204 protein-coding genes, 7 tRNA genes, 2 pseudogenes and 1 riboswitch (1 of these 214 running past the window's edge) are annotated in these 225,269 nt (G+C 67.1%); of the genes and pseudogenes, 75 read left to right on the top strand and 138 right to left on the bottom strand.

Annotated elements, in window-relative coordinates:
- The 3 genes from hemE to IB269_RS26795 form a co-directional block, all read left to right on the top strand.
- On the top strand, nucleotides 1–31 hold the end of the coding sequence (gene hemE, locus IB269_RS26805; protein ID WP_192368743.1) for a uroporphyrinogen decarboxylase. It extends 1,082 nt beyond the left edge of the window; the window shows 31 of its 1,113 coding nt (coding positions 1,083–1,113); its start codon lies beyond the left edge, outside the window; it ends in the stop codon at nucleotides 29–31.
- A gap of 524 nt (nucleotides 32–555) precedes the next feature.
- Nucleotides 556–2,769, top strand: coding sequence for a primosomal protein N' (gene priA / locus IB269_RS26800; RefSeq protein ID WP_192368742.1), 2,214 nt, complete (start codon nucleotides 556–558; stop codon nucleotides 2,767–2,769).
- 223 nt (nucleotides 2,770–2,992) lie between these two features.
- A complete protein-coding gene (locus IB269_RS26795; protein WP_043824343.1) occupies nucleotides 2,993–4,129 on the top strand; it encodes an asparaginase in 1,137 nt (378 codons plus the stop codon).
- Nucleotides 4,130–4,304: 175 nt separating this feature from the next.
- Here the strand turns inward: IB269_RS26795 and IB269_RS26790 are convergent, their stop codons facing one another.
- The 9 genes from IB269_RS26790 to IB269_RS26750 form a co-directional block, all read right to left on the bottom strand.
- Nucleotides 4,305–5,171 (bottom strand): ChbG/HpnK family deacetylase, encoded by an 867-nt coding sequence (locus IB269_RS26790; protein WP_192368741.1) that lies wholly within the window; start codon nucleotides 5,169–5,171, stop codon nucleotides 4,305–4,307.
- Nucleotides 5,168–5,590, bottom strand: a complete 423-nt coding sequence (locus IB269_RS26785; protein ID WP_192368740.1) for a GtrA family protein — start codon at nucleotides 5,588–5,590, stop codon at nucleotides 5,168–5,170. Before IB269_RS26785 ends, IB269_RS26790 begins: the two co-directional genes overlap by 4 nt.
- A 2-nt stretch (nucleotides 5,591–5,592) precedes the next feature.
- Nucleotides 5,593–6,597: a glycosyltransferase family 2 protein gene (locus IB269_RS26780; RefSeq protein WP_012202493.1), complete on the bottom strand. Its 1,005-nt coding sequence runs from the start codon at nucleotides 6,595–6,597 to the stop codon at nucleotides 5,593–5,595.
- Complete coding sequence (locus tag IB269_RS26775; protein WP_180318614.1) at nucleotides 6,594–8,213, bottom strand: glycosyltransferase family 39 protein; 1,620 nt, start codon at nucleotides 8,211–8,213, stop codon at nucleotides 6,594–6,596. Before IB269_RS26775 ends, IB269_RS26780 begins: the two co-directional genes overlap by 4 nt.
- Before the next feature lie 100 nt (nucleotides 8,214–8,313).
- Nucleotides 8,314–9,264: an AEC family transporter gene (locus IB269_RS26770; RefSeq protein ID WP_012202491.1), complete on the bottom strand. Its 951-nt coding sequence runs from the start codon at nucleotides 9,262–9,264 to the stop codon at nucleotides 8,314–8,316.
- A 128-nt stretch (nucleotides 9,265–9,392) separates the two neighbouring features.
- Nucleotides 9,393–9,752 (bottom strand): hypothetical protein, encoded by a 360-nt coding sequence (locus IB269_RS26765; RefSeq protein WP_012202490.1) that lies wholly within the window; start codon nucleotides 9,750–9,752, stop codon nucleotides 9,393–9,395.
- Between the two features lie 98 nt (nucleotides 9,753–9,850).
- Entirely contained in the window at nucleotides 9,851–10,252 is a 402-nt protein-coding gene (locus IB269_RS26760) for a roadblock/LC7 domain-containing protein (protein WP_012202489.1), read from the bottom strand.
- Nucleotides 10,249–10,812, bottom strand: coding sequence for a GTP-binding protein (locus IB269_RS26755; RefSeq protein ID WP_043824315.1), 564 nt, complete (start codon nucleotides 10,810–10,812; stop codon nucleotides 10,249–10,251). Before IB269_RS26755 ends, IB269_RS26760 begins: the two co-directional genes overlap by 4 nt.
- On the bottom strand, nucleotides 10,809–11,555 hold the full coding sequence (locus IB269_RS26750; protein WP_065347380.1) for a hypothetical protein: 747 nt from the start codon (nucleotides 11,553–11,555) through the stop codon (nucleotides 10,809–10,811). The genes IB269_RS26755 and IB269_RS26750 overlap by 4 nt, the downstream gene beginning before the upstream one ends.
- A 281-nt stretch (nucleotides 11,556–11,836) precedes the next feature.
- Here IB269_RS26750 and IB269_RS26745 point away from each other — a divergent pair, with 281 nt between their 5' ends.
- The 4 genes from IB269_RS26745 to IB269_RS26730 all read left to right on the top strand — a co-directional run bounded on the left by IB269_RS26745 (nucleotide 11,837) and on the right by IB269_RS26730 (nucleotide 16,341).
- Nucleotides 11,837–13,906 carry an ATP-dependent helicase gene (locus IB269_RS26745; RefSeq protein ID WP_013800309.1) on the top strand — a complete coding sequence of 690 codons (2,070 nt, stop codon included), beginning with the start codon at nucleotides 11,837–11,839 and terminating at the stop codon, nucleotides 13,904–13,906.
- Nucleotides 13,907–13,923: 17 nt separating this feature from the next.
- Nucleotides 13,924–14,412 (top strand): hypothetical protein, encoded by a 489-nt coding sequence (locus tag IB269_RS26740; RefSeq protein WP_013800308.1) that lies wholly within the window; start codon nucleotides 13,924–13,926, stop codon nucleotides 14,410–14,412.
- Between the two features lie 88 nt (nucleotides 14,413–14,500).
- Nucleotides 14,501–15,721, top strand: a complete 1,221-nt coding sequence (locus tag IB269_RS26735) for a phospholipase A (RefSeq protein ID WP_192368739.1) — start codon at nucleotides 14,501–14,503, stop codon at nucleotides 15,719–15,721.
- A 167-nt stretch (nucleotides 15,722–15,888) separates the two neighbouring features.
- A complete protein-coding gene (locus tag IB269_RS26730; protein ID WP_012202483.1) occupies nucleotides 15,889–16,341 on the top strand; it encodes a hypothetical protein in 453 nt (150 codons plus the stop codon).
- Between the two features lie 27 nt (nucleotides 16,342–16,368).
- Here the strand turns inward: IB269_RS26730 and IB269_RS26725 are convergent, their stop codons facing one another.
- The gene (locus tag IB269_RS26725) at nucleotides 16,369–16,839 is read right to left on the bottom strand and encodes a universal stress protein (protein WP_034397960.1); all 471 of its coding nucleotides are present in this window, start codon (nucleotides 16,837–16,839) and stop codon (nucleotides 16,369–16,371) included.
- 135 nt (nucleotides 16,840–16,974) lie between these two features.
- On the opposite strand from IB269_RS26725, the gene tgt reads away from it, so the two are divergent.
- Entirely contained in the window at nucleotides 16,975–18,147 is a 1,173-nt protein-coding gene (tgt, locus tag IB269_RS26720) for a tRNA guanosine(34) transglycosylase Tgt (RefSeq protein ID WP_012202481.1), read from the top strand.
- A 45-nt stretch (nucleotides 18,148–18,192) separates the two neighbouring features.
- On the opposite strand, the gene IB269_RS26715 is transcribed toward tgt, so the two are convergent.
- Nucleotides 18,193–19,143: a LysR family transcriptional regulator gene (locus IB269_RS26715; protein ID WP_012202480.1), complete on the bottom strand. Its 951-nt coding sequence runs from the start codon at nucleotides 19,141–19,143 to the stop codon at nucleotides 18,193–18,195.
- A gap of 111 nt (nucleotides 19,144–19,254) precedes the next feature.
- On the opposite strand from IB269_RS26715, the gene IB269_RS26710 reads away from it, so the two are divergent.
- Nucleotides 19,255–20,385, top strand: coding sequence for an aryl-sulfate sulfotransferase (locus IB269_RS26710; protein ID WP_192368738.1), 1,131 nt, complete (start codon nucleotides 19,255–19,257; stop codon nucleotides 20,383–20,385).
- Nucleotides 20,382–21,380 (top strand): Bug family tripartite tricarboxylate transporter substrate binding protein, encoded by a 999-nt coding sequence (locus IB269_RS26705; RefSeq protein ID WP_192368737.1) that lies wholly within the window; start codon nucleotides 20,382–20,384, stop codon nucleotides 21,378–21,380. Before IB269_RS26710 ends, IB269_RS26705 begins: the two co-directional genes overlap by 4 nt.
- 34 nt (nucleotides 21,381–21,414) lie before the next feature.
- On the opposite strand, the gene IB269_RS26700 is transcribed toward IB269_RS26705, so the two are convergent.
- From IB269_RS26700 to IB269_RS26670, 7 genes are all read right to left on the bottom strand, one after another.
- The gene (locus tag IB269_RS26700) at nucleotides 21,415–22,191 is read right to left on the bottom strand and encodes a hypothetical protein (protein ID WP_225614310.1); all 777 of its coding nucleotides are present in this window, start codon (nucleotides 22,189–22,191) and stop codon (nucleotides 21,415–21,417) included.
- A gap of 97 nt (nucleotides 22,192–22,288) precedes the next feature.
- Entirely contained in the window at nucleotides 22,289–23,449 is a 1,161-nt protein-coding gene (locus IB269_RS26695) for a GGDEF domain-containing protein (RefSeq protein WP_318652184.1), read from the bottom strand.
- 160 nt (nucleotides 23,450–23,609) lie between these two features.
- Complete coding sequence (locus IB269_RS26690; protein ID WP_192368734.1) at nucleotides 23,610–24,824, bottom strand: GGDEF domain-containing protein; 1,215 nt, start codon at nucleotides 24,822–24,824, stop codon at nucleotides 23,610–23,612.
- Between the two features lie 157 nt (nucleotides 24,825–24,981).
- Entirely contained in the window at nucleotides 24,982–26,115 is a 1,134-nt protein-coding gene (locus tag IB269_RS26685) for a zinc ribbon domain-containing protein (protein ID WP_192368733.1), read from the bottom strand.
- A 67-nt stretch (nucleotides 26,116–26,182) separates the two neighbouring features.
- The gene (locus IB269_RS26680) at nucleotides 26,183–27,001 is read right to left on the bottom strand and encodes a DUF2145 domain-containing protein (protein WP_013800300.1); all 819 of its coding nucleotides are present in this window, start codon (nucleotides 26,999–27,001) and stop codon (nucleotides 26,183–26,185) included.
- Between the two features lie 8 nt (nucleotides 27,002–27,009).
- Nucleotides 27,010–27,480, bottom strand: coding sequence for a hypothetical protein (locus IB269_RS26675; RefSeq protein ID WP_013800299.1), 471 nt, complete (start codon nucleotides 27,478–27,480; stop codon nucleotides 27,010–27,012).
- A 37-nt stretch (nucleotides 27,481–27,517) separates the two neighbouring features.
- Nucleotides 27,518–27,991 carry a YiaA/YiaB family inner membrane protein gene (locus tag IB269_RS26670; RefSeq protein WP_192368732.1) on the bottom strand — a complete coding sequence of 158 codons (474 nt, stop codon included), beginning with the start codon at nucleotides 27,989–27,991 and terminating at the stop codon, nucleotides 27,518–27,520.
- Nucleotides 27,992–28,301: 310 nt separating this feature from the next.
- On the opposite strand from IB269_RS26670, the gene IB269_RS26665 reads away from it, so the two are divergent.
- Nucleotides 28,302–29,486 (top strand): saccharopine dehydrogenase family protein, encoded by a 1,185-nt coding sequence (locus IB269_RS26665; protein ID WP_180318607.1) that lies wholly within the window; start codon nucleotides 28,302–28,304, stop codon nucleotides 29,484–29,486.
- Here the strand turns inward: IB269_RS26665 and IB269_RS26660 are convergent.
- Both IB269_RS26660 and IB269_RS26655 read right to left on the bottom strand, forming a co-directional pair.
- A complete protein-coding gene (locus IB269_RS26660; protein WP_192368731.1) occupies nucleotides 29,483–31,447 on the bottom strand; it encodes an MFS transporter in 1,965 nt (654 codons plus the stop codon). The genes IB269_RS26665 and IB269_RS26660 overlap by 4 nt on opposite strands.
- A gap of 11 nt (nucleotides 31,448–31,458) precedes the next feature.
- Complete coding sequence (locus IB269_RS26655) at nucleotides 31,459–32,289, bottom strand: hypothetical protein (protein WP_192368730.1); 831 nt, start codon at nucleotides 32,287–32,289, stop codon at nucleotides 31,459–31,461.
- A gap of 114 nt (nucleotides 32,290–32,403) precedes the next feature.
- On the opposite strand from IB269_RS26655, the gene IB269_RS26650 reads away from it, so the two are divergent.
- The 5 genes from IB269_RS26650 to IB269_RS26630 all read left to right on the top strand — a co-directional run bounded on the left by IB269_RS26650 (nucleotide 32,404) and on the right by IB269_RS26630 (nucleotide 37,601).
- Nucleotides 32,404–33,144 (top strand): helix-turn-helix domain-containing protein, encoded by a 741-nt coding sequence (locus tag IB269_RS26650; RefSeq protein WP_012202467.1) that lies wholly within the window; start codon nucleotides 32,404–32,406, stop codon nucleotides 33,142–33,144.
- 182 nt (nucleotides 33,145–33,326) lie between these two features.
- On the top strand, nucleotides 33,327–33,716 hold the full coding sequence (locus tag IB269_RS26645; protein ID WP_013800295.1) for a YXWGXW repeat-containing protein: 390 nt from the start codon (nucleotides 33,327–33,329) through the stop codon (nucleotides 33,714–33,716).
- A gap of 162 nt (nucleotides 33,717–33,878) precedes the next feature.
- Nucleotides 33,879–34,886, top strand: a complete 1,008-nt coding sequence (locus IB269_RS26640; protein ID WP_034368821.1) for a Bug family tripartite tricarboxylate transporter substrate binding protein — start codon at nucleotides 33,879–33,881, stop codon at nucleotides 34,884–34,886.
- Between the two features lie 65 nt (nucleotides 34,887–34,951).
- Nucleotides 34,952–36,433 (top strand): SidA/IucD/PvdA family monooxygenase, encoded by a 1,482-nt coding sequence (locus tag IB269_RS26635; protein ID WP_192368729.1) that lies wholly within the window; start codon nucleotides 34,952–34,954, stop codon nucleotides 36,431–36,433.
- 7 nt (nucleotides 36,434–36,440) lie between these two features.
- Nucleotides 36,441–37,601, top strand: a complete 1,161-nt coding sequence (locus IB269_RS26630) for a CMD domain-containing protein (protein WP_192368728.1) — start codon at nucleotides 36,441–36,443, stop codon at nucleotides 37,599–37,601.
- 137 nt (nucleotides 37,602–37,738) lie between these two features.
- Here the strand turns inward: IB269_RS26630 and IB269_RS26625 are convergent, their stop codons facing one another.
- Entirely contained in the window at nucleotides 37,739–40,357 is a 2,619-nt protein-coding gene (locus tag IB269_RS26625; protein WP_192368727.1) for a PepSY domain-containing protein, read from the bottom strand.
- 345 nt (nucleotides 40,358–40,702) lie between these two features.
- Nucleotides 40,703–50,764 carry a beta strand repeat-containing protein gene (locus IB269_RS26620; protein WP_225614308.1) on the bottom strand — a complete coding sequence of 3,354 codons (10,062 nt, stop codon included), beginning with the start codon at nucleotides 50,762–50,764 and terminating at the stop codon, nucleotides 40,703–40,705.
- A 651-nt stretch (nucleotides 50,765–51,415) separates the two neighbouring features.
- A riboswitch (glycine riboswitch) is annotated at nucleotides 51,416–51,526 on the top strand.
- 92 nt (nucleotides 51,527–51,618) lie between these two features.
- Between IB269_RS26620 and IB269_RS26615 the strand changes: the two genes are divergently transcribed.
- Complete coding sequence (locus IB269_RS26615; protein ID WP_097204483.1) at nucleotides 51,619–52,950, top strand: D-amino acid dehydrogenase; 1,332 nt, start codon at nucleotides 51,619–51,621, stop codon at nucleotides 52,948–52,950.
- 32 nt (nucleotides 52,951–52,982) lie between these two features.
- Here the strand turns inward: IB269_RS26615 and IB269_RS26610 are convergent, their stop codons facing one another.
- The 4 genes from IB269_RS26610 to IB269_RS26595 all read right to left on the bottom strand — a co-directional run bounded on the left by IB269_RS26610 (nucleotide 52,983) and on the right by IB269_RS26595 (nucleotide 56,362).
- Nucleotides 52,983–54,218, bottom strand: a complete 1,236-nt coding sequence (locus IB269_RS26610) for an FIST N-terminal domain-containing protein (protein WP_034397936.1) — start codon at nucleotides 54,216–54,218, stop codon at nucleotides 52,983–52,985.
- Nucleotides 54,219–54,294: 76 nt separating this feature from the next.
- Entirely contained in the window at nucleotides 54,295–55,251 is a 957-nt protein-coding gene (locus tag IB269_RS26605) for a PhaM family polyhydroxyalkanoate granule multifunctional regulatory protein (RefSeq protein ID WP_192368725.1), read from the bottom strand.
- Nucleotides 55,252–55,393: 142 nt separating this feature from the next.
- A complete protein-coding gene (locus IB269_RS26600; RefSeq protein WP_013800288.1) occupies nucleotides 55,394–55,906 on the bottom strand; it encodes a copper chaperone PCu(A)C in 513 nt (170 codons plus the stop codon).
- A 96-nt stretch (nucleotides 55,907–56,002) separates the two neighbouring features.
- Entirely contained in the window at nucleotides 56,003–56,362 is a 360-nt protein-coding gene (locus IB269_RS26595; RefSeq protein ID WP_013800287.1) for a hypothetical protein, read from the bottom strand.
- 119 nt (nucleotides 56,363–56,481) lie between these two features.
- Between IB269_RS26595 and IB269_RS26590 the strand changes: the two genes are divergently transcribed.
- On the top strand, nucleotides 56,482–57,144 hold the full coding sequence (locus IB269_RS26590) for a glutathione S-transferase family protein (RefSeq protein ID WP_012202455.1): 663 nt from the start codon (nucleotides 56,482–56,484) through the stop codon (nucleotides 57,142–57,144).
- An 18-nt stretch (nucleotides 57,145–57,162) separates the two neighbouring features.
- On the opposite strand, the gene recD is transcribed toward IB269_RS26590, so the two are convergent.
- The 6 genes and pseudogenes from recD to IB269_RS26560 all read right to left on the bottom strand — a co-directional run bounded on the left by recD (nucleotide 57,163) and on the right by IB269_RS26560 (nucleotide 68,887).
- Nucleotides 57,163–59,355 carry an exodeoxyribonuclease V subunit alpha gene (gene recD / locus IB269_RS26585; RefSeq protein WP_192368724.1) on the bottom strand — a complete coding sequence of 731 codons (2,193 nt, stop codon included), beginning with the start codon at nucleotides 59,353–59,355 and terminating at the stop codon, nucleotides 57,163–57,165.
- The gene (gene recB / locus IB269_RS26580) at nucleotides 59,352–63,200 is read right to left on the bottom strand and encodes an exodeoxyribonuclease V subunit beta (protein WP_192368723.1); all 3,849 of its coding nucleotides are present in this window, start codon (nucleotides 63,198–63,200) and stop codon (nucleotides 59,352–59,354) included. Before recB ends, recD begins: the two co-directional genes overlap by 4 nt.
- Nucleotides 63,197–66,721 carry an exodeoxyribonuclease V subunit gamma gene (gene recC, locus IB269_RS26575; protein WP_192368722.1) on the bottom strand — a complete coding sequence of 1,175 codons (3,525 nt, stop codon included), beginning with the start codon at nucleotides 66,719–66,721 and terminating at the stop codon, nucleotides 63,197–63,199. Before recC ends, recB begins: the two co-directional genes overlap by 4 nt.
- Nucleotides 66,722–66,791: 70 nt before the next feature.
- Nucleotides 66,792–67,244, bottom strand: coding sequence for a CopD family copper resistance protein (locus IB269_RS26570; RefSeq protein ID WP_013800282.1), 453 nt, complete (start codon nucleotides 67,242–67,244; stop codon nucleotides 66,792–66,794).
- Nucleotides 67,241–67,693, bottom strand: coding sequence for an RrF2 family transcriptional regulator (locus IB269_RS26565; protein WP_192368721.1), 453 nt, complete (start codon nucleotides 67,691–67,693; stop codon nucleotides 67,241–67,243). Before IB269_RS26565 ends, IB269_RS26570 begins: the two co-directional genes overlap by 4 nt.
- A 13-nt stretch (nucleotides 67,694–67,706) precedes the next feature.
- A pseudogene (locus IB269_RS26560) lies at nucleotides 67,707–68,887 on the bottom strand (NnrS family protein).
- Nucleotides 68,888–69,008: 121 nt separating this feature from the next.
- Between IB269_RS26560 and IB269_RS26555 the strand changes: the two are divergent.
- Nucleotides 69,009–69,344 carry a cupin domain-containing protein gene (locus tag IB269_RS26555; RefSeq protein ID WP_192368720.1) on the top strand — a complete coding sequence of 112 codons (336 nt, stop codon included), beginning with the start codon at nucleotides 69,009–69,011 and terminating at the stop codon, nucleotides 69,342–69,344.
- A gap of 108 nt (nucleotides 69,345–69,452) precedes the next feature.
- On the opposite strand, the gene IB269_RS26550 is transcribed toward IB269_RS26555, so the two are convergent.
- The 21 genes from IB269_RS26550 to IB269_RS26450 form a co-directional block, all read right to left on the bottom strand.
- A tRNA-Phe gene (locus IB269_RS26550) sits at nucleotides 69,453–69,528 on the bottom strand.
- Nucleotides 69,529–69,594: 66 nt separating this feature from the next.
- Complete coding sequence (locus IB269_RS26545; RefSeq protein WP_012202448.1) at nucleotides 69,595–70,266, bottom strand: response regulator; 672 nt, start codon at nucleotides 70,264–70,266, stop codon at nucleotides 69,595–69,597.
- Between the two features lie 41 nt (nucleotides 70,267–70,307).
- Nucleotides 70,308–72,650 (bottom strand): sensor histidine kinase, encoded by a 2,343-nt coding sequence (locus IB269_RS26540; protein ID WP_192368719.1) that lies wholly within the window; start codon nucleotides 72,648–72,650, stop codon nucleotides 70,308–70,310.
- Complete coding sequence (locus IB269_RS26535; RefSeq protein ID WP_375708229.1) at nucleotides 72,647–73,330, bottom strand: DUF4390 domain-containing protein; 684 nt, start codon at nucleotides 73,328–73,330, stop codon at nucleotides 72,647–72,649. The genes IB269_RS26540 and IB269_RS26535 overlap by 4 nt, the downstream gene beginning before the upstream one ends.
- Nucleotides 73,275–74,672 carry a 16S rRNA (cytosine(967)-C(5))-methyltransferase RsmB gene (gene rsmB / locus IB269_RS26530; RefSeq protein ID WP_192368718.1) on the bottom strand — a complete coding sequence of 466 codons (1,398 nt, stop codon included), beginning with the start codon at nucleotides 74,670–74,672 and terminating at the stop codon, nucleotides 73,275–73,277. The genes IB269_RS26535 and rsmB overlap by 56 nt, the downstream gene beginning before the upstream one ends.
- A complete protein-coding gene (locus IB269_RS26525) occupies nucleotides 74,669–75,298 on the bottom strand; it encodes a LemA protein (protein WP_034397916.1) in 630 nt (209 codons plus the stop codon). The genes rsmB and IB269_RS26525 overlap by 4 nt, the downstream gene beginning before the upstream one ends.
- Before the next feature lie 255 nt (nucleotides 75,299–75,553).
- A complete protein-coding gene (gene rpoC, locus IB269_RS26520; protein ID WP_013800273.1) occupies nucleotides 75,554–79,783 on the bottom strand; it encodes a DNA-directed RNA polymerase subunit beta' in 4,230 nt (1,409 codons plus the stop codon).
- A 23-nt stretch (nucleotides 79,784–79,806) separates the two neighbouring features.
- Complete coding sequence (gene rpoB, locus IB269_RS26515) at nucleotides 79,807–83,919, bottom strand: DNA-directed RNA polymerase subunit beta (protein WP_013800272.1); 4,113 nt, start codon at nucleotides 83,917–83,919, stop codon at nucleotides 79,807–79,809.
- 276 nt (nucleotides 83,920–84,195) lie between these two features.
- Nucleotides 84,196–84,573, bottom strand: coding sequence for a 50S ribosomal protein L7/L12 (rplL, locus tag IB269_RS26510; protein ID WP_012202441.1), 378 nt, complete (start codon nucleotides 84,571–84,573; stop codon nucleotides 84,196–84,198).
- A 37-nt stretch (nucleotides 84,574–84,610) separates the two neighbouring features.
- Nucleotides 84,611–85,138, bottom strand: coding sequence for a 50S ribosomal protein L10 (gene rplJ / locus IB269_RS26505; RefSeq protein WP_012202440.1), 528 nt, complete (start codon nucleotides 85,136–85,138; stop codon nucleotides 84,611–84,613).
- Nucleotides 85,139–85,364: 226 nt separating this feature from the next.
- On the bottom strand, nucleotides 85,365–86,060 hold the full coding sequence (rplA, locus tag IB269_RS26500; RefSeq protein ID WP_013800271.1) for a 50S ribosomal protein L1: 696 nt from the start codon (nucleotides 86,058–86,060) through the stop codon (nucleotides 85,365–85,367).
- Nucleotides 86,061–86,492, bottom strand: coding sequence for a 50S ribosomal protein L11 (gene rplK, locus IB269_RS26495; protein ID WP_012202438.1), 432 nt, complete (start codon nucleotides 86,490–86,492; stop codon nucleotides 86,061–86,063).
- A 140-nt stretch (nucleotides 86,493–86,632) separates the two neighbouring features.
- Nucleotides 86,633–87,217 carry a transcription termination/antitermination protein NusG gene (gene nusG, locus IB269_RS26490; protein ID WP_012202437.1) on the bottom strand — a complete coding sequence of 195 codons (585 nt, stop codon included), beginning with the start codon at nucleotides 87,215–87,217 and terminating at the stop codon, nucleotides 86,633–86,635.
- Nucleotides 87,217–87,600 (bottom strand): preprotein translocase subunit SecE, encoded by a 384-nt coding sequence (secE, locus tag IB269_RS26485; RefSeq protein WP_012202436.1) that lies wholly within the window; start codon nucleotides 87,598–87,600, stop codon nucleotides 87,217–87,219. Before secE ends, nusG begins: the two co-directional genes overlap by 1 nt.
- 86 nt (nucleotides 87,601–87,686) lie before the next feature.
- Nucleotides 87,687–87,762, bottom strand: a tRNA-Trp gene (locus IB269_RS26480).
- 9 nt (nucleotides 87,763–87,771) lie between these two features.
- Complete coding sequence (tuf, locus tag IB269_RS26475; RefSeq protein ID WP_013800270.1) at nucleotides 87,772–88,962, bottom strand: elongation factor Tu; 1,191 nt, start codon at nucleotides 88,960–88,962, stop codon at nucleotides 87,772–87,774.
- Between the two features lie 78 nt (nucleotides 88,963–89,040).
- Nucleotides 89,041–89,115 (bottom strand) — tRNA-Thr (locus IB269_RS26470).
- Nucleotides 89,116–89,158: 43 nt separating this feature from the next.
- A tRNA-Gly gene (locus IB269_RS26465) sits at nucleotides 89,159–89,232 on the bottom strand.
- A gap of 55 nt (nucleotides 89,233–89,287) precedes the next feature.
- Nucleotides 89,288–89,373: transfer RNA gene (locus IB269_RS26460), tRNA-Tyr, on the bottom strand.
- A 90-nt stretch (nucleotides 89,374–89,463) separates the two neighbouring features.
- A tRNA-Arg gene (locus IB269_RS26455) sits at nucleotides 89,464–89,539 on the bottom strand.
- Nucleotides 89,540–89,619: 80 nt separating this feature from the next.
- Entirely contained in the window at nucleotides 89,620–90,252 is a 633-nt protein-coding gene (locus tag IB269_RS26450; protein WP_169807227.1) for a TetR family transcriptional regulator, read from the bottom strand.
- A gap of 192 nt (nucleotides 90,253–90,444) precedes the next feature.
- Here IB269_RS26450 and IB269_RS26445 point away from each other — a divergent pair, with 192 nt between their 5' ends.
- The 4 genes and pseudogenes from IB269_RS26445 to IB269_RS26430 all read left to right on the top strand — a co-directional run.
- A complete protein-coding gene (locus IB269_RS26445; protein WP_043825886.1) occupies nucleotides 90,445–91,737 on the top strand; it encodes an efflux RND transporter periplasmic adaptor subunit in 1,293 nt (430 codons plus the stop codon).
- Nucleotides 91,738–91,752: 15 nt separating this feature from the next.
- The gene (locus IB269_RS26440) at nucleotides 91,753–94,908 is read left to right on the top strand and encodes an efflux RND transporter permease subunit (protein WP_043825884.1); all 3,156 of its coding nucleotides are present in this window, start codon (nucleotides 91,753–91,755) and stop codon (nucleotides 94,906–94,908) included.
- A complete protein-coding gene (locus tag IB269_RS26435) occupies nucleotides 94,901–96,370 on the top strand; it encodes an efflux transporter outer membrane subunit (RefSeq protein ID WP_192368717.1) in 1,470 nt (489 codons plus the stop codon). Before IB269_RS26440 ends, IB269_RS26435 begins: the two co-directional genes overlap by 8 nt.
- Nucleotides 96,371–96,588: 218 nt before the next feature.
- Nucleotides 96,589–97,119, top strand: a pseudogene (locus IB269_RS26430) (c-type cytochrome); the annotation flags it as partial.
- A gap of 57 nt (nucleotides 97,120–97,176) precedes the next feature.
- Here IB269_RS26430 and IB269_RS26425 read toward each other — a convergent pair.
- Nucleotides 97,177–97,728: a DUF2946 family protein gene (locus tag IB269_RS26425; RefSeq protein WP_099751677.1), complete on the bottom strand. Its 552-nt coding sequence runs from the start codon at nucleotides 97,726–97,728 to the stop codon at nucleotides 97,177–97,179.
- Between the two features lie 5 nt (nucleotides 97,729–97,733).
- Entirely contained in the window at nucleotides 97,734–98,720 is a 987-nt protein-coding gene (locus IB269_RS26420) for a YheT family hydrolase (protein WP_099751679.1), read from the bottom strand.
- 148 nt (nucleotides 98,721–98,868) lie between these two features.
- On the opposite strand from IB269_RS26420, the gene IB269_RS26415 reads away from it, so the two are divergent.
- The 4 genes from IB269_RS26415 (at nucleotide 98,869) to IB269_RS26400 (ending at nucleotide 101,275) form a co-directional block, all read left to right on the top strand.
- A complete protein-coding gene (locus IB269_RS26415; protein WP_012202362.1) occupies nucleotides 98,869–99,456 on the top strand; it encodes a LemA family protein in 588 nt (195 codons plus the stop codon).
- 33 nt (nucleotides 99,457–99,489) lie between these two features.
- The gene (locus IB269_RS26410; RefSeq protein ID WP_097205487.1) at nucleotides 99,490–100,362 is read left to right on the top strand and encodes a TPM domain-containing protein; all 873 of its coding nucleotides are present in this window, start codon (nucleotides 99,490–99,492) and stop codon (nucleotides 100,360–100,362) included.
- A 1-nt stretch (nucleotide 100,363) separates the two neighbouring features.
- Entirely contained in the window at nucleotides 100,364–100,906 is a 543-nt protein-coding gene (locus IB269_RS26405) for a TPM domain-containing protein (protein WP_012202360.1), read from the top strand.
- Between the two features lie 108 nt (nucleotides 100,907–101,014).
- Nucleotides 101,015–101,275, top strand: coding sequence for a hypothetical protein (locus IB269_RS26400; RefSeq protein WP_097204505.1), 261 nt, complete (start codon nucleotides 101,015–101,017; stop codon nucleotides 101,273–101,275).
- Between the two features lie 65 nt (nucleotides 101,276–101,340).
- On the opposite strand, the gene IB269_RS26395 is transcribed toward IB269_RS26400, so the two are convergent.
- The 9 genes from IB269_RS26395 to IB269_RS26355 form a co-directional block, all read right to left on the bottom strand.
- Nucleotides 101,341–101,757, bottom strand: coding sequence for a F0F1 ATP synthase subunit epsilon (locus IB269_RS26395; RefSeq protein ID WP_012202358.1), 417 nt, complete (start codon nucleotides 101,755–101,757; stop codon nucleotides 101,341–101,343).
- Nucleotides 101,758–101,917: 160 nt separating this feature from the next.
- Nucleotides 101,918–103,327, bottom strand: a complete 1,410-nt coding sequence (gene atpD / locus IB269_RS26390) for a F0F1 ATP synthase subunit beta (RefSeq protein ID WP_012202357.1) — start codon at nucleotides 103,325–103,327, stop codon at nucleotides 101,918–101,920.
- A gap of 34 nt (nucleotides 103,328–103,361) precedes the next feature.
- Nucleotides 103,362–104,234 carry a F0F1 ATP synthase subunit gamma gene (gene atpG / locus IB269_RS26385; RefSeq protein WP_043824939.1) on the bottom strand — a complete coding sequence of 291 codons (873 nt, stop codon included), beginning with the start codon at nucleotides 104,232–104,234 and terminating at the stop codon, nucleotides 103,362–103,364.
- 18 nt (nucleotides 104,235–104,252) lie between these two features.
- A complete protein-coding gene (atpA, locus tag IB269_RS26380; RefSeq protein ID WP_012202355.1) occupies nucleotides 104,253–105,806 on the bottom strand; it encodes a F0F1 ATP synthase subunit alpha in 1,554 nt (517 codons plus the stop codon).
- Between the two features lie 48 nt (nucleotides 105,807–105,854).
- Complete coding sequence (locus tag IB269_RS26375) at nucleotides 105,855–106,394, bottom strand: F0F1 ATP synthase subunit delta (protein WP_012202354.1); 540 nt, start codon at nucleotides 106,392–106,394, stop codon at nucleotides 105,855–105,857.
- A gap of 12 nt (nucleotides 106,395–106,406) precedes the next feature.
- On the bottom strand, nucleotides 106,407–106,877 hold the full coding sequence (locus IB269_RS26370) for a F0F1 ATP synthase subunit B (protein WP_012202353.1): 471 nt from the start codon (nucleotides 106,875–106,877) through the stop codon (nucleotides 106,407–106,409).
- A 35-nt stretch (nucleotides 106,878–106,912) separates the two neighbouring features.
- A complete protein-coding gene (gene atpE / locus IB269_RS26365; RefSeq protein ID WP_011803767.1) occupies nucleotides 106,913–107,161 on the bottom strand; it encodes a F0F1 ATP synthase subunit C in 249 nt (82 codons plus the stop codon).
- A gap of 51 nt (nucleotides 107,162–107,212) precedes the next feature.
- Entirely contained in the window at nucleotides 107,213–108,076 is an 864-nt protein-coding gene (atpB, locus tag IB269_RS26360; protein WP_012202352.1) for a F0F1 ATP synthase subunit A, read from the bottom strand.
- 21 nt (nucleotides 108,077–108,097) lie between these two features.
- Nucleotides 108,098–108,580 carry an ATP synthase subunit I gene (locus IB269_RS26355; protein WP_192368716.1) on the bottom strand — a complete coding sequence of 161 codons (483 nt, stop codon included), beginning with the start codon at nucleotides 108,578–108,580 and terminating at the stop codon, nucleotides 108,098–108,100.
- A gap of 286 nt (nucleotides 108,581–108,866) precedes the next feature.
- On the opposite strand from IB269_RS26355, the gene IB269_RS26350 reads away from it, so the two are divergent.
- Genes IB269_RS26350 through lipA form a run of 3 tightly spaced genes read left to right on the top strand, consistent with a single transcriptional unit; the run spans nucleotide 108,867 to nucleotide 110,897 of the window.
- Nucleotides 108,867–109,184: a YbeD family protein gene (locus tag IB269_RS26350; protein ID WP_034397898.1), complete on the top strand. Its 318-nt coding sequence runs from the start codon at nucleotides 108,867–108,869 to the stop codon at nucleotides 109,182–109,184.
- Complete coding sequence (gene lipB / locus IB269_RS26345; protein WP_096914285.1) at nucleotides 109,181–109,906, top strand: lipoyl(octanoyl) transferase LipB; 726 nt, start codon at nucleotides 109,181–109,183, stop codon at nucleotides 109,904–109,906. The genes IB269_RS26350 and lipB overlap by 4 nt, the downstream gene beginning before the upstream one ends.
- Before the next feature lie 10 nt (nucleotides 109,907–109,916).
- A complete protein-coding gene (gene lipA, locus IB269_RS26340; RefSeq protein WP_013800257.1) occupies nucleotides 109,917–110,897 on the top strand; it encodes a lipoyl synthase in 981 nt (326 codons plus the stop codon).
- Nucleotides 110,898–111,292: 395 nt separating this feature from the next.
- Here the strand turns inward: lipA and ptsP are convergent, their stop codons facing one another.
- The 4 genes from ptsP to IB269_RS26320 all read right to left on the bottom strand — a co-directional run bounded on the left by ptsP (nucleotide 111,293) and on the right by IB269_RS26320 (nucleotide 114,628).
- Nucleotides 111,293–113,068 (bottom strand): phosphoenolpyruvate--protein phosphotransferase, encoded by a 1,776-nt coding sequence (ptsP, locus tag IB269_RS26335; RefSeq protein WP_012202347.1) that lies wholly within the window; start codon nucleotides 113,066–113,068, stop codon nucleotides 111,293–111,295.
- A 117-nt stretch (nucleotides 113,069–113,185) separates the two neighbouring features.
- Entirely contained in the window at nucleotides 113,186–113,455 is a 270-nt protein-coding gene (locus IB269_RS26330) for an HPr family phosphocarrier protein (RefSeq protein WP_012202346.1), read from the bottom strand.
- Entirely contained in the window at nucleotides 113,424–113,885 is a 462-nt protein-coding gene (locus IB269_RS26325; RefSeq protein WP_170962107.1) for a PTS sugar transporter subunit IIA, read from the bottom strand. Before IB269_RS26325 ends, IB269_RS26330 begins: the two co-directional genes overlap by 32 nt.
- A gap of 125 nt (nucleotides 113,886–114,010) precedes the next feature.
- A complete protein-coding gene (locus tag IB269_RS26320) occupies nucleotides 114,011–114,628 on the bottom strand; it encodes a hypothetical protein (RefSeq protein WP_012202344.1) in 618 nt (205 codons plus the stop codon).
- Between the two features lie 123 nt (nucleotides 114,629–114,751).
- On the opposite strand from IB269_RS26320, the gene IB269_RS26315 reads away from it, so the two are divergent.
- Nucleotides 114,752–115,255: a TlpA disulfide reductase family protein gene (locus IB269_RS26315; RefSeq protein ID WP_097204508.1), complete on the top strand. Its 504-nt coding sequence runs from the start codon at nucleotides 114,752–114,754 to the stop codon at nucleotides 115,253–115,255.
- 72 nt (nucleotides 115,256–115,327) lie between these two features.
- On the opposite strand, the gene IB269_RS26310 is transcribed toward IB269_RS26315, so the two are convergent.
- Nucleotides 115,328–115,774: a c-type cytochrome gene (locus IB269_RS26310; protein WP_065346892.1), complete on the bottom strand. Its 447-nt coding sequence runs from the start codon at nucleotides 115,772–115,774 to the stop codon at nucleotides 115,328–115,330.
- A gap of 158 nt (nucleotides 115,775–115,932) precedes the next feature.
- Between IB269_RS26310 and IB269_RS26305 the strand changes: the two genes are divergently transcribed.
- On the top strand, nucleotides 115,933–116,631 hold the full coding sequence (locus IB269_RS26305; protein WP_043824940.1) for a cytochrome b/b6 domain-containing protein: 699 nt from the start codon (nucleotides 115,933–115,935) through the stop codon (nucleotides 116,629–116,631).
- 65 nt (nucleotides 116,632–116,696) lie between these two features.
- Nucleotides 116,697–117,188 (top strand): GNAT family N-acetyltransferase, encoded by a 492-nt coding sequence (locus IB269_RS26300; protein WP_043780357.1) that lies wholly within the window; start codon nucleotides 116,697–116,699, stop codon nucleotides 117,186–117,188.
- A 112-nt stretch (nucleotides 117,189–117,300) separates the two neighbouring features.
- On the opposite strand, the gene IB269_RS26295 is transcribed toward IB269_RS26300, so the two are convergent.
- The 21 genes from IB269_RS26295 to IB269_RS26195 form a co-directional block, all read right to left on the bottom strand.
- Nucleotides 117,301–117,807, bottom strand: a complete 507-nt coding sequence (locus tag IB269_RS26295; RefSeq protein ID WP_013800250.1) for a peroxiredoxin — start codon at nucleotides 117,805–117,807, stop codon at nucleotides 117,301–117,303.
- 118 nt (nucleotides 117,808–117,925) lie between these two features.
- Nucleotides 117,926–118,195: a 30S ribosomal protein S17 gene (rpsQ, locus tag IB269_RS26290; protein ID WP_012202338.1), complete on the bottom strand. Its 270-nt coding sequence runs from the start codon at nucleotides 118,193–118,195 to the stop codon at nucleotides 117,926–117,928.
- A 13-nt stretch (nucleotides 118,196–118,208) separates the two neighbouring features.
- A complete protein-coding gene (gene rpmC, locus IB269_RS26285; protein WP_012202337.1) occupies nucleotides 118,209–118,406 on the bottom strand; it encodes a 50S ribosomal protein L29 in 198 nt (65 codons plus the stop codon).
- 10 nt (nucleotides 118,407–118,416) lie between these two features.
- The gene (gene rplP, locus IB269_RS26280; RefSeq protein WP_012202336.1) at nucleotides 118,417–118,833 is read right to left on the bottom strand and encodes a 50S ribosomal protein L16; all 417 of its coding nucleotides are present in this window, start codon (nucleotides 118,831–118,833) and stop codon (nucleotides 118,417–118,419) included.
- A gap of 2 nt (nucleotides 118,834–118,835) precedes the next feature.
- Complete coding sequence (gene rpsC / locus IB269_RS26275; RefSeq protein WP_012202335.1) at nucleotides 118,836–119,708, bottom strand: 30S ribosomal protein S3; 873 nt, start codon at nucleotides 119,706–119,708, stop codon at nucleotides 118,836–118,838.
- 16 nt (nucleotides 119,709–119,724) lie between these two features.
- Nucleotides 119,725–120,057, bottom strand: coding sequence for a 50S ribosomal protein L22 (gene rplV / locus IB269_RS26270; protein ID WP_012202334.1), 333 nt, complete (start codon nucleotides 120,055–120,057; stop codon nucleotides 119,725–119,727).
- A gap of 10 nt (nucleotides 120,058–120,067) precedes the next feature.
- On the bottom strand, nucleotides 120,068–120,343 hold the full coding sequence (rpsS, locus tag IB269_RS26265; protein WP_012202333.1) for a 30S ribosomal protein S19: 276 nt from the start codon (nucleotides 120,341–120,343) through the stop codon (nucleotides 120,068–120,070).
- A gap of 10 nt (nucleotides 120,344–120,353) precedes the next feature.
- A complete protein-coding gene (rplB, locus tag IB269_RS26260) occupies nucleotides 120,354–121,178 on the bottom strand; it encodes a 50S ribosomal protein L2 (protein ID WP_012202332.1) in 825 nt (274 codons plus the stop codon).
- A 2-nt stretch (nucleotides 121,179–121,180) separates the two neighbouring features.
- On the bottom strand, nucleotides 121,181–121,495 hold the full coding sequence (gene rplW / locus IB269_RS26255) for a 50S ribosomal protein L23 (RefSeq protein ID WP_012202331.1): 315 nt from the start codon (nucleotides 121,493–121,495) through the stop codon (nucleotides 121,181–121,183).
- Nucleotides 121,492–122,112, bottom strand: coding sequence for a 50S ribosomal protein L4 (gene rplD / locus IB269_RS26250; RefSeq protein ID WP_012202330.1), 621 nt, complete (start codon nucleotides 122,110–122,112; stop codon nucleotides 121,492–121,494). The genes rplW and rplD overlap by 4 nt, the downstream gene beginning before the upstream one ends.
- On the bottom strand, nucleotides 122,112–122,786 hold the full coding sequence (gene rplC, locus IB269_RS26245) for a 50S ribosomal protein L3 (protein ID WP_012202329.1): 675 nt from the start codon (nucleotides 122,784–122,786) through the stop codon (nucleotides 122,112–122,114). Before rplC ends, rplD begins: the two co-directional genes overlap by 1 nt.
- A 210-nt stretch (nucleotides 122,787–122,996) precedes the next feature.
- Nucleotides 122,997–123,308 (bottom strand): 30S ribosomal protein S10, encoded by a 312-nt coding sequence (rpsJ, locus tag IB269_RS26240; RefSeq protein WP_003059431.1) that lies wholly within the window; start codon nucleotides 123,306–123,308, stop codon nucleotides 122,997–122,999.
- A 24-nt stretch (nucleotides 123,309–123,332) separates the two neighbouring features.
- Entirely contained in the window at nucleotides 123,333–124,523 is a 1,191-nt protein-coding gene (gene tuf / locus IB269_RS26235; protein ID WP_013800249.1) for an elongation factor Tu, read from the bottom strand.
- A gap of 174 nt (nucleotides 124,524–124,697) precedes the next feature.
- Nucleotides 124,698–126,806 carry an elongation factor G gene (fusA, locus tag IB269_RS26230; RefSeq protein ID WP_013800248.1) on the bottom strand — a complete coding sequence of 703 codons (2,109 nt, stop codon included), beginning with the start codon at nucleotides 126,804–126,806 and terminating at the stop codon, nucleotides 124,698–124,700.
- A 148-nt stretch (nucleotides 126,807–126,954) separates the two neighbouring features.
- The gene (gene rpsG / locus IB269_RS26225; protein WP_012202326.1) at nucleotides 126,955–127,428 is read right to left on the bottom strand and encodes a 30S ribosomal protein S7; all 474 of its coding nucleotides are present in this window, start codon (nucleotides 127,426–127,428) and stop codon (nucleotides 126,955–126,957) included.
- Between the two features lie 160 nt (nucleotides 127,429–127,588).
- On the bottom strand, nucleotides 127,589–127,966 hold the full coding sequence (rpsL, locus tag IB269_RS26220) for a 30S ribosomal protein S12 (RefSeq protein WP_012202325.1): 378 nt from the start codon (nucleotides 127,964–127,966) through the stop codon (nucleotides 127,589–127,591).
- 157 nt (nucleotides 127,967–128,123) lie between these two features.
- Nucleotides 128,124–129,293 carry a D-alanyl-D-alanine carboxypeptidase family protein gene (locus IB269_RS26215; protein ID WP_013800247.1) on the bottom strand — a complete coding sequence of 390 codons (1,170 nt, stop codon included), beginning with the start codon at nucleotides 129,291–129,293 and terminating at the stop codon, nucleotides 128,124–128,126.
- A gap of 92 nt (nucleotides 129,294–129,385) precedes the next feature.
- Nucleotides 129,386–130,021, bottom strand: a complete 636-nt coding sequence (locus IB269_RS26210) for an alpha/beta hydrolase (protein ID WP_192368715.1) — start codon at nucleotides 130,019–130,021, stop codon at nucleotides 129,386–129,388.
- A gap of 80 nt (nucleotides 130,022–130,101) precedes the next feature.
- On the bottom strand, nucleotides 130,102–130,476 hold the full coding sequence (locus IB269_RS26205; RefSeq protein WP_012202322.1) for a (2Fe-2S) ferredoxin domain-containing protein: 375 nt from the start codon (nucleotides 130,474–130,476) through the stop codon (nucleotides 130,102–130,104).
- A 10-nt stretch (nucleotides 130,477–130,486) separates the two neighbouring features.
- Entirely contained in the window at nucleotides 130,487–131,620 is a 1,134-nt protein-coding gene (locus IB269_RS26200) for a VanZ family protein (RefSeq protein ID WP_013800244.1), read from the bottom strand.
- Between the two features lie 31 nt (nucleotides 131,621–131,651).
- On the bottom strand, nucleotides 131,652–132,080 hold the full coding sequence (locus IB269_RS26195; RefSeq protein WP_013800243.1) for a CopD family protein: 429 nt from the start codon (nucleotides 132,078–132,080) through the stop codon (nucleotides 131,652–131,654).
- A 123-nt stretch (nucleotides 132,081–132,203) separates the two neighbouring features.
- On the opposite strand from IB269_RS26195, the gene hemB reads away from it, so the two are divergent.
- Both hemB and IB269_RS26185 read left to right on the top strand, forming a co-directional pair.
- Nucleotides 132,204–133,211 (top strand): porphobilinogen synthase, encoded by a 1,008-nt coding sequence (gene hemB / locus IB269_RS26190; RefSeq protein ID WP_013800242.1) that lies wholly within the window; start codon nucleotides 132,204–132,206, stop codon nucleotides 133,209–133,211.
- 4 nt (nucleotides 133,212–133,215) lie between these two features.
- Entirely contained in the window at nucleotides 133,216–134,418 is a 1,203-nt protein-coding gene (locus IB269_RS26185) for a magnesium transporter CorA family protein (protein WP_192368714.1), read from the top strand.
- Here the strand turns inward: IB269_RS26185 and IB269_RS26180 are convergent.
- Complete coding sequence (locus tag IB269_RS26180; RefSeq protein WP_192368713.1) at nucleotides 134,415–136,373, bottom strand: ATP-binding protein; 1,959 nt, start codon at nucleotides 136,371–136,373, stop codon at nucleotides 134,415–134,417. The two genes, IB269_RS26185 and IB269_RS26180, sit on opposite strands and share 4 nt — an antisense overlap.
- 19 nt (nucleotides 136,374–136,392) lie before the next feature.
- Nucleotides 136,393–137,130: a response regulator transcription factor gene (locus IB269_RS26175; RefSeq protein ID WP_192368712.1), complete on the bottom strand. Its 738-nt coding sequence runs from the start codon at nucleotides 137,128–137,130 to the stop codon at nucleotides 136,393–136,395.
- Between the two features lie 228 nt (nucleotides 137,131–137,358).
- Between IB269_RS26175 and IB269_RS29210 the strand changes: the two genes are divergently transcribed.
- The 3 genes from IB269_RS29210 (at nucleotide 137,359) to IB269_RS26160 (ending at nucleotide 141,301) form a co-directional block, all read left to right on the top strand.
- Nucleotides 137,359–139,980, top strand: coding sequence for a choice-of-anchor Q domain-containing protein (locus tag IB269_RS29210; RefSeq protein ID WP_192368711.1), 2,622 nt, complete (start codon nucleotides 137,359–137,361; stop codon nucleotides 139,978–139,980).
- Nucleotides 139,977–140,621, top strand: coding sequence for a molybdopterin-dependent oxidoreductase (locus IB269_RS26165; protein WP_192368710.1), 645 nt, complete (start codon nucleotides 139,977–139,979; stop codon nucleotides 140,619–140,621). The genes IB269_RS29210 and IB269_RS26165 overlap by 4 nt, the downstream gene beginning before the upstream one ends.
- 362 nt (nucleotides 140,622–140,983) lie before the next feature.
- Nucleotides 140,984–141,301 (top strand): hypothetical protein, encoded by a 318-nt coding sequence (locus IB269_RS26160; RefSeq protein ID WP_192368709.1) that lies wholly within the window; start codon nucleotides 140,984–140,986, stop codon nucleotides 141,299–141,301.
- On the opposite strand, the gene IB269_RS26155 is transcribed toward IB269_RS26160, so the two are convergent.
- Nucleotides 141,302–141,994, bottom strand: coding sequence for a dienelactone hydrolase family protein (locus IB269_RS26155; protein WP_192368708.1), 693 nt, complete (start codon nucleotides 141,992–141,994; stop codon nucleotides 141,302–141,304). It lies immediately after the preceding gene.
- A 189-nt stretch (nucleotides 141,995–142,183) separates the two neighbouring features.
- Here IB269_RS26155 and IB269_RS26150 point away from each other — a divergent pair, with 189 nt between their 5' ends.
- Entirely contained in the window at nucleotides 142,184–142,831 is a 648-nt protein-coding gene (locus IB269_RS26150) for a MarC family protein (RefSeq protein WP_012202311.1), read from the top strand.
- 53 nt (nucleotides 142,832–142,884) lie between these two features.
- On the opposite strand, the gene IB269_RS26145 is transcribed toward IB269_RS26150, so the two are convergent.
- The 7 genes from IB269_RS26145 to IB269_RS26115 all read right to left on the bottom strand — a co-directional run bounded on the left by IB269_RS26145 (nucleotide 142,885) and on the right by IB269_RS26115 (nucleotide 149,038).
- Nucleotides 142,885–143,385, bottom strand: a complete 501-nt coding sequence (locus IB269_RS26145; protein WP_192368707.1) for a hemerythrin domain-containing protein — start codon at nucleotides 143,383–143,385, stop codon at nucleotides 142,885–142,887.
- Nucleotides 143,386–143,653: 268 nt separating this feature from the next.
- Complete coding sequence (locus IB269_RS26140; RefSeq protein WP_013800231.1) at nucleotides 143,654–144,241, bottom strand: hypothetical protein; 588 nt, start codon at nucleotides 144,239–144,241, stop codon at nucleotides 143,654–143,656.
- Between the two features lie 144 nt (nucleotides 144,242–144,385).
- Nucleotides 144,386–144,604 carry a CsbD family protein gene (locus tag IB269_RS26135; protein WP_012202308.1) on the bottom strand — a complete coding sequence of 73 codons (219 nt, stop codon included), beginning with the start codon at nucleotides 144,602–144,604 and terminating at the stop codon, nucleotides 144,386–144,388.
- A 657-nt stretch (nucleotides 144,605–145,261) separates the two neighbouring features.
- Complete coding sequence (locus tag IB269_RS26130; RefSeq protein ID WP_192368706.1) at nucleotides 145,262–145,930, bottom strand: ABC-type transport auxiliary lipoprotein family protein; 669 nt, start codon at nucleotides 145,928–145,930, stop codon at nucleotides 145,262–145,264.
- A gap of 13 nt (nucleotides 145,931–145,943) precedes the next feature.
- Nucleotides 145,944–146,906: an MlaD family protein gene (locus tag IB269_RS26125; RefSeq protein WP_013800229.1), complete on the bottom strand. Its 963-nt coding sequence runs from the start codon at nucleotides 146,904–146,906 to the stop codon at nucleotides 145,944–145,946.
- A gap of 198 nt (nucleotides 146,907–147,104) precedes the next feature.
- Nucleotides 147,105–147,908 carry an ABC transporter ATP-binding protein gene (locus IB269_RS26120; RefSeq protein ID WP_012202305.1) on the bottom strand — a complete coding sequence of 268 codons (804 nt, stop codon included), beginning with the start codon at nucleotides 147,906–147,908 and terminating at the stop codon, nucleotides 147,105–147,107.
- On the bottom strand, nucleotides 147,908–149,038 hold the full coding sequence (locus tag IB269_RS26115; RefSeq protein ID WP_192368705.1) for an MlaE family ABC transporter permease: 1,131 nt from the start codon (nucleotides 149,036–149,038) through the stop codon (nucleotides 147,908–147,910). Before IB269_RS26115 ends, IB269_RS26120 begins: the two co-directional genes overlap by 1 nt.
- 321 nt (nucleotides 149,039–149,359) lie before the next feature.
- On the opposite strand from IB269_RS26115, the gene IB269_RS26110 reads away from it, so the two are divergent.
- The 5 genes from IB269_RS26110 (at nucleotide 149,360) to IB269_RS26090 (ending at nucleotide 154,841) form a co-directional block, all read left to right on the top strand.
- Nucleotides 149,360–151,093: a GMC family oxidoreductase gene (locus IB269_RS26110; protein WP_192368704.1), complete on the top strand. Its 1,734-nt coding sequence runs from the start codon at nucleotides 149,360–149,362 to the stop codon at nucleotides 151,091–151,093.
- A gap of 372 nt (nucleotides 151,094–151,465) precedes the next feature.
- Nucleotides 151,466–152,224 (top strand): sulfite exporter TauE/SafE family protein, encoded by a 759-nt coding sequence (locus IB269_RS26105; RefSeq protein WP_013800226.1) that lies wholly within the window; start codon nucleotides 151,466–151,468, stop codon nucleotides 152,222–152,224.
- Nucleotides 152,225–152,467: 243 nt separating this feature from the next.
- A complete protein-coding gene (locus IB269_RS26100; protein WP_013800225.1) occupies nucleotides 152,468–153,238 on the top strand; it encodes an ABC transporter substrate-binding protein in 771 nt (256 codons plus the stop codon).
- Nucleotides 153,239–153,303: 65 nt separating this feature from the next.
- On the top strand, nucleotides 153,304–154,086 hold the full coding sequence (locus IB269_RS26095; protein ID WP_012202298.1) for an amino acid ABC transporter permease: 783 nt from the start codon (nucleotides 153,304–153,306) through the stop codon (nucleotides 154,084–154,086).
- Complete coding sequence (locus tag IB269_RS26090; protein WP_012202297.1) at nucleotides 154,083–154,841, top strand: amino acid ABC transporter ATP-binding protein; 759 nt, start codon at nucleotides 154,083–154,085, stop codon at nucleotides 154,839–154,841. Before IB269_RS26095 ends, IB269_RS26090 begins: the two co-directional genes overlap by 4 nt.
- Nucleotides 154,842–154,909: 68 nt before the next feature.
- Here the strand turns inward: IB269_RS26090 and mrdA are convergent, their stop codons facing one another.
- The 4 genes from mrdA to IB269_RS26070 form a co-directional block, all read right to left on the bottom strand.
- Nucleotides 154,910–156,955 carry a penicillin-binding protein 2 gene (gene mrdA / locus IB269_RS26085; RefSeq protein ID WP_192368703.1) on the bottom strand — a complete coding sequence of 682 codons (2,046 nt, stop codon included), beginning with the start codon at nucleotides 156,953–156,955 and terminating at the stop codon, nucleotides 154,910–154,912.
- Nucleotides 156,956–156,968: 13 nt separating this feature from the next.
- Nucleotides 156,969–157,487, bottom strand: a complete 519-nt coding sequence (mreD, locus tag IB269_RS26080) for a rod shape-determining protein MreD (protein WP_013800223.1) — start codon at nucleotides 157,485–157,487, stop codon at nucleotides 156,969–156,971.
- On the bottom strand, nucleotides 157,484–158,557 hold the full coding sequence (gene mreC, locus IB269_RS26075; RefSeq protein WP_043821860.1) for a rod shape-determining protein MreC: 1,074 nt from the start codon (nucleotides 158,555–158,557) through the stop codon (nucleotides 157,484–157,486). Before mreC ends, mreD begins: the two co-directional genes overlap by 4 nt.
- Nucleotides 158,558–158,741: 184 nt before the next feature.
- Complete coding sequence (locus IB269_RS26070; protein ID WP_012202293.1) at nucleotides 158,742–159,785, bottom strand: rod shape-determining protein; 1,044 nt, start codon at nucleotides 159,783–159,785, stop codon at nucleotides 158,742–158,744.
- Nucleotides 159,786–159,997: 212 nt separating this feature from the next.
- Here IB269_RS26070 and gatC point away from each other — a divergent pair, with 212 nt between their 5' ends.
- Genes gatC through gatB form a run of 3 tightly spaced genes read left to right on the top strand, consistent with a single transcriptional unit; the run spans nucleotide 159,998 to nucleotide 163,298 of the window.
- Nucleotides 159,998–160,297, top strand: coding sequence for an Asp-tRNA(Asn)/Glu-tRNA(Gln) amidotransferase subunit GatC (gatC, locus tag IB269_RS26065; protein WP_012202292.1), 300 nt, complete (start codon nucleotides 159,998–160,000; stop codon nucleotides 160,295–160,297).
- A 52-nt stretch (nucleotides 160,298–160,349) separates the two neighbouring features.
- Nucleotides 160,350–161,846: an Asp-tRNA(Asn)/Glu-tRNA(Gln) amidotransferase subunit GatA gene (gatA, locus tag IB269_RS26060; RefSeq protein WP_192368702.1), complete on the top strand. Its 1,497-nt coding sequence runs from the start codon at nucleotides 160,350–160,352 to the stop codon at nucleotides 161,844–161,846.
- A 6-nt stretch (nucleotides 161,847–161,852) separates the two neighbouring features.
- Nucleotides 161,853–163,298 carry an Asp-tRNA(Asn)/Glu-tRNA(Gln) amidotransferase subunit GatB gene (gene gatB / locus IB269_RS26055; RefSeq protein WP_043821864.1) on the top strand — a complete coding sequence of 482 codons (1,446 nt, stop codon included), beginning with the start codon at nucleotides 161,853–161,855 and terminating at the stop codon, nucleotides 163,296–163,298.
- A gap of 43 nt (nucleotides 163,299–163,341) precedes the next feature.
- Here the strand turns inward: gatB and IB269_RS26050 are convergent, their stop codons facing one another.
- Nucleotides 163,342–164,313, bottom strand: a complete 972-nt coding sequence (locus IB269_RS26050; protein WP_192368701.1) for a tripartite tricarboxylate transporter substrate binding protein — start codon at nucleotides 164,311–164,313, stop codon at nucleotides 163,342–163,344.
- 127 nt (nucleotides 164,314–164,440) lie between these two features.
- On the opposite strand from IB269_RS26050, the gene IB269_RS26045 reads away from it, so the two are divergent.
- Entirely contained in the window at nucleotides 164,441–165,664 is a 1,224-nt protein-coding gene (locus IB269_RS26045; RefSeq protein ID WP_192368700.1) for a serine hydrolase domain-containing protein, read from the top strand.
- 161 nt (nucleotides 165,665–165,825) lie between these two features.
- On the top strand, nucleotides 165,826–166,962 hold the full coding sequence (locus tag IB269_RS26040; RefSeq protein WP_318652183.1) for an HPP family protein: 1,137 nt from the start codon (nucleotides 165,826–165,828) through the stop codon (nucleotides 166,960–166,962).
- A 64-nt stretch (nucleotides 166,963–167,026) separates the two neighbouring features.
- Here the strand turns inward: IB269_RS26040 and serA are convergent, their stop codons facing one another.
- On the bottom strand, nucleotides 167,027–168,256 hold the full coding sequence (gene serA / locus IB269_RS26035) for a phosphoglycerate dehydrogenase (protein WP_012202286.1): 1,230 nt from the start codon (nucleotides 168,254–168,256) through the stop codon (nucleotides 167,027–167,029).
- 358 nt (nucleotides 168,257–168,614) lie between these two features.
- Between serA and IB269_RS26030 the strand changes: the two genes are divergently transcribed.
- From IB269_RS26030 to IB269_RS26015, 4 genes are all read left to right on the top strand, one after another.
- Nucleotides 168,615–169,577: a hypothetical protein gene (locus tag IB269_RS26030; protein WP_192368698.1), complete on the top strand. Its 963-nt coding sequence runs from the start codon at nucleotides 168,615–168,617 to the stop codon at nucleotides 169,575–169,577.
- Between the two features lie 49 nt (nucleotides 169,578–169,626).
- Nucleotides 169,627–170,190, top strand: a complete 564-nt coding sequence (locus tag IB269_RS26025; protein WP_013800216.1) for a nitroreductase family protein — start codon at nucleotides 169,627–169,629, stop codon at nucleotides 170,188–170,190.
- A gap of 123 nt (nucleotides 170,191–170,313) precedes the next feature.
- Nucleotides 170,314–170,550, top strand: a complete 237-nt coding sequence (locus IB269_RS26020; RefSeq protein WP_013800215.1) for a hypothetical protein — start codon at nucleotides 170,314–170,316, stop codon at nucleotides 170,548–170,550.
- Between the two features lie 76 nt (nucleotides 170,551–170,626).
- On the top strand, nucleotides 170,627–170,980 hold the full coding sequence (locus tag IB269_RS26015) for a hypothetical protein (protein WP_043821873.1): 354 nt from the start codon (nucleotides 170,627–170,629) through the stop codon (nucleotides 170,978–170,980).
- A 31-nt stretch (nucleotides 170,981–171,011) separates the two neighbouring features.
- Here IB269_RS26015 and IB269_RS26010 read toward each other — a convergent pair whose 3' ends face one another.
- From IB269_RS26010 to pyrE, 3 genes are all read right to left on the bottom strand, one after another.
- Complete coding sequence (locus IB269_RS26010; RefSeq protein WP_192368697.1) at nucleotides 171,012–173,624, bottom strand: membrane-bound PQQ-dependent dehydrogenase, glucose/quinate/shikimate family; 2,613 nt, start codon at nucleotides 173,622–173,624, stop codon at nucleotides 171,012–171,014.
- 211 nt (nucleotides 173,625–173,835) lie between these two features.
- Nucleotides 173,836–174,504: a DUF4124 domain-containing protein gene (locus tag IB269_RS26005; protein WP_097204544.1), complete on the bottom strand. Its 669-nt coding sequence runs from the start codon at nucleotides 174,502–174,504 to the stop codon at nucleotides 173,836–173,838.
- A gap of 7 nt (nucleotides 174,505–174,511) precedes the next feature.
- Nucleotides 174,512–175,213 (bottom strand): orotate phosphoribosyltransferase, encoded by a 702-nt coding sequence (pyrE, locus tag IB269_RS26000; RefSeq protein WP_088166584.1) that lies wholly within the window; start codon nucleotides 175,211–175,213, stop codon nucleotides 174,512–174,514.
- A gap of 10 nt (nucleotides 175,214–175,223) precedes the next feature.
- Between pyrE and IB269_RS25995 the strand changes: the two genes are divergently transcribed.
- The 3 genes from IB269_RS25995 to IB269_RS25985 all read left to right on the top strand — a co-directional run bounded on the left by IB269_RS25995 (nucleotide 175,224) and on the right by IB269_RS25985 (nucleotide 176,697).
- Entirely contained in the window at nucleotides 175,224–176,027 is an 804-nt protein-coding gene (locus IB269_RS25995) for an exodeoxyribonuclease III (protein WP_013800210.1), read from the top strand.
- Nucleotides 176,028–176,119: 92 nt separating this feature from the next.
- Nucleotides 176,120–176,368, top strand: coding sequence for a type II toxin-antitoxin system CcdA family antitoxin (locus IB269_RS25990; RefSeq protein ID WP_043791083.1), 249 nt, complete (start codon nucleotides 176,120–176,122; stop codon nucleotides 176,366–176,368).
- Entirely contained in the window at nucleotides 176,368–176,697 is a 330-nt protein-coding gene (locus IB269_RS25985; RefSeq protein WP_192368696.1) for a CcdB family protein, read from the top strand. The genes IB269_RS25990 and IB269_RS25985 overlap by 1 nt, the downstream gene beginning before the upstream one ends.
- Nucleotides 176,698–176,767: 70 nt before the next feature.
- Here IB269_RS25985 and IB269_RS25980 read toward each other — a convergent pair whose 3' ends face one another.
- Genes IB269_RS25980 through IB269_RS25970 form a run of 3 tightly spaced genes read right to left on the bottom strand, consistent with a single transcriptional unit; the run spans nucleotide 176,768 to nucleotide 179,650 of the window.
- The gene (locus IB269_RS25980; RefSeq protein WP_012202277.1) at nucleotides 176,768–178,192 is read right to left on the bottom strand and encodes an NAD(P)(+) transhydrogenase (Re/Si-specific) subunit beta; all 1,425 of its coding nucleotides are present in this window, start codon (nucleotides 178,190–178,192) and stop codon (nucleotides 176,768–176,770) included.
- Nucleotides 178,189–178,533, bottom strand: coding sequence for an NAD(P) transhydrogenase subunit alpha (locus IB269_RS25975; RefSeq protein ID WP_012202276.1), 345 nt, complete (start codon nucleotides 178,531–178,533; stop codon nucleotides 178,189–178,191). The genes IB269_RS25980 and IB269_RS25975 overlap by 4 nt, the downstream gene beginning before the upstream one ends.
- Nucleotide 178,534: 1 nt before the next feature.
- Entirely contained in the window at nucleotides 178,535–179,650 is a 1,116-nt protein-coding gene (locus IB269_RS25970; protein ID WP_012202275.1) for a Re/Si-specific NAD(P)(+) transhydrogenase subunit alpha, read from the bottom strand.
- Nucleotides 179,651–179,970: 320 nt separating this feature from the next.
- Between IB269_RS25970 and IB269_RS25965 the strand changes: the two genes are divergently transcribed.
- The gene (locus IB269_RS25965) at nucleotides 179,971–180,210 is read left to right on the top strand and encodes a zinc ribbon domain-containing protein (RefSeq protein WP_013800208.1); all 240 of its coding nucleotides are present in this window, start codon (nucleotides 179,971–179,973) and stop codon (nucleotides 180,208–180,210) included.
- 85 nt (nucleotides 180,211–180,295) lie between these two features.
- A complete protein-coding gene (locus IB269_RS25960; RefSeq protein WP_012202273.1) occupies nucleotides 180,296–180,934 on the top strand; it encodes an MBL fold metallo-hydrolase in 639 nt (212 codons plus the stop codon).
- A 13-nt stretch (nucleotides 180,935–180,947) separates the two neighbouring features.
- Here IB269_RS25960 and IB269_RS25955 read toward each other — a convergent pair whose 3' ends face one another.
- Entirely contained in the window at nucleotides 180,948–181,634 is a 687-nt protein-coding gene (locus tag IB269_RS25955) for a Crp/Fnr family transcriptional regulator (RefSeq protein WP_013800207.1), read from the bottom strand.
- A gap of 84 nt (nucleotides 181,635–181,718) precedes the next feature.
- Between IB269_RS25955 and IB269_RS25950 the strand changes: the two genes are divergently transcribed.
- The 5 genes from IB269_RS25950 to IB269_RS25930 all read left to right on the top strand — a co-directional run bounded on the left by IB269_RS25950 (nucleotide 181,719) and on the right by IB269_RS25930 (nucleotide 186,703).
- On the top strand, nucleotides 181,719–182,714 hold the full coding sequence (locus tag IB269_RS25950) for an ABC transporter substrate-binding protein (protein ID WP_192368695.1): 996 nt from the start codon (nucleotides 181,719–181,721) through the stop codon (nucleotides 182,712–182,714).
- Between the two features lie 14 nt (nucleotides 182,715–182,728).
- Complete coding sequence (locus IB269_RS25945) at nucleotides 182,729–183,529, top strand: ABC transporter ATP-binding protein (protein ID WP_192368694.1); 801 nt, start codon at nucleotides 182,729–182,731, stop codon at nucleotides 183,527–183,529.
- Complete coding sequence (locus tag IB269_RS25940) at nucleotides 183,519–184,274, top strand: ABC transporter permease (protein WP_192368693.1); 756 nt, start codon at nucleotides 183,519–183,521, stop codon at nucleotides 184,272–184,274. Before IB269_RS25945 ends, IB269_RS25940 begins: the two co-directional genes overlap by 11 nt.
- A 72-nt stretch (nucleotides 184,275–184,346) precedes the next feature.
- Nucleotides 184,347–185,222: a TauD/TfdA dioxygenase family protein gene (locus IB269_RS25935; protein ID WP_016448570.1), complete on the top strand. Its 876-nt coding sequence runs from the start codon at nucleotides 184,347–184,349 to the stop codon at nucleotides 185,220–185,222.
- Nucleotides 185,223–185,245: 23 nt separating this feature from the next.
- Nucleotides 185,246–186,703: an aldehyde dehydrogenase family protein gene (locus IB269_RS25930; RefSeq protein ID WP_192368692.1), complete on the top strand. Its 1,458-nt coding sequence runs from the start codon at nucleotides 185,246–185,248 to the stop codon at nucleotides 186,701–186,703.
- Nucleotides 186,704–186,713: 10 nt separating this feature from the next.
- Here the strand turns inward: IB269_RS25930 and IB269_RS25925 are convergent, their stop codons facing one another.
- The 3 genes from IB269_RS25925 to IB269_RS25915 form a co-directional block, all read right to left on the bottom strand.
- Complete coding sequence (locus IB269_RS25925; protein WP_013800201.1) at nucleotides 186,714–187,616, bottom strand: M48 family metallopeptidase; 903 nt, start codon at nucleotides 187,614–187,616, stop codon at nucleotides 186,714–186,716.
- Nucleotides 187,617–187,676: 60 nt separating this feature from the next.
- Nucleotides 187,677–188,648 carry a DMT family transporter gene (locus IB269_RS25920; protein ID WP_192368691.1) on the bottom strand — a complete coding sequence of 324 codons (972 nt, stop codon included), beginning with the start codon at nucleotides 188,646–188,648 and terminating at the stop codon, nucleotides 187,677–187,679.
- A gap of 72 nt (nucleotides 188,649–188,720) precedes the next feature.
- A complete protein-coding gene (locus tag IB269_RS25915) occupies nucleotides 188,721–189,449 on the bottom strand; it encodes a helix-turn-helix domain-containing protein (protein ID WP_192368690.1) in 729 nt (242 codons plus the stop codon).
- 86 nt (nucleotides 189,450–189,535) lie between these two features.
- Here IB269_RS25915 and IB269_RS25910 point away from each other — a divergent pair, with 86 nt between their 5' ends.
- The 3 genes from IB269_RS25910 to IB269_RS25900 all read left to right on the top strand — a co-directional run bounded on the left by IB269_RS25910 (nucleotide 189,536) and on the right by IB269_RS25900 (nucleotide 193,004).
- On the top strand, nucleotides 189,536–190,906 hold the full coding sequence (locus IB269_RS25910; RefSeq protein WP_412523756.1) for an AmpG family muropeptide MFS transporter: 1,371 nt from the start codon (nucleotides 189,536–189,538) through the stop codon (nucleotides 190,904–190,906).
- 104 nt (nucleotides 190,907–191,010) lie between these two features.
- The gene (locus IB269_RS25905) at nucleotides 191,011–191,769 is read left to right on the top strand and encodes a response regulator transcription factor (RefSeq protein WP_013800197.1); all 759 of its coding nucleotides are present in this window, start codon (nucleotides 191,011–191,013) and stop codon (nucleotides 191,767–191,769) included.
- Nucleotides 191,770–191,777: 8 nt separating this feature from the next.
- Nucleotides 191,778–193,004, top strand: a complete 1,227-nt coding sequence (locus tag IB269_RS25900; protein WP_063327723.1) for an ATP-binding protein — start codon at nucleotides 191,778–191,780, stop codon at nucleotides 193,002–193,004.
- Between the two features lie 15 nt (nucleotides 193,005–193,019).
- Here the strand turns inward: IB269_RS25900 and IB269_RS25895 are convergent, their stop codons facing one another.
- Together IB269_RS25895 and IB269_RS25890 are read right to left on the bottom strand one after the other, a co-directional pair.
- The gene (locus IB269_RS25895; RefSeq protein ID WP_192368689.1) at nucleotides 193,020–193,457 is read right to left on the bottom strand and encodes a hypothetical protein; all 438 of its coding nucleotides are present in this window, start codon (nucleotides 193,455–193,457) and stop codon (nucleotides 193,020–193,022) included.
- A 338-nt stretch (nucleotides 193,458–193,795) separates the two neighbouring features.
- On the bottom strand, nucleotides 193,796–194,707 hold the full coding sequence (locus IB269_RS25890; protein ID WP_192368688.1) for a LysR family transcriptional regulator: 912 nt from the start codon (nucleotides 194,705–194,707) through the stop codon (nucleotides 193,796–193,798).
- 89 nt (nucleotides 194,708–194,796) lie between these two features.
- Here IB269_RS25890 and IB269_RS25885 point away from each other — a divergent pair, with 89 nt between their 5' ends.
- Together IB269_RS25885 and IB269_RS25880 are read left to right on the top strand one after the other, a co-directional pair.
- Complete coding sequence (locus IB269_RS25885; RefSeq protein WP_192368687.1) at nucleotides 194,797–196,185, top strand: MFS transporter; 1,389 nt, start codon at nucleotides 194,797–194,799, stop codon at nucleotides 196,183–196,185.
- Nucleotides 196,157–196,576, top strand: coding sequence for a DUF4440 domain-containing protein (locus IB269_RS25880; protein WP_192368686.1), 420 nt, complete (start codon nucleotides 196,157–196,159; stop codon nucleotides 196,574–196,576). Before IB269_RS25885 ends, IB269_RS25880 begins: the two co-directional genes overlap by 29 nt.
- A gap of 22 nt (nucleotides 196,577–196,598) precedes the next feature.
- Here IB269_RS25880 and IB269_RS25875 read toward each other — a convergent pair whose 3' ends face one another.
- From IB269_RS25875 to IB269_RS25860, 4 genes are read right to left on the bottom strand one after another with little or no spacing between them, the layout of a single operon-like run.
- Nucleotides 196,599–197,552 (bottom strand): glycosyltransferase family 32 protein, encoded by a 954-nt coding sequence (locus tag IB269_RS25875; protein WP_192368685.1) that lies wholly within the window; start codon nucleotides 197,550–197,552, stop codon nucleotides 196,599–196,601.
- Entirely contained in the window at nucleotides 197,549–198,586 is a 1,038-nt protein-coding gene (locus tag IB269_RS25870) for a glycosyltransferase family 2 protein (protein ID WP_192368684.1), read from the bottom strand. Before IB269_RS25870 ends, IB269_RS25875 begins: the two co-directional genes overlap by 4 nt.
- Complete coding sequence (locus IB269_RS25865) at nucleotides 198,583–199,704, bottom strand: glycosyltransferase (RefSeq protein WP_192368683.1); 1,122 nt, start codon at nucleotides 199,702–199,704, stop codon at nucleotides 198,583–198,585. Before IB269_RS25865 ends, IB269_RS25870 begins: the two co-directional genes overlap by 4 nt.
- On the bottom strand, nucleotides 199,701–200,969 hold the full coding sequence (locus IB269_RS25860; RefSeq protein ID WP_192368682.1) for an O-antigen ligase family protein: 1,269 nt from the start codon (nucleotides 200,967–200,969) through the stop codon (nucleotides 199,701–199,703). Before IB269_RS25860 ends, IB269_RS25865 begins: the two co-directional genes overlap by 4 nt.
- Nucleotides 200,970–201,100: 131 nt before the next feature.
- Between IB269_RS25860 and IB269_RS25855 the strand changes: the two genes are divergently transcribed.
- A complete protein-coding gene (locus IB269_RS25855) occupies nucleotides 201,101–201,967 on the top strand; it encodes a capsular polysaccharide synthesis protein (protein ID WP_192368681.1) in 867 nt (288 codons plus the stop codon).
- A 31-nt stretch (nucleotides 201,968–201,998) separates the two neighbouring features.
- Here IB269_RS25855 and IB269_RS25850 read toward each other — a convergent pair whose 3' ends face one another.
- The 4 genes from IB269_RS25850 to radA all read right to left on the bottom strand — a co-directional run bounded on the left by IB269_RS25850 (nucleotide 201,999) and on the right by radA (nucleotide 205,138).
- Nucleotides 201,999–202,208, bottom strand: coding sequence for a zinc-finger domain-containing protein (locus tag IB269_RS25850; RefSeq protein ID WP_012202256.1), 210 nt, complete (start codon nucleotides 202,206–202,208; stop codon nucleotides 201,999–202,001).
- Between the two features lie 35 nt (nucleotides 202,209–202,243).
- Nucleotides 202,244–203,182, bottom strand: a complete 939-nt coding sequence (locus IB269_RS25845) for a branched-chain amino acid transaminase (RefSeq protein WP_034397818.1) — start codon at nucleotides 203,180–203,182, stop codon at nucleotides 202,244–202,246.
- Between the two features lie 44 nt (nucleotides 203,183–203,226).
- A complete protein-coding gene (locus IB269_RS25840) occupies nucleotides 203,227–203,673 on the bottom strand; it encodes a glycerate kinase (protein WP_192368680.1) in 447 nt (148 codons plus the stop codon).
- A 79-nt stretch (nucleotides 203,674–203,752) separates the two neighbouring features.
- Nucleotides 203,753–205,138 carry a DNA repair protein RadA gene (radA, locus tag IB269_RS25835; RefSeq protein WP_043821911.1) on the bottom strand — a complete coding sequence of 462 codons (1,386 nt, stop codon included), beginning with the start codon at nucleotides 205,136–205,138 and terminating at the stop codon, nucleotides 203,753–203,755.
- Nucleotides 205,139–205,281: 143 nt separating this feature from the next.
- On the opposite strand from radA, the gene IB269_RS25830 reads away from it, so the two are divergent.
- Nucleotides 205,282–205,358, top strand: a tRNA-Met gene (locus IB269_RS25830).
- Nucleotides 205,359–205,426: 68 nt separating this feature from the next.
- Here IB269_RS25830 and IB269_RS25825 read toward each other — a convergent pair.
- Nucleotides 205,427–206,239 (bottom strand): siderophore-interacting protein, encoded by an 813-nt coding sequence (locus IB269_RS25825; RefSeq protein WP_012202252.1) that lies wholly within the window; start codon nucleotides 206,237–206,239, stop codon nucleotides 205,427–205,429.
- A gap of 96 nt (nucleotides 206,240–206,335) precedes the next feature.
- Here IB269_RS25825 and IB269_RS25820 point away from each other — a divergent pair, with 96 nt between their 5' ends.
- Nucleotides 206,336–206,776, top strand: coding sequence for a MarR family winged helix-turn-helix transcriptional regulator (locus IB269_RS25820; protein ID WP_012202251.1), 441 nt, complete (start codon nucleotides 206,336–206,338; stop codon nucleotides 206,774–206,776).
- On the opposite strand, the gene alr is transcribed toward IB269_RS25820, so the two are convergent.
- Complete coding sequence (alr, locus tag IB269_RS25815) at nucleotides 206,777–207,880, bottom strand: alanine racemase (protein ID WP_180318562.1); 1,104 nt, start codon at nucleotides 207,878–207,880, stop codon at nucleotides 206,777–206,779.
- A gap of 134 nt (nucleotides 207,881–208,014) precedes the next feature.
- Here alr and lplT point away from each other — a divergent pair, with 134 nt between their 5' ends.
- On the top strand, nucleotides 208,015–209,316 hold the full coding sequence (gene lplT / locus IB269_RS25810; protein WP_013800185.1) for a lysophospholipid transporter LplT: 1,302 nt from the start codon (nucleotides 208,015–208,017) through the stop codon (nucleotides 209,314–209,316).
- Nucleotides 209,317–209,514: 198 nt separating this feature from the next.
- On the top strand, nucleotides 209,515–210,414 hold the full coding sequence (locus IB269_RS25805) for a DMT family transporter (RefSeq protein WP_034397804.1): 900 nt from the start codon (nucleotides 209,515–209,517) through the stop codon (nucleotides 210,412–210,414).
- 27 nt (nucleotides 210,415–210,441) lie between these two features.
- On the opposite strand, the gene IB269_RS25800 is transcribed toward IB269_RS25805, so the two are convergent.
- The 10 genes from IB269_RS25800 to IB269_RS25755 form a co-directional block, all read right to left on the bottom strand.
- Nucleotides 210,442–210,960, bottom strand: a complete 519-nt coding sequence (locus tag IB269_RS25800; RefSeq protein ID WP_013800183.1) for an AmiS/UreI family transporter — start codon at nucleotides 210,958–210,960, stop codon at nucleotides 210,442–210,444.
- Between the two features lie 295 nt (nucleotides 210,961–211,255).
- On the bottom strand, nucleotides 211,256–212,122 hold the full coding sequence (locus IB269_RS25795; protein WP_192368679.1) for a ProQ/FinO family protein: 867 nt from the start codon (nucleotides 212,120–212,122) through the stop codon (nucleotides 211,256–211,258).
- Between the two features lie 84 nt (nucleotides 212,123–212,206).
- On the bottom strand, nucleotides 212,207–213,457 hold the full coding sequence (glcF, locus tag IB269_RS25790) for a glycolate oxidase subunit GlcF (RefSeq protein WP_013800181.1): 1,251 nt from the start codon (nucleotides 213,455–213,457) through the stop codon (nucleotides 212,207–212,209).
- 61 nt (nucleotides 213,458–213,518) lie between these two features.
- Nucleotides 213,519–214,301 carry a YoaK family protein gene (locus tag IB269_RS25785; protein WP_192368678.1) on the bottom strand — a complete coding sequence of 261 codons (783 nt, stop codon included), beginning with the start codon at nucleotides 214,299–214,301 and terminating at the stop codon, nucleotides 213,519–213,521.
- A 25-nt stretch (nucleotides 214,302–214,326) separates the two neighbouring features.
- Nucleotides 214,327–215,481: a glycolate oxidase subunit GlcE gene (gene glcE / locus IB269_RS25780; protein WP_192368677.1), complete on the bottom strand. Its 1,155-nt coding sequence runs from the start codon at nucleotides 215,479–215,481 to the stop codon at nucleotides 214,327–214,329.
- A gap of 136 nt (nucleotides 215,482–215,617) precedes the next feature.
- The gene (locus tag IB269_RS25775) at nucleotides 215,618–215,929 is read right to left on the bottom strand and encodes a helix-turn-helix domain-containing protein (RefSeq protein WP_013800179.1); all 312 of its coding nucleotides are present in this window, start codon (nucleotides 215,927–215,929) and stop codon (nucleotides 215,618–215,620) included.
- Entirely contained in the window at nucleotides 215,910–216,293 is a 384-nt protein-coding gene (locus IB269_RS25770) for a type II toxin-antitoxin system RelE/ParE family toxin (protein WP_071953825.1), read from the bottom strand. Before IB269_RS25770 ends, IB269_RS25775 begins: the two co-directional genes overlap by 20 nt.
- A 197-nt stretch (nucleotides 216,294–216,490) precedes the next feature.
- Nucleotides 216,491–217,864, bottom strand: a complete 1,374-nt coding sequence (amt, locus tag IB269_RS25765) for an ammonium transporter (protein WP_170962109.1) — start codon at nucleotides 217,862–217,864, stop codon at nucleotides 216,491–216,493.
- A gap of 31 nt (nucleotides 217,865–217,895) precedes the next feature.
- A complete protein-coding gene (locus IB269_RS25760) occupies nucleotides 217,896–218,234 on the bottom strand; it encodes a P-II family nitrogen regulator (RefSeq protein WP_012202241.1) in 339 nt (112 codons plus the stop codon).
- A 23-nt stretch (nucleotides 218,235–218,257) separates the two neighbouring features.
- Nucleotides 218,258–218,989, bottom strand: a complete 732-nt coding sequence (locus IB269_RS25755) for a TorF family putative porin (protein ID WP_013800176.1) — start codon at nucleotides 218,987–218,989, stop codon at nucleotides 218,258–218,260.
- 474 nt (nucleotides 218,990–219,463) lie between these two features.
- On the opposite strand from IB269_RS25755, the gene tssI reads away from it, so the two are divergent.
- Together tssI and IB269_RS25745 are read left to right on the top strand one after the other, a co-directional pair.
- Nucleotides 219,464–221,794, top strand: a complete 2,331-nt coding sequence (tssI, locus tag IB269_RS25750) for a type VI secretion system tip protein TssI/VgrG (RefSeq protein ID WP_192368676.1) — start codon at nucleotides 219,464–219,466, stop codon at nucleotides 221,792–221,794.
- 78 nt (nucleotides 221,795–221,872) lie between these two features.
- Nucleotides 221,873–225,269 (top strand): DUF6531 domain-containing protein (locus IB269_RS25745; protein ID WP_192368675.1); only part of this gene is annotated, 3,397 nt, incomplete at its 3' end.

Here is a 225,269-nt window from a genome sequence, read left to right as displayed (position 1 = left end):
CAGCCATTCGCGCGCCCTGCGCCAGCGCTGAGCGAGCCGCCTCCCCGCCCCCGCTTCTCCCGAACCCCAGGGCCGGACGCCAGCGCAGCGCCGGCCCCTGCCGGGGCCGCCAACGGCCCGGCAAGGCCCCGCTGTCCACAAGCCGGGTACCCGACAGCCGCTTGCTGCACAAGATGGCCACAGACCATCTTATGCACAGAAAAATCCGAGCGAGGCCCTAGGAGTTGCAGTTGTCATCCGCGCCTGCACGCCGGCGACATATCGATATAAGCCATTGTTTTTGAATAATTTTTTTGATAGCAACATTTTCAGCATGCACCAATTGGCAAGGCCGGATAAGCAGGTGCATGCCCATAGATCCGAATAATCCCCACAAAGTTATCCACAGAAATTGACGATATACCCAGAAACCCGCAGTCACCGGCCGGGGCGTCTGGTGTAGAACGCCGCACCCAGGTCCGGGGCAGCGCCAAAGGCTTATGCTTGGCGGCTTGGTTGCTGCAGGCCCTGCCGTGCGGCGCCCGCGTTTTCAGGCCCCGCTTTCCCCGCATTCGCATGTCCCTCCCCGCCCACACCGTCCATGTCGCCGTCCAGACGCCGGCGCACAGCGCCGTGGGCGAACTGCTGAGCTACACCTGCGACCAGCCCCTGGAGGCCGGCACCCTGGTGCGTGTGCCCCTGGGTCGCCGGGACCTGCTGGGCGTGGTCTGGGACGCCCCGCCCCGCCCCGCCGCCATGCCCGAAGGCGTGGAGCTGCGCCCCGTCGCCGCCGTGCTGCAGGGCATTGCGCCGCTGCCGGCCGCCTGGCGCCGGCTGGTGGCCTTCGCCGCCTACTACTACCAGCGCAGCGTGGGCGAAATCGCCGTGACGGCCCTGCCCCCGCAACTGCGCGAGATGACGGCCGAGCAACTGGCGCGCCGGCTCAGGCCGACCAAGGCCGCGGCGAAGAGAGCGGCCAAGGCTGCAAAAGAGGAACAGGCGCAACAGGCGCCTGGCACTGCGCCTGCATCAGCGCCTGCATCAGCGCTCGCACCGGCCCCGGCCGCCGCAGACATTCCCCCCATCGTCCTCAGCGCAGAGCAGGCCGACGTCTTCACGCAGATCGCCGCCCATCCCGGCCCCTTTCTGCTCTTCGGCAGCACGGGCAGCGGCAAGACCGAGGTCTATCTGAGAGCCACCCAGGCCGCGCTGGATGCCGACCCCGGCGCACAGGTACTGGTGATGGTGCCCGAGATCAACCTCACACCCCAGCTGGAGCAGCGCTTCACGGAGCGCTTCGCGCCGCAGTACGGCGCCGCCTGCGTGGTCAGCATGCACAGCGCAATGACCAACCCCCAGCGGCTCAAGAGCTGGCTGGCCGCGCACACCGGCGTGGCGCGCATCGTGCTGGGCACGCGCATGTCGGTCTTCGCCAGCCTGCCGGGCCTGTCGCTGATCGTGGTGGACGAGGAGCACGACGCCAGCTACAAGCAGCAGGAAGGCGCACGCTACTCGGCGCGCGACCTGGCCATCTGGCGCGCGCGCGATACCGGCGCCAAGGTCATCCTGGGCAGTGCCACGCCGTCGCTGGAGAGCTGGCACGCCAGCCGCCCGCCCAATGCCGACGAGCCGCAGGGCGGCCGCTACCTGCGCCTGCACATGCCCAGCCGCATCGGCGCGGCCGCCCTGCCGCGCGTGCGCCTGGTGGACATGGGCCAGCAGCCGCGCAAGGCCGTGTTCTCGCCGCCGCTGATCGATGCCATCACCGAGCGCGTGCAGCGCGGCGAGCAAAGCCTGGTGCTGCTCAACCGCCGCGGCTTCGCGCCCGTGCTGTTCTGCGCCGACTGCGGCTGGAAAAGCGACTGCCCGCACTGCAGCGCCCACCAGGTCTTCCATAAGGCCGACCGCACGCTGCGCTGCCACCACTGCGGCTACACCCAGCGCGTGCCCATGGCCTGCCCTGGCTGCGGCAATCCCGACATCCTGCCGCTGGGCAAGGGCACGGAGCAGCTGGAGGAAGAACTGGCCCGCCTGCTGCGCAATGTGCAGCGCCCCGACCGCGAGCCCGCCCGCGTGGCGCGCATCGACGCCGACACCACGCGCGCCAAGGGCGCGCTGGAGGAGCAACTGGCCCAGGTGCATGCGGGCGACATCGACGTGCTGGTGGGCACCCAGATGGTGGCCAAGGGCCATGACTTCCGGCGCATCACCCTGGTGGCCGCCGTGCAGCCCGACAGCGCTCTTTTCTCCAGCGACTACCGAGCGCCCGAGCGCCTGTTCAGCCTGCTGATGCAGGCCGCCGGCCGCGCAGGGCGCGACGCACACTACGTGGCCGCCCAGGGCAGCCACCCGGAGATGTGGATACAGACGCACGACCCGTCCCACCCCGTCTACACCGCGCTGCGCTCGCACGACTACCCGGCCTTCGCCGCGCGCCAGTTGCGCGAGCGGCGCGATGCGGGCATGCCGCCCTTCGCCTTCCAGGCCATCGTGCGGGCCGATGCGCGCACCCAGGAAGCCGCCCAGGCCTTCCTGGCCGCTGCGGCCGAGGCCGCCCGCCAGGCCGGCCTGCCCCATGTGGACGATGTCTTTCTCTACCCGCCCATTCCCATGTCCGTGCAGCGCGTGGCCAATGTGGAGCGCGCGCAGATGCTGATCGAGTCGACCCAGCGGCCCGCCCTGCTGCGCTTTCTCTGGGCCTGGCAGGCGCACCTGCACTGGATCAGGGCACAGCCCGGGCACCGCGCCCTGGTGCGCTGGCTGGTGGACGTGGACCCGCTGGCCATCTGAGCGTGGCACGGCCTTTGGAACGGCCCCAAAAAACCTCAAGCCTTTCAGGCCTTGGGCGCAATCCCGTAAAGCGTTCACCGCTCCTTTTTCGGAAGCGCTTTTAGCGTATTCGCAGCGCGGCTCCCATCGGGATTTGCGCTGATGCAGGCGGGGCATGTTTATTGCATCGTGCCGCATTCAGCCCACAAGGCTGGATCATTCAATGCCTTTCCAGGAGCGATACATGCCGTTCACCCCCTTCCGTATGACCTTGATGGCCGTCGCGCTTGCGCTGGCAGGCTGCGCGTCCCAGCCCGGCGCCAGCCAGGCCCCCGCAGCCGCAGCGCCCGCCACGGCGACCGCCCCTGCTCCCGCTCCCACCGCACAGGCCGGCAAGCCCAACGTGGTCGTCCTGGCCACGGGCGGCACCATTGCCGGCGCGGGCGCCAGCGCCGTCAACAGCGCCACCTACACGGCCGCCAAGGTGCCCGTGGACAAGCTGCTGGCCGGCCTGCCCGAGCTGAGCAACATCGCCAACGTGTCCGGCGAGCAGGTCTTCCAGATCGCCTCCGAGAGCTTCACCAACAAGGAACTGCTGACGCTGGCCCGCCGCGTCAACGAGCTGGCCAAGCAGCCCGGCGTGGACGGCATCGTCGTCACCCACGGCACGGACACGCTGGAGGAAACCGGCTACTTCCTGAACCTGGTGGTGCCCACCGACAAGCCCATCGTCATGGTCGGCTCCATGCGCCCCGGCACGGCCATCTCGGCCGACGGCGCGCTGAACCTGCTGGGCGCCGTGGCCACGGCCGCGTCCAAGGACTCGGCGGGCAAGGGCGTGCTGGTCAGCATGAACGACAACATCGACTCCGCGCGCGATGTCGCCAAGCTCACCAACATCAAGACCAATGCCTTCGCCAGCCAGTGGGGCCCGCTGGGCATGGTGGTCGAGGGCAAGACCTACTGGTTCCGCGCCCCCGTCAAGCGCCACACCAGGGGCAGCGAGTTCAACATCGAGCAGATCACCGACCTGCCCGCCGTGGACATCGTCTATGGCTACGGCAACGTGCCCGCCACGGCCATCGACGCGCTGGGCAAGGCCGGCGTCAAGGCCATCGTGCATGCAGGCACGGGCAATGGCTCGGTGGCCGACCGCATCGTGCCCAAGCTCAACGAACTGCGCCAAAAGGGCGTGATCGTGGTGCGCAGCTCGCGCGTGCCGGCCGGCTTCGTGCTGCGCAATGCCGAGCAGCCCGATGACAAGTACGACTGGGTCGTCGCCCATGACCTGAACCCGCAGAAGGCGCGCCTGCTGGCCGCCGTGGCCCTGACCAAGACGCAGGATACGAAGCAGTTGCAGCGCATCTTCTGGGAGTATTGATAGGTACCCCCTGAGGCGCTGGCGCGCCTTCCCCCTCTCTACCCGCTTCGCGGGGGAGGGGGACGACAGCCTCGCTGCGGGGCGGCCCTTGCTTGCTGTCCCTTGCTTTGGGCCTCGTCGGTTTTTGCAGCCTCGTCCCAAGCCCCGTTCGCGGGGCTTTTTCTATTGCCGCTTGCTAGTTCGATGTGAACAGCGGGGTGAGGGGGCCTTGGGCGATGTGGCAGTGCGCTTGTTCCAGGGCCTGGGCGAAGGCGTCGGAGCGCAGGTAGGCGTATTCGACGGCGCGCTGGGCGCCTATGGCGTCGCCCTGGACGGGGGCGGTGGCGGGGTGGCACATCATGAGGCTGCCGGGCTGCAACTGGGCCAGCCATTGGGCCATGTGACGGCCATAGCCTTCGGGCGTGGGCTGGTCGAAGGCGTAGACGCCGCCGAAGCCGTGGTTGAGCGGCACGCCCTGGCGGCGCAGGCGGCGGGTGGTGGTCCAGCCGCCCAGCAGGGCGATGATGGCGGCCTTGGGGTCGCGCCAGAGCTGGCCGGCCGGGGTGGTGGAGCGGACCCAGGGCAGGTCGTCGGCGTTGTCGCCATAGCGCTGGCGCAATTCCTGCACCAGTGCGGCGCGCACGCCGGGGAGCTGGTGCACGTGCTGGTGGCCGTCGATGAAGTCGGGGGCCATGCCCAGCGCGTCCTCGAAGGCGTCGAGCTGGCGGCGCCAGGCGTCGCGCATGGCGGCGCCGCCGAGTGCGCCGGCATAGGCGCGCGCGATCACGGCACCGATGCCGGCGGCGGGCTGCAGGCCGTGGCCTTCGGTCAGGTTGAAGTGCAGGCCCAGCGACAGGCGCGGGCGCAGCGCGGGCAGGCGCCTGGCGGCCTGCCTCCAGTGCGGCGAGGTGGTCATGCAGCTGGTGGCCGACAGCCGGCCCTGCAGCGTGAGCTGCTCCACGGCTTCATCGACCAGGGGGTGCAGCGCATAGTCGTCGGCGCACAGGACGACGGTTCTGGCCAAGGCCTTCTCCCCGTTGTTTCTGGCAGGTACGGTGTTCATGAGGATTCCTTGCGGCCGGGGGCCGCAAAGGCCCAGAACTTGGCGAAGACGAAGGTGCCCACCGCCACCAGCACCAGCACCAGGGCCAGGCTCCAGAAATAGTGCCAGTGCAGCCAGTGCAGGGCCACCCAGTACAGCAGCTCGTTGGCCACGAAGGAGGCGCAGGCCACGGCGAAGTACTTGCCGGCCACGGCCCAGCCTTGCGCCCCGGCCTGCACGAAGGTGAACAGCGCATGGCCGTTGTAGCTGACCATGAAGGCCACGAGAAAGGCCAGCACGTTGGCATGCAGCGGCGCCATGCCCACCCGTTGCACCAGCAGGGCGACCACGGCCAGGTGCGTGGCGGCCGCGCAGCCCCCTACCAGCACGAACTGCAGCGCCTGCGGCAGGCGGCGCAGCTGTGCGATCACGTCGTGCATGGCTAGTCCCGTGGCGCCAGCGGGCTGCGGTCTTCGTCGCGCGCCAGCAGGTAGGTGGGACGGCGCTTGACCTCGTCATAGATCCGGCCGATGTACTCGCCCAGGATGCCGATGGACATCAGCTGCACGCCCGAGAACAGCATGATGCTGGCCGCCAGCGTGGGCCAGCCGTCCAGCGGGTTGCCGAAGATCAGCGTCTCCATGGTGATCCACAGGCCGTATAGCAGGGCCGCCAGCGAGATGATCCCGCCCACCACGCTCCACACGCGCAGCGGCAAGGTGGTGAACGAGGTCAGACCCAGCAGGGCCAGCGAGCCCAGGCGCCGGAAATTGAAGCTGGACGCACCGGCCGTGCGGTCGGCCGGCACGAACGGCAGCGCCGCGGCCTTGAAGCCCACCCAGGCGTACAGGCCCTTCATGAAGCGGTGGCTCTCGGGCAGGGCCTTGAGCGCGTCGGCCACGCAGCGGTCCAGCCAGCGGAAGTCGCCGGCATTGGGCGGGATCTTCACCAGGTTGCCGGCATTCATGAGCCGGTAGAACAGGTTGGTGCCCACGCGCTTGGCGCCGCTTTCGGCGCCCCGGTCGGCGATCACGCCATAGACCATGTCGTAGCCGGACTGCCACAGCTCGCACATCTGGGGCAGCATCTCCAGCGGATGCTGGAAGTCGGCGTCGATCAGCACCACGGCGTTGCCGCGCGCATGGTCTATGCCGGCCGACAGCGCCGCCTCCTTGCCGAAGTTGCGCGACAGCGCCAGATAGCGCACGGGCAGTTCCTGGGCCATGCGCAGCGCGATCTCGTGCGTGGCGTCACGGCTGCCGTCGTTGACGACGATCAGCTCGTAGTCGGGCGTCAGCGTGCGCACCGTCGCGTCCAGGGCGCGCAGGAACGCCTCCAGGTTGCCCTCTTCATTGTGGGCTGGCACCACGCAGCTCAGCCGCAGCGGGGGGCGCGGCAGCATCCCCTTGGGAGCGGCCGGAGCAATGTCAGCATGCAATTCGGTCATAGGCCAGCATTGTCAGCGGGCTGGCTGCCCGCGCGCGGCAACACGTCAAAAACCGCATAGGCATAGGGACTGGGCCGAGGAAAACGCCAGCCCGAGCGTTGCACCGTGAGCACACGCGCCTCCTGCGGCAGGCCCAGCTTCGCCAGCCAGGCCTGCGCCTGCTGCTCGCAGTCGCGCGATTTCGCGGTCGGGCCGGGCTCGCTGGCCACCGGGCCGCGCGGGCACAGCAGCAGCCCGGGCTGCTGGCGCCAGTCCGGCAGCGCCAGCACGCGCGCATATTCGCTGTCGGGCAGGCCGGGAATGGTGCGCAGATGCGGCTGGGCATAGAAAGACAGCATGGCGTTTTCCGCCCAGTCGCCGCCCACCCACTGCAGCGGCTGCTGCGGGTGGCGCTGGTTCCAGGACAGCACGATGGCCTGCGCCGCATCGGCCGCGGGGCGGTAGTAGTCGGAGCTGCTCTTGCGCGCATTGCCCCAACCCGCGGCCACGCCAATCACCAGCACCACGGCCATGCTCGGCCACCAGGCGCGGCGCAGCGCGGCCAGGGCGGCCTGCGTCACGGCGGGCGCCTCGGCGTCCAGGTTGCGCAGCCACAGCAGCACGAAGGCATAGCCGATGGGAATGGCCCAGGGCGTGGACAGCTCCACCACGCCGGTGGCGCCAAAGCCCAGCGTCGCAAGCCAGGGCATGAGGGCCAGCCAGAACAGCGTGTCGCCGCGCCCCTGCCAGCACCAGCTGCGGCGCAGGAAACGCGCACTCCAGCGCAGCCAGCCGCCGCCTTGCTGGCGGGCCTGCATGAAGCCATACACCAGGCACACGGCCAGCCAGGCCGGCAGCCAGTAGAAGATGGGCGCCAGCGCAAAGCGCAGCACATAGCCCCACACCACCTGCCCGCCGCCCTGGTCCATGGCATAGCCCAGCGTCACCCACTGGTGGTGGGCAATCCAGGCCACATGCGGCGCCAGCGCCAGGCCAAAGGCTGCCAGCGCCACGTAGGGCCGGGGTGTGAGCAGCCACTGGCGCCCTTCACGCACCAGGAAGATGGGCAGCAGGAAACCGGCCAGGAACACGCCGCTGTAGTACTTGCTGAGCATGCAGGCGGCCGAGACCACGCCCAGCGCCACGCTGAAGGCCACGCCGCGCGCGCCCTTTTCCTGCCAGCTGGCCAGCAGCAGGGCCGCCGCCCAGGGCCACAGGGACAGCAGCTGGCTGTTGGCGTTGAACTTGCCGGCCAGCGTCGTATACGGAAAGCACCACAGCAACAGGGCCGCGCCCAGCGGCGCCAGGCGCGCCAGCCCCAGGCGCCTGCCCAGCACGTAGACGCCCCAGATGCCCACGCCCACATTGGCATAGGACAGCAGGCGATAAAAGCCGTCGTTCTGCGGGAACACCATGAACCACAGGCCGACCACCCAGGCGAAGAACGGCGGATGCTTGTGCGTGCCCAGCTGCAGCGGCTGGGCCCAGGCATAGTTCTCCAGCATGTCGTGGTAGCCGTCCAGATTGCCATTGGCCAGCCAGGACACCAGGGCCCAGAGCAGGCAGGCCAGCGTCACCATCCAGAGCAGGGCCGCGCCCGTGGGAACGCCTGCCGGGGCAGAGGGGGAGGATTTCATGCGATCCCGTCGAGGTGGTGAAAAAACATGGGCGGGATTGTAGTGAGCACCAGCATGCCCGTGCGCCCCGGGCCTGCCGCTCAGGTGTGCCCGGGCCTGCTCAGGTCATCAGCGCCACGGCGCCCGAGAAGCTCAGGAAGGCCAGCACCGTGGACACCAGGATGATGCGGGCCACGCGCCCGCCGTGCGCCCCGAAGCGCTCGGTCAGCAGCGAGACATTGCTGGCGCTGGGCAGCGCGGCCAGCAGCACCAGCGCCACAAAGGCCTCTTCGCCGAGCGGCAGGCCCAGCGCCATGGCCGCGCGGGCCACGGCCCAGACCAGCAGCGGGTGGACCAGCAGCTTGGCCAGCGCAATGGGCACGTAGTCGCGCGCGGCCACGCGCTCGTGGCTGTTCATCTGCGAGCGCGCCAGCACGGCGCCAATGGTGAACAGCGCCACGGGCGAGGCCGCGCCCGCCAGCATGGCCACGGTGCGGTCGATGGGGCCGGGCAGCGTCCAGCCTGCCGCCGAGGCCACGCCACCCAGCACGATGGCCCAGGGCATGGGATTGGCGGCCATGCCGGCAAACGCCCTGCGCAACGCCACGGACACACCATGCCCGCCCGGCAGCCCCAGGCGCGACAGCGCAATGCACAGCGAGGTGGTCACCACCATGTCGATGGCCATGGTGACGATGACCGGGCCTGCCGCACGCTCGCCCAGCAGCGCCACAAGCATGGGCACGCCCATGAAGCCGGTGTTGGGAAAGGCCGCCACCAGCGCGCCAAAGGCCGCATCGTTCCAGCCCACGCGCCGCACGGTCAGCGCCACGGTGGCGCCCACCATCAGCAGCGCGCACAGCAGGTAGACCACGGAGACGCCCACATCCAGCAGCTGGGCAATCGGCGTCTGCGCGCCAAAGCGGAACAGCATGCAGGGCAGCGCGAAATACAGCACGAAGGCATTGAGCCCCGGTATCGCCGCCTGCGGCAGCACGCCACGCCAGGTGGCCGCAAAGCCGCAGGCCACAAGCGCGAAGAAGGGGAAGGTGATCAGCAGGACGGACAGCACGCGGCGATTCTGGCAGCAAGCCGGTGCCGCTGCCGCGCGCCCGTGTCACCGCGCGGACGCCGGACGAAAAAAAACCTGCCGGAATCCGCATCCGGCAGGTCGGGCGTAAGCGCAACAAGCGCGGGCGCTTACAGCGCCAGGTCCTTCTCGACGTCCTGCACCTTGCGGCGGGCCAGCGCCAGATTGGAGCGGCTCTTGTCCAGCACCAGGTAGAAGAACACACCTTCATGGGCGGCCACGGGCCGGATGATGTGGTACTGGTGCGTCAGGGTGATCAGAATGTCGTCGATGGCGTCATCGAGCTTGAGCATGCGCATGGTCTTGAGCTTGGCGCGCACCACCTCCGTGTTGCCGGCAGCGGCCAGCTCCATGTCGAGGCCGGAGCCCACGCTGCCCATGAGCATGCCGCTGGTGCTGTCCACCAGGGCCGCGCACAGGGCGCCATCGATGCCCAGCAGGCCGTTCAGAGAATCATGTATCGAAGCCATATGCCACCTTTTCAAATAGCAAGGGCAGGCTGTGCGATGGACCACCGCGCCCGCTCCTCGGGGGAAGAAAACCAAACTTCTGCAGCGGATGCCGCGGATCAGGAACGGGACAGTTCGGAGGCCACTTCGCCCGCCGCCCACAGCGCGCGGCCCAGCAGGGCGCTTTGATCGACCACCATGCACAGGATGGCCGGCTGGTTGCCGGCCACGGCCTGGAAGAGGACGGTGCCCAGCTCGGTCTCGAAGGTCAGCCGCCGGCAGGACTTGTGGCCTATCTCGGTGGCCACGGCCCTGGCCATGGCCATGAGCGAGCCCGCCATGGCCGACAGGCGCTCCGTCGGCAGTTCGCTCCTGACCCGCAGGGAGGTGATCTCGAAGCCGTCAGGCGTGCACAGCAAGGCGATGTGCACGCCCTCCAGGGGTGCCACCACGCGGTGGAGCACATCGCTGCCAGCTTCGATCAGAGAGGGAGGAATCCGGGGAAGCGTTGGTGTCTTCATACCTGACTTTGCAAGGAAAGCAAGGAAACGAGCACCCCCAGCGCATCCAGCAACTGCTGCCGGTCACGGGGGTCCGCCTGGATGACAGGCACTATACCGTGACCTCTGTCCGCCAAGGCGCTGCTGAACGCTTCCTGCTGTTGCTCGCTGGCATCACGGCAACTGACCACCACCACCAGGGGCCCGGATTCCAGAGAGGCGATCTCGGCCAGGCACTGCGCCGCGTAGTCCGGTGCGCTGGCGTCGCAGACATCCACCATCAGCAGCACGCCCACCGAGGCATTGAGCACCCAGCGGCGCACGAAGTCGAAGCGTTCCTGCCCCGGGCTGCCCACCAGCTGCAGCCGCTCTCCACCGCCCAGGTCGATCTCGCCGAACTCGGCACCCACCGTGGTGAACTCCTTGGAATGGGAGGCCCGGTCCAGATTGGGCACATCCGCCGCCGCCATCAACGCGCCGCACAGGCTGCGCAGCGCCGTGGTCTTGCCTATGCCCATGGGGCCCACCAGGCTCACCCGTACCAACCCGGCAGCAGGCTGCGCGTTCATCCACAGGCTCATGCCACTCCTCCGCGCCGGATCCAGCCGGCCAGCTTCTGCACCCACTGGCGCGGCAGGCCGGCCACCGCGTCAGGCGCCTGTGCGCGGCTGCGGCGCAGCGGCGGGAGATCGTATTCGCGCGCGGGCCGCAGGCTGCACTCCAGCAGGCTGCGCAGCCGGGGATGGCGCAGCAGTTCGGCCACGGCGCGGGCCTGCATGCCGCTGTGCTCGCACAACAGGGCCACCTCCATGGGGCCACGGCACAGCATGGCCAGGGCACGCAGGCATTCGGAGTTGTTCCACGGCGCGGGCAGCGCCACCCAGGCCTTGAGCTGGAAGCGGTAGCGGCAGTCCACGCCCTGCTGCTGCAGATCGTCCAGCGCCCGCGCCAGCGTATGCGACGTCGCCACCTGCTGGCGCACCGTCCAGTCCATGAGGAAGACGGCCGCCCGGTCCAGCATGTCGATCAGGTCGGACAGCGTGAAATTCATGTCCAGATAGGTGGCCAGTCGCTGCTGCGTGCGCTCCAGGTGCTGTCCCTGGGGCACTCCACCCACGTAGACCACGCAGGGCATCCACCCTGCAGCCTCGGGCGCGGGCATGTTGCCATCCACGACCAGCACCTGGGCGCTGACCAGGGGCACCTGCCGCCAGCCGCGCAGCGACTTGCGGGACGCCACGGCGAACAATGCCTCAAAACGCTGCTTGAGCAGAGGAGACCACAGCTCGGCAGCCAGGCCGATCTCGTCTGTAGTGCGAGCCATCTTTGACACCTCACCGGATAGGAACTGAAATGGACAAACCAGATTCGCCCGTGACAGAACATCGGCGAAGACTGATATTTTGGATAGTTTTTACACATTACTCACTTGATTTAATGTGAACTTTTCTATTTAGACCAACGCCGCCACAGTACGGACCAGAGTGGCCGCGAGATTTGTCGCCGAATTCCAAGGGTGCTTACACATGGCCTGATGGCCTCGATCCCCGAAGCGGTATGCTCCCGCTTCCCTCACTTTCACGCCTTTCCCCGCGCAACGCACCCATGTCCGCAGGACTCAATCTGGCCCAGCTCCAGGCCGTCCACTACACCGAAGGCCCCTGCCTGGTTCTGGCCGGCGCGGGCTCGGGCAAGACACGCGTGATCACGCACAAGATCGGGCGCCTGATCGAGATGGGCATGGCGCCGCGCCGCATCGCGGCCATCACCTTCACCAACAAGGCCGCAGCCGAAATGCGCGAGCGCGCGGCCGGCCTCATCGGCCGCCAGGCCAAGGACGTGCTGGTGTGCACCTTCCACGCCCTGGGCGTGCGCATGGTGCGCGAGGACGGCCATGTGCTGGGCCTCAAGCCCCAGTTCAGCATCCTGGACGCCGACGACGTGACGGGCATCCTCAAGGACTGCTCGGGCGGCACCACCGACCTGGCCACGGCGCGCCAGTGGCAGTGGACCATCAGCAACTGGAAGAACGCCGGCTGGGACAGCCGCAAGGCCCTGGCCATGGCCCAGGACGACAACGAGCGCAGCACGGCGCTGATCATGCAGCGCTACGAAGAGCGCCTGACCGCCTACCAGAGCGTGGATTTCGACGACCTGATCGGCATGCCCATGCGCCTGCTCAAGAACCACATCGAGGTGCGCGAGAAATGGCAGCGCCTGCTGGGCCATGTGCTGGTGGACGAATACCAGGACACCAACGCCACGCAGTACGAGCTGCTCAAGATGCTGGTGGGCAGCCGCGCCCACTTCACCGCCGTGGGCGACGACGACCAGAGCATCTACGGCTGGCGCGGCGCCACGCTGGACAACCTCAAGAAGCTGCCGGTGGAGTTCCCGCAGCTCAAGGTGATCAAGCTGGAGCAGAACTACCGCTCCACCTCGGCCATCCTGCGCGCGGCCAACAACGTCATCCAGCCCAACCCCAAGCTCTATCCGAAGACGCTGTTCTCGGAGCTGGGCGAGGGCGAGCCCGTGCGCATCGTGGACTGCGACACCGAGGAGCACGAGGCCGAGCGCGCCGTCGCCCGTATCCAGAGCCTGCGCGCGGCCAGCAACCCGCCGCCGGACTGGAAGGATTTCGCCATCCTCTACCGCGCCAACCACCAGGCCAAGCCCTTCGAGAAGGCCTTGCGCAAGGCCAGCATTCCCTACAAGGTCTCGGGCGGCACCAGCTTCTTCGACCGCGCCGAGATCAAGGACCTGTGCGCCTGGTTCCGGCTGTGGATCAACAACGACGACGACCCCGCCTTCCTGCGCGCCATCGGCACGCCCAGGCGCGGCATAGGCCACACCACGCTGGGCAAGCTGGGCGAGTTTTCCTCGCAGCACAAGCTCAGCATGTTCGGCGCCCTGTTCGCGCACATGCTGGAAGCGGCCCTGCCCAAGAAGGCGCATGACAGCCTGCTGGAGTTCGGCCGCTACATCAACGACCTCGAGTACCGCGCCCGCCACACGCTGGGCGCCGAGCAGTCGCGCGGCTTCATGCTCGACTGGCTCAAGGAGATCGGCTACGAGCAGTACCTCTACGACAGCGAGGACAGCGAATCGGTCGCCGCCGCGCGCTGGAGCAACGTGCTGGAGTTCTGCGACTGGATGTCCCAGCGCGCCGGCGGCCAGATCGAGGATGCGGCGGGCACGACCACGCACACCGAGGTCAAGAGCCTGCTGGAAGTGGCGCGCAACATCGCCCTGCTGTCCACCATCAGCGAGCGCGAGAAGGAGCAGGACATGGTCATCCTGTCCACCCTGCATGCCTCCAAGGGCCTGGAATGGCCGCATGTGATGCTGGTGGGCGTGACCGAGGGCATGCTGCCCTTCAAGCTCGACGACGACAACGGCCGCCAGCAGAAGGTCAGCGACGAAACCGCCCAGCGCCTGCAGGAAGAGCGCCGCCTCATGTACGTGGGCATCACGCGCGCCCGGCGCTCGCTGGCCGTGAGCTGGACCAAGCGCCGCAAGAAGGGGCGCGAGATGGTCTCCACCCTGCCCAGCCGCTTCATCAAGGAAATGGGCCTGGACGCCGCCACCTCGCGCGAGGACCCGCGCGAGAAGCTGCGCCAGCTGCGCGCAGAGTTCGCCCTCAAGGCACAGCAGTCCACGCCCGCCGACTCCTGATTCCAGAAAGACACCGCATGCGTTTTTACCGCCCCGTTCTCAGCCTGGCGCTGGTGGCCGTGACCACCGCCTGCTCCAGCACGGACCTGCAGACCACCACCCGGCCCACCCTCCAGGCCGCGCCCAAGGCCGCCCGCGCTGCCACCGCCCTGCCACACGCCCCATGCCCCGGCGACGAGGAGATGAAGGACAGCCAGCTGCAGGGCGAATGGACGGGAACCGTCGAAGGCCAGTCCCAGCCCGTGCGCCTGCAGCTGGGGCCGCACCCCCAGTGGAAGGGCAACGTCAAGGGCACGATCGCGCGCGGCGCAGACACCCGCCCCATGGTCGGCGACGTGGCCGATGACCACATCACGCTGGAAGAAAGCGCCGACGGCAAGCGCATCACCGCCACCTGGCTGGGCGATGTCGTCGAAGGCAGCTGCGCCCGCGAGATCCGCGGCAACTTCATCGAAGGCGACGATGCGGCGCCCCGGCCCTTCGTGCTGCGCAAGCTCGCGCCGTGACCGGCCCCCGAGCCTGCACACGAGCCCCCTGCTCCCTCTTCACTCATTACCCCTTACTCTTCGCTCCTTCCATCACCGGACCCAAGCCATGACGACTCCTACACACCTGGATCGCCGCAAGCGCCCAAGCCGCACGCCGACACCCCTGCAGTGGGCCCTGGCCATGGGACTGGGCGCCACGCCCTGGCTCGGCGCCCAGGCGCAGAGCGCGCCCCGCCCCCTGTCCGAGGACGCCTGGCGCCAGTGCGCCGCCACCACGGACAACCAGTCTCGCCTGGCCTGCTTCGACACCTGGGCCCAGCAGCAGCAGCCGCTGACCGCGCCGCCGGCCACCGGCTGGAGTGCTCCGGCCGCCAGCGCCGCAGCCGATCCTGGCGCCCTGCCCACGCCCGCCCCCGTGGTGACGGCCGACAGCGGCCAGGGCCTGGCGCTGCCCACCACGCCCACCAACGGCGGCTGCCGCGACCCGCGCTACAGCGAGCTGTCGCGCTACTTCGAGCTGGAACCGGGCAGCGACTGCGGCACCTTCAGCTTCCGCGGCTACCGGCCCATGTCCGTGTCCGTGGTGACGGCCGACCATGTCAACCGGCAGCCCACCACGCCCGGCAAGGACCCTGCGCAGTCGCAGCCCTACAAGACCGAGGAAATGCGCGTGCAGCTGTCCGTGCGCACCAAGGTCGCCCAGGGCCTGCTGACCAGCAGCACCTCGGCGGGCAAGGACTCGCTGTGGGTCGGCTACACCCAGCAGTCGTACTGGCAGCTGTTCAGCCCCGCCATCTCGCGGCCCTTCCGCAACACGGACCACGAGCCCGAGATCTTCTACGTCTACCCCACCGATGCCCGGCTGCCCTTCGGCTGGCGCTGGCGCTACAGCGGCGTGGGCCTGGTGCACCAGTCCAACGGCCAGAGCGATCCGCTGTCGCGCAGCTGGAACCGCTGGTATCTGATGACCGGCTTCGAGCTGGACAACCGCTGGCAGCTGCACGCCAAGGCCTGGCAGCGCATCCGCGAAAGCGCCGAGCACGACGACAACCCGCGCATCCAGGACTACATAGGCCGGGGCGAGGTGAAACTGGGCTGGAACGTCAATGCACAGAACTATCTGGGCTTCACTGCGCGCGGCTCGCTGGGCCAGGGCCGCGGCTCCGGGCGCGTCGAATGGCTGCGCACCCTAGGCGAAGGATGGAACGGTGGCAAGAGCAATTTGCGCCTGCATGTCCAGCTTTTCAGCGGATACGGTGACAGCCTGATCGATTACAACTACAAGCGCACCGTGCTCAGCGTGGGTTTCAGTCTTCTGGACTTCTAGAAGACCGGCCCTCGCCGGGCACGCTTTGCCGCTTGCCCTTCGCGGGGAAGCCCCGTCCCGCTGGCTGCATTGCCAGCGGCCGGGGCCATGCGTCAGAATGCGCCGATGCCCCGGGCCTTTTCAGGCAGGCCCGGAACCCGCCCCAGAACGAACCGCGGAGGTCCGCCATGGATTTGCAATACCAGCTCAAGGCCGGCAGTTACTGCCTGTACGACATGCGCGAGACGCCCAGTGCCATCACGGGCGAGCGCCGCTGCCGGCTCAGGACCGAGCTGGTGGCCATTGCCTTCGACCTGGTCACGGGCCAGGTCCATGAGCATGGCTCGCCCACGCGCATCCATGCCTGGGCGCTGTGCACGCGCAGGCGGCTGCGCGCGGCCGGCGACTGGGACCAGGCCGACAGCATCGTCGTGGTCTCCGGACCCCTGCCGGTGGATGAGATCAACAAATGCCTGGGCATACGCGGCTACTGCCGCCGCATGTTCCAGCGCCTGGCCAGCCTGCCGCACGGCAAGCTGCAACCCCACGCGCATGCGCACGCTCATGGTGCCTACGGGGCTTACGGCGCCCATGCAGGCCGGCACCAGTCCCATCAGGGTCAGCAACGGCGGGCCGCCTGAAAGCCCGCGCGCGCGCCCGGCACCCCCTCACTCGGGACCCAGGTCCTCTTCCCCTTCTTCATCGTGCGGCTCGGCATGCTTGACGATGGTCACAGGCAGCCGGCTGTTGCGTGCCACCTCGCGCGAGACCGAGCCGATCAGCACGCGCCGCAGGCCGCCCTGGCCCAGTGCGCCGATGATGATCTGCTCGCAGCCCGTGCTCTCGGCAATGTCGGCCAGCGCGGCGGCGGGCTCGCCCAGGCCGATCTCCACCTCGTAGGAAATGCCGGCCGCCCGCACCAGGGCCACGGCCGGCGCCACCAGATGCATGCCGGCGTCCACGCTGGCGGCGGCAATCATGTCCGAGTCCTGCGTGGCCAGCTCGAACAGCGAGGCTTCCTGCTGCACATGGGCCAGCACGAAATGCGCCTGCAGGCCCTGGCGCACCAGGGAGATGGCGTGGTGCACGGCATCCAGCGAGGGCTCGGACCCATCGACGGCAATCATGATCTTCAGCATGCGGACCTCCTTTTTTGTAGCTGGCGAATCGCAACCACCCCAGTGTAGACGCGGGCCGGCTAAGCCAGACGGGCTCCGGGGACAGTCGCGGAGCGTCCGACACGCACATGCGGCCATCTGGGACAATGGAGGGCTATGCTGCAATTCGACCTGCTCAAGACCGATCCCTCCAGCCACGCGCGCCGCGGCCAGCTCACGCTCAACCACGGCGTGGTGCAGACACCCATCTTCATGCCTGTGGGCACCTATGGCACCGTCAAGGGCGTGATGCCGCGCAGCCTGCAGGAGATGGGCGCGCAGATCATCCTGGGCAACACCTTCCACCTGTGGATGCGCCCGGGGCTGGACATCATGCAGAGCTTCGGCGGCCTGCACGGCTTCGAGAAGTGGGACAAGCCCATCCTCACCGACTCGGGCGGATTCCAGGTCTGGAGCCTGGGCGCCATGCGCAAGATCACCGAGGAAGGCGTGCACTTCGCCAGCCCGGTCAACGGCGACAAGCTGTTCATGTCGCCCGAAGTCAGCATGCAGATCCAGACCGTGCTGAACTCGGACATCGTCATGCAACTGGACGAATGCACGCCCTACGAGACCAACGGCCACAAGACAACCGAGGCCGAGGCGCGCAAGAGCATGGAGATGAGCCGCCGCTGGGCCAAGCGCTCCAGCGACGAGTTCCAGCGCCTGGGCAACCCCAATGCGCTGTTCGGCATCGTGCAGGGCGGCATGTACGAGAACCTGCGCGAGGAATCGCTGCAGGCCCTGGTCGAGATGGACTTCCCCGGCTACGCCGTGGGCGGCGTCTCGGTGGGCGAGCCCAAGGACGAGATGCTGGCCATCATGGCCCACACGCCCCACCGCCTGCCGGCCCACAAGCCGCGCTACCTGATGGGCGTGGGCACGCCCGAGGACCTGGTGCAGGGCGTGGCCGACGGCGTGGACATGTTCGACTGCGTCATGCCCACGCGCAATGCGCGCAACGGCACCATCTTCACGCGCTATGGCGACCTGAAGATCCGCAACGCACGCCACAAGACCGACCACCAGCCGCTGGACCCCAGCTGCACCTGCCATGCCTGCGCAGGCACCAGCGGCGTGAGCTGGGAGCAAGGCGGACGCGACGGCTTCTCGCGCGCCTACCTGCACCACCTGGACCGCTGCGGCGAGATGCTGGGCCCCATGCTCACCACCATCCACAACCTGCACTACTACCTGAACCTGATGCAGGAAGTGCGCAATGCGCTGGAGGCGGGCAACTTCACTGAAATGCGCGCACGCTTCAAGGCCGAGCGCGCCCGGGGCGTCTGACGCCCCGCAGCCGATCGTTCAGGTCACTCAGGTGGCCAGGGTCGCTCAGGTCGCCAGGTCCTTGAGCGACCAGGACACGCCGGTCTCGAAGCCGGCGCGCATCTCGTCGGCCACGCGCTCCAGCTCGTCCAGAAACAGCCTCATGGCGGCTGCCTTGGTGTAGCCGATGCGCTGGTACAGGCAGCCGGGCAACTGCGCACCTGCGTCATGCAGGGGCCGCCAGAGCAGGCGGCCGGCCGCCACATCCTCGGCCACGTTGTCGGGCACCAGGAATCCCAGGGCCGTGCTGCCGGCCACCAGGCGCCGCACCATGGGCACGGAGCTGGTCTCCACCAGCGGCCGCTGCTGGTGCAGGGCCGCGCTGTCCATCTGCTCCAGCATGCTGCGCAACTCCATGCCCGGCGCCATCAGGATCAGCGGATAGTCCACGCAATCGCGCAGGCGCAGCAGGCGCGGCTCGGTGGCCAGCGGATGGCCGGGGGCCATCACCGCGCCCAGCGGCTGGGGCCAGGCGCGCACCTCCTGCACGCCGGGCGGCGGCGGGCGGCGCAGGCAATAGGCCACATCGATCTCTCCCTGCGCCACGCCGCGCAGCAATTCCTCGCCCGTGCCCGAACGCACGCTGAAGGTAATGCCCGGATAGCGCCCGTGCAGGCTGGCGATCACCAGGGGCAGCAGGTACTCGGCCGTGGCATGGGACACGCCCACGCGCACATGGCCCCGGCGCAGGGCGCGCAGGTCCTCCACCTGGGCCAGCGCGTTGTCGAAGTCACGCTGGCTGCGCCGCACGGCCGCCAGCATCAGCTCCCCGGCCGTTGTCAGCTGCATGCCGCGCGGCAGGCGGTCGAACAGCGGCACGCCGACCTGGGCCTCCAGATTGAGGATTTGCTGGTTCACGGCGGCCGCCGTCAGGTGCAGCGTGACGGCGGCCTTGCGCACCGAACCACGGCGCGCCACCTCGTCAAAACAGCGAAAGGCCTGGGAGATTGCGGGCATGGCGCGGAGTGTAAATTTTTATCTGACACCTCATCCAAAACAAACAGCTATTCCTGACGCTTGCGACTGCCTAGAGTGGCGCTCATTCCCGGCCTCCTTTGAAAGCAGCCCATGGCAAGCACCGTAGACCAAGTCACCCAGCGCCGCCGCGGCGTCGGACTCATCGCCCACGACCCCGCCCTCTCGGCTGGCGGCTACACCCTGATCGCGCCGCAGACGGCCGACGGCCATGTCTACCTGGTGGACATCGAAGGCCGCGTGGCCCATGAATGGAAGCTGCCCGTGCGCGCGGGCCGGCACGCCGTGATCCTGCCCAACGGCAACCTGGGCTACAACGGCAACCACCCCCGCTCGCCCGATCGCTATGCGCCATGGTCCATGTGGCATGGCGGCGATTTCTACGAGGTCACGCCGCAGGGCGAGATCGTCTGGCGCCACGAGGACCCGGACCACCACCATGACGCGCAGTGGCTGCCCAACGGCCATCTGCTCTATGCCGCCTGCGCGCCCGTGCCTGCGGGCTTTGCCGAGCGCGTGCCCGGCGGCACCGCGCACGGGCCCGGCGAGGTGATGTACGGCGACGTGATCCGCGAAGTGGACCGCAGCGGTCGCCTGGTCTGGGAATGGAAGGCCTGGGAGCATCTGGCGCCCGAGGACTTCCCCATCCACCCGGGCTTCGGCCGCTACCACTGGCCGCTGGTCAACGGCCTGGGCGTGAGGGCCGACGGCAGCGTGCTCATGAGCCTGCGCACCACCTCCGGCATCATCGCCGTGGACAAGGCCAGCGGCGCGGTGAAGCTGCACATTCCGCCCTCCGTGGTCTCGCACCAGCATGCGCCCGTGGCGCTGGACAACGGCCACATCCTGGCCTTCGACAACGGCAACTTCCGCGAAGGCGCCCACGTGGCCTTCTCGCGCGTGGTGGAGATCGATCCTGCCGACCACCGCGTGGTCTGGAGCTACCAGGACGAGATGGTCAACGCCTTCTACACCGCCTTCATGGGCAATGCCCAGCGCCTGTGGAACGGCAACACCCACATCACCGAATCGGCCACGGGCCGGCTCTTCGAGGTCACGGCTGCGGGGGAGGTGGTCTGGGAATACATCCTGCCCTGGTTCGCCGAGTACCCCGATGCCGCAGCGCGCCGCACCGGCCCCGGACGGCTCAACAGCGTGTTCCAGACCTGGCGCTACCACGCGGACCAGCTGCCCTGGCTGGGCGCCGCCGGGAGGCTGTCATGAGCCTCAACCGCAGGCAAATGGCGGCCTGGATGCTGGGCGCGCCCTGGCTGTCACCGGCAGCCCGTGCGTCCACGGCTGGGGCCGACGCCTGGCCCAGCCAGCCGCTGACCGTGGTCGTGCCCTTTTCTCCGGGCGGCAGCGTGGACGTGGCCGCGCGCCTGGTCATGCCGCGCCTGGCGGAGCGGCTGCGCCAGCCCGTGGTCATAGAAAACACCGTGGGCGCCTCGGGCACCATCGCCACCCAGCGGGTGATCAAGGCCAGGCCGAACGGTCATACCGCGCTGTTCGGCGTGGCCAGCTGCGTGCTCATTGCGCCGCTAGTGTCGCCAGAGCGCTTCCGGTATGACGGCCTCAGGGAACTGCTGCCCGTGGCGCCCGTGGCCTCTTCGGCCTTCGTGCTGGCAGGCCGCCCCGACCTGCCGGCCACCACGGCGGCCGAACTGATGCAGTTGTCGCGCCAGCAGCCGGGCCGGCTGACCGTGGGCACCGATGGCGTGGGCACCAGCCTGCACCTGACCGCAGAAATGCTCCAGCAACAGGCCGGCCTGTCATGGACGCATGTGCCCTACAAATCCGGTCCGCAGGCGCTGACCGAGCTGGCGGGCGGGCAGATCGACCTGGCCGTGCTGCCCGTCGCCCTGGTCCAGTCCTTCGTGCGCGAAGGCAAGCTGCGCGGCCTGGGCGTGACCTCGCGCCTGCGCGCCGCCACCTTGCCGCAGACACCCAGCCTGCAGGAAACGCCGGTCTGGCAGTCCTTTGATGTCGAGGCCTGGCAGGGCCTGCTGCTGCCCGCCCGCACCGATGCCCGCATTGCGGAGCGCCTGGCCCGCGAGACCGCAGCCGTGCTGGCCGAGCCGGATCTGGTGCGCAAGCTGGCCGACGCCGGCTTCAAGCCCATGGCCATGGAGCAAGCCCAGTTCATTGCCCACCTGGAGAGGGAGAGAAAGCTGCTGGAGGCCACGGTGCACGCCGCCCGCCTGCAAGGCACAGGCTGACCCGGCCAGGCCCGGCCAGGCGCTGCTTGCGGTGCTACTGCAGGGCGCCGGGCGAGACAAACAAGAGGTCGGCCATCTGCACCAGGGTCCGGCCCCGGGTCAACGGGTAGGAGGGCGAAGGAGACAACGCGCGCGGCTGCAGCCGGAAAAAGGCCTTGCCGCCACAGCGCTGGCCCAGCATCTCGAACTCGGCGCCTTCCAGGCGGCAGTCCACCTGCAGGCCCGGTGCGGGCTCATGGGCGATGCCAGACAGCTGCGACAGGCGCTGCAGCGCATCGGGCTCGGGCAGCACGGTGGTTTCGGCACTGCCATCGACATGCTGGACATGCACGGGCCGGCCAGCCAGGACCTTGAGCGGATACACCAGTTCCAGGCCTGCCCGCCCGGCGCGCAGGCCCCGCTGCAGGCCGCCGTCGACATCCCCCTGGGCACGCGCCCAGCACGTGAAGCTCAGTCCGCGCGCCGAACCCACGATGCGCACGCGCCAGGCCAGGCTCAGCTCCTCGCAGTCCACCACCGTTTCGTAGAAGGCCTCGAAGCGGCCGGCCCGCTCGCGCAGGCTCAGTTCGCCCGCGCCATGCACACAGCGGTCACCTTGTCCGTCGCGCGCCACAAAGGCCATGGAGCGCAGGATGTCGACGCCGCCATAGCAGACATTGCGCAGGCCGCCGTCGGCCAGTTCGGCGCGGAGCGGGCCGGCCTGCAACTGGCGGGGGCCGGACTGCAGATGCCTATCCCAGCCTTGCGCAGACACCACGATGCCAGCGCCCTCGGGCCCGTTGCCGGCGATTTCAGCGAACCATTGGTTCATATTTGCACCCTTGTCCATTCCGAGCATGGATGCCGATGCTATGGACGATCGGTGCGCATGAATAACGATGTTTTCTGTCACCCGTCGTGAGCTGCACTCACAAGCGGTCAGGCATTCCGGCATCAGTCCGGGGAGCCGGTGCGCCGCTCAAGACCTGCGGGGCCTGTTGCGGCTCCAGCACCGTGCAGTTGCGGCCCTGGGCCTTGCCTCGGTACAGCGCCGCATCGGCGCGCGCGATGGTGGCCTCCACCGATTCGCCCGTGCGGTACTGCGCCGCGCCCAGCGTGCAGGTGACGCGGGCGCCCTCGCCCAGGGTCTGCGTCCACGGGGCTTCGGCAATGCGCAGCCGCAGGCGCTCCAGCAGCTCGCCGGCCTGGGCCAGGTCGGTGTCGGGCAGCACCAGCAGGAACTCCTCACCGCCATAGCGGCCCACGCCATCGGCACTGCGCAACTGCGACTTCAGCAGCGTTCCGAAGGCGCGCAGCACGCGGTCGCCGCCCTCATGGCCAAAGCTGTCGTTGATGCGCTTGAAGTGGTCTATGTCCAGCAGCGCCACGCACAGCACCGTGCCACGGTCGTGGGCGGCGGTGCGCACCTCGTGCAGCCGCTCGATCACGCCCCGGCGGTTGCTGACGCCGGTCAGGTCGTCATGGCGCAGCAGGGCCTCGATCTGCGCCAGCGCCGTGGCCAGCTTGTCATTGGCGATGCCCAGCCGGTACTGCATGCTGCGAAAGAACGTGGCCTGCACGCTGCAGCGCACCACGGCACCGAGCACCACGCCGAAGGCCAGCAACTGGCCTGCAGCCGTGTCCGTGGTCATGCGCATCAGCGGCCCCCGCCAGAGAATGATGGCCGCCACGGCGATGAGCGTGCCGATCCAGGTCAGCCAGAAGCTGGTGCGGCTGCGCGCCAGGAAACCGTCGGCGCTGAAGGCGATCAGCATCACCATGGACTGGAACGCCAGCGCAGGGGCGGCCATGACCATGCCCAGCACGCCGATGATGGACACCAGCTGGTGCGTGAGGAACATGCCGGGATCGCGCAGCCTGTGGCACCAGTCGCTGGCATAGGCCCAGGTGATGAAGCCCATGCCCGCCGCCACCCACAGGCCATAGCCCAGCACCACGGCCCAGGGCGCATAGCCGGCCCAGGCATGGCCCAGAAACAGCAGCAGCGCATAGATATGGCTGACCAGCACGGAGATGTGCAGTTGCCAGGTGCGGCGCTTCCAGCGCTCCAGGTGCAGCGCCTCGTCCACCAACGGCGACGCCGGCTTCGGCCCCCACAGGAGACGGTCCGGGAAATTCCGAGAAATGGAGGAAAGCACGGGCATGCGAAGAAGCGCGGCGGGCCGGCGGCCCTCATGGGCGCCCATTGTGACCGCATCCGGGAAATCCCGGGGATTGCATCCTTCTCGCCTAGGAGGTACGTGGCGGCCGCACGTCCTCGGCCACCACGATCTGGTTGCGCCCGCAGGCGCGGCCATGCGCGAGGGCCGCTTCGGCACGCTGCACCAGCCGCTCCGAGGTTTCGCCCGCCTGGAACTCCGCCACGGCCAGGGTCAGGGTCAGCGGGTCCTTGTCGGGGTCGGGGATGGGCTTTTCGCTCCAGTGCTGCTGGCGCACGCCCTCGCGCACGCGCTGCAGCGCCCAGACGGCCTGGACGGAGGCGGTATCCGGCATCACCAGCATGAAGGTGTCATCGCGGTAGCGGCCTATGCCGTCCACCGTGCGCAGGTGGGTGACCAGCAGGCCGCTGAGCATGAGAAGCACCCGGTCCTGCAGCGATGGTCCCTTGTGCGGCGGGTGCACGCCCGCACGCTCCACCCAGGGGTCCAGCTCCAGCAGCACCACGCAAAACGGTTCGGGCTTGCGCGCATGGCGCTCGCGCAGGCCATCGACGGCATCCATCAATCGCGAGTAATTGGCCACGCCGGTCAGCGTGTCGCGCCCCGTGGGCAATTGCAGCGAGCCCACGCGGGTCTGCAGCTGCTGCACATCGTCGGCAAGCTGGCCGCAGTAGCTGGACAGCTGCGCCAGTTCCTCGGTGTACTGGCGCTGCATGCGGCTCAGTGCCTGCCACAGGGCCAGCGCATGCACGGCCAGCGGCAGCAGCACGCTGGCCAGCCACAGAATGCGCACGGCGACCGAGCCCGGTGCCATCTGCGGCATGGGCCTGGCCACCACCACGGCGCAGAGCATGGCCAGCATGGCGCACAGCAGCACGATCTGGCCTGCGGGCAGGTGCAGCGCCTGCTCGCGCTCGCCATCCCAGGGCAGCCAGGCGACGGCAGCCAGCCACAGCAGGGCAGAGGCCCAGGCCAGCGAGGGCTGCCAGGCCGCCAGCAGCAAGGCCATCGTGGCCTGTATCCAGCCGTGGCCGCGCAGCGTCCGGGTCAGCGGCAGGCCCGCAGCATGGCAGCGCCAGACCCAGGCCATGCCGGCCAGGGCCGACAGCGCGGCGTAGGCCGCCCAGGCTTTCCATGAAGAAGGGCCGGCCAGCACATGGCCGGCCAGCAGGGCAGCCCCCACGGCCCAGGCCGCCAGGGGAAGAAGATGGGCGGACGCGCCGGCCGGTGGGTGGGCGGGCTGCGCTGGCGTGTGTTGTGGGGGATACGGCAGCTGGCGTGACATGGCATCCTCGCTGAAGACATCTGCGCCCCGGCCGAGCGCGCAAGCCATGGTGTACCACAACCCCGCGCAGCTTCAAGGGTCTTGCCGGCCCCGGCCGACACCGCCACGGCCGTCGCCAGGGCCGCTTCAGGCGGGGGTCAGGCGGGCTCAGCCAGACTCAACCCGGTGCCGGCCCGGCCTCCTGCACGGGAGGCACGGGAGCCACGGCAGGCGCAGCAGACGTGGAAGGCAGCACGGCTCCCGGCTTCCTGCGGTTGCCATCGGCCTGGGTGCCGCAGCTGTGGCAATAGTGCACAAAGGCGCTCTTGCGGGTATTGCAGCTGCCGCAACGGTCGAACAGGCCTATGCCGCAGTGGGGGCAGAAATCGATGGCGCCGTCCTTCAGGTCCACGGGGCGCTCGCAGCCCGGGCATACGCCCTTGGCCAGGCGGGCCAGGGCCACGTCGTAGCCCAGTTCCTGGCGCCGCTGCGTCTCGGGCAGTGACTCCTGCTGCTTTTGCCGCTCCAGGTAGCGGTTCAGGCCCAGAATCGCCGCTCGCCCCAGCAGCACCGTCACCACGATGCCGACCACATAGCGCACGTAGCCGCCGTAGTCGGGCAGGTAGGGCACGAGTTCGACGAAGAAGGCGAACAGCGCAAAGAAGATGAAGCCCCAGACAAAGGGCCACCAGGTACTCTTGCGTTGTTTGGCGAACAGCCAGCCGGCCACCAGCAGCAGGGGCAGGGTCAACGCCAGGCGGTAGAGGAAGACGCGCAGCTCGATGGCGCGCATCTCCTTGCGCCAGGCCTGCATGGCACCGTCGCGCAGACCGTCCCATTGGCGGTTGGCCGCGTCCAGGCGCTGGCGTGCCTGCAGGCTGGCGTCCTGCAGCCGCTCCACGGCAGCGCGTGCGGTGTTCTCTTCCTGCTTGATGGCATCCAGCGCCTGGGTGCGCGACAGCAGCTCGCTGTCCTGCTCGGGCCGGGCCGTGGCACGGCGCGTGGCCACCCAGTTGTCGAAGGTCTCGCGCGCCGAGCGGTAGCGCGCCTGCGTGGCCTGGTACTTGAGGCGCGCGTTCTGCAGCGCCGTCTCCGCCTTGTCGTGATCGGCATCGGCGGCCTTGATCTCGGCCTTGACGGGCTCGGCCGCAGTGGGCGCGATGAAGTCCTCCACCGTGCGCGGCGACTCGACCTGGGGCAGATCCCCCACCACCAGGCCGCCCAGGCCGATGAGGAAGGAGGCGAACACCACCGCCACCAGCCACAGGCCTCGGCGGAACCATTTTTCGGGCAGACGCAGGGCCTTGCTCATGGGGAAACTCCTGTTTCAGTGTCCTGCGGCCGAGGAAGACCGCAGGCGGAGGAAAAGCCGGCCTGGCTCAGGGCAGCACGCGCACCGGACCCGCCAGCTGGCTGCGCTGCAGCCACTGCGTCACCGACTCCACGGTCACGGTTTCTATGCGGCTGGCATAGCGCTTGTCGTTGGGATGGTCGTCGAAGGCGATGTTGGCAGCCGTCACGCGCCCGCCCAGCCGCGACAGGGCGCGGATGACCAGCACGCCGGGCTCGTAGCCCTTGAACTGCAGCCAGGCCTGGGCCTGCTCGCGCCGCTGCACCGTGGCCGGCTCCATGGCGGCGGCCAGGGTTTCGGTGGCCCACTGGTTGGACTGCTGGTAGCGCTGGCCCCAGGCATAGCTGACCATGCTGTAGGGCTCGTGCTGCAGGCGCAGCACGGTCTGGGGCTGGGTCAGAAAAGTCCACAGCGCCTGCTGCACGGCGGGCGTGGGCACCTGAACGCCGGCCTCGTAGCGCCACAGGTCGTCCAGGAAGAATTCGCCCAGGCCCTGGCGGTAGACATGGCCGCCGGCCGTGCCGCATTCGTTGAGCTTGTGCGCCACGCGCCAGGGGCCTTCGGGGGTCCTGTAGGCCCAGCCGTAGTGCGAGTAGTGCAGGTCGTACTTGCTCAGGTCCTGGCCCACGCGCGCCAGCAGAACGACGCGGGTGCCGTTCTTCGCATATTCGGCATCCAGCGCCTGGGATGTGCGCTGGGCCAGGTCCAGCCCCTTTTGCAGGGATTGGGGCGTGAGGGGCTTGTCCTCGCAGCTGCGGCCCGCATGGGCCGTGCCCAACGCGGCGGCCAGCAGCAGCACCAGACAGGCGGCACGGGCCACAGGGGAAGGGGAAAGAGGCGGTTTCATGGCGGGCATCACAGGCGTTCGTTGTGCAGCAGGGCCTTGCCCATCTCGTTGGGAATGAAGGCCAGCACCTTGCCGGCCGCCGAGATGACAACGCCTGCGCCGATCACGCTGCAGGTCAGCACCGTGCCCACGGCATAGGCCGAGGCGGATGCGCCCCGCCCCACCACTTCCACGCTGGCCTGGGCGCCGTCGGAGGCACGCTCGAGCAGATAGACCGTGCCCGTGGCCGAGGCCTGCACCGCCTTCACGGTCAGCACCGCGCCGCCCACCGACAGCGCGGCCGGCAAGGCCACCACGGCGCCAGCGGCCGTCGAAGCCACCGAAGCCGTGCCCACCACGGAGGCCACGGGCAGCATGGACAGCGCCACGGAGGCCTCGCTTTGCGCATGGGCAGGCGCCATGGCCAGGGCTGCGCACAGCGCACCAGCGGCCAGCAGGGCACGCGGCAGGCGCGCGAAAACGGATTGGTTGACCATCATTGCTTGGACTCCTGGAAATGCGGGGAAGGGGTGGACATCACTCGACGTCGGCCGGTTGCGCGGCCTCGCGGCGGCCATGCATGCGGGCCTGCGCCAGGTCGGCCTCGTGGCGGTCGCGCAGCATCTTGGCCAGCGTGAAGGCGGTGGTGATGAGATAGAGCCAGCTCACGCCCAGGAAGGCCTTGTAGGTCACGTTGATGTCCATGCTCACCAGCCCCCAGCCGGTCAGCGCCATGGACACGGCAAAGCCGCCCCAGACCACCAGCTTCCACATGGGCGTGTCGCCTGCGCCGCTGCGGCCGCCTTCGTTGTCCCGCACGAACTTGGCCAGCACGAAGGCGGCCGAGAGGCAGAACACATAGCCCATCACCATGAAGGCCTGCTCCAGCTGCTCGCCGGGCAGCCATGCCAGGCCGATGGCGCACAACGAGACCGCAATGCCGAACGACACCCACACCTGCAGTTGCCAGGCCCGGGTATCAAGCTGAACGACGATGGGAGAAGAGGACATTTGCCGAGGTGCCCCTCAAGGGCATTGGTTGAACACGGGACGCATGGTGCCCAGACGTAACTTGCGTGTCTGCATTCAACCGTAACAGTGGCCAGACACAGGCCATTGAGTATCTCCAAACGGTACTTTTCAAGTTTTTGACTGTTGTTTACGCCCCAAAAAGTTCCTGCATGTGACACCAGCACACAGGACATCGGGCACGGCACCTGGGCGACAGGAACCCTGCGGCGCGCCACAGACAATGCGCCCACCCCGGCTGCACTGCAGAGGGCAATCGCACGTTCGCCACGCTGATTGATGGAGATCTCCCATGACCAAACCCTTTGACCTCGTCGTCCACGGCGCCACCGGCTTCACGGGCCGGCTGGTGGTGGAGTACCTGCTCAGGCGCTACCCCGCAGGCAGCGGCCTGCGCTGGGCCATGGGCGGGCGCAATGCCGCCAAGCTCGCGGCCGTGCGCGACGAGCTGGGCGCGCCCGCCGATACCCCGCTGGTGGTGACCGACACCGGCAATCCCGCAAGCCTGCAGGCGCTGATGGAGCAGACCCGCCTGGTGCTGACCACGGTCGGCCCCTACCAGCTCTACGGAAACGAACTCGTGGCCGCCTGCGCCAGCGCCGGCGTGGACTATGTGGACCTGTGCGGCGAGCCAGCGTGGATGCGCCAGATGATCGATGCCCACGAGGCCGCAGCCAAGGCCAGCGGCGCGCGCATCGTGTTCTCCTGCGGCTTCGATTCCATTCCCTTCGACCTGGGCGTGTTCATGCTGCAGCGAGAGATGCAGGCCCGCTTCGGCCAGCCCGCCCAGCGCGTGCGGGGCCGGGTGCGCAAGATGAAGGGCACGTTCTCGGGCGGCACGGCAGCCAGCCTCAAGGCCACCATGGCGGCGGCCGCCGCCCAGCCGGGCGTGCTGGAGCTGCTGCGCAATCCGTTCTCGCTCACGCCGGGCTTCGAAGGCCCGCGCCAACCGTCCGGCAGCAAGCCCATGGTGGACGAGGTGCTGGGCCTGTGGGTGGCGCCCTTCGTGATGGCGGCCATCAACACGCGCAACGTGCACCGCTCCAACTTTCTGCTGGGCCATGCCTATGGCGCCGACTTTGTCTACGACGAGATGATGGTCACAGGCGCGGGCGAAAAGGGCGAGGCCCTGGCCAACGCCGTGGCGGCCGACAAGTCGCTGGGCGCGGACGACGGCCCCAAGCCTGGCGAGGGGCCATCGCGCGAAGAGCGTGAATCGGGCTTCTACGACGTGCTGTTCATCGGCACCGACACGGCCGGCCACAGCCTGCGCGTGGGCGTCAAGGGCGACCGCGATCCGGGCTACGGCTCCACATCCAAGATGATCACCGAGGCCGCCGTCTGCCTGCTGCAGGACGCCCCGGACACGCCCGGCGGCATCTGGACCACGGCGCCCGCCATGGGCAACGCGCTCATCGCCAGGCTCAAGGCCAATGCCGGCCTGAGCTTCACGGTAGAGGAACAGAACCCCTCTTAAGCCGCCAGCAGCCGCAGCACGCGCTCGCGCAGCAGCGCGGGCTGCACCTCGGCCTGGGCCATGGGCTGGCCCACGTTCAGGCCCACGCGGTTGAACAGGCCACGGCGGAAGGGCCGCACCATGGCGCCGCCCTGCTCGATGCGGCTGAAGTACGAACCCCAGAGATTGGTCAGCGCCATGGGGACCACGGGCACCTGCAGGCCATCGGCCTGGGCGCGCTCGATGATCTTCATGATGCCGCCACGGAACTCCTGCAGCTGCCCGTCGCGCGTGATGCCGCCCTCGGGGAAGATGGCCAGCAGGTCGCCCTCGCGCAGCACCTGGGCGGCGCGCTCGAACGCAGCCTCGTAGGTGGCGGGATCTTCCTTCTGGGGCGCGACGGGGATGGCCTTGGCCAGGCGGAACAGCCAGCCCAGCACGGGCACGCGGAAGATGCGGTGGTCCATCAGGAAGTAGATGGGCCGGGGGCTGGCGGCCATGAGCAGCACGGCATCGACAAAGCTCACATGGTTGCAGGCCAGGATGGCCGCGCCGGAGGCCGGAATGTGCTCGTCGCCCTGCACCTTGAAGCGGTACACGAAGCGCGAGGCCACCCAGGCCACGAAGCGCAGCAGGTACTCGGGCACCAGCAAGAAGATGTAGGCCGCCACCACGGCATTGGCAATGCCCGTGATCAGGAACACCTGGGGAATGCTGAAGCCCGCCGCCAGCAGCGCGCCGGCCAGCACGCTGGAGGCGATCATGAACAGCGCGTTGAGGATGTTGTTGGCCGCGATGATCCGCGCGCGGTGCGTGGGCTGGCTGCGCATCTGGATCAGCGCGTACATGGGCACGCTGTAGATGCCGGCCGACAGGGCCAGCATGCCCAGGTCGGCCATCACACGCCAGTGCGCGGGCTGGGCAAAAAAGGCACCCACGCCCATCAGCTCGGAAGCCGGCAGCGCGCGCGAGGCAAAGAACAGGTCCACGGCGAACACGCTCATGCCGATGGCGCCCAGCGGCACCAGGCCGATCTCCACATGGCGGCGGCTGAACACCTCGCACAGCAGCGAGCCCGTACCAATGCCCACCGAGAACACCACCAGCAGCAGCGAGGCCACATGCTCGTCGCCATGCAGCACCTCCTTGGCAAAGCTGGGGAACTGAGCCAGAAACACGGCGCCGAAGAACCACATCCAGCTGATGCCCAGCAGCGAGCGGAACACGGCGGGCTGCTCGCGGGCCAGTTGCAGGTTGCGCCAGGTTTCGGTGAAGGGGTTCCAGTTGATGACCAGGTGCGGATCGGTTGCCGGCGCATTGGGGATGAACTGCGCAAAGATCCGCCCGATCACCGCCAGCGCCAGGCAAGCCACGGCCACCTGCATATGGCCCACCTCGGGCACGGCCACCAGCAGGCCGCCTGCCACATTGCCCAGCAAGATGGCCACGAAGGTGCCCATCTCCACCATGCCGTTGCCGCCCGTCAGCTCGCGCTCGCTGAGCACCTGGGGCAGGTAGGCGAATTTCACGGGGCCGAACAGCGTGGAGTGCAGGCCCATCAGGAAGACGCAGCCCAGCAGCAGCGGCACATTGGCCTGGATGAAGCCCCAGGCGGCCAGCGCCATGATGGCGATCTCCAGGTTCTTGACCAGGCGGAACATGCGGGTCTTGTCCCACTTGTCCGTCAGCTGGCCCGAGGTGGCCGAGAACAGCAGGAACGGCAGGATGAACAGCGCCCCGATCACCAGCCCCGCCATGGCCGAAGGCAGCCAGGAGACGCTGAGCTGGTAGGTCACCATCACGGTGAGCGCAAACTTGAACAGGTTGTCGTTGGCCGCCCCCGAGAACTGCGTCCAGAAGAACGGCGCAAAACGCCGCTGGCCCAGCAGGGCGAACTGGTTGGGGTGCTCGTGCGCGGCCGATGGCACGGCGCCGGCCGTTGCGGTGGGGGCAGACGGGCTGCCGGTCTCTTGCTGGAACATCTTGTTTTCCCTCAACGGTTGGTGGCGCCGCCGTGGCCGCACGCATCGGCGCACATTGTGCCCGTACTGGTCATGCGCGCCGTGCCGGCCGCACGCAGCGCGGTGATCACGGGCAATGCGGCGGCCGCCGCCACCACATGCTTGAGGCTGTGGCCGGACACCAGCCCGCCGGTGGCCTCGAAGACGGCCGCATCGCCCCACTCCAGCAGCTTGGCCGCGCCATACCAGGCAATCACCACGCCCAGGCGCAGCGCCAGCGCGCCATGGCGCGGCACCACGCAGGCCAGGCCCAGCACCGCCAGCATGCCGCCGCCCTGCACCAGCGCCCAGGGCAGCAGGTTGCCGCCATGCAGCCAGACCAGCACCGAGGCCACGGCGGCGACCAGCATGGCCACTGCGGCGCGCACGGCCACGCGGTCGGCAATGCGCGATTGCAGCGCCAGCCCCAGCATGCCGGCAAAGGCCATGGACATGCCCAGCCGGTCGCCGGCCAGGGTGGCATCGTGGGGTGCCCAGTGGTAGACGGACGAGCCTATGGCCGAACACGCCAGCCCCGTGAAGAACAGCGCGGCCAGCCAGCGCAGGGCCGGCGCCAGGGCCAGCGCCTGGCTACGCCGGTCCAGCAGCAGGCGCGCGCCCGCCACGGCGGCCCAGGCAAAGCCCAGGTTGCTGAGCACATCCAGCGCATGGGGCAGCGCCCCCCAGGCGCGCTGGTCGGCAAACGCGTGAAAGTCCTGCGGCTGCGGCACGGCGGGGCCAAGCCAGGCGGCCAGCAGCAGCAGGGCAGCGCCCCAGTACAGAGCGCGCAAGGCGGCGGCCGGTGAAATCGATACGGATGGCATGTGTTGCTCCTCGTGAAAAGTGAGGCGGAGTGTGGCGAGCCGTCGGCCCTTCCAGCATCGTTTTTCTGCACCCACCGCGCAAACCAGCACCTCGGGTATCGATAATCGCTACCCATGAGCACCACTGCCGACCTCGTCATCGCCCTCAAGAAGGAACTCAAGGCCGCCCAGATGACCTATGCCGACCTGGCGCGCGCCCTGGGCATGGCCGAGTCCAGCGTCAAGCGCATGCTGGCCAAGGGCGACATGCCGCTGTCGCGCATCGATGCCATCTGCCGCGCGCTGAGCCTGGACTTCGCCGACCTGGCGCGCCGCGTGGCCGACAGCCAACCGCTGCTGCAGGAGATGACGCCCGAGCAGGAGAACGCCGTGGTCGCCGACCGCAAGCTGCTGCTGATGGCCATCTGCGTGCTCAGCCAGTGGACGCTGGAGCAGATCGTGGCCACCTACCGCATGACCGAGGCCGAAGGCATCCGCTACCTGGCCCAGCTGGACCGCATCGGCATCATCGAACTGCGCCCCGGCAACCGCTACCGGCTGCGCCTGGCCAAAACCTTCCGCTGGCGCGCACGCGGGCCGGTGATGGAGTACTTCCGCGAGAACGCCGTGCTCGACTACTTCGGCGGCGGCTTCGACCAGCCGGGCGAAGGCATGCTGATGGTGCACGGCTCCATCGGCCGGCACCTGGCGCCCAGCTTCGTGGAACGCATACAGCGGCTGGCCCATGACTTTTCCCAGCAGCACCTGCAGGACCAGCGCCTGCCCCCGGGCCAGCGCGAGGGCTACACCCTGGTGCTGGCCATGCGCAGCTGGGAATTCACGGCGTTCACGGCGCTCCGAAGAGGCACTGTCTGACGGCGGCTGCAGGACGGCAGCCCGCGCTGCAGCGCCTGGCAACAAGGCTTCACCAAGGCGATACACAAGATTGCAAGACTTCGCGGCGCGGCAACCCGGGATTGACGATGGACCTGCACCATGCAGTCATGGATTCCTTTCACCAGGACTCCAGCCCGATGAACCAAGGACAAGGAGCCGCCATGATTTCCCTTCGCACACCGCTGATCGCCGCCACCCTGGCCCTGGCCGGATGGGCCGGCACCGCGCAGGCCCAGGCCAACGTGACCTATGCGGCGCCGGGCGCCGCCATCTCGGTCCAGTTCGGCGCGCCGCCTCCCATGCGCTACGAGGCGGTTCCTGCACCGCGCCGCGGCTACGTCTGGGCACCCGGCTACTGGCGCCCGCAGGGCCACCGCCATGCCTGGGTGGCCGGCCACTGGGTCAAGGCGCGTCCCGGCTATGTGTACCGCCAGCCCGTGTGGTCGCAGCAGGGTGGCCGCTGGGGCTACGCACCCGGCCGCTGGGACCGTGACCGCGACGGCGTGCCGGACCGCCATGACCGCCGCCCCAACAACCCCTACCGCCATTGATGGGCGCATGCGCCCGGCATGAAGCCCGCCCCATCGGCGGGCTTTTTGCTGGCAGCCCCGGCCATGCCCACACTGGCTTCATACCAACATATGCATATAAAAGTGGCTCATTAAGTTCTCAGGAAAATATGGGAATTGATTCACCGGATTTCCCTGCACACCATGCGCCCCTCGTTTTTCCGCTCCTGGATTCCCGCCGCCGCCGCGGCCCTGGCCGTCTTCGGCTCCACCGCAGCGGTGGCAGCCGATTCGGCGGCTTCGTGGCCGCACCAGCCCGTGACCATGATCCTGGGCTTCCCGGCAGGCTCGGGCGTGGACGTGATCGCGCGCGGCGTGCAGGAGCCCCTGTCCCAGCGCCTGGGCCAGCCGCTGATCATTGACTACAAGTCGGGAGCGGCCGGCAACATCGCCAGCGAGATCGTGGCGCGCGCCAAGCCGGACGGCTACACGCTGGCCTTCGGCACGGCCGCCACGCACGGCAGCAATGCCGCGCTGTACAAGAAGCTGCCCTTCGATGTGGAAACCGACTTCGTGCCGGTGGCGCCGCTGATCGATGTGTCCAACGTGCTGACCATCAATCCCAACGTGATCAACGTCAAGAACCTCAAGGAGTTCGTGGACGAGATCAAGGCCAACCCCGGCAAGTACAACTACGCCTCCACGGGCAACGGCGCGGGCACGCACATGGCCTTTGCCGAGTTCAATGCGCGCCTGGGCCTGAACATGGTCCACGTGCCATACAAGGGCGGCCCCGAGGCCATCACCTCGGTGCTGCGCGGCGAGACCTGCTGCATCATGAACCAGGTCCAGACCGTGCTGCCCCACTACAAGAGCGGCAAGGTGCGCCTGCTGGGCGTGACCACGGCCAAGCCCGTGGAAGTCATCAAGGAAGTGCCCACCATCGCCTCCAGCGGCCTGACGGGCACCAAGGGCTTCGACAGCTCGATCTGGTTCGGCATCTTCGCGCCCAAGGGCACGGACCCGGCCATCGTGGCCAAGCTCAGCCAGGCCGTGCGCGAGGTGCTGGAGCTGCCCGAGGTGCGTGCGCGCTTCGAGTCCCAGGGCAATGCCATCCGCATCGAAACGCCCGAGCAGTTCAAGAAAACCGTGCACAACGACCGCCTGAAGTGGGCACAGGTGGTCAAAGACGCGAAAATCAGCATCGATTGATGCCGCGCGCGCCCGCAGGCCCTGCCCCGCTGGCGCGCCTTTCCTCGTGAGTTCCTGGTGAGTCTATGTCCCTGACCGAACCGGCAGCCCCGGCCCCTGCGGGCCTGGCTGCCCTTGAAGAACGCCTGCGCGACGACCTCGTCGCCCTGGGCTGGCCTGCCAAGGCCTGGATTCCTCCCTCCACCCGCGACGGCCAGCCCGTGCACGATGTCCTGGTCATCGGCGCCGGCCAGGCCGGCCTGGCCCTGTCGGCCGCGCTGTCCCAGTTGGGCATCGCGGCCGTTTTGCTGGACAAGGCCCCGCTGGACTTCGAAGGCCCCTGGGCCACGACGGCGCGCATGGAAACCCTGCGCTCGCCCAAGGAGCTGACCGGCCCTGCGCTGGGCCTGCCCTCGCTGACCTTCCGCGCCTGGTTCATCGCCCAATGGGGCCGCGAAGCCTGGGCCGCGCTGGACAAGATCCCGCGCCTGCAGTGGATGGACTACCTGCGCTGGTACCGCCGCGTGATGCGCTGCGACGTGCGCAACGGCCACCAGGTCACGGCCATCCGCCCGCTGGCCGACGGCACGGTCGAGGTCGATGTGACGGCCGATGGCGCCTCGCGCACCTGGCTGGCGCGCCGCGTGGTGCTGGCCACGGGCCGCGACGGCCTGGGCGGCCCGCAGATCCCCGCCTTCATGCAGGGCGTGGACCGCAGCCGCTGGGCGCATTCCTCCGACGTGCTCGACTACCGCCGCCTGGCCGGCCTGCACGTGGGCGTGGTGGGCGCAGGCTCGTCGGCCATGGACAGTGCCGCCACCGCGCTGGAGAACGGCGCCGCCAGCGTGGACCTGCTGGTGCGCCGCAGCGACCTGCCGCGCATCAACAAATCCAAGGGATCGGGCACGCCCGGCCTCACGCACGGCCAGTTCCTGCTGCCCGACGCCTGGAAATGGCGCATACGCCACTACATCAACGTGCAGCAGGTGCCACCTCCGCACGGCAGCACGCTGCGCGTCTCGCGCCATGCCAACGCCCACTTCAACCTGGGCTGCGCCGTGCAGAAGGTGGAGCAGGACGGAGACCGGCTGCGCGTGGACACGCCGCGCGGCGTGTTCGTGCTGGACTTCCTGATCGTCTCCACCGGCTTTGCCATCGACTGGCGCCAGCGCCCCGAATTCGCCGACCTGGCGCCCCATGTGCGCATCTGGAGTGACCGCTTCGTGCCCGAGGCGGGTGCCGAGGACCAGGAACTGTCGGACTCGCCCGACCTGGGCCCGCTGTTCGAGTTCCAGGAAAAGACGCCCGGCGCCCTGCCCGGCCTGGACCATGTGCACTGCTTTTGCTATCCGGCCGCGCTGTCGCACGGCACGGTGTCGGGCGATATCCCCGCCATCAGCGACGGTGCGCGCAAGCTGGCCCAGGGCCTGGCCTCGCTGTTCTACCGCGAGGACCTGGAACACCACTACGCCCAGTTGCAGTCCTATTCCGAGCCTGAGCTCGACGGCAGCGAATGGACGCCCGCCGACCCCGAAGCCCGCGTGCGGGCCCTGGCAGACAAGACCTGAGATACCCATGACCACCGCCAACGACACCATCGACCGCCTGGCCGGCCTGACCGACCAGTCCCCCGTTTTCGCCACGCGCCGCCAGCGCGACAAGGTGGCCATTGCCACCCAGGCCTGCGAGGACCTGCTGCTGGGCGACGGCCTGGCCGACAGCCTGTCGCGCGCCGAGCGCCTGGTGCTGGCCAGCGAGCAATGCCGCGTCAGCGGCGTGCAGGCCCTGGCCGATGAATACCGCCAGCGTGCCGAATCCCTGGGCGATGCCCTGACGCCCGCGCTGCGCACCGTGCTGGCCCAGCCCGGCGCCCAGACCGGCAACGCCCGCCTGGATGCGGCCCTGCACTTCGTGCGCACCCTGGCCCTGCACCCGGCCGAGAGCGACCGCGCGGCCCTGCTGGCCATGCCCGAGTCCGGCCTGTCCATCGACGACACCGTGCTGGTGGCCCAGCTGGTGGGCTTCATCGCCTACCAATTGCGCCTGTTCGCGGGCGTGCAGGCCATGGACGCGCTGGGCGGCCAGGCCAGCGCACCGGCTGCCGAAGCCGCCGCCGCACCCTTCGTGCACCCCGCCAACCTGCCGCCACCGGGCGAGCCGCTGCGCCGCAACGGCTACACCAGCGAGACGCTGGACTGGACGTCCTGGCTGCCCGTGCTCGACCCCGCCACGGCAACGACCGAGCAGCAGGCCGTGCTGGACCTGAGCCACCCCAAGGCGCGCACTTCGGACTTCTACCTGCTGCTGGCCCGCCAGCCGCGCGTGCTGTCGGAGCGCTCGCAGGCCTTCAACGCCATCATGTACGCGCCCGGCGGCCTGTCGCACGCCGAGCGCGAGGTAGCGGCCACGGCCGTCTCGCGCTCCAACGGCTGCGTGTACTGCGCATCGGTCCACGCCCAGCGCTTCGAGCAGCTGGCCAAGCGCAACGATGTCATGGCCCAGATGTTCGATGACCCCGACACGGCCGGCACCAATGCGCGCGAACGCGCCATCATCCAGTCCTCGCTGGCCCTGACGCGCGCGCCGGGCAGCTTTGGCGCAGCCCAGCTGCAGCCGCTGCGCGATGCCGGCCTCACGGACCAGGAAATCCTGGACATGCTGCATTCGGCCGCGCTGTTCGGCTGGGCGAACCGGTTGATGCTCAATCTCGGGAAAGAGAAGTACATCACCCCCTGAGGCGCTTACGCGCCTTCCCCCTCTCTCGCTACGCGGGAGGGGGACGACACCCTCGCGGCGGGGCGGCCCTTGCTCGGTGTCCCTGACTTGGGCCGCGCCAGTTTCATGCGCTGTGCATTAAGACGCGGCGCTTCACCTCAGTACACATCCCTGCGGTAACGGCCTTCGACGATCAGGTCTTCGACGGCGGTAGCGCCCAGGATGTCGGCCAGCGCGGCATCGACGCCTGCGGCCATGCCGTCGGCGCTGCCGCAGACGTAGAGCACGGCGCCGTCGGCGATCCAGTCGCGCAGGGGGTCGGCGGCTTCGCGCAGGGCGTCCTGCACGTAGCGGCGCCGGGCCTGGTCGCGGGAGTAGATGAAGTCGGCGCGCTGCAGCTTGCCTGCGGCCAGCCAGCCGGAGACCTCGGCCTCGCAGTACCCGTCATGGGCCCGCTGGCGTTCGCCGAACAGCAGCCAGTTGCGATGGCGGCCTGCGTGCATGCGCGCCAGCAGGTGGCCGCGCAGGCCGGCATAGCCTGAGCCGTTGCCGATGAAGATGGCCGGCGCATCGGGCTCGGCATCTGCCTCTTCGCGCGGCTCGAAGGCGCGGTTTTCCACCAGTCTCATGGCCACGGATGTGCCCTGGGCCGCATGCGCCGTCAGCCAGCCCGACGCCACGCCCAGGCCGCCGTCATGGCGGGCCTGGCGCACCAGCAGCCGCACATGGCCGTCCTGCGGCAGCGAGGCGACCGAGTAGCTGCGCGGCAGCAGCGGCAGCAGCGCATCGGCCACGGCCTGGGGCGCGGTGCCGGGGGCGATGTCGCCCGGGGCCGGCAGCACGCTGGCGGCCAGCGCCTCGCCCAGCGTGCAGGTCTGCTGGCGCCATTGCACGGGGGCCAAACCGTCACATTCCTGGGCGGCCAGCCAGGCCTGCACGGTGGCTGCGCCATGGCGTGGCAGCACCTCGGCCAGCGCACCGGCCCGCCACAGCGGGGCCACGCCTTCGGGCGGCGACAGTTCCAGCATGTAGAGACCGGCGCCCTGGCTGCCCGCATTGCACAGGCTGCGCCCCTGCAGCGGCCATGCGGCAAAGGCCGTGGCATCGGCCAGCGGGCCTGCAGCGGACACAGGCAGCGCATCCGATGCAGGCGGCAAGGCCCCGAAATGCCCAGCCAGCGCCTGCTGCCAGGCATTCCAGGCCTGGGGTTGCTCGCCATCCATCTCGATCAGCGGAAACACGGGCTGCGCGCCCAGGCGGCGCAGCTGGTGGTCCAGCGCATGGCCAAAGCCGCAGAAGGCCGCGTACTGCCGGTCGCCCAGCGCCAGCAGGCCGTATTGCAGGTGCGGCAGGGCCGAGCCCGAGGCCGCGCCCAGCAGGCGCGCAAAGCGGCGCGCGGCATCGGGTGGGTCGCCTTCGCCGAAGGTGCTGGCCACGAAGAGCACGCGCCGGTGGTGGCGCAGTTGCTCGGCATCCAGCGCCGCCACGGACTGCAGGCTGGCCGCCATGCCTGCGCCGCGCAGCGCGGCCACGGTGGCCACGGCCAGGCGCTCGGCGCGGCCGGCCTGGCTGGCGAAGGCGACCAGCACGGTGTCCTGGCCCGCAGGCGCGGACGGTGGCGGGTCCGCCATCAGCGCCTGGCGCTCCTTGGCCAGGGCGCGCGCCTTGCGCCGGCGGTCCAGGTAGAGCATCCAGCCCGTGATGGCGAACAGGGGCATGATCAGCGAGGCCAGCGTCATGAAGATGCGCCCCGGCATGCCGAAATAGGTGCCCATGTGCAGCGGGTAGATGGCACCCACGGCGCGGCGGCCCGTGGGCAGGTCGGCATAGCGCTCGTCGCGCTGCACGGCGCCGTCGGGCAGCAGGGCCATCTGGTTGCGCGCGCGCTCATGGGCGGCATCGGCATCCAGCCAGCTGATCTGCAGGGGCTGGCCCGCGCGCTCGGGCAGGCGCAGCTGGGCGAACTGCCAGCCATGGGCGATGCGCTCGAAGGCGGCCCAGCCGGGCGCGATGTCGATGGGCTGCTGCGCACCAGCTGGCTCAGGCCGGCCGCCACCGGGTTTCGAAGACGGCGCCGCGGGAGCGGCCACACGCGGCGGCACGCCGGCCCAGCCGTCCACCGCGCTGCGCACCACGCCAAAGGCCCAGTACATGCCGGTGCAGGTGAACACCACATAGGCCACCAGGGCCCAGGTGCCCGCCACCGAGTGCAGGCCCCAGAGGAAGGAGCGGCCCTTGAGCGCCGGATCGAAGGTCAGCCAGGTGCGCCATGACAGCGGCCGGCGCGGCCAGCGCAAGTACAGGCCCGACAGCGACAGCATCAGCAGCAGGCCGGCCAGCGTGCCGGTGATGGGCTTGCCGTCATCGCGCGACAGCAGCAGCCAGCGGTGCAGGCGCTCCACCCATTCGAAAAACTCCGTGCCGTGCTGCTCAGGCAGCTGCGCGCCCGTGTAGGGATCGACAAAGACCGTCTGGCCCCGGCGCTGGCCGGCCGGCGGCTTGAAGGCCACCTGGGCCGAGCGGCCGGGCTCGGCAAAGACGGTGATGCGCTGGACCACGCGCTGCTCGCCGGCCTCGCGCAGCGCCTGCGCAATCTGCGGCGGCGCCAGCGGCGCGGCATCGCGTGCGGGCACGGAGGCCGTGCCGGGATTCAACCAGCCCAGGATCTCCTCGTGGAACGAGAACACCGCGCCCGACAGCCCGATGACGATGAGCACCGTACCGGCCGTAATGCCGACGAACCAGTGCAACTGGAACCAGATTTTCTTGAAAGTCATGGGGAGCAGGCGAGCAGGCGGCGTCGGTCGGAAATCCATTGCGGTGCGCAACGGAACATCAGGACAGAACGGTGCATGGAAGGCAGGCGGGCAGAGATGAAAGTGCGCGGCACCTGTGCATCGGCCCCGGGCGGCGTTGGCCGGGACTTGTCGACGGAAGGCGCCAATCAGCGAGAAATTCTAAATTGTTCTCATTTACGGCGTGTTGCACGCGCGATAGGCCCGCAAGGCGGCCTGGGGTTACGGGCAGGCTTGAGCCGCCGGGATGCAGCGCCTGCGCCCAATGGAAATCGCCTGCCGAAACAGGTTCGGCAGGCGATGGTTCAGCTCCTCTTCAACCGTGTGTCAACCGCGTCTGCGACGCAGATTCCACAGGCCTGCGGCCAGCATCAGCAGCATGGCCATGGCGAGCATGCGCGGTTCGAGCGCAGGAATCGGCGTGGCATCCGGTGCCGCACCCACACGCGCCGGACCGCTGGGATCCACGATCACGCCATTGGCTGCGCGATCATCATCACCCTGGCCGCCATCGGTGACCACCACCGAGGTCGTATTGCCCGACACCACCGCACCCGGAGGCTGATACCAGGAGTCCGCCGCCCCTGCGGACGCTGGACCGAACTTCCAGTACGCCATGCCGGTCACCGGACCCGGCCAGGTGACGCTGACCGTGATCGAGCTGCTGGCCGTACAGCCGCGGGCCACGAAGTGCACATTGCCGTACGGGAAGCTCAACTGGCCCGGCGCACCCGCCGCAGCCGCGACGAAGGACGACTGCGACACATCGAACCCGCAGCCCGCGCCACCACCGCTCAAGGTCGCCGTGGCATTGCCTGCCCCGGTGGCTGTCGGACCCGTGAAGGTCTTTCCGAGCACGTTGAGCGAAGTCGTTGTGGCAGGTCCGGTATTGCCATTGCCAGGATTGGTCTGGGTCGCGCTGATCGTGTGCAGACCCGGCGTCGGCAAGCCGCCGCCTGGCGTGCAGCTCCACGTCTGATCGGCCGCGACGATTGCCGTACACAGCGTCGTCGAGCCATCCTTCACCGTGATCGTGTAGCCCGGCGTGCCGGTGCCGGAAATCTGCGGATAGCCTCCCACCGTGGTCGGCGAAACCGTCAGCGTCGGAGCCACCGGCACCTGCGTGCTGGGAGTGACCGGCGTTGCTGGTGTCGATGCACAGTTCACAGTGCAACCTGCCGTCGGATTGACCGGGCTGATGCCACCCGACGGATCGTAGGAAGCCGTATTCGTGCTCGAGCCCACAGCCGTCGGCACAGCCGGCAGATTGAAGCTGGTGTTGCCACCGGCCGCCACTGCCGCAGTGAAGTTCACCGTGCACGTCAGCACGGAGCTGCCATTGCCCGCAAACGGGAAGGTGTTTGGCGTGCAGGTCGCGCTGGCCACGTTCGCGCCGGTCGGCACGCCCGTGATGCTGATGCCTGCCGGCACCAGGTCCTTGATGGTCACGCTGGTGGCAGGACCGAAGGCACTGGCAGCGTTGGACACGGAGAACGCGTAGTTGAACGCAGTCCCCACAGCCAGGCTGCCGGGGTTGGCCTTGGTGACCGTCAACGCTGGCGTACCAGGCGTCACCGGCGTGGAAGGCGTCGATGCGCAATCCGTCGTGCAACCCGCCGTCGGATTGACCGGGTTGATGCCACCCGCTGGATCGTAGGAGGCCGTGTTCGTGCTCGACCCCACAGCCGTCGGAACAGCCGGCAGATTGAAGCTGGTGTTGCCACCGGCCGCCACTGCCGCAGTGAAGTTCACCGTGCAAGACAGGATCGCCGTGCCATTGCCCATGAAGGGGAAGGTATTAGGCGTGCAGGTCGCGCTGGCCACGTTTGCGCCGGTCGGCACGCCCGTGATGCTGATGCCTGCCGGCACCAGGTCCTTGATGGTCACGCTGGTGGCGGGGCCGAAGGCTCCAGCCGCATTCGCTACCGTGAAGGCGTAGTTGAACGCAGTCCCCAAAGCCAGGCTGCCGGGATTGGCCTTGGTGACCGTCAACGCAGGCGTGCCTGGCGTGACGGGCGTGGAAGGCGTCGATGCGCAATCCGTCGTGCAACCCGCCGTCGGATTGACCGGGCTGATTCCGCCCGACGGATCGTAGGAGGCCGTGTTGGTGCTCGAACCCACAGCCGTCGGCACAGCTGGCAGGTTGAAGCTGCTGTTGCTGCCAGCCGCCACCGGCGTGGTGAAGCTCACCGTGCAAGACAGGATCGCCGTGCCATTGCCCACGAAGGGGAAGGTATTAGGCGTGCAAGTCGCACTGGACACGTTCGCACCGGTCGGCACGCCCGTGATGCTGATGCCTGCAGGCACCAGGTCCTTGATGGTCACGCTGGTGGCGGGGCCGAAGGCTCCAGCCGCATTCGCTACCGTGAAGGCGTAGTTGAACGGCGTGCCCACAGCCAGGCTACCCGGGTTGGCCTTGGTGACCGTCAGCGCAGGCGTGCCTGGCGTGACCGGAGTCACCGGCGTGGAAGCGCAGTCTGTCGTGCAACCGGCCGTCGGATTGACCGGGCTGATGCCGCCCGATGGATCGTAGGAGGCCGTGTTGGTGCTCGAACCCACCGCCGTCGGCACAGCTGGCAGGTTGAAGCTGGTGTTGCCACCGGCCGCGACCGAGGTCGTGAAGCTCACCGTGCAAGACAGGATCGCCGTGCCATTGCCCACGAAGGGGAAGGTGTTGGGCGTGCAGGTCGCGCTGGCCACGTTTGCACCGGTCGGCACGCCCGTGATGCTGATGCCTGCAGGCACCAGGTCCTTGATGGTCACGCTGGTGGCGGGACCGAAGGCACTGGCAGCGTTGGAAACGGAGAACGCGTAGTTGAACGCAGTCCCCACAGCCAGGCTACCGGGGTTGGCCTTGGTGACCGTCAGCGCAGGCGTGCCTGGCGTGACCGGAGTCACCGGCGTGGAAGCGCAGTCTGTCGTGCAACCAGCCGTCGGATTGACCGGGCTGATTCCGCCCGACGGATCGTAGGAAGCCGTGTTCGTGCTCGAGCCTACCGCCGTCGGCACAGCCGGCAGGTTGAAGCTGGTGCTGCCACCGGCCGCCACTGCCGCAGTGAAGTTCACCGTACACGTCAGCAAGGAGCTGCCGTTACCCGCAAACGGGAAGGTATTGGGCGAGCAGGTTGCACTGGACACGTTCGCACCGGTCGGCACGCCCGTGATGCTGATGCCTGCCGGCACCAGGTCCTTGATGGTCACGCTGTTGGCAGGGCCAAACGCTCCAGCCGCATTCGCTACCGTGAAGGCGTAGTTGAACGCAGTCCCCACAGCCAAGCTACCGGGGTTGGCTTTGGTGACCGTCAGCGCTGGCGTACCAGGCGTGACCGGTGTGGTGGGTGTCGACGCGCAGTCTGTTGTGCACCCTGCCGTCGGATTGACAGGGTTGATGCCACCCGACGGATCGTAGGAGGCCGTGTTGGTGCTCGAACCCACAGCCGTCGGCACAGCCGGCAGATTGAAGCTGCTGTTGCTGCCAGCTGCCACCGGGGTGGTGAAGCTCACGGTGCAAGACAGGATCGCCGTGCCATTGCCCACGAAGGGGAAGGTATTGGGCGTGCAGGTCGCACTGGCCACGTTTGCGCCGGTCGGCACACCCGTGATGCTGATGCCTGCCGGCACCAGATCCTTGATGGTCACGCTGGTGGCGGGACCGAAGGCACTGGCAGCGTTGGACACGGAGAACGCGTAGTTGAAGGGTGTCCCCACAGCCAGGCTACCCGGGTTGGCCTTGGTAACCGTCAGCGCAGGCGTGCCAGGGGTCACCGGCGTGGAAGGCGTCGATGCGCAATCCGTCGTGCAACCGGCCGTCGGATTGACGGGACTGATGCCGCCCGACGGATCGTAGGAGGCCGTGTTGGTGCTCGAACCCACAGCCGTCGGCACAGCTGGCAGGTTGAAGCTGCTGTTGCTGCCAGCTGCCACCGGTGTGGTGAAGCTCACCGTACACGTCAGCACGGAGCTGCCATTGCCCGCAAACGGGAAGGTGTTGGGCGTGCAGGTCGCACTGGCCACGTTCGCTCCGGTCGGCACGCCCGTGATGCTGATACCCGCAGGCACCAGGTCCTTGATGGTCACGCTGTTGGCAGGACCGAAGGCACTGGCAGCATTGGACACGGAGAACGCGTAGTTGAAGGGCGTGCCCACAGCCAGGCTGCCGGGATTGGCCTTGGTGACCGTCAACGCAGGCGTACCCGGTGTGACCGGAGTCACCGGCGTAGAAGCGCAGTCTGTCGTGCAACCCGCCGTCGGATTGACCGGGCTGATGCCGCCCGACGGATCGTAGGAAGCCGTGTTCGTGCTCGACCCCACAGCCGTCGGCACAGCCGGCAGGTTGAAGCTGGTGTTGCCACCGGCCGCCACTGCCGCAGTGAAATTCACCGTGCAAGACAGGATCGCCGTGCCATTGCCCACGAAGGGGAAGGTGTTGGGCGTGCAGGTCGCACTGGCCACGTTTGCACCGGTCGGCACGCCCGTGATGCTGATGCCCGCAGGCACCAGGTCCTTGATGGTCACGCTGGTGGCGGGGCCGAAGGCACCGGCAGCGTTGGACACGGAGAACGCGTAGTTGAAGGGCGTGCCCACAGCCAGGCTACCCGGGTTGGCCTTGGTAACCGTCAACGCAGGCGTGCCAGGCGTGACTGGAGTCACCGGTGTGGAAGCGCAGTCTGTTGTGCAGCCGGCCGTCGGATTGACCGGGCTGATGCCGCCCGACGGATCGTAGGAGGCCGTGTTCGTGCTCGAGCCCGCAGCCGTCGGAACAGCTGGCAGGTTGAAGCTGGTGCTGCCACCGGCCGCCACTGCCGCAGTGAAGTTCACCGTGCACGTCAGCACGGAGCTGCCATTACCCGCAAACGGGAAGGTGTTGGGCGTGCAGGTCGTGCTAGCCACGTTCGCACCGGTCGGCACGCCTGTGATGCTGATGCCTGCCGGCACCAGGTCCTTGATGGTCAGGCTGGTGGCGGGACCGAAGGCACCGGCAGCGTTGGACACGGAGAACGCGTAGTTGAACGGCGTGCCCACAGCCAGGCTGCCGGGATTGGCCTTGGTGACCGTCAGCGCTGGCGTACCAGGCGTGACCGGCGTGGAAGGCGTCGATGCGCAATCCGTCGTGCAACCCGCCGTCGGATTGACGGGGCTGATGCCGCCCGATGGATCGTACGAGGCTGTGTTCGTGCTCGAACCCACCGCCGTCGGCACAGCCGGCAGGTTGAAGCTGGTGTTGCCACCCGCCGCCACTGCCGCAGTGAAGTTCACCGTGCAAGTCAGCACGGAGCTGCCATTGCCCGCAAACGGGAAGGTATTGGGCGTGCAGGTCGCACTGGCCACGTTCGCTCCGGTCGGCACGCCCGTGATGCTGATACCCGCAGGCACCAGGTCCTTGATGGTCACGCTGTTGGCAGGACCGAAGGCACTGGCAGCGTTGGACACGGAGAACGCGTAGTTGAAGGGCGTACCCACAGCCAAGCTGCCAGGGTTGGCCTTGGTGACACTGAGGTTCACCACGCTCACAAAATGAATTTGTGCGGCGCTTGGCGAATACGCGTTTGCTCCCACGGTGAACGTGCCACCCAGGGTTCCTGCAGGAATGCTGGTGGCGATGCTGTAGGTACCACTCGCTGTGCTGGTGGCAGTGATCGAGCAGATGCCCAGAGTTGTGCCGCTTGTTCCAGTGGTGCACGTGGCCGACGCACCTGCCGCGCCACCGTTCAGCTTCACGCCGGCAGCACCGGCAAAGGTGACGACCTCGCCGCCCTTGGGATTGCCACCGGCATCGCGCACATACGCTTCCACCACATCGGTTGCCGTGCCATTTGCCGCCGCGTTGTCGCTCACGACACGCAGGCCCGAATTGCTTGCCGAGGCATTGCCGGCGACAAAGGCCATCGATTGCGGGCTGTTGCCGATGGCAGTTGCACCCACCGTGGCGGCAGCCGAGTAAGTCGATGCGGTCACGCTGGTGAACGACACCGAGCAGGTCGCCGCCGCACCCGCAGTCGTGCAACTGGCGGCGGCAGGCGCCGCTCCGGCAGGCGTCACGCTGAAGTTCACGGCAACGCCGGTGACCGGATTGCCGAACGCATCCTTGGTGACCACGGAAACGACGTCCTGGCCGCCGCCAGCTGCCTGGTTGTTCGCATCGACCGACATGGTCGAATTGGCGGGATCGACGGCACCTGCCGTAAAGACATAGGCAGCCGTCGCACCGTACGTATTGCCACCGGCGCTGACGCCGCTGCCGCTCAATGCGCCGCTCGCGATGCTTGCGCCGGAAGTGTAGGAACCCGCGACGGTTGTCTTGGCGGTGACCTGGCAGGTACCGGCCGCATTGGTGGTGCAGGTACCGCTGAAGGTGATGTTTGCGGTGGGAGAGAACGTGACAACGCTTCCGGCCACCGGATTGCCGTTGACATCTCCCACAAACGCTTCAAGCACATCTGTCGCCGAGCCATTGGCCGTGACCGGACTGGTGACGGTACGCACCCCCGACTTGGCGGGGTCGGCGGCATTGGCCGTGAAGTTGATCACGGCCGGGCTGCCGTTTGCCACGCTCTGGGTGGTGGTGCCGTTGTTGTCCGTGGCTGTGAAGCTCGCCGCACCCGCCACGGTGGATGTCACCGTGATGGAGCAGCGCGCTGGATTCGCATTGGCCGCAATCGTGCAGGAAGTTGCCGACGGCGTGCCGGCGCCGATATGGACAAAGCCGATGGTGTGGGCGACCGTATCGACGGTTGCATTGCCATTGGCGTCCTGCAGTGCGACGGTCACCGTGCCGGTGCTCGTACCGTCGGCCATCACCGAGAGCGGCGTGGCACTGAGCAGATTGCCACTGGCTGTATTGCTGGGCGGCCCGGCAATGAAGTTGACCGATACCGGACTGCCATTGCTCACGGCCGTTCCGTTGTCCGTTGCCGTGAAACTTGCGGTGCCGACCGCGGCCGATTTCACCGTCACGGAGCAGGTGGCCGGATTGGCGTTGGCCGCGATCGTGCACGTGGGTGCGGCTGGCGTGGTCGTGCCCACGCCCGTTTTGGTGAAGACAATCGTGTGTGCCACCGTATCCGTGGCGGGATTGCCATTGGCATCGCGCAGGGCCACGCTGATCGAGCTCGTGGCAGTGTTGTCTGCGACAACGCTGAGCGGACTGGCACTGATCAGGTTTCCATTCGCGCCATTGCTGGGCGAGCCGGCCGTGTAGTTCACCACAGCCGTAGCCGTGGCGGCCGAGCCATTGATGGTGAAACCAAAGGTGCCACTGCCGACTGCGGTAGGTGCCGTGATGGTTGCCGTGTACACCCCTGCGCTGCACGACCCCGCGCCGACCGCAGGCGAGCCCTGTGTTCCGCTGTTCAGCGTGAAGGCCACCGTATTGGCACAGGTTGCAATCGAATTGCCTGACGCATCCTTGAGCTGCGCCGTCAATGTGCTGGTTGCGGTGCCATTGGCAATGATCGAGGTCGGACTCGCAACGATGGTCGAGGCGCTGGTACTTGGCGGACCCGCCGTGTAGCTCACTGAAGCCGTAGCAACTGCGGCAGAGCCGTTGATGGTGAATCCGAAGATCCCGCTGCCGACCGCCGTGGGCGATGTGACGGTGCCCGTATAGATGCCGGCAGTACATGAGGCCGCGCCCACACTCGGCGTTCCCTGCGTTCCGCCGTTCAGGGTGAATGCCACCGTGTTCGTGCAGGTGTTGATCGGATTGCTGCTGGCATCGACCAGTTGCACGCGCAGCACGCTGGTGGAGCTGCCGTTGGCCACGATCGATGTCGGTGTGGCGACTATCGTCGATGCACTCGTGCTCGGCGTTGCGGCCACATAGGAGACCGTTGCGGTGGCAACAGCCGCAGACCCGTTGATGGTGAACCCGAAGGTTCCGCTGCCGACCAGCACCGGCGATGTCACCGTCCCCGTATACATGCCGGCACTGCAGCCCGTGACGCTGACGGCAGGAACGCCTTGCGTCCCCGCATTGAGGGTGAAGGCCACCGTATCGGTACAGGTGGTGACAAGGTTGCCTAAAGCATCCTTCAACTGCACGGCCAAGGTGCTGGTGGAGACGCCGTTGGCCGCAATCGATGGCGGACTCGCGGCGATTTCAGACCCACTCGTGCTGGCCGGCAGCCCGGTGAAGCTGTAAGCAACCGGCGAAGGCTGATAGGTCACTGCGCCAGATACCGGACTTCCACCCAATGGAAGATTGGAGAACGTGGCACCAGCGACTGACGACGACAAGGTCACGGGTGTCGTGAATGTTCCGGCGACACTGCTGCTGGCATTGATGGGAGACGCGCACTTTCCGCTGGAGTTGGTCGTGCAGCTGACTGCGGCGGAACTGCCATTGAACGTGACACCTGCAGGCGGCGCTGCGAAGGTAACGGTGTCACTGCCCCCCGTCCAGGCATTGCCTTGGCCGTCAACAATGTAGACCTCCAGCAAGTCGCTGCTGCCGACAGGTTGATTGTTGGTCGTCGCCAGAACGCCAGATTTCAGGGCACAGGGAAAACCGGTGACGCTTGCCGCCGTTGAAAGCTGCGAGGTCTGGGCTCCGCCGGAATTGCTGTCCGTCACTGTGACTCGCACCTGGCCGCTGAGATACGAAGGAACGGTCAGCGTTCCCGAGGCTCCGGCCATGGTTTCGGAGCCCAGATAGACCTGCGCATCGTTGACGCCCGCGCCGGTCGGCGACCAAAAGGCTTCCACCGTATACGGTGCCGGCTCGCTCGCATTGGCATTTGCCGTGATATTGAATGTCCAGGTGCAGGCGGCGGTGTCACTGGCGCCAACGCCAAGGGTGGGGGTCCATCCGGTTTGTCCATTGCCCGTCGTCAGCAAACTGATGCCTGAGTTTGCAGCCACAGGCACGGAAAACAGCGTGTTCTGAGAAATCTTGAAGAAATCACGCGTAGTGATACGAATGGCACTTCTCGACTGGCTTGTCATCTTGTTGTTGCCAATCAATCCTGGTGCCGTACCCGTACCACCGATATTCACCCCGTCCCCGCCGCCAGTGAAGTTGTTATCGGTCACCGTCACTACCTGCGTCGTGCCTGAGGCTGCCGTATTCACCGTTGGTGCCGACACATGCGTTGGCGATGACCCGGTATAGGCGGCGATAGGCAGCGAGAAGGTATTACCCGTCACGGCCAGACCAATTCCATTGGCCAGGCTGATCGTTCCATCAACCGACACCACGGCCCTGGGCGCATTTCCACCAGTCGGGCTCAGTGCGATATTCGAATTTTTGATCGTCAATCCGTTGACGGTCATGTTCGACATGACCTGGAAAAACTGCTCAAGCTGCATTCCCCCGATAGGGTTGGGCAGATTCGTTACCGTGAAATTATCGACAACGATGTTGGAAACCGTGCCTGCACCGTTGCTTGCGGCAACGGAAATGGCCGAGCCCTTGTTATTGCCGTAATTTCCATTCCATATCGCGGAATTGATCGTGCTATTGGTAAAGAATACGTTTTGTGCGCCTTGATGAATCTCCGCGTACAGCTCGCAGTTGAACGGCGTCCCCTCTCCCGCAGGGGTTGGCGCCACATTCACCAGGCCGACGCGATCAATGGTGACATTGTTCGCCGGGGAGCCAACGACGAATACCGCTTCGCCACAGGTCATGTTGGGCGAATTGGTGAGCGTGATGTTCTTCCCACCAAGATAAAAAGTTTCCCAGGCGGAGTCCGCCCAGTTCTGGACTTGTATGACTCCCCCGAAATCGATGGTCAATGAGCCCGTGCCGGCTGGCACGGTGCCTTTGAGCCAGTACCAGGCACCACCGGCACCAGTGGTGGTGCCCGTATCGCCGCCGCTGATCATCTGGGTTTGACCACAGGCATTGGTGGCTCCCGTCACGGCGCCGGACTGGGCTCCGCTGACGAATGTGTTGGCACAGCGCACGTAAACCGTCTGATTGTCGACATACGGATGGAGGTTTCCCGCCGCATCCTTGGATGTCCCGCTCTGTATGGTTCGTACCGACGTAGACAGTGTCGGCGCAAAGACGATGGAAACATCGGCACTCGGATCCAGCGTTTGTAGCGTGTAGTTGGCTGCCTGAATGGCCGCTCGCAGCGTACATGCGCCAGCAAAGGTACCCCCCAGCGTGCTGACACAGGTGGTTGGTGTCGTTGCATTGGCATTTGGAGCGTCGCTGTTGTCGGTGACCGTGAAAACGATGGTCGCCGCGAGTGCCGTGGATGAGATACCCGCGCATGAAAGCAGCAGCAAAGAGAAAAGGCACTTCGCTGCACGCCACTTGCGAAAAAATGCCGAACCAGGCAGGCGATTGAGAGCATGCATGATATTCCCCGTTTTCTCAAGGAGATATGACAGGAAAATGATTTTCCCAATGGCAATGGCCATCAGTTGTACCCAGCGCATTTGCATCGCCGTACCTCGAATAGTTCTATTTGAATCACGAGCTCACAACTCACCTTGCAGCCGGTGAGGTTGGAAGCAAAATGTTTCGCGCAGATCCTGCGCGTCAATCAAAAAGGTGGATTTCCATCAACGTTTGCGAGCTGCTCCGCTGCCCATTGAGCCGGACACACCTTCAGTCGGGTTTGCGACGCAAATCATTCCTCCCTCCACAAACCATATTCACCGTGCTTGTATTTTTTCAGTGCCGGGCCAGTTTCCATGGACCTGCACCTGTGCAACGGTAAGTCGCCTATCAGACATATACACAACTCATGGTTAACCCATGCAGGTCCAATCGACCAGAACATGCACTGACAAACCACTGCACACATCGATAGGCTAAATCATGTTTTTTTCTATTTCAATAGTTTTTTTACATGAAATCGAAGGCTCGTGCCAGCGCTACGAGGGAGGCGCTTGAGCGATATAGGGAATACCCTGAATCGGCCACACCACATACAGGTAGTAACTGGTGGTATCCCCAGTACGACTGGAACCGGCTGCGCAAGCCACATAGAATCGCCCCTGCAGGAGAGCAGGCGGGCACCACGGTGCCGAGCCTCACCGAAGGCGCAAACTCCCATACACGCTCAGGTTCCGTACTGCAAACACAACATGCCGTCTGGAGAGCCGCCGCACGCAATATGCGGCGCACCGAAGGAGCAAGCCCCGTTCCCATGGACGGCGGTGAATCTCTCAGGTACCAAGGACAGGGGGAGCGGCAGCTGCGTCACGACGGACGCCGGCTGCTTGCTATTGAATCCATAGCTACCAGCTTCCGCGTGACCGGCACATGCCTTTGAAAGGGCATTGTCATGCGCGTCATCGTTCTCGGAGCCGGCCTGATCGGCACCGCCTCGGCCTACTATCTGCAATCTCTCGGTCATGAAGTGACCGTCATCGACCGCCAGGCTGCGCCCGGCGCCGAAACCAGCTTTGCCAACGGCGGGCAGATCTCGGTCAGCCATGCCGAACCCTGGGCCAACCCCGGCGCACCGCTGAAGTTGCTGGGCTGGCTGGGCCGGCAGGACGCCCCCCTGCTGTTCCGCCTGCGCGCCGACATGCGCCAGTGGCTCTGGGGCCTGTCCTTCCTGCGCAACTGCACGCCCGCGCGCACGCGCCACAACATCCAGCAGATCGTTCGCCTGGGCACCTACAGCCGCGAGGCCCTGCAGCAGCTGCGGTCGGACACCGGCATCCAGTACGAGCAGCGCATGCAGGGCATCCTGCACTTCTACACGAACGCCCGCGAGTTCGAGGGCGCTCTCAAGCCCACCGAGCAGATGCAGGCCCTGGGCTGCGACCGCCGCCTGATCGACGCCGACGAAGCCGTGCGCCTGGAGCCGGCCCTGGCCCATGTGCGCGGGCAGATAGCGGGCGCCACCTATACGGCCGAGGATGAATCGGGCGACGCCAACCTCTTCACGCGCGAGCTGGCACGCATTGCCACCACCACGGGCGTGCAGTTCCGCCACGGCCACCACGTCATGGCGCTGCGCACCACGGGTGCGGGCGCAAGCCGCCATATTGACCATGTGGAGGTGACCAATGCCGATGGCCGCTACGAACGCATCCAGGGCGACGCCTATGTGCTGGCCATGGGCTCGTTCAGCCCGCTGCTGGCCCAGCCGCTGGGGCTGCGCCTGCCCATCTACCCGGCCAAGGGCTACTCCGTGACCCTGCCGGTGCTGGACCCCGCCAAGGCCTACCAGGTCAGCCTCACGGACGATGAGTTCAAGCTGGTGTTCTCGCGCTACACCGGCGCGCAGGGCGACCGCCTGCGCATTGCCGGCACGGCCGAGTTCAACGGCTACGACCGCAACCTGGACCCCGTGCGCTGCGAGGCCATCGTGCGGCGCGTGCAGCAGCTGTTCCCCGGCGCCGGCGATACCGGGCGCGCCCAGTTCTGGAGCGGCCTGCGCCCCGCCACGCCCAGCAATGTGCCGCTGATCGGACGCTCGCCCATCGCCAACCTGTTCCTGAACACCGGCCACGGCACGCTGGGCTGGACCCATGCCTGCGGCTCCGGCATGGCGCTGGCCGATCTGGTCAGCGGCAGGCAGCCGGCCGTGGATTTCGATTTTCTGGGAGCCGCAGCCATGGACCCGGATCGCAGCGCAGGCACGGTGCGCCCGCGCGCGGTCTGAGGTGCAGACGGTGTGTACGGCGTGTACGACGCCTAGGCAGTGAACACCGTCAACACCCCGGCGAAGCGGTGCAGGCGGGCGTCCATGATCTCGGCTTCGGCGACGAAGCCGATCAATGGCACATCGCCCAGTGCGTGGCGCAGGGTGCGCAGCTCGGCATCGGGGCCGCCGAACAGGCCGCCGCCGCGGCCCCGGCAACTGATGTAGATGGCGCCACGGATGCGGGGCTGTGCCTCGCCTTCGGGCGCCGCCTCCTCGGGCTCCGCCGCATCGCGCAGCGCAGCGCCCAGTTGCAGCAGTTCCTGGCGCGCGACCTGGGCCTGGCGGCGGCAGAAGATCACCGAATGCCCGGCCTCCACGGCCGATGACAGGGCCACGCCCTGGCGCAGCGGGTCCAGCCCGACCAGGGTCAGCACCTGGGCCTCTTCGGTGAGCACGCCGTGGGCCATGCCCCGGCCCGGCGGCGCAATGGCCGCCAGCGTGCTGCGCACCGTGGTCAGCGCGGGCTGCCAGTCGCTGCCTTCCAGCTCCACGCCCAGCAGTTGCAGCAGGCGCTGCAAGGCCGGATCGCCATTGAGCCCGGTGACCAGGGCGCCGCGCGCCTCGGTGATCTCCAGGCCCTCGCCCAGCGGCACGCAGCCCTGGGCCATGCCCGTGATGCAGGGCACGCCCGCACCGAAGGCCACGCCCGAGAAGCCTCCGCTAAAAATGCCGCGCGCATCCGCATGCTGCGCATGCAGGTCCTCGGTGCGGCAGGCGATCTGTACGCCCTCCACGCCATCGTCCCCGTCATCGCCCACGCCGCCGAACAGCAGGCCGGACTCGGTGCGCTCGGACAGCTCGTACAGCAACTCGGCCAGCTCGGGCTGGCCGCCTCCGGCATGGACCAGGGCCGAATGGGCCGTGAACCCGGCCTCGCCGCCCGGCGCATGCAACGGCGCCAGGCCCGAATACAGGCGGTAGTGCGCCGCCGGCACATCGAGCAGCATCACCGCGAGCGCGGAACCGGACAGGTATTCATGGGACATGGCCAGCACGCCACCGGCCGAGCAGCCAGCCCAGTCCGCCACATGGGGCAAGGCCCTGGCCAGATGCTGCAGCAACGGTCTTGCATGGGCGGCATGCGCGTGGGACAGGTACACCAGGCCCAGTCGGGGGCGCTGCGCGTGGCCCGGATCGGCCATCTGCGAGCGCAGTTGCAGCAGCACCGCATCGGCCGCGGCGCGCCAGTCGGAATGGCTGGCATGGCCTACAGGAAACAACGACATTCCAACCTTCTTTCTAGCCCTGCCAGCGCCCGGCTTGCGGAGGGCTCTAGACCATCCATGGGTGCCGCCGTCCCGCTCAGCGCGGTGGCCGGCTCTTGGCCGGCGCCTTGCCTGCGGCCGGTGCCTTGGCTGTTGTCTTTGCGGTGGTCTTTGCCGCCGTCTTCCTGGCCGCCGCCTTGGCTGGCGCTTTGGCCGGAGCTTTCGGTGGGGCTTTCGCAGCCGCCTTGGCAGCTCCGGCCGGGGCCTTGGCCGCCGGTGCAGCCGCCTTGCCTGCCTGCGCGGCGAAGGCGCCAGCCTGGGCCGTCATGCGGTCCATGGCGGCCTTGGCGATGTCGCCGGCCATGCCGGTGGCGCGCTGTGCGGCAGCCACGGCCTCGGGGGCCATGGGCTCGGCCATGGCCTTGGCGGCGATCTGCTGGAATTGCTGGGTCAGTGCGCCCCACCATTGCATGGCCTGGCCCATGGCGGCGGCCTGGGCCGGCTCGTCCTTGGGCGCAGAAGCCTCAGAGCCGGAGGCCTTGCTGCCGGCATCCGCGGATGCAGCGGCCGCAGCAGCTGCAGGCGGCTCGGCAGGGGGCTGTGCGGGCGCGGCCTGCGGCTTTTCCTGCTTGCCGGCCTTGCCGGCGGAGGACATGGGCCAGTCCGAGTGGTCGGACTGCCCCGCGCTGGCGGTGCCTTTGCCCGCAGTGGCTGCAGCAGCGGTGGCGGCTGCAGCGGCGGGGAACTGGAAGGCCTGCGCCAGTTCACCCATGCTGACGTTCATGCCCTGCAGGGTGGACAGCGTCATGCGCTGCACTTCCAGGGCCTGGATGGTGGCGGCCAGCGCCTTGCCATTTTGGTCCAGCCAGAACTGCACGGCCTTGAGTTCGGTGATGCGCTTGTCCACCTCCTCGATGCTCACCGTGGGCGCCACCCATTCGGGCAGGCGCCCCAGGGGCCGGGCCGTGGCCGATCCCGCGCTCTGGGCCAGGCCCTGCAGGAAGTCGAAACCGGGGATGAACTTGCCGAAACCGAAGGAGGACGCGTCACTCATGGCAGCACTCGCTAGGACTGGGTTGGAAGAGCATGCCGGCGAAGGATGCCGGCCATGCTCCCAGCTTAACCCAGGCACACGCCAAGTCCACGGCAAGTCATGCGCATGCGGCTGCGCACAAACCCGGTGCAATGGCGCTGGCTCAGTGCGAATGGCCTGCGTGGCCGCCGCCGTGGCCCGCTGCCGGGGCAGCCGCCGCGCCGGGCGCCATGGCGCGCACGGGGACCTGCAGGCTCAGGCGCGAGGTTTCGCCCTTGGCATCCTTGAACACCAGGGTGATGGGCACCTGGCTGTCCTTGAGCAGCGGGCTCTTGAGCTGCTGCAGCATGACGTGGTAGCCGCCGGGCTTCAGGTCCACGGCCACGCCCTTGGGCAGGTCCAGGCCGTCGATGGCGCGCATGCGCATCACATCGCCTTCCATCTTCATTTCATGCACCTCGGCCACGCCGGCGGCGGGCGACTCCACGCCCACCAGGCGCAGCGGCTCCTCGGCCGTCAGGCGCATGAAGGCGCCCGTGGCCTGCTGGCCCGGCACGCTGGCACGCGCCCAGGCGGCGTCGGCCTTGACGTGGGCCGCATCGGCATGGGCATGGGCCAGACCCATGGACAGGGAGGCGGCGATCAGGAAAGGGGTGGTCCATTGACGCAGTGTCATCACGGTTTCTCCAGAAAATTCAATACGTTGCAGCACGGTCTGTGTGCCTTGCAAAAACAAAAGCCAAGCGAAAGAGGCAGGGATTGAAATGGGGAGTCACCGGGGCGGGGCGCGGGCCTGCGGCAAGGCCGGCATGGCCACGCTGTGGACGGAGGCCGGGTGCGCCCGTGGCTGCGCATCTGCCATCAGCGGTGCCGGGGCCGCACTGCACCGGGCGGGCGGCGGCGCCAGCGGGGGCAGGCACAGCGGGCAGTCGATGCCGTGGCTGCCGGCAAGGGCATTGTCCTGACCGGCCGGCGATGGCACCCAGACCGATTCGCCAGCGGCCGAGCACAGGCGCTCCCAGCCCGAGGCACGCGCCAGCGGCGCAAACGCCGATGCCAGCGCCACGCACAGCCACAGCCCCAGCACCCAGCGGGCGCAGGCAGCCAAGGTGGAGGGCAGGCGAAGCGGCATGGCGCCATTCTAGGGGTCTGCCCCAGTCGTCATCTCCGGGACCGCGCCATGCCCTGCCCGCCCCTACCATCACAGGCGCGCACCCTCGCCTTCACCACAAACAACCCAAGGAGACACCCATGCTCACCCTGTGCGGATTCGCGGCCAGCAACTACTACAACAAGGTCAAGCTGGCCCTGCTGGAAAAGCAGCTGCCCTTCAACGAGGAACTGGACTGGCTGGGCGAGACCGACATGGCACTGTCGCCGCTGGGCAAGGTGCCGTACCTGCGCATCGACGACGGCCGTGGCCTGTGCGAGTCGGCCGCCATGGTCGAGTACGTGGAGACGCTGTCGCCCTCGCCGGCCCTGCTGCCGGCCGACGCCTTCGAGGCCGCCAAGGTGCGCGAGCTGTGCGTGTACCTGGACCTGCACCTGGAACTGGTGGCGCGCATCCTCTACCCGCAGGCCTTCTTCGGTGGCCAGGTCAGCGACTCCACCCGGGAGCGCACGCTGGCCCAGCTCGACAAGAACGTGGCGGCCTTCGCCAAACTCGCGCGTTTCTCACCCTTTGTGGCGGGCGACAGCTTCACGCTGGCCGACTGCTGCGCCATCGTCCACCTGCCCCTGGTCAGCGCAGCCAGCAAGATCGTTGGCGGGCGCGACGTGCTGGCCGACCTGCCCGTGCGCGAGTACCTGGCGCGCATGGCCGAGCGGCCCACGGTGCAGCAGGTCAATGCCGACCGCAAGACCAATACGGCGCTGATGATGTCCCGCTACGCCAGCGACAAGACTCCGGCCTGAGCCGCCGCCCTGCCCGCCTCAGTCCTGCAGCCAGCGCAGCAGCCCGCTGGCGCGCTGCGTGGGGCTGCCAACGGCCGAGGCCAGCAGGCCCGGCACCTCGGAGAACAGCGAGAAGGCCTGGCGGGCGCGCGTGATGCCGGTGTAGACCAGCTCGCGCCCCAGCACGCTGCCGCCGCGCGAGGGCAGCACCAGGGCCGTGTGCTCGAACTCCGAGCCCTGGCTTTTGTGCACCGTCATGGCGAAGGCGGTCTCCACATGGGCCAGGCGGCTGACACCGACCGAGCGCAGCTCGTCACCCTGCAGGAAGTACACGCGCAGCGGCTGCCCGGGCCCACCCTGCGGCCCCCCCTGTGCCCCGCCATGCGACCCACCCTGCGCCCCACCCGGCAGCGCAATGCCGATGTCACCGTTGAACACGCCCAGCTGCGCATCGTTGCGCGTGACCATGACGGGCCGGCCCGCATACCATTCGCCGCTGCGGCGGATCGCGCCCTGCGCTTCCAGGGCCTGCTCCACCGCCCGGTTGAGGCCGGACACGCCCCAGTCCCCCTCGCGCACGGCGCACAGCAGCCGGAAGCGCTCGAAGGCCTGCAGCACATCGACCACCCAGGCCCGGTGCGCGGCCTCGTAGCCGCCGTCCGCAGCCGGCCTGTTTTGCAGCGCCCTGGCATACAGCGCATAACTGGCCAGGCCGCCGCGCCCGCGCACGGCCAGTTCGGTCACGGCCTGCACGCCGCCGCCCTGGCGCTCCCAGAGTTCGGAGTGCGTACCGCCTTGCGTGCCGGCATCGAGCAAGGCCTGGGCCTGCGCGGCGTGGCCGGCATTCACGGCGCGCGCCAACTGGCCGATGGGACCACCGAAGCGCCGGCTTTCGCGCAGCATGACGGTGTGTTGCGCAAGAGCCGGAGGCCGGTCGCCTACCGGCGCCGCGAACTGCGGCGGCACCGCCTGGCCGGCCACGCGCAGCGCATAGTCCAGCGTGTCCCGCAGGTAGCGTCCGGCCTGGGCATCGCGGCACAGGTCGCCCAGCACGGCGCCCGCCTCCACCGATGCCAGCTGGTCCTTGTCGCCCAGCAGCACCAGGCGGGCGCCGGCCGGCAGTGCCTCCAGCAGCGCCGCCATCATCTCCAGGTGGACCATGGAGGCCTCATCGACGATGAGCACGTCCACGTCCAGCTGCCGGCCCGCATGGAATCCCCAGTGCCGCGTATCGGGCCGCGCGCCCAGCATGGAGTGCAGGGTGCGCGCCGCGCCCATGCGCTGCACCAGGCCCGCCAGGTCGATCTCGCCGCCCATGCTGCCCTGCAATTGCAGCAAGGCCCCGTCGATCGATTGCTTCAGGCGCGCAGCCGCCTTGCCCGTGGGCGCGGCCAGGGCCACGCGCAGCTGGCCGGCGTCTGGCGCCGTGGCAAACAGCAGTGCCAGCAGCCGCGCGGCGGTATAGGTCTTGCCGGTGCCGGGGCCGCCCGTGATCACCGACAGCCGGCCGCGCAGCGCCAGCGCGCAGGCCAGCTTCTGCCAGTCCACGGGGCCGCCCTCCGCCGCAGGCGGGAACAGGCGGTCCAGCCAGTGGCGGGCCAGGGCTTCGTCCAGCGGCTGGCCGGCCACGGCCTGCGCCGCCGTGCGCTGGATGACATGGGTGGCCACGGCGCGCTCGTAGTCCCAGTAGCGGCGCAGGTACAGCAGCGGCGCGGGGCCGTCGGCACCGGCCAGCACCAAGGGCTGGCCAAGGTCCTCGCCGCCATCCTGGCCCGCGTCGCCGATCACACGCACCACGGGGCTGGCACCCAGCGCCGCCACCCAGCCGGACAGGCGCGCAGGCAGCATCTGCCACAGAGCCTGCTGCGCGGGCAGCGCCTCGGCGGGCCAGGCCAGCACGTCGTTGGGGTTGCCGGCCAGCGGTGCCAGGGGCAGGCAGCTGTGGCCGCGCCCCTCCATCTGCGCCAGCAGCGCGGCGGCCACCAGCGAGGCGGGCCCGGCCTGCGCATCCTGCCCGGCGACGAAGGAGGCCAGCGCCGCATCCAGGCGCCGCAGCAGGCCGGCATCGGCCCAGCGGCGCAGCAGGGCCAGCACTTCATTGGTGTCTGGCGGCACGGCGCCCAGCGAGTCGTCGCCCGGCGGTTCGCCGCCCGGCGAGTCGTCGCCCGGCCGTTCGTCGAACAGGTCCAGCGTGGCCGTATCGACGGTCCGGGAACGGGGGCGCGGGCTCATGGCGGCTCCTGCATATCGGCGCGGCCGGGGCCGAGCAGTTCATCGAGCGCATCGAGCAAGGGCAACTCGGGCGCCATGGCATGCATGCCACCGGCCGGGCCATCGATGCCGCGCAGAAAGTAGTACAGCGCGCCGCCCAGCTGGCGCTGCGGCTCGTAGGCCGTGCCCAGGCGGCTGCGCAGCAGCCGGTGCAGGGCCAGCAGGTAGAGCGCGGCCTGCACGTCGTAGCGGTGGTGAAGCATGGCGCGGGCCAGGGCCTCCTGGCCGTAGGCGGCGCCGTCCGGGCCCAGGTGGTTGCTCTTGTAGTCAAGCACCCAGTAGCGGCCCTCGTGGCAGAACACCAGGTCGGCAAAGCCCATGAGCATGCCGTGCAGCGAGCGCTGGGGCAGCGCGGGCCGGTCCTGCCCCGGCAGGATGAAGCGCCGGCACAGCTGGTCGATGCGCTCGGCCGGCAGCTGGCGCGCGGGCAGCCAGAACTCCATCTCGGACAGTTGCGGGCCCAGCGTGGCCAGCGTGACATCGAGCGGCGCCAGCGGCTGGTGGACCACGGCCGTGAGCCAGGCCAGCAGGTCGCGCGCCTGCTCGCCACGGCCCGCGCGCTCGCAGCGGCGCACCAGGCGATCAGCGAGCGCACCCTGGCCGTCCACGGGCAGGGCAAAGTCTTCGCCGCCCAGCCATTCCAGCTGGTCGTGCACGAAGTTGCCGACCACGGGGCCGCGCAGAAAGCGGTGCCAGACCGCAGGCCCAGCGGCCGGTCCATCCTGCAGGAGCTGCAGGCCGGCCAGGCCGGCAATGTCCGCCAGTTCCGGCGATGGCGGCGGCTCCAGCGCCTGCTCATCCTCGGCCGGGCGCTGCACGGCCACGGGCAGCACGGGCAGGCTGGGGGCGGCCATGGCACGCACCAGGGCCGAGAAGCTGCCGATGCCCCAGCGGGTGTCGAAGCGCGCGTCGTAGGCCGGGGCATCGTGCAGCGGGGTGGCGCCGGCCGGGGGCTGCCAGCGCGTGCGCTGCAGTGGCCCGGCATCCAGGTCGCGCCAGGCCATGTGCGGGTCTTCGCCGCACAGCTGCTGCAGGCCGTCGCGCCAACCCTGGGCCGAGCGCGGCTCGGTGCCGCCCAGCAGGTAGCCGGCTGCGCCCTGCTCGTTCACGCAGGCCTTGCCGTTGCCGCGCTTGAGCGGGGCCAGGCCCAGCCACAGCGCATGGCGCGGGCGGGTAAGCGCCACATAGAACAGGCGCAGGTCCTCGCGCAGCCGCTCGCGGTCGGCCTGGGCAAGCTCCTCGTCGCTGAAGTCCAGCAGCAATCGGCGGGCCGGAGCCGCGTCGTCTTGCGACTCGTCCTGCGCGGACAGGGTCAGGAAGGGCGTTCTGGCCCGTTCCATGGGGCGAAAGCTGCCCGCAAACGGCAGGCAGACCAGCGGGTACTCCAGGCCCTTGCTCTTGTGCACGGTGACGAGCTTGACCAGGTCGGCATCGCTTTCCAGGCGCACCACCTGCTCTTCGCTGCCGCTGCCCGGCGTCTCGATCTGGGTGGCCAGCCAGCGGATCAGGGCCTGCTCGCCCTCCAGCTGGGCGCTGGCGGTCTGCAGCAGCTCGGCCAGGTGCAGGTAGTTGGTCAGGCGCCGCTCGCCGCCCATGGCCGGGTCCTGCAGCCAGCGCACGGGCAGGTCCAGCCGGTACAGGGTCTGGCGCAGCATGGCCAGCACGCCCAGGCGCAGCCAGATGCTGTGCAGTTCGCGCAGCTGCTCGCTGCGCACGTCAAAGGCTTCCTCGTCGGCGGCCAGCCAGGCCAGCTCGTCCAGCGACAGGCCGATGAGCCGCGTGGCCAGGCCCGCGCGCACGGCCTGGGCGTCCAGCGGCGCGGCGACGGCGCGCAGCCAGTACAGCAGGTCATGGGCCTCGTCGCTGGCAAACACCGAATCCTGGTCCGACAGGTAGACCGAGGCCACGGCGCGTGCCTGCAGCTCGCGGCGCACGGCGGCCGCCTCTCGGCCCGTGCGCACCAGCACGGCGATGTCGGCAGGCCGCAGGCGCACAAGGCGGCCATCGGGCTGCACAAAGCCGGCCTGCGGGTCGGCCAGCCACTGCACGATCTGCTCGGCGCAATGGGCCGCAAAGCGGCGCCGCACCTCGTCGGCCGACAAAGGCAGGGGAATGCCGGTGTCCTCGTCGCGGCCCGCGCTCCAGGCCACGGTGAGGGCGGGCATGGCGCCGTCGCGCGTGTGCAGCTGTTCACTGCGCCCCTGGGCGGCCACGGGCTCGAACGGCAGCGGGTTGTGGCTGCCGCGCCGGAACATGAAGGCGCCCTCACCCGGCCGCTGCTCGGCCTGCGCGAACCAATGGTTGACGGCGCCCACCAGCGCCTCGGTGGAGCGGTAGTTGGTGCCCAGCACGTAGTGGCGGCCCTCGGTGGCGCGGCGCGCCTGCAGGTAGCTGTGGATGTCGGCGCCGCGAAAGCCGTAGATGGACTGCTTGGGGTCGCCGATCAGCAGCAGAGCGCTGTGCGGGTCGTTGGCCGCCGTGCGGTAGATCTGGTCGAACAGGCGGTACTGCAGCGGCGAGGTGTCCTGGAATTCATCGATCAACGCCACCGGGTACTGGGCCAGGATGCGCTCGCGCAGCACGGCGCCGTTGTCGCCGGCCAGGGCCGTATCCAGGCGCTGCAGCATGTCGGCAAAGCCGAAGCTGCCAGCCTGGCGCTTGAGGTGGGCCAGCCGCTGCGCCACGCGCGCGGCCGCATGCAGGCGCACGGCCACGCTGACGGGCGGCAGTTGCTCCAGCTGCACCAGCAGCGCCTGCAACTCGTCCAGCTCCAGCGGCATGAGCACATCGCCGGCCGATCCCTTGAAGGCCTCGGCCAGGCCCTCGGGGCTGAGGCGGTGGCGCGCGGCCTCGGTCAGCGCCAGCGGGCCGTCCAGCGGCGCGCGCGACCAGTCGGCCAGCGCGGCCAGCCAGCCGGTGTAGCGCGCGGGCTGCAGCTTGCGCTTGTCCCACAGCGCGCCATGGCCGTCGAGCTGTCCATCCAGCCACCGCTGCAGGCGCTGTGCCTTGTCGTCCCAGCCGGCCGCCAGGGCCAGCAGGCGGCTGCGGCGCTGCTCCATGGCGCGCTGCAGGCAGTCGGCCAGGCTGCCCTCGCCCGCGCCGGGCACGGGTGGCTCGCGCAGCAGGGCGCGCATGTCATCGACCAGGGCGCCGACGTGGGGCCAGATCTTCAGGACCTCGTCCAGCAACTCGTCGGACAGCGGGTAGCACTGCTGGCGCCAGTAGTCCTGCGCGGCCTCGGTCTGGCGCTGGCTTTCGTCGGGCTCCAGCGTTTCGTCGAAGAGGTTGCCGCTGTCGAAGGCATGCTCGCGCAGCATGCGCTGGCACCAGGCGTCGATGGTGTGGATGGCCGCGTCGTCCATGCATTCGGCCGCCATGGCCAGGCGCCAGGCCGCGCGTTCACGGGCCGCGCCTTCGGGGTAGGCCTCGCGCAGCGCGTGCAGGAAGCCGTCATGGGGCGCGGGCTCGGCCTCGCCGCGAAAACACTGCACGGCCTCGATCAGGCGCTTGCGTATGCGGTCGGACAGCTCGCGCGTGGCCGCGCGCGTGAAGGTCATGACGAGGATGTCGGGCGGCATCAGCGGGCGCTCGAAGGCCGTGCTGCTGATGCCGTCCAGGCTGCCCTCGCCATGCCCCAGCACCAGGCGCAGGTAGAGCGCGGCAATGGTCCAGGTCTTGCCGGTGCCGGCGCTCGCCTCGATCAGGCGGCTGCCCCACAGCGGGAAGCGCTGCGCGTCGAGCACATGGCCGGTCACGTCGCCGTCCACATCGCCGGTCACGGCGCCGATCATTTCGCTCGCGCTCATTGCGCCTCCCCCTGGTACGGCAGGACCTGCACCTGCGCGGCCACCCAGTCGAGCAGCGGCGCGTGGGCGGCATGGGCCAGGGCCTCGAAACGGCCATCGGCGCTCAGGCGTTCGAAGTCCGGGTAGCAGCGGGCCCAGGACGGGTCCTCGCCTTCGCCGCCGACCAGATGGCCGCCCTCATAGGCCTGCTGAGCCGCAGCGGGAAAGCCTTCGGCCATGGCCAGGCCGCTGCGCAGCGGCAGGGGCAGCGGGCCGTTCTGGCCTTCGCGCCACAGGGCCATCAATTCACGCAGCCGTGCCAGCGCGTCGGAGGGGTCCATGGGCAGGACCTGCACCAGGCCGTCGCGCGCCACCACGCGCAACTCGGCCTGCGAGCCGCTGGCGGCCAGCGCCAGGCTGCGCAGGTAGACCGGCATGAGCTTGTCGGCATGGGGCCTGCCCTTGGCATTGAGCAGGTTGCGCGGGTCCAGCAGCAGCCAGCACCGTGCGTCGTCCGCATCGGGGGACTCTTCGGTTTCGCAGGACTGGCGCAGCCCGTCGATCCAGTCGTCGAACACCAGGCCATCGTCCTCGATCAGCAGCCGCCTGCGCGGCGCGGGATGGGCATACCGATCCAGTTGCTGGCGCCAGGCCCGCAGCGAAGGCGTGACCGAGGACTGCAGCGCCCGCGCGCCGCGCTCGCCCAGCCCCGCCAGCGGCAGCCGCCCCGAGCGCGTGAGGCGCGCCACGGCCGCTCGCACGCTGTCTTCCATGGCCTGGGGCGCCTGCCCGGGCTCGTCCAGGCCGGCCGCCACCTGCTGCTGCAACTGCTGCACCAGAAGGTATTCGGTCAGGCCGTCGAGCTGGAACAGTTCCTCGTCCACCACGGGGTTGTCCTCCTGCTCGAAGCGCACCTGCAGGCGCTGGCGCAGGTAGGCGCGCGCCGGGTGGCGCAGGAAATCGGTGAGCCGGGCCAGCGTCAGCGGCGCCGAGGCGTCGGGGACAAAGGGCGGGCGCGGCTGCGCGGGCAGCGCAGGCAACGCGTCCGTGCCGTCAGACTGCGCATGCGCGGCCCGCCATTCGCGCGCATAGGTGGTCCAGGGCGAGCCTTCTTCGAAATAGCGGCGACTGAAGGGCTGCAGCGGGTGCTGCTGCGTGCGCTGCGCCAACAGCGGCTGGCCGCCTTCGCCGCGCCAGCCCGTCTCCAGGTAGTCGCGCAGCTGGGAGACCAGGACCGAGGGCGGCTGCTCGCTGTTGTCGCGCACATGGTGGCCGGTCCAGCTGATGTAGAGCGCGCGGCGTGCGGACAGCAGGGCTTCGAGCATGAGCTGGCGGTCATCGTCGCGGCGCGCGCGGTCGCCGGGGCGCTGCTGACCAGGCAGCGCCATCAGGTCGAAGTCGCTGCGCATGGCGCGGCGCGGATAGTCGCCATCGTTCATACCCAGCAGGCAGACCACCTCGAAGGGAATGGCCCGCATGGGCATCAGCGTGCAAAAGGTCACGCCACCGGCGCGAAAGCGCTGCGACAGCGAGGGCTGCTCCAGCGCCTGCATCCAGGCCTCCTGGGCCACGCCCAGTTCCACGGCGTCCGCATAGCCGGCCTGCTCGCAGGCTCGCTGCCAGTCCGTGAGGGCGGCGTCCAGCGCGGCCAGCATGGCCTCGTCCTCATCGTCCTGCGCCTTGAAGAAGTCCTGCAGCAGTGCGCGAAAGCGCTGCGCCCAGACCTCGGGCGTGGCGGGCCGCCCGGCCTCGCGCCACCAGGCCAGCATGCGCTCCAGCAGCGCAGCCAGCACGCCGGCCAGCTCGGCCGACAGGCCGCCCACTTCGTCATAGGGCTCGATGCCGCCGAAGGCCTGGCCGTCCTGCGCCACGCCGCCGGCATAGCCCAGCAGCATGCGCTGCAGGCCGAACCAGGCACTGTTGTGCTCGCCGCAGGCCTGCAGGCCCAGGGCGCCGCGCTGCGGCGCATTGAGTCCCCAGCGGATGCCGGCCCCGGCCATCCAGCGCGTGAGCTGGGGCAGGTCGTCGGCCGCCAGCCCCATGCGCGCGGCAATCGCTGGGACGTCCAGCAGATCGCACAGCTCGCTGAGCCGGCAGCGCTGCTGGGGCAGGCGCAGCAGCCATTGCAGGGCCACGGCCAGCGGGCTGCTGGCGCGCGCACCCAGGTCGGCGATGTCGAAGGGAATATGGCGCGGGTCATGGCGGCCGTACTGGCCGAAGACCGCACGTATCGAGGGCGCGGCCGTCTCTATGGACGGCAGCATGACCACCACGTCACGCGGGGCCAGCGGCGCTTGCCCTGGCTGGGCAGGATCCGGTGGCCGGGCCAGCATCTGCAGCAACTGGTCGTGCAGCACTTCCAGCTCGCGCACCACGCTGTGGGCGCTGTGAAAGACGATGGAGCGGTCGGCCCGCGCCACCTCCAGCGGCGGGTGCTCGGCCAGCGGCACCAGGTCGCGGATGCGCTGCTGCACCTGGGCCAGCAGCGGCGCGGCGCGCAGGTCCTCGGCATCGGTTTCGTCGAACAGGTCCACGCGCGGCATCTGCAGCTGCGCGGCGGCACCCGTGGTGTCGAAGGCGTCGAGCTGGCGCACATAGTCGCGGCTTTGCCGGCCCCAGGCGGCCAGCAGCGGATGGGCGTGGGCGTGCATGGCCTCCAGCGGCAGCTGCGCCAGATCGCGCCCTCCGCGCAGCGGCTGGCGGCGCCGCGCCATGCGCAGCAGCTCGCGCCCGTCGATGGCGTCGGCCCAATGGAAGCGGCAGGGATTGGGCACGGCCAGCAGCACCTGGCTGTGGCGGGCAATGGCGGCCAGGAATTCCAGCAGGCTCAGCGGCAACTGGCTGATGCCGAACACCACCACGCGGCGCGCCAGCGGCGCGGCCGGCGCCTCGCCGGACTGCAGCGCGGCCAGCACCCTGCCCTGCAGGCGCGCGCGCGTGGCGCCGCGCTGGTCCTCGTCCAGCTCGGCCAGCACGGCGCGCCACAGGCGCGGCTGCCACTGCTGGCCTTCGGGCACCGGGGCGTCCGCCACACCAGGGCGCAAGGGCATGGGCAGCAGGTCATGCCCGGCCTCCCAGGCGTCCAGCCAGTCGGCGCGGTAGATCTGGTATTGGTCGAAAAGGTCGGCCAGGCGCTGGGCCAATTGCAGCAGCCGCTCGGGCTCGCCGGGGCGCAGAAAGCCTGCAATGGGGGCGAAGGCCGGGTCATGCAGGCACTGCGGCAGCAGGCGCATGAGCCGCCAGGTCATGGGCGTCTTGTCCAGGGGCGATTCGCGCGGCACGGCCTGGCGGCCCAGCACCTGGCGGTAGCTGCGCCAGACAAAGCGCGCGGGCAGTTCGACGCGCGCGGCGGCGCACACGCCCAGCTGCTCGGCCATGCGCATCTTGAACCACTCGGCCATGCCGTTGCTCTGCACCAGCACCACCTCGGGCTCCAGCACATCCAGCGGGTGCGCAGCCAGCCATGCCAGCACCGTGTCGGCCAGCACCTCCGTCTGATTCCCGTGCAGGGCGATCAAGCCCGGCTGCCAATGCGATGCCACCTCTGCGCCCCCGTGCTCCAAGCCATGCGAGCAGCGAGCTTAACGCGGGCAGGGCCTGCCTGCAGGCTGATTACCAATGCAGGTAGAACATGGCCTTGGCCAGCAGCACGATGGCCAGCACGTGGCAGAACACGCTCAGGTGCAGGCGGTGCGAGCGGCGCCCGCCAAGCACACCGCGCCGGCGCCACCACATGGCCGCCAGGAAATGCCCGAACACGCTGAGCGCCAGCACGATCTTGAGCGCCAGCAGCAGGCCGAAGCTGCTGGCCAGCGGAGCGGCAAAGGCGGCAGCCAATGCCGCGCGGTGCTGCCAGGCCAGCCCCAGCCCCGCGCCGTACAGCACCATCAGCACCCAGGGCATGACGGCGACCGCGCGGTCGCCCAGCGCCTGCTCGGTGGCGCGCGCCACGGCAGCGGGCAGGTGGCGGCGCGCCCCGGCCAGCAGCACGACTTCGAAGAACACCGTGCCTGCAAAGGCAATGGCCGCCAGCAGGTGCAGGGTCAGCAGCAGTCCGTAGCTCATGCGCGGCTCCTGTGCGTCAGAGGCAGGGGCAGGGGCAGGGATGCGGGAGCCGGCAGCAGATCGGCCAGCGTGAAGCCGTCCAGATGGGCCATGAAGCTGTCCAGCGCCCCGCCCAGCACGCCGGCCAGCCGGCAGTCCTGCGCAAGCGTGCAGGCCGGCGGGCTGGTGCCCGTGAAGCATTCGACGATGGCAAGGTCCGGCTCCATGCCGCGCACCACGTCGCCCAGGCCGATGTCGGCCGGCGCATGGGCCAGGCGCATGCCGCCGCCCTTGCCGCGCACGGTCACGATCCAGCCGCGCAGCGCCAACTGGTGCGTGACCTTCATGAGGTGGGCTTCGGAGATGGCATGGGCCTGGGCGATCTCGGCAATCGTGCACAGCCGCCCGGGGTGGCGCGCCACATGCATGAGCAGGCGCAGCGCGTAGTCGGTCATCAGGGTCAGGCGCATGGCAGGCCTGCGATCATGCCTGCCGGTCGGCACGCGGGCGCACCAGCAGCGGGGCGAAACGCCACAGGTACAGCGCAAAGGCCAATACCCAGGCTGCGGCCGAGGCATGCAGCGCCGCCAGCGACAGCGCCGTGGGCAGCAGGGCCGCCAGGCGCAGCACGGCAGCGGCAATGACCAGGGCATAGGCGGCGACCATGCTGCGGTCGGTGCGCAGCGGCAGGCCCAGGTGGCCCATCGACGTCCGTGTGCACATGCCGATGATGAGCAGGGCAAAGCCGCCCGCACCGATCACATGCACGGGCCAGGCGGGGCGCAGCACCCATCCGGCCGCATGCGCGCCGGCCACCAGCAGGCCCGCACCCAGCGCCGCGTGGCCCAGGTAGAGAATCCACAGCAGCGGCACGTGGCGCACGGCCTGGGGCTTCCAGGCCAGCACCTGCCACAGGGCGATCAGGCCGGCCACGGCCAGGCCGGCGGCCAGGCCCGGCCACCAGCCCGCCAGCAGGCAGGCGATGGCCACCACGCCCGCGCCCAGTTGCCACTGGCCGCTGGCCGTGTGCATGGGGATTTGCAGGCCGGACACGGCGCGCATGGCGAAGAAGGGGATCACGCGCCGCGCGATCAGCAGCGCGATCACGGCCATGCACAGCAGGCCAGCGTTGAAGCGCTGCATGAGCGCGCCGTAGTCGCCTTGCCAGATGGACCACAGGTACAGCGCATCGGCCACGCCCAGGCCCGCCAGCAGCAGGGGCAGCCCGTAGTTGCGCCGGCTGCGCGCCACCTGAATGGCACGGCGGCCCAGCAGAAGAAGGCCGTCTCGCACAGCGCGGCGACCGCAAAGGCCTGCGGCCCCGGCAGCAGGAAGCCTGCGCGGGCCACCAGCCACAGCAGGCACAGCGCGCCCAATGCCCGGCCCTGCAGGGGATTGCGCCCTGTCCAGTTGCTGCCCGCCGTGAACAGAAAGCCCACGGCAATGGTGGCCACGAAGGCCCACAGCATCTCGTGCGCATGCCAGAACACGCCGGGCATGCGCCCGGCGATCCACTGCGGCGCATAGACCCACAGCGCCACCGACAGTGCAGCCCAGAGGCAGCCCAGCAGGTACAGCGGCCGGAATCCCAGCTCCAGGAAAGCCTTCCATTGCGGAGCCTCCCGGGTTCGCAGGGGTTCCTCCAGTTCCAGCCATTGCGCCATGATGTCCACTCCTTCCGGCCCGCCGTGCGCCTGCATAAGATGTATTCAGCGTACATCTTCAGGCGCGCGGGCGGGGCCGCTGCGGCACCACCTTCTGACCCACATCAAGCAGGAGCCAAGCATGGCACTCAAACACGCAAAGCCACTGGATGTCATCGCCCTGCACGCACGCGACGGCATGCACATCAGCACCAGCCTGATCAGAACGCCCCAGCTGCAGCTGCTTCGGCTGGTGCTGCCGCCCGGCCATGCACTGCCGCGCCACCAGGTGCCCGGCGAGGCCACCATTCACTGCCTGGCGGGCGAAGCCGGCATCGCCACGCGCGTGGCCAGCCTGCGGCTGGTGGCCGGCTCGGTAGTGCTGGTGCCGGCGGGCGAACCCCATGACGTGCACGCCCGGGGCGAACAGGGCTGCGTGCTGCTGGTGACAGTGACAATGCAGCCGCCCCCCGCCTGAGTGACTGAAGCGTGTGGCCTGGGCGTGCTGAACAACGGCAGGCTTTTCAGCAGCACAAAGAAAAACGGACCGCTTCTTGCGAAGCAGTCCGTAATTTTTTACTGAATTTGGTGGCCTGGGACGGAATCGAACCGCCGACACAAGGATTTTCAATCCTCTGCTCTACCGACTGAGCTACCGGGCCGAGAACTAGATTATATGCAGGATTTTTTGACCCAAAAACGAAAAAGCCAAAATTCCTTCAAAAAGTCTATCCGCGCTTGTTGCGGCCCAGGTCCACGCCCAGCTGGCGCAGCTTGCGGTACAGGTGGGTGCGCTCCAGGCCGGTCTTCTCGGCCACGCGTGTCATGGAGCCGCCTTCACGTGCCAGGTGGAATTCGAAGTAGGCCTTCTCGAAGCCGTCGCGCGCCTCGCGCAGCGGGCGGTCCAGGTCGAACCCCTGGTGTGCATGCGGCACGTTGTTGTCCACCGGCACGCGGCTGGCCGCAGGCGTGACCACGGCCGCAGTGTCCGGCTCGACCACCGCCACGGGCGCTGCAGCCGGTGCCTGGCTGGCGGCGTTGCGCGCCAGGCCCTGCTCCACGGCCTTGAGCAGCTTTTGCATGGTGATGGGTTTTTCGAGGAAGGACAGCGCACCGATGCGCGTGGCCTCCACGGCCGTCTCGATGGTGGCGTGGCCGCTCATCATGATCACGGGCATGGTCAGCAGACCTGCCGAGGCCCATTCCTTGAGCAGCGATACGCCATCGGTGTCGGGCATCCAGATGTCGAGAAGCACGAGGTCGTAGGTGTTGGAGGCGCGCGCCGAGCGTGCCTGACCGGCGTTCTCGGCCACGTCCACACTATGACCTTCGTCGTTGAGGATTTCCGACAACAAATCCCGGATCCCCAGTTCGTCGTCGACCACCAGTATGTTTGCCATGTGTCTTAAGCCTATGTGCTGAGGCGCGGGGGGCGTCAGGCCTATCCTGTACGCTCAGGCGCAAATGATAGCGACACTTGCGCACCTTGAATCACCCCGTCGTCTTCCCTGTTGCCCAGGTCGATGCGGGCGCCATGCTCGTCTGCGATTTTCTTGACCACGGCCAGGCCCAGGCCGGTGCCTCGCACCTTGGTCGTGACGTAGGGCTCGAAGGCCCGTTGAAGGATGTTGGCGGCAAAGCCCGTGCCGCTGTCACTGATGCTCAGGCGCACGCGACGCGCGGACTCGTTCCAGCGCGTCTCTATGGTCACGGGGCCGGGGGGCTGGCCGCTTTCCTGCGCGCGCTGGGCCGTGGCGTCCTGGGCATTCTGCAAAAGATTGTGAATGACCTGCCGTAGCTGCTGGCCATCGCCGGAAATCGGCGGGCATTGCGGGTCCAGCACGCAGTCCACGCGCACTTCGGCGTTCTCTTCCCCATACAGCTGGAGCACATCGGTGACCAGCGCGTTGAGGTCCAACGACTGCAGGTTGGCGGCGGGAAGGCGCGCGTAGTCGCGGAATTCATCGACCAGGCGCTTCATGGCGCCGACCTGATCGACGATGGTCTTGACGGACTTGGCCAGCAGCGCCTGGTCAGCCGGCTGCAGCTTGTCGGTCAGCCGCATGGCCATGCGCTCGGCCGACAGCTGGATGGGCGTGAGCGGGTTCTTGATCTCGTGGGCCACGCGGCGCGCCACCTCGCCCCAGGCCTGGGCACGCTGGGCCGAGACGATTTCCGAGATGTCGTCAAAGACCAGCAGGCGCTGCGCATCGGGCAGTTCCGCACCGCGCATGACCAGGGTGGTGGTGTGCTGGATGACGCCGCCATCGGTGGAGGCATGCAGCTCATGCACCAGTTGCCAGCGATCGCGCCCCTGCTCGCCCAGGAAGAGCGCGAACTGCTCCTGCACGACTTCGCCGAACTGCTCCAGCCCCGGCACCTGGGACAGCAGCCGGCCTTCATGGACGGCCATGGGCGCGCGCAATATGCGCGTGGCGCCGGGATTGCTCAGCACGATGGCGCCGCGCGCATCCAGCACGATGACGCCCGAGGTGAGGTTGTCGAGGATGGTCTGCAGGTTGCCGCGTGCGGCATCGAGCTGGCCCATGCTGCGGTTGGCTTCGGCGCGGGCGTCGGCCAGTTGCTGGGTCATGAGCGCAAAGGAGCGCGTGAGCCCGCCGATCTCGTCGCGCGTCTGCAGCGCCGGCTTGGGCCGCAGGTCGCCGCGCGCCACGTCGCGCATGCCCTGGGCCAGCAGCAGCAGCGGCCTGGCCAGCTGGTTGCCCAGCACGATGGCCAGCACCACGGCGCCGAAGACGGCCAGGAACAGGCTGAGCGTGAGCGTGCCTATGTACATGCGCTGCAGGCCACCGCGTGCCAGCGCGCGCTCCTGGTATTCGCGGTTGGCTGCCTGCACGGCCAGGGCATTGGTCACCAGGGCCTGCGGCAGTGCAATGGTGGCCTGCAGGTAGCGCGGCTCGGTCAGCAGGCCCACGCTGGGGTTGGGCACCAGGGCCAGTGTGCGGACCTGGGCGCCGGGCGCGGTGGCGCCGGGCTGGGCCATGCCGTCGTCGTCCAGGCCTTCGATGCTGGCCACGGCGCGCTGCTCGCGCAGCGAGCGCAGCATTTGCGCGCTGGGGCGTTCGGGCTGCAGGTTGAAGCGCGACTGGCCCACGCTGGCGATGGCGCGCAGGCCCGCAAGGTCGCCGCTGCGGGTGGTCTGCGTCGGGCCCATGACGGCAAGCTCCGATGCACTCCACAGCACGACATCGGTGGCACCCAACTGGTCGCGCACGCGTTCCAGGATCAGCGCGGCGCCGGCATCGGAGACCTGGGACAGTTGGGCGCCTGCGGTGCGCGTGTTGTTGGCCATGTCATTGGCCACGGTCTCCAGCGTGGCACTGGCCAGGCTGACGCCGGCCGACAGCGCGCCCTCGACCTGCACATCGAACCAGCTTTCGATGGAGCGCGAGACGAACTGGTAGGAGACGATGTAGATCAGCAGGCCCGGCACCAGGCCCACCAGCGTGAAGATGCCGGCCAGCTTGAGCAGGAGGCGGCTGCCGAAGCGCCCGCGCTGCAGCCGGATGGCCAGGCGGATGCCGCCCCAGGCCAGGATGGCCAGCAGCAGGCCTGCCACGACCACGTTGGCGGCGAACAGCCAGTTGTAGTTGCGCTCGTAGTCCAGGCGGTTGTTGGTGGCCAGGGTGAGCAGGAACAGCAGCAGCACGCCGACCAGGCCCATGAGGCCGGCGCCCACGCCCACGGCCCAGCGCGTGCCGCGCGACAGGCCGGCCGAGGCCGGCAGGGCCACGCGTTCGTCGTCGGCCGAGGCCCTGCTCATGGCGCGTCTTCCAGCATCTGGGTGCGCGACAGCTGCAGGTTCCAGCCCGAGCGGCCCAGCGCGCCGATCTGCAGCGGCCTGGGCAGCTGGGACAGGTCGATGCGAAAGCGCAGTTGCACCGATACGCCCGATTGCGTGGGCGCCGTGTCCATGATCTTCCAGCGCGAGATGCGCTGCATGGAGGCCAGCGCATCGTCCAGGCTTTCGAAGGTCTGGCCCAGCGCCAGCCCCAGGCCGCTGCTGGAGAACGGGGTGCTGGAGATGTGCAGGCGCCAGCGGCGCGTCAGCGGCTGGTGGCTGAGGCGGTAGTGGCGGCTGGCGGTGGCCAGTTGCTGATCGGACCAGTACCAGCGCTCGCGCTGGATCTGGGCATCGGCCACGAAGTACATGGGGATGCCCTGGCGCAGCGCATCGTCGATCTGGTAGGGCAGCTCGAAATGGAGGTTGGCCGACAGCAGCAGGCCGTCTTCGGAGCGATCGAGCTGCATGGGGCCGATCTCGGCCGTCAGGGCATCGGCCCTGGCCTGCAGGCCCAGGCCCGCCAGCACGCCGGCCAGCAAAAGCGCCCCGGCCAGCCGCGCCAGCAGGCGCAGCCAGGCTGGCGACCAGGCCCGATGGGGGGGGTCAGCGCGTCTTTTGCAGCAAGGCGTAGAAGAAACCGTCGTGGTCACCCAAAGCATTGTCAGCCAGCATGCCGGCTTTGTCGGCTTTGCCCGGGATTAAATGCCCCGGTGCCGCCAGGGTTCGCGCCTCACTGTTGCGTGTAACAAACGCTTGAACCTGTGCCTCGCCTTCTTCCCTGAAGACCGAGCAGGTGCAGTAGAGCAGGCGCCCGCCGGGCTGCAGCAGGGGCCACAGGGTGTCGAGCAGGCGCGCCTGGATCTCGGCCAGCTGGCGCACATCGCTCTCGCGGCGCAGCCAGCGCACGTCGGGCTGGCGCCGCACGATGCCCGAGGCCGTGCAGGGCGCGTCCAGCAAGATGGCGTCGAACCGCTGGCCGCCGCATTGCGCATCGAACCACTGGTCGGGCCGGGATGCATCGGCCACCACCACGCGGGCCTGCAGGCGCAGCCGCCCCAGCGTGTCCGCGATGCGCGCGGCGCGCTCGGCATCTATCTCCAGCGCCGTGACCTCCAGGGTCTGCGGGGCTGCGTACTCCAGCAGGTGGGCCGTCTTGCCGCCCGGGGCGGCGCAGGCATCGAGCACACGCAGCGCGCGGCCGGCGGGCTGCTCCAGCCCCTGCAGCAGCAGCGGCGCGGCCAGTTGCGCGGCCGCATCCTGCACCGAGGCCAGGCCTTCGTCGAAGCCCGGCAGGGATTGCACCGGCAGGGCCTGCTGCAGTTGCAGGCCGCTGTCGGCCACGGCCAGGGAAGGCACGTCCATGGCCTGCAGCGCTGCCTGGTAGGACTGGCGGTCCGTTTGTTGGCGGTTGACGCGCAGCGTCATCGGCGGCTGTTCATTGTTGGCCTGCAGGATGGCTTGCCAATGATCGGGATGGTCCTTGTGCAGGCGGGCGATCCACCAGGCCGGGTGGTTCCAGACGGCCTGCGGCTGGTCGTCGGTGGCGGCGACCAGGGCATCGCGCTCGCGCAGGAAGCGGCGCAGGCAGGCATTGATGAAGCCGGACTGGGCGCGCGTGGGCCCCTGCTTGGCAGCCTCCACCGTCTGGTTGACCAGGGTGAATGGCGGGTACGGTGCCCGGGACTCATCCCAGGCCAGGGCCAGGGCCGTGTTCAGCAATGCGCTGACGCGCGGCGGCGGGTTGCGCGAGGCCAGCTGCTTTTGCAGCGCCTGGGCACGGCCCAACTGGCGCAGCACCTGGAACAGCAGCGCCTGGACGCCGGGGCGCAGCGGCTGCGCCACGCGCGCCAGCACGCTGCGGCTGGACTGGCCTTCAAGCACGGACTGCAGGCATTGGGCGACGGCGTCGAGCTGCTGCCAAAGAGGAGGTGCGGCCGATGCGGCATGCGCCTGCGAGGGCGCCGCAGCGCGGCGCGGGGAAGAATGCGTGCGTTGGTTCATGTTCCACTTTCCTGTGCCTTGCTGGCGACAGGCTCGACCAGCAGGCTGCGCACCGGGCGAAAGCCCAGCAGCCAGGCCAGCAGCCTGGCCGGATATTGCGCAATGGCGGCGTTGTAGCGCTCGGCCGCGGCGTTGAATTGCTGCAGTCCCAGGCGGTTGCGCACCTGGTGCTCGGTCCAGCGCTGCTGCCAGGGCTGCAGCGGATCGGGGTCCGGCGATGGGGCATCTGATGGCGCAGCGCCAGTGCCAGCGGCGCCGGCGCCGGTATCAACGGCGACCTTGGTCATGGCCTGCCAGGCCACGTCCAGCGCCGAACAGGCGTGCTCCAGCGAGGCCAGCGCGGTCTCGCGCAGCGGCCGGCCACGGGCATCGACCAGGGCCGCCTGCAGCTGTGCGGCGGTCTGGTGCAGTGCGGCCTGGGCATGCACAAGGGCGGGGCTTTGGCCTTCGGCCTTGGGCTGGGCCTCGAAGGCCTGCAGCATGGCATGCCACTGGCCCAGGTGCGCATCGAGCGCTCCGAACTGCTGCACGCAGCCGCTGCGCAGCCGGGCCAGCCGGTTGTATGCGCCGACGGCCCAGAACACCAGCAGTGCCAGCAGCATCCATTCAAGAGACAAGGACCACATCGTCTGCAATGGCCCGGCCGGAGGCTGGTCCGGCCGAACTCTGGTTATTCCCAAAGAAAAACGCTCCCGCCTGCGCAGGGCAGGCCGGGAGCGTCACATCATCAAGCACTTGCGCCATGCACTGCTCTAGGAGACAGCATGTCCCAACAAGAGGGACGCCGAGCAAGGGCCGCCCCCGCAGCGAGGGCGTCGTCCCCCTCCCGCGTAGCGAGAGAGGGGGAAGCGGCACAGCCGCTCAGGGGGTGACACCGCCTATCAGTCAGCGGAAGCGTCACCGGCGACGGCAGCCACGCCAGCGTCGTCGTCAGCCATCACACCGGCCAGTTCGGCCGCTTCGGCGTCGGCGATGGCGCGGCGCTCTGCGTCGTCCATGGCGTCCTTGGCCTTGCGTGCCTGGTGGTAGGCCAGACCCGTACCAGCGGGGATCAGGCGACCCACGATGACGTTTTCCTTCAGGCCACGCAGCTCGTCGCGCTTGCCCATGATGGCAGCCTCGGTGAGCACGCGGGTCGTTTCCTGGAACGACGCGGCGGAGATGAAGGAGTCGGTCGACAGCGAAGCCTTGGTAATACCCAGCAGCACGTTGGAGTACGTGGCGGGGATCTTGCCTTCGCGCTGCAGGGCCTCGTTGGTATTGAGGATTTCCGAACGCTCGACCTGCTCGCCAGCGATGTAGGTCGAATCGCCGGTGTTCTCGACCACGACGCGGCGCAGCATCTGGCGAACGATCACCTCGATGTGCTTGTCATTGATCTTCACACCCTGCAGACGGTAGACGTCCTGCACTTCATCAACGATGTAGCGCGACAGCTCCTCGATGCCCAGCAGGCGCAGGATGTCCTGCGGATCGGCGGGACCGTCGACGATGGACTCGCCCTTGTTGACCACCTGGCCTTCGTGCACCAGGATGTTCTTTTCCTTGGGCACGAGCTCTTCCCAGACCTTGCCATCCAGATCAGTGATCTGCATGCGCACCTTGCCCTTGGTTTCCTTGCCGAAGGAGATGGTGCCGGTCATCTCGGCCAGCGTGCCCTTGTCCTTGGGCGTACGGGCTTCGAACAGCTCGGCCACACGGGGCAGACCGCCGGTAATGTCGCGGGTCTTCTGGCCTTCGACAGGGATACGGGCCAGCACTTCGCCGGGGCCCACGTCCTGGCCGTCACGCACCTGGATCAGAGCGCCGACCTGGAAGCCGATCGTCACCGAGTGGTCGGTGCCGGGGATCTTGACTTCCTGGTTGTTGGCATCGATCAGCTTGACCTGAGGACGCACGACCTTGGCAGAGCCACGGCGCTTGGGATCGATCACCACCAGCGTGGACAGGCCGGTCACTTCGTCGACCTGCTTGGCCACGGTCAAGCCCTCTTCCACATTCTCGAAGCGCACCTGGCCGGCGTACTCGGTAATGATGGGTCGGGTCAGCGGATCCCAGTTGGCCAGGATCAGACCGGCCTTGACCTGCTGGTCGGGCCTGACGGTCAGCACGGCACCGTAAGGCACCTTGTGGCGCTCACGCTCGCGGCCGTTGTCGCTGATGACGATTTCGCCCGAACGCGAAATCACGACCAGCTCACCCTTGGTGTTGCTGACGTAACGCATCGTGCTGTTGAAGCTGATGGCGCCGTTGGACTTGGCTTCCACGCTCGATGCGATGGCAGCGCGCGAAGCGGCACCACCGATGTGGAAGGTACGCATGGTCAGCTGCGTGCCGGGCTCGCCGATGGACTGGGCGGCGATCACACCCACGGCTTCGCCGAGGTTGATCTGGCCGCCGCGGCCCAGGTCGCGGCCGTAGCACTTGGCGCACAGGCCGTAGCGGGTTTCGCAGTTCAGCGCGGTGCGGACCTTGATCTCGTCCACGCCTTGCAACTCGAGTTCATCGATCCCGTCTTCGTTGAGCAGCGTGCCTGCGGGCAGCAGGACGGCCAGCGTCTCGGGGTGCACGACGTCCTCGGCCGTGGTACGGCCCAGCACGCGGTCGCGCAGCGACTCGATCACTTCACCGCCTTCGACGATGGCGCGCATCAGTGCGCCATTGGTCGTGCCGCAATCGTCCTCGTTGACCACCAGATCCTGCGTCACGTCCACCAGACGACGCGTCAGGTAGCCGGAGTTGGCCGTCTTCAACGCCGTGTCGGCCAGACCCTTTCGGGCGCCGTGGGTGGAGATGAAGTACTGCAGAACGTTCAGGCCTTCACGGAAGTTCGCCGTAATGGGCGTCTCGATGATGGAGCCGTCAGGCTTGGCCATCAGGCCACGCATGCCGGCCAGCTGGCGGATCTGCGCGGCCGAGCCGCGGGCGCCGGAGTCGGCCATCATGTAAATGGCGTTGAACGATTCCTGCTCGACTTCGTTGCCGTGGCGGTCGATGACCTTTTCCTTGGCAAGCTGGGCCATCATGACCTTGGAGACTTCGTCGCCGGCCTTGCCCCAGATGTCCACCACCTTGTTGTAGCGCTCGCCAGCGGTCACGAGACCGGAGACGTACTGCTGTTCGATCTCCTTCACCTCGGCTTCGGCACGGCCGATGATCTCGGCCTTTTGCGGCGGCACCAGCATGTCGCCGATGGCGATCGAGATACCGGCGTGCGTGGACAGGCGGAAGCCGTTTTGCAGCAGCTTGTCGGCAAACACCACCGTGGCCTTGAGACCGCACTTGCGGAACGAGGCGTTGATGAGCTTGGAGATTTCCTTCTTCTTGAGCGCCTTGTTCATGTGGCTGAACGGCAGGCCCTTGGGAAGGATCTCGGACATCAGGGCGCGGCCCACGGTGGTTTCCACCAGGCTGGTCGAAGGCTCGAACTCGCCGGAGTCCTTGTTCTTGGTCCACTCGGTCAGACGCACGCTGATCTTGGCGGCCAGTTCGACCTGGTCGGAGTCCAGCGCGCGCTGCACTTCACCGATGTCGGCGAAGATCATGCCTTCGCCCTTGCCGTTGATGCGCTCGCGCGTTGCGTGGTACAGACCCAGCACCACGTCCTGCGAAGGAACGATGGAGGGCTCGCCCGATGCGGGGAACAGCACGTTGTTGGAGGCCAGCATCAGCGTGCGGGCTTCCATCTGTGCTTCCACCGACAGCGGAACGTGGACAGCCATCTGGTCACCGTCGAAGTCGGCGTTGAAGGCCGCGCAGACGAGCGGGTGCAGCTGGATGGCCTTGCCTTCGATCAGGATGGGCTCGAAGGCCTGGATGCCCAGTCGGTGCAGCGTGGGAGCACGGTTCAGCATGACCGGGTGCTCCTTGATGACCTCTTCGAGGATGTCCCACACCACGGGCGTGCCGGATTCGACTTCCTTCTTCGCCGCCTTGATGGTGGTGGCGATGCCGCGCTGCTCGAGCTGCGCGAAGATGAAGGGCTTGAACAGTTCCAGCGCCATCAGCTTGGGCAGACCGCACTGGTGCAGCTTGAGGTACGGACCCACCGTGATCACGGAACGGCCCGAATAGTCCACGCGCTTGCCCAGCAAGTTCTGGCGGAAACGACCGCTCTTGCCCTTGATCATGTCGGCCAGCGACTTCAGGGCACGCTTGTTGGCGCCCGTCATGGCCTTGCCACGGCGGCCGTTGTCCAGCAGCGAGTCCACCGCTTCCTGCAGCATGCGCTTTTCGTTGCGCGCGATGATTTCCGGAGCCTTCAGCTCCAGCAGGCGGCGCAGACGCGAGTTGCGGTTGATGACGCGGCGATACAGGTCGTTCAGGTCGGACGTCGCGAAGCGGCCGCCGTCCAGCGGCACCAGCGGACGCAGGTCCGGGGGCAGCACGGGCAGCACTTCCATGACCATCCAGCCCGGCTTGATGCCGGACTTCTTGAACGCTTCCAGCAGCTTCAGGCGCTTGGCGTTCTTCTTGACCTTGACTTCGGAGCCGGTCAGATCGCCGCGCAGGCGCTCGGTCTCGACGTCGATGTCGATGCCTTCGAGCAGGTCCTTGATGCCTTCGGCGCCCATCTTTGCTTCGAACTCGTCACCGTATTCGGTGCGCTTGGCCTCGTAATCGTCCTCGGTCATGATGCTGAACTTCTTCAGCGGGGTCATGCCGGGGTCGGTCACCACGTAGGCTTCGAAGTACAGCACGCGCTCGATGTCGCGCAGCGTCATGTCGAGCACCAGGCCCAGACGCGACGGCAGCGACTTCAGGAACCAGATGTGGGCGCAGGGCGCAGCCAGGTCGATGTGGCCCATGCGCTCGCGGCGCACCTTGGTCTGGGTCACTTCGACGCCGCACTTCTCGCAGATCACACCGCGGTGCTTGAGGCGCTTGTACTTGCCGCACAGGCACTCGTAGTCCTTGATGGGGCCAAAGATCTTGGCGCAGAACAGACCATCGCGCTCGGGCTTGAACGTGCGGTAGTTGATGGTCTCGGGCTTCTTCACCTCGCCGAAGGACCAGGAACGGATCTTCTCGGGAGAAGCCAGACCGATCTTGATGGCATCGAAATGCTCATCAGGCGTGAATTGCTTGAACAGGTCGAGTAGAGATTTCATAAGACTCTTTCCCTTTTCAATATTTAAGAACGCTCAAGCTCGATGTCGAGGCCCAGGGAGCGGATTTCCTTGACCAGCACGTTGAACGACTCGGGCATGCCTGCCTCGATGGCGTGCTCGCCCTTGACGATGGATTCGTACACCTTGGTACGGCCCACCACGTCGTCGGACTTCACGGTCAGCATTTCCTGCAGCACATAGGCGGCGCCGTAAGCTTCCAGCGCCCACACTTCCATTTCCCCGAAACGCTGGCCACCGAACTGGGCCTTGCCGCCCAGCGGCTGCTGCGTCACCAGAGAGTACGGACCCGTGGAGCGGGCGTGCATCTTGTCGTCGACCAAGTGGTGCAGCTTCAGGTAGTGCATGTAGCCGATGGTGGTCGGACGCTCGAAGCGGTCGCCGGTGCGGCCGTCATACAGGTAGGCCTGCGTGCGCGACTCGGTCAGTCCCTTGCGCTGGGCCAGTTCCTCCGGATATGCCAGATGCAGCATGTCCTGGATTTCCTGCTCGGACGCACCGTCGAACACCGGCGTGGCAAACGGCACGCCCGTGGTCAGCGCCTGCGCCATGGACACGATCTCCTTGTCGTCGAGCTGCGTCAGGTCTTCCTTGCGGCCGCGCGAGTTGTAGATCTCTTCCATGAAGGTACGGATCTCGGCAGCGCGGGCTTCCTGCTGCAGCATGTCGCCGATGCGCTGGCCCAGGCCCTTGCCGGCCCAGCCCAGATGCACTTCCAGCACCTGGCCGATGTTCATACGCGAAGGCACGCCCAGCGGGTTCAGCACGATGTCGGCAGTGGAGCCGTCGGCCATGTAGGGCATGTCCTCGACCGGAACGATCTTGGAGACCACACCCTTGTTGCCGTGGCGGCCGGCCATCTTGTCGCCGGGTTGCAGGCGGCGCTTGACGGCCAGGTAGACCTTGACCATCTTGAGCACGCCAGCGGGCAGCTCGTCGCCCTGGGTGAGCTTCTTGCGCTTTTCTTCAAAAGCCAGGTCGAAGCTGTGGCGCGTCTGCTCCAGCGAGTTCTTGATGGACTCGAGCTGGGTGGCGACTTCGTCCTCTGCAGGACGGATGTCGAACCAGTGGAACTTCTCCACGCCATCCAGGTAGGCCTTGTCGATCTTGGCGCCCTTGGCCAGCTTCTGCGGGCCGCCGTTGGCCACGCGGCCATTGAGCAGCTTTTCGATACGGTCGAAGGCGTCGGCCTCGACGATGCGCAGCTGGTCGTTCAGGTCCAGGCGGTAGCGCTTGAGTTCATCGTCGATGATCTGCTGGGCGCGCTTGTCACGCTGGATGCCTTCACGGGTGAAGACCTGCACGTCGATCACGGTGCCTTGCGAGCCCTGGTCCACGCGCAGCGAGGTGTCCTTCACGTCGGAAGCCTTCTCGCCGAAGATGGCGCGCAGCAGCTTCTCTTCGGGCGTCAGCGTGGTCTCGCCCTTGGGCGTGACCTTGCCGACCAGCACATCGCCGGGCTGCACTTCCGCACCCACGTAGATGATGCCGGACTCGTCCAGGCGGTTGAGCTGCTGCTCGGACAGGTTCGGGATGTCGCGCGTGATTTCCTCGGCACCGAGCTTGGTGTCGCGGGCCATCACCACGAGTTCTTCGATGTGGATCGAGGTGTAGCGGTCTTCGGCCACCACGCGCTCGTTGATCAGGATCGAATCCTCGAAGTTGTAGCCGTTCCAGGGCATGAAGGCGATCAGCATGTTCTGACCGATGGCGATTTCGCCCAGGTCGGTCGATGCGCCGTCGGCCACCACGTCACCCTTGGCCAGCTTGTCGCCACGCTTGACGATGGGACGCTGGTGGATGTTGGTGTTCTGGTTGGAACGCTGGTACTTGATGAGGTTGTAGATGTCCACGCCGACTTCGCCGGCCACGGCTTCCGCATCGTTCACGCGGACCACGATGCGCGTTGCATCGACATAGTCCACGATACCGCCGCGGGTTGCCGTCACCACGGTGCCGGAGTCCACTGCCGCCACGCGCTCGATGCCCGTGCCCACCATGGGCTTTTCGGGACGCAGCACAGGCACGGCCTGACGCGACATGTTGGCGCCCATCAATGCGCGGTTCGCGTCATCGTGTTCCAGGAACGGAATCAGCGAGGCAGCCACCGACACGATCTGTGCGGGCGACACGTCCATGTACTGAACGCGCTCGGCCGACACCAGGGTCGAATCACCCTTTTCGCGCGCCGACACCAGGTCGCCGATCAGGCGGCCTTCGGCATCCAGCTCGGCATTGGCCTGGGCGATGATGTACTTGCCTTCCTCGATGGCCGACAGGTAGTCGATCTCCATCGTGACCTTGCCGTCGGCCACGCGACGGTAAGGCGTCTCGATGAAGCCGTACTCGTTCAGGCGGGCGTACAGGGCCAGCGAGTTGATCAGGCCGATGTTCGGGCCTTCAGGCGTTTCGATGGGGCAGACGCGGCCGTAGTGGGTCACGTGCACGTCGCGCACTTCGAAGCCTGCACGCTCGCGGGTCAGACCGCCCGGGCCCAGGGCCGAGACGCGACGCTTGTGCGTGATTTCGGCCAGAGGGTTGGTCTGGTCCATGAACTGCGACAGCTGCGACGCACCGAAGAATTCCTTCAGGGCGGCCGAAATCGGCTTGCTGTTGATCAGGTCATGGGGCATCAGCGGCTCTTGCTCGGCCTGGCCCAGACGCTCCTTCACGGCCTTCTCGATACGTGCCAGGCCCGTGCGGTACTGGTTCTCGGCCAGTTCGCCCACGCAACGCACGCGGCGGTTGCCCAGGTGGTCGATATCGTCGACTTCGCCCTTGCCATTGCGCAGATCCACCAGGATCTTGACCACGGCCAGGATGTCCTCGTTGGACAGCACCATGGGGCCGGTGGCGCCATCGCGGCCGACCTTGGCGTTGAACTTCATGCGGCCCACGCGCGACAGATCGTAGGTGTCGGCGTTGTAGAACAGGCGCTGGAACAGGGCCTGCACGGCGTCTTCGGTCGGCGGCTCGCCGGGGCGCATCATGCGGTAGATGGCCACGCGTGCAGCGAACTCATCGACGGTTTCGTCGGTGCGCAGGGTCTGCGAGATGTAGGCGCCCTGGTCCAGCTCATTCGTGTAGATGCACTGCAGATCCTGGATGCCGGCGCTGCGCAGCTTCTTGAGCAGGGACTCGGTCAGCTCTTCATTGGCCTTGGCGATGATCTCGCCCGTGTCCGGATCGACGATGTTCTTGGCGACCACGCGGCCGATCAGGAAATCTTCGGGGACGCTGATGAACTTGGTGCCCGACTGCTCCAGCTCACGCGTGTGGCGAGCAGTGACGCGCTTGTCCTTGGCGACTACGACCTTGCCCGACTTGTCGGTGATGTCGAAGCGCGCGACTTCGCCGCGCAGGCGCTCGGAGACGAACTCCATCTGCGCGCCCGAATCCATGAGGCGGAAGTTGTCGTTGACGAAGAAGTTGGCCAGGATCGATTCCGGCGTCAGGCCGATGGCCTTCAGCAGAATGGACACGGGCATCTTGCGGCGACGGTCGACGCGGAAGAACAGCAGGTCCTTGGGGTCGAACTCGAAGTCCAGCCACGAGCCGCGGTAAGGAATGATGCGTGCCGAGAACAGCAGCTTGCCCGAGCTGTGGGTCTTGCCCTTGTCGTGCTCGAAGAACACGCCAGGCGAGCGGTGCAGCTGCGAGACGATGACACGCTCGGTGCCGTTGATGATGAACGAGCCCTTTTCGGTCATCAGGGGCACTTCGCCCATGTAGACCTCTTGCTCCTTGACTTCCTTGACCACCTTGGACTGCGAGGTCGAAGACTCACGGTCATAGATGATCAACTGGACCTTGGCGCGCACGGCGGAGGCGAACGTCAGACCACGGGTCTGGCACTCGCGCACATCGAAAGCAGGCTTGGCGAGGTTGTACTCGACGAACTTCATCTCCACAAAACCGTTGTGGGAGACGATGGGGAAGGCGGAGTTGAAGGCCGCTTGCAGGCCTTCGATGGTGCGTTTTTTGGGGGCTACATCTGACTGCAAGAATGCGGTATATGCATCTTTTTGCATCTGCAGCAGGTAAGGCACTTCGAGCACGCTGTCGCGGCTCCCGAAGCTTTTGCGGATTCGCTTGCGTTCGGTGTAAGAATAGGCCATGAGATCTCCGGGCAAAGACATGAGTCCTGGGTCTGCGACGACTGCCCCACATGGAAAGCTCCCTGCGGGCTTGGCGGTTGGCCACTACCAACCATGGCTGACGGCGATGCGTTGCACATCGCCCGAACCAAGGCATCTTCTGCTGTCGGGTTGTCAGAAGACACTAAAAAACAGACTGTGCTGACTGCTTTTTAGTGTGCTCTATGGATCAGCGCTCCACAAGCGCCAAAGGCTGGAGGCCCTTTTTCGGAGCCTCCAGCCCTTGAGGGGACTGAATTACTTCAGTTCAGCCTTGGCACCGGCTTCCACCAGCTTCTTCACAGCGGCTTCAGCGTCAGCCTTGGCAACGCCTTCCTTGACGTTCTTGGGAGCGCCGTCGACCAGGTCCTTGGCTTCCTTCAGACCCAGGCCGGTGATTTCACGCACGGCCTTGATGACGGAAACCTTGTTCGCGCCGGCTTCGGTCAGCACAACGTTGAACTCGGTCTTTTCTTCTGCAGCAGCAGCGCCGCCAGCAGCGCCGCCAGCAGCGGGAGCAGCCATAGCGGCAGCGCTCACGCCAAACTTCTCTTCAATGGCCTTCACCAGGTCATTGAGTTCCAGGACCGTCATGCCGTCGAGCGCGGTCAGAAATGCGTCTTTATCGAATGCCATTTTGATTTCCTAACAATATTGGTTAACTGCCGCGCGCTCAGGCTGCGACTGCTTCGGCTGCCGGTTCTTCGGCAGAGCCTTCGCTCTTCTTTGCCGCCAGGGCGCCCAGCACAACGGCCGTACGCGAGATAGGCGACATCAGCAAGCCACACAGTTGTGCCAGCAGAACTTCCTTCGAGGGGATGTTCGCCAGTTGCTTCACACCGTTCACGTCCAGGGCCTTGCCTGCAAACGCACCACCGCGGATCACCAGCTTGTCGTTGGTTTTCGCGAAGTCGGCCACCACCTTGGCGGCGGCCACTGCGTCTTCAGAGAAGCCATAGATCAGAGGGCCGGTCATCTGGTCGGCGACAACGTCAAACTGGCTGCCAGCCACAGCACGGCGGGCCAGCGTGTTCTTCAACACGCTCAGGCTCACACCCTTGCTGCGAGCATCAGAACGCAGTTTGGTCATGTCGGCGACCGTGATGCCGCGGTATTCCGCGATCACAAGCGTTTGAGCTTTTGCGGCGAGGCTGGTCACTTCATTGATGACCGCTTCTTTCTCACTGCGATTAAGACTCAAGGTCTACTCCTTCAAATGCGCACTCGGGGCAAGCCCCTCATGCGCGCTCTTGTTGCAGCGACCAACTGTTTTGGAAATGCATCCATCTGCAGCGGGATCGCCATCTGCGTTGGCCCCGGGGGTTTAAGTGCCGCAAGGCACACCAACGGTCTTGGATGACCCGGCGCATCGCTGCACCGGCCCACCACTGAGGCACCCCGAAAGGTGCCTCAAGATTTCTTGGCTATCAGGCCGAGATGGTTTGCGTGTCGACGCGAACGCCCACACCCATGGTCGACGAAACAGCGACCTTGCGCAGGTACAGGCCCTTGCTCGAAGCGGGCTTGGACTTGTTCAGGGCGTCGATCAGCGCAGCCAGGTTGCCTTGCAGCTTCTCGTTGTCGAACGAGCGGCGGCCGATGGTGGCGTGGATGATGCCGGCCTTGTCGACGCGGTATTGCACCTGACCAGCCTTGGCGTTCTTCACAGCCGTGGCCACATCGGGAGTCACCGTGCCAACCTTGGGGTTGGGCATCAGGCCGCGCGGGCCCAGGATCTGGCCCAGCGTACCGACGACGCGCATGGCGTCGGGGGCAGCGATGACCACGTCGAAGGGCATGTCGCCAGCCTTCACGCGGGCAGCCAGGTCGTCCATGCCGACCACGTCGGCGCCGGCAGCCTTGGCTTCTTCAGCCTTGGCGCCTTGGGCGAACACAGCCACGCGGGCAATCTTGCCGGTGCCATGGGGCAGCACGACAGCGCCGCGAACCACTTGGTCAGACTTCTTGGCGTCCACGCCCAGTTGCACGGCCACGTCGATGGATTCATCGAACTTGGCGGTGGCAGCATCCTTCACCAGCGCGACTGCGTCAGCGAAAGCGTACAGCTTGGTGGACTCCACCTTGCCCTGGAGAGCCTTTTGCTTCTTGGTCAACTTGGCCATTTACACGCCCTCCACAATCACGCCCATCGAGCGAGCCGAACCAGCCAGCGTACGCACGGCGGCGTCCACGTCAGCAGCGTTCATGTCCTTCAGCTTGGTGTTGGCGATCTCTTCCAGCTGAGCGCGGGTGATCTTGCCGACCTTGTTCTTCAGGGGGTTGGAAGAACCCTTGTCCAGCTTGATGGCCTTCTTGATCAGCACAGTCGCCGGAGGCGTCTTGATGATGAAGGTGAAGCTCTTGTCCGCGAAGGCCGTGATGACCACGGGCAGGGGCAGTCCGGGCTCGACACCTTGGGTCTGGGCGTTGAACGCCTTGCAGAATTCCATGATGTTGAGGCCGCGCTGACCCAGCGCAGGACCGATCGGGGGAGAGGGATTGGCCTTACCAGCTGGCACTTGCAGCTTGATGAAGCCGACGATTTTCTTCGCCATTGAATGCTCCTTGCGGGTATAGCGCCGCCGGCCCAACCAACAACAGTTGCAGCCGACAGCTCCCCGGGGGTTAAAAGACTCTTGTGAGAACGCCCTGCACCAAGCCTAAAAATGCAGAGCCAGAGATTGTAAGCGGTAACTCAGGTTTTTTCAACCTGGGCAAATTCAAGCTCGACCGGCGTGGAGCGACCGAAGATCATCACGGAGACGCGCAGACGGCTCTTCTCGTAGTTGACCTCTTCGACAGAGCCGTTGAAGTCCGTAAACGGACCTTCCTTGACACGCACCAGCTCGCCGGGCATGAACTCGACCTTGTGGCGCGGCTTTTCCGTGCCTTCCTGCATCTGGCTGACGATCTTGCGCACTTCCTCTTCGGAAATGGGCGCAGGACGGTTCTTGGCACCGCCCACGAAACCCGTCACCTTGCTGGTGTGCTTGACCAAGTGCCAGGTGTCGTCGTCCATGACCATCTCGACGAACACGTAGCCAGGGAACAGACGGCGCTCAGTAGTGCGGCGCTGGCCATTCTTCATTTCCACCACTTCCTCAGTGGGGACAAGAATGCGACCGAACTTGGACTGCATGTCAGAGCGCGCGATGCGCTCGATGATGTTGCGCTCAACCGCCTTTTCCATGCCGGAGTAGGCATGGACGATGTACCAGCGCAGATCCGGATTGGCAGGCGCTGCCCCTCCGTCGTTCACACCCGTTTCGACAGCATCCATTACTTCCTCCAGCCCAAAATCAGGTCGTACAAGACCCACTCAAGCGTCTTGTCCGTGAACCACAGGAACAAGGCCATGATGACGACAAAGCCGAAGACGTACAAGGTCATCTGCATGGTTTCCTTGCGCGTCGGCCAGACGACCTTCTTGACTTCGCGCCAGGCATCCTGGGCAAAGCTCACAAAACGCTTTCCGGGCTCGGAAACAAGGAACGTGCCAGCAGCTGCAGCCAGGCCAACCAGCAGCACCAGCCACTGGACGATGGGGCCTTGCTTGCTCAGCAGATAGAAACCTGCGATCGCAGCAACGACTAAAGCCGCGACTGCGGCAAGCTTGGCTTTGTCAGCTCCGGAGCTGACCGTTTCAACCTGAGTAGTGGCCATAATCCATTTCTAATGCGCATCTTTTGCGCAACGCCAAGACACCGAAGCCCGCTTTGGGGCGGGCTCGTTGCGATTCCACCATCAGGTGGCAGGGGCAGTAGGAATCGAACCTACAACCTTCGGTTTTGGAGACCGACGCTCTGCCAATTGAGCTATACCCCTACGAATCAATTAGGCAATGATCTTGGCAACCACGCCAGCGCCCACGGTACGGCCACCTTCGCGGATAGCGAAGCGCAGACCTTCTTCCATGGCGATGGGGGCGATCAGCTTGACGGTGATCGACACGTTGTCGCCAGGCATCACCATTTCCTTGTCGGCGGGCAGCTCGATGGAGCCGGTCACGTCGGTCGTACGGAAATAGAACTGGGGACGGTAGTTGTTGAAGAACGGAGTGTGGCGACCACCTTCGTCCTTGGACAGCACGTACACCTCAGCCGTGAAGTGGGTGTGGGGCTTGATGGAGCCGGGCTTGCACAGCACTTGGCCGCGTTCCACGTCTTCACGCTTGGTGCCGCGCAGCAGCAGGCCCACGTTGTCGCCAGCTTGACCTTGGTCCAGCAGCTTGCGGAACATTTCCACGCCGGTGACGATGGTCTTCTGGGTGTCGCGGATACCGACGATTTCGATTTCTTCGCCGACCTTGATGATGCCGCGCTCGATACGGCCAGTCACCACGGTGCCACGGCCAGAGATCGAGAACACGTCTTCCACGGGCATTGCAAAGGCACCGTCCACAGCGCGCTCGGGCGTGGGGATGTAGGAGTCCAGTGCTTCAGCCAGGCGCAGGATGGCAGGTTCGCCCTTGTCGGACTGGTCGCCTTCCAGGGCCAGCTTGGCCGAGCCGCGGATGATGGGGGTGTCGTCGCCGGGGAAGTCGTACTTGGCAAGCAGCTCGCGCACTTCCATTTCGACCAGTTCCAGCAGCTCTTCGTCGTCCACCATGTCGCACTTGTTCAGGAACACGATGATGTAGGGCACGCCCACCTGACGGGCCAGCAGGATGTGCTCGCGGGTCTGGGGCATGGGGCCGTCAGCGGCCGAGCACACCAGGATGGCGCCGTCCATCTGAGCAGCGCCGGTGATCATGTTCTTGACGTAGTCGGCGTGGCCGGGGCAGTCAACGTGAGCGTAGTGGCGACCGGCCGTTTCGTACTCGACGTGGGCGGTGTTGATCGTGATGCCGCGAGCCTTTTCTTCAGGTGCTGCGTCGATCTGGTCGTAAGCCTTGGCTTCGCCGCCGAACTTCTTGGACAGAACGGTAGCGATAGCAGCCGTCAGGGTCGTCTTGCCATGGTCCACGTGACCGATGGTGCCAACGTTGACGTGCGGCTTGGTACGCTCGAATTTTGCTTTAGCCATTTTTCCGACTCCGAAAAAAATCTAAATCACTACAACAGGATTTGGCGCAACCCCATCTAGCGAGCGCACCAGAGATAATGGTGCCCATGGGCAGGATCGAACTGCCGACCTCTCCCTTACCAAGGGAGTGCTCTACCACTGAGCCACATGGGCCTTGAGGCTGCCGAAGCAATCTCAAAAAACTTTGCTCGCCAACTGGAGCGGGAGACGGGAATCGAACCCGCGTCATTAGCTTGGAAGGCTAGGGTTCTACCATTGAACTACTCCCGCACAGATTGACTGCACGTCGCCATCTTTTCAGATGACTTCTCTTCTTCACCATTACTGGTGGAGGGGACTGGATTCGAACCAGTGTAGGCGTAAGCCAACAGATTTACAGTCTGCCCCCTTTAGCCACTCGGGCACCCCTCCGAAGAGATTTGAATTCTAGCACCGTTTTTTCGTCAGAAAAATTTCAGTGCATTTTTTTCTCAGGCCACCTGGGCGATCCAAGAAAAATTGTGGTGCGGCTGGCGGGGATCGAACCCACGACCCTTGGCTTCGGAGGCCAATACTCTATCCACTGAGCTACAGCCGCTCAGGGCATCGCTGCCCTGCACAAGCCGAGCATTGTCGCATGACTTTGCCCCGGCACGTCCAAGCCCCCAGGACCCGGCGCTATTGCGCCTGCGGCACCGTGAAGCCCAATCCCCGCAGGCAGACATCCACCGCCTGCGCGCCCACCTGCTTGAGATCGAAGGCCCTTCCCAGCAGCCAGCTCTGCAACAGGCCATCGAACATGGCGCACAGCGCGATCGAGGCCTGGGGAGCCGGCATGGACATGGTCACCGCATGGCTTTCGGCAGCCGCGCGCAGCGCCAGCTCCAGTTGCGCGGAAAAAGAGTCCAGCGCGGCACGGTTGCGCTCCTGCACGGGCATGAGCTCGCCCACGTATTCCACCTTGAGCAGCAGGATCTCGAAGACGCGCCGCGTGCTGTCGTCATCGGCGATGCGCCCGAAGACCACAGCCATCAGGCGCCGCACATATTCCAGTGCATCGCACTCCGAATCGTCCTCGCAGTCGCCCTGGGCCGCCTGCTCCAGCGGGAGCGTGACGCGGTCCAGCATGGCGTAAAAGAGATCCAGCTTGTCCTTGAAATGCCAGTAGACCGCACCGCGCGTGGCGCCGGCTCGCTGGGCAATCTCGTTGAGCGAGGCCCGAGCGACACCCTGTTCGTAGAACACTTGCTCCGCAGCGTCCAGCAGACTGTTGCGCGTTGCAAACGCATCTTCTTTCGTTCGTCGTGCCAAGATGTATTTCCTTCCATCGTTGAGCCCGGCCATGCCACGCTACGCCATGCTTCGCGCCGCCTTGCAGCAACAGCGGTCATTATACATTCATGTATGTATGTATAATCCGCGACTTGCCCGTGGACACGGGCGTTCCGGATAGCGCTGACCGGAACGTCAACATCGTTATTTGATTCAGCACAAGGACCCATCATGCCCAGCACACGCAGCAATGTGTCAGCCGCTCCGTCCCCTTACAGCAGTCTGCGCCTCACCACCGTGGCCCTGGCCGTCACTGCCGCAATGGCCATGGCGGCCTGCGGGAAAAAGCCCGAAGAACAAGCTGCCGCGCAGCAGCAGATGCCCGCCGTGCCGGTGGGCGTGGTGGTCGCCACCCCCGCCGACGTGGGCCTTGTGACCGAACTCCCTGGTCGCGTGGATGCGCGCCGCGTGGCCCAGATCCGCGCCCGCAGCGCCGGCATCGTGCAGGAACGACTGTTCCGGGAAGGCAGCGATGTGAAGGCCGGCCAGGTGCTGTACCGCATCGATCCCGCACCCTACCAGGCCACGCTGCAAAGCGCCAAGGCCACGCAGGCCCGCGCCGAAGCCAACCAGGCGCAGGCACTGGCGCAGCTGGAACGCTACCGCCCGCTGGTTGCCGCCAACGCCATCAGCAAGCAGGATTTCGTCAACGCCGAGGCAGCCTACAAGCAGGCCCAGGCCGATGTGGCGGCCGGCAAGGCGTCGGTGCGCACGGCCGAGATCAATCTGGGCTACACCAACGTCACGGCTCCCATCTCCGGCCGCATCGGCCAGTCGCTGGTGACCGAAGGTGCGCTGGTCGGCCAGGGCGAGGCGACTCCGCTGGCCGTGGTCCAGCAGATCAATCCTGTCTATGTGAACTTCACCCAGTCGTCCAGCGAGGCCTTCCGGCTGCGCCGCGCGATGGAGCAGGGCAAGCTCAAGAAGGCCGATGGCGCCGAGGCTGCCAGCGTCGAGGTGCGCCTGGACGACGGCACGGCCTATGAACTCAAGGGCAAGCTGCTGTTCACCGACCTGACCGTGGACAGCTCCACGGGCCAGGTCACGCTGCGCGCCGAGGTGCCCAATCCCAAGGGATTGCTGCTGCCTGGCATGTATGTGCGTGTGCGCATGGAGCAGGCCCAGGCGTCCAACGCCATTGCCGTGCCCCAGCAGGCGGTGACGCGCACCGAGACCGGCGACACCGTGAGCGTGGTCAGCGACGACGGCAAGATCACCAAGCGGCAGGTGAAGGTGACCACGGCCCAGAACAACCAGTGGCTGGTCAGCGAAGGCCTGCAGGCGGGCGAGAAGGTCATGGTCGACGGCTTCCAGAAGCTGCAGATGCTGCCGCCCGGCACGCCGGTCAAGCCTGTGCCCTGGCAGCCCGAGGCCGCAGGTGCCCAGAAGCCGGCCGGCGCGGCAGCGCCAGCCCCGCAAGCCGCAGCCGATGCCAAGCCTGCGGACCAGGCAGACAAGAAGTAATCAAGGGGCTCAGCAATGGCCAAGTTCTTTATCGACAGACCGATCTTTGCATGGGTCGTCGCGCTATTCATCATCGTCCTCGGTGGTATTGCGCTGACCAAGCTTCCGATCGCTCAATACCCCAAGGTGGCTCCTCCGGCCATCGTCATCAACACCGCCTACCCAGGCGCGTCCGCGAAGGTGCTCGAAGACAGCGTGCTGTCCGTGATCGAGCGCGAGATGAACGGCTCGCCCGGTCTGGTCTACATGGAGTCGGTGGCCCAGGCCGATGGCACGGGCAGCATCACCATCAGCTTCGAGGCTGGCACCAACGTGGATCTGGCGCAGGTGGACGTGCAAAACCGCCTGTCGCGCGCCACGCCGCGCCTGCCTGCGTCCGTGACGCAGCAGGGCGTGCGCGTGGACAAGGCGTCGTCCAACTTCCTGCTGTTCATCATGCTGTCGTCCGAGGACGCCAAGGCCTATGACACGGTGGCCCTGGGTGACTACGCCTCGCGCAACATCGTTCCCGAAATCCAGCGGGTGGCCGGCGTGGGCCAGGCACAGCTGTTCGGTACCGAAAAGGCGATGCGCATCTGGTTCGATCCCGCCAAGCTGCAGGGCTACAAGCTCTCGGCCGAGGACGTGACGGCCGCCATCCGCAGCCAGAACGCCCAGGTGGCCAGCGGCGCCATCGGTGACCTGCCCAACATCACGGGCCAGAAGATCGCCGCCACGGTGACGGTGATGGGCCAGCTGTCTTCGATCGGCCAGTTCGAGAACATCGTGCTGCGCGCCAATCCCGATGGCTCCACCGTGCGCCTCAAGGACGTGGCCACCATCGAGATCGGCGGCCAGGCCTACGCGACCTCCGCCCGCCTGAACGGCAAGGATGCCGTGGGTATCGGCGTCCAGCTGACACCCAGCGGCAATGCGCTGGCGACCGCCAAGGCCGTGCATGCGCGCATGGAAGAGCTGCAGAAGTTCTTCCCCAAGGGCGTGAAGTACTCCATTCCCTACGACAGCTCCAAGTTCGTGAGCATCTCCATCGAGAAGGTCGCCCACACGCTGCTGGAAGCCATCGTGCTGGTGTTCCTGGTGATGTACCTGTTCCTGCAGAACTGGCGCTACACGCTGATCCCGACCATCGTGGTGCCCATTGCACTGCTGGGCACCTTCGCGGTCATGCAGGCCGTGGGCTTCTCGATCAACGTGCTGGCCATGTTCGGCATGGTGCTGGTCATCGGCATCGTGGTGGATGACGCCATCGTGGTGGTGGAGAACGTCGAGCGCATCATGAGCGAGGAAGGCCTGCCGCCGCGCGAAGCCGCGATCAAGGCCATGGGCCAGATCTCGGGCGCCATCGTGGGCATTACGCTGGTGCTGATCGCGGTGTTCATACCGCTGGCCTTCTTCGCGGGGTCCACCGGCAATATCTACCGGCAGTTCTCCATCGTGATGGTGGCCTCCATCAGCTTCTCGGCCTTCATGGCGCTGACGCTGACGCCGGCCCTGTGCGCAACGCTGCTCAAGCCCGTGGAAGCAGGTCACCACCACGAGAAGAAAGGCTTCTTCGGCTGGTTCAACCGCACGTTCGCACGCTCGGCCAAGTCCTATGAGGGCTGGGTGGCCCGACTGCTCAAGCGCTCGGTGCTGATGATCGGCGTGTACCTGGCCGTGATCGCGGGCGCCGTGGTGGTGTTCCGTGGCCTGCCGACCTCGTTCCTGCCGACCGAGGACCAGGGCTACTTCATCGTCAACGTGCAACTGCCCCCTGGCGCCGCCAAGGAGCGCACGCTGGAGGTGATGAAGCAGGTGGAAGAAGCCGTGCTGCCGCAGCCCGAAGTGGCCAACATGGTCAGCGTGCTGGGCTTCAGCTTCTCCGGCCAGGGCCAGAACGCCGCCCTCGCCTTCGTGCCGCTCAAGGACTGGTCCGAGCGCAAGGGAGCGAACTCCACGGTGGACGCCATGACGGGCCGCATCATGGGCATGACGTCGGGCATCCGCGATGCCTTCGTGTTCGCCGTGAACCCGCCGCCCATTCCCGAACTGGGCAACGCCGTGGGCTTCTCGTTCCGCCTGCAGGACCGTGCCGGCCACGGGCACGATGCGCTGATCAATGCCCGCAACATGATGCTGGGCATGGCCGGGCAGAGCAAGGTGCTGGCCGGCGTGCGTCCCGATGGTCTGGAGGACGCGCCCCAGCTGCGCATCGAGATAGACCGCGACAAGGCCAACGCCCTGGGCGTGGACTTCACCTCGATCAATGCCGCGCTGTCCACGGCGCTGGGCTCGTCCTACGTCAATGACTTCCCCAACCAGGGTCGTCTGCAGCGCGTGATCGTGCAGGCCGACGCTCCGGCCCGCATGCAGCCCGACGACCTGCTGCGCCTGAACGCGCGCAATGCCAAGGGCGATCCGGTGCCGCTGTCCACGTTCGCGACCACCAAGTGGGTCAAGGGCGCCCAGCAGACGGTGCGCTACAACGGCTACCCTGCCGTGCGCATCGAAGGCTCGGCCGCACCGGGCTTCAGCTCGGGCGATGCCATGGACGAGATGGAAAAGCTGGCTGCCAAGCTGCCCGAAGGCTTCGGCTTCGAGTGGACCGGCCAGTCGCGTGAGGAAAAGCTGGCGGGCTCGCAAGCCATCTTCCTGTACGCCTTCGCCATCCTGGCCGTGTTCCTGTGCCTGGCTGCTCTGTATGAAAGCTGGTCCATCCCGCTGTCGGTGATTCTGGTCGTGCCGCTGGGTCTGCTGGGCGTGGTGCTTGCCACCTTGCTGCGCAACTACTCCAACGACGTGTACTTCCAGATCGGACTGGTGACGGTGATCGGCCTGTCGGCGAAGAACGCGATCTTGATCGTGGAGTTCGCCAAGGACCTGCAGGCCGAAGGCAAGGGACTGATCGAGGCTGCGCTGGAAGCCGCCCACCTGCGGTTCCGCCCCATCATCATGACCTCGCTGGCCTTCGGCCTGGGCGTGGTGCCTCTGGTGATCGCCACGGGCGCGAGCTCGGCCAGCCAGCGTGCCATCGGCACCGGCGTGCTCGGCGGCATGATCACCGGCACCGTGCTGGCCGTGCTGTTCGTGCCCACCTTCTTCGTCGTGGTGCGCAAGCTGTTCAAGGGCAAGATCAAATCGCACAACCCGCCGTCCACACCGGCCGGCAAGGAGGCCTTGAGCCATGATTAATCGCAGTACCCCGGTGGCCATCGCCACCGCCCTGCTCCTGGCGGGATGCTCGCTCATCCCCACCTACGAGCGCCCTGCCGCTCCGGTCGCGGCGCAGTACACCCGCGCGAACGCCACCGCTGCGGCGGAAGGCGGCACGGCTGCAGCGCAGCTGCCCTGGCAGGATTTCTTCCAGGACGCACGCCTGCAGCAGCTGGTTCGCACCGCGCTGGACAACAACCGTGACCTGCGCGTGGCCGCGCTCAACATCGAGCGTGCCCAGGCCCAGTACCGGATCACGCGCGCCGACCAGTTCCCGACGGTGGGTGCAGGCGTCAACGCCAGCCGCGCCCCGAACACCACGGGCTCGGGCACCAAGTACGTCAACAGCTACCAGGTCGGCCTCGCCGTCACCTCGTGGGAGCTGGACTTCTTCGGCCGCATCGGCAGCCTGAAGGAAGCGGCCCTGGCCCAGTACCTGGCGACCGAGGAAGCTCGCCGCGCCGCGCAGACCAGCCTGGTGGCCGCTGTGGCCAGCGGCTGGTACACGCTGCTGGCCGACGAGCAACTGCTGAAGATCTCGCGCGACACGCTGCAGACCCGTGAAGAGTCGATCAAGCTGACCAAGCTGCGTTTCGACACGGGCGTGGCGTCCGAGCTGGACTACCGCCAGGCCGTCTCGCTGACCGAGGCTGCGCGCGCCACGCTGGCGCAGCAGCAGCGCCAGCGCGCCCTGGACGAGAACGCTCTGGTGCTGCTGCTGGGCCAGTCCCTGCCAGCGGACGTGCTCGCCAGCCTGGGCTCCAGCCAGGGCCTGCGCGACACGGCGGACCTGCCCGCCGTGCCGGCCGGCCTGCCTTCGGACCTGCTCACGCAGCGGCCCGACATTCGCCAGGCCGAGCAGCAGCTGATCAGCACCAACGCCAACATCGGTGCCGCGCGTGCCGCCTTCTTCCCGCGCATCACGCTGACGGGGCAGTTCGGCACGGCCAGCAACGAGCTGTCGGGCCTGTTCAAGAGCGGCAGCTGGGGCTTCACCCTCGCGCCATCCGCCCTCCTGCCCATCTTCGATGCAGGCCGCAATTCGGCCAATCTGGCTGCGGCCAAGGTCGAGCGCGAAGTGGCCATCGCCCAGTACGAGAAGTCCATCCAGAGCGCCTTCCGCGAGGTCTCCGACGCACTGGACAGCCAGGGCACGCTGCGTGACCAGATCATGGCTCAGCGCGCCCAGCTCGAAGCCGAGCAGGCACGCCTGAAGCTGTCCGACCTGCGCTACAGCAACGGCGTGGCCAGCTACCTGGACCTGCTGGATGCACAGCGCACCCTGTTCGCGCTGGAGCAGTCCACCGTGAGCGTGCGTCTCGCACAGCTGCTCAACCAGATCGAGCTGTACAAGGCGCTTGGCGGCGGCTGGACCGACAGGACAGCGACAGCAGCGGCAGCCACGCCGGCGCCCGCGCCCGCGCCCGCGCCCGCGCAGTAAGACCCAAGGCAGGCATCTGCCGCGCCAACCGCACAGAGGTGTTCTCCGCAAGGTGGACACCTCTTTTTCATGGCACGCGGAAAGCATTTGCCATTTGCTTGATCCATCTCATGGCATATGTGCGCCCCAGGTCAACCCGGGTCTGCGCGCAGTGTCTGCAAGAGGCCCGTCGATATAATTTGTTGTTGACTCACGCCCCCACAACACAAGAGGACTTCATGAGCGCAACCCACACCGAAGAAGCCCATACGGGCCCGATCAAGAACCCCAAGCAGCTGCTGATGGCGGTGTTTTTCTCGTTCGTGGTTCCGGTGTTCGTGATCATCGGCCTCGTGCAATATGTGAGCTCGGCCGACAAGGCCGGCGCCGGCGCTTCCCAGACCGAAATGGCCAAGGCCCAGCGGCTGCAGAAAATCGGCCTCGTGGAAATCCGGGATGCCAATCGCCCGCTGCGCTCGGGTGAAGAAGTCTTCAAGGGCCAATGCGCGGCCTGCCATGCCACAGGTGCCGCAGGTGCTCCCAAGTTCGCGGATGCCGCGGCCTGGGGCCCGCGCCTGGCACAAGGTCTGGAAGGTCTGGTGCACTCGGCCCTCAAGGGCAAGGGGGCGATGGCGCCTCAAGGCGGCGGCGATTTCAACGACACCGAAATTGCCCGTGGCGTGGTCTACATGGCCAATGCCGCAGGTGGCAAGTTTGAAGAGCCCAAGGCCCCGGCCGCAGAAGGCGCTGCAGCAGAAGGTGCAGCGGCACCCGCCAACTGAGCAAGGCCCAGGATGCCTGGCACCAACCGGCTTCGGCCGGTTTTTTCATGCCCGGGCCGGACTGCGCACAAAACCGTAGCGTTGCGGCAACGTCTGTGCCGGCACCTCTTCACAGGCAGGCAGCATGCCGGCGTCCAGCGCGGCAGCGGCATCGACCATGTCCTGCGTATGGACCAGGCCCAGGCCGGAGGGCATGGCCAGATACAGGCGCCCTGTCTCATCCATCAAAACCTCCTTGATGTCTGCGGCCTGCAGCTCTGCCCCTGTGTGGCTGTGCACCTGCAGGCGCTCGCCATCCCAGCGCAGCCGCCATATCCAGGGTGTGCTTTCCAGTTCCACATACACGCGCTGGGGACCATTCTGGAAAAACCACCGACCATCAGGCTCGGCAAGATAGTTGCGGGCGATGAAGTCCGCCAGCTTTTCGTTGCGTACCTCCGCACCCTTGGCTCCCGGGATGCCGCTGTCGAAAGCGCCATAGGCCTGGGCCTCTTCATCGCGCAGATACCAGCGCCCGCGCTCGTCCATCCCCAGCCAGCCGCTGCAGGCGGGCACATGGGGCCATTTGGCCATGGCCTGCTTCACGATATCGTCCATTGCATTCATCCTTGTTCGCTGTCTGCCAGCCACTGCGTGACGGCCTGCGGCATGCCCAGTACATGCCCTGGCCAATGTCCCTGTGCAAAACCCACATGACCGCCATGCGGCGGTTGCCACAGCGTAACCCGTGGGCCGACCTCGCCTGGCCCTGGCAGGCTGCATGCAGGGACAAAGGGATCGTCCAGCGCATTGAGCAGCAGCGCGGGCACGGCAATGCTGCCCAGCACAGGCTTGGCTGCCGCCCGGCGCCAGTAGTCGTGCGCATCGAGAAAGCCATGCACCGGTGCCGTGAACGCGTCATCGAACTCCTTCAGATCGCGCGCGCGCACCGCGGCATCGCGGTCGAAGAGGCCGGGAAATTGCGCCCATTTGACCCGCGCCTTGGGCACCAGCGTGCGCAGGAACATGCGTGTGTAGATCCAGCGGTTCAGACCCTGCCCCAGCGCCATGCCGCCAGCCGCCAGGTCCAGCGGCGCACTCACCGCCGCCAGGGCCTGGACCACCTCGGCCGCCTTGTCTGCCTGCATACCGGCCCAGCGCGCAAGCGCATTGCCGCCCAGGGAAACACCCACCACATGGAGCGGGCGGGAGGACCGTGCGCGCAGGCGGCGCAGTATCCAGTCCACCTCCTGCACATCGCCCGAGTGATAGGCGCGCGGGCCCCGGTTGACCTCGCCGCTGCAGCCGCGAAAGTGCGGCACGGCCATGTGCCAGCCACGCTGCGCGGCCACCCAGGCCATGGCCTGGGCATAGTGGCTGTTCGCCGAGCCTTCAAGGCCATGGAAAAGCACCAGCCATGGCGCATCGGCAGGCAGGGTGGGAGCACCGCCGAAGGCGACATCGATGAAGTCCCCATCCGGGGTATCCCAGCGCTCCCAGCGCCAGGCGGGCGCCGCCTGGCCCGCCGGCCAGCGGCGCGCGAACAGTGCCGGCCAGATGGTCTGGGCGTGCCCCCCGGGCAACCAGCGCGCCGCCGTGAATTCGTGCATAAAAGCCCTGTTAGCAGTCCTTGCCACACCGCTGCGCAATGGCCTTTGCCCTACAGGGCAGCAGGCCGGGCGCGCAGCACAATCGCCAGCATTGCGCATGCATCGTGCGCGATACTGTTTCCCATTGTCGCTTTCAGGTTGCCATCTTATGAAACGTCTACTCGCCACGCTTGCCACCGTCCTGGCATTGACCGGCTGCGGCTACAACGACTTCCAGCGTCTTGACGAACAGACCAAGTCGGCCTGGAGCGAAGTGCTCAACCAGTACCAGCGCCGTGCCGACCTGGTGCCCAACATCGTGGCCTCGGTCAAGGGCGAGGCCAATTTCGAGCAGGAAACCCTGACCAAGGTGGTGGAGGCACGCGCGAAGGCCACCTCCATCCAGGCCACGCCCGAGCTGGTCAACAACCCCGAGGCCTTCAACAAGTTCCAGCAGGCGCAGGGCGAGCTGTCCAGTGCCCTGTCGCGGCTGATGGTGGTGGCCGAGCGCTATCCCCAGCTGCAGGCCAACCAGGGCTTCCGCGACCTGCGCGTGACGCTGGAGGGCACGGAGAACCGCATCACCGTGGCGCGCAACCAGTACATCCAGGCCGTGCAGTCCTACAACGTGCTGGCGCGCAGCTTTCCGACCAATCTGACGGCCAAGGTTTTCAGCTACGAACCCAAGCCCAGCTTCAGCGTGCAGAACGAGGCCGAAATCTCCCGTCCGCCCACGGTGGACTTCGGCAACAAGTAAGCCGTGACCATGTCCCTGGTGCCACTGTGGCGCATGCTTTGCGCCCTTGCCCTGACCATGCTGCTGCTGCCCGGGAGCACGCTGGCGCAGGCGCCGCAGCCCGTGCCAGCCCTCTCTGCGCGGCTCATCGACCAGACGGGCACGCTGTCGGCCGATGAGGCACGCGCCATTGAAGACAGGCTGCGCGGCATCGAACAGAAGTCGGGCTCGGAGGTCGTCGTGCTGATGGTGGCCACCACCGCGCCCGAGGACATTGCCGCCTATGCCTGGCGTGTGGCCAGTGACTGGAAGATCGGCCGCCGCGACGTGGGCGACGGCCTGTTGGTGGTGATTGCCAAGAACGACAGGCGCATGCGCATGGAAGTGGCCCGCGCGCTGGAAGGCGCGATCCCCGACCTGGCGGCCGCGCGCATCATCGACCAGCAGATGGCACCACGCTTTCGCCAGGGGGACTATGCGGGCGGCATCACCGCTGCGCTGGACCAGGTGGCAGCGCGCATTGCGGGCGAGCAACTGCCGGCGCCCTCCTCCAGCCCCCAGTCTTCCAAAAGCCCGGACAGGGGCTTCGACATGGAAGACCTGATGCTGTTCTTCTTCTTCGGCGTGGCCGTGGTCGGCCCCATCCTGCGCTCGGTGCTGGGCCGGCCACTGGCCTCCGTGCTGGCGGGGGCAGGCGCCGGCATTGCCGCCTATGTGGTGACGGCCAGCCTGCTCGTCGCCGCAGGAGCGGGCGTCGTCGCGCTGCTGTTCACCCTGCTGGGAAGCGGCCGCTCAGGCAGGGGTGGCGGCGGTGGATGGGGCGGTGGTGGCGGCTTTGGCGGAGGCGGCGGCCGCAGCGGTGGCGGGGGCTTCAGCTCTGGCAGAGGCGGCAGTTTCGGGGGCGGCGGCGCCTCGGGGAGTTGGTGAGATGGCGGCTGCAATCACAGGCTTTGTTCAGCGTCTGCTCCGGCTGCTGCGCCACCATTGGGCCGAAGGGCAGTTGCGCCGTGCACTCCCGCCTGAAAGCCTGGCGGAGCTGGAGCGCCTGATCACCATGAGCGAGCAGCGCCATACAGGCCAGATTCGCATCTGCGTCGAACCCGGACTGCCGCCCAGCTACCTGTGGCGCGACGCCACGCCGCGCGAGCGCGCCATCACGCTGTTCGGCAAGCTGCGCGTCTGGGATACCGAACACAACAACGGTGCCCTGATCTATCTGCTGCTGGCCGACCACGCCATCGAAATCGTCGCCGACCGCGCCCTGGCGCGCACCCTGCCGGCGGAACAATGGCAAACGCTGATCAGCGACATGGGTGCCGCCTTTCAGGGCGGCCATTACGCCATGGGCATGACAGCAGCCCTGGAGCGCGTGAGCCTGCTGCTTGAAACCAACTTTCCGCGTGACCCGCTCCAGCCTGTGCACGATGGCAGCGACAATCTTCCCGATGCTGTCGTGATACAGCACCACTGAAAGGCAGGCAGGCTGCGCAGGCCGGGCCGAGCCACCCCCTTCATCAAGCTATCGCGGGCACGGAGGCTGTGATAGCGTCACGCCATTTCATCAAGGAGCATCCACACCATGAAGAACACCCTGGCCCGCCTGGGCCTGCTGGCCACCGTGCTGACCCTGAGCGCCTGCGCAAGCCCCATCCTCGACGACTCGCAGGAATATGACTATGTGCTCAGCTGCAAGCTGCGCGAAGACGACCCCAAGCGCTGCGAGCAACAGATCCGTGCCCTGTGCCCCGTGCCCGCCAAGGCCGTGACGCACAAGTCACGCACGGTGGACCCCAAGGACAATGCCGTGACCTACGTGTACCAGGCCCGCTGCGGCGACTGAGACGCCTGCGCACCATGAAAAAAGCCGCCCGAGGGCGGCTTTTTTGCGGCTGGTCCCGGGAGGGCTCAGCGCTTTTGGCGGAACTTGCGCAAGGCCGCGATCTGAGCGGCCATGACGGCCAGCTCGGACTGGGCACGCGCCAGATCGACTTCGCTCTTGGCGTTCTTCAGTGCTTCCTCGGCTTCGAGCTTGGCCTTCTCGGCCTTCTCGGCGTCCAGGTCGGCACCGCGGATGGCGGTGTCGGACAGCACGGTCACACAGTTGGGCTGCACTTCCAGGATGCCGCCGGCCACGAAGACGAACTCTTCGCTGCCGTCCGCCATCTCGATACGCACCGAGCCGGGCTTGATGCGCGTGATCAGCGGAGTGTGGCGGGGAAAAATGCCCAGTTCGCCGGATTCACCGGGCAGGGCGACAAAGCGCGCTTCACCGGAGAAGATGGACTCTTCGGCACTGACCACATCAACGTGGATGGTGTTCATCTTTGCTCCTCAGAAAAGGTGGGACTGGAACTTGGAACCGGCAGGGCCCAGATCGGGGACACCGAGCAAGGGCCACCCCGCAGCGAGGGTGTCGTCCCCCTCCCCCGCGAAGCGGGTAGAGAGGGGGAAGCGACGCAGTCGCTCAGGGGGTGCCGCAGGCTCAAGCCGCCAGTTTCTTGGCCTTCTCGAAGGCTTCGTCGATGGTGCCAACCATGTAGAAGGCCTGCTCGGGCAGGTGATCGCACTCGCCAGCGCAGATCATCTTGAAACCACGGATGGTTTCAGCCAGCGACACGTACTTGCCGGGAGCGCCAGTGAACACTTCGGCCACGTGGAAAGGCTGCGACAGGAAACGCTGGATCTTGCGGGCGCGGGCCACGGTCAGCTTGTCTTCGGGAGCCAGCTCGTCCATGCCCAGAATGGCGATGATGTCGCGCAGTTCCTTGTAGCGCTGCAGCGTGCCCTGCACTTCACGGGCCACCTTGTAGTGCTCTTCACCCACGACTTGGGGGTCCAGCTGGCGGCTGGTGGAGTCCAGCGGGTCGACGGCGGGGTAGATACCCAGCGAAGCGATGTCACGCGACAGCACCACGGTCGAGTCCAAGTGGGCGAACGTCGTGGCAGGCGAGGGGTCGGTCAAGTCATCGGCGGGCACGTAAACGGCCTGGATGGAAGTGATCGAACCGACCTTGGTCGAGGTGATGCGCTCTTGCAGGCGGCCCATTTCCTCGGCCAGCGTGGGCTGGTAGCCCACGGCGGAAGGCATGCGACCCAGCAGAGCGGACACTTCGGTACCGGCCAGCGTGTAGCGGTAGATGTTGTCCACGAAGAACAGCACGTCCTTGCCTTCGTCACGGAAGGCTTCGGCCATGGTCAGGCCGGTCAGCGCCACGCGCAGACGGTTGCCCGGGGGTTCGTTCATCTGGCCGTAGACCATGGCCACCTTGGAGTCGTTCAGCGACTCCTGGTTGACCACGCCGGCGTCCGACATTTCGTGATAGAAGTCATTGCCTTCGCGGGTACGTTCACCCACACCGGCGAACACCGACAGACCACCGTGGCCCTTGGCGATGTTGTTGATGAGTTCCATCATGTTCACGGTCTTGCCCACACCGGCGCCACCGAACAGACCCACCTTGCCGCCCTTGGCGAAGGGCGAGATCAGGTCGATCACCTTGATGCCGGTTTCCAGCAGTTCCTGCGAAGGCGACAGCTCGTCATAAGCCGGTGCCTTGCGGTGGATGGGAGCCGTCAGCGCCTGATCCACGGGACCGCGTTCGTCGATGGGGTTGCCCAGCACGTCCATGATGCGACCCAGCGTCGCCTTGCCCACGGGCACGGTGATGGGGTTGCCGGTGTTGGACACCATCAGGCCGCGACGCAGACCGTCGGACGAACCCAGGGCGATGGTACGCACAACGCCGTCACCCAGCAGTTGCTGCACTTCCAGCGTCAGGGCCGAGCCGTCGAGCTTCAGGGCATCGAACACCTTGGGCATTGCGTTGCGGGGGAACTCGACGTCCACCACAGCGCCAATACATTGAACAATCTTGCCTTGCACTTGAGCCATTTTTTGCTCCAATTAGTTTGTCTGTTGAGCTGCTTTACACAGCAGCGGCGCCAGCCACGATTTCCGACAGCTCGGTCGTGATCGCTGCCTGGCGCGTCTTGTTGTAGACCAGCTTCAACTCGCCAATGACGCTGCCTGCGTTGTCGGTAGCGGCCTTCATGGCCACCATGCGCGCCGATTGCTCGGACGCCATGTTTTCCGCGACAGCTTGGTAGACCAGGGACTCTGCGTAGCGCACGAGCAGCTCGTCGATCACGGACTGCGCGTCGGGTTCGTAGATGTAGTCCCAGCTATGGCCAGACGTCTTCTCGGCCTGCATGCTCTCGGACGACAGGGGCAGCAACTGCTCCACCACCGATTCCTGCTTCATGGTGTTGATGAACTTGGTGTAGCTCAGGTACACCGCGCTCAGCTTGCCCGCTGCATATGCATCGAGCAGCACCTTCACAGGGCCGATCAGCTTTTCCAGATGGGGCGTATCGCCCAGACCCGTCGCGTGCGAAACCACCTTGGCGCCGACACGGTTCAGAAAGCCCAGACCCTTGTTGCCAATGGCCACTGCTTCTGCCGACACGCCTTGATCCTGCAGCTCCCGCAGCTTGGCCGTGACAGCACGCAACACGTTGGTGTTCATGCCGCCGCACAACCCCTTGTCCGTCGTCACCACGATGACGCCGGCTGTCTTTGCATCACCGTTCACTTGCATGAACGGGTGCACGTACTCGGGGTTGGCTTGGCCAAGATGGACTGCAATGTTGCGGATCTTTTCGCTGTACGGGCGTGCAGCCAGCATCCGTTCCTGCGCCTTGCGCATCTTGGATGCGGCCACCATTTCCATGGCTTTGGTGATCTTCTTGGTGTTTTCCACCGATTTGATCTTGCCGCGAATTTCCTTACCTGCTGCCATGATGGCTCCTCGTCCGGTTTAAGCGAACGACTTCTTGAACGCAGCGATGGCGGCGTTCAATTCGGCTTCGGAATCCTTGTCCATGGCCTTGGAAGCGTTCAGCTTGTCGATCAGGGCGCCGTGGCTGGTCTTCAGGAACTGGTGCAGACCAGACTCGAAAGCCAGCACTTGCTTGACCTGGATGTCGTCCATGTAGCCCTTGTTCACTGCGAACAGCGAAGCGCCCATCAAGGCGGTGGACAGGGGGCTGTACTGGGCCTGCTTGAGCAGTTCGGTCACGCGGGCACCGCGGTCCAGCTGCTTGCGGGTGGCTTCGTCCAGGTCGGAGGCGAACTGCGCGAAGGCAGCCAGCTCACGGTATTGCGCCAGGTCGGTACGGATACCGCCGGACTGGCCCTTGACCAGCTTGGTCTGTGCAGCACCACCGACGCGCGACACCGAGATACCGGCGTTGATGGCGGGGCGGATACCGGCGTTGAACAGGCTGGTTTCCAGGAAGATCTGGCCGTCCGTGATCGAGATCACGTTCGTGGGCACGAAGGCCGACACGTCACCGGCCTGGGTTTCGATGATGGGCAGAGCCGTCAGCGAACCCGTCTTGCCCTTGACTTCACCCTTGGTGAAGGCTTCTACGTAGTCGGCATTCACGCGGGCTGCACGTTCGAGCAGGCGGCTGTGGAGATAGAACACGTCGCCGGGGAAGGCTTCGCGGCCTGGGGGACGGCGCAGCAGCAGCGAAACCTGGCGGTAGGCCACGGCTTGCTTGGACAGGTCGTCATAGACGATCAGGGCGTCTTCGCCGCGGTCGCGGAAGTACTCGCCCATCGTGCAGCCGGAGTAGGCCGACACGTACTGCATGGCAGCGGATTCGGAAGCGGTGGCAGCCACGACGATGGTGTATTCCATCGCGCCGGCCTGCTCCAGGGCACGCACCACGTTCTTGATCGAGGAAGCCTTCTGGCCGATCGCAACGTAGATGCAGGTAACGCCCTGACCCTTCTGGTTGATGATGGCGTCGATGGCCACGGCGGTCTTGCCGGTCTGGCGGTCACCGATGATCAGTTCGCGCTGGCCACGGCCGACGGGCACCATCGAGTCGATGGACTTGATGCCGGTCTGCAGGGGCTGGTCCACGGACTGGCGTGCGATCACGCCGGGAGCGACCTTCTCGATCACGTCCGTCATCTTGGCGTTGATCGGGCCCTTGCCGTCAATCGGCTGACCCAGGGCGTTGACCACGCGGCCGATGAGTTCGGGGCCGACGGGCACTTCCAGAATGCGGCCCGTGCACTTGACGGTGTCGCCTTCGGAGATGTGCTCGTACTCGCCCAGAATCACGGCGCCGACGGAGTCGCGCTCGAGGTTCAGCGCCAGGCCGAAGGAGGGCTGACCATCCTTGCCTGCGGGGAATTCCAGCATTTCGCCTTGCATCACGTCCGACAGGCCGTGCACGCGCACGATACCGTCGGTCACCGAAACCACGGTGCCTTCGTTACGGATGTCGCTGCTGCCAGCCAGACCCTCGATGCGGCTCTTGATCAGTTCAGAAATTTCTGCGGGATTGAGTTGCATGACTCTTTCCTTCTTTAGCTTTGGTTAGCCGAGACCTCAGTCGCGTTGTTACGCAATGAGGGCCGCTTTCATTTGTTCCAGGCGGGCCTTGACGGACGTGTCAAGAACTTCATCACCCACCACGACGCGGATGCCACCGATCAGGGACTGATCTTGCTGCACCGACAGGTTCAGCTTTCGGCCGAAACGCTTCTCCAGCGAAGTCCCGAGGGCAGCCAGAGCGGCAGCATCTATGGGAAAAGCGCTTTGAACCACGGCGTCGGACGAGCCACCGGCGCGGTTCACGAGGCTGCGAAACTGGGCCGCCACTTCTGGCAGGGCTTGCAGTCGGCCGTTTTCAATGATGACGCGCAGAAAGTTGCGAGCGGCATCAGGCAATGCCGAGCCGGCCACGCCGCTGATGACGTCGAACAGTTGTTCGTCGGTCACCTTGGGGTCGTCGGCCAGCTGGCGCAATTGCGGATTGGCGGCAATCGCCGCCAATTCCTCCGCCCAGGCAACAGTGCCGGACAGGTCAGCACCCTGCTGGGTGCTGGCCTTGAACAGGGCATCTGCGTAAGGACGGGCAATGGTGGCGAGTTCTGCCATGTTTGCTCTTCCTTACAGCTCGGTCTTCAGGCGGTTCAGCAGGTCGGCATGGACGCCGGCATCCACTTCCTTGCGCAGGATCTGCTCGGCGCCCTTGACGGCCAGCGCAGCCACTTGCTCGCGCAGGGCTTCACGGGCCTGGACTGTCTGCTGCTCGGCCTCGGCGCGGGCAGCAGCAACAATCTTGTTGCCTTCTTCGGAGGCACGGGCCTTGGCTTCTTCGATGATGGCCTGGGCACGGCGTTCGGCGTCCGCAAGCCGCGATGCCGTTTCGTTGCGCGTCTGGGCCAGTTCCTGCTCGACGCGCTTGTTGGCGGCGGCCAGGTCAGTCTTGGCCTTGTCGGCAGCAGCGAGGCCATCGGCGATTTTCAGAGCTCGTTCATCCAGCGCCTTCGCGATCGGGGGCCACACGAACTTCATCGTGAACAGCACCAGGATCAGGAAAACGATGGCCTGGACGAACAGGGTCGCGTTGATACTCACGGCAACACCTTTCTATCTAGGGCGTTGATCGGAGCTTAGGCCAGGACGAAGGGGTTGGCGAAAGCGAACAGCAGAGCGATAGCAACACCGATCAGGAAGGCAGCGTCGATCAGACCGGCCAAGATGAACATCTTGGTTTGCAGTTCGTTGATCAGCTCAGGCTGACGTGCCGACGATTCCAGGAACTTGCCACCCATCAGGGCGATACCGATCGAAGCGCCGATAGCGCCCAGACCAACGATCAGACCACAAGCCAGAGCGACGAGACCGAGAATGTTTTCCATGATGACTCCTGAGATTAAAGAAAGAGAAAGGTTGAGAGGGAAAGGAAATGGTCAGTGGGCTTCATGTGCCTGGCCGAGATAGATCAGCGTCAGCATCATGAAAATGAAGGCCTGCAGGGTGATGATCAGAATGTGGAAGATCGCCCAGATAGAGCCTGCAATGATGTGCCCCAAGGGGAGCAACACACCGGAAAGCGACATGGCAGCCGCACCGCCCATCAGAGCGATCAGACAGAACACCAACTCACCAGCGTACATGTTGCCGAACAGTCGCATGCCATGCGAAACCGTCTTGGCGACATATTCAATGATCTGCATGGCCAGGTTGATAACACCCAGGATCAGTGCAAACACGGGATTCTTGCTGGTGCCGAACGGAGCGGTCACCAGTTCGTGGGCCCAGCCGCCCATGCCCTTGATCTTGATGCTGTAGAAGAAGCACAGGATCAGCACGGCCGAGGACAGGCCCAGCGTGGTCGAGAGGTCGGCCGTGGGAACGACACGCAGGTAGGCGTGCGAGTCACCCTGGACGCCCTGCCACAGTACCGGCAGCAGGTCCACGGGCAGCATGTCCATGGCGTTCATCATGAAGATCCAGACGAACACGGTCAGTGCCAGCGGAGCGATGAACTTGCGGCTTTGCGCGTTGTGGATGTTGGCCTTGGCCTGGTTGTCCACCATCTCGACCAGCAGCTCGACGGCGGCCTGGAAGCGGCCCGGAACGCCCGATGTGGCCTTGCGCGCGGCAAGCCACAGCACGAACAGGCTCAGCACGCCCAGCGTGGCGCTGACGACGATCGAGTCCAGGTTGATGACCGAAAAGTCGATGATCGACTTTTGCTTGATGTTCTGGAGGTGCTGCAGGTGGTGAACGATGTATTCACTTGCAGTAGGTGCGTGCGCGTCTGCGGCCATCGGTCAACTTCTCTTCAAATATCAATCGGTTTTTCGGACATTGGCCCGCACTATCAGCGCGACCCAATACGTTTTCATGACGATCACCAAGCCCGCCAGCAGCGCCAGCCAACTCAGCCCCGGGACCAGCTTGGGTGCAGCCGCCAGCATGGCAATGCACAGCACCAGCTTCACCAGTTCCCAGCCAAAAATTCCCACCATGGCGGCTGCAGCGCCGCCAGGCCTCTTGCGCACGACGGCGCGCGCAAACAGCGCAGCCGGCAGCACCACCGACAAGGCGCCATAGGCAGCCGACCATCCGACCTCGGCGCGCCCCGTCACCAGCCACGCGACCAGTGCCACCAGCACGCCAACCACCGCCTGGACCACCACGAAGCGCCACACAGACATCTGCGGGTTTCGCGCGCGCCACTCCTGAGCCTCCTCGGAGGTCAGGGGCTTGAAGTCAGAATCCTCGCCCTCAAGTTCCCTGTCAGCGTCTGTGTCAGCGGCGTAGTTTTTCATTGAGTTCTCGAAGGCCGCAGACCAGACAAGACTTTTTCACAAAGCCTCTGATTATAAGTAAAAACCCCTGCCGAACGATAGGGGTTGTTACGGGCATGCCCAAAACGGCGGCGGCAGCCTGGCTGTGTGGCAGCAGGCCAACAACGCCAGCCTCGCACCGCAGGCAGCTTGTTTGTTGTGTGTGGAGTTTTCGTGACCGGCGGCGCGGCAGCCCCAGGCTGCGACATGGCCGCGAACGATAGCGCACAATCGCCTCCAACGCCAAGCGATTAACCTTGATTCACCTATGACCGACGCCCCCACCCCCTCCTCCGCACCAGCAGCCGCGCCGGGCGCGGACCCGCGCAAGGACTCGTTGATCGAGTACCCGTCGCAGTTTCCCATCAAAGTCATGGGCATCAAGGCCGAGCATCTGGTGCATGAAATCACCCAGATCGCCGAGCGCTTCGACCCCGCCTTTGACCCCAGCACCATTGAGTTGCGCCCCAGCAGCAGCGGCAAATACCTGGGCGTCACCGTCACGGTGACGGCCACCAGCCGCGAGCAGCTCGACGACCTGTACCGGGCGTTCACCTCGCACCCGCTTGTGAAAGTGGTGCTTTGAGCGCCCCAGCCGCCGAGCTTGCGCAGACGCTGGACTTGCGCCTGCTGGGCCGCACCGACTACGAAGCCACGGTGCAGGCCATGCAGGCATTCACGAGCGGCCGCGATGCCGGCACGCGCGACGAGCTCTGGATCTGCGAGCACGCCCCGCATTTCACGCAAGGCCTTGCCGGGAAAAGTGACCACTTGCTGAGCCCTGGCAACATTCCCGTGGTCGCAACCAACCGTGGCGGGCAGGTCACCTACCACGGCCCGGGCCAGGTGGTCGCCTATCCGTTGCTGGATCTGCAGCGCCTGGGCTACTTCGTCAAGGAATACGTGTTCCGCATCGAAGATGCGGTCATCCGCACGCTGGAGCATTTCGGCATCACCGGCCACCGCGTGGAAGGCGCCCCCGGCATCTACGTGCGCCTTGACGATCCTCGCAGCCACGCCATGCTGGCCCAGCGCCCGCAACTGCGCGCACCCGGCTCACCCGCGCCCCAGCCCGATTTTTCGGGGCTGGGCAAGATTGCAGCCCTGGGCATCAAGGTCAGCCGGCATTGCACCTATCACGGCGTTGCCCTGAATGCCGCCATGGACCTGGAACCCTACGAACGGATCAACCCTTGCGGCTATGCAGGACTGCAAACGGTGGACCTTTCTACAATCGGCGTTCAGACAACCTGGGACGAAGCCGCGCGCGTGCTGGGACGACAGTTGCAGCGCCGCCTAGCCCCCTGAATCCAGAACCATGACCACCAACACCGTCGTGCGCGAAGCGCAGTCCCAAGCCGAGTACAACCCGCTGGCCAAGCAGAAGGCGGCAGCGAAGCTTTCGCGCATCCCGATCAAGGTCGAGCATGGCGAGGCCCTCAAGAAGCCCGAGTGGATCCGCGTCAAGGCGGGCAGCCCCACCACGCGCTTCTACGAGATCAAGGACATCCTGCGCGCCAACAAGCTGCACACGGTCTGCGAGGAAGCCTCCTGCCCCAACATCGGCGAATGTTTCGGCAAGGGCACGGCCACCTTCATGATCATGGGCGACAAGTGCACGCGCCGCTGCCCGTTCTGCGACGTGGGCCACGGCCGCCCCGACCCGCTGGACACCAACGAGCCGCTCAATCTTGCCAAGACGATTGCCGAGTTGCGCCTGAAGTACGTGGTGATCACCAGCGTGGACCGCGATGACCTGCGCGATGGCGGCTCGGGCCATTTCGTGGAGTGCATCAAGAACATCCGCGAACTCTCGCCGCTGACCCAGATTGAGATCCTGGTGCCCGACTTCCGCGGCCGCGACGACCGTGCGCTGGAAATCCTCAAGGCCGCACCTCCCGATGTGATGAACCACAACCTGGAGACTGCACCGCGCCTGTACAAGGAAGCGCGTCCCGGCTCGGACTACCAGTTCTCGCTGAACCTGCTCAAGAAGTTCAAGGCCTTGCACCCCAAGGTTCCGACCAAGAGCGGCATCATGGTGGGCCTGGGCGAGACCGACGAGGAAATCCTGCAGGTGATGCGCGACATGCGCGCCCATGACATCGACATGCTGACCATCGGCCAGTACCTGGCGCCCAGCAACAGCCACCTGCCGGTGCGCCGATACGTGCACCCCGACACCTTCAAGATGTTCGAGGAAGAAGCCTACAAGATGGGCTTCACGCACGCCGCCGTGGGCGCCATGGTGCGCTCCAGCTACCACGCGGATCAGCAGGCACACGCCGCAGGCGTTTGAGCTCGCCGCACCCAGGCGGCCCTCGATGCCCAGCCCTCGCCAGCCCTGCTGCCGAGGGCTTTTTCATGGCCGCATGACGGCACCTCAAGATGCGCAGGCAACAAAAAAGCAGAGCCGCTGACGCATGCTCTGCTTGAATTGGAGGCGATGTTGCCTCTTCTGACATCGTAGAAAAAAAGCCTGGCTAACCGGCAGACCGCTGGCTGGCAAACCGACTTGCTGCAGGCTGAACAGGCCTGGCGAGTCGCCCCACGATGAAACTGAAAAAGGCTTGCAGCTCGAATTCCCCACCAGAGAGTTTCTTGCTGCATTGGAACTGATCATAGCATCGAATGAGAATCAATCGCAACTAAAGTCGCAAATCTTTTTTTCTGCGCATCCCCGCCTGCATGTATTCATGGTCCCAGCAGCGCTGCGGGACTGTCCGAGCGGAGGACTTCCTGCGCCCAGGCAGTCAGCTTGCGTGTGTCGGCGCGCAAGATTTCCTGCTTGACGACCAGGATCTGCGCCGGATGCATGGAAAAGCTGCGCAGACCCAGGCCGAGCAGCAGGCGCGTCATGCCCACATCCCCGGCGGTCTCCCCGCAGACACAGACGCTCTTGCCCTGCGCCCTTCCTTCGGCGATCACGTCCGCCACCAGCTTGAGCACGGCGGGATGCAAGGGGTCATAGAGATGGGCCACGGTCTCGTCGGCGCGGTCGATGGCCAGCGTGTACTGGATGAGGTCGTTGGTGCCGATCGACAGGAAGTCGAAGTAACGCAAAAAGGTGCGCACGATCAGCGCGGCCGCAGGCACTTCGATCATGGCGCCCAGCTTGACCGGGCCATGGGCCACGCCTCGCGCGTCGAGTTCGCTTTGCGCCAGCCGCACCTGGGCCAGGGTCTGCTCGATCTCGCTTTGGTGGGCCAGCATGGGAAACAGCAGATGGATCTGCCCATGCGCCGCCGCACGCAGGATGGCGCGCAACTGCGTGCGGAACATGGCCGGGTCAGCCAGGCTCCAGCGGATGGCGCGCAGACCCAGCGCGGGGTTCAGGTAGTAATCCTTGGGCTGTGCCTTGTCCAGCGGCTTGTCGGCGCCCACGTCCAGCGTGCGAATGGTCACGGGCATGCCCTGCATGCCGTCCACTGCCTCGCGGTAGGCGCGGTACTGCTCCTCCTCACCGGGCAGGTTGCCGCCACGCCCCATGAACAGGAATTCCGTGCGGAACAGCCCCACGCCCACGGCGCCTGCATGCACGGCCGCAGGCCCGTCGCCGGGCTGCTCGATATTGGCCAGCAACTCGATGCGCTCTCCGTCCAGCGTCAGCGCGGGCGTGTGGCGCAGGCGTGAGAGGCGCTCGCGCTCCAGCTCGTTCTGGCGCTGGCGAAAGCCATACTCGGCCAGGATGATGGGAGAAGGATCGACGATGACGACGCCTGCGTTGCCATCGATGATGATCCAGTCGTCCTGGCGGATCAGCTGGCTGGCCGCGCGCGCGCCGACCACGGCCGGGATGTCCATGCTGCGCGCCACGATGGCCGTGTGCGAGGTCCGCCCGCCCACGGCCGTGATGAACCCGGCAAACAGCCGGCTCTTGAACTGCAGCATGTCCACCGGCGACAGGTCCTGCGCCACCAGGACCAGGGGCACATCGGTGACCTCGTCGAGCAGCAGCGGCTGCTGCGGCGCGCCCTCCCCCGTTGCATCGGCCCGCGGCAGCGCGGCAGGCGCGGGCACGGGGCTGGCCATGCCCTTCATGTAGCGCAGGATGCGCTCGACCACCTGCTCCAGGTCGGCCTTGCGCTCGCGCAGATACTCGTCCTCCATCTCGTCGAACTGGCGCGAGACGACCTCGAGCTGCGTGGTCAGCGCCCATTCGGCGTTGTAGAGACGATCGGAAATCCAGTGCTTGATGGCGGCGGCCAGGGCCTCGTCCTGCAACAGCAGCAGGTGGACGTCGAGCAGGGCATCGAGCTCGCCCGGCGCATCCTGGGGCATTTCATCCTGCAGACGGCGCAGCTCGTCGATGACGGCGTTGCGTGCGCTGCGGGCGCGGTCGATTTCCGCGTCCACCTGGTCGGGCCGGATGAAGTAGTGCACCACCTCCATGCGGCTGGAGGCCACCACCACCGCGCGTCCTATCGCAATGCCCCGTGAAACGGCCAGTCCGTGGATTGCAAACGTCATTGCGCCTGTCCTTTGCCTGCTGCTGCGCAGGCCCCGGGCCGTCGCAATGCGGCAGCGTCCGGGCCCGGCGCGTGTTGCTCTTTTGCGCTCACCGTCTGCCAGCGCAGCGGAGGCCCATCACTGGCCTTCGCCAAATTTGTCGTTGATCAGGGCCGTCAGCGCATCCATGGCTTCCTGCTCCTGCGGTCCTTCGGTTTCCAGCAGCACCTCGGAGCCCATGCCGGCAGCCAGCATCATCACGCCCATGATGCTCTTGGCGTTGATGCGCCGCTCGCCCTTGCTCATCCAGACTTCGCAGGGAAAGCTGCCTGCAAGCTTGGTGAGCTTGGCGGAGGCGCGGGCATGCAGGCCCAGTTTATTGCTGATGGTTATAGGGGTCTTGATCATTGGATGGTCGCGGACTCTGGTTCTGAGGCGTGTTCACGCCCACCTGCATCACCCCATGGCTGCCTCCCGCCAAGGCACGCTCGGCCACGGCTTCCAGCGCCTCGTGGCGATAGCCTATGGAGCGCAGCAGCATGGGCAAGTTCACCCCGGCCACCAGCCGCCCGGCAGGCAGCTGCGCCACCAGGCGCTGCGCCACGTTGCAGGGCGTCGCGCCAAAGAGGTCGGTCAGCACCAGCGTGGGCAGCGCCACCAGGCCGCCATGGTCCTCCAGCAACTGCTCGGCACGCATCAGGGTGGCCTCGGGCGGCTCCTGAGCGGGCACATCCAGGGCAAGGACGTCCTCGGCACTGTCGGCGAACACATGCAAGGCGCATTCGCGCAGTGCATGGGCCAAAGGTGCGTGGGTGAACAAAAGGATGCGCGTGGTCATGAAGTCACAGGGTTCGGAGTCGATTATGGCGTGCGCAGGCGCATGCAGAGCAACCGGCGCGCCTGCACTGCGTTCCATGCCACAGCTGCCTCCCGCATCCGTGGCTCCGAAACCTGTTGCCGTTGCTATTGCAGTTGCAGGCTGGCGAAGAAGTTGTTGGCCTCGTCTGTGCGCGGCTTGTCGCTGTAGATCACGGCATGGTAGAGGCGCGCGCCTGCCGGCTCCATTCGTGCAAACCACACGCCATGGGCGGTGAGCTTCCAGCCCTGGGGCCCCACGCCTTCAAACGTGGTGCGCAGCGACTGCGGCAGATTCAGTGCGCCTGCAGGCAGGAAAGGGCCATCTTCCTTGGAGCGCAGTTGCTTGGCGCCCGCCGGTGCCTGCCCCGGAGCACCCGGGTTCATCTGGCCAAGCACGGCTGCCTGCCAGTACGACAGCATCTCGGCGGCTCTGGACGGTTCGCTGACCAGGAAGTGGGACACCGCGTAGGTCGACGCATCGGCGTCGCATCCCATCATGGACATCTGCACCGTGCCCATGCCCTGGCCCAGCTCCACCGGCCGTGTTGCGGATTGCGGATCGCAGGGCAAGAGCACGCGCAGCGGCGTGCCTTCGACCGCGACCTGCCGCCAATCCAGCCTGGGACTGCAGGCGGCCAGGGGCGCCAGCACCAGCAGCGCGGCGCCAAGCCGCAGGGCCAGAGCGCGGCCCTTTGCTTTCGAAAAGCTTTCCATCAATGTCATGCCGGCATTATCGGCATGGCCCGACCTGTCCGAGCCCCGAACTTTTGCCCTTGCCGCGCATCGAAAGGCGGTGCACGGCATGCGTGCAGGCCTTCGGGCGCAACTTTGGGCACAATCGTCGCTATGGCAAGCAAACATTGGATCGCAGGCGTGGTGATCGCCGCAGCCGCCGGCATGGGCGCATGGGTGTATTCGGGTGCCGGCCAGACGGCCGCCCCGCAGTCCACCTTCGTGCTGCTGGACGGCAGCAAGCAGACCACGGCCGACCTCAAGGGCAAGGTGACCTTGGTGAACTTCTGGGCCACCAGCTGCACCACCTGCGTGGCCGAGATGCCCGAGATCGTTGCCACCCACCAGAAATTCCAGAGCCAGGGCTTCGAGACCCTGGCCGTGGCCATGAGCTACGACCCGCCCAGCTATGTGGTGAACTTCGCCGATTCGCGCAAGCTGCCTTTCAAGGTCGCGCTGGACAACACCGGCGCCGTGGCCCGGGCCTGGGGTGATGTGCAACTGACTCCCACCACCTACATCGTCAACAAGCGCGGCGAAATCGTGAAGCGCTATGTGGGCGCACCTGACTTCGCTGAGTTGCATCGGCTGATCGAGAAGCTGCTGGCAGAGGCCTGATACAGCGCAGACCAGGGCACAAAAAAACCGGCACCAGGCCGGTTTTTCATTGGTGCATCCTCCGCCCGCCGCTCAACGGCTGCGGAAACTGTCGTGGCAGGCCTTGCAGCTGGCGGCGGCCGGGCCGAAGGCCGCCTTGAGCTGGTCCAGGTTGCCGGACTTGGCCGCAGCCGCGAGCTTGACCGTCTCGGCCTGCATCTTCTCCGACAGGTCCTGGAACTTGGCCTGCTCCTTCCAGATTTCAGGCTTGGCCTTTCCACCTTCCGTGCCCGCGCCGAACGCGGCCCAGGGCAGCTTGGCCATGAAGGCCACCACCTCGGCGTTTTCCTGGGCCGCCTTGGCATCGAAGGGGATCTTTCCGTTCGCCATGGCGCCCAGGCGCCCGAAATGCTGGCCCAGCACGGCGAGCGCGCCCTGGCGGTACTTGATGGCGTCTTCGGACTTGGCGAACTGTGCGGACGCGGGCAGCGCCGTGGCGGCCACCAGAGCGGCCAGCGCCCATGCAGAAACTTTCTTCATCGTGGTTTTCCTTTGGGAGTGTGGGGAAATCTGCCGGGCCAGTATGGCAGCGGCGTCCTGCCGGCGCCGCTTTGATTGACCACGGCCAGGGTGCATTCCTGGTCCTCGCAGGAATGCGGGGCGGCACAATGCCCTATCCCCACCCCAGCTTTCATGCCATGGCACAAGAATCGACCGCACAAGGCGCCGCCAAGCACAAGGTCCGCATCTGGGACCTGCCCACCCGGCTGTTTCACTGGCTGCTGGCCGCAACGGTGGTCGGCCTGGTCGTGACGGCCAAGCTGGGCGGCAATGCCATGAACTGGCATCTGCTGCTGGGCCATGCCATGCTGGCCCTGCTGCTGTTTCGCCTGCTTTGGGGCCTGGTGGGCGGCCGCTGGTCGCGCTTTGCCAGCTTCATCCACGCGCCGGCCACCGTGCTGCGCCATGTGCGGGGACAAGGAACGGAGAGCGACAGCGCAGGCCACAGCCCGCTGGGCGCCCTGTCCGTGTTTGCCATGCTGGCCGTGCTGATCGCCCAGGTGGGCAGCGGGTTGCTCAGCGACGACGAGATTGCGTTCTCCGGGCCGCTGGGCCGCTTTGTATCGGGCGACACCGTGGCACAGGCCACCGCCTACCACGCGCACTGGGGGCAGTATCTGCTGTACGCGCTGGTGGCCCTGCACCTGTTGGCCATCCTGTTCTATGCCTGGCGCGGACGGGGTCTGGTGCGCGCCATGGTGACGGGAGACAAGCACTTGCCCGAACCCCTGCCCTCTTCACGCGACACGGCAGCCAGCCGCCTGTTGGCCTTGGTCCTGGCGTTGGTGGCGGGGGCCGCCGCATGGTGGGTGCAGCAGCTGGGGGGTGCTTTCTGACGGCGTGGCCAGATGTTGCCAGCTTGCCGCTACACTGCGTTTTCCGTCGTTTTAGCCAAGTGCCCGTGGACAAGCCTGCTGTCGCCTTGCTGGCGCCGAATCCCCTGGAAGACATGGACGAAGTCCGCCAGATCTTCCAGGAGTACGCCGCAAGCCTGGATGTCGATCTGCAATTTCAAGATTTCGAGGCCGAGATCGCCGATCTGCCTGGCGACTACGCATCGCCGCGCGGCCACATCCTGCTGGCCAAGGTCGATGGCGCCGTGGCCGGCTGCTGCGCCTTGCGCCCGCTGGACAACTGCGATTACGCCAACGCCGCCGAGATGAAGCGCCTGTTCGTGCGCAAGGCATTTCGCGGTTTCGGCCTGGGCCGCCAGCTCGCCGAGGCCATGCTCGATGTGGCGCGCCAGGCCGGTTATGACCATGTGCTGCTGGACACGCTGGACGACATGGAGTCGGCGCGCGCCCTCTACACGGACCTGGGCTTCCAGGAAATCCCGCCCTACTATCACAACCCCATCGCAGGGGCGCATTACCTCAAGGCCGATATCTTCTAGGGCCCGGCGGAGGTAGCCCCCTGAAATACAAAAAGGCATTGCACCTGGGTGCAATGCCTTTTTTCGCAAAAGCGCGGTGCCCAGGCCCGGCAGGCCTGCAGCACGATCAGGATCAGGCCTTGGCCTGGCCCAGCAGGGTGGCAGCGTCGCTGACTTCGAACTTGCCAGGGCCTTCCACGTTCAGCGTGGCGACCTTGCCGTCCTTGACCAGCATGGAGTAGCGGTTGCTGCGCAGGCCCAGGCCCTTGCCGTTCAGGTCCAGCGTCAGGCCGGTGGCCTTGGCGAAGGCGGCATCGCCGTCTGCCAGCATGCGCACCTTGCCGTCGGTCTTCTGGTCACGGGCCCACGCGCCCATCACGAAGGCGTCGTTGACCGACAGGCACCAGATCTCGTCCACGCCCGCAGCCTTGAAGGCTTCGGCCTGCTCCACGAAGCCGGGCACATGCTTGGCCGAGCAGGTGGGAGTGAATGCGCCGGGCACGGCGAAGACTGCAATGGTCTTGCCGGCAGCGGCTTCGGGCAGCTTCACGGGGTTGGGGCCGATGCTGCAGCCATTGCCTTCGACTTCCACGTATTCCATCAGGGTGGCAGCGGGCAGGGCATCTCCGACTTTGATCATCTCTATCTCCTTTGTGGTGCAAAACCGGGGGCCGCCGAAATGGCGGTCCCCAAACGAAAAAACGACCCACATTGTGGGTCGTTTCCTGTGGCCTTGCAGCCTGTGGGCCTGTGTAGGCTTACACCAGAGCAGCCTTTTGCACCAAGCGGGTAGCAACCCAGTTCTTGGTCTTGGACAGCGGGCGGCTTTCCGTGATTTCAACCACGTCGCCCAGCTTGTATTCACCTTGCTCGTCGTGAGCGTGGTACTTGCTGGACTTGATCATGATCTTGTCATAGATCGGGTGCTTGACGCGGCGTTCAACCATGACCGTCACGGTCTTGGCACGCTTGTCGCTGACCACCTTGCCAATCAAGGTGCGCTTGAGGGATTTTTTAGCTTCCGTCATGTCGGCTTCCTGATTACTTGGCAGCTTGCTTTTCAGCAAGGATGGTCTTGGCGCGGGCGATGTCACGGCGCGTGGTACGCAGCGTGTTCGTGTTACCCAGCTGTTGCGTAGCCTTTTGCATACGCAGGCCAAAGTGAGCCTTTTGCAGGGACTTCACTTCGGCTTCCAGGCCGGCAACGTCTTTTTGGCGGAGTTCAGCAGCTTTCGTCATGTTGTTCTCCTTAGGCACCAATTTGACGGGACACGAAGGTCGTACGCAGCGGCAGCTTTGCAGCGGCCAGGCGGAACGCTTCACGAGCCAGCTCTTCAGGGACGCCCACGATTTCGTAGAGCACCTTGCCGGGCTGGATTTCGGCCACGTAGTACTCGGGGTTGCCCTTACCGTTACCCATACGCACTTCTGCGGGCTTGGTAGAGATTGGCTTGTCCGGGAACACGCGGATCCAGATACGACCGCCACGCTTGACGTGACGCGAGATCGCGCGGCGAGCCGCTTCGATCTGACGCGCCGTCAGGCGACCACGGTCAGTGGACTTCAGGCCGAAGTCACCGAAAGCAACGGAGTTACCACGCGTTGCGATACCGGTGTTGCGACCCTTTTGCTCCTTGCGGTATTTGCGGCGAGCAGGTTGCAGCATCTTTATTCTCCTTTACCGTCCGCTGCTGTAGCGGGCGCGTCAGTCTTGCGAACGCGCTTAACGGAATCAGCGCCAGCGCCGGCGGGCTTATCGCTGCCGTCAGCAGGTGCTGCGTTAGCGCCTGCGGGGCGGCGGGCACCACGGCCAGCACCGTCACGACGACCATCGCCGCGACCATCACGGCGGGGGCCGCGAGGACGACGTTCTTCTTCGGGGCGGGGGGTCTCGGCTGCCGGCAGGTCGTTACGACCCAGCGTGTCACCCTTGTAGACCCAGACCTTCACACCGATCACACCGTAGGTCGTCTTGGCTTCGGAGAAGCCATAGTCGATGTCGGCGCGCAGTGTGTGAAGTGGCACACGGCCTTCGCGATACCACTCGCAACGTGCAATTTCGATACCGTTCAGACGGCCCGAAGACATGATCTTGATGCCTTGGGCACCCAGACGCATGGCGTTTTGCATTGCACGCTTCATGGCGCGGCGGAACATGATGCGCTTTTCGAGCTGCTGGCAGATCGAATCGGCGATCAGCTTGGCATCGATTTCAGGCTTGCGCACTTCTTCGATGTTCACAGCCACGGGCACGCCCAGACGGGTTGCGAGTTCCTTCTTCAGGTTCTCGATGTCCTCGCCCTTCTTGCCGATCACGACACCAGGACGTGCCGAGAAGATCGTGATGCGGGCGTTCTTTGCAGGACGCTCGATCAGGATGCGCGACACGGCGGCATTCTTCAGCTTGGCCTTCAGGAACTCGCGCACCTTGATGTCTTCGGCCAGCATGCCGGCGAAGTCACGGTTGCTTGCGTACCAACGGCTGGCCCAGTTGCGGCTAACAGCCAGGCGGAAGCCGGTAGGATGGATTTTCTGTCCCATATTCTTCCCAGGCCTTTCAGTTGCCAACCGTCACGTACACGTGGCACGTGGGCTTGCTGATGCGATTGCCGCGGCCCTTTGCACGCGCGGTGAAGCGCTTGAGCGTGGTGCCTTGTTCGACGAAGATGGTCTTGACCTTCAGTTCGTCGATGTCGGCGCCGTCGTTGTGCTCGGCGTTGGCGATGGCGGACTCGAGCACCTTCTTGATGATCACGGCAGCTTTTTTCTGCGTGAACGTCAGGATGTTCAGGGCTTGGTCCACTTTCTTGCCGCGGATCAGGTCCGCGACCAGGCGACCCTTGTCCACAGACAGGCGGACGCCACGGAGAACAGCACGTGTTTCAGACATGTTCTATTCCTTACTTCTTGGCTTTTTTGTCCGCCGGGTGACCCTTGAAGGTACGGGTCAGCGCGAATTCGCCGAGCTTGTGGCCGACCATCTGGTCAGTCACATACACGGGCACGTGCTGCTTGCCGTTGTGCACGGCGATGGTCAGACCGATGAACTCGGGCAGAACCATGGAGCGACGCGACCAGGTCTTGACGGGCTTCTTGTCCTTGGTGGCGACGGCCTTTTCGGCCTTTGCCAGCAAGTGATGGTCAACAAACGGACCCTTTTTAAGAGAACGAGTCATTTGCTACCCTTTACTTCTTGCGACGCGACACAATCATCGACTGCGTGCGCTTGTTGTTACGGGTACGGTAGCCCTTCGTCAGGTTGCCCCATGGGTCAACAGCGTGACGACCTTCACCGGTCTTGCCTTCACCACCACCGTGCGGGTGATCGACAGGGTTCATCACCACGCCGCGAACGGTCGGGCGAATACCCATCCAACGCTTCACACCGGCCTTGCCCAGACGGCGCAGGCTGTGTTCTTCGTTGGCGACTTCACCGATGGTCGCGCGGCATTCGATGTGCACCTTGCGCACTTCGCCGGAACGCATACGCACTTGGGCGTAGATGCCTTCACGGGCCAGCAGCGTAGCCGACGTACCTGCCGAACGGGCGATCTGCGCGCCAGCGCCGATCTTCAGTTCGATGCAGTGGATGGTCGAACCCACGGGGATGTTGCGGATCGGCAGGGTGTTGCCCACGCGGATCGGGGCTTCCGAACCGCTGACGATCGTTGCGCCGACTTCCAGGTTGCGCGGAGCAATGATGTAGCGACGCTCGCCGTCGGCATAGCACACCAGAGCGATGTGGGCCGTACGGTTGGGGTCGTACTCAATGCGCTCGACCTTGGCGGGGATGCCGTCCTTGGTGCGCTTGAAGTCCACCACGCGATAGTGGTGCTTGTGGCCACCGCCCTTGTGACGGGTGGTGATGTGACCGTTGTTGTTACGGCCCGACTTCTGGTGCTGAGGCTCCAGCAGGGGGGCGAAACCTGCACCCTTGTGCAGATGGTCACGCGTGACCTTGACCGTGCCGCGTTGGCCGGGGGTCGTCGGTTTGAGCTTGATAACAGCCATGATTACGCAGCCTCCCCGGACAGGTTCAGCTCTTGACCGGGCTTGAGCATCACGTAGGCCTTGCGAACGTGGTCGCGGCGGCCAGTGGTCTTGCCAAAGCGCTTGGTCTTGCCCTTGATGTTCACCACGGAGACACCAGCAACTTCCACCTTGAACATCAGTTCCACGGCGGCCTTGATTTCATGCTTGGTGGCGCTCTGCAGCACCTTGAACGTCACGGCGTTGGACTTCTCGGCAACCATGGTGGCCTTTTCGGACACGATGGGAGCAACCAACACCTGCATCAGACGACCTTCGTCAAACTTGAGCGTGCTCATTCGAACATCTCCTTGAGTTTGTCGATCGCACCCTTGGTGACGAGCACTTTCTTGTAGTGCACCAGCGACACGGGGTCGGCGTAGCGCGGCTCGACCACGAACACGTTCTTCAGATTGCGGGAAGCCAGGTACAGGTTCTCGTCGACTTCTTCAGCGATCACCATGACCGATTCCAGGTTCATGGCCTTGAACTTGTCGGCCAGCACCTTGGTCTTGGGGCTTTCGAGCTTGAGCGAGTCCACCACGGCCAGACGGCCTTCGCGGGCCAGCTGCGACAGGATGGCAACCATACCGGCGCGGTACATCTTCTTGTTGATCTTCTGCGTGAAGTTTTCTTCAGGCAGATTCGGGAAGATGCGGCCGCCGCCACGCCACAGAGGCGAGGAAGACATACCAGCGCGAGCACGGCCGGTGCCCTTTTGCTTGAACGGCTTGGCAGTCGTGTGACGAACCTGCTCGCGGTCCTTCTGAGCGCGAGTGCCCTGACGTGCGTTGGCACGGTAGGCGATCACGATCTGGTGGACGAGGTCTTCGTTGAATTCACGACCGAAAACAGTCTCGGGCGCATCGAACTTGGATGCGGCCTGGCCTTGTTCATTCAGGAGTTCGAGCTGCATTAGTTCGCTCCCTTGGAAGCTTTGGCCTTGATGGCGGGGCGCACCGTCACGAAGCCACCCTTGGAGCCCGGAACAGCGCCCTTGATCAAGAGCAGTTGGCGTGCTTCGTCAATGCGAACCACGTCGAGATTTTGGGTGGTGATGGTTTCATCGCCCATGTGACCGGTCATCTTCTTGCCCGGGAACACGCGACCTGGATCCTGGGCCATCGAGATGGAGCCGGGAACATTGTGCGAACGGCTGTTGCCGTGCGAGGCGCGCTGCGAGCGGAAGTTGTGACGCTTGATGGTGCCGGCGAAGCCCTTACCGATGGAAGTGCCTTGCACGTCCACCTTCTGGCCCACCGAGAACAGCTCGGCGACGGGCAGGACGGAGCCTGCGGCGTACTTGCCAGCGGTTTCTTCGGTCACGCGGAATTCACCCATCACTTCACCGGCTTCGACACCTGCCTTGGCAAGGTGGCCGGCTTCTGGCTTGGTCACGCGAGATGCCTTGCGCGAACCGAAAGTGACCTGCAGGGCCACGTAGCCATCGTTCTCTTGGGTTTTGACCTGAGTCACACGGTTGTTGGACACATCCACCACCGTGACGGGCACTGCGTCCCCGTCATCGGTGAACAGACGCATCATGCCCACCTTGCGACCCAGCAACCCGAGGGAGTTGCTCAGACTCATTTGTTTGCTCCAAAACTTTCGCCGCTGAAACTGCAATTGGCCCAGCGTTGCGCTCCCGCCCCAGATGTCCAAGGCCTTGCGCACGAAAGAAGGTTGATAAAACTTCGCTCAAGAAAGGCGAAGCCCCAAATTTTAACGCGAACTGCCTTTTCAAGCAAGTTCGCGTTAAATCAAAGCCCTTCAACGGCCCCGCAAGGGGCCGTGAAGTTCTTATTGCAGCTTGATCTCGACGTCCACGCCTGCGGGCAGGTCCAGCTTCATCAGAGCGTCAACCGTCTTGTCAGTCGGGTCAACGATGTCCATCAGGCGCTGGTGAGTGCGGATTTCGAACTGGTCGCGGCTGGTCTTGTTGACGTGCGGCGAGCGCAGGATGTCGAAACGCTTCATGCGTGTCGGCAGGGGCACGGGACCCTTGACGATCGCGCCGGTGCGCTTGGCAGTGTCAACGATTTCAGCAGCCGACTGGTCGATCAGCTTGTAGTCAAACGCCTTCAGGCGGATGCGGATTTTTTGCTTGGACATTGTGTATTCCTAGTTTTCCAAGAATTACGCAATGATCTTTGCAACCACGCCAGCGCCCACGGTACGGCCACCTTCGCGGATAGCGAAGCGCAGACCTTCTTCCATGGCGATGGGGGCGATCAGCTTGACGGTGATCGACACGTTGTCGCCAGGCATCACCATTTCCTTGTCGGCGGGCAGCTCGATGGAGCCGGTCACGTCGGTCGTACGGAAATAGAACTGGGGACGGTAGTTGTTGAAGAACGGAGTGTGGCGACCACCTTCGTCCTTGGACAGCACGTACACCTCAGCCGTGAAGTGGGTGTGGGGCTTGATGGAGCCGGGCTTGCACAGCACTTGGCCGCGTTCCACGTCTTCACGCTTGGTGCCGCGCAGCAGCAGACCCACGTTGTCGCCAGCTTGACCTTGGTCCAGCAGCTTGCGGAACATTTCCACGCCGGTGACGATGGTCTTCTGGGTGTCGCGGATACCGACGATTTCGATTTCTTCGCCGACCTTGATGATGCCGCGCTCGATACGGCCAGTCACCACGGTGCCACGGCCAGAGATCGAGAACACGTCTTCCACGGGCATTGCGAAGGCACCGTCCACAGCGCGCTCGGGCGTGGGGATGTAGGAGTCCAGTGCTTCAGCCAGGCGCAGGATGGCAGGTTCGCCCTTGTCGGACTGGTCGCCTTCCAGGGCCAGCTTGGCCGAGCCGCGGATGATGGGGGTGTCGTCGCCGGGGAAGTCGTACTTGGCAAGCAGCTCGCGCACTTCCATTTCGACCAGTTCCAGCAGCTCTTCGTCGTCCACCATGTCGCACTTGTTCAGGAACACGATGATGTAGGGCACGCCCACCTGACGGGCCAGCAGGATGTGCTCGCGGGTCTGGGGCATGGGGCCGTCAGCGGCCGAGCACACCAGGATGGCGCCGTCCATTTGAGCAGCGCCGGTGATCATGTTCTTGACGTAGTCGGCGTGGCCGGGGCAGTCAACGTGAGCGTAGTGGCGACCGGCCGTTTCGTACTCGACGTGGGCGGTGTTGATCGTGATGCCGCGAGCCTTTTCTTCAGGTGCTGCGTCGATCTGGTCGTAAGCCTTGGCTTCGCCGCCGAACTTCTTGGACAGAACGGTAGCGATAGCAGCCGTCAGGGTCGTCTTGCCGTGGTCCACGTGACCGATGGTGCCAACGTTGACGTGCGGCTTGTTCCGCTGGAATTTTTCTTTTGCCATGATTTCTCCGAAAGAGCAAAACCTGTGTGATGTTTAAGGTCTGCACCCCATTGCTTGGTCGCCCCGCACAGGTGACAGGGCGGCATGGGATCGCAGACCGGCAAAAACCGCAGCACCCCGGCGCCAAAACGCCTGGGTGCTGCGATTCAAAAGCCTTCAATTATACAAAAAAGCTTACTTCGAGCGAGCAGCAACGATGGCTTCGGCCACGTTACGGGGAGCTTCAGAGTAGTGCTTGAACTCCATCGTGTACGTAGCGCGGCCCTGCGTCTGCGAGCGCAGCGACGTGGCGTAGCCGAACATTTCCGACAGAGGCACTTCAGCCTTGATGGACTTGCCGCCGCCGGCCATGTCGTCCATGCCCTGCACCATGCCGCGACGCGAGGACAGATCGCCCATCACGGTACCGGCGTAGTCTTCAGGCGTCTCGACTTCCACAGCCATCATGGGTTCCAGGATGACGGGGCTGGCCTTGCGGGCAGCTTCCTTGAAACCGAAGATGGCGGCCATCTTGAACGCCATTTCGTTCGAGTCCACATCGTGGTACGAACCGAAGGTCAGCGTGACCTTCACGTCCACGACGGGGTAGCCAGCCAGCACGCCGGAAGTCAGCGCTTCGATCACGCCCTTCTCGACTGCGGGGATGTATTCGCGAGGAACCACACCGCCCTTGATGGCGTCGACGAACTCGAAGCCCTTGCCGGGTTCCTGGGGTTCGACCGTGAACACCACGTGGCCGTACTGACCCTTACCACCGGACTGGCGAACGAACTTGCCGTCCACGTCCACGACCTTCTGGCGAATGGTTTCGCGGTAGGCAACCTGGGGCTTGCCCACGTTGGCTTCCACGTTGAATTCGCGCTTCATGCGGTCAACGATGATTTCCAGGTGCAGCTCGCCCATGCCGGCGATGATGGTCTGGCCAGATTCTTCGTCGGTACGCACGCGGAACGACGGATCTTCTGCAGCCAGGCGCGACAGGGCGATGCCCATCTTTTCCTGGTCGGCCTTGGACTTGGGCTCCACGGCCTGTGCAATCACGGGCTCGGGGAAGACCATGCGTTCCAGCACGATGGGGGCGTCCACGGAGCACAGCGTTTCGCCGGTCGTCACGTCCTTCAGGCCCACGCAGGCAGCGATGTCGCCGGCGCGGATTTCTTCGACTTCCACGCGCTCGTTGGCCATCATCTGCACGATACGGCCGATGCGCTCCTTCTTGCCCTTGACCGAGTTGAACACGGTGTCGCCCTTGGTCAGGACGCCCGAGTACACGCGCACGAAGGTCAGCTGACCGACGAACGGGTCGGTCATCAGCTTGAAGGCCAGTGCCGCAAACTTTTCACCGTCGTCGGCCTTGCGGCTGAGCTTGGTTTCTTCGTTTTCGGGATCGGTACCGGTGACGTCAGGGATGTCCACAGGCGCCGGCAGGTAGTCGATCACGGCGTCCAGCATGCGCTGCACACCCTTGTTCTTGAAAGCGGTACCGCACAGCATGGGCTGGATTTCGGTAGCCAGCGTACGAGCGCGCAGGCCGGCCTTCACGTCTTCTTCGGACAGAGTACCTTCTTCCAGGTACTTGTTCATCAGCTCTTCGCTGGCTTCAGCGGCGGCTTCCACGAGGTTCTCACGCCACTTGTTGGCGGTCTCCACCAGCTCGGCAGGGATCTCGTGGTATTCGAACTTCATGCCTTGCGAGGCTTCGTCCCAGATGATGGCCTTCATCTTGACGAGGTCGACCACGCCCTTGAAGTTGTCTTCGGCGCCGATCGGGATCACGACGGGCACGGGGTTGGCCTTCAGGCGCAGCTTCATCTGGTCAACGACCTTGAAGAAGTTGGCACCGGTACGGTCCATCTTGTTCACGAAGGCCAGACGGGGCACCTTGTACTTGTTGGCTTGGCGCCACACGGTTTCCGACTGGGGCTGCACGCCGCCCACGGCGCAGTACACCATGCAGGCGCCGTCCAGCACGCGCATGGAACGCTCCACCTCAATGGTGAAGTCCACGTGGCCGGGAGTGTCGATGATGTTGAAACGGTGCTCGGGGTAGGACAGGTCCATGCCCTTCCAGAAGCAGGTCACTGCAGCGGAAGTGATGGTGATGCCGCGCTCTTGCTCTTGCTCCATCCAGTCGGTCGTAGCAGCGCCGTCGTGCACTTCGCCCAGCTTGTGGGTCACACCGGTATAGAACAGGATACGTTCCGTGGTGGTGGTTTTGCCTGCGTCGATGTGGGCGGAGATACCGATGTTGCGGTAGCGCTCGATGGGGGTCTTGCGAGCCATGATGGATCCTTGATCGTATGGAGGGAGTCTCTGCCCGTTCCAGCCTCATGGTGCAGACGGACAGCAGTCTTATCTGGGGATGCTCCTAATCGAGACAAGGCCGCAGGCAAAAATGCATGCGGCCTGTCTGATCGGGAGCGAAGTGCTCTTAGAAGCGGAAGTGGCTGAATGCCTTGTTGGCTTCGGCCATGCGGTGAACTTCGTCACGGCGCTTCATGGCGCCGCCACGGCCTTCGGTGGCCTCGAGCAGCTCGTTGGCCAGGCGCTGGGCCATGGACTTCTCGCCGCGCTTGCGGGCGGCTTCCTTCAGCCAACGCATGGACAGGGCCAGGCGACGCACGGGGCGCACTTCGACGGGCACTTGGTAGTTGGCACCGCCAACACGGCGGGACTTCACTTCGACCATGGGCTTGACGTTGTTGATGGCAACAACGAAGGCTTCCAGCGGGTCTTTGTCAGGGTGCTTCTTTTGAATCAGGTCCAGGGCACCGTAGATGATGCGTTCTGCGACCGCCTTCTTGCCGCCTTCCATGATCACGTTCATGAACTTGGACAGCTCGACATTGCCGAACTTGGGATCCGGCAGGATTTCACGTTTGGGGACTTCGCGACGACGTGGCATTTTTTACCTCTATCTTGCTTCAGTTGGCATCTTTTCAGACACCGCGAGAGTCAACAGGACTCCCACTTACTCGACCCGCGCAAAACACTTGCGTTTGGGGTCACTACGCTGAATCTCGCGCCACGCGGGATACAGCACCTTCCTCGAAAAAACGCAGGGCTTACTTGGCCTTGGGCTTCTTCGCGCCGTACTTGGAACGGGATTGCTTGCGGTCCTTGACGCCTTGCAGGTCAAGGGAGCCACGCACGATGTGGTAACGCACACCGGGCAAGTCCTTCACACGGCCGCCGCGCACCAGAACAACGCTGTGCTCTTGCAGGTTGTGGCCTTCACCACCGATGTAGGAGATGACCTCGAAGCCGTTGGTCAGGCGCACCTTGGCAACCTTACGCAGAGCGGAGTTAGGCTTCTTAGGCGTCGTGGTGTACACACGGGTGCACACGCCGCGGCGCTGAGGGCAGTTTTCCATAGCAGGGCTCTTGGATTTGACAACTTCGACCGTGCGGCCCTGACGCACGAGTTGGTTAATGGTTGGCATTAATAAACGTCCCTAAACGTGAATTGCTTGCGAAAAGCGAAAACGTGAATCCCTTCGGAAATTCCGAAAAGCCCTCGACTGTACCAGCTTGCGGGAGATCGCACAACTGCACCCTCTCCAAGCCAGTACGCGAGGGCCTGCGCGACAGGCGCGGGGCTTACTTGATCCAGAGGCGGATCGCATCCCAGGCACGGCCGAAGAAGCCAGCCTGCTCCACGCCTTCAAGCGCCACCAGCGGCACTTCGGCCACGGTGTCGGCACCCATCTTGACCTTGAGCGTGCCCATGGCCTGGCCCTTGGTGAACGGGGCGATCAGCGGGTCCTGGCGCACGACTTCGGTGCTCAGCTTGCCGCCGCTGCCGGCCGGCACGGTGACCACGATGGGCGTGGTGCGGCCGATCTTGACGGTGTTCGCCTTGCCCTTCCAGACTTCGGGCGTGGCCACGGCCTGCTCGGCATCGAACAGCTTGACCGAATCGAAGGCCGCATAGCCCCAGTTCAGCAGCTTCTGGCTTTCATTGGCACGCGCGTTCTCGCTGGCCGCGCCCAGCACGATGGAGATCAGGCGGCGGCTGCCCACGTTGGGCAGGTCGCGCTTGGCGGTGGCCACCAGGCAGTAGCCGGCGGCGGCCGTGTGGCCGGTCTTGAGGCCATCGACGGTCGGGTCGCGGAACAGCAGCGAGTTGCGGTTGGTGCCGTTGGAGGCCGGTGTGCCTGGATAGAAGTACTTCTTGGTCGAGTAGTAGTGCATGTACTCGGGGAAGTCCTGCATCAGGCGCTGGGCGAGGATGGACAGGTCGCGTGCCGTGGTCAGGTGGCCGGGCTCGGTCAGGCCTTCGGGGTTCTTGTAGCTGGTGTTCTTCATGCCCAGCGCCTTGGCCTGCTCGTTCATGAGCCGCACGAAGTTCTCGGCCGAGCCGCCCACGCCCTCGGCCAGGGCCATGGTGGCGTCGTTGCCGGACTGCACGATCATGCCCTTGACCAGGTCATCGACCGGCACCTGCATCTTGGGGTCGATGAACATGCGCGAGCCGGGCATCTTCCAGGCGCGCTCGCTCACGGGCAGGCGCTGCTCCAGCGTGATCTTCTTGGCGCGCAGCGCGTCGAAGACCAGGTAGCCAGTCATCAGCTTGGTCAGCGAGGCCTGCTCGATGGGCGCATCGATGTCCTTGGCGCCCAGCACCTGGTTGGCGGTGACATCGACCAGCAGATAGTTGCGCGCCGCGATTTCGGGCGGCTGGGGCGGGGTGATCTGCGCCAGCGCCAGGGCCGGCGCCATGGCGGCCGCCAGTGCCAGGACTCGCAGCGTGGAGGAAAGTGGCTTCATGAGGAAAACTCTCGCTAAAGGGCAGGGAATGCAGGAAAGGCGAAAACATGCCCGCCCGATGGGGCAGGCCTGTTGAGCAGCGGCGCGGGCCGCTAGGGGAGTGAGCGCAAATGGCGGACCACGAGGCTTTTGAGCAGCGGCAATTGTCCGTGAAAGAAATGACCACCCCCGGGCACGACGGTAACAGGCAGTATCTGCGGGCGCGCCCAGTCCATGACGGCAGACAGAGGCACCGTGTCATCGGCTTCGCCGTGCACCACCAGGGTCCGGTCATGGGCTTCGGGCGGGACAGGCGCCACGGTGAAACGGCTGGCCGCCGTTCCCACTAGCACCGCCTTTTCCACCCGGCCCTCGCTCCAGAGCCCCGCCAGCACATGGCTGGTGACGAAGGCCCCGAATGAGAAGCCGGCCAGCGCGATCGGTCCTTCGGGGGCGACCTGGCGGACCACGGACAGCATGTCCTGGGCCTCGCCGATGCCTGCGTCGTGCTCGCCGGCACTGGCGCCCACGCCGCGGAAGTTGAATCGCACGGCCGTGTAGCCGCACTGCACGAAGGCACGCGCCAGGGTCTGCACCACCTTGTTGTCCATGGTGCCGCCGAACAGCGGATGGGGGTGGGCGATGATGGCCACGCCGCGCGGCGGTGCATCGGCGGCCGGCGCATCGCGCAGGGCCTCCACGGCCCCGGCAAGGCCGGTCAAGGTCAAACGTTCGGTCTGCGCATTCACAATCGCTATCCTAGTAGTAGCAGCCAATCCAAGCTGACAAAGCACTGATGCCCGGAAAGGCCCAAAGTTCCAGCCGGTGCTCAGCGGCCCACGTCGGGCGGCAGCAGCAGGCGCTCCACGGGCTGGCCGTTCTTGAGGTGGGACTCGACGATCTCGTCGATGTCGGATTCGTCCACGAAGGTGTACCAGGTGCCTTCGGGGTAGACCACGGCCACGGGACCGCCCGCGCAGCGATCCAGGCAACCGGCCTTGTTCACGCGCACCTGCCCCTTGCCGGCCAGGCCCAGCTGCTTGACCTGCTTCTTGCAGTGGTCAAAGCCCGCCTTGGCGCCGTGCAGCGCACAGCAGTCCTCGCCGTTGGGCCTCTCGTTGAGGCAAAAGAAGATGTGGCGCGCATAGTAGTTGCCTGCGCCTTGCTGGCCGCTGTCGGCCCCGGGACGTGGGTGTTCGCTCATGGAGCGGATTCTAGGCCTGCGGCACTGCAGGCGCCGGGGGCGGCGGCGGTGCCGCATCGCGGCGCGCCAGCCTGAGCAGCACATAGACCAGGGTCGCATAGGGCCACAGCCAGCCCAGCCACTGGCCCAGCCCGTAGAAGCGGATGAAGCGGCCCTGCTCCCAGGCCTGCAGCGTTTCCGAGAAATAGGCGCTGGTGGGCGCCTGGTTCAGGATGCTCAATTGCAGCACCAGCACCAGCAGCAAGAGGGCCGCACACGCCCGGCGCGGCAGCGGCATGGCCACCATGGCCAGGCCCAGGCCACCCCACACGCCCATGCGCACCGGCAGGTCCACCCACTCCCAGGCATGGGCCGGCCCCCAGCTCAGCGCGGCCGACAGTGCCGAGACACCGATGCCGATCACCACCGCAGAGCCCGCCAGCATGGCGCGCCGGCCCATGTGGCGCATCACGCAGTAGGCCAGCAGACAGGGCACCCACAGGCCCAGCATCACGCACAGCATCTCGGTCACGGGCGACAGCGGCGTCAGCGCGGACTCGCGCAGCGGCAGCCACATGAGGAAGGGCGTGCCTTCGAGCAGATCCAGCAGCCCCTGCTCCAGCCGCTCCAGCACCTGGCCCAGGCCAAAGGGCACGGCGGCGGGAAAGAGCAGCGCCCAGGGCCACAGCGCCAGCAAAACCATGGCGCCGCCGCCGTCCTCGCCCAGCCAGTGGGTGCGAAAGGCGCTCCAGCGCGCCAGCGCGCCCAGCCGCTCCAGCAGCAGCGCCACCAGCGCCCCCAGCAGGGTGCCGCCCGCATTGAGCACCAGATCCAGGTTGGAGGGAACACGCCGCGGCAGGTAGATCTGCAGGAACTCCATGGACAGCGACAGCAGGGTGCCTGCCAGCGCCGCCAGCGGCACGGCCGCGCGCGGGCTGCCGCTGCGCACCAGGGCCAGCGCCAGGAAAAAGCCCAGCGGCGCGTAGCCGACGATATTGATGTTGATGTCGAACCAGGTCCAGTACGGCGGCGGGATCTTTGCCGTCAGGAAGACCAGCGGGTCAATGCCCTGGGCACGCCAGCCATCGAAAGGAAACAGGCTGGCGAAAACGATGAGCACCGCATAGACCAGCGCCAGCGGCCAGGCCGAAGTCTTTTGCACCACGCCCTGCCTCCCTCTTCGTTGGATCGGTTTCTCAGAAAGGTTTGACAACCACCAGGATGACGATGGCCACCAGCAGCAGCACCGGCACCTCGTTGAAGAAACGGAACCAGCGGTGGCTGTGCTGGTCCCGGTTGTCGATCAGCTTGCGCAGCAGGCGCGCGCAGGCGTGGTGGTAGCCGATGACCAGCAGCACGCCGGCCAGCTTGGCATGCATCCAGCCGTTGCCCGGCCCCTTGCCGATGCCGTAGCCCAGGTACAGCCACAGGCCCAGGCCCAGTGCGGGCACGGCCAGCAGCGTGGTGAAGCGCAGCAGCTTGCGAGCCATCAGCAGCAGGCGCTCGCGCTCGGCCACCGAGCCGGGCGTGACCATGGCCACGTTGACGAAGATGCGAGGCAGATAGAACAGGCCCGCGAACCAGCTTGCCACGAAAACGATATGAAAGGCTTTGACCCACAGCATGCGGGCAGTGTACGTGCGTACAGGGGTGCGCCAGGCTGCGCAGGCGCAAAAGCCGAGTCCCGCGTGCCGGCGTCGTCGCAAGGGTTGCGGGGCCTGCGGCGGGAATGGGGCACAATTTTCGGCATGCATCTGTCCAGCCCCACCCCCTTCCCGCACAACCGCCCCCGCCGCCTGCGCCGCGACGCCTTCACGCGCAATCTGGTGCGCGAGAACGTGCTCACGGCCCATGACTTCATCTACCCCGTGTTCGTGCACGAAGGCACGAACCAGCGCGAGGCCGTGCCCTCCATGCCCGGCGTGGACCGCCTGAGCCTGGACCTGCTGCTGCCCGTGGCCGAGCAGTGCGTGCAGCTGGAGATCCCGTTCCTGGCGCTGTTCCCCGCCATCGAGACCTCGCTGAAGACGCCCGACGGCAAGGAGGCTCTCAACCCCGACGGCCTGATCCCGCGCGTGGTGCGTGCGCTCAAGAAGGAATTCCCGCAACTGGGCGTGATGACCGACGTGGCCCTGGACCCCTACACCAGCCACGGCCAGGACGGCATCCTGGATGAGTCCGGCTACATCATCAACGACGAGACCGTGCAGGTCCTGGTGGGCCAGGCCCTGAACCATGCCGAGGCCGGCGTGGACATGGTGGCGCCCAGCGACATGATGGACGGCCGCATCGGCGCCATCCGCGAGGCGCTGGAGGCCCACGGCCACATCCACACCCGCATCATGGCCTACAGCGCCAAGTACGCCAGCGCCTTCTACGGCCCGTTCCGCGACGCCGTGGGCACGCGCGGCGCGCTGGGCAAGGCCGACAAGAACGTCTACCAGATGGACCCCGCCAACACCGACGAGGCCCTGCGCGAAGTCGCCCAGGACCTGGCCGAAGGCGCCGACATGGTCATGGTCAAGCCCGGCATGCCGTACCTGGACGTGGTGCGCCGCGTCAAGGACGAGTTCGGCGTGCCCACCTTCGCCTACCAGGTCAGCGGCGAGTACGCCATGCTCAAGGCCGCCGCCGCCAACGGCTGGCTGGACCATGACCAGGTGATGATGGAATCGCTGCTGGCCTTCAAGCGCGCGGGCGCCGACGGCATCCTGACCTACTTCGCCATCGACGCCGCGCGCAAGCTGCGCGGCTGAGCGCATGCAGCCGGTGCCGCCGCCCGCGGGAGCCGCTCCCGCCGCCAGGAACATGCGCATCTTCCACCTGCAGCCGGGCGGCGCCACCGAACTGGCCGCCCTGCCCGACCAGGCGCCCGCGCAGGGATTCGTCTGGATCTCCTGCACCCGCGCCACCTTGCAGGAGCGGCTGGCCGAGGTGCAGCGCACGCTGCAGCTGCTGTCGGGCCAGCAGCTGGTGGACCTGCATGTCTCGGACCTGCTCAACGCCCAGCTGCCCTCGCGCTACGACTACACCTCGCAGTACGACCTGCTGGTGTTTCGCCGCCTGGCCAGCGGGCAGGCACGTGCCGCCCCGCAGGCCGGCACGGCCTCTTCGCCTGCGGCGCAGGCGCTGCCCCCCTCACCTCCCGTGCGCCGCACAGGCCCGCCCGTGCTGCGCAACATCGACACCAGCCCCGTGGGCTTTGCCATGTTCGACCAGGTGCTGCTGTCCGTGCACCCCGACGACTGCACCGTGCGCGACGCCTATGCCGCGCGGCTGCTGGCCGCCGTACCCAATGACCCCCGCGAGGGGCGGCTGAACCCCACCTCCGGCACGCGGCTGCCTGCCAGCCCGCCCGACCTCATGCTGCGCGTGGTCAACCTCATCGTGGACGGCTTCCTGGACCTGCGCCGCGAACTGTCGCGCCAGCTGGACCATTGGCAGACCGAGCTGCTGCGCCCGCGCACGCGCTTTGCCAACTGGAGCGCCCTGCTGGACGCACGCCTGGCCCTGCACGAGCTGGACGAGGTCTGCGAAGACCAGCGCGCCGCCGTGCAGGACTGGACGGACGCGCTGGAGACATGGGCGCCGCCTGAAGATGCGGCGGCGCTGCGCGAGCTGGACCTGCTCAAGGTGCGCAGCCGCGACGTGCTGGAACACATAGAGCGCGTGGTCCACCACGTGCGGCGGCTGGAGCAAAGCACCGAGACCGTGGTGCAGATGCATTTTTCGGTGCAGAGCAACCGCACCAACGACATCATGCGCACGCTCACCGCGCTGACGGCCGTCTTCCTGCCGCTGAACCTGATTGCCGGCATCTTCGGCATGAATTTCGAATTCATTCCCCTGGTGCACAAGCAGGACGGCTTCTGGTGGGCCATGGGCTCGATGACGACGATTGCCGTGGGCCTGACCGTGTTCTTCTGGCGCAAGCGCTACATGGCGCGCACGGCGCAGGACTAGGGCCCCGCCCGCTCCAGCGGCATCCACAGCGTGAAGCGATTGCCGCCGGCCAGCGGCACCCAGTCCAGCCGCGCCTGCAGCGCCAGCGCGCGCGTGCGCATGTTCGCCAGTCCCTTGCGGCCCTCGGTGGGTGCCTGGGCGCGGTCGAAGGGGTGACCGTCGTCCTCCACCAGCACCTGCACGCCGGCCCGGCCGTCCAGGGGGGCCTGGGCCGTGCGCACCGTGATCTCGCGCGCGCCGCTGTGCTTGATGATGTTGGTCAGCACCTCCTGCAGGATGCGCAGCACATGCAGGGCGGCCTGCGCGTCCAGCCAGGGCAGCGCGGGCAGGTCGCTGACCTCCCAGTGCAGCCGCAGCCCCGCCCCCTCCAGGCGCGGCCCCAGCCGGTAGCGCAGCCCGGCCAGCAGCGCCAGCAGGTCGCAGTCCAGCGGCTCCAGCGAATCGATGGACAGCTTCAGGTCATCGATGCACTCCTGCAGCAGCTGCACCAGGTCCACCGTGCCGGCCTGGTTGAACTCCACCACGCGCAGCGCGCTCATCAGCGAAGAGCCCACACCGTCGTGCATCTCGCGCATCAGGCGCTGGCGCTCCTGCATCAGCGTCTGCTCGCGCTCCACGGCCAGCAGGCGCTCATGGGCCTGGGCCAGCTCCGCCTCCTGGGCCTTGAGCCGTTCCGCCAGATGCAGGTTGGCGTTCTCGGCCACGGCCAGCGCACCGTTGTAGCGCCGGTAGGCCACCAGCAGGAACAGCGTGAACAGCCCCAGGTACACATAGGGCGTGAGGTAGATGCTCTCTATGCTGATCAGGTAGCTCTGCAGCGCCAGGTCATGGAAGCCGATGGGAAACGACAGCAGCATCCACACCGCCAGCATGGTGCTGCCGCCATCGCGCATGCGCCAGGCGCCCGCCACGGCCATGCACAGCACCAGGATCTCCGGCGGCACCATCAGCAGCCGCAGCAGCGGCAGGATGGTCTCGTGCGCCGGCCCCCACAGCGGCACCGCCACCAGCAGCACCGTGCCCACATAGCCCTGCAGCACCCGGGCCAGCCAGGGCCGGCGCCTGCGCTGCATCAGGCACAGGAAATGGAAGGCCGCCACCGTGGCGCCCATGAGGCCGGCCAGCGTCAGCCAGGAGAACCAGCCGTCCGACAGGGTCAGCCCCTCGCCGTCCACCATGAACTGCAGCGAGCCCAGCAACTGGCACAGCGACATCAGGAAGAACAGCAGGAACACCACATCCCCGCGCCGCCGCTGCAGCGTCCACAGCGCCAGCGCGAACAGGCCCAGCACCAGGTAGGAGCCCGCCGTATAGACCACCAGATCGGCCTGGAGCAGGCTGCGCAGCCGCCAGGACAGGCGCAGCGACTCGGCCGGCCCCGCCCACAGGCTGGACAGCGCCCCGCCCACGCCCTGCTGGCTGGCCATGCGCACATGCACCTGCAGCGGCCTGCCCGGCTGCGCCAGCCCGCCCAGGTCCAGCCACACCGGCCGGTTGAAACTGTTCCACACCCGGCTGCCGCGCGTCTGCCAGGCCAGCGCCCCGTCCACATACACCGCCACCGTGCCCACCGTCTGCCAGCGCGGGATATACAGGCGCGCGCCCTGCGGCGTAGGCACCAGGGCTTCAGGCGGCACCACGGCGCGGAACCAGCGCACCTCGGGCGGCGCCGCTGCCAGGTCGCCGCTGCCCGACACGGCCCTGTCGCCCCCATAGGGCAGGTCCACATCGCTCCACGGCGTCGATGCATCCAGCACCGCGTCGTCGGCCGACGCAAGCGCCGCAGGCGGCGCCCAGTGCGGGCTGTACGACCACCACAGCTGCGCCTGGCGCAGTTGCACCGCTTCGCCTGCGGCGGGGCCACGCAGCCCGAACGCCCCCGCCAGCAGCATCGCCAGCGCCACCAGCCCCGCCGAAACCAGCAAGACCCTCCCCTGCAGCAGCGGCTGCGTCATCTGCCCACCCTGGCGGCGCTCATTGCCGCCCCTCGGCCAGCCAGCCGCGCTGCAAGGCCACATGCATCATCTGCGTGCGGCTGGACACCTGCAGCTTGCCGTAGATGCGCCGCACGAAGGTGCGCACCGTATGGCGCGACACGCCCAGCTGGCGCGCCACCTCGTCCAGCGTATGGCCGCGCGCCACCAGGCGCAGCACCTCCAGTTCGCGCGTGGACAGCGCGTGCGCGGCGGCCTGGGGCTCGGCAGGCGGCTGCAGCCCGGCCACCGCCCCGGCCCGCTGCTGGCGCAGCAACAGCTTGCGCGCCACCATGGGATTGATGGGACTGCCGCCCGCGTGCAGGCTGCGCACTTCCTCCAGCACCGCGTCGGCGGCCAGGTCCTTGAGCAGATAGCCCATGGCGCCGGCCTCGATGGCGGCCAGCACATGCTGCTCGTCGCCAAAGATGGTGCTGACCATCACCGCCGCCCCGGGATGGCGAGTGCGCACGGCAGCAATCACCTCCAGGCCGCTGCCGTCGGGCAGGCCCAGGTCCACCAGCATCACGTCCATGGCACCGGCCCCATCGGCCCGGCCGAGCTGGTGCAGGGCCTCCGCGCGGCTAGCTGCCGCCCAGCACAGGACCATGTCCTTCGCGGCATTGATCACGCCCACCAGGGCGTGGCGGCAGGCGGCGTCGTCCTCCACCACGGCCACGCGGATGACTGTGGCGCCACCCGTCGCGGCGGCAGAGTAGGGGTCTGTGTGCGTGTCCATGTGGGTGGAGTGCGTGGCGAGGGCCGCATGTTCACATGGAACAAGACCGCTGTCATGTCGCCCGGATAGGTGACATGGGCGACATGGGTGACACGGGCGGCATGGCGCCCCCGCCCCCTCTCATCGCCCATGTAGCCCGAACGGGGGACATACAGAAAGCCGGACACCCCATAGATTTGCCCTCTTCAGCACATCACCGAGATGCTGTGCCTACCGAGGGGGTCCGCCATGTCCATCATCCATCCGTCTGCTGCAGCCGACGTACCACCCATACCCACGCCGAGCCCCCGGGGCCGGACATTGCCGGGCCTGACGGTCGGGTTGGCACTGGCCCTTGCCGGCGCCGCGGCCCAGGCCGCCACACTCACCGTCACCACCGCCGGCGAGATTGCAGACACCGAGCCGCTGTCTCGTGCGCAATGCTCGCCTGCCGCAGGAGACCGCAACTGCGACACCCTGCGCGACGCCATCAACCATGCCGCCGATGGCGACACCATCGTCTTCGGCGCGGCCCTGGATGGGCAGACCATCTCGCTGACCCGCTTTACCAACTGCCTGGACACCGGGCAGGCCGCCGGCGCCACCTGCCTGCCGCTGGCCAGCTGGCCCGGCTACGTCTCGCAGTTCGGCCCCAGCGCCTTCTTCATCAGCGGCAAGCACATCACCATCGATGCCACCGCCAATGGCCTGACGCCCCAGGGCGTGAGCGTGCAGCGCCTCGGTACCGCACCCGGCTTCCGGCTGTTCGACATTGATGCGCAGGGTGGACTGGTCCTGCGCGGCCTGACCCTGGCCGGGGGGCAGGCCACAGGCGGCTCCAGCCGCTTTGGCGGCGGCGCGCTGGGTGCGGGCGGTGCCATCTTCAATCGGGGCCTGCTCACCATCGAACGCAGCACGCTCACGCGCAATCACGCACAAGGGGGGCAAGGAGGCAGGCTTTCCTTGAACTCTTTTGCAGGTGCCGGCGTGGGCGAGGATGCGACTTTGTCCCCGGGGGGACGGCCGAACGCTGGTGGCCCGGACGATGGCGGCCTGGGCGGTGGCAGTGGCAGCGCCAGCGGCAAGAACGGCGGCTTCGGTGGTGGCGGCGGCGGCTCCGGCGGTGGCGGATTTGGCGGCGGTGGTGGCCGTCGTGGCAGCGGTGGCGGCTTCGGCGCTGGCAACGGTGGCGGCGGCGCCTTCGACGCTGGCGGTGGCGCAGGCGGCATGGGAGGGGCCATTTTCAACAACGCAGGCACCTTGACGCTGAACCAGGTCACCCTGGCTGGCAACGGTGCACACGGCGGGCTGGGCAACAGCAGCGGCGGCGGCGCCGGCCTGGGTGGCGCCGTTTTCAACTACAACGGCGCGCTCACCATCCGTTTCTCCACCCTGGCCGGCAATACCGTGCAGGCCAATGGCGACGACAACCCGGCCGCGCAAGGCGGCGCCATCTACAGCCTGGGCGATTCCCAGGCCGCCTGCAGTTCGGGTGGCAACATCAGCTGCACCCGCAGCGGCGCCTCGCTGGAGATGCAGGCCAGCATTGCCCAGGGCAGCGTGTTCGAGCCGGCCACCAAACAGCCCGCTGGCAGGGACGTGGTGCTGGACCTGCGCAATGGCGGCACCAGCGATGCCAGCGGCAGCAACAATCTGCTGGGCCTGGCGCAGGCCCTGAACAATGCCGACATCAGCGCCCTGGCCTTCACCACGGGCAACCCGCAGCTCGGCCCCCTGGCCAGCCACGGCGGCCCTACCCAGACCATGTTGAACAGCACCGGCAGCCCGGCACTGGACGGGGTGGCCTGCACGGCCGCACCCGGCACGGACCAGCGCGGCGTGGTCAGGCCCCAGGGTGCGCGGTGCGACATCGGTGCCGTGGAGGCGAACGTCTTCCAGGCGGCATTGACCGTTCTGACCAGCGGCGCGGGCGGCGTATCGGCGCAGGCCTCCCCGCCTGCGGCCACGGGTGCCATACAGGACTGCGGCCGCCCAGGCGGCCTGTGCCAGGCCGGCTATGGCTACTTCGAAGGCGCTCCCACCCTGGTGACCCTGGCCGCCACCCACGACCCTGGCCATGCCTTTGCCGCCTGGGGTGGCACCTGCAGCGGCAGCACGCCCACCTGCAGCGTCACCATCGATGCAGCCAGGAGCGTGCAGGCCAGCTTCACCGCCTTCAGCGTCACGGCAAGTCTGCCCTCCGGCACCTACGGCACGGCCTACAGCCAACCGCTGGCGCCCGTGCCCGGCGGCGGCGTGGGGCCGTTCAGCTACAGCGTGAGCGGTTTGCCCGCTGGCTTCAGCCAGACCGCCGGCACGCTCTCGGCTACAGCCACGCAGGCGGCAGGCAGCTACAGCTTCACGCTGACCGCCACCGATGCCAACGGCGCCACCACCGAACCCGCAGCCGTGACCGTGGTGATCGGCCCGGCGGCCACCAGCGCCCACCTGTCGGCCTCCCCCGCTGCGCCAGGCCATGGCCAGAGCGTGACTTTAAGCGCCCAGGTCACGCTGCCTGCCGGCGCCAGCGGCACGGTGGATTTCTTGAACGGAACGCAGGTGCTGTGCGCCAGCGTTCCGGTGACCGGCGGGCAGGCCAGCTGCAGCGTGCCCCGGCTGCCACCGGGCACGGCCACGGTGCAGGCGCGCTATGTGCCCGGTGATGGCAATACCTCCGGCTCGGACAGCAACACCGTGACCGTCACGGCGACCCCCGCACCATCTGCGGCGCCCATTCCAGCGCTGGGCGCCGGGGGGATTGCGCTGCTGAGCCTGCTGACCGCAGCGGGCGCGGCGTTGTCGCGCAGGATGGGCACTTCACGGAAAATCGGCGCTGGCAGATCGCCACGCACCCCCAGGAGTTCCCCATGACCGCATCCGCAAGCCGGAGCCCGCTTTCACGCCGCAGCCTGCTGGCCGCCAGCGCAGCCACCGGCCTGGCCCTGTGCGAAAGCGCCCTGGCCGCCCCCGCCGCCCCCGGGAAAAGCACCGAAGCCGCCGTGCTCACCATCAGCGGCCCCGGCGTGCGCGGCAACCGGGGGCCGCTGGACCCGGTGGCCGACCTGCTGCTGAAAAACCATGGCCTGGCCTTCGACTCGGCCTGGACCACAGGGGCCGGTGCGCTGGAGCGCCTGCCCACGGTGGAGATCACGCCCCATATCGAATACGACGGCCAGCCCCACCGGCTGCGCGGCCCGCTGCTGGCCACCGTGCTGCAGGCGGCCGGCGTGGACAGCGCCGCCGCAGCGGCCAGGGGCCAGTGGATCACCCTGCAGGCCATCGACGGCTACCGCGCCCAGCTGCCGCTGGCGCAGGCCCTGCAATGGCGCATGCTGCTGGCCACGCACATGGACGGCCGGCGCCTGGGCCTGGGCGGCCTGGGCCCGCAATGGGCCATGTACGACGCCGACCGCATTGCGGAGCTGGCCGGCAAGCCGCTGAAGGAACGCTTTGCGCAGGCGCCCTGGGGGCTGTACCACATGGGGCTGCACGCGCAGCAGCCGCAGGGCTGACCCCAAGGCTGCGCATGGTTCCGTTTCGGCGGGGCTGTGCAGGACCTCCGCAAGGGGGTGCCGGCTCCTTTGCCCGGCCCGCCAACCTGCACAGCCCTGCCACCCGTTGGCGGCGGCAAGCTCCGCATAGCGTTGACCACATTGCAACCCGGCCTGCGGCGCGCATTTGGAGTACCATTTCGCGATCCCCTCGGGGGATACGGGCTTGGCGGCCCGGAACAACGTAGGCGCAGCAGCCGCACGCCTTTTGATGAGGCAGCGGCTTTTCATCTTCCCGGTGCTGCGCCGGGCACGGTTCCGTTTTTGGCGGGGCTGTGCGGGACCTCCGCAAGGGGGTGCCAGTTCATGCCAAAGGAGCCGCCATGCCTGACCTCGATGCGCCCAGCGGAGCACACGCCTCCCTGCCTTTCTTCTCTTCCCCGCAAGTGCCGAGGGAAGAGACCAGCCTGTACTACCCCATTTCCGAATACGAGGTCTATCGCCTCAAGGACTGCATGCACCAGATGGGCCTGGTGATCGACCTGTGCTGCATGGCCGGCCCAGACCAACAACTGAGTGACCTGGGCGGGCTGATGAGCTTCCTGACCGCGCAGCAGCGCGCGCTGCGGGGCACGCTGCAGACCGTGCAGGCGCGCAAGGCGACGCCGGGGCCGGCATGTGATCCGGACCCCGGGGACTGATCAGGCCAGGTGCTGATCGAAGAAGGCCAGCGTGCGGTCGCGCGCCTGCAGGGCGCTGGCCTCGTCGTAGGCGCTGCGCTGGTCGCAGTTGAAGCCGTGGTCGGCGTCGTACAGGTGCACCTGCACATGCTTTTGCGCCTGGGCGAAGGCCTGCACGGCGTCCACGGGAATGTGCGTATCGCGCCGGCCGAAGTGGGCGATGACGGGGCACAGCGGCTCGCGGCCCATCTCCAGCGGCGTGGTCATGCCGCCGCCGTAGTAGCAGGCCGCAGCCGACAAGCTGGGCAGGTTGCAGGCCGCGCGCCAGGCCCACAGGCCGCCCCAGCAAAAGCCCACGATGCCCACCTTGCCGCCGGGCACCAGCGTGGCGGCATGGGCGATGGCGGCCTCGATCTCGGGCAGCACGCCGGGCTGGGGCAGCGCCTCGGCGGCGGATTTCAGCGCCATGCCCTTGGCACGGTCGGCGTCGCCATAGCCCAGGTCCACACCCGGCTCCACACGCGTGAACAGCGACGGCGCCACGGCCATATAGCCGCGGGCAGCCAGGCGGTCGGCCACGGCGCGGATATGGGCGTTGACGCCGAAGATCTCCTGCAGCACCACGACGGCGCCGCGCGCGGGCACATCGGGCCGCGCCACCCAGGCCGGCGAAGCCGTGCCATCCAATGAAGTCAACTGCACAAAACTGCCCATGTCCGCGTTCCTTTCTGTCTGAGAACCTGTTGTGATTTCCCGGTGGGCGGACGCGCCCCGCAATGCTGTAATGGCGGCGGGCCGGCCCGTGCGGCAATTCTTTCACAGGAGACATTCGATGGAACGAAAAGTCGTGCGTACCGGCAAGCGCCGGGCACAGGTGGGCGGCGGCAACCTACAGGGAATGCGATGGACCTCAAACCGCTGATCACGCTGGTGGCCATCATCAACCCGCTGGCCATCGTCCCCTTCTTCATCCACTACACCGAGGGATTCAGCGCCCAGCAGCGCCAGCAGACCATTCGCACGGCGGCGCTGGCCTCGTTCTGCGTGATCGCGGCCTGCGCCATCATCGGGCTGCAGGTGCTGGACTTCTTCAACATCTCGCTGCAGAGCTTTCAGGTGGGCGGCGGCCTGCTGCTGCTGATCAGCGCCATGAACATGCTCAACGCCCGCCCGGCCGAGGAACGGCCCAACGCGCCCACGCTGGTCGCTGGCGCGGAAAAGGCTGCCATGGGCAACAGCATTGCCGTGGTGCCGCTGACGATTCCGCTGCTGACGGGGCCGGCCTCCATGTCCACCGTGGTGATCTACGCCGACCAGGCACGCACCATCTGGCAGCACCTGGCCCTGGTGGGCTATGGCGTGGTGGTGGCGCTGGTGGTGATGGTCTGCTTTTCGCTGGCCGACCCGATCGCCCGCGTGCTGGGCAAGACCGGCATCAACGTGATGACGCGGCTCATGGGCCTGATCCTCGCGGCCCTGGCCGTGGAGGTGATGGCGGGCGGGCTGGTGAAGATCTTCCCCATCCTGGCATCGCCCGCGATCGTGCCCTGATCGGGCTGGCTGACTGGTGGCCTTACTGCCGGTTCAGATCGGTTCAGGCCGGATCAGGCCGGCACGGCCCGCGCGCGGTCGGCGCTGCCGTCGCAGGCACCGCCGCAGCCCGTGATGGGCTGCTCGGGCAAGGCCTCAGGGTGCGCCAGGGAGCCCGTGGCGGGATCGAAGCCCGCACTGCGCAGATGCAGGGCCAGCGCCGCATCCATGGTCTGCGCATGGTGCACGAACCAGGCCGCCAGCTCGCCCGCCATGCTGCGGATCACGGCCAGATCACCGTCCGCCGCCTTGCTCGCCCCCTCGCGCATCACCTGCAGCACCACCTTGTGCTGCAGGCTGTGGCAGTTGGTGCTGGTGAACCGCGTGGACTGCATCCAGCGGTCTTCCTGGTCGAAATGCACCTGCGTATGCGCGATCAACTCATCCCAGCGCGCGCACAACTGCGCATCATCGGCCGCCTCCACCTCGGCCAGCAGCAGGACGAACTCCTGATGCACCTCGTCCATGGCCGGCAACTCCAATGCCAGCGCTCCGCTCCATTCCAGCACGGCCATATGCTTCTCCTGCCTTCATCGTGAAAGCCTGCAGCTTAGGAACAGCACCGCCCAACCCGTTTGACCCACATCAGCCAACCCGAAAACAGCAAAGCCCCGCGAACGGGGCTTGGTCAAGGCGGATAAAACTGGCGCGGCCAAAAGGCCAGGGGCACCGAGCAAGAGCCGCCTCGCGGCGAAGGTGCCGTCCCCCTCCCTTGCGAAGCAAGTAGAGAGGCGCCGTGCCACGGGGGGAAGGCGCGCAGCGCCTCAGGGGGTGCCTACCAACTTACTGTCCAAACTTCCGCTTGGCATCAGCCACGCAGGTGTCCTTGGCAGCGCCGCTCATGGTGTCGCAACGGGCCTTGGCAGCCTTGTAGTCGGCTTCGCGGGTTTCCTCGGCAGCGTCCTTGCGGGTTTCGGCCACGTTGGCAGCCTTGGCTGCGGAGTTGGAAGCGGGCTCGGCCTGGGCCTTGTTCACCTTGGCGGCTTCCACGGCGTGCACGTGGGCGGCCTTGGCATCCTTCACGCAGACATCCTTGGCGTCGCCCTTGAGGTCATCGCACTTTTCCTTGGCGATGTCGTAGTCCGCATCAGCCTTGGCCTTGAGTGCCTTTTCGCTGTTCTTGGGCGAAGGATTGCGGCGCGATTCCAGTTCGGCCTTGGCCACGTTTTCCTGGCCCTTGGCCTGCTTCTCGCAGACGTCCTTGGCGTTGTCCTTGAGCGGCTTGCACTGTTCCTTGGCGGCCTTGTAATCGGCCTCGATCTGGTTCTTGGCGGCCGTGTGCTCCGCATTGGTCATGGCCATGGCGCCGGAGGCCATCAGGCCCAGGGCGACAGCGGAAAGCATATGGCGAAAGCGTTGCGGTGTTTGCATGATGGAACTCCTTGTATTTGTACTGAAGCGGCCCTTGTTGCCTGCGGCGGCGGGCCATTGGTGCGTGCCCTCAGGCACGCTGGCTGTCGAGGAGCGGATGGCGGCGCCGGCCAGGGCGTCCAGCCCATCCGCAGTCCACCCTCGTCAGTCTTCGAAGCGGAAGTCGGGGTTGCGCTTTTGCCAGTCGGTCAGCTGCTTTTCGGCAGCGTCGCGGGCCAGGCCCTGGCGCTCCTGCAGCTTGCCCAGGAATTGCTCGCGCTTGCCGGCGATCACATCCAGATCGTCATCGGTGAGCTTGCCCCATTGCTCACGGATCTTGCCGGTGAATTGCTTCCAGTTGCCCTTGATGCGGTCTTCATTCATGGCTTGGTCCTTTCAGTGATGTTGAAGTAGCGCTGTGCAATCAGGCCTTGTTTTTTCAAAGCCGCGATCTGCATCAGCGACGGTTCCACTGTAAAAAACCTGGGGGCTGCGCGTCGTAGTCTGGACCTAGTGTTGACGGTCGTCCCAGGGGCAGCCGAGACGGTGGGATCGGGACTACAGCCCCTGACGGACGCGCGGGAAGCGCTGGGTCAGGCGCGGCCCGCTCCTGCCCCGAATACCCGGCCTTTTCCCCGTATGTCCGCGCCTGCGTCGTGGCGGTTGCGGGGTTGCAGTCCTGCCGAAGGACAGGACTGCTTCGTCAACTGACTCGCCGTGATTGTTTGAACGTAGCGCGCAGCGCGAAGAGAGTTTCACGGCGAACCCCGCAGCCGCCACGGCGCAGGTTGCCCCGCAGCGAAGCGAAGGGGTCGCGGACATTCGGGTCGCCTTCTTTGATCTGACCTTTCTTGGCGAATCAAGAAAGGGCAGTCGGCTGCCGGGCCGAGACCCGGCCTCGAAAAGCAACCACCCGGCAGGGGCGAAAAAGCCCCACTTGCTTGCAGAGCCAATTGCCGAGAACAAAAAAACGGCCAGCGGATGCAATGCCCCCACCAGCCGTTCTCAAGAGAATGGATGGGCTGGAAATCCAGCCGCCGCTCAGTGCCCCTGCTGCCCCAGCCACGCATCGATCTGCGCAATGGCGGCATCGGCCGCCGTCGCGAGCGCCTTCGCGCCGCCTGCGGCATCGCCAGAGGCGGCAGGACTGCGCACCTCGAACAGCTTCTGACCCAGCAGGCGGTCCACGGCACCGCTTTGCTCGACCAGGGTGGCGCGCAGGCGCACGACGCCGGCACTGGAGCCGGGCGCGTCAAAGACCTGGCTGAACTCTTCGATGTCCACGCGCAGCAGCGTGGGCACGGCACCCTGCAGGCGCGGCTGGGCCACGCTTTCGCTGCTGGCAAGCACGGGGCGCTGCACGCCCAGCTGGCTGCGCAGGCGCTGCTGCAGCAGCAGGGCCGGAGGCTGGCTCCAGCGCGCCAGCTGGTAGGGGCGCAGTTCCTGGCCGTTGGCATAGGCCAGGCGGTAGAACATGGCCGTGCTGCCGTCGGACAGGGCGGGAGCCTCCACATCGGCCAGCGCCAGCGGCGTGCGTGCCTGCGGGGCTGCAGATGTGGCGGCCTGCGCGGGCGCGGACAGCGGCGCCAGGCCGAAGTCATAGCGCGCGGGCTGGGCGGGGGGCTGCGGCAGGGCCGAGCAGCCGGCCAGCAGGATCAGGGCGGCGGCCAGTCCAGCGCTGGCCACGGCGGTCTTGCGAAATGGGGACATGCGGGTTCCTCGGTCAGGGCTGGGTGGCTGCGGACGGGGCGACGAAGCCGGGCTCGCCCGGCCCCGGACGGGCCTGGCCCGGCCCGTAGATCACGGCCTGCGGGTTGTCGCTGAAGCGGCTGGCCGCCGTGCCCATCTGGCGCGCGGCGCGCGAGACATCATCGGCCGCGCGGTTGGCGTGCGGCACCGTGCTGCGGCCCAGCGAATCGGCCATGCGGGTCAGTGCGCGCGTGCTCTGGGCGATCTGCTCCAGCGGCCCGTCCTGCGCGTTCACGCGGCGCACGGTCTGCTGCAGTTCGGAGGCCACGGCAGAGGCGCCGTTGCTGGCCTTCTCCAGCGACTGCAGGGTGTTGTGGGCGTCGGCGGCGAGCTGCGGCACCTGGGTGGACAGCGTGCGGTCCAGGTTCTGCGTGAGCTGCTGCACGCCTGCGGCAGCGGCTGCAATGTTCTCCAGCGCCTGGCTCACGCGCTTTTGGTTGTCGGTGTCCAGCATGTCGCTGAGGCGGCGCGAGATCTCATCGGCGCGCTCCAGCAGCACCTGCCCCTGGTCGGCCAGCATGCTCAGCGGCGACGAGCGCAGCGGCAGGCGCGGCAGGCCGCTGGGGCCGGGCGGCAGCTGGGGCTGGGGCTGGTCCGCATCATCGAGCTGCACATGGGCCAGGCCCGTGACGCCCTGGTAGCCCAGCACGGCGAACGTGGTGGGCGTGATGGGCGTGTTCACGCCGATGGCGATGCGGATCAGCACATTGCCATTGGTCTGCGGATCGAACCCGATCCGCGTGACCTTGCCCACCGCCACGCCCTTGTAGCGCACGGCAGCCTGGGCCTGCAGCCCGCTGATGCCGTCCTTGGTGGACAGCTCGTACTCGTTGTACTGCCGCGTATCACGCGTCAGCCAGATCGCCAGCCCCGCCAGCAGGGCCGCCACGACCAGCACGAAAATGCCGGCCGCCATGGCATGTGATTTGTTTTCCATATCAATGGTCCATAACGTTGAGCCCAGCAAAACAAGGCATGGGGCCACAGCCCCAAGGGCCAGCACTCAGAGCGCGGCCTTCAAAACCGGCGCGCCCCAAGGCAAGGGACACCGAGCAAGGGCCGCCCCGCCGCGAGGGTGTCGTCCCCCCCCGCAAAGCGAGAGGGGGGAAGGCGCGAAGCGACTCAGGGGGGCTTCTCATACCGTGCTCATCGCGCGCCTGCCGCGCTCGCCCTGGAAGAAATGCTCGATGAACGGATGCTTGAACTCGGCCACCTCGCGCGGCGGGCCGCTGACCAGCACCTTCTTCTCGGCCAGCACGGCCACGCGCGAGGACAGGGCGAACAGCGTGTCCAGGTCGTGCGTGACCATGATGACGGTCAGGCCCAGCTCGGCACGCAGCTCGCGCAGCAGTTCGCAGAATTCGTCGGAGCTGGTGGGGTCCAGGCCGGCCGTGGGCTCGTCCAGCAGCAGCAGGGGCGGGTCCATGATCAGCGCCCGCGCCAGCGCCACGCGCTTGATCATGCCGCCCGAAAGATCGGCCGGCATGCGCGAGGCATGCTCGGGCTTGAGGCCCACCATCTGCAGCTTGACCAGGGCCGCGTCGCGCACCAGATCGTCGGGCAGCGTACCCTGCTCGCGCAGCGCGAAGGCCACGTTGTCCAGCACGCTGAAGGCCGAGTACAGCGCCCCATGCTGGAACAGCATGCCCACGCGGCTGGCGGCGCCCTCGCGGCCCATTTCGCTGGCCGGGCGGCCCAGCACTTCGACACGGCCCTTGGTGGGCTCCAGCAGCCCCAGCATCTGGCGCAGCAGCACGGTCTTGCCCGTGCCCGAGCCGCCGACGATGGACAGCATCTCGCCGCGCTGCACATCCAGGTCCAGGTCCTGGTGCACGGCAAAGGCGTTCTCGCCTTCGCCGAACACGCTCCACAGCCCGGCGATGCGCACGATGGGCTCGTCGGCTGCGGGCGTGGAGGAGGTTTCGGTGTCCATGGCCATCAGATGCCTACGTCCTTGAACAAGATGGCGAAGATCGCATCCACCACGATGACCATGGTGATGGCCGTCACCACCGAGGCCGTCGTGCCCTTGCCCAGGCTCTGCGTATTGGGCTCCACGCGCAGGCCCCAGTGGCAGCCGATCAGGGCGATGAGGGCGCCGAAGACCACGGATTTGCCCATGGCGATCCAGAGGTTGCCGATCTTCACGGCGGCAGGCAGGGCCTCGGCAAAGTAGGCACCCGTGACGCCCATGGTGAGATCGGCCGCGAGCATGCCGCCGGCCAACGCCGCCAGCGTGGTCCACAGCGAGACCAGGGGCATGGCGATGGCCAGCGCCAGCGCACGCGGCAGCACCAGGCGAAAGCCGTGCGGTATGCCCATGACCTGCATGGCATCCAATTCCTCGGTCACGCGCATGACGCCGATCTGGGCGGTGATGGCCGAGCCCGTGCGGCCCGCCACCAAAATGGCCGCCAGCAGCGGACCCAGCTCGCGGATCAGCGAGATGCCCAGGATGTTGACGATGAAGGATTCAGCCCCGAACTGGCGCAGCTGCAGCGCCATCAGGTAGGCCAGCACCACGCCGATCAGAAAGCCCACCAGAGCCGTGATGGGCAGGGCCGTGGCGCCCATGGAGTAAAGATGGCCGGAGATGTCGCGCCAGGGGCCCCGGTGCGGCGCACGCGCAAAGCGCAGCAGGTCGATCAGCAACTGGCCGATGAGCCGCGTCATCTGCGCGAAATGGCCGCAGGCGTTGATCACCAGGCAGCCCAGGCTGTCGATGCGCTCCAGCAGGTTCAGGCGCGGGGGCGGCGGCGCAGGCTCCTTGGAGAAACGGCCCACGCGTTCGAGCATGGCGCGCTGCGCATCGCTGGCCGCAAGACGCGCGGGCAGGCGACGGCCCCAGTGGTTCCACAGCAGCTGCGCGCCCACGTGGTCTAGCCAGTCCAGCCCTTCGAGGTTCCAGCCCAGGTCATCGCCCTTGGCATCGGCCAGCTGCGCACGCAGCCTGCGCCATTGCGCCCGCCGGCCCAGCTCGGCCGCGCCCCAGGAGCCGGTCAGCAACGCCCACTGGCCGTCGTTGTCGCGGCGCAGGCTGCATTGGGGGGGATTGTTGAGGGCAGACAAGTGCGGAAAGTCCTTGGGGGTTGCGAAGGCGGGGCGCGCAGTCAGGGCCGGGCGGCATTGCAGCCAAGACCGCAGGATAACCGAGCGGCACGGGCCGCAGATTGCCTGGCGGCGCCGTGCGCACGACAGCTTTGCCCTACGCGTGCAATTTTTATCAAAAAACCAGCGCGACAGCCATGACTGCTGCATGCGATGCTGCAAAAAAAGGAGTCCAGCGCGCTTTCCCTCTCGACAGTGCGCATGCCGTCCGCACAATGGGCCGAAGCACCAACCCCGGCTCCCAAGGACGTTCCGGCCCGCAGCGGACGCCCGCCCATCTCCATGAGCAACACCACCTTCGACTACATCGTCATCGGCGCCGGCACGGCGGGCGCCCTCCTGGCCAATCGGCTTTCGCGCGATGGCCGCAGCCGCGTGCTGCTGATCGAGGCGGGCGCCAAGGACGACTACCACTGGATCCACATCCCCGTGGGCTACCTGTACTGCATCGGCAATCCGCGCACCGACTGGCTCTACCAGACCGAGCCCGACGCAGGGCTCAACGGCCGCAGCCTGCGCTATCCGCGCGGCAAGACGCTGGGCGGCTGCTCCAGCATCAACGGCATGATCTACATGCGCGGCCAGGCCCGCGACTACGACGGCTGGGCCGAGCTGACCGGGGACGACGCCTGGCGCTGGGACCAGGTGCTGCCGGCCTTCCGCCAGCATGAAAGCCATTGGCGGCTTGATGCCGGCGGCAATGCCGATGCGGGCTTTCGTGCCCTGCACGGCGGCACGGGCACAGGCGGCAGCGCTGAATGGCGCGTGGAGCGGCAGCGCCTGCGCTGGGACATCCTGGACGCCTTTGCCGAAGCCGCGCAGCAGGCCGGCATTCCGGCCACCGAGGACTTCAACGGCGGCAGCAACGAGGGGGTGGGCTACTTCGAGGTCAACCAAAAGGGCGGCCTGCGCTGGAACACCGCCAAGGCCTTCCTGCGGCCCACCTGCTATGGCCGCCCCAATTTCGAGCTGTGGACCCATGCCCAGGTCAGCCAGCTGCTGTTCGAACAGCTGCCCGCCGGCGGCCTGCGCTGCAGCGGCGCCCAGGTCTGGACCGGCTCGGAAATGGTCAACGTGCAGGCAAGCCAGGAGGTGCTGCTGTGCGCGGGCGCCGTCAACTCCCCGCAGATCCTGCAGCTGTCGGGCATCGGCCCGGGCGCGCTGCTGCAGAACCACGGCATTGCCGTGCGCCACGACCTGCCCGGCGTGGGCGAGAACCTGCAGGACCATCTGCAGATCCGCTCGGTCTACAAGATCAAGGGCGCGCGCACGCTGAACACCATGGCCAATTCGCTGTGGGGCAAGGCCGGCATCGGCCTGGAATACCTGCTGCGCCGCAGCGGGCCGATGAGCATGGCGCCCTCCCAGCTGGGGGCCTTCACGCGCAGCAGCCCGCAGCAGGCGCACCCCAATATTCAGTACCACGTGCAGCCGCTGTCGCTGGACGCCTTCGGTGAGCCGCTGCACGGTTTTCCGGCCTTCACGGCCAGCGTCTGCAACCTCAATCCGACGAGCCGGGGCACGGTGCGCATCCACAGCGGGGACTTCCGCCAGGCGCCTGCCATTGCGCCGCACTACCTGTCCACACCCGAGGACCGGCAAGTGGCCGCCGACAGCCTGCGCGTGACGCGCCGCATCGTCGGCCAGAGCGCACTGGCGCGCTTCGCCCCCGAGGAATGGAAGCCCGGCGTGCAGTACCAGAGCGACGAGGATCTGGCGCGCCTGGCCGGCGACATCGCCACCACCATCTTCCACCCCGTGGGCACGACGAAGATGGGCCGCGCCGACGACCCCATGGCCGTGCTGGACAGCCGCCTGCGCGTGCGCGGCGTACAGGGCCTGCGCGTGATCGATGCAGGCGCCATGCCGCGCATCACCAGCGGCAACACCAACAGCCCGACGCTGATGATGGCGGAGAAGGCCGCCGGCTGGATTCTTGCGGACCGGCAGGGACAGGCAGGGATAACGACAGCGACGGCGGCACCAGCCGACGCAGCGGTGGCGATGGCCGCCTGAGGGGCGCCAAGCCCGGGCGAACCAGGGTTGTTGTGGGCAGAAACGGATCGATGGGGGAACGAATGGTCGCCCTGGCGTCAAAGCCGCGGCGCCCGGTGTTCACGGCCCTTTGCTGGTGCAATCCCGCACTTTTGCGGTAACTGCGGGAAATCCCCGATGCACCACCCAGGTGCGACCATTAAAGTCCACCCACTCTCGCGGCACCACAGTGCTGCACAAGAGGGGCCGAGGAGACAACTCGTACACAACCAGATCAACATTCATAAATAGCATCCCAAGATGCATTTCCCAGAGCGCCGGCAAGTCCGGCGCTTTTTTTATGCCTGCGGCCGGCCTGCTGCGGCACCTGGGCGGTGCGACAATCGCCGCCCTATGGAATGGATCATCGTCTCGCTGGCCTCGATGCTGGCCGGCTTCGTGGACGCCATCGTGGGCGGCGGGGGCCTCATCTTGCTGCCCGCGCTGTTCGCCACCTTCCCCACCGCACCGCCCGCCACGCTGCTGGGCACCAACAAAAGCGCCTCGGTCTGGGGCACGGCCATGTCCACCTGGCAGTACGGCCGCAAGGTGCAGTTGCCCTGGCGCGCGATGATGCCGGCGGCCTGCGTGGGCATGGCGGGCTCCTTTGCGGGCGCCTGGGCCGTCACGCAGATCTCCCCCGATTTCCTGCGCCGGCTGCTGCCGCTGGTGCTGCTGGGCGTGCTGGTCTACACGTTGGCGCGCAAGGACATGGGCCGCCACCACACGCCGCACTATTCGGGCCGCGCCGAGACGCTGATCGCCTGCGCCATCGGCCTGGTGATTGGCTTCTACGACGGTTTCTTCGGCCCCGGCACGGGCAGCTTCTTCGTGTTCCTGTTCGTGCGGCTGATGGGCTATGACTTCCTGAATGCGTCGGCCTCGGCCAAGCTGCTGAACATGGCCACCAACCTGGCTGCGCTGGCGCTGTTCGCGCTCAAGGGCCATATCTGGTGGCACCTGGCCGTGCCCATGGCGGTGGCCAATGTGCTGGGCGCCATGCTGGGCACGCACATGGCCCTGCGCCATGGAACGGGCTTTGTGCGCGGCATTTTCATCGGCGTGGTGAGCCTGCTGATCCTCAAGACCGGCTACGACGCCTTCATCGCCTGAGCACGGGCCAGCGGCGTTCGCAACACCTGCCATCGGCGTTGGCGACGGCAACCTTCTATAATTGCCGACTTTTCGCCTTGAGCTGCGGCGGCTGGTGCATGTCGCACCCCTGCCAGCGGCCGTACCCGACCAGCCGCAAAAAACCGGCCCCGCCGTCCATGGCCCATGCACTGATGCGTGCCTTGGCGCTTTCTTCATGCTGCGGCGCCGGGGTCAGGTCTTGAGCGACAGCCCAGGAGTTCCATGAAACGCTTTACCGTCATCGCCGCCGCCGCGCTGGCCCTGTGGACCGCCGCCGGCGTTCAGGCCCGCCCCTTCGACGCCATCCAGAAGGAAGGCACGCTTCGCCTGGCCACCGAGGGCTACTACGCGCCCTTCGCCCATTTCGAGGGCAAGCAGCTGACCGGCTTCGAAGTCGAGCTGGCCCAGATGATGGCCGCCAAGATGGGCGTGAAGTACGAGTGGAAGACCATCAGCTTCGACGCCCTGCTCACCGGCCTGCAGCAGGACCGCTGGGATCTGGTGATCTCCTCGCACGGCATCACGCCCGAGCGCGAGAAGGCCGTGACCTTCACCCAGCCCCACTACTGCTCTGGCGCCATCGTGATGTCGCTGGACCCGGCCATCCGCTCGGCCAAGGACCTGGCGGGCAAGACGGTGTCGGTGCAGACCGGCACCACCTATATGCAGTACATGGAGAAGAACCTGCCCGGCATCAAGCGCCTGGTCAACTTTCCCACCAACGAGGCCGCTCGCAATGCGCTGCTGTCCAAGCGGGTGGACGCCTGGGTGACTGAACGCTTCATCGCCAAGGAACTGCAGCAAAAGAACCCCAATGCCCAGCTCAAGCAGGGCGAGTTGCTGCTGGTCGAGCGCATTGCCGCCGCCGTGGCCAAGGACAACAAGTCGCTGGCCGATGCCTGGAACAAGGCCTTCAAGGAAGCCCTGGCCGACGGCAGCTACGCCAAGCTGTCGCAGAAATACTTCCACGAAGACATCCGCTGCCCTGACTGAGGCCCCGGGCAGATCTGCCCGACCGGCGCCCACTTGCAGGGCGCCTTTTTGTTTCTAGCCCACCTATGCTTACCGTCCTCTGGCCCGCCCACTGGAGCCGCTCGCAGCGCAGCAACGCCACCCTGGTCACGGCCCTGCTGCTGATGGTGCTCGTGGTTTCGCTGCTGGGGCAGTTGCTGTCCCTGCTGCCCGAGCCCATAGGCTCCAATGCCGACACCTTCGCCGAAGGCGCGCGCACCACGCTGTACCTGACGCTGGTCAGCGGCGCCGCCGGCCTGGTGCTGGGCATCGCCGCCGCGCTGGCGCGCACCTCGCGCACGGCCGCCCTGCGCTGGGCCGCGGGCTTTTATGTCTGGGCGATCCGCGGCACGCCGCTGCTGGTGCAGATCCTGTTCATCTACTTCGCGCTGCCGGTGCTGATCCCGGGCCTGAACCTGCCCGACTTCGCAGCCGCCTGCATTGCACTGGCGCTGAACGTGGGCGCCTACAACGCCGAAGCCGTGCGCGCCGGCCTGCAGGCCGTGCCGCGCGGCCAGGCCGAGGCCGCACGCGCCCTGGGCCTGCCGCGCATCTGCGTCTTCATGGACGTGGTGTTCCCGCAGGCCTTCAAGATCTCGCTGCCGCCGCTGGTGAGCAACTTCGTGGCACTGCTCAAGGATTCGTCGCTGGCGTACGCCATCGGCGTGGTGGAGCTGACCAATGTGGGCAACCGCATCCAGTCGGCCACCTTCCAGCCCGTGGAGACCCTGGTCACCGTGGGCGTGACCTACCTGGTGCTGACCACGCTGGTGACCCAGGTCACGGCTGCCGTGGAGTACCGCTTCGACGTGGAGGGCCGCCACAAATGAGCGCCGACAAGCTGGCACGGGGCATGCCCTACATCGTGGCCGAGAAGGTCACCAAGTCCTTCGGCAGCCACCAGGTGCTCAAGGGCGTTTCCACGCAGTTCTGCACGGGCGAGGTGACGGTGATCATCGGCGCCTCGGGCTCGGGCAAGTCCACGCTGCTGCGCGCCATCAACCGGCTGGAGCCGCATGATGGCGGGCGCATCACCATCGATGGCGTCGAAGTCACCGACAACGAAGCCACGCTGCAAAAGCAGCGCTGCGAAGTGGGCATGGTGTTCCAGCAGTTCAACCTGTTCGGCCACATGACGGTGCTGGACAACGTGACCCTGGCGCCGCGCCGCATCCACAAAACGCCGCGCGCCCAGGCCAATGCCAAGGCCATGGCCCTGCTGGAGCGCGTGGGCATGCAGGCCCATGCCCACAAGTACCCGTGGCAGCTGTCGGGCGGCCAGCAGCAGCGCGTGGCCATTGCCCGCGCCCTGGCCATGGAGCCGCAGGTGATGCTGTTCGACGAGCCCACCAGCGCGCTGGACCCGGAGATGGTGCAGGAAGTGCTGGACGTGATGCGCGAGCTGGCACGCGGCGGCATGACCATGATCGTGGTCACCCACGAAATGGGCTTCGCCCGCGAGGTCGCCGACCGCGTGATGTTCTTCGACCAGGGCTGCATCGCCCACGAGGCCCCACCGGCCGAGTTCTTCGGCAACCCGGCCAGCGAGCGGATCGCGGCGTTCATCGGACGCATGGGGCATTGAGGCCTGGGCCTGCGCACGCAGGCTGCTCAAGAAGACAAAGAGCCGGCAATGCCGGCTCTTTTGCTTTCTCAATCCTCCAGCTCGCCAGCAGACGGCGGCGGCAGCGCGGCAGCGCGGTTGGATGCCACGGGCACTGATGCCTCGGGCGGCTCGTAGCGCGGCAGGCCGGGCAGGTTCACGGTTTCTGCGTCCAGCGTGATTTCGGAGACGCGGCGCGGGGCGCCTATGGGCACGCCGGCCTGGCCCTTGCGCATGGCGGCCATGTCCTCCAGGCTGGGGTAGCGGCCCAGCAGCCAGTAGTCGAACACGCGGCGTGCCAGCGGCGCGGCGGCGGCGGCGCCAAAGCCGGCGTTCTCCACGATGACGGCGACGGCGATGGTGGGGTTGTCGGCCGGCGCGTAGGCGATGTACAGCGAGTGGTCGCGCTGGAACTCGGACAGGCGCGAGGCGTTGTACTTCTCGTTCTGGCGCACGCCCACGGCCTGGGCCGTGCCGGTCTTGCCGGTGGAGGTGTAGGGCGCGTTGCCGAAGATGCCGCGCGAGGTGCCCTCCACCGTCACGGCGGCCACGGCGGCGCGCACGGCTTCCACGTTCTCGGGCTTGTAGCCCATGCTGGTGCCGGGGTCCTTGTTGATGGCCGAGAACTGCTGCGTCACGGCATCGACACGTCCCACGGCCAGGTGGGGCCGGTGCTTGACGCCCTTGGCCGCCAGCGTGGACATGGCGTTGGCCAGCTGCAGGATGGTGAAGTTGTTGTAGCCCTGGCCGATGCCCAGCGAGATGGTCTCGCCCGCGTACCACTTCTTCTGCTCGGGCCGCTTGTAGGTGTTGCGCTTCCACTCGGTGCTGGGCAGCACGCCGCGCGCCTCGCCGCGCACGTCGATGCCGGTGATCTGGCCGAAGCCCAGCGGCTTCATGTAGTCGTGGATCATGTCCACGCCCATGTCGTTGGCCAGCATGTAGTAGTACACGTTGGACGACTTGATGATGGAGCGGCGCAGGTTGGTCGGCCCGTTGGGGTGGCCCGAGCGGAAGGTGTGGCCGCCGAAGGTCCAGCTGCCGTTGTCCATGATGGTGGTGTCGGGGCGGCGCTTGCCCGACTCCAGCGCGGCAATCGCCATGAAGGGCTTGTAGGTGGAGCCTGGCGGATAGGTGCCCCGCAGCGCGCGGTTGAGCAGCGGGCGGTTGATGGATTCGTTGAGCGCGGCCCAGCTTTCCTGGTCGATGCCATCGACGAAGAGATTCAGGTCGAAGGTCGGGCGGCTGACCATGGCCAGCAGCTCGCCGCTGCGCGGATCGATGGCCACCAGGGCGCCACGGCGGTCGCCGTACAGCTCCTCCACCATGCGCTGCAGCTTGATGTCCAGCGACAGCACCAGGCTGTCGCCGGGCGTGGCGGGGCGGCTGCCGAGCTTGCGCACGGCATGGCCGCCGGCCGAGGTTTCCATCTCTTCCCAGCCGGTCTGGCCGTGCAGGTCGGTTTCGTAGCTCTGCTCCACGCCCAGCTTGCCGATGACGTCGGTGCCCCGGTAGTTGGCGGCGTCGTCGGAGTCTTCCAGTGCTTCCTTCTCGCGCTGGTTGATGCGGCCTATGTAGCCGATGACGTGGCTGGCCGTTTCCTGCATGGGGTAGGTGCGGAACAGCCGCGCCTTGATGTCCACGCCCGGGAAGCGGTAGCGCTGCGCGGCGAAGCGCGCGACCTCGTCATCGGTCAGGCGCGTGCGGATGGGCAGGGAGTCGAAGCTGCGGGAATCATCCACCAGGCGCTTGAACTTGCGCCGGTCGCGCGGCGTGATCTCGACGATCTCGGCCAGGCCGTCGATGGTCTCTTCAAGGTTGCCCGCGCGCGAGGGCATGATCTCCAGCGTATAGGCCGAGTAGTTGGTGGCCAGCACCACGCCGTTGCGGTCCAGGATCTGGCCCCGGTTGGGCACGATGGGCACCACGGCCGTGCGATTGCTTTCGGCGCGCTCGGCCAGCTCCTCATGGCGCTGCACCTGCAGCACCAGCAAGCGAGCCACCACCAGCCCGAAGGCCAGCAGCACCACCACGCTCATCACCCATGCGCGCAGCCTGAATCGCTGCAGCTCGGCTTCTGTATTGCGGATTTCCATCACGCGTCAAGCCTCACAGGGGACGGTTCTCGTCACTGTCCGGCGGGCGGCGCTGCGGCGCCAGCAGCAGGCCGCTGACCAGGGGCCACAGCAGGGCCTCGATCAAGGGAGCCACCACTACCAGCGGGCCGGGCACGATGCCGCCGGCCACCATGCGCAGCAGCACCTGCAGGCCGTGCACGACGGCGAACAGGGGCAGCAGGTGCAGCGCCTGCACGGGCGTGGAGAACCAGGACAGGCGCCGGCCCATGGCGCCGGCCGCGAACACCAGCAGCGCATAGGCCAGAGCATGCTGGCCCAGCAGGGAGGAGCGGTCCACATCCATGCACAGGCCCAGCAAAAAGGCCACGCCCATGCCCACGCGCTGGGGCTGGTTCAGCGCCCAGAAGGCCAGCAGCACCATCAGCAGGTCGGGCTGCCAGGCCTGGCGGCCCAGCGGCAGCATGTTGAGTGCCAGCGCCGCCAGCAGGCTGACGACGATGAACAGGGGGTTGACCGGCAGCAGCAGTTGCTGGCCGCGCGGCATGATCATGCGGGCTCCTTCCTGGCGGAGGCGGGTGCGGCGGGAGCAGCGGGTGCGGCAGGCGTGGCCGGCGCATCTGTCTTGCCGGCCTTGCCGCCGTCCTTGGAGGCTTCCTTGCCCTTGCCGTCCTTGGCCTTGTCTTTTTCCTTGCCCTTGTCTTTTTCCTTGCCCTTGCCGGCGCGCAGGGGTTCTGCGGCGCCTTCCGCCTCGGGGTGGGTGGCGCGGTCCAGCGGCTTGAGCACCACCACGTGGCGCACGCCCTGCACGCGGCCCACGGGCTCGCAGTAGATGCGCGAGAAGGCCGAGTCGGCGCGGCGCTCCACCGAGACCACCTTGGCCACGGGCAGGCCCGGCGGGTACAGGCCATCGACGCCGCTGGTGGTCAGCAGGTCGCCTTCCTGGACATCGGCATTGCTGGGCATGAAGCGCAGCTCGATGCCGCCAGTGCGCAGCGGCGACGGATCGCCATAGGCCACGCTGCGCGCGCCGGTGCGCGGGTTGAAGACGGGAATGGCCTGGTCGCGGTCGATGAGCAGGGTGACTTCGGCACGCAGCGGATACACGCGCGTGACCTGGCCGACCACGCCCTTTTCATCGAGCACGGGCGAGCCCTGGTCGATGCCATCCACCTGGCCGCGGTCGATGACCACGCGGCGCGTATAGAGGTCGGGGCTGTCGTAGACCACCTCGGCAGCGGTGCCGGGCGTGGTGAGGCGATCGCGCAGCTGCAGCAGCTCGCGCAGGTGGTCGTTTTCCTGGATCAGCTCGTCGGCCAGCGATGCACGCTGGGCCATGGCCACCAGTTCCTTGCGCGCGGCCTGTTCGCGGGCCTGGGCATCGTCCAGCGAGCCCAGGTAGCGGCTGGCGTCGTGCACGGCCTGCACCGGCTTGAGCATCACCCATTGCACGGGGTACAGCACGGTGGCCACGGCCACGCGCACGGGATCGGTGATCCTGAAACGCGCATCGGCCACCATCAGAAACAGCGCCAGGGCGCTGTACAGGGCCAGTTGCGAGACCCGCGAGGGCCGCCGCTTGAACAGCGAGGGCGCCGAGTGGTCCAGGGTATTGGGATTCATGCCGCCCTCCCGCGTGGCAGGGCCTGCCCTGCCGCACTTGCTGCAGCCTGGAAAGCACGGGCCGGTCCCGGTGCGAAGGAAGGCAGGGCAAGCATGCAGGTCACCACGGAAGGGGGAGAAAAATCGTTGCAGTCAGACGGCTGAGGCCCCGGGCCCGCGACAACGGGCCCCGGCCTGCGCCGCATCAGTCGCTGGTGAAGATGCTGCCCTGGCGGTCCATGGTCTCCAGCGCCATGCCGCAGCCGCGCACCACGCAGGTCAGCGGCTCTTCGGCCACCAGCACGGGCAGGCCGGTTTCTTCGGCCAGCAGGCGGTCCAGGTCACGCAGCAGCGCGCCGCCGCCGGTGAGCATCATGCCGCGCTCGGCAATGTCGGCGCCCAGCTCGGGCGGTGTCTGCTCCAGCGCGTTCTTGACGGCGCTGACGATCTGGTTGAGCGGATCGGTCAGGGCTTCCAGCACCTCGTTGGACGAGATGGTGAAGCTGCGCGGCACGCCTTCGGAGAGGTTGCGGCCCTTGACTTCCATCTCCTTGACTTCGGAGCCGGGGAAGGCCGAGCCGATGTTCTTCTTGATGGACTCGGCCGTGGGCTCGCCGATCAGCATGCCGTAGTTGCGGCGGATGTAGCTGATGATGGCTTCGTCGAACTTGTCGCCGCCCACGCGCACGGAGCCCTTGTAGACCATGCCGCCCAGCGAGATCACGCCGACTTCGGTGGTGCCGCCACCGATGTCCACCACCATCGAGCCCGAAGCCTCGGACACCGGCAGGCCGGCGCCGATGCCGGCAGCCATGGGTTCCTCGATCAGGTAGACGGAGGTGGCGCCTGCCGCCTCGGCCGCGTCCTTGATGGCGCGGCGCTCGACCTGGGTGGAGCCGCAGGGCACGCAGATGATGATGCGCGGGCTGGGCGTGAGCACCGAGCGCGGATGCACCATCTTGATGAACTGCTTGATCATCTGCTCCGTGATGACGAAGTCGGCAATCACGCCGTCCTTCATCGGGCGGATGGCCTCGATGTTGCCGGGCACCTTGCCCAGCATGGCCTTGGCCTCGCGGCCCACCGCCTGGATCACCTTCTTGCCGTGCGGCCCGCCTTCGTGGCGGATCGCGACAACGGAGGGTTCGTCCAGAACAATGCCCTTGTCGCGGGCGAAAATCAGGGTGTTGGCTGTGCCAAGATCAATGGCAAGGTCGGTGGAGAAATACCGACGGAAAGCTCCGAACATTACGAGAGTCCTCTCAGGCACGGCATGCTCGTCGGCCTGCCATCGCCGGGATGAAAGTTAGGGAGTCTGGATGGGGTTGGCTTTTCGCACAATGACCGGCTCGGAGAGGGTATTGCGGCAAAGCCGAGATAATACCGTATCCCCTGTGAATAACTTCTACTGCCGGGGCTTGAAATACGGGTTTACATCCCGTTGCCCCCTTCAAAAATCCTATGGCACTGAACGCACAAGACATCGCACGCATCGCGAACCTGGCACGACTTGAGCTCTCCTCCACCGAGAGTGAGCGCATGCTAGGCCAGCTCAATGATTTTTTCGGCATCGTGGAGAAGATGCAGGCTGTGGATACTTCAGGCGTCAGCCCGCTGTCACATCCGGTCGCCGCCATCCAGGACATTGCCCTGCGTCTTCGCGAGGACATTGCCAGCGAGCCCGACCAGCGCGACGCCAACCAGCGCAGCGCACCGGCCGTCGAGCGCGGCCTGTTCCTGGTCCCCAAGGTGATCGAGTAAGCGCCGCGCGCCCTCGTCACTGGCATCCGTCCCCGTTTTCCGCACCCCATACATGACCCAGCAAACCACTGATCTGCACACGCTCGGCGTGTCGGCCCTGTCGGCCCTGCTGCGCGAGCGCAAGCTCGGCGCCGTCGAAGCCGCCCAGCATTTCCTGGCCCGCGCCCAGGCGCACCAGAACCTGGGCGCCTTCGTCAGCATCGACGAAGAGGCCACCCTGGCCCAGGCCCGCGCTGCCGACGCCCTGATTGCCCAGGGCAAGGGCGGCCGCCTGGCTGGCGTGCCCATTGCGCACAAGGACATCTTCGTCACGCGCGACTTCCCGACCACGGCCTCCAGCAAGATGCTGGCCGGCTACCGCTCGCCCTTCGACGCCACCGTGGTGACGCGCCTGGCCGAGGCCGGCGCCGTGACGCTGGGCAAGCTCAACTGCGATGAATTCGCCATGGGCTCGGCCAACGAGAACTCGGCCATCGCGCCCGTGGGCTTCGACGCCCCCGCGCCCGTGCGCAACCCCTGGAACACGGACCGCGTGCCCGGCGGCTCCTCGGGCGGCTCGGCCGTGGCCGTGGCCGCCGGCCTGGCGCCCGCCGTCACCGGCACCGACACGGGCGGCTCCATCCGCCAGCCCGCATCGTTTTGCGGCATCACGGGCATCAAGCCCACCTATGGCCGCGCCAGCCGCTACGGCATGATCGCCTTCGCCTCCAGCCTGGACCAGGCCGGTCCCATGGGCAAGAGCGCCGAGGACTGCGCCCTGCTGCTGTCCGAGATGTGCGGCCCCGACCTGGACCGCGACTCCACCAGCCTGGACGTGCCCGCCGAGGACTTCACGACCCGCCTGAACGACGGCATCGAAGGCCTGCGCATCGGCATCCCCGCCGAGTTCTTCGGCGAAGGCCTGTCGGCCGACGTGCGCGCCGCCGTGGATGGCGCGCTCAAGGAATACGAGAAGCTGGGCGCCCGCCTGGTGCCCATCTCGCTGCCACGCACCGAGCTGTCGATTCCCGTGTATTACATCCTGGCCCCGGCCGAGGCATCGTCCAACCTGTCGCGCTTCGATGGCGTGAAGTTCGGCCACCGCGCCAAGAACTACACGGACCTGGTGGACATGTACAAGAAGACCCGTGCCGAAGGCTTCGGCGACGAGGTCAAGCGCCGCATCATGATCGGCGCCTATGTGCTGTCCGAGGGCTACTACGACGCCTACTACCTGCAGGCGCAGAAGATCCGCCGCATGATCGCCGACGACTTCCAGGCCGCCTTCCAGCAGTGCGACGTGATCGCCGGCCCCGCCGCGCCCACCGTGGCCTGGCAGCTGGGCGGAAAGAGCGACCCGCTGGCCAACTACCTGGCCGACATCTTCACGCTGCCCGCATCGCTGGCCGGCCTGCCCGGCATGAGCGTGCCCGCAGGCTTTGGCGAGGCCGGCATGCCCGTGGGCCTGCAGCTGATCGGCAACTACTTCAAGGAAGGCCAGCTGCTCAACGCCGCCCACCGCTTCCAGCAGGCCACCGACTTTCACCTTCAAGCTCCGAAGGGCATCTGAGACCCCATGACCGCGAAACTCATCCAGGGCTATGAAGTCGTCATCGGCTTCGAGACCCACGCCCAGCTGGCCACCCAGTCCAAGATCTTCAGCCGCGCCAGCACCGCCTTCGGCGCCGAGCCCAACACCCAGGCCTGCGCCGTGGACATGGCGCTGCCCGGCACGCTGCCGGTGATGAACAAAAAGGCCGTCGAGTGCGCCATCCGGCTCGGCCTGGCGCTGGGCTCGCACATTGCGCCGCGCAGCATCTTCGCGCGCAAGAACTACTTCTACCCCGACCTGCCCAAGGGCTACCAGATCTCGCAGTTCGAGATTCCCGTGGTCCAGGGCGGCGAAGTGTCCTTCTTCCTCGGCGACGAGAAGAAGACCATCCGCCTGGTGCGCGCCCACCTGGAGGAAGACGCCGGCAAGTCGCTGCACGAGGACTTCATCGGCCAGTCGGGCATCGATCTGAACCGCGCCGGCACGCCGCTGCTGGAGATCGTGACCGAACCCGACATCCGCAGCACGGAAGAAGCCGTGGCCTACGCCAAGACGCTGCACCAGATCGTGACCTGGATCGGCATCTGCGACGGCAACATGCAGGAAGGCAGCTTCCGCTGCGACGCCAACGTCTCCGTGCGCAAGCCCGGCCAGCCGCTGGGCACGCGCCGCGAGATCAAGAACCTGAACAGCTTCAAGAACATGCAGCTGGCCATCGACTACGAGATCCGCTGGCAGATCGAGGAAATCGAGGACGGCCGCCGCATCCAGCAGGCCACCGTGCTGTTCGACCCCGACACGGGCGAGACGCGCTCCATGCGCACCAAGGAAGACGCGGCCGACTACCGCTACTTCCCCGACCCGGACCTGCCGCCGCTGGTGGTCGCGCCCGAGTGGGTGGAACAGGTCAGGGCCGACATGCCCGAGCTGCCGCGCGCCATGGCCGCGCGCTTTGTCGAGCAGTACGCCCTGCCCGAGTACGACGCCACCACGCTGACGCAAAGCCAGGCCATGGCCGCCTACTTCGAGGATACGGCCCGGGCCTGCAATGCGCCCAAGCTGGCCAGCAACTGGATCATGGGCGAGATCTCGCGCCGCCTGAACACCGAGGAAATCGGCATGGAGGCCGCCAAGGTCTCCAGCGCCCAGCTGGCCGCGCTGATCAAACGCATCGGCGACGGCACCATCTCCAACAACGCCGCCAAGCAGGTCTTCGAGGCGCTGTGGAGCGGTGAAGGCAGCGATGTCGATGCCATCATCGAGGCCAAGGGCCTCAAGCAGATGAACGACACGGGCGCCATGGAGAAGATCATCGACGAGGTGATCGCCGCCAACCCGGCCAACGTGGAGCAGTACCGCGCAGGCAAGGATAAGGCCTTCAACGCCCTGGTCGGCCAGGTCATGAAGGCTTCCAAGGGCAAGGCCAACCCGGCGCAGGTCAACGAGCTGCTCAAGGCCAAGCTGGCCTGACCGGCCGCAGCGGGCGCCCCACGCGCTCCGGGGGGCGCCTGCCTCAATCCACCGAGGCGCCCGACTGGCGCACGGCCTGGCCCCACTGCGTGATCTCGGAGGCCACGAAGGCATCCATCTCGCGGGGCGTGGTGGGTGCGGCTTCCGAGCCACGGTCGCTGATGAACTTGCGCATGTCGGGGCTGCGCAGGATGGCCACGGCCTCGCGGTTGAGCCGGTCGATCACTTCCTGCGGCGTACCCTTGGGGGCCATCAGGCCCAGCCAGCCCACGGCCTCGAAGCCCCGGAACTCGGGCAGGCCCGATTCGGCAATGGCCGGCACCTCGGGCAGCTGGCTGGAGCGGGCGCTGGAGGTCACACCCAGCGGCACCGCCTTGCCCGCCTGGATATTGGGCAGGGCGGCCGTCACCGAATCCACCATCAGCGGCACCTGTCCGCCTACGAAGTCCGCCTGCGCGGGGCCGCTGCCCTTGTAGGGGATGTGCTCTATCTGTATCTTGGCGCGCGCCTTGACCATCTCGGCGCTCAGGTGCTGGGTGCCGCCGATGCCGGCGCTGGCGTAGTTCCAGCGGCCCGGCTCGGCACGCGCCTTGTCCACCAGATCTTTCATGGATTGGATGCCCGCACCCGGGTGCGCCAGGAACACCAGCGGCACCTTGGCGATCAGCGTGATGCCCACCAGGTCGGTGCGCGGGTCGAAATTCACCTTCTTGTACAGCGTCTGGTTCACGGCCATGGCGCTGCCGGCCACGAGCAGCGTGTAGCCGTCGGCCGGGCTGCGCACCACCTGCTCGCTGCCGATGTTGCTGCCGGCCCCGGCCTTGTTCTCCACCACCAGCGGCTGGCCCAGCTTCTGGGCGAGCTTTTCAGCCAGCGCGCGTGCAAAGATGTCCGTGGCCTGCCCGGGCGGGAAGGGCACGACCAGACGGATGGGCTTGTCGGGATAGGCGGCGCTGGCCGGCATGGCAAAGGCGGCGGCCGCGCAGGCTGCGGCGGCCAGAATGATCTGCTTCATGGTGTCGTTGTCTCCTGCGGGCCAGTTTAGCGGCGGCATGCCCGCTGCACCCGCACGCCGCTGTCCCGCAGCCAACAGCGCACCAGGCCATCTGCCGGAACAATCGGCGCACACCACAGGAGACTCCATGACCGCCAGCACCGACCGCCTGCACATCCCCGGCCTGCCCTGGGCCGACTCCCCTGAAACCGTGGGCCTGGGCAGCGCGCGCCTGACGCGCCTGTCGGCCCGGCTGCAGCGCGGCGTGGACACCGGCGAGATCCCGGGCGCCGTGGCCCTGGTGGCGCGGCGCGGCAAGCTGGCCTACCTGGAGAGCTTCGGCCTGCTGGACCCCGAGGCCGGCACGGCCATGCGGCCCGATGCCATCTTCCGCATCGCCTCCATGAGCAAGCCCATCACCTCGCTGGCCATCATGATGCTGGCCGAGCAGGGGCGGCTGTCCATCATCGAGCCTGTGGAGCAGTACCTGCCCGAGCTGGCCGCGCTGCGCGTGGGCCTGGAGCGCGCGCCGCTGGCACGCTCCATCACGCTGCAGGACCTGCTGCGCCACACCTCCGGCATTCCCTACGGATTCGCCGGCACCGAGCACCCCGTCAAGAAGATGTACCTGGATGCGGGCCTGTTCAGCGGCAAGTTCACCAATGCGCAGTTCATCACCAAGCTCGCGCAGCTGCCGCTGGTGGCCCAGCCCGGCGAGACCTGGGAATACGGCATGTCCACCGACGTGCTGGGCCGCGTGGTCGAGGTGGTCAGCGGCCAGACGCTGGCCGCCTTCGTGCGCGAGCACATCACCGGACCGCTGGGCATGGCCGACACGGGCTTTCATGCGCCCGACAGCGAGATTGCACGGGCCGCCCGGCCCCAGCCCGAAGGGCCGCAGAAACAGATGCCGCCCATCCCCCCGGTCACGCGCGCCATGATGTTCGAGTCGGGCGGCGGCGGCATGGTCTCGACCATGGCCGACTATGCGCGGCTGTGCCTGTTCTGGTGCAACGGCGGCACGCTGGACGGCGTGCGCCTGGTCTCTCGCAAGACCGTGGAGCTGATGACCACCAACCACCTGCCCGCCAGCGTGCGCATGGGGCCGGACATGGCGTATTTCGGCGCCCAGCTGCCCTCGCCCGAGGTGGGCCAGGGCTTCGGCCTGGGCTTTGCGGTGCGCACGGCGCCCGGCCTCAACCCGCTGCCGGGCAGCGTGGGCGACTTTTCATGGAGCGGCATCTACGGCACCTTCTTCTGGGTGGACCCGAAGGAGGATTTGTTCGCCATCCTCATGATGCAGTCCATGGCCCAGCGCATTCCCTACCGCTGGGTGATGCGCGAGGGCGTGTACCAGTCCGTGGTGGACTGAATCTTCCAGGTTTGCACCAAGGCAGTGCAAAGCCCATGCTGCCAGCAAGAGCGGCGTCCCTTCCTAAAATGACGCGCTTTTGCAGCACTGCCCCGGGGCCGCGCAGGCAAAGACAAAAAGACAACAAGGCCATGGGCTGGAACAGAAAAGCATGGGGGCCGGTGGTGCCACGCCCCGCGCCTGCGGACATGTGGCGCGTGGCCATGGGCTCCATCGTGGGCATGGGGCTGGCCACGGCCCTGGTCTGGCTGGCGCATGCGGGCACCTGGGATCTTCCCCTGCGCCTGTTCGCGCCGCTGGGCGCCACGGCCGTGCTGCTGTTCGCCGTGCCCACCAGCCCGCTGGCCCAGCCCTGGTCCTGCGTGGTGGGCAATACGGTGTCGGCGCTCTGGGCCCTGTTCGTGCTGCAGTGGTGCCCGCCCCAGTTGGCCCCTGCGCTGGCCGTGGGTGGCGCCATAGGCTGCATGCTGCTGACGCGCTCGCTGCACCCGCCAGGTGGCGCCATGGCCCTGCTGACGGTGCTCAACGCCAAGGCCTCGCTGGCCGCCGGCTGGATGCTGCCCTTCCTGCCCGTGGGCGCACTGACACTGGGGCTGGTCCTGGCGGCCACGGCGCTCCACCGCGCCACGGGCCGGCGCTATCCCCACCATGCCGACACGGCGCCCAAGGCCGCGCCCGCCGATGCGGCCCACCGCCATGCCTCGCGCCTGGGCCTGTCCCATGCCGATCTGGAGGCGCTGCTGCTGCGCTTCGGCCAGGAAAACAACCTGGAAGCCGATGACCTGGCCAAGCTGCTGGCCGCCGCCGAGGAAACCGCCATCGAGCACCGGCTGGGCGGCGTGCGCTGCGCCCAGCTGATGACGCGCGATCCCGTGAGCTGCTCCTTGGACGACGACGTGCACGCCGTGGCCGCACGCTTTCGCGCGCACCCGGCCAAGAGCCTGCCGGTGCTGGACGCCGATGGCGGCCTGGCCGGCACGGTCTCCCGTGCCGAGCTGTACGAGTGGCTGTGGATGAGCCCCGTGCGCCCGGCCGAATCGGCGGCAAAACCTTCTTTGTTGAACTGGCTGGGCCAGCGCCTGCCCGGCAAGACCCGGGCCGCGCCCCGCCTGTCGGAGCTGCCCCAGCTGGTTCATGCGCCTGAACTCAGCGTGGACGAAGACACGCCCGTGGGCCAGTTGCTGGACGCCCTGGCCCGGCACAGCGTGCCCTGCATTCCCGTGATGCGCGAAGGCCGGCTGACCGGCCTGATCACGCGCACGGATCTGATGCGGCTGCTGCTGCAGCCGGGCAGATAGGGCGACCCGGCAATGCGCCAGTTTCAGGAAGTGCGCCCAAGCGCAGCTTCCTGAAACCTGGCCATCAGAACAGCACGCGGCAGCGGATGGTGCCCGGAACCTGGGTCAGCTTTTCCACGGCCAGGCCCGAGGACTGGGCCGCCAGGTCGATCACCACATAGCCCACCTTCTCGTCGGTGCGCAGGTACTGGCCGGCGATGTTGATGCCGTTCTCGGCAAACACCTGGTTGATGGCCGACAGCACGCCGGGCTGGTTGTGGTGCACGTGCAGGATGCGGTTCTGGCCGGGGTGGGCGGGCAGGGCCACTTCGGGGAAGTTCACCGCCGAGGTGGTGGTGCCGTTGTCGCTGTACTTGACCAGCTTCTCGGCCACTTCCAGGCCGATGTTGGCCTGGGCTTCCATGGTGGAGCCGCCCACGTGCGGGGTCAGGATGACGTTGTCCAGGCCGCGCAGGGGCGAGACGAATTCATCCTTGTTGCTGCGCGGCTCGGTGGGGAACACATCGATGGCGGCGCCCAGCAGCTTGCCGGCCTTCAGGGCCTCGGCCAGCGGCTCGATTTCCACCACGGTGCCGCGCGAGGCATTGATCAGGATGGCGCCGGGCTTCATGGCCGCGATTTCCTTGGCGCCGATCATCCACTGGGTGGAGGGCAGCTCGGGCACGTGCAGGGTGACGATGTCGCTGCCGGCCAGCAGATCGGCCAGCGATGCGGCCTGGCGCGCATTGCCCAGCGGCAGCTTGGTGGACACGTCATGGAAGAGCACCTGCATGCCCACCGACTCGGCCATCACCGACAGCTGGGTGCCGATGGAGCCGTAGCCCACGATGCCCAGCGTCTTGCCGCGGATTTCGTAGGAATTCTCGGCGCTCTTGAGCCAGCCGCCGCGGTGGGCGGAGGCGTTCTTGGCAGGCACGCCGCGCAGCAGCAGGATGGCTTCGGCCAGCACCAGCTCGGCCACCGAGCGCGTGTTGGAGTAAGGCGCGTTGAAGACCACCACGCCGCGCTCGCGCGCCGCGTCCAGGTCCACCTGGTTGGTGCCGATGCAAAAGCAGCCCACGGCCACGAGCTTTTGCGCGGCGGCAAACACGTCGGCCGTCAGCTGCGTGCGCGAACGGATGCCGACGAAGTGCACGTCGGCGATCTTGCGCTTGAGCTCCTCGCCTTCCAGCGCGCCCGTCACGGTCTCCACATTGGTGTAGCCCGCATTGCGCAGCACTTCGAGTGCGGAAGGATGGATGCCTTCGAGCAGCAGGAACTTGATCTTCGATTTATCCAGCGACGTTTTGGTCATGGGCGAGCCCTCTCTAGTCAGTCAGAAATCAGAGCGAGCATTACAGCGGATTCGGGAAGCCGCTACAGCCGGTAGGCCCAAAGCCTGCGCGCCCGCAAGCGGGAGAACCATGCGCCCTGCGGCCATGAACGCCCGGCCATCCGGCAGGCGCCCATTGCAGGACGGCGCATGCCACGGGAGCACATGCACACTTCGAGATTGGCGCGAAATGTAAAACATTGAGAACCGGTGCGCCCGTGCGCGGCAGCCTTCCTAGAATTCGCGCGTCTGTGTCCGGCGCTTTCAAATCAATAGCAACAGAACAGGCCTGCGGGCGGGCCGGACGCGCCCTTGTTTTACGAACCAACCGAGGATTCCGATGATTACAAACATGCTGCGCAGGATCGAGGACCTGCTGGTGCAGGTGGTGCGCGTGCTGCTGCTGGTGTTCTCCCTGCTCGTGCTGGTGGGCATGGCACTGTGGACCTGGGAGAGCTTCAGGCCCGGCAAGGCCGAGGCACCCCAGGCCGTGGCCCAGGAATTGAACTGGAAGGACGCCAGGCCCGACCTGCAGTTCGTCGTGGACGAAACCAGCCGCGACCTGGGCGCGGGCGGCGGCGAACCCGCCATGGAAAAGCGCCTGGCCGATCCGGCGCTGCGCCCCGCCTTCCAGAAGGCCGACGCCCTGGTGCGCGCCTACGTGAACAAGGATCCCGCGCGGCGCGAGCGCACCGAGCGGGACAACCAGGCCCGGGGCCTGGCGCCGCTGCACCCGCTGCTGCAAGGCGACGCCCTGCCGTCCGAGGCCGATGTGCAGCGCCGCATCCAGGAGCGCGGGCAGCGCGAAGGCGATGCCGGGGCCGTGGATGCGGCGGCCGACGCAGCGACTGCCGCAGCCGCCTCCACCGACGAGGAAGACGGCTGGATGGTCGAGCCCGTGGATACCGCCGCCGCCATCCATGAGCGCGCCCAGGCCGCCGAGCTGGAACATGGCAAGGGCGCTTATGCGGCCTACGTGCAGGGCCTGCCCGCCGCGCTGGAGCAGGTCTTCGGCAATGCCGCCCTGGAGCCGCGGCTGCAGGCGCAGACGGCCCAGCAGATCCTGTCCACGGTGCTGCTGAACTACACGCTGTCCCTGGACAATGCGGCGCGCGCGCTGCGCGGCGAGGACAGCCACGGCAGCAGCTCCTGGAAGGAGCGCTTCGGCGCCGTGGAGACGGCCTTCTGGAGCATGCTGATGTCATTCCTCGTGCTGGTGGTGATGGTGCTGGTCTTCATCCGCATGGAGCGCCACCTGCGCGTGATCAGCCAGCAGCATGGCCAGGCACCGCGCCAGCCCTGAGGCCTTGCGCTATCGTTGCCGCTTTCCTTTCTGCTTGCCGCCTATCCGCATGACACGCAACACCACCACCCCCATCCATCCGCAATTCCTGGGCCGCATGTCGCCGCGCGCCTTCAGGCCGGAGGCACTGAGCCAGGCCCAGATCGAGCAACTGGCCGATGCCGCGCGCTGGGCGCCTTCGGCCAGCAACAAGCAGCCCTGGCACTTTGCCTATGCGCTGCGCGGCGATGCGAACTGGCAGGCCTTCAGCACCATTCCCAACGAATTCAACCGCCGCTGGTGCCTGGAGGCGGGCGCGCTGATCGTGCTGATGTCCGACCGCCAGGCCTCGCCCGGCAAGCACAGCTTCGACGCGGGCTGCGCCTGGGGCTACCTGGCGCTGGAAGCCCATGCCATGGGCCTGGCCACGCACGCCATGGGCGGCTTCTCGGCCGACGCCGCACGCGAGGTGCTGCGCCTGCCCGAGCACCTGGAGCCCGAGGTGGTGATCGCGGTGGGCTGGCGCGGCGATGCGGCCACCCTGCCCGACGATCTGCGCGAGCGCGAGGTGCCCTCGCCCCGCAAGCCGCTGGCCGAAGTGCTGAGCGCCGGCCCCGTGGCCACGGGCGGCTGACGACGGGGTTCCAAGTCCTACGCCGCTTTGCGGGGATGCCCCGGATGGCCTGCCCAGGCCCCGGGGCTACACTGGTCCACAGGCCTGCGGCGCAGCAGGCGTCCATGACCCCAAGGAGTTGCCATGACCCCATCCACCAGCCCCAATCTCGACAAGCTGCGCAACATCGTCCAGAAGTTCGGCGCCAGCTCCTTCACCACGGACCAGGTGGCCAGCGAATACGACGACGCCCCGGCCACGGCGGAAAGCACCGAGCAATTCGACGCCCTGCTGCAGCGCCACGCGGCCGTGCTGGGCATCCATGCCGTGCCCGGAAGCGGCGGCCAGGGCCACGGCGCCACCGTCTGGCAGCCGGCCTGAGCGCGCAGGCGGCGCAAAGCACGGCGCCGCTACACTCGCTGCGGCCGGCACGGTGCCGGCGCGCAGTTTCCTTTTGATGTCCTCACTCTCTCCCCATACCTGGCTGCAGCTGTCCGTGGCAGCCAGTGCCTTGCTGGTGCTCGCCTCCATCGGCTGGGTCTGGCACGGCACGCGCGCCCTGCCCGCGGATTCGCGCGATGGCCGCAGCGCCCGGCGCATGGCGGCCCTGTTCGCCCTGGGGGTGCTGGCCTGGCTGGCCTACGGCCTGTACACGGGCTATGCCGCGCTGTGGAAGGCGGACGCGCTGATGCTGTTCGCCCAGCAAGGCGCGCTGCTGCGCCTGCCGTTTCTGATCGGCGGACTGGCTTGGGTGGCCGCGCTGCTGGTCACGCGCGTGCTGCGCATGCTGGGCCGGGCCGGATCGGCATGACCCGGCGCAGACCCCCACAGCGCTGAGCGCTTCAGGGCGCCGCCACCTCCTTGGGCAGCACATAGGCGCGCACGCTGTCCCCGGCCTTGGTGCCGGTCGAACCATGCCCACCCGCCACCACCACCAGGTACTGGCGCTGGTCCGTGCCCAGGTAGGTCATGGGCGTGGCCTGGCCGCCTGCGGGCAGGCGGTCCTGCCAGAGCTGGCGGCCGCTGTCCACGTCATAGGCGCGCACATAGTTGTCCAGTGCCCCCGAGTAGAAGGCCACGCCGCCCGCGGTCATCACCGGGCCGCCAATGCCGGGCACGCCCATGCGAAAGCCCAGCGGCAGCGGGCTCAGGTCACGCGGCGTGCCGTTGCGGCGCTGCCAGACGATCTGGCCCGTGCGCAGGTCGGCACCCGCCACAAAGCCCCAGGGCGGCGCCTGGCAGGGAATGCCCAGCGGCGAGACAAAGGGCTTGAGCCGCACCGCAAACGGTGCGCCGAAGTTTTCGTTGAGCGCGGGCAGGCCGTCCTTGGGCGGGCCGCCATCCTGCACCAGCAGCGAGGTATCGTCCGCACGCGGCACCAGGGTGGAGACGAAAGCCAGCCGCGTGGGCGTGGCAAACACCACCTGCCGGCGCGGGTCCACGGCCACGCCGCCCCAGTTGAAGACGCCGAAGTTGCCCGGATAGATCAGCGAGCCCTGCTCCGAGGGCGGCGTGAAGCGTCCCTCGTAGCGCAGGCGGCGAAAGGCCAGCCGGCACCACAGTTGCTCGAAGGGGCTGGCGCCCCACATGTCGCGCTCGGTCAGGGCCGGGGGGTTGAAGCTCAGCTGCGAATGCGGCTGCGTGGGCGCCGTGCGGTCGCCGCGTGCCGCGCCCTGCGGCGCAGCCACCTCGGTGACGGGCAGCAGCGGCTGGCCCGTGCGCCGGTCCAGCACGAACAGCTCGCCCTGCTTGGTGGGCTGCACCAGGGCGGGCACGCTGTGGCCGCCGATCTCCAGGTCGATCAGGCTGGGCTGCGAGGGCACGTCGTAGTCCCAGAGATCGTGGTGCACGGTCTGGAACACCCAGCGCACGGCGCCCGTGGCAATGTCCAGCGCCACCACCGAGGACGAATACTGCTCGGCCTCGGCGCTGCGCCGCCCGCCCCATTGGTCGGGCGGCGCATTGCCCATGGGCACGAAGACGAGGCCCAGCGTCTCGTCCACGCTGGAGATGGACCAGCTGTTGGGCGAGCTGGGCACATAGGTCTGCCCGGGGGGCAGCGGCGTGCTGTTGCCTGGCCGCCCCGGGTCCCAGGCCCACAGCAGCGCGCCCGAGCGGATGTCGAACGCACGGATCACGCCCGAAGGCTCGCGCGTGGAATGGTTGTCCAGCACCGTGCCGCCCACGATGATGCGGTCGCGCACCACCACCACCGGCGAGGTCGAGTAGTACGAGCCCGGCTTGCGCTCGGGCATGCCCTGCCAGAGGTCGATCTGGCCCTGCCCGCCCGCCACATTGCTGCAGGTCTGGCCATCTGCGGGATTGAGCGCGACCACCTTGCCGTCGGCCGTGGCCATGAACAGCTTGGCGGTGCAGCGGCCGTCATCGCCAGGGGCTGCAGAAGCAGAAGCCGAAGCCGTGGATGCGGCGGTGGGTGCAGGCATGGCCTGCGCGCCGGACTTCCTTGCAGCCGGCGCCACCGCCGAATGCGTCTGCCCTGCCGCCGCGTCGAACTGCGCGGCCGCCTGCGCCGACTGGTAGGACAGGCCCCGGCAGGTCAGATGCTGCAGCGCCAGCCCCTTGGGCATGGTCAGGTCGCGCCGCCACAGCTGCTTGCCCGTGGTGGCATCGAGCGCAATCACCGACTGGTGGGGCGTGCACAGGAACAGGCGCTCGCCGATCTTCAGCGGCGTGACCTCGAACGTGGTTTCTTCGGGATCGCCGGGTTTGCCGCGCACATCGCCCGTGCGGAACTCCCAGGCCAATTGCAGCAGCCGCACGTTGTGCGGGCCGATCTGGCGCAGCGGCGAATAGCGCTGGCCCGCTCCGGTGCGGCCATAGGCGTGCCATTCGCCATCGGGCACGGCATCTGTGGCATCGCCCTGCAGCACCGGCGGGCTGCGCAGGCCACCGGCATCGGAGGCCACCATGGACATGTTCTGCACGGCCGTGACCTGGCCGTCGGCCGGCAGGTCCGACGCGGCGGCGGCCGCGCCCGCAAACTGGCCCTGAGTTTCATGGGCATCGCGCTGGCGCCCGAATGACAGGCCCGCAAGAATGGCCGTGCCCAGCACCACCAGCGCCAGCGCCGCATGGGCTGGTGCCAGGCCCCGGTTCTGGCCCATGTCGGGCTCATGGCGCAGCGCACGCACCGACCAGGGCAGCACCAGCAGCAGGCCCATCAACCAGGGCACCCCCAGGCGCCCCGCCAGCGGCCACCAGTCCAGCCCTATCTCCCAGACCGCCCACAGCGCGGTGCCCAGCAGCCACAGCGCAAACAGCCACAGCGCCATGGCCGACCGGCGCGCCACGCCCAGGCCCACGGCCAACAGCAGCACACCTGCCACCACGTAGTAGCCGCTGCCCCCGGCCCACAGCAGCTGCGCGCCTCCCCAGGCCAGCCAGGCACCGGCGGCCCACAGCCACAGCACCGTCAACCATCGCCATGCCGTCATGCATGCTCCCTTCTCGCGGCGGCCCGGCACCTGTGGCTGCAGCGCACACCAGCAGCCAGGCCCTGAGGGCCCGGGAAAATCCGTGGCCGGGAATGTAGTGACAGCCTAGACCGCCGCAATGGCAGCGCTTGCAGGACGAATCCGATTCACGCGCACCGGGCGTGCGGCAGGCCGTTCGCGCCAGACGGGAAAGACAGGGGGCAAGGGCCGTTCAGCGGCCCGTGGGAGCCGCAGCGGCGGCGGCCGCGCTCCACAGCGCACGCAGCGGCACGAGCTCGGCATCGAAGCGCTGGTTGATGCGGCTTTTTTCCTGCTCCTGCTGCTGGATGAAGCGCTGCTGCTCTTCCTGGCTGCTGCGGTTTTCATCGAGCTGGCGGCGCAGGGAGGCGGGGGCCTTGGACGGGTCCTTGCGGTAGAACTCCATCTCGCCATCGATCTTGACGCGCTGGGCCTGCAGCTCCTGTATGCGCTGGCGCGCCAGGTTGGCGACCTGGTCGGTCTGCGACAGGGCCTCGGCGCGTTCGGCGTCGTGCGCGGCCTGGTTGGGATAGCGCGCAATCAGGGCGCGCTCGCGCGAGCGCTCCTCGCGCACACGGCGCTGTTCGGCCTGCTCGCGGCGGCGCTGGGCATCGAGCTCGGCGCGCTCGTTGTCGGTCAGCGTGGGGCCGACGCGGCGCAGCTCCACACCGGAGCTGCCCAGCACACGCTGGTCGCGGTCCACGCATTCGGCAATCGGGCGGTCTGCCGTCAGGCGCCGGCCCTTGGCGTCGGTACATGCATAGATGCCGGCCGGCACGCCGGCATCCAGGGCGCAGGCAGGGCCAACAGTGGCACCAGCCAGGGCGCACCACAGGAACCGTGCATGCAACGCCTTGTTCATCAAACCCTTATCCCTTGTCGTTGACTCCGTAACGCTGGCGGTAGGCCAGCACGCGCTCATGGTGGCCGCTGCCTTCGCTGCCACCTTGAATCTCAAGATAAAGCAATAAGTCTGCCAGTTTTGCAATAGTGCAGACCTGCATGCCCAGCTGGTTGCGCACGTACTGCACGGCGCTGTGGGGCACGTCCTGGCCATTCTCGGTGGCCATTTCCTGGCGGTCCAGCGCGATCGCCACGGCATGTGGCGTGGCGCCTGCGGCGCGGATGATGGCGATGGACTCGCGCGCTGCCGTGCCGGCGCTCATCACGTCGTCCACGATCAGCACGCGGCCCTTGAGGGGCGCGCCCACCAGGGTGCCGCCCTCGCCGTGGTCCTTGGCTTCCTTGCGGTTGTACGCAAAGGGCTTGTTCAGGCCCATGCGGGCCAGCTCCACGGCCACGGTGGCGGCCAGCGGGATGCCCTTGTAGGCGGGGCCGAAGATCATGTCGAACTCGATGCCGCTGGCTGCGATGGCTTTTGCATAGAATTCGGCGAGACGGCCCATCTTGCCGCCGTCATCGAACAGGCCGGCATTGAAGAAGTACGGGCTCATGCGCCCGGCCTTGGTCTTGAACTCGCCGAAACGCAGCACCCCTGCGTCAACGGCGAATTGCACAAATTCCTGCGCCAGACGGCCTGTGTCATCGGCCTGCAGATTACTCACCACCATGGATTCATCCTTGTTCAAATTGACCAGCCTCAACCTCAACGGCATCCGCTCGGCCTCGACCAAGGGCGTCGAAGCCTGGATCGAGGCCACTGCGCCGGATTGTATTTGCGTGCAGGAAATCAAGGCCCAGGCCGCCGACATGACCGGACGCTTCGAGCTGCTGGCCGGCCTGCGCGGCCACTTCCACTACGCCGAGAAGAAAGGCTACTCGGGCGTGGGCGTCTACAGCCGCCACGAGCCCAGCGACGTCGTGGTCGGCTTCGGCTCGCACGAATTCGACGCCGAGGGCCGCTATGTGGAGGCGCGCTTCGACACGCCCGCGCGCAAGCTGTCCATCATCAGCGCCTACTTTCCCAGCGGCAGCTCGGGCGAACTGCGCCAGACGGCCAAGTTCCGCTTCCTGGCCGAAATGCACGATCACCTGATGCGCATGAAGGGCGAGCGCGAGTTCATCCTGTGCGGCGACATCAACATCGCCCACCAGCAGATCGACCTCAAGAACTGGCGCAGCAACCAGAAAAACAGCGGTTTCACGCCCGAAGAGCGCGAGTGGATGACAAAGTTGTTACACAAAACTGATCCCACGGGCGGTCTTGTGGACGTTTATCGCCTGCTCCAGCCGGACACCACGGACGCCTGCTACACATGGTGGAGCAACCGCGGCCAGGCCTATGCCAACAACGTGGGATGGCGCCTGGACTACCACCTGGCCACCCCGGCCACCGCCGCACTGGCGCGCACCGAGCACATCTACAAGGATGTGAAGTTCTCGGACCATGCGCCGGTCACCATCGGCTATGACATGAAGGTGTGAGACGTTCAAGCAGGGCCTTGGGTCGCGGCGGTTTGACTCGTCGCGCTCTCATACAGACACTGTGCGCATGATCTTTATCTGAGGGTTCCGAGATGAAATCCATTGCTGTCTCCAGCGCCAAGCGGCCAATCCATCTCACGATCAATGCAGATCTGGTGACACAGGCCAAGGCCTATACCGACAATCTCTCGGCCACCATGGAATCCCTGCTGGCCGAATACGTTGCCAGGCAGGAGGGCGCACAGCGTGAGCGCCAACGGCTTGCCGACGCCTGCGCCAGCGACTGGAACGCGGTCAACATCGCGGTGGGTTCGTTCGCAGACGAGCACTCGACGCTCTAGTGGCGCAATTCGACGTTCATCGCAACAAGGGAGCCTTGCGCGACTCGATTCCCTACGTCGTCGTGATCCAGTCCTCGCTGTTTGACCGCTACCGCCGTCGCGTAGTGGTTCCACTGGTTCGGCAGAATCTGCTGCCGCGCGGCACTCCAACCGTGGGTGCGAGGATGAATCCTGTGTTTGTCATTGAAGGCGTGCCGGTCGTCCTGCATGCCCTGGACATGGTTTCAGTCGCCCTGGATCAATTGGGTGAAGTGGTGGCCTCACTGGAGCATGAAGGCCAAGCCATCGCCGATGCGCTGGACGAATTGCTGACCCGGTCCGGGGGCTGACCCAAGATCGTTTTCAAGGAGGCCAGGGCTTGGGCCCTGCCCTCCTCGGACTTCAGCCCGGGCGCACGCCTCACTCCAGCGCCTTGCCCATGTCCTCCACCACCTTCTTGGCGTCGCCGAAGACCATCATGGTCTTGTCCATGTAGAACAGCTCGTTGTCCAGGCCCGCATAGCCGGCCGCCATGGAGCGCTTGTTGACGATCACCGTCTTGGCCTTGTAGGCCTCCAGGATGGGCATGCCGTAGATGGGGCTGCCCTTGACGTGTGCGGCGGGGTTCACCACGTCGTTGGCGCCCAGGATGATGGCCACGTCGGCCTGGCCGAACTCGCTGTTGATGTCCTCCATCTCGAAGACCTGGTCGTAGGGCACCTCGGCCTCGGCCAGCAGCACGTTCATGTGGCCGGGCATGCGGCCCGCCACCGGGTGGATGGCGTACTTCACCGTCACGCCGCGCTCGGTGAGCTTGTCGGCCAGCTCCTTGACCGCGTGCTGGGCACGCGCCACGGCCAGGCCGTAGCCGGGCACGATGACCACGGTCTCGGCATTGCCCAGGACGAAGGCCGCATCGTCGGCGCTGCCGCTTTTCACGTTGCGCTGCTGCTGGGAGCCTGCCGCCGCGCTGGTGGCCTCGCCGCCGAAGCCGCCCAGGATCACGCTGAAGAACGAGCGGTTCATGGCCTTGCACATGATGTAGCTCAGGATGGCGCCCGAGCTGCCCACCAGCGAACCCGCAATGATCAGCATGCTGTTGTTCAGCGAGAAGCCGATGCCCGCCGCCGCCCAGCCCGAGTAGCTGTTGAGCATGGACACGACCACCGGCATGTCCGCGCCGCCAATCGGAATGATCAGCAGCACGCCCAGCAGCAGTCCCAGGGCGATGACCAGCACGATGTCCATCCAGCTTTGGCTGTGCCAGAAGCCGAAGACGAAGAAGGCCGCTGCCAGCCCCAGCACGGCGTTGAGCGCATGCTGGCCCTTGAACTGCACGGGCGCGCCCTGGAACAGGCGGAACTTGTACTTGCCGCTGAGCTTGCCGAAGGCGATCACCGAGCCCGTGAAGGTCACGGCGCCGATGAAGGCGCCCAGCGCCAGCTCCACGCGGTTGCCGCCCGGGATGGCGCCGCCCTTGGCCGTGATGGCAAAGGCCCAGGGCTCGGCCACGGCGGCCACGGCGATGAACACCGCCGCCAGGCCGATCATGCTGTGCATGAAGGCCACCAGCTCGGGCATCTTGGTCATCTCCACGCGCTGGGCCATGACCGCACCGGCCGTGCCGCCGACCAGCAGGCCCAGCAGCACCCAGCCCAGGCCCAATGCATTGCCGCCGGCCAGCTGCACGATGAGCGCCGCCGTGGTCAGCACGGCGATCACCATGCCGGCCATGCCGAACAGGTTGCCGCGTATGGAGGTGGTGGGGTGCGACAGCCCCTTGAGCGCCTGGATGAAGCAGACGCTGGCCACCAGGTAGAGCAACGTGACGAGGTTCATGCTCATGACTGGCCCTCCGCCTTGGCGTCCTTGCCGTCCTTGGCCGGAGCGCTCTTGCGCTCTTTCTTGCGGAACATCTCCAGCATGCGCCGCGTGACCAGGAAGCCGCCGAACACGTTGACCGCGGCCAGCGCCACAGCCAGCACGCCCATGGTCTTGCCCAGGCCCGTTTCCGTGAGCGCCGCCGCCAGCATGGCGCCGACGATGACGATGGCCGAGATGGCATTGGTCACCGCCATCAGCGGCGTGTGCAGCGCGGGCGTGACGGTCCACACCACGTGGTAGCCCACGTAGATGGCCAGCACGAAGATGATGAGATGGATGATGGTGGGGGATACGGCTTCCATGTCATTTCCTCCGCAGCTGGCCTTCATGGGCCATCAGGCACGCGGCCACGATGTCGTCCTCCATGTCCACATGCAGGGCGCCATCCTTGTTGATGATGAGCTTGAGAAAATCGAGCACATTGCGTGCATACAGGGCCGAGGCGTCGGCCGCCACCATGGCGGGCAGGTTGGTCAGTCCCACGATGGTCACGCCATGCGTGACCACGGTCATGCCGGCCTGGGTCAGCGGGCAGTTGCCGCCGCGCTCTGCCGCCAGGTCCACGATGACGGCGCCGGGCTTCATGGCCTGCACCATCTCGGCCGTGACCAGCACGGGAGCGGGCCGGCCCGGGATCAGCGCCGTGGTGATGACCACGTCGGCCTGGGCCACGCGCTTGGCCACCTCGGCCTTCTGGCGGTCCAGCCAGCTTTGCGGCATGGGGCGCGCGTAGCCGCCCACGCCTTCGGCGGCCTCCTTTTCCTCGGCGGTCTCGTAGGGCACGTCGATGAACTTTCCGCCCAGGGATTCGACCTGCTCACGCACGCTGGGCCGCACATCGCTGGCCTCGATCACGGCGCCCAGGCGCTTGGCCGTGGCAATGGCCTGCAGGCCGGCCACGCCCACGCCCAGCACCACGACGCGCGCGGCCTTCACCGTGCCGGCCGCCGTCATCAGCATGGGAAAGAAGCGCTGGTACTGGTTGGCCGCGATCATCACGGCCTTGTAGCCCGCGATATTGGCCTGGCTGGACAGCACGTCCATGCTCTGCGCACGCGTGGTGCGCGGAGCCGCCTCCAGCGCATAGGCCGTCACTCCCGCATCGGCCAGGCGCTGCAGGCCTGCGGGCTGGAACGGGTCCAGCATGCCGACCAGCGTTGCGCCCTTGCGGATGCCGGGCAACTCGTCCTCCGAAGGGATACGGACCTTGAGCACCAGGTCGGCGCCCAGGGCGCCTGCCACATCGACGATCTCCGCGCCCGCTGCCTCGTACAAGGCATCGGGCACGCTGGCCGCCACTCCCGCCCCCGCCTGCACGCGCAGCACATGGCCTTGCGCACGCAGCTTCTTGACGGTCTCGGGGGTCGCAGCCACCCGGGTTTCTCCTGCCATGGTCTCGGCAGGCACGCCAATCAACATACCGGTTCTCCCTCGCGTGATGCCGGTACCCGCCCTGCGTTGCGCAGGTGGCGGCCCGGCCCATCCTCGAAAAAATCCTTGCGTGCCTGCATCGGGGGCAGGCTGGCTTGGCGGCACGGCTAGCTTGTAACACGGCGGCGTTGCCACAGCCACGGGGTCTGCCCGCGAGGCTGTCTCCTGTCCGTCACAGGACCTGGATTGCCACGAGATGACAGCCACATTAAATGATCGCCATCCACGGCCCGGCGGACCGCTGCCGTGTCCCAATGCGCCTTTGAACGACTGCAGCGGCGCATCCGCGCAGTGCGAAGGAATACACCATGGGACTCTTGCAAAGACTGTTCGGAAATCATTCGCGCGGCGGCCACCACGGCGGCGGCGCATACCGTGCCGCAGCCGTGGCGGCGGTCTGCCCCGGCTGCCGTGCATCCATTGCCGCCAGCTCGCGCTTTTGCCCGCAGTGTGGCGGCGCGGTGCTGCCGCAGGCCTGCAGGAACTGCAACGCCAGCCATCCGGCCGGCGCGCGGTTCTGCGGGCAATGCGGCCAGCCGACCACCTGACGGCGCAAGCGGGGCGGCCCTGCGCTGCCATCAGGGGAAGGAGCGGGAATAATGGGCGCTTTCGCCAGAAGCACCCACGCCGCCCATGCTCCAGTACCACACCATCCCCGTCACCGCCTTCCAGCAGAACTGCTCGCTGGTCTGGTGCGACCAGACCATGGAAGCCGCCGTCATCGATCCGGGCGGCGACCTGGAGCAGATCGGCTGGGAGATAGAGCGCCTGGGCCTGGCGCTCAAGGCCATCTGGCTCACGCACGCCCACATAGACCACGCGGGCGGCACGCGCGAGCTGGCCGATGCACAGCAGTTGCCCATCATCGGCCCCCATCCCGGAGACCAGTTCTGGATCGATGCCCTGCCCCAGCAGGGCGCCATGTTCGGCTTCCCGCATTCGGACCCCTTCACGCCCACGCGCTGGCTGCACGATGGCGACACGGTGAGCATCGGCCAGGAAACGCTGCAGGTGCGCCACTGCCCCGGCCATACGCCCGGCCACGTGGTGTTCCATGCGCCGCAGATCGACCGCGCCTTCGTGGGCGATGTGCTGTTCGCGGGCAGCATCGGCCGCACCGACTTTCCCCAGGGCAACCACCAGCAGCTGATCGACAGCATCGTCCAGCGCCTGTGGCCCATGGGCGACCAGACCGTGTTCATCCCGGGCCACGGCCCCGAAAGCAGCTTCGGCCGCGAGCGCAAGAGCAACCCCTACGTGGGCGGGACCTGAGCCTGCAGCTGTCTCAGCCCAGCACCTCGATCCACCGATAGCCCAGACGCACGCTGCCGCCCGCCTGCAGCTTGCGCAGCTCCTCGTTCACGCGCTGGCGCGAGGCGCCCACCACATGCGACAGATCGCCCTGCGATATGCGCAGCAGGGTGCGGCCGCCGGGCAGGGGCTGGCCGTTCTCTGCCGCCAGAACCTGCAAGGTGGCCCAGACCCGGGCATGCAGCGTGTCCTCCGAACTGATGAAGATGGTGTCCAGCAGCCCGTTCACGCGCAGGCTCAGCAGGCGCGCCACAGCCAGGCATGCGGGCGCATCGCGCTCCAGGAAGTCCAGCAGCGGCTGGCGCGGCAGGACCAGCACCTCGACATCGCCATCGGCCACCAGGTCCACGGGCACGGGCGCATTGCCCAGCACCGAGCTGATGCCGGTGATCTCCCCGGCCTCCAGCCAGCGCGTCATGCGCTCGGTGCCGCCCACGGTGAAGGCCACGACACGAAAGCGCCCTGACAGCAGCACCAGCGCATGGTCGGCCGCATCGCCGCGCTTTTGCACGAACTGTCCATCGCGGTAGCGGCGCCTGGAGCCTATGGCCCGCAGCCCGCGTGCCGATGCGGCCGGCAATTCGGCCAGCAGGTCCACGCGATAGCGCTCGCTGCGCGCCTGCGCCAAAGAGGTGTTGGGGGAACCGAGCTTGGTGTTCACCCGATCATTGTCCCTTTCGCGGCAATTGGCGCATAGCACCGTCCTTGTAATCGGCCCCATACCCACACGTATGGAGCCCGCCCCATGATCCGCACCACGCTCGCCCTGGTATCCGCCTTCGTGTTCGCCCTGCTCTCGACCCAGGCAGCCCTGGCACAGACGCCCACGCTGCGTATCCAGGACTACCCCGGCATCGGCAATTTCCTGGTGCGCGTGGCCAACGCGCGGGGACTGTGCGAGAAGCACGGCATACGCTGCGAACTGCGTCCCATCCCGCAGGCGCCGCTGGCGCTGCAGACCTTGCTGGCCGGTGACCTCGAAGTGGCGTTTACGCCGCCCGAGGTGCTGCTTCAGGCGGTCAACAAGGGCGCCGACCTCAAGGTGATCGGCAGCGGCGCGAGCGCGCCGACGTTCTTCCTCATGGCCTCGTCGGCCCTGCCCACCCCGCATGCCGGCCAGGGCTATCCCGCCGTGATGCAGGACTTCAAGGGCCGGCGCATCGGCGTGACGGCGCGTGGCAGCGCGGCCGAGTTCCAGCTCGTGAGCCTGCTGCAGGGCGCGGGCATGAAGGCGGACGACGTCACCATCGTCGCCGTGGGATCGCCCAACACCGCCTTTCCGGCGATTGCGCAAAAGCAGGTCGATGGCCTGATGCTGTTCTCGCCCATGGACGGCTTCTGCGAGGTCAGCCAGGCCTGCCGCATCGTCGTCGATCCGCGCAGGGGCCAGGGTCCGGCCGATGTGGTGGACACCAACGGCGCCGGCGTGCTGCAGGTGGTGCGCGCCGACTTCCTGCGCAAGAACGCCCAGGCCGTGGAGGGCTTGCGCCGCGCCATGAACGAGGCGGCCGACTATGCCCGCGAACCGACCCATTTCGATGCATTGCTCAAAGTCGCGCAGGACAGCTTCAGGATCAACACGCCAGGCGGCGACCGGATCCTGGAAGTGGCGCTGCGCAATGCCATTCCTTCCATGCAGTTCGCAGTGGACCCCAAGGCCCTGCAGCATGCCGCGCGCTACCTGCAGCGCACGGGACAGATCGACAAGCTGATCGACACCGCGCCCCTGCTGGCGCAGTGAAGGGGGAGCGCGCCATGACTTCCAATGGATCGCAGCTGCCGCCGCAGCAGGCCATTGCCGCCGACGGCCTGCAGCTGAGCTTCGACGGCCGCACGCAGGTGCTGGACAACATTGCGCTGCAGGTGGCCGAGGGCGAATTCGTCTCGCTGGTCGGGCCCAGCGGCTGCGGCAAGACCAGCCTGCTCAACCTCTGCGCGGGCCTGGTGGCCCACACCGGCGCCGGCACGCTGCGCGTGCTGGGCGAGGCACCGCGCCTGGGCAGTTCCCGCGTGGGCTACATGCTGGCGCGCGACAGCCTGCTGCCCTGGTGCACGGCGCTGGAGAACGCCGCCTTCGGCGCGCGCGTGCGCGGCGTCGGCACGGCCGACAGCACGGAGCGCGCACTGCGCATGCTGCAGGAGGTGGGCCTGGCCGACCATGCGCAAGCCCTGCCCAAGGCCTTGTCCCACGGCATGCGCCAGCGCACGGCGCTGGCTCGCACCTTTGCGCTGGACGCGCAGCTGCTGCTGATGGACGAGCCCTTCGGCGCCCTGGACGCGCAGACCAAGCTGCAGCTGCAGGACCTGCTGCTGCGCCTGTGCCAGCAGCACCGCCACAGCGTGCTGTTCGTGACCCATGACCTGGCCGAGGCCGTGGCGGTCTCCGACCGCGTGGTGGTGATGTCCTCGCGACCGGGCCGCATCATCGCCGACCTGCCCATAGACCTGCCGCGCCCGCGCTCCATCCGCGACCTGCAGAAGTCGCCGCGCTTCCATGAACTCTATGCGGCCCTGTGGTCGCAGCTCGAATCGGGATGGGTGCACCATGAAGGCTGACCGTCTGCAATGGCTGGCGCTGCATGCGCTGTTCATCTGTCTCGTGCTGGGACTGGCCGAATGGGCCGCCGCTCGCCGCTGGCTGGACCCTACCTTCTTCGGCCAGCCCAGCGGCGTGGCCGCCTATCTCTGGAACCATGCGGGCACGGCCCGGTTCTGGTCCGACCTGGGCTGGACGCTGGCGGCCGTGGCCTGCTCCTTCGTGCTGGGCAGCGTGGCCGCCTTCGCCACGGGGCTGGCCTTTGTGCGCTGGCCGGCCATTGAGCGCTTTGCGGAGCCCTACTTCAACGCGCTGAACGTGATGCCGCGCATCGCGCTGGCGCCGCTGTTCATCCTGTGGTTCGGGCTGGGGCTGGGCAGCAAGATCGCCGTGGGCTGCTCGCTGACCTTCTTCATCGTGCTGTCGGCCACGGTGGCAGGCATGCGGGGCGTCAGCCAGGATCATGTGACGCTGTGCCGCACGCTGGGCGCCAGCGCCACCACCACCTTCTTCGAGGTCACGCTGCCCGGCGCCGTCCCGGTGATCTTCTCGGGCCTGCGCCTGGGATTGATCTATGCCCTGCTGGGCGTGGTGGGCACCGAGATCATCGCCAGCGAAAAGGGCCTGGGCCAGACCCTGGCCTACCTGGGCTCCACCTTCGACATCAATGGCGTCATGGCGCTGCTGCTGGTGCTGGCCCTGCTGGGCGTGGGCATGGTGCGCTTCATGTCCTGGGCCGAGAGGCGGCTGCTGCACTGGCAGTGAGCCCGCCAGCCCTCTCTCCCAACCTTCCTTCCTCTTCCTCCCCTTCCATCCGTTCCTCCAAGGAGTACCCCCATGGCCAATGCCGCCCCCATGCAGCTGATCGACATCGACGCCCGCTACCACCACATCCGCCCCGTGCCGCGCATGCCCAACTTCGCGGCCTGGATCGAGGGCGTGGACCTGACCCGGCCCCTGTCCCCCGAGGTGCAGGCAGAACTGCGACAGGCCCTGTACGACTTCGAGGTCATCTTCTTCCGGCCCCAGGCCATCACGGCCGAGCAGCATGTGGCGCTGGCGCAGGTGTTCGGCCCGCTGTCCAAGGGTTCGTACTTCGAGCGCAAGAGCGGCATGCCCGACGTGGAGATGATCATCTCCGACAAGGACCGCCCGCCCGCCATAGACAACTGGCACACCGACATCAGCTGGAAGCAGCAGCCGCCGCTGGGCACCGTGATCCAGATCGTGACCACGCCGCCGGCCGGCGGCAACACCTGCTGGACCAGCACCAGCAAGGCCTATGACTGGCTCTCGCCCGGCATGCAGCAGTACCTGGAAGGCCTGCAGGCGGTCCATACCTGGGAGGAATCGGGCTTCCGGGAATACCTGGGCCGCAAGGGCGAGGAGGCGCTGTTCGAGGCGCTGCGCCAGTTCAAGCCCGTGACGCATCCCGTGGTGCGCACCAACCCCGATTCAGGCCGCAAGTGCATCTTCGTCAATGCCGATTTCACGCGCCACATCACGGGCGTGGACCGGCACGAGGCGCGCGGCGTGCTCGCCTTCCTGCTGGACTGGCTGAAGAAGCCGGAGTTCATGGTGCATCATCAATGGGACGCAGGCGGCATCGCCATCTGGGACAACCGCAGCACGCAGCACTATGCTGTGGCCGACTACTGGCCCCACTACCGCGTGAACCAGCGCGTCACCTTCGACACCCCTTCCACCCAATGACAACGAGACACGGAGACAGCTTCATGAGCACGCAAGAGCACCTGCAGTTCTATATCGACGGCCAATGGGTTCCCCCGGCCGTGCCGCGCACGCTGGATGTGATCAATCCGTCCACCGAGGAGGTGGCGGCCCGCATCAGCATGGGCTCGGCCGCCGATGTCGATGCAGCCGTGGCCGCCGCACGCCGCGCGTTCGACGGCTTCTCGCAGACCACGCGGGACGAGCGGCTGGCCCTGCTGGACAAGGTGCTGGCGGTCTACATGCGCCGCATCGACGAGGTGGCGCAGACCATCTCGCTGGAGATGGGCGCGCCGCTGTGGCTGTCGCGCGCGGCCCAGGCCACGGTGGGCGCGGGGCACCTGAAGCAGACCCTGCAGGTGCTCAGGGACTTCGAGTTCGAGAGCGTGCGCGGCACCACCGGCATCGTGCATGAGCCCGTGGGCGTGGTGGGCATGATCACGCCCTGGAACTGGCCCATCAACCAGATCATGTGCAAGGTGGCACCGGCCCTGGCGGCGGGCTGCACCATGGTGCTCAAGCCCTCGGAGATCGCGCCGCTGAACGCCATCCTGGTGGCCGAGATCCTGCACGAAGCGGGCGTGCCCGCCGGCGTGTTCAACCTGGTCAACGGCGACGGCCCCTCGGTGGGCGAGGCCATGTCCGTGCACCCCGGCATCGACATGATGACCTTCACGGGCTCCACGCGCGCGGGCATTGCCGTGGCCAAGGCCTCGGCCGATACCGTCAAGCGCGTGACGCAGGAGCTGGGCGGCAAGTCGGCCAACATCGTGCTGGACGATGCCGACATCGAAAAAGCCGTTGTCCAGGGCGTGAACGCCTGCTTCACCAATTCGGGCCAGAGCTGCAACGCACCCACGCGCATGTTCGTGCCGCGCGCCCTGCATACGCGCGCCGTGGCGGCCGCCAAGGCCGCTGCCGAGGGCGTGAAGGTGGGCGATGCACTGGCCGACACCGGCGCCATGCACATGGGCCCCGTGGTCAGCGAGGCGCAGTTCCGCAAGATCCAGGGCCTGATCGAGGCCGGCATCGCCGAAGGCGCCACCCTGGTGGCCGGTGGCACGGGCCGCCCCGAGGGCCTTGCGCGCGGCTACTTCGTGCGGCCCACGGTGTTCGCCGACGTGCGCAACGACATGACCATTGCGCGCGAGGAAATCTTCGGCCCCGTGCTGGTCATCCTGCCCTACGACACGGAGGAGGAGGCCATCGCCCAGGCCAACGACACGCCCTACGGCCTGTCGGGCTATGTGCAGTCAGGCAGCCTGGAGCGCGCACGCCGTGTGGCCTCGCGCCTGCGCACCGGCATGGTCCACCTCAACGGTGCAGGACCGGACTTCGGCGCGCCGTTCGGCGGCTACAAGCAGTCCGGCACGGGCCGGGAATGGGGCGAGCACGGCTTCAAGGAGTACCTTGAAGTGAAAGCCGTGATGGGCTATCAACCAAAGCAAAAAGCCGCCGCCTGAAGGCGGCTGCCTACCCGCGCCGTGCGGCCTCGTAGAGGCCTTCCACGCGCGGGATGTTGCGTTCCAGCTCGCGGATGCGCTCGGGACCTGCGGGGTGGGTGGACAGGAATTCCAGGCCACCACGGTCGCCCGTGGCCTGGCCCATCTTGCGCCACAGCGAGACCGAGGCCTGGGGGTTGTAGCCGGCGCGCGCAGCCAGTTCCAGGCCCACGAGGTCGGCCTCGCTCTCGTCGCCCCGGCTGAATTTCAGCGACAGCAACTGGCCGCCCAGGCGGGCCGCCGCATTGCCCAGGTCGCCCAGGCCCAGCAATTGCGCGCCCAGCGAGATGCCGATGCTGGTGGCCTGGTTCTTGGCCAACTGCTCGCGCGAGTGCTCGCGCAGCGCATGGGCCATTTCGTGGCCCATGATCATGGCGATCTCGTCGTCGGTGAGCTGCAGCTGCTCGATGATGCCCGTGTAGAAGGCTATCTTGCCGCCCGGCATGCAAAAGGCATTGATCTCCTTGCTGCCGATCAGGTTCACCTCCCAGCGCCAGGCATTGGCGCGCGGATTCCATTGGGCGGTGTACGGGATGAGCCGCCGGGCAATGGCGCGCAGCCGCTGCAGCTGCGGGTTGCTGTCGCCAGCCAGTGCGCCCTGGGCGCGGGCCTTGGCCAGCAGTTGCTGGTACTGGTCGGTGGCGGCGCCTTCCAGCGTCTCGGCCGGCACCAGCTTGCGCAGGCCCGAGGCACCGCCCACCTGCACCTGTGCCGCCACCGGCGCCGTGGCCAGGCCCATGGCCGCCGCGCTGCCGGCCAGCAGAAAACCGCGACGCGCGCGCCAGGGCGCGCAGGCACAGCCCCAGGCGGACGGGGCACAGGGTTCGGAGGAGAGATGGGATGGCTGCTGCATGCCGCCAAGTCTAGCGGCCATGCATGCCCGAATCATGCGGAGAACAGCGCATCGTGAAGAGCGGCGCCGGCCTACAAAGAGTTACGCCATCTGCGCGGCCATCACGGCCCGCTGCGCCCGCATCTCGGCGCCGATCACCAGCATCAGCCCCGCCAGCACGGCCAGCAGCCCCAGCCACGATTGCAGCGGCTGCCGCTCGCCCACGACCCACACCGCCAGCACGAAGGCCGCCACGGGCTCGATCAGGCTCAGCGTCACGCCCGTGGGGCCGGAGATGCTGCGCAGCCCGATGGAAAACAGCATGTGCGCCAGGCCCGACACCACCACGCCCAGGTAGACCACCACCAGCACGGCCGCCAGGCTCCACTGCGGCAGGCCGCTTTGCACCAGCGCAATCGGCACCGCCATGCAGGCCGCCCCGGTGAAGACATAGAAATTCACCACGCGCGGCGACATGTGGGTGACCAGGCGCTTGTTGATCAGCGCATAACCCGCGTACGACAGCCCCGCCAGGAGGCACAGGGCCAGGCCGCTCCAGGACAGCGTGGCGCCGCCCCGGGCCATCACCATGGCCGCGCCTCCCGCCACGCTCACCAGCGTGCCGGCCCACCACAGGGCAGACAGGGGCGCGCGCAGCACCAGCGCCTGCATCAGCCCGGCCCAGATGGGGCCACTGCCAATGGCCACGGCCGTGCCCACGGCCACGCCCGTGAGCGTCACGCCCTCGTAGAAAAAGATGCTGTAGCCGCCGATTCCCATGGATGCCAGCACGAACCAGGCCGGGCGCAGTCCCAGGTGCACCGGGTTGGGCAGCAGCGACTGGACGGGCGCCACGCCCTGCCCGGCCCGCCCGCGCAGCCTCCAATGGGAAACCGCCAGCAGCGCCCCCAGAAACAGGCTGGAGACGGCCAGCTGCGCGGCGCCCACCCAGAACGGCGACAGCCCGCCTGCGCCCAGGCTTTGCGCCGTGCCTGTCGTGCCCCAGAGCACGGCGGCCACCGAAACGAAGGCGATGCCGACGGCGGAGGAAGAAGCGGAAGAGTTGCGAACCATGGCGCCATGTTGCGCCTGGCGCGGCCGGGCATTTGTCGAGAAACGCTCGTAGTCCGGAGGACTGTGAACGGGCTAGCCGCGCAGTTGCCGCGCCGTCACGCCCCGGTCGCGCCGCAGCGCATAGGCCAGCGCGCTGGCCGAGGCATAGCCGCAGCGCAGCGCCGTGGCCTCCAGGGGCAGGCCCCGCGCCAGCCCGCGCTCGGCCGCATCCAGGCGCAGGCCGCGCAGCCAGGCCTGGGGCGGCTGGCCCGCCAGCTCCACGAAGCGCGCGTGAAAGCGCTGGGCGCTCATGTGGCACAGGGCGGCCAGCCGGGCCGTGGGCCAGTCCTCGTGCAATGCGGCCTGTACGCTCGTGGTCAGTTGCTGCAGGTCCAGCCCCCGGCGCGCCAGCAGGCCGGGCGCCTGCAGCACCTGGGCCAGCTGCTCGGCGGCCGGGCCTTCCGACTCCCGGCCGCGCAGGGCCGGTGGCACGGAAAAGCGCCGCATCCGGTCCAGCCCCGGGCCGCTGGGCGCATCGATGACGAACACGCGCGAGCGCGGCGCCGCCAGGTAGCCGTGGTCCACGCCGGCGGGGATGAGCATGCCGCTGACGGCGTCCACAAAGGCGCTGCGCCCGCCCACCTCCAGCTCCATGCGGCCCTGCAGCGCATAGAGGATCTGCGCATGGCCGTGGGCATGGGCCTGGTGCTCGCCGCTGTAGCTGCGCACCGAGCTGTGCGGCGCGAACGCGGTATCGGTGGCATCGGCCGCGCCGTCTTGCGCGGCGGCATCGCTGTGGAGGGAAGAGAGGGTGTAGGCCATGGCGGCATCCTGTGCCCGCGATGGTAGCGCGCGCCAGTCCGCGCCACCATGGGCCCGATAATGGCCGCAGCCTGCCGCAGCACAACATGACCGAGCCGTCCACCACCACCCCCTCCGCCCCCTCCACCGCCGCCGAAGCGCCCCGCCGCAGCTGGGGCCAGACCCTGCGCGTCTATGCCGAGCCGGCCAGCCTGCGCATGCTGGCCCTGGGTTTTTCGGCAGGCCTGCCGCTGCTGCTGGTGCTGGGCACGCTGTCGTTCTGGCTGCGCGAGGCCGGCGTGGACCGCACCACCATCGGCTACCTGAGCTGGGTGGGCCTGGCCTATGCCTTCAAGTGGGTCTGGTCGCCGCTGGTGGACCGCATGCCGCTGCCGCTGCTCACGCGCTGGCTGGGGCGGCGGCGCGGCTGGCTGCTGTTCGCGCAGCTGCTCATCGTCGCCGGGCTGTGCGGCATGGCGTTCAATGATCCGCGCGTCTCGCTCACGCCGCTGGTGTGGTGCGCGCTGGCCGTGGCCTTCGGCTCGGCCACGCAGGACATTGCGCTGGATGCCTACCGCATCGAATCGGCCGACACCGAGCGCCAGGCCGCGCTGGCCGCCACCTACCAGACCGGCTACCGGCTGGCCATGATCTGGGCCGGCGCCGGCGTGCTGTGGCTGGCCGCCCGCGCCGAGGTGGCGGGCACGGCGGGCTACCAGAGCGGTGCCTGGCAGGTGGCCTACCTGGCCATGGCCGCCTCCATGGCCGTGGGGATGCTGACCGTGCTGCTCTCGCCGGAACCGGTGCCACGCCCGCTGGCGCCTGCCCGCAACGCGGCCGAGTGGCTGCACAGCGCGCTGGTCGAGCCCTTTGCCGACTTCCTGGGCCGCTACCGCTGGCAGGCGCTGCTGGTGCTGGGCCTGATCGCCATCTACCGCATCAGCGACGTGGTCATGGGCATCATGGCCAACCCCTTCTACGTGGACATGGGCTTCACCAAGGACGAGGTGGCCGCCGTGACCAAGGTCTACGGCGTGATCATGACGCTGGCGGGCGCCTTCCTGGGCGGGGCGCTGGCCATGCGCTGGGGCGTGATGCGCGTGCTGATGCTGGGCGCCGCGCTGTCGGCCGCCACCAACCTGCTGTTCGCCTGGCTGGCCACGCGCGGCCATGACGTGAATGCGCTGGTCTGGGTGGTGAGCGCGGACAACCTGGCCGGCGGCATCGCCTCGGCGGCCTTCATCGCCTACCTGTCGGGGCTGACCAATGTGCAGTACTCGGCCACGCAGTACGCGCTGTTCAGCTCCATGATGCTGCTGGCGCCCAAATGGCTGGCCGGCTTCTCGGGCGCCTTTGTCGATGCGCATGGCTACGTGAGCTTCTTCCAGGCCACGGCTCTGCTGGGCCTGCCCGTGCTGGTGCTGATCGCGCTGGCCTCGCGCGTGCATGCGGTGCGGCCCGCGCAACGCGGCAGTTGAGCGGCTGGCCGCAGGCTGCGCTGTTTTACCGAACTTTACGCAAGCGACAAGCACGGCTGACGGGGCGCTGCGAGCATCGTCGCAATACGACGCCAGGCCCCAGCATGAATACACTGCCCTCCATGAGTACGCACCATCTTCTGATGATCGAAGACGACACCCGCCTCGCGCAGATGGTGGGTGACTACCTGGGCAACAACGGCCTGCAGGTCACCCACATGGGCGATGCCCGCAGCGGCCTGGAGCAGCTGCAGCCCGCCGACGGCGTGCCAGGCGCCGACCTGCCCGACCTCGTCATCCTCGACCTCATGCTGCCCGACATGGACGGCCTGGAGGTCTGCCGGCGCATCCGCGCCCTGCCCGGCCCCGCAGCCCAGGTGCCGGTGCTGATGCTCACGGCCAAGGGAGATCCCATGGACCGCATCATCGGCCTGGAGATCGGCGCCGACGACTACCTGCCCAAGCCCTTCGAGCCGCGCGAGCTGCTGGCGCGCATCCGCGCCATCCTGCGCCGGCGCGGCGGCGGCGAGGGCACGGCCGCCGGCCAGCCGACCACGGCACTGCGCTTCGGCAGCCTGGAGATCGACCGCGACGCGCGCAGCGTCACCGTGGCGGGCCAGCCCTGCGAGCTGACCTCCTACCAGTTCGACCTGCTGGTCACGCTGGCCGAGCGCGCGGGCCGCGTGCTCACGCGCGACCAGATCATGGAAGCCGTGCGAGGCCGCGAGCTGGAGGCCTTCGACCGCTCCATCGACGTGCACATGGGCCGCATCCGCGCCGCCATCGAGGCCGACCCCAAGGCGCCCAAGCGCATCCTGACGGTGCGCGGCGTGGGCTACGTCTTCGCCAAACAACAAGACTAGCCAAGCGAATGAAGCTGCTGTCCCTCTTCTCCCAGCGCCTGTACCTGCGCATCTGGCTGGCCGTGGTGGGCGGCGTGGCCGTGCTCACGCTGACGGTGGCATGGGCCTGGCAGATCGCGGCCGAGCAGAACGCGCAGAACGTGCAAAGCGCCAGCTCGCCGCCCTCGCGCGACGTGGCCATGCGCGACGGCCAGGGCAACGTGATCGCCCAGGGCCGTGCGCGGCGCCTGCCCGGCCCGCCCGAGGAGGGCCTGCGCTTCGAGATCGAAGGCACGGACGGCCAGACCTACATGCTGCACATGGCGCCGCGCCCGCCGCGCGGCGACCGCCCGCCGCACGACGGCGCAGCCGCCTTCTGGCTGCGCCCGCCCTTCGGCTTCCTTTGGCTGCTGGGACTGGTGGGCGTGGCCGTGGCCGTGGGCGTGTTCCCCATCATCCGCCGCCTGCTCAAGCGGCTGGAGAACTTGCAGCGCGGCGTCAAGCGCTTTGGCGAGGGCGACCTGTCGGTGCGCGTGCCCGAGCACGGCAGCGACGAGGTGGCCGACCTGGCCCACCAGTTCAACGCCGCCGCCGCGCGCATCGAGACCCTGGTGACCTCGCACAAATCGCTGCTGGCCAATGCCTCGCACGAGCTGCGCTCGCCGCTGACGCGCATCCGCATGGGCCTGGAATTCATGGGCGACGACCCGGCCAGCGCCCGCGCGCGCGCCGAGATCCAGCGCAACATCAGCGAGCTAGACCAACTGGTGGACGAGATCCTGCTGGCCAGCCGGCTGGAGACCTATGAGGGCGACGTGGGCACGATCGAGCCCGTGGACCTGATCGGCCTGGCCGCCGAGGAATGCGCACGCGTGGATGCCGACCTGGACCTGCAGTCCACCGACGCGCTGGAAGTGCCCGGCATCTCCAAGCTGCTGCGCCGCGCCGTGCGCAACCTGCTGGAGAACGCGCGCCGCTACAGCCAGGGCGCCATCACGCTGGAGCTGGCGCGCCAGGACGCCATGGCCGAGATCCGCATCTGCGACCATGGTCCCGGCGTGGCCCCGGCCCACCGCGAGCGCATCTTCGAGAAGTTCTTTCGCCTGCCCGGCGCCAGCGAGCGCTCGGGCGGCGTGGGCCTGGGCCTGGCCCTGGTGCGCTCCATCGCCCAGCGCCACGGCGGCAGCGTGCACTGCGAAGGCCGCGCCGACGGCCAGCCGGGCGCCTGCTTCGTGCTGCGGCTCCCGCTGGCCTGAGCTGCCGTCTGCGGCTCAGCCGTGCCGGTGCTGCCACTCCACACGTTCCACCAGGTCCCTGAGCAGGTCGAAATGCCAGCGGGTGCGCTTGAGCAGGCGGCCGTAGCGCGAGTGGGGGAAGCGGTAGGCGCCATCGGCCAGTTCGATGGCGCAGGACGCCAGGTGCCACTGCTGCTCGAACGCCTGGTGGCTGTCCGGCGGGTCGGCGCGCATGCGGCGTATGTGCGCCAGCGCCAGCTCCACCGCGCATTCCACGTCGAACTGGCGGGCCTTGCGGTCGGGCTTTTTGCCACAGACCTCGGCCAGGGTGACCAGCCGCCCCTCGATGACGACCAGACAGACATGCATGGCCTGCCACGCGCTGGGCCAGTCGGAAGGCCTTGCGGCTTGCGACCGCTTGGGCAACGGCTGCGCCTGCACTGCCGCACCGGCAGTGTTTTTGGGGGATGTCATGGGGTCAGCCCTCCTGTCGGAAAAGGCCGGACAAGGTGAATACGTTCATGGCTGCAGCTCCTGGTTGAGACTGAAGAACCACGCGCTGCGTTTCTACGCACAACGGGTGGAGTGTGGCGGTTAGAAACATGGAACCAGCCATGCGGACATCCTTACGGGTAGCCCCCACCACACCCCATAACTTGCGGACGTGCGCAAGCGCACATCCTGAAATTGGGTATGACAAAGCCCCGCTTTACGGTGGGGGCTGCACGCTGGTTCAAAGGTGTTTCTACGCACCGGGCCTTTCGGCTTGCGGCCAGTTTAACGGGGCCGGGGCGGGCCGGCCAGCCGCACCCTCAATCCCGGCCCAGGTGCTCGCACAGGAAGTCGATGAACACGCGGGTCTTGCGCGGCAGGTGGCTGCTGTCGGGAAAGACCACGCTGATGGGCTGGGGCGGCAGCGCGTGGTCCGGCAGCACGCGCTGCAGCACGCCGCCGGCCAGGTCGTACTCCACAAACCACGCAGGCAGCACGGCCACGCCCAGCGAGGACCGGGCCAGGGCGCGGATGGCGGTGGAGGAGTTGGATTGGTGGGCCGCCCGGCCCACCACGTCCACGCCCTGGCCGCCGGCAGTGCGCAGCGTCCAGGCCGTGGGGTGGGCGAGGTTGCTGTTGGCAATCCAGGGCAGGTCTGCCAGGTCTTCGGGCCGGCGCACGGGATGGCTGCGCAGGAAGGCGGCCGAGGCCACCAGCACGATGTCGTAGCCGGCCAGCCTGCGGCTTTTGAAGCTGGAGTCCGCCAGGTGGCCCAGGCGCACGACCAGGTCCAGCTTTTCGGCCACCAGGTCGCTCAGTGAAGAGTTGACGTCATAAGCCACCGAGATGCCCGGGTAGCGCTCCAGGAAGGCCGGGATCAGCGGAAGAATGTACTTCTCCCCGTATTCGCTGGTGGTGCTGATGCGCAGCCGGCCCGCGATGCGGTTGCCGCTGTGCATGGCGTTGTCGAAGGCGCTGCCCACGTCGCGGACGATGCCCTTGAACTCGTCGTAGAACTCCCGCCCGGTTTCCGTCAGGGCGATGCTGCGGGTGTTGCGCACCAGCAGGGCCACCGACAGCGCCTCTTCCAGCGCCTTGACGTGCAGGCTGGCCATGGCCTTGCTGATGCCCAGGAAGTCCGCCGCCCTGGTGTAGGAGCCGAAATCCACCACGGCCAGAAACGTCTGCGCGCGGTGCAGCAGCGTGTGCATGGCCGTGCTTGTGGGGGTCATTGTTCAATCCAGTCAAACAAAGAGTCCAGCATAGCCCCATCGACGTGGCCGCCCGCGCTCTTTAGTCTTGCCCCTCCTGAAAGCGCAAGATGACATACCGATACCGCCTGGCCACCGTTTTCCTGATGGGTTTTTTCGTCGACTGCATCAACATCTTCATGCCCGCCGTCGCGCTGCCCACGATTGCGGCCGAGTTCCATGTGGGCATCTCGGCCGGAGCCTGGGTGGCCAATGCCTACATGCTGGGATTGACGCTGGCCATTCCCCTCGCCCCCTGGCTGGCCGACCGCTGGGGTGCGCGCGGGCTGATGGCGGGCTCCATGCTGGCCTTCGCCCTGGCCGCCTGGGCCTGCGGCGAGGCGGGCAGCTTCGGCCAGCTGGTGGGCTGGCGCTTCATCCAGGGCATGGCGGGCGGCCTGGTGATTCCCGTGGGCCAGGCCCTGGCCTTCAACCGGTTCCAGGGACCGGAGCGCGCGCGTGTCTCCACGCTGGTCATGGCCGTGGCGCTGATTGCACCGGCCCTCTCGCCCTGGCTGGGAGGGCTGATCGTGGACCACGGCTCCTGGCGCTGGGTGTTCCATTCCAATATTGCGCTGGCCCTGGCCGCAGCAGGCCTGGCCTGGCTGTGGGTGCGCGATGCACCGGCCACTGCCCGGCAGCGGCCGGACCTCAAAGGCCTGGTGCTGGTCAGCGCCGCGCTGGCCGCTTGGCTGCTGGGCATGTCGCTCTATGGCGCAGGCCAAGGTTCGGGCCAGGGCCTGGCGCTGGCCTGGCTGGGCATGGCGGCGGGCCTGGCCTTCACGGTGCTGTATGCCATCCATGCCCGCAAGACGGCCCACCCCATTGTGGAACTGCAACTGCTCAAAAGCCCGCGCCTGCGCATGTCGGTGGCCGTCTACCACGCCATTCCCGGCGTGTTCACGGGCGTGAACCTGCTCAACACCTTCTACCTGCAGGACATGCTGCATCTGAGCGCGCAGGCCACAGGCCGATTCATGATGGTCTACGCCGGCGGCGCCCTGGTGTCCATGCTGGTGGGCGGCCGGCTGTACAACCGCGCGGGCGCACGGCCCCTGTTCATCGCCAGCATGGTGCTGCACAGCCTGGGCATTGCGGCGCTGGCCGCCGTGGCGGCCCCTGCCGACGCCTGGCTGCTGGCGGCCGCCTACGGGCTGATGGGCCTGGGCGGCGGCCTGGGAGCCAATACCGCGCAGACGACGGCGCTGCTGGACTTCGAGGGCCGGCAGACGCAGCAGGCCAGCGTGATCTGGAACCTCAACCGGCAGATGGCCTTCAGCGTGGGCGCCGCTTTTTTCCTGATGGTTTTCAACATGCTCGCCACCCGCCTGGACGCAGGCCGGGCCTATCACATGACGTTTCTGATCGCATCGCTGGCAGGGCTTGTACCCCTGCTGCAACTGCGATCGCTTCACACCCCCAAGGACCACCATGCAAGACAACAAGCCCATCGACCGTGACATTGACATCGGCATCGCCGAACGCAGCATCCACCGGGTGCACGAGCTGATCCACACCGTCTTCACCCAACCAGCGGGCGCACAGGCCGCGCTGCAGGCGCTGATGCCGCAGTTCAGCCCGGAGTTCAGCATGGTGACCACCGCAGGCAGACTCGTCGGCCTGGACGATGTGGAACAGATGTTCCGGCGCGCGGCCGGCCAGCGGCCAGGGCTGGAGATATGCGTCTGCGACATGCAGCCCGTATGGCGGGACGCGGCCGGCCTGGCCATGCGCTACTTGGAAACCCATCGCCTGGACGGCGTGGAGACCTCGCGCCGATCAGTCGTGATCCTCAAACGTGCGGGCCAAGGGGTGCTGTGGCATTACCTGCATGAGACGGCCCTGGGCTGATGGCCCAGACCGCGCTCGCCGCTCAGCCCCGCAGGTAGCGGTCGGCGATGCTGCCGGGCACGTAGAGGCCGCGCTCCAGGTAGAAGTCCAGCTTCTTGCGGTCGGGGGCGCGCAGCTTGATCAGCGGCACGGGCGCCTGTTCGGTGCGCGAGAACATCAGGCGGATCTTGAGCGGGGTGCGGCCCCAGTTACCCTGCACGTGCAGGAAGAAGGGGCCGTCCTCGGCCTTGGCCAGCCGCAGGCGGTAGTTGCCGCCGGCGCGCAGCACGCGCTGCATGGCCAGGTGCATGCTCAGGTAGGCGGGCATGTCGATGCCCTGGCGCAGTTGCTCGTATTCGCCGGCCTGCTGGAGCTGGGCGATATAGGCCTCGCCCGTCTGCGGCAGGACCTGTTCCACGTATTCCTTGTGCAGAGCAGCGATGAAGGCGCTGCCCGGAGGCGCGGCCATGAGCCAGTTCTCGACCACGGGCACCTGCGGGTCGCGGGTGTAACGCTCCAGGTAGTAGGCGACCAGGTCGGCGCCGCTGCGCTGCTGCTGCTCCAGCAGCCAGTCCAGCGGCTCGGTGAGGATGGTGCTGGCGTCCAGCCAGATGCCGCCATGGCGGTGCAGCAATTCCAGCCGCAGCCAGTCCGAGCGCTTGGCCACGGGCAGCTGCTGCAGGTTGCCGGGCAGTTGCGGCACGTATTGCGGCAGTTGCGCGTCGTTGAGGATGCGCAGGCTGTAGCCAGGGTTCAGGCGGGCCCAATTGTCAAAGCAGCGCTGTATGAGCAGCGGCACCGAGTCGCCATTCCAGTAGGCCCAGATGATGCGGGGTATGGGCGTGGAGACGGGCACGGGCGCCGCAGGCCCGATGTCATGGCTGCGGAAGTCGGGCGCGGGGCCCTGCTCCAGGCGGCGTGGGAAGGCGGCGTAGAAGCGGCGCATGCCGGCCGCCAGCCACAGCTCGCCCCGGGTTTTCAGTTTCAGGCCGCTCATGCGTGGGCTCCCGGTGTTCCCAGTTGCTGCGCGCGGCGCTCCCAGCTGCGCAGCTTCCATGCGCGCAGCCACCAGCCGCGCCGCAGATAGGCCTGGCGCAGGGCCGGCAGGGACAGCGGGGAGATGCGGCCGAAGTCCGCCAGGAACTGCTGCGCCAGCGCCTGCCGCTGCGCGGGCGGCATGTCCCGCTGCCGGTCAAGAAATCGCAGGGCGCCGATGAGGTTGCGCGCGGCCTGGTGCGCCCAGGCGAACTGCAGGCGCCCGTCGTTGCGCAGCGCATCGTCCTGCAGGGCTTGCACGGCCTGCGCCAGGGGCCACAGGGCGGCGGACTGGTCTGCCGCCTTGGCAGGCGTCATGGACGCGAGGATGGAGTTGGCACGCTGCCGGTAGGCCACCCAGGGCTGGGGGCAGTAGTAGAAGCTGCTGCAGCGCAGCGCCATCTGCGGCATGGTCATCATGTCTTCGAAGTAGCGGCCTGCAGGAAAGCGCAGGCCGGCATCCCACAGGCTGCGGCGCGAGATCTTGGACCAGGCATGCAGCTGCCCCGTGCGCAGCAGGCCGGCCAGCAGGGCGCCCCGGTCCTGCGAGCGCTGCAGCGTGGGGCCCTGGAAGCTGTGCCGGTGCGCCTCGCCGCGCAGGCGGTGCTTGAGGCGCGGGGCCTCGCGCCAGACGGAGAAGTCGCAGAGCACGGCATCGGGCACATGTTGTTTCACGATGGCCGACAGCCCGGCAATCGCGCCGGGCAGCAGCTTGTCGTCGGAGTCCAGGAACCACAGGTAGTCGCCCGTGGCCGCATCGATCATGGTGTTGCGCGCCGCGCTCAGGCCGGCGTTGCGCTCGTGCTGCATGAGCTGCAGGCGGCCGGGCCAGCGCTGGTCCAGTTGCTGCATCAGGGCCCAGGAGCCATCGGTGGAGCAGTCGTCGAGCACCAGCACCTGAACGCCGGCATCGGCCTGGTCCATGACGGACTGCAGGCATTCCTCCAGGTAGGGCAGCACGTTGTAGACGGGCACCAGGATGCTGAGCCAGGTCACGGACGCTCCCCCTGCAGCAGGCGGGCGAACAGGTCTTCGTACTGGCCGGTCATGCGCTGCAGGCTGTAGTGCGACAGGGCTTCCTGCCGCGCGGTGGCGGCCATGCGCACGGCGGCCTCGTCATCCTGCAGCGCCTGCTGCAGGGCGTCGGCCAGCGATTCAGGGGCGGCGTGCGCGGCCAGCAGGCCGTTGTCGCCGGGCCGCACCACTTCCTGCACGCCCACCACGCGGCTGCTCACCACCACGCAGCCCGCCGCCATGCCTTCCAGAAGGGACAGGGGCATGCCCTCGTAGTGCGTGGACAGCACGCAGACGCGGTGCGCACGCAGCAGGCCGGGCACGTCGTTGCACATGCCGATGAATTGCACCTGGTCCTGCAGGCCCAGTTCGGCGCTGAGCCGCTGCGCCGCCTGCTGGGCGCGCGCCTTGCCGCCGCCGGCCAGGGTCAGCGTGGGCTTGAGGCCGCGCTGTCGCAGCACGGCCAATGCGCGCAGCAAGGTGGCATGGTCCTTTTGCCGCGCAAAGCGCGCGGCCATCACGATGTCCGGGCGGCGCTGCAGCAAGGGGGGCGGCTCCTGCAGATAGGGCTCGGGCCGGATGCCGTTGCTGATGGCCAAGAGCTTGGCGGCAGGAAAGCCGCGGTCCTGCAGGCTCTGGCGCACGCCTTCGGAGCAGCCGACGATGGCGGCCGTGCGCTCGGTCAGCCACAGGGCCTGCGCCAGCCGCCAGCGCGTGTAGCGCTCGCGCGAGTTGTGTTCCACATGCACCAGGCAGGGCACGCCGGCCCACAGCGCGGCAAAGCGGCCCCAGAGGTGGTCGCTGAACCCATGGGCGACCACGATGTCCGGCCGAAAGTCCAGGCAGATGCGGCGCAGCTGCCAGACGGTGGCGGCATGGGACCAGCCGGCCACCACGTCGACATCGATGCCGCCGTCGCGCAGCTTCTGCACGCGTTCATCGGAGGTATTGCGCTTGCGCCGCAGCACCAGCCTGGCGTCGAAGCGGCCCGACGCGCGGTGCGCCGACACCAGATCCACCGCCACCTGGGTGGCACCCGAGAAGCCGCCCGTCACGAAGTGCAGCACCCGGGGCCGGGCCGTGGTGGCGCGCTCCGTCACCGCACGGCTCCGCTGGCCCTTTCCAGGCCATGCAGCGATGACCACAGGGCCACCACGAGGAAGACGAAGAAGACGATGCCGCTGTTGTGCACGAAAAATTGCTGTGACATGCCGAAGGCCAGGTACATGGCTGGCATCAGGCTGCCCAGGATACGCAGCAGCAGGGCCTCGCGCCAGGGGGTGCTGTCCGCAGGCCACAGCGCCATGCGCCGCCGCGAGGGCCAGAACAGCCACAGCAGCGAGATGAACAGCGCTGCCTGCAGCAGCACGCCCGGCACGCCGAGCTTGACCCAGATGTCCAGGAAGTCGTTGTGGATGAAGTTGTATTCGCGGATGGACTGGCCATAGCTGCCGGCGTCCACGCGCCGGTGCATCTCGTCCACATAGCCCTGCATGCCCCAGCCCAGCAGAGGCTTCTCGCCGATCATCTGCACGGCCAGCCGGTACTGCTCCAGCCGGGTGCCCAGCGAGGTGTTGGAGTTGCCGGCATGAAGGTAGGTGCTCACATCCAGGTAGACCTCATCCACGCGCTCGCTGACGCGCGGGATGAAGGCCATCACGGTGGCCAGCGCCACCACAATTGCAGCGCAGCCCAGCAACAGGCGCCCGAAGTACTGCGGGCGGTACATGCGCACCAGCACCATCAGCATGAGGAACATCGGCAGCAGCGCCAGCCAGCCCCCCCGCGAGCCCGACAGCAGCGAAGCCAGCGCCCCCAGCGCGGCAGCCGCCAGCACCAGCAGGCGCCAAAGCAGGGAGCGCTGGTGCCAGAAGGACACGGCATAGATGCAGGAGAAGCAGCCCAGCAGCAAGGCCATGTTGCCCCACTGGATGGCATTGGTATAGCCCGTGGCCCGTTCCATGCCCAGCACGCAGACCTGCCACAGGGCCATGAAGCCCGCGCCTGCGCTGCCCAGCGGAATGCCCCACAGGAAGATCCGCGCCGTGGGCGGATAGCACATGGCGAACAGCAGGCTGACCGCGCCCAGGATGAATTTCACGGGCCGGTCGAACTGCCCGGTGCCCCCGTCCAGCACGGACAGGAAGTACCACATCACCGCCATGCCCAGGAACAGCGCGACCAGCAGCCAGGTGCCGTTGGACTGCCGGTATCTGACCCAGCGAGGCAGAAAACACAGGGCGCCCAGGACCATGAGGCCGGCGCCATAGGAATAGCCCGAGCGCAGCCACAAGGCCAGCCCGGGCACCAAAATAGCGGCCAGGGTCGTGAGGAGCCCTGGCAGCTTCGACTTGTCAAATCTCATCAAGACCGCAACTTTCTGCCCCAAAATGCGGGCATTCCGCTTTCCATCCGCTCATGAAAAAAATTCCTGCGGTCTTATTCAGGCTGCTCCATCGCTGGGCGGCGCCTTCCAAAATCGGCGCAGATTACACCATGCCTGCGCCCTTGCAGCTGCCCCCATCGCCCCCGGCAGCCGATGGTCTTGCAGCGGAAATCCCGAAAACGATCTGGACGTACTGGAACCAGTCCGGCCTGGATCCCTTCGTCCAGCAGTGCGTGGACAGCTGGCGGCGGCAGTGCCCGGATCACCAGGTCATCGTCGTGACGCCAGAGAACCTGGGCCAGTACGTCGCCTGCGGCGGCCTTCCTGCGGCGTTTGCCGAACTCCATCCCACCAAGCAATCGGACTGGCTTCGCCTGTACCTGGTGGCACACCACGGCGGCTACTGGTTCGACGCCACCACGCTGCTGACCGCGCCGCTGGACTGGATGAGCGCCTGCCCCGGCGCAGGCGCTGCCGAGCTGGCAGGCTTCTACCTTGAGGGCTTCACCAGGGACAGGCGCTACCCCGTGATCGAAAGCTGGTCATTCTGCGCTCCGGCCGGCTCGCGCTTTGTATCGGAATGGCAAAAGGAGTTTCACCAGGCGCTGATCGTGGACGGCCCCGAGGCCTATCTGCAGCGCCTGCAGTCGCGGCCCGACGCCGCCGAGGTGCTGCAGGGCATTCCCGATCCAAATTACCTTCTGATCCATGTCGCGGCCCAGCAGGTGATGCGGCGCCTGCCCGATGCCCGGCTCACGCTGTTCAAGGCCGAGGACACGGCCTTCTTCTATCACTCTGCCCTGCGCTGGAAGTGGTACCTGCTCTACCCCCAGCTGTGCCTGGCGAAGGCGCCGCAGGTGGCGGCGCCCATCGTCAAGCTGCGCGGCGGGGAGCGGCGCCATTTCACGGACATGCTGGCTTTGCACGGAGGTGCTGCGCCCGGCAGCATCTGGAGCCGCGCGCTGTCGGCGCGCTGAGACACACAAAGCGGGCCGAGGCCCGCTTTGTTCAATGCCCGCCTGCGAAGACTTCGCCGGCTTTCAGGCGGTACAGCGTGCCGCAGTAGGGGCACTTGGCTTCGCCGGTGTGGGCCACGTCCAGGTAGACCTTGGGATGGCTGTTCCACAGCTTCATGTCGGCCTTGGGGCTGGGGCAGAACACGCCGCCCTGGGCGTTGAGGTCCTTGGCCGCCAGTTCGACGGTGGCATTCGTTGTCATGCTTGCTTATCTCTTTCGTGGGTCTCTAGGGATGTTCAGACCCGAGTCAGCCAATGGGCGTACTTGGGGTTGCGGCCGTTGACGATGTCAAAGAAGGCCTGCTGGATCTTTTCGGTGAGGGGGCCGCGGCTGCCCGCGCCGATCTCGATGCGGTCCACCTCGCGGATGGGCGTGACTTCGGCGGCCGTGCCGGTGAAGAAGACTTCATCGGCGATGTACAGCTCGTCGCGCGTGATGCGCTTTTGCACCACTTCCAGGCCCAGGTCCTTGCAGATGTGCATCACGGTATTGCGCGTGATGCCGTTGAGCGCGCCGGCCGACAGGTCGGGCGTGTAGACCACGCCATCCTTGATGACGAAGATGTTCTCGCCCGAGCCTTCGGAGACGAAGCCCGAGGCGTCCAGCAGGATGGCCTCGTCGTAGCCGTCGTCCAGCGCCTCGGTGTTGGCCAGGATGGAGTTGGTGTAGTTGCTCACCGCCTTGGCCTGGCTCATGGTGATGTTCACATGGTGGCGCGTGAAGCTGGAGATCTTCACGCGGATGCCGCGCTGCATGCCTTCCTCGCCCAGGTAGGCGCCCCAGGCCCAGGCCGCGACCATCAGGTGGATGGTGTTGCCCTTGGGGGAGACGCCCAGCTTGCGGTCGCCGATCCAGGTCAGCGGGCGCAGGTAGCAAGATTCCAGCTGGTTGGCGCGCACGACCTCGACCTGGGCCTGGTTCACCGCTTCCTGGGTGAACGGGATCTGCATGCGCAGGATCTTGGCGCTGTTGAACAGGCGCTTGGTGTGGTCTTCCAGGCGGAAGATGGCCGTGCCCTGCTCGGACTTGTAGGCCCGCACGCCCTCGAATGCGCCGCAGCCGTAGTGCAGCGTGTGGGTCAGCACATGGATCTTGGCATCGCGCCAGTCCACCAGCTGGCCATCCATCCAGATCTTGCCGTCACGGTCGGCCATCGAGGGAACAACGGGGCTCATAGGAACATCCTTGGGGGTATTGAACAGAACACCAACCCGGTATTTTAGGGCGCGGGGGCTGCCTCGGGGGCCGCCACCGTCTCGGGTTGCGGTTCGGGTTCGGGCGTGGGGCGCACCAGGGTCCACTTCATGAGACGGCCACTCTTGAACTCGCAGGTCACATGCGACTGCGTGCCGTCGGTCCAGCGGTAGATCTCGGGCTGCTGGCCCTCCTCGGACAGGCGCTCGCCCAGGGAGCGCGTCATGGCCACCACGTGCATCAGCGAGACCTTGGGCTTGAGCTTGACGTTGAGCATGACGGCGCTGCCCACATAGCCCATGGGCCGGTCCGAGGCCTTCCTCATGATGGACATCAGCCGCGTGAAATGCAGCAACAGCCACATCATGATGCCGCCGCCCACGGCGACCACACCCATCCAGCCATAGGACTGGTGCGCAGCCACCAGCAGTACGAGCAGGCCCAGAGGAATCAGGATATTGCGCAAATTCATGGCGCCGATTGTCTTATGGAGGCGCCGCAGGGCCGCTGCGGACAGTGCGTATGCCCCCGCAATGCGCTCGGCAAGAGCGTCAGCCCATCCCTCGGACGATATTCATGGCCTCGTCCACGCGTTCGACGGCATGAACGGTCAGGCCGGGGATGGCCTTCTTGGGCGCATTGGCCTTGGGTACCACGGCCATGGTGAAGCCCAGCTTGGCCGCTTCCTTCAGGCGCTCCTGGCCGCGCGGCGCGGGGCGCACTTCGCCGGCCAGGCCCACTTCGCCAAAGGCGAGGAATCCCTTGGGCAGGGCGCGGCCACGCAGGCTGGAGGTGATGGACAGCATGACGGCCAGGTCGGCCGCAGGCTCGCTGATGCGCACGCCGCCCACGGCGTTGACGAACACATCCTGGTCCGCGCAGGCCACGCCCGCGTGGCGGCTGAGCACGGCCAGCAGCATGGCCAGCCGGTCGCGGTCCAGGCCCACGGACAGGCGACGGGGTGCGGGGCCGCCCTGGTCGACCAGGGCCTGTATCTCCACCAGCATGGGGCGCGTGCCCTCCAGCGTGACCAGCACGCAGGAGCCGGGCACGGGCTCGCTGTGCTGGGACAGGAAGATGGCGCTGGGGTTGGTCACGCCCTTGAGGCCCTTCTCCGTCATGGCGAAGACGCCGATCTCGTTGACGGCGCCAAAGCGGTTCTTGATGGCGCGCACCAGGCGGAAGTTGCTGTGCGTGTCGCCCTCGAAGTAGAGCACCGTGTCCACCATGTGCTCCAGCACGCGCGGGCCGGCCAGTGCGCCTTCCTTGGTCACGTGGCCGACCAGGATCACGGTGATGCCCGTGGTCTTGGCCGCGCGCGTGAGGTGGGCCGCGCATTCGCGCACCTGGGCCACCGAGCCCGGCGCCGAGGACAGCTGGTCCGAGTACACGGTCTGTATGGAGTCGATGACGACCACGGCCGGCTGGGTGGCCTCCATGGTGGCGAGGATCTTCTCAAGCTGGATCTCGGCCAGCACGTTGACCTGGCTGGCCTCCAGCCCCAGGCGGCGCGAGCGCAGCGCGACCTGGGCACCGCTTTCCTCGCCCGTGACATACAGCGTGGGCAGGCCGACGCGGTGCAGCGCGTCCATGGCCTGCAGCAGCAGGGTGGACTTGCCGATGCCGGGATCGCCACCAATCAGCACCACGCCGCCTTCGACAATGCCGCCGCCCAGCACACGGTCCAGTTCCTCGATGCCGCTGGGCGTGCGCGCCACGTCCTGTGCCTCGATGGCCGACAGCGGCATCACGGCCTGGACATTAGCCAGGCCCGCATAGCCCTGGGGCTGGCTGAGCCGGTTCTTGCCCGCGCTCGCAGGCTCGGCAACGGCCTCGATCAGCGAGTTCCAGGCCCCGCAGGCCGGGCACTTGCCCAGCCAGCGCGGGCTGGTGCCTCCGCAGGCATTGCAGATGAACGTGGTTTTGTCTTTGGCCATGGGGTGAGCACTATACCGAGGGGTGGCCGCCGCCCTGGCACGCATGTTTCGCGCCTATCGCAGTTGCGTGACGGAAAGATATCGGTTATAGTTCACTTCTTCGCTGCAGAAAATGCAGTGAAAACGAAATTACTGCGGATTACCGCGCGATGGAGCAGTCTGGTAGCTCGTTGGGCTCATAACCCAAAGGTCGGAGGTTCAAATCCTTCTCGCGCAACCACCACGAAAAAAAGCCCACTTCGGTGGGCTTTTTTTCGTCTGTGCTATCCGTTCTTTTCTCCAGGCAGGTCAGCTGGGATCGTTCAGGTCTTCATGGTGGTCGGCCGTGCCCTGCTTCCAGTAAGAGGCCACGCGCATGCGCTTGGGCGATGCGCCCTTGGCCAGCAGAAGGCGACGCAACTCGGCCATGGCACTGTGCTCGCCCGCCGCCCAGATATAGCCGTCGTCCTGGGGCAGCTCCAGCGCCTGCACGGCATCGGCCAGCGATTCGACCCAGTCGCAGTCCAGCCGGGCCGTGCTGCTCCACTGGCGGCGGTCGGCCGGGTTGCGCAGCTGCACGCGCACCACGGCGCGGCTGCCGGCGGGCAGCTCGGCCAGGCGCCGCTCGATGGCGGGCATGGCGGTCTCGTCGCCGAACAGCCAATGCCATGGCAGGTTGGCCGAGATCACCAAGCTGCCGCGCGGACCGGCCAGGCCCACCCACTGGCCCAGCGGTGCGGTCAGCGCCCATTCGGTGGCGGGGCCGGCATCGTGCAGCGCGAAATCCATGATGAGGTTCTGGCGCGCGGCGTCGTAGCGCAGCGGCGTGTAGTCGCGCAAGGTGGGGCGCTCGTCCTCCACGAAGGTCGGACGGCCATCGAGCAGCACGGGAAGCGCGGGCAGTTCGCGCCCGGCCTGCGGCAGGATGAGCTTGACGTGGTCGTCAAAGCCGGCGCTCACGAAGTCCTCCAGATCGGGGCCGCCCAGGGTCAGGCGGACAAAGCCGGGGCTGGGCTGCTCGCGCGAGAGCAATTGCACATGGCGGGCGCGGAAGGAATGGCGGACACGCTGGACGACGGGGGCCGGTGTCACGGCAGAGGTGGCTGGATTGGGCAAGTTCATTGGCGAAACGGCCTGCGACGGCCTAGAATGTTGATTTAGTCCACCAATTCTCTGTCATCCGTTGACTTTGTCAACGTATTTCCACAAGACCCTGCCATGAATGCCTCCCTGCCCGCCGATATCTTCGAGGCCATGCACGAGCTGCTGCACCTGTTCCGCTCGCGCATGCGCGAGGACATGGAGTCCATGGAGCCCGGGCTGACGCCCAACGAGGTGCGCGTGCTGATGTACGTGGGCCGGCACCCGGGCCGCACGCAAAGGGATCTGGTCGACCACAGCCACATGGACAAGGCCCAGCTCGCGCGCATGCTGGCGCAGCTGCAGGAGCAGGGATGGCTGGACCGCGAACCGGACGCCCGCGACCGCCGCGTGCGCTGCCTGAGCCTCAGCCCCCAGGGACAGGCCCTGTTCGACCGGCTGCGCCAGTCGCGCCAGGCGCTGGCGGCCCGGCTGCTCAAGGATTGGGAGCCCGCCGCGCAACAGCAGTTGATGGCGCTGCTGGAGCGGGCCAGGGACAGCGTGGAAGCCGCGCCCTGATCAATCGATGGTCTTGTTCACGCGCGGCGCGACGGCGCACATGAGTTCATAGCCCAGCGTGCCTGCGGCCTCGGCCACCTCGTCGATGGGCAGCACGGCGCCGTTGCTGGCGCGGCCCCACAGCGTGACCTCGCTGCCCATGCCGGCATCGGGCACGGGCGTCAGGTCCACGGCCAGCATGTCCATGCTCACGCGGCCCAGGGTGCGGGTGCGCACGCCGTTCACCAGCACGGGCGTGCCCGTGCCGCAGTGGCGTGGATAGCCGTCGGCATAGCCGCAGGCCACGGTGCCCAGGCGCAGGGGGCCGTCGGCCGTGAAGCGCGAACCATAGCCCACGCTCTGCCCCTCGGTCAGTTGCTGCACGCCGATGATGCGCGAGCTCAGCGTCTGCGTGGGCTGCAGGCCCCAGTGGGCCGCCGTGTGCTGCGGATAGTCGGGGGCGCTGCCGTAGAGCACGATGCCCGGCCGCACCCAGTCGCAGCGCACCAGCGCGTCGTCGCCCTGGCGCAGCGTGGCTGCGCTGTTGCCCACGCTGCGCTCGCCGGGCAGGTCGCGCGTGGCGTCATGAAAGCGCTGCAGCTGTGCCGAGATTCCGGGCTGTCCGGCCCCTGCGTCGGCATCGCTGAAATGGGTCATGAACGAGATTTCCTCCACCTGGGGCAAGGCGTTCAGCCGGGCCCAGGCCGCGCGGTATCGCTCGGGCGTGAAGCCCAGGCGGTTCATGCCGGAGTTCATCTTGAGGAAGACGCGGTGGCCGTTCTGCGTCTTGTGCGCGGCCAGCCAGTCGATCTGGGCGTCGCAGTGCACGGCATGCCAGATGGACAGGCGCGAGCACAGCTCCAGGTCGCGCGGCTCGAAGACCCCTTCCAGCAGCAGGATGGGGCCGCGCCAGCCCAGCTGGCGCACGCGTTCGGCCTCGGCCAGGTCCAGCATGGCGAAGCCGTCGGCGCCGCGCAGGGCCTCGAACACGTTCTCGATACCGTGGCCATAGGCGTTGGCTTTGACCACGGCCCACAATTTGGCATCGGGGACCGCCTGCCGCACCCGCTCCAGGTTGTGGCGAAGCGCGGCGGAATGGATGGTGGCAAGAATGGGACGCGGCATGGTTTTCACTCAGTCAGAAGCTTGGGATTCTGGCACTGCCAGCCAAAGGCCGCGTGATATAACCGCCAGTCACTTGCCACGGGGTCCTTATTTAACCGGTCAGCAGCCCTGCAGCTGACCCCATCTGCCTATCCATGAAGCGCGGTTTCTACACCATCATGTCAGCGCAGTTCTTCAGCTCGCTGGCAGACAACGCCCTGTTCGTGACCGCCGTGGAACTGCTGCGCACCAATGGCGCCCCCGAGTGGCAGCGCGCCGCCCTGGTGCCCATGTTCGCGCTGTTCTACGTGATCCTGGCCCCCTTCGTCGGCGCCTTTGCCGACGCCCTGCCCAAGGGGCGGGTGATGTTCATCAGCAATGCGATCAAGATCGTGGGCTGCCTGATGATGCTGTTCGGCAACCACCCGCTGCTGGCCTACGCCGTGGTGGGCCTGGGCGCAGCGGCCTACTCGCCGGCCAAGTACGGCATCCTCACCGAATTGCTGCCCGCCTCCCAGCTGGTCAAGGCCAATGGCTGGATCGAGGGGCTGACCATCACCTCCATCATCCTGGGCGTGCTCGTGGGCGGGCAGTTGCTGAGCCCGGGCATCTCGGCCCATCTGCTGGACTTTGACCTGCCGCTGCTGGACACGGGCGTGGACACGGCCGCCGAAGCGGCGATTGCCGTGCTGGTCGGCGTCTATGCGCTGGCCGCCTGGTTCAACCTGCGCATTCCGCTGACCGACACCATCCTGCGCCCGCTGCGCCAGGACCCCAGCAAGAGCCTTCTGGCCAACACCCTGGCCCTGCTGCCCGACTTCTGGACCTGCAGCCAGCGGCTGTGGGGGGACAAGCTGGGCCAGATCTCGCTGTCCACGACCACGCTGTTCTGGGGCGTGTCGGGCAACCTGCGCTACATCGTGCTGGCCTGGGGCGCGGCGGCCCTGGGCTACGGCACCTCCCAGGCATCGGCCCTGGTGGGCGTGGTGGCCATCGGCACGGCCGCAGGCGCCATCCTCGCGTCCATGCGCATGCGGCTGGACAACGCCACGCGCGTGATTCCGCTGGGCATCACCATGGGCCTGCTGGTGATCGCCATGATCTTCATCAAGAGCGTGTGGGTGGCCATTCCCTTCCTGATCCTGCTGGGCGGCCTGGGCGGCTTCCTGGTCGTGCCCATGAATGCGCTGCTGCAGCACCGCGGCCACAACCTCATGGGCGCGGGCCGCTCGATTGCCGTGCAGAACTTCAACGAGCAGGCCTGCATCCTGGCGCTGGGCGCCTTCTATGCGCTGTCCACCAAGTTCGGACTGTCGGCTTTCGGCGCCATCACGGTGTTCGGCCTGGTGGTGGCCGGCATCATGTGGCTGATCGGCCGCTGGCACGTCAGCAACGTGCGCAACCATCCCGAGGAAGTCGAGCGCCTGCTGGTGATTGCCCGCAAGGATTGTCATTGAGACTACCCCCTGAGGCGCTTCGCGCCTTCCCCCAGGGGGGACGACACCCTCGCGGCGGGGCGGCCCTGGCTCGGTGTCTCTCGCTTTGGGCCTCGCCAGTTCCATAGGGCGTTATCGATTGATAGGCCTGGTCTAAATGGTCTTCTCGTATTGTGTTCGGTGCGGGCTTTGCCTGACCGGGCACTTTTTCGTGGTTTTATGCATAGCCCGCTGCCCGTTCTCGCCCTGCTGTTCAACACCCTGGTCTGGGGTCTGGCCTGGTGGCCGTTTCGCGCCATGCACGAGGCCGGCCTGCATCCGCTGTGGGCCACGGCGCTGATGTATGCCCTGGTGCTGGCGGGGCTGGTGGCGCTGCGCCCGGCCAGCCTGCGCCAGGCGCTGCAGTACCCGGCGCTGATCCTGCTGGGCGCCTGCGCGGGCAGCAACAACATCGCCTTCAACTGGGCCGTGACCATTGGCGATGTGGTGCGCGTGGTGCTGCTGTTCTATCTGATGCCGGCATGGTCCGTGCTGCTGGCCTGGAAGATCCTGGGCGAGCGGCCCACGCCGGCCGCGCTGACGCGGCTGCTGCTGGCCTTTGGCGGGGTGGCGCTGGTGCTGGTGCCCGAGGGCACATTCAGCGGCGGCTCGCCCGGGCTGCTGCGCGGTCTGTCGCTGGCCGACGGCCTGGCACTGTTCGGCGGCTTCACCTTTGCGCTGACCAATGTGCTGCTGCGCCGCCTGCAGGCCGTGCCGGCGCAGGCGCGCATGCTGGCCATGTTCAGCGGCTGCATGGCCATGGGGCTGGCCAGCGCCTTCGCGGGCAGCAGCGTGGGGCTGGTGCCGCCCATGCCTGCGCCGCAGGCCGGCTGGATGCTGATTGCCGCCGGCCTGGCCGTGCTGCTGATGCTGGGCAACTGGGCGCTGCAGTTCGGCGCCGCACGCCTGCCGGCCGGCGTGACCGCCGTGGTCATGCTGGCCGAGGTGGTTTTCGCCAGCGTCTCCTCGGTGTTGATTGCAGGCGAGGTGCTGACGCCGCGCACGCTGCTGGGCGGCGCCTGCATCATCGCGGCCGCGCTGCTGTCTGCACTGGCGCATGCACGGCGGCGTGGGGCTTGACGCCCCGCCCGTACTCACGCTGCGCAATCAGCCCGTGAGCTGCCCGGCCAGCAGCAGGTAGCCCGGCAGCCAGCCCGTGAGCACGCCCTGCGCAATGCACAGGGCGCCCGTCACGCGGCCGATGTTGCGGCCCAGGGCCAGCAGCACGAAGAACATGGCCCACAGCACGGCCCAGGCCGCCCAGTTGGCCGCCATCCACCAGTCGATGGCGGTGCGCGCGCCCAGCAGGGTGTCGATGGCCACGGGCACGGCGGTGATGGCCACGAACAGGCTGAACCAGCCCAGGCCCCGGCCATCGGCGCCCGTGAAGCGGTTGATGGCCACCCACAGGTAGGTGAAGGCGAACAGCAGGGTCAGCGCGCCGGTCTTGACCGAGGCCGCATCAGGCTCGGGCCCGAAGGCCGAGGCCAGGCCGATGATCAGCGAGACCAGGCCCGCGAACACGTTGATGACCCAGATCTCCCGGTCGGCGATGCGCCCCAGCATCCACAGGCCGTTCAGGCACAGCACGGCGCCCACGTAGAACAACGACAAACCCAGCCACATCGCAAGTCTCCTTTTGCTTTTTTGCTTTGAAGTGCCTTGCGCGCCGTGTTCATTTCCCGGAACGAGCGCGCACGGCAAGGCGCCGCCGCCCCGTGGCCGGGTGCAGCGGCGTCCGTGAAACAGTTCATCCCCGGGCCCGCCCCTGGTGGGCATCTGCGTGCTGGCGGACGGGTCCGCTGCAGAGATGCCGCCTGTGATCCAGGGCAGGTGCACCGGCGCGGCCCTTGCCGGGCACGCGGCGGTGGAGTGTGCCGGCAGGCGGTGCTGCCGGTCTTTGGCGCTGGTCCTTGGTGCCTCAGGCCGCCTGCGTCTGCAGGCGGCGGCGGGCGCGTTCCAGCTGCTGCGCCACCTGGCGCGGGTTCATGCCGTACATGTCGGCAAAGCCGGCTTCGGAGGTCTGGCCGCTGGCCTCGAAGGCGCGCAGCAGCGCCTCGTCGCGGGCGGTGCGCGCATCGGCCTCGGCCAGTGCCTCGGCCACCAGGGTGTTGGTGGCCTCGTCACGGCCCTGCACGCGCGCCGCGTAGTCGTCGCGCGACAGGCCCGATGCCTCGTAGGCCGCGATGATGCGGTTGCGCAGCTTGGGCGCCAGGTCTTCGGGCGAGCGGTGCTGGCGGCGGCGGAAGACTTCGATCAGCGCATGGTGCACATGCTCGGGCGCCATGGCCTCGACCGACTGGCCCTGCAGGTCATGCCGGGCCTGGCCGCTGGCCACCACGGTGAGGTAGCGGCTCGAGCGCGTGTGTTGGGACAGGGCCAGCTTGAGCTGGTCGCGGTCAATGGCTTCAGGATGGGCGGCCAGCAGGTCCTCGAAGATGCCGCGCTTGAGCGGCAGCGGCTGCTCGCCGAACAGGTTCGGATGCCATTGGGCCAGTTGCGCCAGCAGCGGATGCTGGGTGCGCACGGGCCTGGAAGCGTTGGCCTCGGCACTGGCGGCCATGCCGGATGCGGCATCGGCGGCAGGCTCGGTGGCCTTGCCCTTGTTGCGGCCACGTCCGCCACGGCGCGAGCGCTTGCGGCCCTGGCCATCGGCGCTGGCTGCAGCCTGCGGCTCGGTGCCGGCAGCGGCGTCCGCCGGCAGCGCGGCGCTCTGTTCTTGCGGTTCAGACACGGATTCAGTCATGGCGGAGCACGTGGGCTTGGAGAAAACGAAACCCCGCATCATGCCAGCATTGCAAAGGCTTGCGCGGGCATAGGCCCCACGGCGTCGCGCTGGAGGCACAGATGCGCAGTCGGTACGCGGCGGGTCTCAGGCCAGCAGGGCCTCGTCCAGCACCTCGATCCAGTGGCGCACGGGCAGGTCCGTGCCGTTTTGCAGGTGGACGATGCAGCCCATGTTGGCCGAGAGGATGGCGGCGGGCCGCCGGGCATCGAAGCCTTCGGTCAGCGCACCGATCTTGCGGTCGCGCAACTGGTGCGAGAGTTCGGGCTGCAGCACCGAGTAGGTTCCCGCCGAGCCGCAGCACAGGTGAGACTCGGTGCGCGCCACGCGCAGCTCGAAGCCCAGCCTGGCCAGATGGGTTTCCACGCCGCCGCGCAGCTTTTGCCCGTGCTGCAGCGTGCAGGGCGGGTGGTAGGCCATGGGCGCGGCCGGTGCGCGCACCCTGCCCTGCAGGCGCTCGGCCAGCTCGGGCAGGAGTTCGGGCAACAGCTCGCTCAGGTCGCGCGTGAGGGCGCTGATGCGGGCTGCCTTGTCCGCGTACTGCGCATCGTCCTTGAGCAGATGGCCGTATTCCTTGACGGTGACGCCGCAGCCCGAGGCATTCATGACAATGGCCTCCACCGCGCCGCTGTCCACCTGCGGCCACCAGGCGTCGATATTGGCGCGCATCTGCGCCTTGCCGCCTTCCTGGTCGTTGAGGTGGAATTTCACGGCGCCGCAGCAACCGGCCTTGGGGGCGATCACGGTCTGTATGCCGGCCGCATCCAGCACGCGCGCGGTGGCGAAGTTGATGCGCGGCATCATGGCCGGCTGCACGCATCCGGCCAGCAGCAGCACCTTGCGCGCATGCTCGCGCACGGGCCAGGCGCCGGCATCCTGGGGCTGGGGCACTTTCTCGGCCAGGACTTCGGGCAGCAGGCCGCGCACGGCCTGGCCCAGCTTCAGGGCCGGGGCGAACAGCGGCGAGTTCAGCCCTTCCTTGAGCGCCCAGCGCCTGGCGCGCTCGCCCAAGGGGCGCGGCACCTGTTCCTCGACGATCTTGCGGCCTATGTCCACCAGGTGGCCGTACTGCACGCCGCTGGGGCAGGTACTTTCGCAGTTGCGGCAGGTCAGGCAGCGGTCCAGGTGCTGCTGGGTGGCGCGCGTGGGCGTCTCGCCCTCCAGCACCTGCTTGATCAGGTAGATGCGGCCACGCGGCCCGTCCAGTTCATCGCCCAGCAATTGGTAGGTCGGGCAGGTGGCCGTGCAAAAGCCGCAGTGCACGCACTTGCGCAGAATGGCTTCGGCCTCCTGGCCCTCGGGCGTGGCGCGGTACTGGGGTGCGAGTTGGGTCTGCATGGTGGGGCTCTTGTTGTATGGGTATCGGGGAACGGTCAGGCACGGCAGCCGGACGCGGCGGTCACGCGCGAGGCGCGGCTCGCCGGCCCAGCAGCAGGGGCAGCCGCGCACGGTCGGCCCACAGCGGCGGCAGGGACAGCAGGCACAGCACCACGGCCAGCGGCACGACGAACACAAAGCCCAGGTGCCGGAAACCCAGCGCACCCGCAATGCCGCCCAGCAGGAACATGGACAGCAGCCCTGCGAACAGCCGCAGCCGCACATGGTTGGCGTGGACCCGGTGCTCGGGCGGGCTGCCATGGCGGTTCCAGTAGAGCGCGCGGCCCAGCTCCATGCCCAGGTCGGTGATCACGCCCGTCATGTGCGTGGTGCGGATCTGCGAGGACGACATCTTGGTCACCGTGGCGTTCTGCAATCCCATGATGAAGGACAGCAGCAGCACGGCCAGCGGCACGGCGAACGGCGTGGGCCAGGCCAGCATGGCCGCGCCCAGCATGCCGAAGAGCAGCATCAGCGCGGCTTCCAGCAGCAGCGGCAGCGCATAGCTGCTGCGCAGCCGGTGGTGGCGCGCCCAGTTGACCAGCAGCGACGTTGCGGCCGCGCCGCACAGAAAGGCCAGCAGCGCGCCGCAGGCACTGAGCACCAGCGCCGTATTGCCCAGCACGAGGTTGTCGGCCAGCAGCGAGACAAAGCCCGTCATGTGCGAGGTATAGGAGTGCACCAGCAAAAAGCCGCCCGCATTCACCGCACCCGCGTTGAAGGCCAGCAGCAGGCCCAGCGTGCGGTTGCTGGCCACCGTGCGGTGCCGGTCCGTGAGCAGGTGCAGATGGTGGCGCATGCGCATGGGCGGAGCCAGGCGTTGGCCCGGCCTACCAGGCGGCGGCCAGCCGGCCGCGGTTGAAGATGCCCGCAGGATCGAAGGCCTGCTTGAGCCGCGCATGCAGCGCGGCCGTGGCGTCGGCCGCCTGGGCGTCGAAATCGGGCTCGGCGCCGGGCTGGTCTGCGGCCTCGGAGCGGAACAAGGTGGCCGATCCGCCCGCTGCTTTTGCCAGCGCGCGCAGCGCATGGCCCAGCGCACGCGGCGCCTGCACCCAGCGCAATGCGCCGTGCCATTCGATCAGCGGCCCCGTGCAGCCGTCCGGCAGCGCCAGGGCCGGAGCCGTCTGCGGCACGGACAGGCGCCACAGCGCATGGCCCGGCGCGCGTGCGGTGAACCAGGGCAGCTGCTGCTCGCGGCAGGCCTGCCAGTCGGCAGCAGCATGCACAGGGTCCATGCGCTGCACACGCTCGCCACCCAGGCGCTCGCAGGCCGCCTGCACGGCGGCACGTGCACCGCGCAGGCGCAGGTACAGCACGCCCTGGGCTGCGCCCTCCTCCTGCAGCCAGCAACTGGCATTGAGCGGCAGCGGCTGCCCGCCCCAGGCATTGAGCCAGTCAAGCGCCTGCTGCTGGCTGCATGCGAAGCGCAGCGTGGCCTCGGCCGGCGCCACGGGCAGCACCTTGAGGCTGACCTCGGTGATCAGGCCCAGCGCGCCCCAGGAGCCCGCCATCAGCCGCGAGACGTCGTAGCCCGCCACGTTCTTCATGACCTGCCCGCCGTAGCGCAGCAGCTCGCCCTGGCCGTTGATCATCTCCAGCCCCAGCACGAAGTCGCGCACGGCGCCCACGCTGGCACGCGCGGGCCCTGACAGGCCGCTGGCCACCATGCCACCCACGGTGGCGTTGCTGCTGTCTCCATCGAAATGCGGAGGCTCGAAGGCCAGGCACTGGCCCTGTGCCGCGAGCAGGGCCTCGACCTCGGCCAGCGGCGTGCCGGCGCGCACGGTCACGACCAGCTCGCTGGGCTCATAGCTGACCACGCCGGCCAGCGCACGCGTTTCCAGCAGCTCGCCCTGCAGGGCCAGGCCGTGAAAATCCTTGGTGCCGCCGCCGCGTATGCGCAGCGGCGTGGCGTCGGCCGCAGCAGCGCGCACGCGCTGGGCGATCTGGAGGAGGTGGCTTTGGGCTGAATCCATGGCCTGCATCGTAGCGGCTGGGCCCTTTTGCGCCTCGGTGCGGACCCGTGAATTTTTTGAACGGCGCGCTTGAAGTTCTGCGGGCGGCGCAAAACACCCTCACCCAAAAGGCAAAGGCAGACGCCGGATCAGCCGCCTGCGCCCCTCATCGGAGAGGCTCGAAAGGATGGACCTGGATGTCGGCGTCGGGAAACGAGGCGACCAGCCTCAGCTCGCCGCCCAGCGCACGGACGTACTCGCGCAGCGTGCTCACGTACATGTCCTCGCGGCGCTCCAGCTTGGAGATGGATGCTTGCTCCACGTTCATGGCCCTGGCCACTTCGACCTGTGTCACGTTGCGGGCCTTGCGCAATTCCTGGAGCTGCATTTCCACCAGCATGGCCTCGGCCCGCGCGGCGGCCCGGGACTGTGCCTCAGGCGACATCCTGGCGCGCAGTTCACTGAATTTCCTGGCCATCGATTCGTCCTTCCTTTTGCAGGGTTTCGAGGTGGGTGTCGTACAGCCGATCGGCAATGGGCACATGCACCTCATACCAGCGGCCGTCGCCCGTTTTGTCGCCGCCGATCAGCAAGATTGCGCAGCGGCGCGGATCGAACGCGTAAAGCAGCCGGTAAGGCCGTCCCTCATGTTGCACACGAAGCTCACGCATGTGCGGATGCCTGGAACTCCCGATGCCGGACGTATGGGGATACCCGAGATTCGGCCCTCTTGCCTCCAGCAGACGCACCGACGCGTCGATGGACTCCTGCTCGGCCTGCGTCAGATCAGCCCACCAATCGCCAAGCTCGTCGGTGTACTCCACCTCCCAGGGTTGGGTCATTATTCCCTCCAGAATATATTCCGTCAATGGCATATAGGCCAAAGATCCGTCTTATAACGGAGCTCACCATAAGGCGGTTGGCGTGCGGCAGACCTCCTGATTTCCTCAGCCGCTGAAGGGCGTTTGCGGCGCGGCAATGAAAAAAGGCCCCGGTGCAAGCACCGAGGCCAATCCGCAATGAACTCCCTGGAAACCGATCAGCGGTAGTACGCCACCTCGCCGTGCGTGGTGATGTCCAGGCCCTGGCGCTCGGACTCTTCGCTGACGCGCAGGCCGACGACCAGGTCGCAGATCTTGTAGGAGATGCCAGCCACCACGCCGGACCAGACGATGGTCAGCAGCACGCTCTTGACCTGCACCCACACTTGATGGCCCATGTTGAAGTCTGCGGGCTCGATGCCGCCCAGGCTGGAAGCGCAGAACACGCCGGTCAGGATGGCACCCAGGATGCCGCCCACACCGTGCACGCCGAACACGTCGCAGACGTCATCGACCTTGAGCAGCTTCTTGAGGCCCGACACACCCCACAGGCAGACGGGACCGGCGATCAGGCCCATGACGATGGCGCCCATGGGGCCGACGAGGCCGGCCGCCGGGGTGATGACCACCAGGCCGCCCACGGCGCCCGAGGCGGCGCCCAGCATCGAGGCCTTGCCCTTGTGCAGGGCTTCGGCAGCCAGCCAGGAGATGGTGGCGGCGCCCGTGGCGACGATGGTGTTGATGAAGGCCAGGCCGGCAATGCCGTTGGCAGCACCTGCCGAGCCGGCATTGAAGCCGAACCAGCCCACCCACAGCAGCGAGGCACCGACCATGGTCAGCGTCAGGCTGTGCGGGGGCAGTGCCTCGCGGCCGAAGCCGATGCGCTTGCCCAGCATGTAGGAGCCCACCAGACCGGCGATACCGGCGTTGATGTGCACCACGGTGCCGCCGGCGAAGTCCAGCGCGCCGTCCTTGCCCAGCAGGCCGCCACCCCAGACCATGTGGGCCATGGGGATGTAGCTGAAGGTGAACCACAGCACCGAGAACAGGATCACGGCCGAGAACTTGATGCGCTCGGCGAAGGCGCCGACGATCAGGGCCACGGTGATGGCGGCGAACGTGGACTGGAAGGCCACGAACACGTACTCGGGAATGGTCGGCAGCGCGCCGGCCAGCGTGTCGGGTGCAATGCCCTTGAGGAAGATCTTGCTGAAGCCGCCGAAGAAGTTGCCTTCGCCGGCAAAGGTCAGCGAGTAGCCGTAGACGGCCCACAGCAGCGTGATCAGCGAGAAGATCACGAAGACCTGGCAGAGCACGGACAGCATGTTCTTCGTGCGCACCAGGCCGCCGTAGAACAGTGCCAGGCCCGGGATCACCATCAGGATCACCAGCATGGTCGAGGTCAGCATCCAGGCCGTGTCACCGGCGCTGAGTGCGGGGGCCGGCGCCTCGGCTGCGGCCGCGGCGGCGGGGGCTGCTGCAGCGGCTGCATCGGCAACGGCTGCAGCGGCGGCGGGCTCCTGTGCCAGGGCAGCGGCGCCTGCGGCCAGCAGGCCCAGCCCCAGGCCCATGGAAAGAAGTCGTTTGGTCATGGCAGTCTTTCGGGAAACGAGGGGTTGAAACTCACAGTGCGCTGTCGCCGGTCTCGCCGGTACGGATGCGGACGGCCTGCTCGATGGGCAGCACGAAGATCTTGCCGTCACCGATCTTGCCGGTGCGCGCAGCGGCCTCGATGGCATCGATCACCTGATCCACCAGCGCATCGGGCACGGCGGCCTCCAGGCGCAGCTTGGGCAGGAAATCGACCACGTATTCCGCGCCGCGATACAGCTCGGTATGGCCCTTTTGGCGGCCGAAGCCCTTGACTTCGGTCACGGTGATGCCCTGCACGCCGATGTCGGAGAGCGCCTCGCGCACCTCGTCGAGCTTGAAGGGCTTGATGATGGCGGTCACCAGTTTCATGATGCTTTGCTCCTCAGGTCCGGTTACAGGGTCTTGGTCAGCGTCACGATCAGGCGCGCCTTGTTGACGTCACCGAAGTACGACTTCTTGTTCGCACCCGTCACGGCCGCGCCCAGCGACACGCCGTCGCCGAAGTCGTAGGCGCCGCCCACGCTGTAGTCCATATAGTTGGGCACGCCCAAGCCCTTGATGTCGCTGGCAAAGCGGGTGAAGCCCAGCGATGCCTTGACCGTCACTTTGGGCATCACTTCCTGGGTGAAGCCCAGCCACAGGTAGCCGGTGTTGCGGCCCGACAGTCCCGAGCCGGCCTTCTCGCCGGCCCAGCCGAAGTAGTCCTTGGACACGGTGTGCGAGTACTTGGCCGTGAACGGTCCATAGGTGGCCGCGCCATACAGCTCCGTGGTGTTGCCACTGGAATTGCCCGAGTACAGGTACTGCAGCGCGCCGAAGTCCAGGTCTACCTCGCCGGCCTTGAACTTGTAGCCGCCGTAGAAATCGGTTTCCAGCGAATTGCGGGGGAGCCAGTCCACGCTGGAGTTCCAGTTGCCGATGTACCAGCCGCTGTCACCGAAGGTGTAGTCGAAACCGCCTTGCAGGGCAGGCTTGACGGCCTTGTTGCGTCCCGTGTCCTGGTCCTGTCCGCGGAACTTGTAGTTCGTCGTCAGGGACACATTGGCCGTGAGCTGGGCGTGGGCCCAGAGCGGAGCGATGGCGACACAGGCGATGGCGAGCGACTTGAGGCTGGCACGGGACATGGGATCCTCCGGTTTGAAAAATTTCGTGACAACCGGGTTAAGCACGGACCGTGCCAGTCTTTTGATGCCGGGGCGTGCGCCTTTCCGGCTCCCCAATGCGGCGCTGCAACACACAGCGATGCACCGGCTTTGTGCAAAAAATGTGCACCGATGCGGCGATAGCGGGCACTCACATGGCGCATCATCAAAAATGCACCAAGATAGTGCATATCACATTACAGTCCTGCTTGCTCTGCCCTCAGAGGCCTGGTATTGCTAGAACGCACTGTAAGCAGGGACTCTCAAAACGCCTGTATCGGGGTATTCCGATATCGATGATTTTCCAAATAAACACCACCTTGCATCCCAGATAAGGCAATTGCTTACATATCCAGGATATTTCCGACCCCTCATTTGATTGCCCTATGGCCATCGGCTTGTCTATGATCCCCGCTCACCAAGAGCAGGGAGGCCGCCCCCAGGGCGGCGCGCACTATGACACGCCGAGTCACCATACACACGCCATTGGGCGAGCAGCTGCATTTCCGTGAATTGCGCGGCCAGGAAAACATCAGCCAGCTCTTCAGCCTCGATGTGGAAATGCTCAGCGAAAGCGAAAGCATCGATCCCAAGGCCCTATTGGGCAAAAACGCCACCATAGAAATAGAAACCCAGGGCGGCGGCAGGCGCTTCATCGACGGCATCGTCACCCGCTTTGGCATGCAGGGCCAGGACCACCGCCACTACGCCTACAAGGCCCGCCTGAGCCCCTGGCTGTGGCTGGCCACGCGCAAGAGCGACTTTCGCATCTTCCAGAACCAGACCGTGCCCGACATCATCGAGCAGGTATTGGGCGTCTATGGCCACCCGCTGCAAAAGAAACTCACGCGTGCGTATCGCAGCTGGGACTACTGCGTTCAATACAACGAAAGCGATTGCGACTTTGTCTCGCGATTGATGGAGCACGAAGGCATTTACTACTTCTTCGAGCATGCCTCGGGCCAGCACACCCTGGTGCTGTGCGACGACATCATTGCCTCGCACAGCATATTGCCCGGGGGCGCCTCCATTCCCTTTTATCCCCCGGAAAAGGCCGCCGCAGGCGATCAGGAAAACATCCACGCCTGGCAGCTGGAGCAGGAAATCAAATCGGGCCGCCATTACAGCGACGACTACGACTTCAAGAAACCCCGGGCCGACCTCACCCACCTGCGGCGCGACCCACCGGGCCACGCCCATGACGGCCACGAAATCTACGAATGGCCGGGCGGCTACACCCAGCTGAGCGACGGCGAAGACTACATCCGCGTGCGCCTGAAGGAAAGCCTCACGGGCCAAAGCCGGGTGCGGGGCCAGTCCTGCCACCGGGCGCTGGCCACGGGCTACACCTTCAGCCTCTACAACTACCCGCGCGGCGACCAGAACCAGCAGTACCTGATCACGGGCCTGAGCTACCACTTGAAGGAGAATCCCCGCGTCAGTGCCGTGGCCCCGGGCGCCAAGGGCAGCGCCGCGGAAGACGGCTCCTTCCAGCGCTACGAGTTGCAGGCCCAGCCCACGAGTCTTGCCTACACGCCCGCGCGCACCACGCCCAAGCCGCGCACCACGGGCCCGCAGACCGCCGTCGTCGTGGGCCCGGCCGGAGAAGAAATCTGGACCGACGAATACGGCCGCATCAAGGTGCAGTTCCACTGGGACCGGCTGGGCGGCATGAACGAGAACTCCAGCTGCTGGATCCGCGTGGCCACGAACTGGGCGGGCCCGGGGTTCGGGGCCATCTCCATTCCGCGCATAGGCCATGAGGTGGTGGTGGACTTCCTCAACGGCGACCCGGACTACCCGCTGGTCACGGGCTGCGTCTACAACGCGGCCAACATGCCGCCCTGGGCGCTGCCGGCCAACGCCACGCAATCGGGCATCAAGACCCGATCGAGCAAGGGCGGGGCCGCAGGCGCGGGCATGAAGAACGGCCCGGGTGACGCCAACGCCATCCGCTTCGAGGACAAGGCCGGTCAAGAACAGCTGTGGCTGCATGCGCAAAAGGACCAGCTCACCGAAGTCGAGAACGACGAGGACAAATGGGTGGGCAACGACCGGCGCAAGACGGTGGACCGCGACGAGACCAACATCATCCACCGGGACCGCACGGAGACCGTGGACCGCGACGAAACCATCACCGTGCACAACAACCGCACGGAGCGGGTGGACCACAACGAGAAGATCAGCATCGGCGACAACCGCAACGAAGACGTTGGCATCGACGAGAACATCTCCATCGGCAAGAACCGCAGCAAGACCGTTGGCAAGACCGAGACCGACAAGATAGGCCAGAACTGGCACGTCACGGTGGGCCTGCTCAAGACCCAGACCATAGGCATGGCCTACATGCAGAACGTGGGTGTGATGAAGATGATGAACATCGGCGTCAACTACATGGAGAACATCGGTGTGGCCATGCAGACCACGGTCGGCATGAGCCAGAACCTCACCGTGGGGCAGGAGCGCCAGGTCAAGGTCGGCAGCAAGCAAAGCACGGAAGTGGGCTCGCAGTACTCGCTGACCGTGGGCGGTGGTGGCGGGGGTGGTGGCGCGGGAGGCGGCATGGCCATGAACATCACGTCGCCCGGTGGCGGCGGCGGCAGCGGTGGGGGCGGAGGCGGCAAAGCCTCCCAGCTCACCATGGATGGGCAAAGCATTGAGCTCAACGCCGCCAAGATCCGGCTCGAAGCCCAGCAGGAAATCCTGCTGACCTGCGGCAAAAGCACCATCCGCATCACGCCCGGCGACATCCAGATTCTCTCGCCCATGGACCGGCTCAACTGCTGAGGCCCGCATGTCCTGCAGCCCCTGCATTCCCCGCATCCGCCGTCCCGTTCTCTCTCACCTCTCCAGGAGCAGCCTCGCATGAGTGGCCAACCCGCAGCCCGTATCACCGACAGCGTCGTCAAGGGCAAGATCGTCACCGGCTCGCTCACCGTGCTCATCGGCAGCCAGGGGGGCCTGGCCTGCTCCGTCTGCCCGGGCGGCATCACCGTCAGTTCCCCCGTCAACCCCCAGCTGGGCGCCAAGGTCCTGTTGGGTGCAGAAGACCTGGACTTCGCCCTGCCCTCGGCTGCGCTGCCTGTGGCCTGGCAGCGCCAGTACAGCAGCTACGTCAACCCCGAGCACGGCGCGGCCTGTGGCCTGCTGGGCCATGGCTGGCACCTGCTGCAGGAGCTCAGCATCCGCCTGCAGGACGAGGCCACCTTGCTGCTGGACGCCAGCGGCCGCGTCATCACCTTCGACCAGCCTCTGGCGCCGGGCGGCCAGCTGCACAGTGCCAGCGAAGACATCTGGCTGCTGCGCGGCGGCAGCCCTGAACAGGGCACAGCGCCCTGGGCTGCGAACCCACGCTGGAGCCATGTGGAACAGGCACTGGTGCGCAACCCCGAAGCCATCCTTGCGGTCAGCGGCGATGGCGACACCCTCTGGGGCTTTGGCCCTGCGCCCGGTGAACCTGTCGCCGGTCCCTGGCGCCTCATGGCCCAGATCGACCGCTTCGGGCGCCGCCAGCTCTACCACTACAGCGACGGCACCACACCCGAGGCCTGCCACAGTGCCGGCAAAGAGGCTGTGCCCGCAGGCCGCCTGGTCTCGCTGAGCGACGGCACAGGCCGGCGCTACCGGCTGCTGCACCAGCGCATCCATGGCGGCAGGGATGCGCTGGGTTTGTGGGGCGCCGACGACGGCTGGCGGGTCACAGGCGTGGATCTGGTGCAGGACCCGATGCATCCCCTGTCCACCCCCATCGCCCTCGTGCGCTACGGCTACAGCAGCGCAGGCGACCTCATCACCGTCCACGACCGCGCAGGTCAGCTCGTGCGCGAATTCGAATGGGACCACCACCGCATCAGCGCCCACCGCCATGCCAGCGGCCCCTGGCACCGCTACCGCTACGAGAGCGCCCAGCCCGGCGCCCGCGTCATCGAGCACAGCAACCAGGAAGGGCTGTCCTATCGCTTCGACTACCTCAGCCAACCGCCGGGCCCCGACGGCCAGCCGCGTGCCGCCACCCGCGTCAGCGACAGCCTGGATCGCATCGAGACCTACTACTTCGAAGGTGCAGCGGGCCTGTCGCGCCTCATAGCCCACCACAAGGCCGATGGCAGCCGCTGGCTGCAGGCCTACGACAGCTTCGGCCGCCTGGCTTCGCGCACCGACCCGCTGGGACGCAGCGTGCACCTCAGGCGTGATGGCCAGGGCCGGCTCATCGGCGTGCAACTGCCCGACGGGCGCAGCACCCAGCAGGAACACGACGAAGCCACGGGCCGCCTGCTGCAAAGCACTGACACCGCAGGGGCCAGCACCGGCTACCAATACGACGCCTGGGGCCGCCTCACCCAGATCACCCAGGCCGACGGCAGCACCGAGCGCTACCACTACCCCGACCCCCAGGAGGCGCCGCTCACCTGCGACAGCCCCCGGCGCATCGAAGACGCGCAGGGCGGCAGCAAACAGCTGGCCTGGAGCGACGCGGGCCAACTGCTCAGCTACACCGACTGCTCGGGCCACAGCACGCACTACCACTACGACCGCTGGGGCGCGCTCATCGAAGTGGACAACGCCCTGGGCCAGCGCCAACGCCACCAGCGCGATGGCCAGGGCCGCATCGTGGCCAGCGAACTGCCCAACGGCCAGATCGAACGCTACCACTACGACAGCGCAGGCCACCTCACGCGCATCGATCCGGCCCAGCCTGCGGGCACCTCCAGCGAAACCCAGGCCGCCGACCCCAGCATCCACCTGCGCTACGACCTCTGGGGCAGGCTGGTCCAGCGAACACATGGCGGCCTTACCCTGGCCTTCGAATACGACAGCGCCGGCCGCCTCCTGCGTCTCGTCAACGAAAACGGTGCGCAAAGCCGCTTTGCCTGGGACGCGCTGGACCGGCTCGTGCAGGAAGAAGGGTTTGACCAACGGCTGCAGCGCTACCGCTGGGACGCGGCAGGCCAGCTCATGGAAGCCACGGACGGCAACGCCGCACAGCAAACCAGCAGCCACTACCGCTGGGACGAAGGCGGGCGCCTCGCCGAACGGCAGTTGCCCGCCACGCCCCATGCGCCCGCACAAACCCACCGCTACGAATGGGATGCAGCAGGGCGCCTCACGGCCGCCAGCGTCTGGCAGCACAGCACCGCAGACAACGACAACGGCCTCATCGCCCAACTGCAAAGCCGCATAGCACTGGAGCGCGACGCCCTTGGCCGCATCACCGCAGAAGTGCAGCAGCTGTACCGGACCGGCAAGGACGGGGGCGGGAACGGGGGCGCAGACCAGATCGAATACGAACACCGCATCGCCCACAGCCTGGACGCGCTGGGCGCACGCCAGCACAGCCAGCTGCAAGGCCTGGGAGAGATCGCCTGGCTCACCTACGGTTCAGGCCATGTGCACGGACTGCAGCTCAACGGAGCCAGCCTCATCGACTTCGAACGCGACAGCCTGCACCGCGAAGTCCGCCGCAGCCTGCACCAACCCAACCCCGCAGCAGATGCGCAAAACCCCCTGCAGGTGCAACGCCAATGGGACAGCCTGGGCCGCCTCACGGCCCTGGGCACCACAGGCCTGCAAAGCATGGAAGGCAGGGAACACCTCGTCCAGCCCCTCATCGGCCAGATCCTCGGCCGCCGCTACCACTACGACAGCCTGGGCCAGCTCGTCGCCATCGAACAGGCCGGCGCCCCGGGCCAGGCCGCGCAACTGCTGCGCTACGGCTACGACAGCGCCGGTCGCCTGAGAGCGGCCACCGACAGCCAGCAGCCCCAGACCACCACCCGCTGGCAGATCGACCCTGCAGGCAACCGCCTGCCAGCACCCGGCGCCCCTGGTCAGGCCAGCCCTCAGGACAACTGGGCTGCCCAGGTCCACGCCCACTGGCGGCACACCGACTTCAACCTCATGGGCCTGGGCCACCTTGCAGGCCAGCGCCAAGGCCCCGTGCAGCGCTGGGAAGACAACCGCATAGGCTTCACTGAAGACCGCGTCTGGCGCTACGACCCCTGCGGCAACCGCATCGCGCAAATGCAGGCAGACCACAGCCAGCAGCAACTGCACTACGACGGAGCCCACCAGCTCATAGCGGTGCGCAGCAGCCAGATCCAGGGCAACGCAGAGCAACTGCGCCACCACGGCCGTTACACCTACGACGCCCTGGGCCGCAGGCTCAAGCAGCAAGTGGAAAGCGCGGACTCCACAGAATCCACCCGCACCCACTACTACGGCTGGGACGGCGACCGCCTCATCCACACCGAACGCCTGCAGC

The organism is Delftia sp. DLF01 (assembly GCF_014852125.1).
In the GTDB taxonomy this organism is placed as follows: Bacteria; Pseudomonadota; Gammaproteobacteria; order Burkholderiales; family Burkholderiaceae_C; genus Comamonas; species Comamonas acidovorans.
Note: the sequence above shows the minus strand (reverse complement) of the source record. Positions and strands in the feature narration are given on the sequence as shown.

Excerpts from the sequence above, each read along its gene's own strand:
- priA (WP_192368742.1), top strand. The coding sequence starts at position 556 with ATGTCCCTCCCCGCCCACACCGTCCATGTCGCCGTCCAGACGCCGGCG.
- IB269_RS26795 (WP_043824343.1), top strand. The coding sequence starts at position 2,993 with ATGCCGTTCACCCCCTTCCGTATGACCTTGATGGCCGTCGCGCTTGCG.
- IB269_RS26790 (WP_192368741.1), bottom strand. The coding sequence starts at position 5,171 with ATGAACACCGTACCTGCCAGAAACAACGGGGAGAAGGCCTTGGCCAGA.
- IB269_RS26785 (WP_192368740.1), bottom strand. The coding sequence starts at position 5,590 with ATGCACGACGTGATCGCACAGCTGCGCCGCCTGCCGCAGGCGCTGCAG.
- IB269_RS26780 (WP_012202493.1), bottom strand. The coding sequence starts at position 6,597 with ATGACCGAATTGCATGCTGACATTGCTCCGGCCGCTCCCAAGGGGATG.
- IB269_RS26775 (WP_180318614.1), bottom strand. The coding sequence starts at position 8,213 with ATGAAATCCTCCCCCTCTGCCCCGGCAGGCGTTCCCACGGGCGCGGCC.
- IB269_RS26765 (WP_012202490.1), bottom strand. The coding sequence starts at position 9,752 with ATGGCTTCGATACATGATTCTCTGAACGGCCTGCTGGGCATCGATGGC.
- IB269_RS26760 (WP_012202489.1), bottom strand. The coding sequence starts at position 10,252 with ATGAAGACACCAACGCTTCCCCGGATTCCTCCCTCTCTGATCGAAGCT.
- IB269_RS26755 (WP_043824315.1), bottom strand. The coding sequence starts at position 10,812 with ATGAGCCTGTGGATGAACGCGCAGCCTGCTGCCGGGTTGGTACGGGTG.
- IB269_RS26750 (WP_065347380.1), bottom strand. The coding sequence starts at position 11,555 with ATGGCTCGCACTACAGACGAGATCGGCCTGGCTGCCGAGCTGTGGTCT.
- IB269_RS26745 (WP_013800309.1), top strand. The coding sequence starts at position 11,837 with ATGTCCGCAGGACTCAATCTGGCCCAGCTCCAGGCCGTCCACTACACC.
- IB269_RS26740 (WP_013800308.1), top strand. The coding sequence starts at position 13,924 with ATGCGTTTTTACCGCCCCGTTCTCAGCCTGGCGCTGGTGGCCGTGACC.
- IB269_RS26735 (WP_192368739.1), top strand. The coding sequence starts at position 14,501 with ATGACGACTCCTACACACCTGGATCGCCGCAAGCGCCCAAGCCGCACG.
- IB269_RS26730 (WP_012202483.1), top strand. The coding sequence starts at position 15,889 with ATGGATTTGCAATACCAGCTCAAGGCCGGCAGTTACTGCCTGTACGAC.
- IB269_RS26725 (WP_034397960.1), bottom strand. The coding sequence starts at position 16,839 with ATGCTGAAGATCATGATTGCCGTCGATGGGTCCGAGCCCTCGCTGGAT.
- tgt (WP_012202481.1), top strand. The coding sequence starts at position 16,975 with ATGCTGCAATTCGACCTGCTCAAGACCGATCCCTCCAGCCACGCGCGC.
- IB269_RS26715 (WP_012202480.1), bottom strand. The coding sequence starts at position 19,143 with ATGCCCGCAATCTCCCAGGCCTTTCGCTGTTTTGACGAGGTGGCGCGC.
- IB269_RS26710 (WP_192368738.1), top strand. The coding sequence starts at position 19,255 with ATGGCAAGCACCGTAGACCAAGTCACCCAGCGCCGCCGCGGCGTCGGA.
- IB269_RS26705 (WP_192368737.1), top strand. The coding sequence starts at position 20,382 with ATGAGCCTCAACCGCAGGCAAATGGCGGCCTGGATGCTGGGCGCGCCC.
- IB269_RS26700 (WP_225614310.1), bottom strand. The coding sequence starts at position 22,191 with ATGAACCAATGGTTCGCTGAAATCGCCGGCAACGGGCCCGAGGGCGCT.
- IB269_RS26690 (WP_192368734.1), bottom strand. The coding sequence starts at position 24,824 with ATGTCACGCCAGCTGCCGTATCCCCCACAACACACGCCAGCGCAGCCC.
- IB269_RS26685 (WP_192368733.1), bottom strand. The coding sequence starts at position 26,115 with ATGAGCAAGGCCCTGCGTCTGCCCGAAAAATGGTTCCGCCGAGGCCTG.
- IB269_RS26680 (WP_013800300.1), bottom strand. The coding sequence starts at position 27,001 with ATGAAACCGCCTCTTTCCCCTTCCCCTGTGGCCCGTGCCGCCTGTCTG.
- IB269_RS26675 (WP_013800299.1), bottom strand. The coding sequence starts at position 27,480 with ATGATGGTCAACCAATCCGTTTTCGCGCGCCTGCCGCGTGCCCTGCTG.
- IB269_RS26670 (WP_192368732.1), bottom strand. The coding sequence starts at position 27,991 with ATGTCCTCTTCTCCCATCGTCGTTCAGCTTGATACCCGGGCCTGGCAA.
- IB269_RS26665 (WP_180318607.1), top strand. The coding sequence starts at position 28,302 with ATGACCAAACCCTTTGACCTCGTCGTCCACGGCGCCACCGGCTTCACG.
- IB269_RS26660 (WP_192368731.1), bottom strand. The coding sequence starts at position 31,447 with ATGTTCCAGCAAGAGACCGGCAGCCCGTCTGCCCCCACCGCAACGGCC.
- IB269_RS26655 (WP_192368730.1), bottom strand. The coding sequence starts at position 32,289 with ATGCCATCCGTATCGATTTCACCGGCCGCCGCCTTGCGCGCTCTGTAC.
- IB269_RS26650 (WP_012202467.1), top strand. The coding sequence starts at position 32,404 with ATGAGCACCACTGCCGACCTCGTCATCGCCCTCAAGAAGGAACTCAAG.
- IB269_RS26645 (WP_013800295.1), top strand. The coding sequence starts at position 33,327 with ATGATTTCCCTTCGCACACCGCTGATCGCCGCCACCCTGGCCCTGGCC.
- IB269_RS26640 (WP_034368821.1), top strand. The coding sequence starts at position 33,879 with ATGCGCCCCTCGTTTTTCCGCTCCTGGATTCCCGCCGCCGCCGCGGCC.
- IB269_RS26635 (WP_192368729.1), top strand. The coding sequence starts at position 34,952 with ATGTCCCTGACCGAACCGGCAGCCCCGGCCCCTGCGGGCCTGGCTGCC.
- IB269_RS26630 (WP_192368728.1), top strand. The coding sequence starts at position 36,441 with ATGACCACCGCCAACGACACCATCGACCGCCTGGCCGGCCTGACCGAC.
- IB269_RS26625 (WP_192368727.1), bottom strand. The coding sequence starts at position 40,357 with ATGACTTTCAAGAAAATCTGGTTCCAGTTGCACTGGTTCGTCGGCATT.
- IB269_RS26620 (WP_225614308.1), bottom strand. The coding sequence starts at position 50,764 with ATGCGCTGGGTACAACTGATGGCCATTGCCATTGGGAAAATCATTTTC.
- IB269_RS26615 (WP_097204483.1), top strand. The coding sequence starts at position 51,619 with ATGCGCGTCATCGTTCTCGGAGCCGGCCTGATCGGCACCGCCTCGGCC.
- IB269_RS26610 (WP_034397936.1), bottom strand. The coding sequence starts at position 54,218 with ATGTCGTTGTTTCCTGTAGGCCATGCCAGCCATTCCGACTGGCGCGCC.
- IB269_RS26605 (WP_192368725.1), bottom strand. The coding sequence starts at position 55,251 with ATGAGTGACGCGTCCTCCTTCGGTTTCGGCAAGTTCATCCCCGGTTTC.
- IB269_RS26600 (WP_013800288.1), bottom strand. The coding sequence starts at position 55,906 with ATGACACTGCGTCAATGGACCACCCCTTTCCTGATCGCCGCCTCCCTG.
- IB269_RS26595 (WP_013800287.1), bottom strand. The coding sequence starts at position 56,362 with ATGCCGCTTCGCCTGCCCTCCACCTTGGCTGCCTGCGCCCGCTGGGTG.
- IB269_RS26590 (WP_012202455.1), top strand. The coding sequence starts at position 56,482 with ATGCTCACCCTGTGCGGATTCGCGGCCAGCAACTACTACAACAAGGTC.
- recD (WP_192368724.1), bottom strand. The coding sequence starts at position 59,355 with ATGAGCCCGCGCCCCCGTTCCCGGACCGTCGATACGGCCACGCTGGAC.
- recB (WP_192368723.1), bottom strand. The coding sequence starts at position 63,200 with ATGAGCGCGAGCGAAATGATCGGCGCCGTGACCGGCGATGTGGACGGC.
- IB269_RS26570 (WP_013800282.1), bottom strand. The coding sequence starts at position 67,244 with ATGAGCTACGGACTGCTGCTGACCCTGCACCTGCTGGCGGCCATTGCC.
- IB269_RS26565 (WP_192368721.1), bottom strand. The coding sequence starts at position 67,693 with ATGCGCCTGACCCTGATGACCGACTACGCGCTGCGCCTGCTCATGCAT.
- IB269_RS26555 (WP_192368720.1), top strand. The coding sequence starts at position 69,009 with ATGGCACTCAAACACGCAAAGCCACTGGATGTCATCGCCCTGCACGCA.
- IB269_RS26545 (WP_012202448.1), bottom strand. The coding sequence starts at position 70,266 with ATGGCAAACATACTGGTGGTCGACGACGAACTGGGGATCCGGGATTTG.
- IB269_RS26540 (WP_192368719.1), bottom strand. The coding sequence starts at position 72,650 with ATGAGCAGGGCCTCGGCCGACGACGAACGCGTGGCCCTGCCGGCCTCG.
- IB269_RS26535 (WP_375708229.1), bottom strand. The coding sequence starts at position 73,330 with ATGCTTTGGGTGACCACGACGGTTTCTTCTACGCCTTGCTGCAAAAGA.
- rsmB (WP_192368718.1), bottom strand. The coding sequence starts at position 74,672 with ATGAACCAACGCACGCATTCTTCCCCGCGCCGCGCTGCGGCGCCCTCG.
- IB269_RS26525 (WP_034397916.1), bottom strand. The coding sequence starts at position 75,298 with ATGTGGTCCTTGTCTCTTGAATGGATGCTGCTGGCACTGCTGGTGTTC.
- rpoC (WP_013800273.1), bottom strand. The coding sequence starts at position 79,783 with ATGAAATCTCTACTCGACCTGTTCAAGCAATTCACGCCTGATGAGCAT.
- rpoB (WP_013800272.1), bottom strand. The coding sequence starts at position 83,919 with ATGGCCTATTCTTACACCGAACGCAAGCGAATCCGCAAAAGCTTCGGG.
- rplL (WP_012202441.1), bottom strand. The coding sequence starts at position 84,573 with ATGGCATTCGATAAAGACGCATTTCTGACCGCGCTCGACGGCATGACG.
- rplA (WP_013800271.1), bottom strand. The coding sequence starts at position 86,060 with ATGGCCAAGTTGACCAAGAAGCAAAAGGCTCTCCAGGGCAAGGTGGAG.
- rplK (WP_012202438.1), bottom strand. The coding sequence starts at position 86,492 with ATGGCGAAGAAAATCGTCGGCTTCATCAAGCTGCAAGTGCCAGCTGGT.
- nusG (WP_012202437.1), bottom strand. The coding sequence starts at position 87,217 with ATGGATGCTGTCGAAACGGGTGTGAACGACGGAGGGGCAGCGCCTGCC.
- secE (WP_012202436.1), bottom strand. The coding sequence starts at position 87,600 with ATGGCCACTACTCAGGTTGAAACGGTCAGCTCCGGAGCTGACAAAGCC.
- tuf (WP_013800270.1), bottom strand. The coding sequence starts at position 88,962 with ATGGCTAAAGCAAAATTCGAGCGTACCAAGCCGCACGTCAACGTTGGC.
- IB269_RS26445 (WP_043825886.1), top strand. The coding sequence starts at position 90,445 with ATGCCCAGCACACGCAGCAATGTGTCAGCCGCTCCGTCCCCTTACAGC.
- IB269_RS26440 (WP_043825884.1), top strand. The coding sequence starts at position 91,753 with ATGGCCAAGTTCTTTATCGACAGACCGATCTTTGCATGGGTCGTCGCG.
- IB269_RS26435 (WP_192368717.1), top strand. The coding sequence starts at position 94,901 with ATGATTAATCGCAGTACCCCGGTGGCCATCGCCACCGCCCTGCTCCTG.
- IB269_RS26425 (WP_099751677.1), bottom strand. The coding sequence starts at position 97,728 with ATGGACGATATCGTGAAGCAGGCCATGGCCAAATGGCCCCATGTGCCC.
- IB269_RS26420 (WP_099751679.1), bottom strand. The coding sequence starts at position 98,720 with ATGCACGAATTCACGGCGGCGCGCTGGTTGCCCGGGGGGCACGCCCAG.
- IB269_RS26415 (WP_012202362.1), top strand. The coding sequence starts at position 98,869 with ATGAAACGTCTACTCGCCACGCTTGCCACCGTCCTGGCATTGACCGGC.
- IB269_RS26410 (WP_097205487.1), top strand. The coding sequence starts at position 99,490 with ATGCTTTGCGCCCTTGCCCTGACCATGCTGCTGCTGCCCGGGAGCACG.
- IB269_RS26405 (WP_012202360.1), top strand. The coding sequence starts at position 100,364 with ATGGCGGCTGCAATCACAGGCTTTGTTCAGCGTCTGCTCCGGCTGCTG.
- IB269_RS26400 (WP_097204505.1), top strand. The coding sequence starts at position 101,015 with ATGAAGAACACCCTGGCCCGCCTGGGCCTGCTGGCCACCGTGCTGACC.
- IB269_RS26395 (WP_012202358.1), bottom strand. The coding sequence starts at position 101,757 with ATGAACACCATCCACGTTGATGTGGTCAGTGCCGAAGAGTCCATCTTC.
- atpD (WP_012202357.1), bottom strand. The coding sequence starts at position 103,327 with ATGGCTCAAGTGCAAGGCAAGATTGTTCAATGTATTGGCGCTGTGGTG.
- atpG (WP_043824939.1), bottom strand. The coding sequence starts at position 104,234 with ATGGCAGCAGGTAAGGAAATTCGCGGCAAGATCAAATCGGTGGAAAAC.
- atpA (WP_012202355.1), bottom strand. The coding sequence starts at position 105,806 with ATGCAACTCAATCCCGCAGAAATTTCTGAACTGATCAAGAGCCGCATC.
- IB269_RS26375 (WP_012202354.1), bottom strand. The coding sequence starts at position 106,394 with ATGGCAGAACTCGCCACCATTGCCCGTCCTTACGCAGATGCCCTGTTC.
- atpE (WP_011803767.1), bottom strand. The coding sequence starts at position 107,161 with ATGGAAAACATTCTCGGTCTCGTCGCTCTGGCTTGTGGTCTGATCGTT.
- atpB (WP_012202352.1), bottom strand. The coding sequence starts at position 108,076 with ATGGCCGCAGACGCGCACGCACCTACTGCAAGTGAATACATCGTTCAC.
- IB269_RS26355 (WP_192368716.1), bottom strand. The coding sequence starts at position 108,580 with ATGAAAAACTACGCCGCTGACACAGACGCTGACAGGGAACTTGAGGGC.
- IB269_RS26350 (WP_034397898.1), top strand. The coding sequence starts at position 108,867 with ATGACCGACGCCCCCACCCCCTCCTCCGCACCAGCAGCCGCGCCGGGC.
- lipA (WP_013800257.1), top strand. The coding sequence starts at position 109,917 with ATGACCACCAACACCGTCGTGCGCGAAGCGCAGTCCCAAGCCGAGTAC.
- ptsP (WP_012202347.1), bottom strand. The coding sequence starts at position 113,068 with ATGACGTTTGCAATCCACGGACTGGCCGTTTCACGGGGCATTGCGATA.
- IB269_RS26330 (WP_012202346.1), bottom strand. The coding sequence starts at position 113,455 with ATGATCAAGACCCCTATAACCATCAGCAATAAACTGGGCCTGCATGCC.
- IB269_RS26325 (WP_170962107.1), bottom strand. The coding sequence starts at position 113,885 with ATGACCACGCGCATCCTTTTGTTCACCCACGCACCTTTGGCCCATGCA.
- IB269_RS26320 (WP_012202344.1), bottom strand. The coding sequence starts at position 114,628 with ATGACATTGATGGAAAGCTTTTCGAAAGCAAAGGGCCGCGCTCTGGCC.
- IB269_RS26315 (WP_097204508.1), top strand. The coding sequence starts at position 114,752 with ATGGCAAGCAAACATTGGATCGCAGGCGTGGTGATCGCCGCAGCCGCC.
- IB269_RS26310 (WP_065346892.1), bottom strand. The coding sequence starts at position 115,774 with ATGAAGAAAGTTTCTGCATGGGCGCTGGCCGCTCTGGTGGCCGCCACG.
- IB269_RS26305 (WP_043824940.1), top strand. The coding sequence starts at position 115,933 with ATGGCACAAGAATCGACCGCACAAGGCGCCGCCAAGCACAAGGTCCGC.
- IB269_RS26295 (WP_013800250.1), bottom strand. The coding sequence starts at position 117,807 with ATGATCAAAGTCGGAGATGCCCTGCCCGCTGCCACCCTGATGGAATAC.
- rpsQ (WP_012202338.1), bottom strand. The coding sequence starts at position 118,195 with ATGACGGAAGCTAAAAAATCCCTCAAGCGCACCTTGATTGGCAAGGTG.
- rpmC (WP_012202337.1), bottom strand. The coding sequence starts at position 118,406 with ATGACGAAAGCTGCTGAACTCCGCCAAAAAGACGTTGCCGGCCTGGAA.
- rplP (WP_012202336.1), bottom strand. The coding sequence starts at position 118,833 with ATGCTGCAACCTGCTCGCCGCAAATACCGCAAGGAGCAAAAGGGTCGC.
- rpsC (WP_012202335.1), bottom strand. The coding sequence starts at position 119,708 with ATGGGACAGAAAATCCATCCTACCGGCTTCCGCCTGGCTGTTAGCCGC.
- rplV (WP_012202334.1), bottom strand. The coding sequence starts at position 120,057 with ATGTCTGAAACACGTGCTGTTCTCCGTGGCGTCCGCCTGTCTGTGGAC.
- rpsS (WP_012202333.1), bottom strand. The coding sequence starts at position 120,343 with ATGACTCGTTCTCTTAAAAAGGGTCCGTTTGTTGACCATCACTTGCTG.
- rplB (WP_012202332.1), bottom strand. The coding sequence starts at position 121,178 with ATGGCTGTTATCAAGCTCAAACCGACGACCCCCGGCCAACGCGGCACG.
- rplW (WP_012202331.1), bottom strand. The coding sequence starts at position 121,495 with ATGAGCACGCTCAAGTTTGACGAAGGTCGTCTGATGCAGGTGTTGGTT.
- rplD (WP_012202330.1), bottom strand. The coding sequence starts at position 122,112 with ATGCAGCTCGAACTCCTGAATGAACAAGGCCAGGCCGCATCCAAGTTC.
- rplC (WP_012202329.1), bottom strand. The coding sequence starts at position 122,786 with ATGAGTCTGAGCAACTCCCTCGGGTTGCTGGGTCGCAAGGTGGGCATG.
- rpsJ (WP_003059431.1), bottom strand. The coding sequence starts at position 123,308 with ATGTCCAAGCAAAAAATCCGCATCCGCCTGAAGGCGTTTGACTACAAG.
- tuf (WP_013800249.1), bottom strand. The coding sequence starts at position 124,523 with ATGGCAAAAGAAAAATTCCAGCGGAACAAGCCGCACGTCAACGTTGGC.
- fusA (WP_013800248.1), bottom strand. The coding sequence starts at position 126,806 with ATGGCTCGCAAGACCCCCATCGAGCGCTACCGCAACATCGGTATCTCC.
- rpsG (WP_012202326.1), bottom strand. The coding sequence starts at position 127,428 with ATGCCACGTCGTCGCGAAGTCCCCAAACGTGAAATCCTGCCGGATCCC.
- rpsL (WP_012202325.1), bottom strand. The coding sequence starts at position 127,966 with ATGCCAACCATTAACCAACTCGTGCGTCAGGGCCGCACGGTCGAAGTT.
- IB269_RS26215 (WP_013800247.1), bottom strand. The coding sequence starts at position 129,293 with ATGAAGCCACTTTCCTCCACGCTGCGAGTCCTGGCACTGGCGGCCGCC.
- IB269_RS26205 (WP_012202322.1), bottom strand. The coding sequence starts at position 130,476 with ATGAGCGAACACCCACGTCCCGGGGCCGACAGCGGCCAGCAAGGCGCA.
- IB269_RS26195 (WP_013800243.1), bottom strand. The coding sequence starts at position 132,080 with ATGCTGTGGGTCAAAGCCTTTCATATCGTTTTCGTGGCAAGCTGGTTC.
- hemB (WP_013800242.1), top strand. The coding sequence starts at position 132,204 with ATGCATCTGTCCAGCCCCACCCCCTTCCCGCACAACCGCCCCCGCCGC.
- IB269_RS26185 (WP_192368714.1), top strand. The coding sequence starts at position 133,216 with ATGCAGCCGGTGCCGCCGCCCGCGGGAGCCGCTCCCGCCGCCAGGAAC.
- IB269_RS26180 (WP_192368713.1), bottom strand. The coding sequence starts at position 136,373 with ATGACGCAGCCGCTGCTGCAGGGGAGGGTCTTGCTGGTTTCGGCGGGG.
- IB269_RS26175 (WP_192368712.1), bottom strand. The coding sequence starts at position 137,130 with ATGGACACGCACACAGACCCCTACTCTGCCGCCGCGACGGGTGGCGCC.
- IB269_RS29210 (WP_192368711.1), top strand. The coding sequence starts at position 137,359 with ATGTCCATCATCCATCCGTCTGCTGCAGCCGACGTACCACCCATACCC.
- IB269_RS26165 (WP_192368710.1), top strand. The coding sequence starts at position 139,977 with ATGACCGCATCCGCAAGCCGGAGCCCGCTTTCACGCCGCAGCCTGCTG.
- IB269_RS26160 (WP_192368709.1), top strand. The coding sequence starts at position 140,984 with ATGCCTGACCTCGATGCGCCCAGCGGAGCACACGCCTCCCTGCCTTTC.
- IB269_RS26155 (WP_192368708.1), bottom strand. The coding sequence starts at position 141,994 with ATGGGCAGTTTTGTGCAGTTGACTTCATTGGATGGCACGGCTTCGCCG.
- IB269_RS26150 (WP_012202311.1), top strand. The coding sequence starts at position 142,184 with ATGGACCTCAAACCGCTGATCACGCTGGTGGCCATCATCAACCCGCTG.
- IB269_RS26145 (WP_192368707.1), bottom strand. The coding sequence starts at position 143,385 with ATGGCCGTGCTGGAATGGAGCGGAGCGCTGGCATTGGAGTTGCCGGCC.
- IB269_RS26140 (WP_013800231.1), bottom strand. The coding sequence starts at position 144,241 with ATGCAAACACCGCAACGCTTTCGCCATATGCTTTCCGCTGTCGCCCTG.
- IB269_RS26135 (WP_012202308.1), bottom strand. The coding sequence starts at position 144,604 with ATGAATGAAGACCGCATCAAGGGCAACTGGAAGCAATTCACCGGCAAG.
- IB269_RS26130 (WP_192368706.1), bottom strand. The coding sequence starts at position 145,930 with ATGTCCCCATTTCGCAAGACCGCCGTGGCCAGCGCTGGACTGGCCGCC.
- IB269_RS26125 (WP_013800229.1), bottom strand. The coding sequence starts at position 146,906 with ATGGAAAACAAATCACATGCCATGGCGGCCGGCATTTTCGTGCTGGTC.
- IB269_RS26120 (WP_012202305.1), bottom strand. The coding sequence starts at position 147,908 with ATGGCCATGGACACCGAAACCTCCTCCACGCCCGCAGCCGACGAGCCC.
- IB269_RS26110 (WP_192368704.1), top strand. The coding sequence starts at position 149,360 with ATGAGCAACACCACCTTCGACTACATCGTCATCGGCGCCGGCACGGCG.
- IB269_RS26105 (WP_013800226.1), top strand. The coding sequence starts at position 151,466 with ATGGAATGGATCATCGTCTCGCTGGCCTCGATGCTGGCCGGCTTCGTG.
- IB269_RS26100 (WP_013800225.1), top strand. The coding sequence starts at position 152,468 with ATGAAACGCTTTACCGTCATCGCCGCCGCCGCGCTGGCCCTGTGGACC.
- IB269_RS26095 (WP_012202298.1), top strand. The coding sequence starts at position 153,304 with ATGCTTACCGTCCTCTGGCCCGCCCACTGGAGCCGCTCGCAGCGCAGC.
- IB269_RS26090 (WP_012202297.1), top strand. The coding sequence starts at position 154,083 with ATGAGCGCCGACAAGCTGGCACGGGGCATGCCCTACATCGTGGCCGAG.
- mrdA (WP_192368703.1), bottom strand. The coding sequence starts at position 156,955 with ATGGAAATCCGCAATACAGAAGCCGAGCTGCAGCGATTCAGGCTGCGC.
- mreD (WP_013800223.1), bottom strand. The coding sequence starts at position 157,487 with ATGATCATGCCGCGCGGCCAGCAACTGCTGCTGCCGGTCAACCCCCTG.
- mreC (WP_043821860.1), bottom strand. The coding sequence starts at position 158,557 with ATGAATCCCAATACCCTGGACCACTCGGCGCCCTCGCTGTTCAAGCGG.
- IB269_RS26070 (WP_012202293.1), bottom strand. The coding sequence starts at position 159,785 with ATGTTCGGAGCTTTCCGTCGGTATTTCTCCACCGACCTTGCCATTGAT.
- gatC (WP_012202292.1), top strand. The coding sequence starts at position 159,998 with ATGGCACTGAACGCACAAGACATCGCACGCATCGCGAACCTGGCACGA.
- gatA (WP_192368702.1), top strand. The coding sequence starts at position 160,350 with ATGACCCAGCAAACCACTGATCTGCACACGCTCGGCGTGTCGGCCCTG.
- gatB (WP_043821864.1), top strand. The coding sequence starts at position 161,853 with ATGACCGCGAAACTCATCCAGGGCTATGAAGTCGTCATCGGCTTCGAG.
- IB269_RS26050 (WP_192368701.1), bottom strand. The coding sequence starts at position 164,313 with ATGAAGCAGATCATTCTGGCCGCCGCAGCCTGCGCGGCCGCCGCCTTT.
- IB269_RS26045 (WP_192368700.1), top strand. The coding sequence starts at position 164,441 with ATGACCGCCAGCACCGACCGCCTGCACATCCCCGGCCTGCCCTGGGCC.
- serA (WP_012202286.1), bottom strand. The coding sequence starts at position 168,256 with ATGACCAAAACGTCGCTGGATAAATCGAAGATCAAGTTCCTGCTGCTC.
- IB269_RS26030 (WP_192368698.1), top strand. The coding sequence starts at position 168,615 with ATGATTACAAACATGCTGCGCAGGATCGAGGACCTGCTGGTGCAGGTG.
- IB269_RS26025 (WP_013800216.1), top strand. The coding sequence starts at position 169,627 with ATGACACGCAACACCACCACCCCCATCCATCCGCAATTCCTGGGCCGC.
- IB269_RS26020 (WP_013800215.1), top strand. The coding sequence starts at position 170,314 with ATGACCCCATCCACCAGCCCCAATCTCGACAAGCTGCGCAACATCGTC.
- IB269_RS26015 (WP_043821873.1), top strand. The coding sequence starts at position 170,627 with ATGTCCTCACTCTCTCCCCATACCTGGCTGCAGCTGTCCGTGGCAGCC.
- IB269_RS26010 (WP_192368697.1), bottom strand. The coding sequence starts at position 173,624 with ATGACGGCATGGCGATGGTTGACGGTGCTGTGGCTGTGGGCCGCCGGT.
- IB269_RS26005 (WP_097204544.1), bottom strand. The coding sequence starts at position 174,504 with ATGAACAAGGCGTTGCATGCACGGTTCCTGTGGTGCGCCCTGGCTGGT.
- pyrE (WP_088166584.1), bottom strand. The coding sequence starts at position 175,213 with ATGGTGGTGAGTAATCTGCAGGCCGATGACACAGGCCGTCTGGCGCAG.
- IB269_RS25990 (WP_043791083.1), top strand. The coding sequence starts at position 176,120 with ATGAAATCCATTGCTGTCTCCAGCGCCAAGCGGCCAATCCATCTCACG.
- IB269_RS25980 (WP_012202277.1), bottom strand. The coding sequence starts at position 178,192 with ATGAGCATGAACCTCGTCACGTTGCTCTACCTGGTGGCCAGCGTCTGC.
- IB269_RS25975 (WP_012202276.1), bottom strand. The coding sequence starts at position 178,533 with ATGGAAGCCGTATCCCCCACCATCATCCATCTCATCATCTTCGTGCTG.
- IB269_RS25970 (WP_012202275.1), bottom strand. The coding sequence starts at position 179,650 with ATGTTGATTGGCGTGCCTGCCGAGACCATGGCAGGAGAAACCCGGGTG.
- IB269_RS25965 (WP_013800208.1), top strand. The coding sequence starts at position 179,971 with ATGGGACTCTTGCAAAGACTGTTCGGAAATCATTCGCGCGGCGGCCAC.
- IB269_RS25960 (WP_012202273.1), top strand. The coding sequence starts at position 180,296 with ATGCTCCAGTACCACACCATCCCCGTCACCGCCTTCCAGCAGAACTGC.
- IB269_RS25950 (WP_192368695.1), top strand. The coding sequence starts at position 181,719 with ATGATCCGCACCACGCTCGCCCTGGTATCCGCCTTCGTGTTCGCCCTG.
- IB269_RS25945 (WP_192368694.1), top strand. The coding sequence starts at position 182,729 with ATGACTTCCAATGGATCGCAGCTGCCGCCGCAGCAGGCCATTGCCGCC.
- IB269_RS25940 (WP_192368693.1), top strand. The coding sequence starts at position 183,519 with ATGAAGGCTGACCGTCTGCAATGGCTGGCGCTGCATGCGCTGTTCATC.
- IB269_RS25935 (WP_016448570.1), top strand. The coding sequence starts at position 184,347 with ATGGCCAATGCCGCCCCCATGCAGCTGATCGACATCGACGCCCGCTAC.
- IB269_RS25930 (WP_192368692.1), top strand. The coding sequence starts at position 185,246 with ATGAGCACGCAAGAGCACCTGCAGTTCTATATCGACGGCCAATGGGTT.
- IB269_RS25925 (WP_013800201.1), bottom strand. The coding sequence starts at position 187,616 with ATGGCCGCTAGACTTGGCGGCATGCAGCAGCCATCCCATCTCTCCTCC.
- IB269_RS25920 (WP_192368691.1), bottom strand. The coding sequence starts at position 188,648 with ATGGTTCGCAACTCTTCCGCTTCTTCCTCCGCCGTCGGCATCGCCTTC.
- IB269_RS25915 (WP_192368690.1), bottom strand. The coding sequence starts at position 189,449 with ATGGCCTACACCCTCTCTTCCCTCCACAGCGATGCCGCCGCGCAAGAC.
- IB269_RS25910 (WP_412523756.1), top strand. The coding sequence starts at position 189,536 with ATGACCGAGCCGTCCACCACCACCCCCTCCGCCCCCTCCACCGCCGCC.
- IB269_RS25905 (WP_013800197.1), top strand. The coding sequence starts at position 191,011 with ATGAATACACTGCCCTCCATGAGTACGCACCATCTTCTGATGATCGAA.
- IB269_RS25900 (WP_063327723.1), top strand. The coding sequence starts at position 191,778 with ATGAAGCTGCTGTCCCTCTTCTCCCAGCGCCTGTACCTGCGCATCTGG.
- IB269_RS25895 (WP_192368689.1), bottom strand. The coding sequence starts at position 193,457 with ATGACATCCCCCAAAAACACTGCCGGTGCGGCAGTGCAGGCGCAGCCG.
- IB269_RS25890 (WP_192368688.1), bottom strand. The coding sequence starts at position 194,707 with ATGACCCCCACAAGCACGGCCATGCACACGCTGCTGCACCGCGCGCAG.
- IB269_RS25885 (WP_192368687.1), top strand. The coding sequence starts at position 194,797 with ATGACATACCGATACCGCCTGGCCACCGTTTTCCTGATGGGTTTTTTC.
- IB269_RS25880 (WP_192368686.1), top strand. The coding sequence starts at position 196,157 with ATGCAAGACAACAAGCCCATCGACCGTGACATTGACATCGGCATCGCC.
- IB269_RS25875 (WP_192368685.1), bottom strand. The coding sequence starts at position 197,552 with ATGAGCGGCCTGAAACTGAAAACCCGGGGCGAGCTGTGGCTGGCGGCC.
- IB269_RS25860 (WP_192368682.1), bottom strand. The coding sequence starts at position 200,969 with ATGAGATTTGACAAGTCGAAGCTGCCAGGGCTCCTCACGACCCTGGCC.
- IB269_RS25855 (WP_192368681.1), top strand. The coding sequence starts at position 201,101 with ATGCCTGCGCCCTTGCAGCTGCCCCCATCGCCCCCGGCAGCCGATGGT.
- IB269_RS25850 (WP_012202256.1), bottom strand. The coding sequence starts at position 202,208 with ATGACAACGAATGCCACCGTCGAACTGGCGGCCAAGGACCTCAACGCC.
- IB269_RS25845 (WP_034397818.1), bottom strand. The coding sequence starts at position 203,182 with ATGAGCCCCGTTGTTCCCTCGATGGCCGACCGTGACGGCAAGATCTGG.
- IB269_RS25840 (WP_192368680.1), bottom strand. The coding sequence starts at position 203,673 with ATGAATTTGCGCAATATCCTGATTCCTCTGGGCCTGCTCGTACTGCTG.
- radA (WP_043821911.1), bottom strand. The coding sequence starts at position 205,138 with ATGGCCAAAGACAAAACCACGTTCATCTGCAATGCCTGCGGAGGCACC.
- IB269_RS25825 (WP_012202252.1), bottom strand. The coding sequence starts at position 206,239 with ATGAACTTGCCCAATCCAGCCACCTCTGCCGTGACACCGGCCCCCGTC.
- IB269_RS25820 (WP_012202251.1), top strand. The coding sequence starts at position 206,336 with ATGAATGCCTCCCTGCCCGCCGATATCTTCGAGGCCATGCACGAGCTG.
- alr (WP_180318562.1), bottom strand. The coding sequence starts at position 207,880 with ATGCCGCGTCCCATTCTTGCCACCATCCATTCCGCCGCGCTTCGCCAC.
- lplT (WP_013800185.1), top strand. The coding sequence starts at position 208,015 with ATGAAGCGCGGTTTCTACACCATCATGTCAGCGCAGTTCTTCAGCTCG.
- IB269_RS25805 (WP_034397804.1), top strand. The coding sequence starts at position 209,515 with ATGCATAGCCCGCTGCCCGTTCTCGCCCTGCTGTTCAACACCCTGGTC.
- IB269_RS25800 (WP_013800183.1), bottom strand. The coding sequence starts at position 210,960 with ATGTGGCTGGGTTTGTCGTTGTTCTACGTGGGCGCCGTGCTGTGCCTG.
- IB269_RS25795 (WP_192368679.1), bottom strand. The coding sequence starts at position 212,122 with ATGATGCGGGGTTTCGTTTTCTCCAAGCCCACGTGCTCCGCCATGACT.
- glcF (WP_013800181.1), bottom strand. The coding sequence starts at position 213,457 with ATGCAGACCCAACTCGCACCCCAGTACCGCGCCACGCCCGAGGGCCAG.
- IB269_RS25785 (WP_192368678.1), bottom strand. The coding sequence starts at position 214,301 with ATGCGCATGCGCCACCATCTGCACCTGCTCACGGACCGGCACCGCACG.
- glcE (WP_192368677.1), bottom strand. The coding sequence starts at position 215,481 with ATGCAGGCCATGGATTCAGCCCAAAGCCACCTCCTCCAGATCGCCCAG.
- IB269_RS25775 (WP_013800179.1), bottom strand. The coding sequence starts at position 215,929 with ATGGCCAGGAAATTCAGTGAACTGCGCGCCAGGATGTCGCCTGAGGCA.
- IB269_RS25770 (WP_071953825.1), bottom strand. The coding sequence starts at position 216,293 with ATGACCCAACCCTGGGAGGTGGAGTACACCGACGAGCTTGGCGATTGG.
- amt (WP_170962109.1), bottom strand. The coding sequence starts at position 217,864 with ATGACCAAACGACTTCTTTCCATGGGCCTGGGGCTGGGCCTGCTGGCC.
- IB269_RS25760 (WP_012202241.1), bottom strand. The coding sequence starts at position 218,234 with ATGAAACTGGTGACCGCCATCATCAAGCCCTTCAAGCTCGACGAGGTG.
- IB269_RS25755 (WP_013800176.1), bottom strand. The coding sequence starts at position 218,989 with ATGTCCCGTGCCAGCCTCAAGTCGCTCGCCATCGCCTGTGTCGCCATC.
- tssI (WP_192368676.1), top strand. The coding sequence starts at position 219,464 with ATGACACGCCGAGTCACCATACACACGCCATTGGGCGAGCAGCTGCAT.